Raw genomic sequence first — 228,092 nt, 5'->3', positions numbered from 1 at the left:
GCGTCGCCTCGCGTTCCATCGTCTCGCTGTGGGCCACCAGATGATAGCGGATGTCAGTGCGGCCGAGATCGATGAGCCGCTGTCGCGTGCGGCGGATCGCGGCGTCGTTCTCGGCATGGACCATGACGATCCAGCCCAGCCGCCGCGCCGTATCGAGAACCTTGAAGAACAGATCATCGTCGACGGCAAAACCCTGATAGGTCATGAACAGCTTGACCGAGGCGATACCGCGCCCGGCAAGCGCGCCAAGCTGGGCCTCGACATCGGCGCCGGTGCTGATGGTCACCACGGCATGCAGCCCGTAGTCGATCACGGCGCGTCCCGCCGCGCGCTCCAGCGCGCGGTCGATGGCGGCGATCGTCGTCATGTCCTGTCCGGGCATGCCGAACGGCACGATGCAGGTGGTGCCGCCGAACGCCGCGGAGATCGTGCCAGCATAGAAATCGTCGGCATTGCCGGCGCCGCCCCAGACGGGCTGGTCGAGATGGCAATGCGTATCGATGCCGCCGGGCATCACCCAGCGGCCGCCGGCGTCGATGGACTTCTGGCCGGATAGGCCTTTGCCGATGGCGGCGATGCGGCCGTCGTCAACGCCGATGTCGCACTCGGCCCAGCCATCGTCGAGCGCCACGCGTCCGCCTTTGATCACCAGCTCATGCATTGGCGCACCCTCACCGGTCCGCTCAGCCGACGGCCGCCGTCACCATGATCTCGACGCGATACTGGTCGCCGGCAACCCGCGCTTCCACCGTGGCGCGCACCGGCATGGCGCTCCTGTCGATCCAGGCGTCCCAGGCCGTGTTCATCAACTCGAAATCGGCGATGTCGCGGAGCCAGATCTGAGCGCTCAAGAGCTTTGACTTGTCGCTGCCGGCCTTGGCGAGAAGCGCATCGATCTTGGCCAGTATCTGTTTGGTCTGACTGGTGGTGTCGCCGGAAAGATCGTCCGCCGTCAGGCCGGCCACATAGACGGTGCCGTTGTAGCGCAGCACCCGGCAGAAGCGCTGTCCGTTTTCCAGGCGTTCGATCGTCATATCGTTCCCTTCCGCTGTTTCTCGGATTCTGGCCTTTGCCTATGGTAAGGAGGGTGCAAAACCACTGTAAAGCCCGCAGCAAAGCCGAGATGCCGCTTTCCTTCACAGCGATGGCCAAAAAAATTTAAGCCATAGCCGCCCCAATCTTCGTTTGTGGCAACCACGGCAAAGTGTAGCTTCTGCTCGGGCTGCCGTCGGTCAACGGTCACGCCAGGGGAGCCGCCGCAGCCGCATCCATGAGGTCGATCGCTCAATCCGCGATGAGGCTTTGGCACAATGCAGAGCGCTCCCGCGCCATGCTGCCGATCATGGTCGGCGTCTGCCTGGCCTGCATCGGCAGCGCCATGTTGACCACCGCCGTGTCGCTGCATCTCGGCAAGCCCGGCATTTCTCCCCAGGTCGTGCAGATCGTGCTGACCGCCTATCCCGTGGGCTTCCTCGTCGGATGCCTGGTCACCCGCCCGGCGGTCGCGCAATACGGCCATGAGCGCACTTTTGTGGTGATCCTGGTGCTGGCACTGCTGGCGGCGTCCGGCTTCGTGTTCACCGATTTCCTGCCGAGCTGGATCTGCTTCCGCCTGCTCGGCGGCATGGCGATGGCATCGCTCTTCGTCGTCTGCGAAAGCTGGATCAACCTCTATGCCGAGCAGCACAATCGCGGCGCGCTGTTCTCGCTCTACATGCTGACGACGGCGATCGCCGTGCTGCTCGGGCAGCTCCTTGTCGGCCTGGTCGGCCCGCAATCGCCGCATCTGTTCACGGTCGCGGCCGCAACGGTGCTGCTGGCGCTGGTCTCCAAGTTCGTTGGCGGACGTTGGCCGGCGCTGCCTGCAACCGATCCGGAGCATGCGGGTTCAGCGAGACCGGTCAAGCGGCTTGGCCCGCTGGCGCTGTTCCGGCTGGCGCCGGTGACGGTCGTCGCCATCTTCCAGGGCGGCATCACCAACATGAACATCTTCGTGCTGACGCCGATCTACGGCACGCAGATCGGCCTGTCGGCGGCCACGACGGTCGGTCTGGTCACGACCATCAGCATCGCCGGCATGCTGGCGCAGACGCCTGTCGGCTGGCTATCGGACAGGTTCGAACGGCGCATCATATTGCTTGTCCAGGGCATCCTGTCGGTCGCGCTATGCGCCACGATCGCCTGGGTCGGCAATTCTTCGGTGCCGCTGCTTTTCGTCCTGTTCTTCGTCTATGGCTGCACGGCTCTCACCGTTTATCCTGTGGCCATGGCGTTCGGCGCCTCGCAATTGCACAGCCGGTACATGGTCGGCGCTTCCGGCACACTGCTTTTGCTCTATTCGATCGGCAATGTCGCGACACCCGGCATTTCCGCCGGCCTGATGCAGCATATGGGCGCGCCGGCGATGTTCCTGCTGCTCGGCGGCGGCGCCGTGCTGGTCACGCTCGCTGCCTGCTACAATCTCTTGCGCCGTCCAGTCACCATGGCGACCATGCAGGCCATAGAGGAGCAGGTCTGATGACGGATCCAGCCAAGAACCGCCTGCAAGACAGTGTCATCCTGATCGCCGGCGCTGCCAGCGGCATCGGCGCGGCAATTGCTCGGCGCTGTGTTGCCGAAGGCGCAAAGGTCGTCTGCGCCGACTATGATCTGGAGCCGCCGACAAAACTTGCCGACGCGCTCGGGCCTTCCGCCGCGGCTTGCCGGTGCGATGTGACGAAGATCGACTCCGCCAGATCGGCCGTTCATTTCGCGGAACAAAAATTCGGCCGGCTCGACGGGTTGGTGCACAACGCCGCAGCACCTTCGACCAGCGCCACCGTCGTCGATCTCGACGAAAGCGCGTGGCGGCACGAGATCGATGTCGGGCTGACCGGCGCCTTCCTGATGAGCAAGTTCGCCGTGCCGCTGATCGCGGCCAGCGGCGGCGGTTCGGTCGTCTTCATCGGTTCGCAATTCGGACGTGTCGCCACCACCAGGGCCGTCGCCTATTGCGCCGCCAAGGCCGGCCTGATCCACCTCGCCAAGGCGATGGCCGTCGATCACGCGCCCGACAAGATCCGCGTCAACAGCCTGTCGCCCGGCGCGGTCGCGACGACGCGCCTGCTGCGCCGGTTCGCCGATTTCGAGGCGGCCAATGCCGGCCTCGGGCCTGCCCATCTGCTCAACCGCATCGCCGAGCCGGACGAGATCGCCGCGGCGGCGGCTTTCCTGCTTTCTTCCGACGCGTCCTTCGTCACCGGATCCGACATGCTCGTGGACGGCGGCTATGCGACGCGCTGAGCCCGTGTTTTCAAAGGAGTTCCCATGACCCTGCTCGTCACCGGCGGCACCGGCTTCGTCATGAGCGTGGTCGCGCGCGCCTGGCTGGATCGCAATCCGCAAGCCCGCGCCGTGATCCTCGACCGGTCCGGCCTCGACGCCGCCGCCGAAAAGCATTTCGCGCCGGTGCGCGAGCGGCTGACGGTGATTTCCGCCGACATTCTCGACGCGAAAGCCTGGTCAGCGACGCTCGACAAGCACCGCATCACCGCGATCGTGCACGGCGCGACGATCACGCCGATCTCGCGCGGCAGCGCCTCGGAAGCAAAACGCCAGCCGGAGGCCGAGGACCCGGCCCGCATCGTCGACGTCAACCTGATGGGCACCGTGCGCATGCTGGACTGGGCGCGCACGAATCCCGACCTGAAGCGCTTCATCTACGTCAGCTCCGGTTCCGTCTACCGCCACAATGGGCCCGATTGGGCGAGCGAGCCGCTGCCGGAAGACGGCTATGTCGCGCCGCTGACGCTCTACGGCATCTCGAAATTCGCCTCAGAGATGGTCACCAACCGCTATGCCGACCTGTTCGGCCTGTCGGCGGTCTCGGTGCGGCTTGCTTCCGTCTACGGCCCGATGGACCGCGCCACCGAGAGCCGCAACTTCCGCCATGTCCCCAACCGCGTCGCGCATATGGCCTTGGCCGGCGAGACGATCAGGCCGAACAGCCTGGAGCCTCTGGGCGACTATGTCGCCTCGACCGACGTTGCCGCCGCGATCCTGGCGCTGATCGATGCCCAGCACCTCAACTACCGCCACTACAATATCGGCTCCGGGTCCAGCCAGACCATTGGCGAGATCATCGGCTGGGCAAGGGAGCGCGTGCCGGGACTGAAGGCCGAGGTGACGCCGGGTGAAGACGCCAATATCGTCCAGGATGTGACGCTGAAAGGCGGGATGTGGGGCGCCTATGACATCGCCCGCATCATGCGCGACACGGAATGGCGGCCGCGCCCCGGCAAGGAAGCCTTCCACGCCTACATGGATTGGATTGCTGCCAACGAGAATTGAGCCAACGAGATCAGAGGAGACAGCCGATGCCGACCGATCCGCAGCAACCGCAGCAGCCGCGCGACTTTGTCGGCTACGGCCCGCACCCGCCATTCGTCACCTGGCCGGGCGGCGTCAAGCTCGCCGTCAACCTCGTGCTCAACTACGAAGAAGGGTCGGAGTACAACTGGCTGGAAGACGGCCGCAACGACAATTGGGGCGAATACAATCTCACCGGCAGCATGCCGGTGCGCGACCTCGGCACGGAGACGCATTACGAATATGGCAGCCGTGCCGGCGTCTGGCGCCTCGCCAGGCTGTTCGACCGCTACGACATTCCAGTCACCTTTTCCGCCTGCGCCGTGGCGCTGGAGCGCAATCCGCCCTTGGTCGAGTGGATGAAAGCGCGAAGGCACGACCTGATGGGCCATGGCCTGCGCTGGATCGACTACACGGTGATGGAGCGAGATGAGGAAGAACGCCATCTGCACGAGGCGATTGCTCTCTATGAAAAACTGCTGGGCAAGCGGCCGCTCGGCTGGAACTGCCGCTCGCTGCCCAGCGTCAACACACGCGACCTGCTGGTGAAGGAAGGCGGCTTCCTCTACCATTCCGATCCCTGCAATGACGACCTGCCCTATTTCCTGGACCACCGGGGCACGGAAATCCTGGTCGTCCCCTATTCCAAGGCGCTCAACGACAGCCGCTACCTTGTGGCGCCCGGCTACAGCAATCCGCGCGACTTCGCCGAGGACAGCCGCTCGGCCATCGACTATATGCTCTCCGAAGCCGACGAGACCGGCGGCCGCATGCTGACCATCGGCATCCACGCCCGCTGGACGGGCCAGCCGAACCGCGCCTCGGGCCTGCGCGAGGTCATCGAGCATGTCCAGCAAAGCGACGGCGCCGCCTTCATGCGCCGCGAGGACATCGCCCGCTTCTGGCACGCCAATCATGCTCGCTTCGAACAGCGCGGCTGAGCGATGTTCGATACGCTGATCCGCGGTGGAACGCTGGTGAATGCCGAGGGGTTGAGCCGCGGCGATATCGGCATTGCCGCGGGCAAGGTCGCGGCAGTCGTCGCGCCAGGCGAAGCCGCCGAAGCCGGGACGGTCATCGACGCTTCCGGCTGTTTCCTGCTGCCCGGTCTCGTGGATGCGCACGCGCATCTGCGCGAGCCTGGGCTGACGCATAAGGAGGATTTTTCCTCCGGCACCCATGCGGCGGCGCTCGGTGGCGTGACCACCGTGCTCGACATGCCAACTGACGAGCCTTGGACGGCCGCCTCTGAGCAACTCGCTGACAAGATGGCAATCGCGGAAGGCCGCATCCATGTCGATGTCGGCCTGCAGGCCGTGGTCAGCCGCGATCTGTCGCCCATCCCTCGCCTGCTCGACCACGCGCCAGTCTCCTTCGAGCTTTTCACCGCCGACGTGCCGGATGGATTCCTGTTTGCAACGCTCGACAGCATCGCCGAGGCGCTGAAGGCCTTTGCCAGCGCCGATACGCTGATCGGCATCTCACCCGGCGACCAGTCGATCCTGGCCGGCAGCACGGCGCGCGATCGCTCCGGCAGCATCGCCACCTTCCTGGACAGCCGGCCGCCGCTCGCGGAAGCCAACGGCATCGCTCGCGCCCTTGTCGCCGCCGCCTCGGCTGAGGCGAAGATCCATGTCCGGCAGATCAACTCCGAACTCGGCGTTGAGACCTGGAGCCGGCTGCGCGGCATGGCCGACGCCAGCGTCGAGACCACGCCCCAGAACCTGTACTTCACGGCACAAGATTACGAAACGCACGGCGCCAATCTGAAGGCATCGCCGCCCTTACGCTCGCCGCACGATGTCGATGCGCTACGAGCCGCGCTGAGCGCCGGGCTGATCGACATCGTCGCCACCGATCATGCCCCGCATGCACCAGTCGAGAAGGCTGCGAGCTATGCGGCTTTCGCCGACATCCCGGGCGGCATGCCGGGACTGCAGACGCTGCTTCCCACCATGCTGAGGCTGGTCGACGACGGGCTCATCGCCCTGCCCGATCTGGTGCGCATGTGCTCGCGCAACCCAGCCGAGCGCTTCGGCCTCGGCCGGCGCAAGGGACGCATCGCCGCCGGATACGATGCCGATCTGCTGATCCTCGATCCGCACCGATCCAGCACTATCGCCAATGCCGATCAGGTGTCGCGGGCGGGCTACACGCCTTTCGACGGCTGGACTGTCAAAGCGCGGCTGACCAACGTCTTCCTGCGCGGTCGCGAGATCGTTCGCGACGGGCGGCTGGTCGGTCCGGCGCAAGGCAAGATCGTCACCCGGGAGAGCTGAACACCGTGGCCCTGCTTGCCAACAAAACCGCCATCGTCACCGGAGCGAGCTCCGGCATCGGCCGCGCCATCGCGCTCAAATTCGCCGCCGAAGGCGCCAACATCGTCGTTGCCGACACGGTGGAACAGCCGATCGAGGGCGGAGAGAGCACAGTCGAGTTGATCCGCTCCGCCGGCGGCAAGGCCGTCTATATGAAGACCGACATCTCGGACTGGAATGCCGTCGACGCGCTTGTCGGCGCAACCGTCGATCGCTTCGGTCGGCTCGACGTGATGGTCAACAATGCCGCGATCTACACCAGCACCAACCTGGTCGAGACCACGCCGGAACAATGGAACCGCGTCATCGGCGTCAATCTGACGGGTTCTTTCAACTGCAACAAACGCGCCGTCACGCAGATGCTCACCCAGGCGCCGGTCAACGAGGTGCGCGGCCGCATCATCAACATCTCCTCGCAGCACGGCATGATCGCCTGCCCCGGTGACCTGCCCTATTCGGTAAGCAAGGGCGGCATCGTCCAGATGACGCGGCAGATCGCGGTCGACCACGCGGACGACCTGATCGTGTGCAACGCCATCGCGCCGGGCAAGATCATCACCGGCAAACCCGGCGTCGCCAACGATCCGGACGCGCTCGACTATTCGCGCCGCCGCACGCCCTGGCCAAGGCTCGGGCATCCGAACGACGTGGCGGGCGCGGCGCTGTTTCTCGCCAGCGACATGGCGAGCTACATCACCGGCACCAACCTGATGGTGGATGGCGGCTGGATGGCCGGCTGACGACCGGGCCAGTCCCCCGGCGGCAGGAACCTTTGCGGAAAACGCTCGTTGACCCTGCTGCGAGGGGGTCAACGATATCTGGGACCCGTTGCCTTGGACGCCAAAACTGAAAGAAAAGAGCGCGAAACCGCTCCCGCCGAGAAAACGCGGGCTCGGCCCCGGTCCGATCGACGCCCCCCGGGCGACGAAAAACGCGTGGAAAACAAGCGCGCCGAGGATACGCGCGTGCAAGAGTCGCACGCTAATGACGGTCCGTCCGACACCAACAAGCCGGGCCTCATCAGACGCCATCCCTACATAGCCGCGATCGTCGGCATCCTCATCCTGCTGGTGATCGCGGCCGTGGTCATCTGGTGGCTCAACGCGCGCCACTATGAATGGACCGACGACGCCTTCATCGACGCCCGCACGGTGACGGTCGGCGCGGAAATTGCCGGGCGCATCACCGATGTCGCCGTCACCGACAACCAGCCGGTCGAGGCCGGCGCGGTGCTTCTGCGCATCGACGACAGCGATTATCAGGCCTCGCTCAAACAGGCTGAAGCCGGCGTGGCGGCGGCGCGGGCCGAGATCGCCAATGTCCAGGCGCAGACCCAGGCGCAGGACGCCAAGATCGATGCGGCCGGCAAGCAGGTGGCGCAGGCGCAGGCGGCGCTCGAATTCGCCAAGTCCGAGGACCAGCGCAACCGCGAGCTCCTGGCCAAGGGCACGGCGACGCAGCAGCAGGCACAGCAGGCCGCTTCGACCTTGCGCCAGGACCAGGCGGCGCTGGACGCCGCCAACGCCAATGCCGAGGCGGCGAAAAGTCAGGTGGCGGTTCTGCAGGCTCAAGGCAAGAGCGCCGAGGCCAAGCTTCGGCAGGCGGAGGCGGCCGAGAACCAGGCCAAGACCACCCTCACCCGCACGACCATCACGGCGCCCGTCGCCGGCCGTGCCACCAGCATAACTGCGGCGAAAGGCACCTATGCGCAGCCGGGCCAGGTGCTGATGATGTTCGTGCCCAACGACGTCTGGGTGAAGGCCAATTTCAAGGAAACACAGCTCGACCTGATGCGGCCGGGCCAACCCGTCGACATCGCCATCGACGCCTATCCCGAAAATACCTTCCATGGCCGTGTCGACAGCGTCCAGGCCGGCAGCGGCACGGCATTCAGCCTGCTGCCTGCCGAAAACGCCACCGGCAATTTCGTCAAGGTGGTGCAGCGCGTGCCGGTCAAGATCGTGTTCGATCAGCCGCCCGGCGTCTATCTCGGCCCCGGCATGTCGGTGGTTCCGACGGTCAAGGTCAGATGAGCGATGCCGCGACAGTCCAGGGCAACGAAAGCCGTTCCGCCGCCGGCGGGCGCAACCCCTGGCTGATCGCGACCGTCGTCTCGATCGCGACCTTCATGCTGGTGCTCGACACCTCGATCGCCAATGTCGCGCTGCGCAACATCGCCGGCAGCCTGGCCGCCGGCATGGACGAGAGCACATGGGTGATCACCACCTATCTCGTCGCCAACTCCGTCATCATCCCGGTCAGCGGCTGGCTCACCAGCGTCATCGGCCGCAAGCGCTACTACATGATCTGCGTCGCCACCTTCACATTTGCATCGCTGCTCTGCGGGCTGGCGCCCAACCTTCCGACGCTGATCGCCTTCCGCATCCTGCAGGGGCTGGGCGGCGGCGGCATGGCGCCGAGCGAGCAATCGATCCTCGCCGATACTTTTCCGCCGGAGAAGCGGTCTCAGGCCTTTGCGCTCTACGGCATCGCGGTGATCGTCGCGCCGACGGTCGGACCGACAATCGGCGGCTGGCTGACCGACAATTTCTCCTGGCACTGGATCTTCTTCATCAACGTGCCGTTCGGCATCATGTCGCTGGCGCTCGTGCAATGGCTGGTGATCGAGCCCGACATCCTCGAACGCGAGCGCCGGGAGCGGTTGAGCAAGGGGCTGAGAGTCGACTGGATTGGCTTCATCCTGGTGGCGATGGCGCTCGGCTGCCTCGAAGTCTTTCTCGACGAAGGCCAGCGCAACGACTGGTTCGCCTCGACCTTCATCACGACCTTCGCCGTGATCTCGGCCGTGTCGTTCCTGCTGCTGGTCCCGTGGGAGTGGACAAGGCGCGATCCGATCGTCGACATCCGCTTGCTGTTCAGCCGGCAGTTCGGCATGTCCTTCCTGGTCATGATGGCGGTGGGCGCGGTGCTCTTCAGCACCACGCAGCTTTTGCCGCAGTTGCAGCAGACGACCTTCGATTACACCGCCACGCTCTCCGGCCTCTCGATGATGCCAGGGGGCATTGCCATGCTCATGCTGTTGCCGATCTCGGGCTTTGCCGCCGGCATCGTTCAGCCGCGCTATCTCATCATGTTGGGCATGTCGGTGGTCGCGGTCGCGCTCTGGCACACGACCTCACTGACGCCCGACGCCACCTTCAGCTTCTTCGCCTATGCCCGCGTCTATATGATGATCGGCCTGCCGTTCCTGTTCATCCCGATCTCCACCGCCGCCTATGTCGGTCTGCCGCCGCAGAAGACCGACCAGGCATCGTCGCTGATCAATGTCGCGCGCAACATCGGCGGCAGCATCGGCGTGTCGCTGTCCAACACGGTGATTGCCCAGAACGCCCAATTCCACCAGTCGGTGCTGGTCGGCCACACCGCGCAATCGAGCGACACCTATCAGCAGACGCTTCGCCAGGTGACGGATCATTTCGTCGCCGCGGGTTCGCCACTGGTCGAGGCCAGGCAGCAGGCCGTCGGCTGGATCGGCCAGGAGATCGGCCGCCAGGCTTCGCTGCTCGCCTACGTCGATGTGTTTTTCTACTGCGCGATAGCCACGGCGGTGCTGGTGCCGTTCGCTTTGCTGCTCAGACCGCCCAAATCGGCGCCGGCGAAACGTTAAAGCATGTCTCCCGAAAGTGGGAACCGGTTTCGGGAGACATGCGTAAAATCCAAAACCGGACGGAAAACCGCTACGCAGTTTTCCTGGCATTGCTCTAGAAGCCGAACTGTTCCTTGCGCAAAGCGTCCTCGTATTGCTTCTTCAATTCCAGAACCCTGTCGCGCACCTCATCCTCCTTGAAGTGGGCCGCTTCCCATTTGTCGATCTCGGCTATCGAGTGGTTGACGGATGCAAGTTCCTCTTCTTCCCTGATCGCCGCTATCCAATCCCGGTGTCCCGCTTGCGCAAGATCAAAGAGGCGTTTTGGGAGAACGCGCTAGGATTGAATGCGTGAGGTAGGGACCAATGACCAAGCGGATCGCGATCATACAGGGCCACCCAGACCCCGCTGGCCATCATTTGCTGCATGCGATGGCAGACGCTTATGCCGAGGCTGCGAAAGCAGCCGGGCACGAGGTTCGTCGCATCGAAGTGGGGACGCTCGAGTTTTCGCTCATGCGTACACAAGCGGAATTCGAGACCGGAGCATTGCCGCCGGCCCTCGTGCAACCGCGGGATGACATGCGCTGGGCCGAGCACTGGGTTTTTCTGTTCCCACTTTGGCATGGAACCATGCCGGCACTGTTCAAAGGTTTCCTTGAACATATCTTCAGGCCAGGCTTTGCCATGGAATATGGAAAGGAAGGTTTTCCGAAACAACTGCTCGCCGGCCGTTCGGCTCGCATCGTCGTCACCATGGGGATGCCGGTCTTGCTCTATCGTTGGTACTTTGGCGCCTACGGATTGCGCGGTTTCGAGCGAAGCATGCTGAGCTTCGCGGGAATCAAACCTATTCGTGAGAGCCTGTATGGCCTCACCTTCGCCGACGAAAAGAAGCGAGCTCGCTGGATTGACGATATGCGCAAGCACGGACAACGGGGCGACTGACAAATATCATCCCGAGGTTCAAGCCACTTCCCGATTGGCTAGGGCGGGCTATCATTCGGCAATGGCGAATGCCCCGCAGGTACGTGAAGCTTCCTGAACCAGCGCTTTCCATAGCATGCAAACAACGGCAATCTCGCCACCACCGATAATCGCTCTCCGGCACGCTTGCGCGCGCAAGATCACGGCGCGATGCTGGCCGCAACTGGAGGAGACCATGCGAAACATCACGGCATCGGCGCTGCTTTTGGCGGCGGCATTCTTCACGACCAGCGCGAATGCGCTGGACAGTTCGAACACGCCCGTTGTGGTGACACCGCTGGTGTCGAAGACAACGACCGCGTCGGGCCAGCCGATCACGCTGCCGCAAAAGAGCGTCGAGGTGCAGGTCTCGTCCTACCAGATCGCGCCGGGCGCAACGCTCCCGGTCCACAAACACCCCTTCCCGCGCTACGCCTATGTCGAGCAGGGAACGCTCAAAGTCACCAATGTCGGGACCGGCGCTGCCAACACCTTCAAATCAGGTGACTTCATCGTCGAGATGATCGGCCAATGGCACCAGGCCACCAATATCGGCACCGATCCGGTGAAGCTTCTGGTGATCGACCAGGTCGAGCAAGGCGCCAAGAACACGATCCTGAAACAGTAGCCGGCAGAGCGTCCGCTTCGAAGCGGTCGCCCGTTGTTGCTCAGCCCCAGGCGCCCACAGGTTGCCTTGTGGTGGCGTTCAGGCGATTGAAGGCGTTGATCAGCGCGATCTGGATCACCAAAGCGGCGAGCGCCTTGTCGTCAAAGTGACGCGCCGCCTCCTCCCAGACGTCATCGGGCACCGCGTCGGAACGATCGGCCAGGCGCGTCGCAGCTTCCGTCAGCGCAAGCGCCGCGCGTTCGGCGCCTGTGAAGTATGGCGTCTCGCGCCATGCCGACACGGCGAAGATCCGCTCGTCCTTCTCGCCTGCCTTCTTCAGCTCGCGCGCGTGCATGTCGACGCAGACGGCGCAAGCATTGATCTGGCTGGCGCGGAGATGAACGAGCTTGCGCGTGACATAGGGCACGTCGCCGGCCTCGGTCGACTTGTCGAGCGCGAGCAGCGCCTGCAGCGCGCCGGGAATGAGCATCACCGGGTTCTTCAATCTTGCTTCCATCATCCGTCTCCTCGGGTTTCGTGCGGCCGGCAGGCCCGTACCGATCAATAACTTTCCAGTTATGAGTCATCCATAACTTTGCAGTTATACATTGTCAAGCGCGTTCCCTGGCTGGACTGATGGTTGCGGCTTTCGCGGCGGCGCGACCGGTGCTAGGGCTGCCCAACTTCTACAAAGCATGGATGGAAGCTGGTGGCGGACACGCAAAAACCCCTGATCGAAATCTGCGTCGAAGGCATTGACGGGTTGCTCGCCGCGCAGGCCGCCGGGGCCGACCGGGTCGAGCTCTGCGCCAGCCTGATCGAAGGCGGCATCACACCGAGCCTCGGCACGGTGCGCACCGCGCTCGAAAGCGCGACCATTCCCTTCCATGTCATCGTTCGGCCGCGCGGTGGCGATTTCCTCTACAGCGAGGCCGAATACCGCTCGATGCTGGCCGATGTCGAAGCGCTTCGCGAGCTCGGCGTTTCCGGTGTCGTCGTCGGCTGCCTGACCGCCGACGGCGCCATCGACGAGACGCGCATGAGCGCGCTGGTTGAGGCCGCCGGCCCGCTCAATGTCACCTGCCACCGCGCCTTCGACATGACGCGTGATCCGGCCGAGGCGCTCGAGGCGCTCATCCGCTGCAAGGTCGGCCGCGTGCTGACCAGCGGCCAGCGCGATACGGCGCTCGAAGGCGTCGAGCTTTTGGCCGGACTCGTGCGTCTGGCGGGCGATCGCATCATCATCCTCGGCTGCGGCGCGCTGGCGCCCGATACGATCGGCGAGGTGCGCAAGCGGACCGGGCTGACCGAGATGCATTTCGCAGCGCTTGCGGATGTGCCCAGCGCCATGCGCTACCGCAATCCCAATGTCGGCATGGGCGGCACCGACCTCGACCGCGAATACCGCAACACGGTGACCGACCAGGCCAAGGTGGCGGCGACGATCGCGGCCGCGAGAGCCTGATAGCCAAGATGATGACCAAGGAGTTACTGCCGATCGAACGCGTCTCGCCCGCCGACGAGCCCCCCATTCTCGCGCTCAACAACGAGCATGCGGCGGAACTGTCCTGGCTCGGGCCGGAACGGCTTTCCTTCCTGCTCGGTGAGGCTTTCTACACCCGCCGCATCGGCGCGCTCGAGGCCTTCATCCTGTGCTTCGACCAGGACGCAAATTACGACAGCCCGAACTTCCTCTGGTTTCGCGAGCGCTACCCGCGCTTCGTCTATGTCGACCGAGTGGTGGTCGCCGCGGCGGCGCGCGGCCGCGGCCATGCCCGACGGCTTTACGAGGATCTGTTCGAGCAGGCCCGGCGCGCCGGCCACACGATGGTAACCTGCGAGGTCAATGCCGATCCGCCCAACCCGGCGTCCGATGCCTTCCACGCCGCTCTCGGCTTCGGCGAGGTCGGCGATGCGGTGATGCATGGCGGCAAGAAGTCGGTGCGCTATTGGGTAAAACCGATCGCCGCCTGAACACGCTTCGAACGCTGCTGGCCAGGAAAACAAGCCGAAGCTAATATAACCGCTCGGCTGGCTGGGGCGCGACATCATGGCGAGCAATGTCTTCCGCTTCGACGAAAGCTGGGACATCCCTGAAGGCACACCACAGGAAGTGTGGGATGTGCTGTCGGACGCCCAGTTGCTGCCGCTCTGGTGGGGCGATGTCTATAAGGAGGTGGAGCCGCTCGACAAGAAGGGCAAGGGCGTCGTCGGCGCCCGCGCCAGGGCACGAGCGCGCGGCGCCCTGCCCTATGAGCTGAACTTCATCATCGAGGCCGCGGAGCTCATACCCGGCCGGCTGGTGGTGGTAAAAACCTTCGGCGATTTCGATGGGCTGTGGCGGGCCGAACTGTCGCCGTCAGGGGCCGGCACGCATGTCGATCTGGTCTGGCAGGTCACAGTCGAGAGGCCGATCCTCAAATTCCTGGCGCCGCTGCTCAGGCCCGCCTTCGCCTGGAACCATCGCTGGACGACGCCGCGCGGCGAAACCGGGCTTCGCCGATACCTCGCCGCCCGAAAGAACGGCAAGGCCTGACCTCACCAGTTGCGGTTGAGCCAGCCGCGAGCCGGTTTCTCGACGATGTAATAACTCGCCAGCGCGGTGCGGGATAACTTTGTGCAAGTGCGAAGCTGCGTTTTGACCGGTGATTCCGGTCAAACCTTTTTTTGGTCAAGAAAAAGGGGCCGAAATGGCCCCTTCTTTCACCTGCGGCGGGCGCTGTTCAGGCGTTGGCGGCGGCCACCGCGCGCTTGGCCATCACCGCGATCAGATTGGCGCGGTACTCGGCGGACGCATGAAGGTCGCTCATCAGCCCTTTCGCCGGCACTTTGAGGCCGTCAAGCGCCGCGGCGTCGAAGCTCTTCGCCAGGGCGGCCTCGACCTCCTTCGAGCGGAAGACACCGTCCTCGCCGGCGCCGGTCACCGCCGCCCTTACCCCGTCCTTGCCCTTGCTCACGAACACGCCGACGATGGCGTAGCGCGAAGCCGGGTTGCGGAACTTCTGGTAGGCCGCCTTGGCCGGCGCGGTGAAGCTCACCGCCGTGACGATCTCGCCTTCCTTCAGCGCCGTCTCGAACAGGCCCTTGAAGAATTTGTCCGCCGCGATCTCGCGCTTGTTGGTGATGATCGTCGCGCCCAGTGCCAGCAAAGCCGCCGGATAGTCGGCCGCCGGGTCGTTGTTGGCGATCGAGCCGCCGAGCGTGCCTTTGTGGCGCACCGCCGGATCGCCGATCAGCGATGCCATATGCGCAAGCGCCGGGCACACCTTCTTCAGCTTCTCGTCGGTTGAGACGTCGTAATGCGTCGTCGCGGCCCCGATGGTGACCGTCTTGCCGGACACCTTGACGCCCTGCAGGTCCTTCAGCCGCGAGACATCGACAAGGTCCGAAGGCGCCGCGAGCCGCGTCTTCATGGCCGGGATCAGCGTCATGCCTCCGGAGAGCAGCTTGGCGTCGCCGTTCTTCAGCAGCTTGGCGGCGTCAGCGACGGAAGAAGCGCGATGGTAATTGACCGAATACATGCTCATTCCTCCTCAGTGCTTCGTCGCGCGGATGGTAGCCCACACCGTCGCGGGCGATGCCGGCATGGGAATGTCGACGACGCCGAGCGCATCGGTGATGGCGTTGATGACCGCCGGCGGCGAGCCGATGGCGCCGGCCTCGCCGCAGCCCTTGACGCCGAGCGGATTGCCCGGGCATGGCGTGTTCGAGGTCGAGACCTTGAAAGACGGCAGGTCGCCCGCGCGCGGCATGGTGTAATCCATGTAGCTTGCCGTCAGAAGCTGCCCGCTGGCGTCGTAATGCGCGCCCTCCAGCAACGCCTGGCCGACGCCTTGCGCGATGCCGCCATGCACCTGCCCTTCGACGATCATCGGATTGATGATGTTGCCGAAATCGTCGGCCGCGACGAACTGGATGATTTCGGTCAGCCCGGTCTCCGGATCGATCTCGACCTCGCAGATGTAGCAGCCGGCCGGGAATGTGAAGTTGGACGGATCGTAGAAGGCCGTTTCCTTCAAGCCCGGCTCCATGCCCGCCGGCAAATTATGGGCGGTGTAGGAGGCAAGCGCCACCTGGAACCAGGGCAGGCTCTTGTCGGTGCCAGCGACCTTGACCTCGCCATTCTCGATGACGATGTCGCCCTCGTCCGCTTCCAGCAGATGTGCGGCGATCTTCTTGGCCTTGGCCTCGACCTTGTCGAGCGCCTTGACGATGGCCGACATGCCGACAGCGCCGGAACGCGAGCCGTAAGTGCCCATGCCCATCTGCACCTTGTCGGTGTCGCCATGCACGATCGAGACCGAGTCGATCGGCACGCCGAAGCGCTGGGTGACCAGTTGCGCAAAGGTCGTTTCATGGCCCTGGCCATGGCTGTGCGAGCCTGTCAGCACCTCGATCGTGCCGACGGCATTGACCCGCACCTCCGCCGATTCCCAGAGGCCGACGCCGGCGCCGAGCGAGCCGACCGCCGATGACGGCGCCAGGCCACAGGCCTCGATGTAGCAGCTCATGCCGATGCCGCGCAGCTTGCCCTGCTTGGCCGCATCCGCCTTGCGCCTGGTAAAGCCGGCATAGTCGGCTGCCTTCATCGCCGCATCGAGCGATGCGTTATAATCGCCCGCGTCATAGGCCATGATCACCGGCGTCTGATGCGGGAAGGACGTGATGAAGTTCCGGCGCCTGAGTTCCGCCGGCGACACGCCAAGCTCGCGCGCGGCGGTTTCCATCATCCGCTCGAGCACGTAGGTGGCCTCCGGCCGCCCTGCCCCGCGATAGGCATCGACGGGCGCGGTATTGGTGTAGACAGCGCGCACATTGGCGTGGATCGCCGGGATGTTGTACTGGCCCGACAAGAGCGTGGCATAGAGATAGGTCGGCACGCAGGACGAGAACAGCGACATGTAGGCGCCGAGATTGGCTATCGTGTCGACCTTCAGGGCAGTGATGCGGTTGTCCTTATCGAAGGCCATCTCCACCGTCGAGACATGGTCGCGGCCATGCGCGTCCGCCAGGAAGCTTTCGGTGCGGTCGGCCACCCATTTGACCGGGACGCCGGTCTTCTTCGAGGCCCACAGGCAGACGATCTCTTCCGGATAGATGTAGATCTTGGAACCGAAGCCGCCGCCGACATCGGGCGCGATGACTCGCAGCTTGTTTTCCGGCGCGACGTTGTAGAAGGCGCTCATCACCAGCCGCGCGACATGCGGGTTCTGCGACGTCGTCCAACAGGTATAGTGGTCCTCCGCCTTGTCGTAATGCCCGAGGGCCGCGCGCGGCTCCATCGCATTCGGCACCAGCCGGTTGTTGACGATCTTCATGCGCGTGACATGGGCCGCCGACTTGATCGCCGCGTCGGTCGCCTTGCTGTCGCCGAGCTCCCAGTCGAAGATCAGGTTGTTCTCCGCTTCGGCATGGACCTGCGGCGCGCCGGGCTGGATGGCCTTGGTCGGCTCGACCACCGCCTTCAGCTCCTTGTAGGTGATCTCGACCGCTTCCGCCGCGTCGCGCGCCTGGCCCTTGGTGTCGGCGACGACGATGACGACGGCGTCGCCGACATAGCGCACCTTGTCGACAGCCAGAGGCGACCAGGCGCCCATCTTCATCGGCGTGCCGTCCTTGGAGTGGATCATCCAGCCGCAGATCAGATTGCCGATGCCGTCGGCCTTGAGCTCCTTGCCGGTGAGCACGCCGACGACGCCTGGCATCGCTTGCGCCTTCTTCACGTCGATCTTCTTGATCTGGGCATGCGCGTGCGGGCTGCGCACGAACACGGCATGCTTCATGCCGGGCACCACCATGTCGTCGACATAACGGCCGCCGCCGGTGATGAACCTCTTGTCTTCCTTGCGCGCCACGCGGGCGCCGACGCCTTCGATACCCATTAGGAAATGCCTCCGGAATTTTAGGGGAGTAGGGCAGTAGGGGAGTAACGCAGTAGGGAAATCAGTGTGTTCTTCACCTACTCCCTTACTGCCCTACTCCCCTATTCCCCTAAGCTGCCTGCTTCGCCTTGCCCTTGGCGCCCTTCGCCATCGTCTCCGATGCGGCGAGGATCGCCTTCACGATGTTGTGGTAGCCCGTGCAGCGGCAGATGTTGCCTTCGAGCTCGGCGCGCACCGTCGCCTCGTCCAGGCCCTCCGGATGGCGCGCGATCATGTCGGTCGCCGTCATGATCATGCCTGGCGTGCAGAAGCCGCATTGCAGGCCGTGATGCTCCTTGAACGCGGCCTGGACCGGATGCAGCTCGGCGCCGTCGGCCAGCCCTTCGATGGTGACAATGGTCGAGCCTGAGGCCTGAACGGCCAGCATTGTGCAGGATTTCACCGCCCGGCCGTCGACATGCACCACGCAGGCGCCGCATTGCGACGTATCGCAGCCGACATGCGTTCCGGTGAGGCCCAGATGCTCCCGCAGGAAATGCACCAGCAACGTTCGGTCTTCGGCGCTCCCGCTGACCCGTTTCCCATTCACAGTCAAGGACACGTCCGACATGCAACCTCCCTGGTATTAACCTTGGTCCTCACCCTGCCGATGCCGTGCTGTGCTTCGGCAGTACCATTCGCGCACCGTACAACGCGCAAAACAGCGCTGCCAGCGCCGGTTCCATTGTACTTTCGATCATGGCAAAAGCTATGTGCAGCGCAGCAACCGGCCCCATTGCCAAATCAGGGATTGAGGGCAAAGATGCCCTCGATGCGGAGCGTGCCTGGCACGCATAGAAAAGACACCCATAAACCGCGTCGGAGGAATTGCGGAGAAGGCAGCTGGCCAGTTCGAGCACACGCTATGCATCGGGCCTATCGGCGCTCACCACGGATGAGCCCGACCCGAATGCCTTTGCCCGGGCCATCGCCGCCGAAGCGGCGATCGTCGATGCCGGCTTCGCGCTTCTGTTCTTCTCCCAAGGCTTGGTCGACGCGGCGGCGCTGGCGCAGGCGCTGAAAGCATACGCGCCCTCGCTCGCCTATGCCGGCTGCTCGACCGCTGGCGAGATCACGCCCCAGGGACTGGAGGAAGGGCATATCCTTGCCCTGCTTTTGCCTTCGGCGTCATTTTCAACCGTCTCCGTCATGGTCGAAAACCTCTCTTCGTCCAGCATGGACAGTATCACCGGCGAGGTCGCAGCGTTGCGGCGCCTGCTGCGCGAGCGCATCGGCCACGACCGCTCGAAGCAGATTTTCGCGCTCTGTTTCATCGACGGGCTGTCCTATGCCGAGGAAGCGGTGACCTCGGCCATCCACTGGGGACTGGACGACGTCCCGCTGATCGGCGGCTCGGCCGGCGACGACCTCAAATTCGAGACGACCAGGCTGATGGCCAATGGCAGGGTCGCCTCCGACAGCGCCGTCATCGTGCTGGTTGCGACCGAAATTCCTTTCCACGTCTTCAAGACCGACAATTTCATCCCGACCGACGAGAAGCTGGTGGTGACGGCGTCCGACCCCGACCATCGCATCGTGCGCGAATTCAACGCCGCCAACGCGGCCGAGGAATACGCAACCTCCGTCGGCATCCTGCCGCAGACGCTGACGCCGCTGAGCTTTGCCTCGCACCCCGTCGTGGTGAAGGTCGGCGGCGAATATTATTGCCGATCGATCCAGCGCATGCTCCCTGACGGCTCGCTGTCCTTCTTCTGCGCCATCGACGACGGTATCGTGCTTTCCATCGCCCAGCCGAAGAACATGGTGGAATCGACGCGCACCGCTTTCGAGGATGTCGAGCACAAGCTCGGCGGGATAGACATGATCCTGGGCTTCGACTGCGTGCTGCGCCGGCTCGATGCGCGCAACCGCCAGGTCTTCCGCGACATTTCCGAGCTCTACCGGACCAACAACGTGATCGGTTTCGGCACCTATGGCGAGCAGTACCGCTCGATGCATCTCAACCAGACCTTCACCGGCATCGCCTTCGGCGAGCGCCAGGCGGCCGAGTGAACGGCATGCCGCTGCGCGACATCGACGACGTCGACAGGCTGAAGAAGATCAACGCGGCGCTTGTCAGCCGCGTCGAGCGCTCCATGGACCAGCAGGGCAATGCCTTCTCGCTGTTCCAGACCGCCATCTCGCTGGAAAACCGGGTGCGCAACCGCACCGAGGAATTGCACGCGACGCTGCGCAGGCTCGAGCAATCGAACATCGAGCTCAGCGCGGCGAAGGAAAACGCCGAACTGGCGAATCTCTCCAAGACCAGGTTTCTCGCCGCCGCCAGCCACGACGTGCTGCAGCCGCTCAACGCCGCGCATTTGTCGGTCTCGGCGCTGGCCGAGGTCCAGACCAGCGAGGAAGGCAGGAAGCTGGTGCGCCAGGTCGAGCGCTCGCTGGAGACGATGGAAGACCTCTTACGCACGCTGCTCGACATCTCCAAGCTCGACGCCGGCGTGGTGCAGCCCGAAATCGGCGACGTCAGCCTGGAGACGCTGTTTTCCTCGCTGCGCTCGGATTTCCAGCCCGAGGCTGAGAAAAAAGGCCTGTCGCTGAAATTCCGGCCGGTCAACGTCGTGGTGCGCTCCGACCGCACACTGCTGCGCCGCATCCTGCAGAACATCCTCTCCAACGCTCTGCGCTACACCCGCTCCGGCGGCGTGCTGGTCGGCACCAGGCATCGCGGCGACACCATCCGCATCGACGTCGCCGACACCGGCTGCGGCATTGCCGAGGACCAGCGCGAAGCGGTGTTCGAGGAGTTCCACCGCGGCACCTCGACGCTTGCCGACGGCGGGTTGGCCGGCGGGCTGGGGCTAGGCCTCGCCATTGTGCGCCGCATGGCGGCCGCGCTGGGCCACCCCGTCACCTTTTCCTCGAGGGTTGGGCGCGGCACCATCTTCCACATCGACGTGCCGATCGGCATGGCGGCCGCCGAACCGGCGACGGGCATCGCCGACATGGACCGTCCGCGCGGTTACGGCCTCTTCGGCACCAAGGTCCTGCTGGTCGAGAACGACGCCGACGTGCTCTCCGCCATGACCTCGCTGCTCGAACGCTGGCAGTGCCTGGTGCGCGCCGCGACCTCCACCGACGACGCGCTCGATCTTCTAGGCGACACCGACTGGGTGCCCGACATCATCATCGCCGACCAGCATCTCGACGGCGGCGACCTCGGCACCGCCACCATCGCCGAAGTGCGCGACTATCTCGGCCGTCCAGTGCCGGCGCTGATCGTCACCGCCGATGGGTCAGAGCTCGTCGCCAAGGCGGCGCGGGCCGCGGGAATCGAGCTGATGCGCAAGCCGCTGAAGCCGGCGCAGTTGCGCGCGCTGCTGGCGCATTTGCTGGCTTAGAACCGCCCCTCAAAACCCAGCCTGATCCCGAAACAGCTCCGCATTATCCAGCTTCGACACCTCGATCACTGCCTGCGTCCTGCTATACACATTGAGCTTGCGCAAAATCTCCGAGACATGCGCTTTCACCGTGGTCTCGCCCACCTGCAGCTCATAGGCGATTTGCTTGTTCAGCATGCCCTGGCGCAGCATCTGCAGCACCCTCAGCTGCTGCGGCGTCAGCCTGGCCAGGCGCTGCACCATGTCCGCGCGGTCGGTGCTGTCGGGGTCGGGCGGCTGGCCCTCGTAATTTTCCGGCACATAGACGGCGCCCTCCATCACCGAGCGTATGGCGGCGGCGAGGTCGCTCTTCCTCGCCGATTTCGGGATGAAGCCGGCCGCGCCGTAGGACAGCGCCTCGGAGATGATCTTCGGCTCCTCATAGCCTGACACGATCACCACCGGCAGCCGCGGGTAGCGGGTTCTGAGCTGCAACAGCCCCTCGAAGCCATGCACGTCGGGCATGCTCAAATCGAGCAGCGCGAGATCGAACGGCTTGGCGTCGGCGAGAAGCTCGATCGCCTCCGTGATCGAGCGCGCCTCGACCGTGTCGACGTCCGGATAGGCCATCTGCACGGCGCTGTGCAGCGCCTCGCGAAACAGCGGGTGATCGTCGATGATCAGGAAGCGGGCGCGATCGCTGACGGAGCTCATTGCAAAGGTATCGGTTCGGTTTCGGCGGGTACAGGATAGTCCGGTGACCATGGCCAGATTATTGGCAAATAGTATATCGCCCAATGGTACAGGGGCCCAATGGTACAGGGCATTGTCTTTGAAACGACAGGCCGATGTGCGCGTGAGCGTCCTCAGTCTTGCCCGGCCGTTGAAATCGGCCGAAGGTGCGCATGATTCATGCCAACACAGAGACAGCCCATGCCAGAATTCGTCCTTCCGCCGCCAGCAACCGCCTCGGTCGCTATTGCCGGCTCGGCGGAACGGTTTGCCGTGCGCCGCATCTTCTGCGTCGGCCGCAACTATGCGGCGCATGCGCGCGAGCTTGGCAATGACGAGCGCGATCCGCCCTTCTTCTTCACCAAGCCGGCCGATGCGGTTGTCGACAGCGGCGCCGAGATCCCCTACCCGCCGCTGACCTCGAACCTGCATCACGAGATCGAACTGGTGGTCGCGGTCGGCAAGGGAGGCCTTCACGTGCCCCGCGCGGATGCGCTCGCCCATGTCTGGGGCTATGGCGTCGGCGTCGACCTGACCCGTCGCGACCTGCAGGATCAGGCGAAGAAGGCGGCGCGTCCCTGGGACTGGTCGAAGGCCTTCGACCAGTCCGCGCCTTGCGGTCCGCTGGTTCCGGCCGCGACATCAGGATATCCGGAGAAAGGCCGCATCTGGCTCGCCGTCAACGGCGCGGTAAAACAGGACGGCGATCTTGCCGAGCTTATCTGGCCGATCGCCGACATCGTCTCGATCTGCAGCGAGGCGGTCGAGCTCAAACCCGGTGACCTGATCTTCACCGGCACGCCGGCCGGCGTCGGTCCGGTTCAGGCCGGAGACAGGATCACCGGCGGGGTCGACGGCATCGGCACGATCGAGGTGTCCATCGGACAGCCGAGGCGATGAGCGATCTCGTCCTCCACAACTACTACCGCTCGTCCACCTCCTACCGGGTACGAATTGCGCTGGCGATGAAGGGGCTGGACTACACCTATGTGCCGCATCATCTGCGCCATGGCGAGCATCTCGAGCCCGCCTATCTCGCGGTCAACCCGCAAGGGCTGGTGCCGGCGCTGGTGCTGGATAACGGCCGGCTTTTGACCCAGTCGCTGGCGATCATCGAATATCTCGACGAGATTGAGCCTAACCCGCCGCTGCTGCCGAAGGATGCGCTGGGACGCGCCCGCGTGCGGATGCTGGCGCAGATGATCGCCTGCGATATCCACCCCGTGAACAATCTACGCGTGCTGACCTCGCTGCGCACTTTGTTCGGCGCCGGTGACGAGGACGTCGTCAACTGGTTCCGGCATTGGGTGAACGAAGGCTTCCAGCCGCTTGAAAAGATTCTCGCCTCCTCGCCCGAGACCGGCGCCTTCTGCCACGGCGACACGCCGGGCCTCGCCGACATCTGCCTCGCCGCCCAGGTCACCAACAACGCCCGCTTCGGCGTCGACATGGCGCCCTATCCGGTGATCGCGCGCATCAACGCCGCCTGCATGGCGCTGCCGGCGTTCCAGAAGGCAGCGCCGCAGAACCAGATCGATGCCGAATAGGGAAGCCAAAGACGCCGAGGAGGCCAAGGCACTGGCCGACATCGACGAGTACGGGTGTCATATCCTCTATGTGCTGGAGGAGGACGAGAATCCGCCATTCGCATACTCGGTCGGGATAGAGCACAATTTTGGCGTCCCTGAATTGGCCGTCATCGGGCTCAAACCGGAGCTTTCGATGACCATCATCAATGAGTACTGCAGACGCGTGCGCGGCGGCGAGAGGTTCCGCATCGGAGAGCGGGCGTCGGGTTTCCTGGGAGGTGGCTTCGACTGTCAGTTCGGTGCGGTCCACCCGGACCACTATCCCGAATATTTCGGTTGGGATATCTGGTTCTACGACGGGCCGGATTTCCGGATCATGCAGCTAATTTTTCCAACAACCTCCGGCGTTTGGCCATGGGATGCCGAGGCCGATGAATGGGTTCGCAAGCGGCAACCTCTTCTAGACCAACCACTGTTGCCACCTTAGTTCGGATCGTCGTCCAGCCGCCTGCCATTTGAACTGAGATATATGGAAGCAATCCTATGAAAGCCGTTGTCTTCGAAAAATTCGGTGAGACGCCGACCATTCAGACCGTGCCGGATCCAAAGCCCGCCCAAGACGGCGTCGTCATCAAGGTGGAGGCGACCGGGCTTTGCCGCAGCGACTGGCATGGCTGGATGGGCCATGACGACGGCATCACCTTGCCGCATGTTCCCGGACATGAGCTTGCCGGCGTCGTCGTCGCCGCCGGCAAGCAGGTCACCCGCTGGAAGGCCGGCGACCGTGTCACGGTTCCCTTCGCCGTCGGTTGCGGCCGCTGCTTCGAATGCACCTCCGGCAACCATCAGGTCTGCGAGCACCAGACGCAGCCGGGCTTCACCGGCTGGGGCTCGTTCGCCGAATATGTCGGCATCGAGCATGCCGACACCAATCTCGTGCGCCTGCCCGACGCGATGGAATACGCCACCGCGGCCAGTCTCGGCTGCCGCTTCGTTACCTCGTTTCGCGCCATCGTCGACCAGGGCCGGGTGACGCCCGGCGAATGGGTGGCCGTGCATGGCTGCGGCGGCGTCGGCCTGTCGGCGATCATGATCGCCAGCGCCATGGGCGCCAATGTGATTGCCATCGACCTCACCGACGAGAAGCTGGAATTCGCGAAGAAGATCGGTGCGGTGGCGACGATCAACGCCTCGACGACGCCGAACGTGGTCAAGGCCGTCAAGCAGATCACCAATGGCGGCGCGCATATGTCGATGGATGCGCTCGGGCACCCGACCACCTCGTTCAACTCGATCTCGAACCTGCGCCGGCGCGGCCGCCACGTTCAGGTCGGGCTGATGCTGGGCGAGCATGCCCGCCCGCAGGTGCCGATGGACAAGATCATTGCCTTCGAGCTCGAGATCCTCGGCAGCCACGGCATGCAGGCCTATCGCTATTCCGCGATGATGGAAATGATCCGCACCGGCAAGCTGAAGCCCGAATTGCTGGTCGGCAAAAGGATCAGCTTGGAGGAAGCGCCCGCCGCCCTGATGGCGATGGGCGGCTTTGAGGGCATTGGCATCAGGGTCGTGACGAAGTTCTGAGCAATTCCAGGAAAAGTGTGAAACGGTTTTCCGTCCGGAATTGCGTCAAAGCAAATCAGTAGGCGTCTACCGCGCAAACTTCTTCGCCCCGAACACGCAGGCCACGACGCCGAGCGTGACGGCCACCATCATCGGGCTGACCTTTTCGTGCAGCAGGCCCGCCGCCAGCGCCAGGCCGAAGAAGGGCTGCAGCAATTGCAGCTGCCCGACGGCGGCTATGCCGCCTTGCGCGAGGCCGCGATACCAGAACACGAAGCCGATCAGCATGCTGAACAGCGAGACATAGCCAAGTCCGATCCAGGCGCTCGAACCGATGGTCTCGAAGGACGGCGGCAGCGTCGCGAAGCTCAACGCCAGCATGACCGGCAGCGACAGCGACAGCGCCCAGCAGATCACCTGCCAGCCGCCGAGCTTGCGCGACAGCTTGGCCCCTTCGGCGTAGCCCAGCCCGCAGACGATGATGGCGCCGAGCATCAGGCTGTCGCCGACCGGCGAGGCGGTCACGCCTTGCGCCAGGGCAAAGCCGGCGACCAAAGCGCTGCCCAGGCACGAGAACAGCCAGAAGGCCCGGCGCGGACGGTCGCCGCCGCGCAGCACGCCGAAGACCGCGGTCGCCAGCGGCAGAAGGCCGACAAAGATGATCGAATGCGCCGAGGTGACATGTTTCAGCGCCAGCGCCGTCAGCAACGGGAAGCCGACCACGACACCCAGTGCGACGACGGCCAGCGAGACCAGATCTCCTCGCTCCGGACGTTTCTCGCGGAACAGCAGCAGCATCGCGATCCCCAGAAGACCAGCGATCGCCGCCCGGGCCGCCGTCAGGAAGGTCGGGTCGAAATCCATCACCGCCAGCCGCGTCGCCGGCAGTGATCCGCTGAAGATCAGCACCCCGATGAAGCCGCTGAGCCAGCCGTCGAAACTCTTTTCCATGATCTGCTCCGTTTGCGCTTCCCTACCGGCGCCGACCATGGTGTCGCCAGAGACAATGGAGTACAATTCCACAAAACTGTAATGGTCGGCAGGGAAGTACAGATGGACCTATCAGGCCCAAATGCCAGCGGTGCCACCCTCGTCGAAACCGTCATGGCGGCGATCCGCCAGCGTATCGCGGCGCGCACGCTGACGCCCGGAACCCGCCTGCCGTCGATACGGGCCATGGCCAGAGCCATGCAGGTTTCGAAATCGACCGTGGTCGAAGCCTATGAGCGCCTCGCCGCGGAAGGCGCGATCCGTTCGCGCCCGGGCTCGGGTTTCTACGCCGCCGGCCAGCTTGCGCCATTGTCGCTCGCCGAGATCGGCCCTCGGCTTGACCGCGCGGTCGACCCGCTTTGGGTGTCGCGGCAATCGCTGGAAGCAGGCGAGGAGATGCTGAAGCCTGGCTGCGGCTGGCTGCCGGCGTCCTGGATGCCGCAGGTCGCCTTGCGCCGTGCGCTGCGCAGCGCGGCCCGCGCGGACGACGTGGTGCTCGCCGATTACGGCACCCCGCTTGGCCTGCCGCCGCTGCGCCAATTGCTGGCGCGGCGCATGGCCGAGCATGGCGTGGAAGCCTCGCCCGACCAGATCATGCTGACCGACTGCGGCACCCAGGCCATCGACCTTTTGTGCCGCTTCCTGATCGAACCGGGTGACGCGGTGCTGGTCGACGATCCCTGCTACTTCAACTTTCATGCGCTGTTGCGCGCCCACCAAGCCAAGGTGGTCGGCGTGCCCTATACGCCTTCCGGGCCGGACATCGAGCTTTTCGCTGCGGCGCTCGCCGAGCATCGGCCGCGCCTCTATATAACCAATTCCGGCATCCACAATCCGACCGGCGCGATCCTGTCGCCGGTCACCGCGCATCGGTTGCTGAAGCTCGCTGACCAGGCGGACCTCACCATCGTCGAGGACGATATTTTCGCCGACTTCGAACACAGCCCTGCTCCCAGGCTCGCGGCCTTCGATGGGTTGCAGCGCGTCGTCCAGATTGGTTCCTTCTCAAAAACCCTGTCGGCCTCGGTGCGCTGCGGCTTCATCGCGGCGCCCCCCGATTGGATGGAAGGCCTGACCGATCTCAAGATCGCCACGACATTCGGCGGTGCGCGGCTGTCGGCCGACCTGGTGTTGACCTTGTTGAAGGACGGCAGCTACCGCAAGCATGTCGAGCAGTTGCGCACGCGCCTGTCGCGCGCCATGGCCGAGACCGCCGGCAGGCTGAAGGCGATGGGCATCACGCCCTGGATCGACCAGCCGGCCGGCATGTTCCTCTGGTGCCGCCTGCCCGACGGCATCGACGCGGCGGAAGTGGCGCGCCATGCGCTGTCGGACAATGTCGTGCTGGCGCCAGGCAATGCCTTCAGCCTGTCGCACACCGCCGGCCGCTTCATGCGCTTCAACGTAGCGCAATGCGAAGATCAGCGCATTTTCAGGGCGCTGGACAAAGCGATGGCCGCATCCCGCCGCAAAGCCGCGTAGGCGCGACATCGGTTGCCCAAGCGATCTTGCGGGGCTCAAAGCCGGATGCCGGTCGCGCTTGCCTCCCGCCTCCGGTCAACTGGTAATTGACAGGCCTCGTGGCGCAAGCATAAATAGACAGACCTGTCTCACTACTGCTGCTATCATGACTGAACCGGCCAGAACCGACAAGCGCCAGCACATCGTTGAAACCGCCTATGGCCTGTTCAAGCGCGTGGGGTTCCACGCCACCGGCATCGACCGCATCATCGCCGAAGCCGACGTGGCCAAGATGACCATGTACCGGCACTTTCCCAGCAAGCACGATTTGATGGTCGAGGTCCTTGCCTACCGTGCGGAGCGCTTCGAGCGTCAACTCGATCGTCTCGCCGAACAGGCGGCCACGCCGGAACGGAAAATCGGCATGATCTTCGACTGGTACGGTCGCTGGTTCCACAGCGCCGACTTCCACGGCTGTCTGTTCGCGCATGCCCTGGCCGAGTTCGGCGATCCGGCGCACCCAGTGTTTCAGGCCGCCGCCAGGCAGAAGAACGGCCTCAAGCACCGGATGCGGCTGATCCTCGAAGAGATGATGCCCACCGACGAAGCCGATAGCGTTTCCGCTGCCCTGCTGATGCTGATCGAAGGCGCGACGCTGATGGCCCGGATGGGGCAGCCAGACTCCGCCATTCGCGACGCCCGCAAGGCGGCAATGGCCATCCTCGCTTCGCACGAGAAACTGCAATGAGCACGACGGTCATTGGCCTGGCACTGTTCGCTGCGATCCTGCACGCCAGTTGGAATGCCTTCCTGCGAACCGGCAGCGACAGGCTGTGGACCGTCACGGTCATGAGCTTCTCGGCAACGATCGCCGCCGTTCCGCTGGCGATCTTTCATCCCCTTCCGGTGTCATCGGCCTGGCCCTATATCGTTCTCTCGGCCTGCCTTCAGGTCGGCTACAGCTTCTTTCTCGTGGCGGCCTATCGCTACGGTGAATTGGGACAGGTCTACCCGATCGTTCGCGGCTCTGTGCCGCTCCTGGTGACGGTTGGTGGTTTCGTTCTGGCCGGCGAGCGCCTGAGCACGCTTCAGACCCTTGGCGTCGTCCTCGCCGCGCTCGGCATCATGAGCCTTTCCCTTGGCAAAGGGCGCGCGGCGACCAAATCAATCCTCTATGCCCTGGCGACCGGCGTGATCATCGCGGCCTATGCGACGGTCGATTCCATCGGTGTCCGCTCGGCGGGAAGCTCGGGCGCCTACACGGCCTGGGTGCTGTTGATCTACGGCGTGCTGCTGCCGGCCACCTTCATCATCTGCCGCGGCAAGCTCACGGTGGATCTTCGTTCGCCGGACGCGCTGAAGGCGCTTGGCGGCGGGATTTTCGCCCTGATTGCCTACGGCGCCGTGGTTGCGGCCTTCGCGCTCGGGCCGGCCGGTCCGATCACGGCCATCCGCGAGACGAGCGTGGTTTTCGCGGTGCTGATCGGACGGCTTTTCCTGGGCGAGACGCTGACGCCGAAGCGCATTGCGGCCTGCGGCGTTGTCGCGCTAGGCGCGATATGCCTTGGCTATCATGGATGACTATGGCCGAGAGGCTGTTTCGAAATTCGCTCTGGCGAGTCATATAGTGGCGGTTTCGAGAACCGGAGCGGAGCGGACTCTGCGTCCGTGAGCACTGGAAGCGCAGAAAATGCCGCCAGATGGCCGCCGGAGCGAATTTCGAAACGGCCTCTAAGCGCCTGCCCGTTTGCGGCGCTCATACATCATCACCAGCGTCTCGGCAGTCAGCGCCGGCTTCTGCTCGCCTTCGATCTCGACGGTGTTGGCAGCCTTCATCAGATACTGGCCGGGGCCGCGGTCCTCCATGGACAGCAGCGTCGTGCGCAGCCTGATGCGCGCCCCGGCCTTGACCGGCGCCAGGAAGCGCACCTTATCGAAGCCGTAGTTGAAGGCGGCTTGCGTGTTTTCCGGCACGATGCCCATCTCCAGCGCCAGCGCGCCGATGATCGACAAGGTCAGATAGCCATGCGCGATCGTGGTGCGGAACGGGCTCTGCCGCTTTGCCCGCGCGGGATCGACATGGATCCACTGGTGGTCGCCCGTGCACTCGGCGAACTGGTCGATGCGCCGCTGGTCGACCGTCGTCCAATCGGACACGCCGAGCTCCTGCCCGGACATTGTGCGCAACTGTTCAAAAGTCGGCGGCGTTCTCCGCCGTGGTTCGGTCATTCCGGCTTTCCCGTCACTCTTGCCTGTCTCCCGACCATGAAGCGGCGGCCTCTGTCAATTCGCCGCTTCGCAATTTTCGCCGGTAGAGTTGATGCTTTTAGGGCAGGCCAGAACGCTCGAGCGCCTGCGCCGGTTGCATCGCATGTCGGTCTATGATGGGCTCGAAACCCGCCGGACAGCCTATTTCTTTTCGTAGCCGGCGCGGATTTCCGCCATCGCGTCCCTGATCCGGTCGCGCAGGATCTCGACCGATTCGATGCTGGATTTCCGTACAAGGTCAGCCACTTCGCTGGCGTTCTTCAGCGTCGTCTCGAACGACTTGCGGGCAAATTCAGCCTGTTTGCTCATCAGGTCCTGCGGGTTGCCCGGCGCCTGGTAGTTCTGCGCCATCCGCGTGACCTCGTTGATGGCATTCTGCACCATCTCATGCTGCCTCGCCAGCACCGAGGAGGCGCCGGCCGCGCCTGCCCGCGCCGACTTTTCCAGGGCTTCGAGGTTCTTGCGATGATGATCGAGAATCGCCTGGACATCGACATTCGGCATTTTCAGGTCGCGGCCGAACCTGCTGAACATGTCGAGGAACGAGTCGGATTCCGGTTGTTTTGCCATGCCCTGCCTCCCGTTTTGCTGCCCTTGCGGCGTGCCAGAAGGAGAATAGTGCCAGTTAGGCCCGCGTCAATTGACCAGAAACAGCCGCTCCGCCGTATAGAGCGCCAGGCCGGCCAGCCCACCGATGATCATGCCGTTGAAGCGGATATATTGCAGATCCTTGCCGATATTCGTCTCGATCAGCCGAGTCAGCTGCGCCAGGTCCCAGCGCTTGACCTGGTCGGCGATGAATGTCGACACGCCGCTTTTCTGGCTCTCGACAAACGAGGCCAGCGCCACGACGAAGCCCTGGTTCATGTCGGCCCTGATCTGTGCATCCGCGGCCAGATGCTTGCCGGCCTCGACGAACATGTTCGCCAGGTGCTCGCGTATCGTCGAACTCGGCGCATTGACATCCTGCTCGATGAACAGGCGCAGGCTCGCCCATGCATCGCCAGCCAGCGCCCTCACCTCCGGGCGGCCGAGAAAATCACGCTTCAGCTTCTCGGCGCGCCTTGCATATTGCTTCGAGGTCCTGAGCCGCTCGATGAAGCCCAGCGCGAAGCGGTCGAATTCGGCGCGCATCGGGTGGTCGGGATCGGCCCTGACCTCATCCAGCAGTGAACCCGCCGAAGCGACGATCTTCTTCAAAAGATAGGCATCGGCGCGAAACAGGTTGAACAGCGACGGCAATTCCTCGCGGATTTTCTCGCGCATCGTCGCCAGCGCCTGCTCGTCGTTGAGGAAACGTCCGACCACCCGCGTGAATTCATCGAACAGTTTTTGATGGCGGCGGTCGTCGGTCAGCGCCGACAAAAGATCCGCCGCGAGCGGCGCCAGCGGCACCTTTTCGATCTGCTCCAGCATGCGGCTGGTGACGAAGTCGCGCAGCCCGGATTGCTCCACCGCCGTCAGCGTCTGCGGCACCAGCCGCGCGACGAATCGGGACAGGCCGGCGGCACGCTCGGCATCGGCCAGCCAGTCGGCGACCAGGGCGGCGAAGTCGACCTCGGCAAGCTTTTCACGCACCGGCTCCGGCGCCAGGAAATTGGCCTCGATGAAGCGGCCGAGATTGTCAGCGATGCGATGCTGGTTCTCCGGAATGATGGCGGTGTGTGGGATCGGCAGCCCGAGCGGCCGCCGGAACAGCGCCACCACGGCATACCAGTCGGCGATGCCGCCTATGGTCGCCGCCTCCGCGAAGGCAGCGACGAAGCCGAGCCACGGATAGGCAGCCTGGAAGGACTTCGCCAGCGCGAAGACGAGGATGCACAGCGCAAGCGCGGCCGCGGCGATGAATTTGGTCCGCCGCAGCGCCGAGAGCTTTGCCTGCGCGTCGGCGTCGAATCGAACCGGCGCGAGAGCCGGAGCTGATTGAGACATGAAAAGGCCGTTTCCTGTTTGCACCCGCCTCTATCTAGTGCATGTCGCCCAAAAGTGCGCAGCGGTTTTGGGAAAACGACATGCATAAAAACAAAGACTTAACGCGCGTCGCCTGAATCCGCTTCAGCGCGACGCGCTTTATGCCTGCGCCCGCAACGCTCGCCCGAAGCACAGGAGGGCAAATCGGGCCGCCATCGGCGCCGGCCCGCACAAAAAGTTGACACGATTATTCAGCTATGTGCCAGTCCAGTCTGGAATTGTTCCAAACTATGGGCCATATTCGGCTTAAGCTAATATTTCGCGAGGTTACCATGCGGCTCACGCGCCAGACCAATTATGCGATGCGCATCCTGATGTATTGCGCCGCAAATACCGACAGGTTGAGCCGCATCCCCGAGATCGCCGCCGCCTATTCGGTGTCGGAACTCTTCCTGTTCAAGATCCTGCAGCCGCTGGTCGAGGCCGGCCTCGTCGAAACCGTGCGCGGCAGGAATGGCGGTGTCAGGCTCGGCCGTCCGGCCGAGCAGATCAGCCTGTTCGATGTCGTGCGCGTCACCGAAGAGAGCTTCGCCATGGCGGAGTGCTTCGAGAACGACGCCGCCGAATGCCCGCTGGTCGACAGCTGCGCCCTGAATTCGGCGCTGCGCGAGGCGCTCAACGCCTTCTTCGCCGTGCTTTCCCGCTACACGATCGCCGATCTGATCGCCGCGCGCCCGAATGTGCGCCACCTGCTGGGCATCGACCTGCTGGAGCAGCGCGCCCCTGCAGCCTAGGCGGCGGACTGCGGCAACACGAACGGCATGCTTCCTTCGGGCAGCGCGCCGACCTTCAGCCTGCAGTCGAACACCTTTTCGATCAGTTCATCGTTCAGCACATCCGCCGGTGCACCGGCGGCCGCCAGCTGGCCACGAGAGAGCAAGAAAATCCGGTCGGCATACATCGCCGTCAGATTGAGGTCGTGCAGGATCGCCACCACGCCGCCGCCGCGCCGTGCGAAATCGCGGGCGATGTTCATGATGATGAGCTGGTGCTTGACGTCGAGGCTGGAGACCGGCTCGTCGAGGAAGAGATAGCGCGGCCGCCCCTCCAGCACCGGCGCCCAGACCTGGCAGAGCACGCGGGCAAGCTGCACGCGCTGCTGCTCGCCGCCGGAAAGCTCCTGGTAGAAGCGGCCGGCAAAGCCATCAAGGTCGACACGCGCCAGCGCCCGCTCGGGGAGCCGTGCATCCTCGCCAGGCAGCACGCCCGAGCGCCCACCGATCAGGCCGAGGCGCACGATCTCGCGCACGGTGAACGGGAAGGACAGCGCCGTGGCCTGCGGCAGCACGGCGCGCAGCGTTGCCGCCTCGACCGGCTTCATGGCCGACAGGTCGCGGCCGTTGAGGGTGACGGTGCCGGTATAGGCGAACTCGCCGGTCAGCGCCTTGAGCAAAGTCGTCTTGCCGGATCCGTTCGGTCCGACGATGGCCGAGACCGCACCGGGCTGCGCCGCGAAGTCGACATGCGAGACGATACGCCTGCCGCCGATCGCCACCGAGATGTCGCGCGCTTCGATCATGGCAGGCTCACAGATCAATGACGCCGCGCTTGCGCAGCAGTATCCACAGGAAGAACGGCGCGCCGGCGACCGCCGTGACGATCCCGATCGGCAGCTCGGCCGGCGCGACAACGGTGCGGGCGACCGCGTCGGCGATAAGCAGCAGCGATGCGCCGAGCAGGGCCGAGGCCGGCAGCAAATAGCGGTTGTCCGGTCCGATCGCCAACCGCAGGACATGCGGCACGACGATGCCGATGAAACCGATGCCGCCGCTGACCGCGACCGAAGCGCCGACCGCCGCAGACACTCCGACTATCGCTATGTATTTCAACCGCTGCACCGGGATGCCGAGATGCCCCGCGATCGCCTCGCCCAGCGCCAGCGCGTTGAGGCCGCGCGACAGGAATGGCATCGCGGCCAGCGCCAGGATGATCACCGGCCCGACGGTGCCGATCTTCGGCCATGTCGCGCCGGCAAGCGAGCCGAGCTGCCAGAAGGTCAGGTCGCGCAGTTGCCGGTCGTCGGCCATGAAGATCAGGACGCCTGTCAGCGCCATGGCAAGGGCGCTGATGGCGATGCCGGCAAGCAGCATCGTGGCGACCGAGGTCCGTCCCTGGCGCGTAGCGATGGCATAAAGCAGCAACGTCACCGCGAGCCCGCCGAAAAACGCCGCGAGCGGGAGCGCAAGCGTGCCGAATGCGAGCGTGAAGGGCGCAAGCCATGTGGTGCCGAGTACGATGATCGCCACAGCGCCGAGGCTGGAGCCGGCGGAAACGCCGATCAAACCGGGATCGGCAAGCGGATTGCGGAACAGTCCCTGCATCACCGCGCCGCAGACGGCGAGCGCGGCGCCGATCAGCACCCCGAGCAGCACGCGCGGCATGCGAATGTCATAGACGATCAGCTGGTCGCGCGCGGCAAGCGCCGCATCCGGCGGCACGGCTCCGGTGAACCAGTCACGAATGACGCGAAGGGCGGACGCATCCGAAGCGCCCGACGTCAGCGACAGGGCTACCGAAAGGGTCAGCGCCAGGCACAAGAGCGCGATGACGAACCTTGCCCGCGTCGAGCGATCGCCCTCGGCCGCCATCACCCTGCCCACACCAGCTATGGACTGTTCGGCCATCGCCGCTCAGTCCGTGACCTGGTTGCCATAGAGCGAGACGGCCAGATCGTGGATCGCCTCCGCCGTGCGCGGGCCGAAGCCGAGCAGATAGCCGCCCCACATGCTGACCATCTTGCGGTTCGTACCAGCCGGCGTCGAAGCGACGGCAGGATTGGCGAACAGCTCGTCTTCCGAGATCGGCGGACCGCCGCCCTTCATCGTCAGGATGACATCCGGCTTGGCGCTGACGATCGCCTCATCCGTCATCCCCTTGTAACCGGAAAAGCCCTCGACAGCGTTGACCGCACCGGCCAGCCTGATGATGCCGTCGGCCGCGGTGTCGCTGCCGGCGGCAAGGATCTTGCCGCCTTGCGTCGACAGCACGAACAGCACGCGCTTGCGCTCCTTGATCGAGGCCGTCTGCTTTTCGGCCGCCGTCAGCTTCGCATCGGTATCGATAGCCAGCTTCTCGGCTTTGGCTTCAACCCCCAGCGCCTTGCCGACGATTCGGATCTTTTCGAGGATGCCCTCATGGTTGAAGTGGTCCGGCACCTCGATGAAAGGCACGCTCGACTTCTTCAGCACGTCGACCGCTTCCTTCGGGCCGCTGCCCTGCAGCGCCAGGATTCCGGTCGGACTGACCGACAGGACACCCTCGGGCGACAGCGCCCGCATGTAACCGACATCCGGCAGCTTCGCCGCCGCCTCGGGATAGGTGCTGGTCGAGTCGCGGGCGACGAGACGGCCCTCCTCGCCGAGCGCGTAGACGATCTCGGTGATCGATCCGCCTATGGAGGCGATGCGCGAGGAGTCGGAAAAGACAACCGTGCTTTCTTCCGCCTTGGCTGGTTGGATGGCGACGGCAAGGAGGACACCGAGCATCGGCGCAAGCGCCGCGCGGAAACTGAGAACAAAGCGCATTGGGTGCTACCTTATGCAGCGGTGGGGCTTGGGATGCGGGGCAGGTTCTCGGCCAGGAAACGCCAGTCTTCCCGCTCGCCTTCACCTTCATGACGCTTGCCGAAGAACTGGATGATCATGCTGCCATTGGCATCATAGGCCTCCAGCGAGGTGACGTGGCCGTCCTTGGTCGGCTTGCGCAGCGCCCAGACCTCGTGGATGTGATCGGTCCTCAGATGCAGGTGGAAGGTCTCGTCGAGCACATTGATCCATGGTCCCATCGGCTTGACCGACTTGATCGGGCCGGAATGGATCTGGATGCAGCCGCGATTGCCCACGAAGCACATGATGGGCATCCCGCCTGCAGCGGCGTGATGGAACATGGCGCTCACCGCATCATTGTCGAGCAGCCAGGCATAGTCCTGCCCCACCATGCGCACCGCCTCGCGGCGGCTGAGCTTCAACGTCTTCAGCATACCGAAGAACTGATGCACGTCGGTGAGCCGGCTCCAGCGGTCGCGCAGATCGTCGATCAAGGCAACCGAAGCCTGGCCCTCACCTCCCGCTTCCGCGGCGCTTGGGAAGATCGCGACGGTCGGTTCCTGGTTCGATGATTCGAGGCTCGCCACCAGCTTCTGGTAGGCATAGAGGCTGGATGCTGGCTTCAGATGCACCTTGTGCACCGCCTCGCCCGCTGCGTCGAAGAACTGCAGGCTGCGGCGGATTTCGTCGCCGTCGCGCTTCTCGACGGCAAAGCCATGCGCCCAGACCTTCGGGAAGATTCGCAGGTCGATGTTTTCGCCAAGCACCATGGCGTTGTGGTTGCCGGTGACGACCTTGTCGTAGATGCCGATCTTTTCATGCACGGCGCTTTCGTTGCGGGTCAGCGCCATCACCTCGCCGACCGCCTCGAGGCCGGTCAGAAGGTCGTTGACGCGCGGCTCGACTCGCACCGCGCCGATGCCGCAATGCGCCGCGACCAGTTCCGCTTCCGAAATGCCCAATTGCGCCGAGAGATCGCGCTCCCGCATTTTCGGATTTTCTTCCCGCGCCCGCCGGATTTCCTCCGGCGACGGCTTAACGCGCTGGTCCATGTCGTCCACCTGTATTGCCTGATGTTCGTCTATCGCCCGCCGACGGCGGTCACTTGTTGAGGATCAGCTTGCCCTGGCGGGTGATCTTCAGGCGGTAGAGTGCGCCGTGATGCTCGATGCCGATCTCATGCTCGCCCTGGAACAGTGTGTTGCTGGACAGCGTTCTCACCGCCAGCGGCACCCGTTCGTAACGCATCTGCGTCTCTTCCGGGCGGCGGACGCGATAGCGGAAATCGTTGGGATTGTGCGTGTTCATCGGGTCGGTCCCTTTCCTCTGACGGCCACCGTGGCCGCAGCCTCATAATATGCCGATTCAATTCTTGACTCGAATAATCATGTTTACTAGTCAGTGCATTACCGGACTAAATGAGTCAACATTTAAGACGCCGGACGTGATCAAAAATGCGAGCGAGCCATTGGCCAGCCAGCTACGAGCCTGAAAATCTGGAGTTGGGGCATGGGGTTGGTGACTTGGGGACGAACGGGCCTGGGGGGCGAGAACGCGGGTCCGAGCTTCCGATCGATAGCGAACGGCATTGCCATCTTGATGGCCGGAGCGGCGGCGATCGCGCTCAGCGTATCGGCGGCAAAAGCGCAACAGGCCACGCAGTCGGCGACCAGCCAGCAGGCCGATCAAAAAAAGAAGGCTGACGAGAAGGCCGCCGCCGAAGGAACCTTGCTCGACAAGATCCTCGTCATCAGCCGCACCGGCGAGACGGCGATCCAATCGCTGGCTTCAGCCAGCCATGTCGATCAGGAGCAGCTCGACCGCCGCATGGCGACGACGCCGAACGAGATGCTGCTCGGCGTGCCCGGCGTCGCCGTGCAGGCCGACGCGCGCCGCGTCTCTTCGAGCATCAACATCCGCGGCCTGCAGGATTTCGGCCGCGTCGCGGTGATCGTTGATGGCGCCAGGCAGGATTTCCAGCGCTCGGACCACGGCACGCAGTCGACCTTCTATGTCGATCCTGAGCTCATCAAGTCGGTCGACGTCATCCGTGGCCCGGTCGCCAACACCTACGGCTCCGGCGCCATCGGCGGCGTCGTCTTCTTCGACACCAAGGACGCCGCCGATTTCCTCAAGCCGGAAGAGACCTGGGCCGGCTCGCTGACCGGACGCTATGAGAGCAACGGCAAGGGCTGGACCACCAGCGCCACCGGCGCCTACAAGATCAACGACAACTGGGACGTTCTCGGCAACATCGTCTATCGCGACTATGGCGACTACAAGAACGGCGGCGGCGACACCGTTGCCGGCACCGGTTTCGACGTGCTGAGCGGCCTGCTCAAGACCACCATACGCCCGACCGAAAACAGCGAGTTGAAGCTTGGCTGGGTCGGCTCCAAGGACGGCTGGACCGAGACCAGCGGCGGCGTGCCCGCCAACGACGTCGACCTCAAGTCGAATACCTTTACCGCCCGCTACAACATCACCGACGATGCCAAGAGCTGGCTCGACCTCCACATCAACGCTTCCTACAACAAGACAGTTCTCGACCTGACGACGCTGACCGCGCAGAACCGCTTCGATCCGACCACCGGCCTGCCCGTGGTGCTGCCGCCCGGCTCACTGTCGACCTTCGATGTCGGCACGACCGGCATCGACATCTGGAACACCTCGCGCTTCGAGACGGCGGGCGTCGCGCATGAGCTGACCTATGGCGGCGACTGGGTTGGCGACGATGTCGATACCGGCGGCAGCGCCGGCGGCGACAGTTTTTATACGCCGTCGGGCAAGCGCAACGTCTCCGGTGCCTACATCCAGGACAAGCTGACCTGGGAATGGCTCGAGATCATTGGCGGCCTGCGCTACGACAACTACAGCCTGAAGGACGATACGAACGAGACCTCCGGCGACCGGGTGTCGCCGCGCATCACGGTCGGCGTCTCGCCCTTCGAAAGCGCCGGCCTGGCAGGCCTGCAGTTCTACGGCACCTATGCGGAAGGTTACCGCTCGCCCTCGCTGACCGAGACGTTGATCAGCGGCAACCATCCGGCCGGCGTCAGCTTCCCGTTCTTGCCCAACCCGAACCTCAAGCCCGAGACCGGCAAGACCGTCGAGTTCGGCATCAATTACAAGCAGAACGACATCATCGAGGGCGGCGACGCGCTGCGACTCAAGGCCGCCTATTTCAACAACAATGTCGACGACTACATCGACGGCGTGACGCTCTCGCCCTTCGATCCGACCAGCGGCTGCCCGTTCGGCCCGGGCATTCCGATCTGCTTCCAGTACCAGAACTTCGCCAAGGCCAAGATCAACGGCTTCGAGCTGGAAAGCGTCTACGACGCCGGCTGGGGCTATGCCGGCCTGTCGGCCTCCATCATCAACGGCCACACCATCTCTTATGAGGGCGGGCGCGCCGACCTTGCCACCATCCCCTCCTCGCAGGTCACCGCCCAGCTCGGCTTGCGCTTCCTTGAGGACAAGCTGACCGTCGGCGGCGAAGTGCAGTATAACGGCAAGCCCAAGGGCAATCCGGTGGCCAAGGATTATACGCTGGTCAACGCCTTCGCCAGCTACCAGGCGACGGACAATCTCAAGCTCGACTTCCGCGCCGACAATCTGTTCGACGTCAAATACACCAACCCGCTCAACGGAAGCACGACCGCCGTCCTCTACGAACCCGGCGTTACGCTGAAGCTCGCGGCAACCATGCGCTTTGGAGGCTGAGCGAGACATGAAACGCTTGATGACATCCTTTCGTCTGCTGACCTCGACGTTCGCGATGTCGCTTGCGATGGTGCCGGCGTGGGCCCAGTCCGCGCCGGCCGCTGCCTCAGCTCCGGCTCTCAGCCTCGAGCTCAATACCGCGCAGCCTTCGGAAAAAGGCTGCCGGCTGACTTTCGTTGTCAACAACGCGCTCGGCGCCGACCTGTCCAAGGCGGCTTTCGAGATCGCGCTGTTCAACGAGGCGGGCGTCGTCGACCGCCTCACCGTGCTTGATTTCAAGGACCTGCCGGCCGGCAAGACCAAGGTCACCCGCTTCGACCTTGCCGGCGCCGACTGCGGCAAGCTCAGCCGCGTGCTGATCAACAGCGCGACCGAATGCGCCGGCGTCGAACCCGCGGCCTGCATGCGCGCCTTGAAGACATCGACCAGGACCGCCATCGCTTTCGGGGTCTGACAGGCTGTGGGCTTCGAACCGGCACGCAACGCCTTTGTACAAGCGACGGCCGGCATAGGCCTGACGCTGCCTGCGGCAACCGATCTTGATTTGACCGATCTTGATTTGACAAGGACGCATCGCTTGCCGCAGGTCTCCTCGCGAGCCATGCAGGACATCGACCCCCTCTCCGACGCCGACAGCGAACCGGCGATCCCGCCGGCCGAGCCGCAGCAACGGCAGTCGGCGCAAGACCGCAAATGGCCGGTGGCTATTGTCGCCTCCGGCTTGCTCCATGCCGCCGCCGCGGCGGCGTTTTTCATCGCGCCTGCCGGAACATTCGACCCCCTGGATGCGATCCAGGCCGAAGGCAGCAGCCAGTCAGGCGCCGACGCCCAGGGCAGCGCCCTCAATGACGCGATGTCCGGCACGGTGGATGTAACCTTGGTGGCGGATCCGCAGCCGGTGAAGCGCCAAGCAGTCCAGCCCACTCCGCCGGCCGAAGCGCCGCAACCGGCCAGCCAACCTGTAGCGCCTCAGCCTCCGGCTGAAGCTGCCCAGCAGCCTGCTTCCACGCCCGATATCCTGACGGCCGCCACAGCGCGCCAAGACGATCAGAGCGTGCCCATGGCCGGCGAACCGGCGCCTGCGATCGAGCCGCAAAGCGCTGCCGCGTCGCCTGCCGAACCCGAACACCCACCGGCCCCGGCGGCAACGTCGGGCGCACCGGCAGGATCAGGCCAACCCGTTGAGACGCGCGGCACGGAAACAGCGGATGGCGACGCACGCGATGCGCCGACCATCGCCAGCAAGGGCAAGATGAAGACCGGCGCCGGCAATGCCCTGGAATCCCGCTACAGCGGCGAAATTCAAAAGAGGCTCGCCCGAGCCAACCGCCGCGTTTCGAAATCGGTCCAGGCAAAGGCCCGCAACAACGCCAGGGTGGTTTTCGTGATCGCGGCCGACGGCAGCATCAGCGACCTGCAGCTCGCCGAAAGTTCCGGCTCCGCCGAGCTCGATCAATTCGCTTTGACGCTGGTGCGCAAGCAGGCACCGTTCCCTCCCATTCCACCTGAGACAGGAAGATCAAGTTGGGTGTTCAAAGCGCGGATCGGTCCCTTCTGAAGTCTCGGTTGAAGCCACAATTCATGCAATTCGAAAGGAAACCAATGTACATCGCCATGAACCGCTTCAAGGTCCAGAACGGCTCGGAAGAAGCCTTCGAGGACGTCTGGAAGAACCGCGATTCCAGCCTCTCGGAAATGAAAGGCTTCAAGGAGTTCCATTTGCTGCGCGGCCCGGTCAACGATACCGAGGGCTACACGCTGTTTGCCTCGCACACGGTCTGGGCGAGCCAGGAGGATTTCGTCGCCTGGACGAAGTCGGAAAACTTCCGCGCCGCCCATCGCAACGCCGGCGGCTCGAAGGTTCATTACCTCGGCCACCCTCAGTTCGAAGGGTTTTCGGTCGTCGAAGGCGCATGAAACGCGCCTCCCAACTTCGTCATCCCAGGGCGAAGCAGGAGCGTAAGCTCCGTCGCGGAGACCCTGGGATCCATTCCGTGACCTTTATCAAAAAGTGCAAGCGGAGTAGAATTCTGCATCGCCGCAACGCTCACATGTAACGGAATGGATCCTTGGGTCTACGCGGTGCGCTTCGCTTCCCGCTCCGCCCAAGGATGACGATCGCGATAGGCGTCGGCCAATCCCCGCCACATGCCTAGCCGACTGACCAAAATCGCCGTGCTGGAGAGCTATGCTGCAGCCAGCAGGCTGGCGTTCCCTCCTGCCGCCGTCGTGTCGACGCAGACCGCGCGCTCATGCGCGTAGGCGGCCGGGTTGAGCACCTCGCTGACCAGCGGCACGATCGGCCCGGCGCGGTCGGCGATCACCTTGCGCACGATGCGCGCCGCTTCCGGCGTGCCGGAGAAGGCGACGACATCGACGCGCAGTGAGCGCGCCTCGACCGGGTCCGGCCGGCCGTCGATGGCCGCCAGCGGCAGGCCCTTGCCGGTCAGCGCCGAGAGTGCTGCCGGCGCGCCCGGCGCCACCGCCAGCACCGCATTGCCGGCGGCAAGCGCCTGGATCGTCTGGGCAAGCAGCGTCTCGGCATCAGGGCCGAGGCAAAGCACCCGGCCGCGTGGCGCCAGCGACAAAGTGTTGGCCTCGCCGGTCGGTCCAGGCAGGTCGACCTGGCCGAAATCGAGGCTGGCGGCCGCGGCGATCGCTGCCGCGCCCTTACCGCGCAGATGCTTCCTCAGGATCGCGACGCGGTCCGGCCGCGTCGACCAGCCGCCCAGTGCCGGGTCCGGCAGATTGTCGGCAAGCTCCGTCGCGGTCACCTTGTGGCCATCGGCGACCTCGGTTCCGGCCTCAGGCCCCTTGCGGAAACGACGCAGGTAATGCGGTCCGCCGGCCTTCGGGCCGGTGCCAGAAAGCCCCTCGCCGCCGAAGGGCTGCGAGCCGACCACGGCACCGATCTGGTTGCGGTTGACATAGATGTTGCCGGCATGGATGCCGTCGACGAAATGCTGAACGCGGCCCTCGATGCGCGTGTGCAGGCCGAAGGTGAGCCCATAGCCCTTACGGTTGATGGCGGCGATGACCTGGTCGATCTCGTCGGCATCGAAAGTCGCGACATGCAGCACCGGGCCGAACACCTCGCGCTCCATCTCCTCGATGCCCTTGACGCGGAAGACATGCGGGGCGACGAAGCGGCCGGTGGCCGGCGCTTCCAATTTCGCGACCAGCCGGCCTTCCAGCCCCTTCTTCTTGCAATAATCGCTGATCGAAGCCTGCGCCTCGTCGTCGATGACCGGGCCGACATCGGTCGAGATGGCCCAAGGATTGCCCACGTTGAGCGCTTCCATGGCGCCCTTCAGCATCTCCAGCATCTTCTTCTCGACGTCCTTCTGGACGTAGAGCACGCGCAATGCCGAGCAGCGCTGGCCGGCGCTCTGGAAGGCCGACGCCAGGATGTCGCGCACCGCCTGCTCCGGCAGCGCGGTGGAATCGACGATCATCGCGTTCAAGCCGCCGGTCTCGGCGATCAGCATCGCATCGGGCGCCGCGGTCTCGGCCAGTTGCTTCTCGATCAGCTTGGCGACCTCGGTCGAGCCGGTGAAGCAGACGCCCGCGATGCGAGGGTCGGCGGTCAGCGGGGCGCCGACCGTGGGGCCATCGCCCGGCAGAAGCTGGATGACATCCTCCGGTACGCCGGCCTCGCGCAGCATTTCGACGGCGCGGAAGGCGATCAGCGGCGTCTGCTCAGCGGGCTTGGCGATCACCGAATTGCCGGTGACCAAAGCCGCGGCGATCTGGCCGGCGAAGATCGCCAGCGGGAAATTCCACGGCGAGATGCAGACGATCGCGCCGCGCGCTTCGGTGCCTGCCTCGGCATTGGCCGCCTCGGCCGCGTAATAGCGCAGGAAATCGACCGCCTCGCGCACCTCGGCGACGTCGTCGGCCAGCGACTTGCCGGCCTCACGGGTGGCGAGAGCGAAGAACTCGGGCGCGTTGGCCTCGTAGAGGTCGGCGGCACGGTTGAGGATCGCGGCGCGCTCGGCAACCGGACGCTTCGCCCAGGCGGGTTGCGCGTCGACGGCGATCCGCACGGCGGTCGCCACCTGCTTAGCCGCCGCCTCATGCACCGTGCCGACGACCTCGTCGGGCTTGGCCGGATTGACGATCTGGCGCGGCTTGCCGTAGCCGCCGGCGCGCGTCACCGGCCTGGCGTGCCAGCGATCCGCTCCGGCGAATTCCGCCCTCGCCTTGTCGATGGCCGCGAGCGTCACCGGATCGGTAATGTCGAAGCCTTTCGAGTTGCGGCGGCCGGCGCCGAAGATCGCGGCGGGACGCGCGATCGCGGGGTTGGCGGCAGGCCCCTGGGTCTCGACGGCCTCGAGCGGATCGCGCGCGATCTCCTCGGGCTCGACCTCCTCGTCGGTCAACTGATGGACGAAGGAAGAGTTGGCGCCGTTCTCCAGCAGCCGCCGCACCAGATAGGCGAGCAGGTCGGAATGCGCGCCGACTGGCGCATAGATGCGGCAGCGCGTGCCTTCGGTCTGCCGCACCGTCTCGTGCAGCGCCTCGCCCATGCCGTGCAGGCGCTGGAACTCGAAGCTGTCGCGGTCCTTCGCCATCGACAGGATCGCGGCCACCGTGTGCGCGTTGTGCGTGGCGAATTGCGGGTAGATGCGATCGGTCATCGATAAAAGCTTCTTCGCGCAGGCGATATAGGAAACGTCGGTGTTCACCTTGCGGGTGAAGACCGGATAGCCCGTGAGGCCGAGCGTCTGCGCCCGCTTGATCTCGGTGTCCCAATAGGCGCCCTTGACCAGCCGCACCATGATCCGGCGGTCATATTTCTTCGCCAGCGCATAGAGCCAGTCGATGGCGAAAGCCGCGCGCGGGCCGTAGGCCTGGACGACAACCCCGAAACCGTCCCAGCCGGCGAGCTCCGGCTCGGCCAGCACGCGTTCGATGACGTCGAGCGACAGGTCGAGCCGGTCTGCCTCCTCGGCATCGATGTTGAGGCCCATGCGTGAATGCCGGGCAGCAAGCGCCAGCGACAGAAGCCGCTCGGCCATCACCGGCAGCATGGTCTCGCGCTGCGCCACCTCGTAGCGCGGATGCAGCGCCGAGAGCTTGACCGAAATGCCGTGATTGTAGCGGATGTCGGGGCCGTTCGAGCCGGCATCGAGCGACGAGATCGCATCCGCATAGGCGCGGTGGTAGCGCAGCGCGTCGGCCTCGGTGCGGGCGGCCTCGCCCAGCATGTCGAAGGAATAGAGATAGCCCTTCTGCGTCATCGGTCGGCCGCGCTTGACGGCCTCGGCGATGGTGCGACCGAGCACAAACTGCTCGCCCATCTCGCGCATCGCCGCGGCGACCGCCTTGCGGATCACCGGCTCGCCCAGCCTGCGCACCATGGCGCGCAGCGTGCCTTCGATGCCGCCCTCACCTTCGTCGAGCACGCGGCCGGTGAGCATCAGAGCCCAGGTCGAGGCGTTGACGAAGATCGAGCTTGAGCCGCCCGAATGCGCTGACCAGTCATGCGGCGCGATCTTGTCGGCGATCAAATCATCCATCGTCTCGGTGTCGGGCACGCGCAGCAGCGCCTCGGCCAGGCACATCAGAGCCACGCCTTCCTTGGTCGACAGGCCGTAGGCCGAGAGGAAGACCTCCATCAGCCTGGGATCGGTCGAGCCGCGCACCGCGCGCACCAGATCGGCCGCGCGGGCCGAGATTGCCTTGCGCTCTTCCGCCGAAAGTCCCGCCGCCGCCGACAGGCGTTTCACCGCCTCGTCTTCATCGGGCAAATAATTGGCGCGGATCTGCTGGCGGATGGCGGCGAGCGGCATGTCGGGTCCATGAAAGCGAGCGTGAACGTACGATCTGGCGGCCGCCGGACCGAATGGCGCAAGCTAGCACAGCTACGAATTTCAGTCGGTCCAAAGAAATCGACAAGGTAGGCCAATTAAACTATCATGGAGGCCGAATTCCTATCATTTCGGCTGCCAAATCGATGATCGAAGATCAATTGGACCGCATCGACCGCAACATCCTGTCGGCGCTCGGGCGCGACGGCAGGCTTTCGATGTCCGAACTGGCTTTGAAGGTCGGCCTGTCGAAGACGCCGGTGCAGGCGCGCGTGAAACGATTGGAGAAGGACGGCTATATCCGAGGCTACCGCGCCGTCATCGACCGCGAACGCATGGGCGAAGGCCATGTCGCCTTCGTCCAGGTAAAGCTTTCGGACACGCGCTCGGCGGCGCTCGACGCTTTCAACCGCGCGGTCCAGGGCGTGCCCGAGATTGAGCAGTGTCATATGATGGCCTCGAGCTTCGATTATCTGCTGAAGGTCCGCACCACCGACATCGCCGCCTACCGCCGCGTGCTCGGCGAGCGCATCTCGGCCCTCCCCCACGTCGCCCAGACGTCTACCTTCGTGGCGATGGAGACGGTCAAGGATCGCTGACCTTACTCCGACAGTGTTTTCAGGAATGCCACCAGCGCCGCCCGCTCGCGTTCGGACAGATCGAGCGGGTGCACTTCCGATACGCCTTCAACGCTGGGCGGCGCCTTCGAATAATGCGCCACCACTTCATCGAGTGTCGAGAACTGGCCGGCATGCATGTACGGCGGACGATCCGCCGCGTCCCTGAGCGACGGCGTCTTGTAGGCGCGCATGGTTTGCGGACCATTCTTGACCATGAAGCGCAGCTCGCGGCAGGCGCTCTCGTCGCCGTCGCGGAATTTGCCGAGGCAGTTGAACGGGTCGGCCTCGACCTGCGCCACCGCATCGACGCGCCCGCGGTCCGGCGGCAGGCCGTCGACCGGCGGCACGCCGGTGTTGTGGAAGGCGCTGTCGGTGAAGCGCGGACCATTGTGGCAGGTCACGCAATTGGCCTTGCCGATGAACAGTTTCAGCCCGAGGATCTCTTCCGGCGAGAACGCCGCGTCTCCTTCTGGCTTGGCGCCGGTCGCCAGATCGATGGCGAAGCGGTCGAAGCGCGTCTGCTGAGGTTCGATCGAGCGCTCGAAGGCGGCGATCGCCTTGCCGATATTGGCGTAGACTCGGTTGACATCGTCCTGCTGAGAGGCGGGCATCGCGTTCCACGCCGCCTTCTCGGCGTCGCTGCCGAGCGGGCTGGCATTGGCCGGCACGGTGGAAAGGTCCGGCAGCAGCCCAAAAATGCGCTCGTAGCGCTCGCCGAACCGCTTCTTGATGTAGTGCGCGAAGGCTGCCCGGTTGCCGGCCTGCTCCAGCGGGTTTTCAAGCGGCGTCAGCGCCTGCGCCCACAGGCTGTCGCGCCTGCCGTCCCAGAAGTACCATGGATTGCGCGCCACACCCGCCAGCGGCATGGTGCGGCGGTTGGTGTGGCCGACGCCGACCGCCTGCGGCAGGTCGTCCTGGAACTGGCGGTCGATCTTGTGGCAGGTCGAGCACGAGACCGTGCGGTCGCGGCTCATGCCGACATCGAAGAACAGCGTCGAGCCAAGCGCGGCGGCCGCAGGCATATCCGCATACTGGTTCGTGGTGTCGGGTTTCAATGATGGCAGCGTGTTCAGCGCCAAAGACGCGATGGTCTTCTTCTCAGCGTCGCTGAATTGCGGCTCGCCGCAGCCACCCAGCAAAGCGAGAGCGGCCAAAGCCAGCAGGCATGCAACGCTCGTCAGACGACTCATCGAACGCTCACAACACGACGTTGAAGACGACGGAATCGGAACCCGCCGCCGCCGAGATACCGAAGTGCAGCTGCCACCAGCCGCTCATCGTGAATTTCACGCCGTCGATGCGGTAGCGCCCCTCGCCAAGATAATCGGTCGCCTGCGGACTGGTCGGCAGGCCGTGATTGTGCTGCGGCATCCCGCCGGAAACGGTGATGGCCGCCCCCTCCACCGGCGCGCCGGCGGCGGTCTTCAGCGTCAGCAGCCAGGATTGCAGCTCGCCCTGCCGGATGACGCCGCGCTCCGGCTCGAAGCTCGCGACGAACAGCCCGTTCGCCGTCTTCTTGGAGCGCGACAGGTCCGGACCGGACGCCGAATGCGGCAGCGTCAGATAGACGACGGCCACGATGCCGACCAGCAACGCGGCCAGGCCGAGCCCCGCAAGGATGTAACGCCATATCGATGCCAAACCCGTTCCTCTTCGGCTGCTAACGTCGCGGGCCGCTCGCCGCGTCCCGCCCTGCCTGTGGGAAATCGTTTCTGGCGCAAAATTCGCCGCCAGCCAAGCATGGCGCTGCCGGCCGCAAAAAGCTACAGCAACAAGACCTTAAGAAGGATAGAACCACATGGCCGCCAAGGGTATCGCGTCGATCGGCGAATGCATGATCGAATTGTCGGGACAGACCGGCGACAGCTGGCGCATGGGCTTTGCCGGCGACACCTTCAACACGCTGTGGGCATTGCACGCGCTGAGCCCGGAGCACCCCGCTACTTATGTCTCGGCCTTCGGCGACGATCCCTTCTCGCGCGACCAGATCGCCTTCTTCGGCCAGAACGGCATCGGCATAGGCAACAGTCCGGTCATTGCCGGCGCGCGCCCTGGCCTTTATGCAATCACGCTCACCGGAGCCGAGCGCGCCTTCACCTACTGGCGAAGCGACGCGGCCGCGCGCCAGCTCGCCTCCGATCCGGCGGCGCTCGCGAAAAGCCTTCAAAACCAAGCGCTTGTCTATTTTTCCGGAATCACCCTGGCAATTCTGGACGAGGCCGCGCGGAAAACCTTGCTGACGGCCATAGGTGCGGCCCGGGCCGCCGGCTCGCTCGTCGCCTTCGACCCAAATTACCGGCCGCGTCTGTGGCCGAGCCGCGAGGCAGCCCAGGCCGCTACCCTGGAGGCGCTTGCCGTGGCCGACATCGCGCTGCCGACCTTTCCGGACGAACAGATGCTGTTCGGGGATCCGACGCCGCAGGCGACGGCGGAGCGCCTAGGCGAGCTGACCGGCGAGGTCGTGGTCAAGAATGGCGAGCAGCCGGCCCTGATCGCGCTGAACGGCGCTTCGCAAACCGTGGACGCGGTGCACGTGGCCGCCCCGGTCGACACCACGGGGGCCGGCGATTCCTTCAACGGCGGCTATCTTGCCGCGCGGCTTGCCGGCCACGCGCCTGCCGACGCGGTGCGCCGCGCGCATAAAGTCGCCGCCGCGGTCGTGCAGGTTCGCGGCGCGCTTGCTCCATTCGCGACGTTGAGGGCAGCATTCGACAGTTAAGCGCCGTCGAAGCTTTAGCGCACATTACTTCAATATCGAAAAACCTTAAGGCAACCGGAACCGGTATTCCGTCACCTGATGATAGATCTGCCCGGGCCACAGCGTCGCCTGCGGGAAATAGGGCCGGTTCGGCGCGTCCGGCCAGGTCTGCGCTTCGAGGCAGAGGCCTGAAAACGCCTTGTAGTGGCGACCGTCGAGCCCCGGCGATGTCGGCGCGACGAACTGGCCGCTATAGAGCTGCAGGCCGGGCTCGGTGGTCCAGACTTCCATCTCGACGCCGGAATTGGCGCCTTGCACCCAAGCAGCCTGGTGCAGCGGTCCACGGCTGGAGGCGAGGCAGTAATTCAGGTCGTATTGAAGCTGCTCGCCCTCCATTTCCATGCGCAGCGCCCGCGCCTGCCGGAAATCGAAAGGTGTGCCGTCGACCGGCTTCACGACACCTGTCGGGATCATCTCGTCATCGACGGGCGTGTAGGCGCCGGCGTTGAGCATCAGCCGATGGTCGAGGATGTCGCCGGCGCCGCCATCGTCGAGGTTGAAATAGGAGTGCTGCGCCAGATTGCAGAGCGTCGGCTCCTCGCAAGTCGCGGTCAGTTCCATGCTGAGCGTGCCGGGGATCTTCAGCCGGTAAGTGCAGGTGACGTCGAGCGCGCCGGGAAAACCCATCGCGCCGTCCGGATCGTGCAGCGTCAGCGTCACGAAATCGCGGCCATGCAGCGAGACGGTCCATGGCCGGTGGAAAAAGCCTTCCGAGCCGCCATGCAGCGTGTGCTTGCCGAGAAAATTCTGCTCGGTCTGGTAGCGCTGGCCGGCAATGGTGAAACGGCCGCCGCCGATGCGGTTGGCGAAGCGGCCGACCACGGCGCCGAAGAAGGCGCGGTCGGTCTCGTAAGGTTCGAAGCGGTCGTAGCCCAGCACCAGCGGCGCGTCGTGGCCGTTCAGTCGAAGATCCTGGACGATCGCGCCCAGTCCGATGATGTTGGCGGTCAAGCCGCCGCCCCGGATCGTAAACCGGCGTACGGCCTCGCCCGCCTGCGTCGTGCCGAAGACCTCGCCGTCCTTCATCGCCATGCCCGAAATGTAAGTTGTCGATCAATGGATTTAGGCCGGCTATGAACGATCCGGCAAGGGCAGGCTCAGGCAATTCCAGATGTCTGACTGTTTTTCGACCGGGATTTCGCTGAACCAAACAGATAGAGCCGCCCATCGTTTCAGTGAAACGATGGGCGGCTCTTCAAAACCTATCCAGTACGGCCGGTCGATATCATAGCCCCAGGCCGCCGAAGCAGGCATATTTGGTGTCGAGATAGTCCTCGATGCCCTGATGCCCGCCTTCGCGGCCGAGACCCGATTCCTTGACGCCGCCGAACGGCGCCTCCGGCGTGGTGATCAGGCCTTCATTGACGCCGACCATGCCGTATTTCAGACCTTCCATGACCCGGAAGGCTAGGCCGAGATTGCCGGTATAGAAATAAGCGGCGAGGCCGAATTCGGTGTCATTGGCCAAGGCCACGGCCTCTTCCTCGGTCTCGAACTTGAACACGGGCGCGATCGGTCCAAAAATCTCTTCCTTCATGAAGCGCATGTTCGGCGTGGCGCCGGAGATCACTGTCGGCTGGAAGAACGATCCGCCCAGCGAATGGCGCTTGCCGCCGGCGACGACCTTGCCGCCCTTCGAAGTGGCGTCGGAGATGAATTCCTCGACCTTCTCGACCGCCTTCTCGTCGATCAGCGGTCCCTGCTGCACGCCTTCCTCGAGGCCCGAGCCGACCTTGAGGTTGTTGCTGGCGGCGGCGAGCTTCTCGACGAACTGGTCATAGATGCCTGCCTGGACGAGGAAGCGGTTGGTGCACACGCAAGTCTGGCCGGAATTGCGGTACTTCGCGGTGATGGCGCCGGCCACCGCGCGGTCGACGTCAGCGTCGTCGAAGACCAGGAACGGCGCGTTGCCGCCGAGCTCCATCGACACTTTCTTGACCGTCGTGGCGGACTTCTGGATCAGAAGCTTGCCGATCTCGGTCGAACCGGTGAAGGTGATCTTCTTGACCAGCGGATTGGTGCAGAGTTCGTCGCCGATCTCGCCGGCCGAGCCGGTCACGACGTTGACAACGCCCTTGGGGAAGCCGACTTCCTCGACCAGCGCGCCCCAAGCGAGGCCCGAATAAGGCGTCTGCGAGGCAGGCTTCACCACAGCCGTGCAGCCGGCGGCCAAGGCCGGGCCGATCTTGCGGGCGAGCATCGAGGACGGGAAGTTCCATGGCGTGATGGCGGCGATGACGCCGACCGGCTCCTTGGTCACCAGGATGCGGCGGTCGCCCCATGGCGACGGCACAATGTCGCCATACACCCGGCGGCCTTCCTCGGCGAACCAAAGGATGTAGGCCGCGGACGAGCCGATCTCGCCCTTGGATTCGGTGAGCGACTTGCCCTGCTCGATGGTCAGCAGCTCGGCCAGCACGTCCTGATTGTCCATCATCGCGTCATGCAGCTTGCGCAGCAGTTTCGAGCGCTCGAGCGCCGTGGTCTTGCGCCAGCTCTTGAAGGCTTCCTCGGCAGCCTCGATGGCGCGGCGGGTCTCGGCCTTGCCGGCCTTCGGCACGGTGCCGATCTTCAGGCCCGTCGCCGGATTGTTGACGTCGATGGTCTGGCCGCTGTCGGCCTGCACCCATTCACCATTGATGAGATTGGCCTGGCGCATGAAATGGCTGGTTTTCTGAAGCATGTCTGGCCTCCGTTCGGCGCGCTGATCGGCCGTTTTTCTGGATATCCTTTGAAGCGTGCCCAAGGGGCGCACGCCGACGCATTGCTCTTACCTAGGGAAAGGCAGGCAAGCAATCACAAGATGGCATATAGGGGTTGGGCCAGCAAAAGCGAGCCGCGTTCGACGACTCTATCCGAAGACGTGGATCACCACCGTCAACCAGAACGACGTGGTCAGCACCGCACTCGCCGTGGCAAGCGTCATCTGGTTCGAGGCCAGCGCCTGGCCGGTGTTGAACTGGACGGCGATCAGGTAGGAATTGATGCCCGACGGCAGCGCCGCGGCGACGATCGCGACCTTGGAGGTCAGCGGCGGCAGACCGAGCAGCCAGACGAAGACCAGCACCAGCGCCGGCATCAGGAACAGCTTCAGCACCGACAGCGCCAGCGCCGGCCGGATATTGCCGGAGATGCCGAAGCGGCGCAGGCTGAGCCCCATGGCGAACAGCGCCACCGGGCCTGCCGTATCGGCGAGCGTGTCGACCAGCCGCTCGACGAGGTCCGGCAGCGGCGCGCCGGTGAGGCGCCAGGCGAGCCCTGCCAGGATGCCGATGATCAGTGGATTGATGAACAGGCGCCTGAGGAAGCTTTTGACAACGCGCAGCGGGTGCACCGCCTCGCCGCTGCCGCGCCCGAACATCTCGAACAGCACGATCGAGGCCATCATCATAATCGGCAGGTGGACCGAGACCAGCAGCGACAGCACCTCGAAGCCGCTGGCGCCGAATAGGCCCAGGATGAAAGGGGCGCCTAGCAGCACGACGTTGGAATAGGCCGAGGACACGCCGCCGACGATCCCCGCGCGTGCGTCCCGACCAAACAGCCGCGTCGTGACCAGATGGCCCGCGGCCCAGGTGATGGCGACGGCAGCGAAATAGGCGCCCCACAGCGACCATGGCGCCACACCGTGGAAATCCGACTTGACCATGGTTTGGAACAGAAGCAGCGGCATCGCCACATTGACGGCGAATTCGGAAATGCCCTCCCCGCTCGCCGGCTTCAGATAGCCGGTCAGCCCGGCCAGATAGCCGAGCGCCACGAGGCTGAAGACGAAGAGGACGGTTTCGGTGAGTGGAGTCATTTTGCGGGCGGAGACATTTTTCCCGTGATAGGCGAGCCCCGGCCGGTGTGCAATTGGCGCCGCACGCTGATCTCCGGCGCCTCTGCTTGTTTTCCGGACGGCTTTGCGATCCCTATATGCCGATCACGGCCTCGGCCCGTCCGGGCCGCCATAGGACTTCAAATGCTGCGACTTGTTCTGGCGCTTTTTCTCCTGGTTGTTCCGAGCCTTGCCCACGCGACCGATGCCGGCTGGGCGCTGCTGCGCGACGGTGGCCATGTCGTGCTGCTTCGCCATGCCTTCGTCACCGGGGCGACCGACCCGGCCAATTTTGACATCGGCAATTGCGCCACCCAGCTCAATCTGTCGGAGCGCGGCAAGCAGCAGGCAAGCCGCATCGGCGCGCTGTTCGCGGCGCGCGCGGCCCCGATCGACCATGTCCTCTCCAGCCGCTACTGCCGCTGCCTCGATACTGCCCGCATCGCTTTCGAATCCGAGCCGCAGCCCTTCGCGCCGCTCGACCTGCTGAAGACCGATCCGGCTGAGAAAGCCGCCCAGATGGCGGCAATCATGAAGGAGATCCGCGGCTATTCGGGATCGGACAATCTGGTGCTGGTCACGCATCTCGAAAACATCGAAGCGCTTGCCGGCGTGGCGCCTCGCGAGGGCGAGGCCGTGGTCGTGGCGCCGGACGGCGACGGCCTCAAAGTGCTGGGGCGCGTCACTTTCTAAGGGATCGCGCCGGTCAGTGTTGCCGAAATACAACTCCCGTAAGGAGCCGCAAATTTGCCGCCATAATGCCGCTTGCGACAACCCGTCGCAGGGTCTATAGGCGCGCTCCCGGTCACGAAAACCGAAGCGAGTACAACGGTTGGAGCTTTCGCCTCCGCCCGTGCAGGCGGCTTTGCCGCTCTGTATACGGCGCCGTTTCGGGTGTTGGGATCGCCGATGTAGCTCAGAGGTGAGAGCGCCGGATTTGGGTCCGGAGGTCGAGGGTTCGAGTCCCTTCATCAGCACCACGGATAGCTCAGCGGGTAGAGCATCAGATTTGTAATCTGACTGTCGAAGGTTCGATTCCTTCTCCAACGGCCTGATAAGCCGACACCTTCAGGTGGTGTTATCCAAAACGGTCCGGGGACCGGAATGCGAGGACTTCACGGACGGCAGGGCTTCGGCCTCGCCGGGCGGCGAAGTTCTGCGCCATCGGCGCGCGGCCAGGCCCGCGGTGACGATCAAGGCGCGGCGCGGCCGGCAAGGGAAGCTTCGGCTTCCTGCGCCCGCTTCGCCGCCCCGCGATCCGCTCCCGAAGGCCCGCTTCGCGCGGATGCCACCGGTCCCCGGATCATTCGTGCCCAGGAGCTGTGAAGAGACGACGTGAAACGAGAAACGAAAAGGATGATCGACGCATGACGTGACGCCTCGCATGGGGCCATGCCCGACAGGAGTAAGACAATGAAGACCATTCTCGAAAAGGCTCTTGGACGCCAGCGCGTCCTCGTAAAGGAAAATGAGCGTGCCGTCGCCCTCTACAAGGGCGAGATCCAGGCCATCCTGATGCCGGGCGAACATTGGCTCGCCAACCGGCGCGGCAACCTGGAAATCTCCAGGCACGACCTGAAGAACCCGGAATTCGTTTCGGCTTACGAGAAGGCATTGTTCGACAAGCTCCCGGACGTGGCCGCGCGTCACTTCACCGTCGTCCGCACTGGACGCATGGAGATCGCCGTGGTCGAGCGCGACGGCGCGCTGCATTCTGTGCTGTCGCCCGACCGCAAGCTCGTGCTGTGGACGGATGCCGGTCCGTGGAAGGTCACGACCGTTGACACGGCGGCCGATCTCGCCATCGATCCGGCGCTGATGCGCCGGCTTGGCCAGGCGCGGAAGACGGAACACATGTTCCTCAACCCGGTTGTGGACGGCCAGGTCGGGCTGCTCTTCGTGGACGGTGTGCTCGTTCGCACGCTTGAAGCGGGCGTGCATGCCTTCTGGAACGTCGGCCGCATGGTCCAGGTGAAGGTCGTCGACATCAAGCGCCAGTCGCTCGATGTCGCCGGGCAGGAAGTGCTGACCAGGGATCGCGTGACGATCCGCGTCAACATCGCCGCCGAATACCGGGTCGTCGACCCGGTCAAGGCGGTGAGCACGGTGAAGGACTTCTCAGAAGCCCTCTACCGCGCCCTGCAGTACGCCTTCCGCAAGACGCTCGGCGCGCTCACGCTCGACCAGATCCTCGACAAGAAGGTCACGGTCGACGAGGACGCGGCGGCCAAGGTGCGCGACGACATGGCCGCGATCGGCGTCGAGGTCAGCGACATCGCTCTCAAGGATGTGATCCTGCCGGGCGACATGCGCGAGATCCTCAACCAGGTGGTTTCGGCCGAGAAGCAGGCCGAGGCCAACGTCATCCGCCGCCGCGAGGAGACGAACGCCACGCGTTCGCTGCTCAACACGGCCAAGGTGATGGCCGAGAACCCGGTGATGCTGCGGCTGAAGGAGCTCGAGGCTCTGGAGGCCATCGCCGGCAAGGTCGAGCGGCTCACCGTCCACAACGGGACGGACGGGCTGCTCAACGATCTGGTCAAGCTCCGCGACTGATGCATGTCGCCCAGCTGACGCAGCGTAAAATGGGAAGGGCCGCCGGTTCGAACGGCGGCCCTTCTTGCGTTCCCAAAGGCGGCGTCCCATCTGCTCCCGGCGCATCAGGCCTTTTCCTGCCGGGAAAAACCGACTAGACAGCGCCCAAAGCAAGATGCGGACAGATTCCGCCCGCAACCCGAAGGAAGAGCCCTTGTCCACCACGTTCGAGAAAGTCGCCAAGATCATTGCCGATACCAGCGAGATCGATATCGACACCATCACGCCCGAGAGCCACACGATCGACGATCTCGGCATCGACAGCCTCGATTTCCTCGACATCGTCTTTGCCATCGACAAGGAATTCGGCATCAAGGTGCCGCTGGAAAAGTGGACGCAGGAGGTCAATGACGGCAAGGCCTCGACCGACGATTACTTCGTCATGAAGAACCTGTGCGCCAAGATCGACGCGCTGGTCGCGGCCAAGAACGCCTGATGTCCACGGCGAGCGCGAACTTGACGCGCTCCGCGCATGACCCCGAAATCGGCATCGATTTTCGGAAAGGATCATGCGCAAAATCAAAAAGTCGCCTGCCCCACAACGGCCGCCCATGAGTTCCCACGACGTCGTCATCACCGGCATCGGCCTTGTCTCCTCGCTTGGAGAGGGCCCGGATGCCCATTGGCAAAAGCTTACGCAGCCTGGGTTCCAGCCGGTGCTGGATGCGGAGCGTTTCGCCCCCTATACCATTCATCCCCTGCCTGAGATCGACTGGAACCTGCAGATCGCCAAGCGCGGCGACCAGCGCCAGATGGAAACCTGGCAGCGTCTCGGCACCTATGCCGCCGGCCTTGCGCTGGACGATGCGGGAATCAAGGGCAATGACGAGCTTTGCACGACCATGGACATGGTGGTGGCGGCCGGTGGCGGCGAGCGCGACGAGGCCGTCGACGCCGCGATCCTTGCGGCTTCCGAAACCCGCAACGACCGCGACGTGCTGCTCAACGAGAAGCTGACCACGGAACTGCGGCCGACTTTGTTCCTGGCCCAGCTCTCCAACCTGCTCGCCGGCAACATATCGATCGTCCACAAGGTCACCGGTTCCTCCCGCACCTTCATGGGCGAGGAAGGCGCCGGCGTCTCGGCCGTCGAGACGGCCGCCGCGCGCATCCGCTCGGGACAGTCGACCCATGTTCTGGTCGGCGGCGCCTTCCAGACCGAGCATTCAGACATGCTGCTCGGCTATGAGCTTGCTGGCTACCTGCATCGCGGCCCCTGGAAGCCGGTCTGGCAGCGCCAGGGCTCAGAAGGCGGCGGCGTGGTCACCGGTTCAGGCGGCGCTTTCCTGGTCCTGGAGCAGCGCGAGCACGCGAAAAGCCGCGGCCGAAGGATCTATGCCGAGCTCGGCCCCATCGTGTCCGGCCGCGCCAGACGACGCCTGGGCGAGTTGGATGCCGAGGTCGTGGCCCTGCTGAAGCAGGCCGAATTGCCCGCCGGCGAACTGCTGACGATATCCGGCGCTTCGGGCGCCCATGCAGCCACGGCCGCGGAGAAAGCGGCGCTCGACGCCAATCCGGCGCTCGCCGTGCGCGGCTTCTCGACGCTGACCGGCCATATGAAGGAGGCGCAATTCCCCTTCGCCGTTGCCCTCGCGGCCATGGCGATCGACCGCAAGGGCGGTTACCCCGTTTTCGATGCCGCAGCCGAGAAGCCGTTTGACGGTGCGCCGAAGACAGTCCTTGCAACGGCGATCGGCTATCACCAATTCGAGGGCATGGGGCTGATCAAAGCGGCCTGAGTACCATCGAGGCTGTCAGGACAAAACATGGCCAATCTCAAAGACCACATGGGCAGGCCGGTCGTGGCCGTCACCGGCATCGGCGTCGTGACGTCGCTGGGCGTCGGCAAGACCGACAACTGGGCGGCGCTGACGTCCGGCAAATCCGGCATCCATCCGATCACCCGCTTTCCGGTCGATCACCTCAACACCCGCATTTCCGGCATGGTCGACTTCCTGCCGTCGAGCTCGAAGGGCGCAAGCCACCTCACTTACGAACTGGCCGAGACCGCGGCCCAGGAAGCCGTGTCGGAAGCAGGCCTCGATTCCGGCGATTTCGGCGGCCCGCTGTTCCTCGCCTCGCCGCCGGTCGAGCTCGATTGGGCCGACCGTTTCTCGCTCTACAATTCCGACAAGAAGGATGGCGGTTCCGAGAGATTGCTGCGCGTCGCCCGCGCGTTGAAGGAGCTCGACATCTTCGAAACCACTCAGTTCGGGTCGATCGCCGACCGCCTGGCCGACCGCTTCGGCACGCGCGGCCTGCCGATAACGCTCTCGACCGCATGCGCTTCAGGCGCCACCGCCATCCAGCTCGGCGTCGAGGCGATCCGGCGCGGCGAATGCGACAAGGCGCTGTCGATCGGCGCCGACGGCTCGGCGACGGCCGAGGCGCTGATCCGCTTCTCGCTGCTTTCTGCCCTGTCCACCCATAATGACATCCCGGAAAAGGCGTCGAAACCCTTCTCCAAGGATCGCGACGGCTTCGTGCTCGCCGAAGGATCTGGCGCGCTGGTGCTGGAATCGCTGGAAGCCGCCCTGGCCCGCGGCGCGACGATCCTCGGCATCATGCGCGGCTGCGGCGAAAAGGCGGACGATTTCCACCGCACCCGCTCCAAGCCCGATGCGTCGCCGGCGATCGCGGCGGTGCGCGCCGTCCTTGCCGATGCGGGCATGAGCGAGGACGAGATCGAATATGTCAACGCGCACGGCACCTCGACGCCGGAAAACGACAAGATGGAGCATCTGTCGCTGTCCACCGTGTTCGGCGAGCGTATCGGCTCGATGCCGGTCTCGTCGAACAAGTCGATGATCGGCCACACGCTGTCGGCCGCCGGCGCGGTCGAGGCCGCCTTCTCGCTGATGACCATGCGCGAAAGCGTCATCCCGCCGACCATCAATTACGACAATCCGGATCCGGCTATTGTCCTCGACGTGGTGCCGAACAAGAAGCGCAACGCCGAGGTCGGCACGGTTTTGTCGAACTCTTTCGGCTTCGGCGGCCAGAACACCTGCCTTGTCATGGCGCGGGAACCGGTCTAAGCGGACGTTTTCCCGCTTTTGACAACTGACAGGCCCTATGCGCGCATTGCAACTTATCGAGGACCGCCGTCTCGAAACGGTGGACCTGCCGTCTCCCCCGCCGCCTTCGCTCGGCGAAGTGACGCTGCGCATCAAGGCGGTGGCGCTCAACCATATCGACGTCTGGGGCTGGCGCGGCATGGCTTTCGCCAAACGCAAGCTGCCGCTGGTCGTAGGCGCCGAAGCTTCCGGCGAGGTCGAGGCGATCGGTCCAGGAGTCTCCAACCTGCTGCCGGGGCAGTTGGTGTCGATCTACGGCGCGCGCACCTGCGGGCTGTGCCGCGCCTGCCGGGAAGGCCGCGACAATCTCTGCGAGCACGTTTCCGGCGTCCACGGCTTCCATCTTGATGGCTTCGCCCAGGAAAAGATCAACCTGCCGGCGCGCCTGCTGGTACCCGCTCCTCCCGGCGTCACCGAGATCGGCGCGGCAGTCGCGCCCGTGACTTTCGGCACGGTCGAGCACATGCTGTTCGACAACGCCAAGCTGGAACCCGGCGAGACCATCCTCGTTCATGCCGGCGGCTCCGGCATCGGCACCGCCGCCATCCAGTTGGCCAAGAAGATGGGCTGCACGGTCATCACCACGGTCGGCTCGAACGACAAGATCGACAAGGCGAAGGCGCTCGGCGCCGACCATGTCATCAACTACCGTGAGGACCGCTTCGAGGGCGTCGTGCGCAAGCTGACGAAGAAGAAAGGCGTCGACGTCGTCTTCGAGCATGTCGGCGCCGACACCTTCGCCGGCTCGATGCTGTCCCTGAAGCGCGGCGGCCGCCTCGTCACCTGTGGTTCGACCTCGGGCGTGTCGACCCAGGTCAATCTGATGCAGCTCTTCCAGCAGCAGCTGAAGCTGCTCGGTTCCTTCGGCTGCCGCATGGAGAACATGGCCAACGCCATGCAGAAGATGGCCGCCGGTCTCGTCGCCCCCGTCATCGATACCGAGGTGGGTTTCGACGACATCGATGCGGCGCTGAAGCGCATGGAAGGCCGCGACGTCTTCGGCAAGATCATCCTGCGCGTCTCCTAAAGCAGTTCCAGGAAAGGCGGATGGTCGGCAACGCGCTCAGGAAAGCCCGCCGGGACTTCATGTTCCGCTACGGCCTGCGGCTGCGCCAGATGGAGCACTGGCTGGTCGCCAGGCTCGCCATGGTGTTGCTGTCGCTGCTGCGCCTGTTGCCGCCGGACAGCGCGCTCAACTTCGCCGACCGCGCCGCCCGCCGGGTCGGTCCGATGGTCGGGCGCCACCGGGTCGCGGTCAACAATCTGCGCCTGGCCTATCCGCAAAAGAGCGACGCCGAAATCGAGGCCATCGCACGCGACATGTGGGGCAACATGGCCCGCCTGGCGGCCGAATACATCTTCCTCGATGCATTGTTCGACTTCGACCCGGACGCTTCGAAGCCGGGCCGGGTCGAGGTTCGCGGCATCGAGCATTTCGTCGCGATCGCCGGCGAGAAGAAGCCTCACATCCTCTTCACCGGTCATCTCGGCAATTTCGAGCTGCTGCCGGTGGCCGCGGCCACGTTCGGCATGAACATCACCGCGCTGTTTCGCCCGCCGAACAATCCTTATCTCGCCGATTACATCCATTCGACGCGCCGCTCCTCGATGGGCGCGCTGCTGCCCTCCGCCGCCGGAGCCTCCTTCGCCCTCGCCGCTATCCTGGAAAAGGGCGGCAATATCGGCGTGCTGGTCGATCAGAAATTCTCAGGCGGCGTCGAGACGACTTTCTTTGGCCGCCCATGCCAGACCAACCCGATGCTTGGCATGTTGGCCCGCCACTACGACTGCGATGTCTACCCCGCCCGCTGCGTCAGGCTGCCGGGCAACCGCTTTCGTCTGGAGATCGAGGACAAGCTGGACCTGCCGCGTACCGAGGACGGCAGCGTCGATGTCGACGCCACCACCCAGCTTCTCACCGATGTGGTCGAGCGCTGGGTGCGTGAGGACCCAGGACAGTGGATGTGGTTCCACAAGCGCTGGGAAATCAGCGGCCGCCGCCGCAAGCGGCAAAGGCAGACCAAAGAAATCGGTTAGAAGCCCACGAAACCCATGGGCGGTTTTCCGTCCGGAATTACCTCGAGGTAGAGCGGTTCGCTATATCTGTAAAACGCTCTCATTCCGTCTGGATCAGCGGCCGAATGCCGTGGGCGAACTCAACCGGGGACGCTACGCCGCGTACGGAAGCGCCCCCGCGGTTCTGGATTGGAGCCCTCAAAGCGGAGCGGGGATGGTGAAATTCGGCCGGAACGTATCCATGGTGGCACCGTTGCGATCCTCGGAGAGCAAGGTGTCCGAACCGAAGCTTGCCCGCAGACCAACCACATATTTGTGGATGTTCACACTCCCGGAACTTTCCGAGAAGGTCAGGTGATCCAGTTGGTAGCGGCCAAACACCGACCAAGGAGTCCCCGAGAATCTGTAGGTAGCCTGCAACGCCGCCGTGACGGTGTCGAAATGTCCGCCAAAGCCGGACAGCCGCGAGAAGCCGAGTTCACCATCGAAGCGAAGGTTGTCCTGCGCGAAATATCTCACGACGCCACGGCCGCCCCAATTGTCGAAATGTTCGGACTCGCCGCTGGCGCGCAACTGCCCGTAGTAGGCCTGACCGTAGAGTGTCACGTTGCCGAAATAAGCCTGAGCCTCGGGACCGACGGTGAAAGTGTAAAGACCTGCGTCGCCTATACCCTCGTCACCGTCATATCCGTTGATGGTCGCAAAGCCGCCGAGCGCATACGAACTCGGATCGCGCCAGTAGCCGTGGACGGCGCCGCCATAGCTATAGATGTTGGTTCCTTCCACCCACAGCGAATCGATCAGCGCGTCGGTCTGGATGTTCCAGCGGGCGTCGATCGGGAAATTGATCCGAGCCGCGCCGCCGGCGGCCGTGCCGTTTGCGTCATCCCCGGGCGTCGAGAAATGAAGGCCGCCAAGATAAATCTCACCGTAGCCGGAAATATGAGGCTGTTCGAGTTGCTGGTCCAGAACGACCGGCGCGTCAGCGGCGAAAGCCGATGTTGCCGTTGCCACGATCGCGGCACTGAGAAAAAGGCGATGCATCCAAATACCCCCAAGCGATCAGAAATTTGAGGTCCTGCTTCTACCACCGCAGCATTGCATGGGCCAGGTTCAGCACTGCGGCGGACGGCGCAAACCCTTGTTTTTCGTGGCATGTGAGGCATTGCTGCAACGCCAGGCGGCGGCAATCGCCGCCTGCGCAACGAGCCTCTTCAGCACCTCAGTTGGTCACGACGATCCGCGTGTTGCCGAAGCCGGCTTCCTTGACCATCGCGTAGAACGTCGCGGCGTTGGCCGGATGCAGGCGCACGCAGCCATGCGACGCCGGGCGCCCGAGATGTCTCACCGCCCCGGTACCGTGAATGGCGTAGCCGCCGTGGAAGAACACGGAATACGGCATCGGCGAGTTGTCATACTTGCGCGAATACCACATCCGGGCAGTCCATTGCGGCCGGTAGCTGCCGCGCGGCGTGAAATAGCCAGGTCGCGCCGTCGATACGCTCCAGCGGTAGAGCACCTGGCCATATTTGCTGACGGTCATGGTCTGCGACGAGACGTCGATATTGGCGACCAGGTTGGCTGCCCGGCTTGCGACGGACATGCCGAACAACGCTGTCGCCAGCACGGTTGCCATGAGAACGAACTTTTTCATGCGATCAAACCCCTTTGATTGCCCCTGCCATTGACGCGGTTTTTCCATCTTTTTGCCGGCAGATGCGTTAAGTACCACACACTCCTTGACGAATCCGCCAATCCAATCCGATGAATTTGAACGATTTTCCCGGCATGGTTGCCGCCTCGACACGCACCCTCTGAAGTTTAAGCGCGAGCGTTGGGCCATTCCCCCGATCGTCGTGCGGCAATGTGCGACTGGTTGCTTGCAAAAGTGCTGCGTTCCTTCTTCAATCCACCGAATGAGTGAACGACTTCGCATGAATGAGCGGCTTCTCGGGGCGGTCGAGGACCGGATCGACGACCTGGTTGCGCTGACCGCGGACCTGATCCGCTTCCCGACCGTCAATCCGCCGGGCGAAGCCTACCGGCCATGCGCCGAGTTCCTGGGCGCGCGCCTGAAGAAACTCGGCTTCGAAACCGAATTCATCCGTGCCGAGGGCGCGCCCGGCGACAGCGACCGCTATCCGCGCGTCAACGTGGTCGCCCGCCTCGACGGCCGCTCGCCCGGCCCCTGCGTGCATTTCAACTCGCATATCGACGTCGTCGAGGCCGGCGACGGCTGGACCGTCGATCCCTTTGCCGGCGTGGTGAAGGACGGCAGGGTCTACGGTCGCGGCGCCTGCGACATGAAAGGCGGCCTGGCAGCCTCGGTCATCGCCGTCGAAGCCTTCATGGCAACCTATCCGGATTTCCCCGGCGCCATCGAGATCTCGGGCACGGCGGATGAGGAATCAGGCGGTTTCGGCGGCGTCGCCCACCTGGCCAGGCTCGGCTATTTCTCGAAGCCGAAGGTCGACCACGTCATCATCCCGGAGCCGCTGAACAAGGATCGCATCTGCCTCGGCCACCGCGGCGTCTGGTGGGCGGAGATCGAGACCAAGGGCGAGATCGCGCATGGCTCGATGCCGTTCCTCGGCGACAATGCGGTGCGCCATATGGGCGCCGTGCTGCAGGCTTTCGAGGAGGAACTGTTCCCGGCGCTCGACCGCAAGATGACACGCATGCCGGTGGTGCCGGAAGGCGCCCGGCGCTCGACCATGAACATCAATTCCATCCATGGCGGCCAGACCGAGGATTTCCGGCCGGGGCTTCCCTCGCCCAACGTGCCGGATTGGTGCCGGCTCACCATAGACCGGCGCTTCCTGCTCGAAGAGGATATCGCCACCGTCAAGGGGGAGGTCACCGGCATCCTGGAGCGGCTGAAACGCGAGCGCAAGAAATTCGACTACGAGATCCGCGACCTGATGGAGGTGCTGCCGCTGATGACCGAGCGCGACGCGCCAGTGGTGAAGGCCGTCGCGAAGGGCATCATGGAGGTGTTCGACCGCGAACCCGACTATGTGATCTCGCCCGGCACCTACGACCAGAAGCACGTCGCGCGCCTCGGCCACCTCTACGATTGCATCGCCTATGGCCCGGGCATTCTCGACCTCGCGCATAGGCCGGACGAATGGGTGGGCATCGCCGACATGGTGGAATCGGCCAAGGTTATGGCGATCGGCCTCAATGTGCTCTTGCGCGGCACGACCGGCTGATGGGCAAAAACATTCCGCCTGGCGCCGCCCGGCAGCACGAAACGCAATTTACTCGCGCGCCAAATCACGCTTCTATCCGCCAGCTTGAGCATGTTTGAGCAATGGGAGTTCAGCGATGAGACTGTGGAAGACCATCCTGGCCGCGGCTGTGCTGTCGCTTGCCGCCGCCACCTCGGCCCTTGCCGCGCGTACCGACCTCACGCTCGGCATCGTGCTCGAGCCGCCACATCTCGATCCAACCGCCGGCGCGGCCGCGGCCATCGGCGAAGTCACCTATGCCAATGTCTTTGAAGGGTTGACGCGCATCGACGACAACGGCCAAGTTCAGCCCGCTCTCGCCGAGAGCTGGGCAGTCTCCGACGACGGCAAGACCTACACGTTCAAGCTGCATTCCGGCGTGAAGTTCCACGATGGCTCGGCCTTCAGCGCCGACGACGTGAAATTCTCGCTGGATCGCGCGCGTGCCAAGGATTCGCTCAATCCGCAAAAGCAGCTCTTTGCCCACATCACCGATGTCACGGTGGTCGATCCGGCGACCGTCAAGGTGACTCTCGACGGGCCGCAGGGCAGCTTCCTTTACGACATGGGCCAGGTTGCGGCGGTGATCGTGGCGAAGGGGTCGGCCGACGGCAACAAGGACAAGCCGATTGGCACCGGTCCCTTCAAGCTCGATCACTGGGCCAAGGGTTCCGAGATCACGCTCGTCAAGAACCCGGACTACTGGGGTACAGCCGCCGCGCTCGACAAGGCGACATTCCGTATCGTCCCCGACGTGGCCGCGGCCGTCCCCGCCTTGCTCTCGGGCGACATCCAGGCTTTCGCCAACATGCCCGCGCAGGACGCGCTCGGGCAGATCCAGTCCGATCCGCGCTTCAGTGTCGTGATCGGTTCGACCGAGGGCGAGACGATCCTGTCGATCAACAACAAGAAGCCGCCCTTCGACAAGCTCGCCGTGCGGCAGGCGCTTGCCTCGGCGATCGATCGCAATGCCATCATCGCAGCCGCCTCGAACGGTCTTGGAAAGCCGATCGGGTCTCATTTTTCGCCAGGCGACGCGGGCTATGTCGATCTCACCGGCGTCTATCCGCACGACATCGCCAAGGCCAAGGCGTATCTGAAGGAGGCGGGGTTGGAGAACGGCTTCTCGGCCACGATCAAGCTGCCGCCCGTGCCCTACGCGCGCGACGGCGGCCAGGTGATTCAGTCCCAGCTGAAAGAGATCGGCGTCGATCTGCAGATCATTCCGGTCGAATGGGCGGAGTGGCTGAGCCAGGTCTTCACCAACAAGGACTACGACCTGACGATCGTTTCCCACGTCGAGCCCAACGACATCGATATCTATTCGCGGCCCGGCTATTATTTCCAGTATGACAACCCGAAGTTCAACGATGTCATCAAGGCGCTCGGCACCACGGTCGACAAGGACAAGAGGCTGGAGATGCTGGGCGAGGCGCAGAAGATTCTCGCCCACGACGTGCCCGCCGTCTACCTGTTCGAGCTGCCCAAGATTGGCGTCTGGGACGCCAAGCTGCAGGGCATGTGGACGAACTGGCCGATCGAGGCGGATGACCTCACCAAGGTGAAGTGGACGGATTGAGGGCGGCGCGATCGCCCGATCGCTTCCCATGACCGCCTATCTCGTCAAACGCCTCATCATCGCGGCCCTCACGCTGGTGCTGGCCTCGATGGTGGTGTTCGCGGTCATGGAGGTCCTGCCCGGCGATCCGGCGCGGCTTATGCTGGGCCTCAATGCCAGCGCCGACCAGGTGGAGTTGCTGCGCAACCAGATGGGGCTGAACGCGCCGCTGCTGCTGCGCTACCTGCACTGGGCGGGCGGCTTGCTCAGCCTCGATTTCGGCCGTTCCTACACCTATTCGGTGCCCGTCATCGACCTGGTGCGTGAACGCATCGCCGTCTCCCTGCCGCTGGCGCTGATCGCGCTGGCGCTGTCGACCATCATCGCCATTCCGGTCGGCGTGTTCTCGGCCAGCCGCCAGGGCCGCGCGGGCGATACGCTGGCCATGGGCGCGGCCCAGATCGGCGTCGCGGTGCCGAATTTCTGGTTCGCGCTGATGCTGATCTATCTCTTCGCCGTCTGGCTGCGGCTCGTGCCGGCCGGCGGCTTCCCGGGTTGGGGCGCCGGTGTCTGGACGGCGTTGAAATCCCTGATCCTGCCGGCCGTGGCCCTAGCGCTGCCGCAGGCGGCGATCCTGGGGCGCGTCGCCCGCTCGGCGCTGATCGAGGTGCTCAACGAGGACTATATCCGCACCGCGCGCGCCAAGGGCCTGCCCTACCGCGCCGTTCTGTGGCGCCATGCGTTGCGCAACGCCATGCTCCCGGTGCTCACCATCCTCGGCCTGCAATTCGCCTTCCTGCTTGCCGGCACCATAATCATCGAGAATGTCTTCTACCTGCCTGGCCTCGGCCGGCTGATCTTCCAGGCCATCACCCAGCGCGACCTGATCGTGGTGGAAAGCATCGTCATGCTTCTGGTCGCCGCCGTGATCCTGATCAACCTCCTCGTCGATTTCTCCTACGCCATCGTCGACCCGCGCCTCAGAGGCCGGCAATGACCATGCGCATCGACCTCCCCGAGGAAACCCTTGCCGGCGTGCTGGCCAAGGCCTTCGGCAACCGCTCTTTCCTGATCGGTCTGGTCATCACGTTGCTGATTCTGGCTGTCGCGCTCGTCTCCTTCGTCTGGACGCCTTACGACGTCGCCAGGCTGGTGATCGCCGACAAGTCCCAGGCGCCCTCTTGGGCACACTGGTTCGGCACCGACCATTTCGGTCGCGACATCCTGTCGATGGTCATGGTCGGCGCCCGCAATTCGATCGCGGTCGCGCTGGTCGCAGTCGGCATCGGCATGGGCATCGGCGTGCCGCTCGGCGCTCTGGCCGCCGCGCGGGGCGGACTGACCGACGAGGCGCTGATGCGCGTCAACGACGTCGTCTTCGCCTTCCCTGCCCTGCTTTCGGCGATCATGATCACCGCGATCTTCGGCCCCGGCGCCGTCAACGCCATCATCGCCATCGGCATCTTCAACATACCTGTCTTCGCGCGCGTCGCCCGCGCCGGCGCACTGGCGATCTGGCCGCGCGAGTTCATCCTCGCCGCGCGCGCCGCCGGCAAGGGCATGACGCGCATCACCGTCGAGCACATCCTGCCCAATATCGCGACGCTGCTGCTCGTCCAGGGCACCATCCAGTTCGCGCTCGGCATCCTCGCCGAAGCCGGACTTTCCTATGTGGGCCTCGGCGCCCAGCCGCCGATGCCGAGCTGGGGCCGCATGCTGTTCGACGCGCAGACTCGCATGGTGATCGCGCCCTGGATGGCGATCTTCCCCGGCATGGCGATCGTCGTCACCGTGCTTGGGCTGAACCTTCTCGGCGACGGCATCGCCGACATCCTCGATCCGAAATCGCGGCGGCGCCGATGAGCCTGCTCGAGATCGAGAACCTGTCGCTTACGATCGGCGCCACGCCGATCCTGAAAGGCGTCGAACTGACGGTCTCGCCGGGCGAGGTCGTTGGCCTTGTCGGCGAATCCGGCTCCGGCAAGTCGATGACGGCGCTGACAATCATGCAGCTCCTCCCTCATCTGGCGCGCGCCGAGGGTCGCGTGACCTTCGACGGCATCGACATCCTCCGCGCCACCGAAGACCAGATGTGCGCCTTGCGCGGCGACGATATCGGCATGGTCTTCCAGGAGCCGATGACGGCGCTGAACCCGGTCAAGACGATCGGCGAGCAAGTCGCCGAAGGCATTCGCTGGCACGCCAAGGGGAGCCGCGCCGACGCCGAGGACCGCGCGCGAAAAATCCTGGACCGCGTCGGGCTGCCGGAAGCCAAATTCCCGCTGTCGCGCTATCCGCACGAACTGTCCGGCGGCCAGCGGCAGCGCGTCGTCATCGCCATTGCCTGCGCGCTGAAGCCAAAGCTCCTGATCGCCGACGAGCCGACGACGGCGCTCGACGTGGTGCTGCAGGCGCAGATCCTCGACCTGTTGCGCGATTTGGTTCGCGAGAACCGTATGGGCCTGCTGCTCATCTCGCACGACCTCGCGGTGGTGACCGAGATGGCCGATCGCCTGACCATCCTGCGCCATGGCGAGGTGACGGAAGCCGGCGACACCGCGCGCGCGCTGTCCGAGCAACAGCATCCCTACACGCGCGAGCTGGCACTGGCTTCCATGCACCTGCCGGCGCGGCCGAAGCCGCATCTTGCCGGGTCGGCAAAACCCTTGCTCGAAGTCGAAGGCATCGGCCGTGACTATCCGGGCCGGCGCAAATCCCTGTTCTGGCCGGCGCAGCCGATCCGCGCCGTCGACAATGTCTCGCTCACCATCGAGCCCGCGCAATCGGTGGCGCTCGTCGGGCGCTCGGGCTGCGGCAAGTCCACGCTTGCCCGCATGATCCTCGCCCTGGACAAGCCGACGGCGGGCACGATCCGCTTTCGCGGCGAAGCCATCACGGGTAAAGCGGAGGCCGAGCTGAAGCCGACCCGGCGCGACATGCAGGCCGTCTTCCAGGATCCCTACGGCTCCTTCGACCCGCGCCAGAAGGTGGAGAAACTGGTGGCCGAGCCGCTGCATCTTCTGGAAAAGCAGCCGACGCAGGCCGAGCGCCGCGAGATGGTCGCGCATGCGCTGCACGAAGTCGGGCTCGGTCCGCGCGACATGGACAAGTATCCGCATGAATTCTCGGGCGGCCAGCGCCAGCGCCTGTCGATCGCCCGCGCCATCATCACCCGCCCAAAGCTGGTGGTGGCCGACGAGCCGGTCTCCGCGCTGGACGTCTCCATCCGCGCTCAGATCCTCGACCTTTTCGCCGAGCTCAACCAGAAGCTCGGCATCGCCTATCTCTTCATCACCCATGACCTGACCGTCGCCCGGGCCATGGCTGACGAGGTGCTGGTTATGCATGAAGGCAAGATCGTCGAGCGCGGCCGGACCGCCGACGTGCTCAACCATCCCAGCTCGGAAGCGGCGCGAGCGTTGGTCGCCGCGGCGCCCGATCTTCACCGAGCCATCGCGCGACGCATGCAGGAACAGGGCTAAGCAGCCGGCCGGGCCGGCTATTCCTCCGGCTTCACCAGATCGACCGGGCTGATATCGAGCAGGTCGAGGGTGCGGCGCAGCAGCTTCACCTCACTCTCCGCCAGCTTGGAATCGGCCTTGGCGATCTCGGCCATATGGCGCGCGAGCAGCTTCCGGCGCTCGACATCAAGGTCGCGGAACAGCGCGATCGCCTGCGAGCCATTGGTCTCGTAGCCATAATCGTTGAGATATTCGATGACGCTATCGATCGAGGTTTCGGGGATGCCGAAGGCTTCCTTGCAGATGTGGCGGAAGACGACCATCTCGCTCTCCGAGACCGAACCGTCGGCCAGGATCATGCGAAACAGCATCAAAAGCTCCGCCGAAAGCACCGGGTCATCCGCCACCTTGCGAACGCCCGGGTCACCGTCGAAGATCGAACGTATCTGGTCGAGCAGCGCCATCGCCATCAAGCTCCCCTTTCCGATTCCACCTGATTGTTAGAGCAATTCCAGGAAAAGTGTGAAGCGGTTTTCCGTCCGGAATTGCGGCAAAGCAACGGACAGAGCGGTTCGGCGTGTAACGGCGAGCCGCTCTGGCTTGGAATCGCCCTTGCGCAAACGGGGCGAGCGTGGTGGAAGCTGCGGTTTCCTTCCAGGCATCCCTCCCCGATGATCGATCTTACCCTGCAGACCGTCCTCATCCTGATTGCTGCCGCCTTTGCGGCCGGCTTCGTCGACTCGATCGCCGGCGGCGGCGGGCTGATCACCATCCCGGCGCTGCTGCTCGCCGGCTTTTCGCCGGTCGCAGCCCTTGGCACCAACAAGCTGCAAGGCATGTTCGGCTCCGGCTCGGCCACCATCCACTATGCCGCCAACGGTCAGGTTGACCTGCGCCGCCAGCTGCCGTCGGCGCTGCTGGCGCTGGCCGGCGGCGCGGTCGGCGCGCTTTTGGCGACGGTCGTCCCCGGCGATTTCCTGCGCGCGCTGCTGCCGCTGCTCCTGATCGCCATCGCGCTCTATTTCGCGCTCAAGCCGAACATGGACGACGTTGACCGCGCCGAACGGCTGTCGCCTTTCCTGTTCGGGCTGATCATCCCGCCGCTGGTCGGCTTCTATGACGGCGTGTTCGGCCCCGGCGCAGGCTCCTTCTACATGCTCGCCTTCGTCACGCTTGCCGGCTACGGCGTGCTCAAGGCGACGGCGCACACCAAGCTGCTCAATTTCGCCTCCAACATCGGCGGCTTCGTCGTCTTCGCCGCCGTCGGCGTCATCGACTGGAAGGTCGGCCTGATGATGGGCGCAGCACAGTTCGTCGGCGCCCGCGTCGGCGCGAGCCTTGCCATCCGCATCGGCGCCAGGCTGATCAAGCCACTGCTGGTGGTCGTCTGCCTGGCGCTCGCCGCGAAGCTGCTAGCCGACCCGGCCAACCCCCTGCGCCAGCTAATTGGTATGTGACCGCACCGCTGGTAGAATAAGCGCGCGCGAATCATGTTGGAGGGACTAGACATGAATCTCAGTGCACCTACCCAAATCGTGTTCATTATTTCGTTGGTCATCGCCGTCATCGGCCTTCTCGCCGCTCTTGGCGTTCTTGCATTCATTCCGCTTGCGCCCGTTTGGATCATGCTCATCGCCTACATCGTGCTCGCCGCCGGCTGTTTGATGCGCGGCGCTTGAAAATCGCAGATCTCAGGCAACTCGGAGCGCCCGGCCCTGCCGGGCGCTTTTGATTTCTGCGAACCTGTTCTGCCGGGCTTGCGCCTTGTCCGACGAGCCAGCGCGCCATCCCAAGATAATTTCCAGCGTCGTCGCTCGAAAGTTAGTGACAGCATCCCAACTTCGTCATCCACGGGCGGAGCGGGAGCGAAGCGGACGCGTAGACCCGAGGATCCATTCCGTTACTTTCGCCGCGGAATGCAGCGGAGTAGAATTCTGCACGGCTGCAACGCCTCGACGTCACGGAATGGATTCTATGGTCTGCGCGCGTCGCTTCGCTCCTTGCTCCGCCATAGAATGACGACCGCATAAATGGCTCGGCTAATCGCCAAGACACCGATGCGCAGGGCACATGCGGCTGGTCCGGCCGCTGTGCGGTGGAACGGACCTATCGCGCCAACCCAAAAATCGCGTCGCAGTCGAGATGCCGCTCCAGTTCCGCCGCGATCTCGTCCAGCGCCTTCTCGACGTCCGCGCGGTAGTCGATGCCGCCGCCTTTGACGCCAAGACTCTCCAGATAGGCGGCGCGAAAGGCGTCGGCGGAAAACAGCCCATGCAGGTAGGTGCCGATAACCTTGCCGTCGGCGGAGACCGCGCCGTCCTCGGCGCCGTTGAGGATCGTCGACGGCCGCGCCGTGTCCGGACCGGTGGTGCGGCCGAGATGGATTTCATAGCCCTCGAGCGGCAGGCCGAACTGCACCGACTGGGCGCTTGAATTGCGCACGGTCTTTTCCGGCTCCATCACCGTTTCGATATCGAGCAGGCCGAGGCCCTCGGCCTCTCTCACGCTGCCCTCGATGCCGTCGGGATCGCGCACCATGCGGCCGAGCATCTGATAGCCACCGCAGATGCCGACGACATGGCCGCCGCGCTTGCGGTGGGCGGCAAGATCGCGGTCCCAGCCGTTCTCGCGGAATTTGATGAGGTCGCCGATGGTCGATTTCGAGCCAGGGACGACGACCAGCCCGGCATCCTCCGGCAGCCTCTTGCCCGGCGGCACGAACACCACCTCGACCTGCGGCTCGGCCTTCAGCGGATCTAGATCGTCGAAATTGGCGATACGCGCCAGCATCGGCACCGCCACCTTCAGTGCCCGCCTCTCGCCGGACGCGAGGCGTTCGAGCACGACGGAATCTTCGGACGGCAGCCGCCCGGCCGTCTTCAACCATGGCACGACGCCGAAGCAGCGCCAGCCGGTGAATTTCTCGATCGCCTTGATGCCGTCGTCGAACAGCGAGACGTCGCCGCGGAACTTGTTGATGAGATAGCCGGCGATCATGCGCCGGTCTTCTTCCGGCAGGATGAGATGCGTGCCGGCGACCGAGGCGATGACGCCGCCACGATCGATGTCGCCGACCAGGATCACCGGCACATTGGCGCGCGTCGCAAAGCCCATATTGGCGATGTCGCGGCTGCGGAGATTGATCTCGGCTGGCGAGCCCGCGCCCTCGACAATGACCAGGTCGGCCCCCTCGCCGACCTTGGCCCAGGAATTGAGCACCGCGTCCATCAGCCTGGCTTTCATCGCCTGGTAGTCGCGTGCCCGCGCCTCGCCAAAGACCTTGCCCTGCACCACCACTTGCGAGCCGATGTCGCTCTGCGGCTTGAGCAGCACCGGGTTCATGTGCACGGTCGGCCGCACGCCGCAGGCCAGCGCCTGCAGCCATTGCCCGCGGCCGATCTCGCCTTCGCCGGCTGTATCGCCCGGAATGTCGGCGACGGCGGCATTGTTCGACATGTTCTGCGGCTTAAACGGCCGGACCTTCAGCCCGCGATTCTTCGCGGCGCGGCAAAGCCCGGCCACCAGCACGGTCTTGCCGACATCCGAGCCGGTGCCCTGCAGCATGATCGCTTTTGCCATCAGCCCCTGCCTCTCAAGTCGATCATCGGGCCGATGATCGACTTCTGCGCCAATGGCCCGCCGCGCCAGAGATAGAGCGCCATCAGCGGCTCCTTGCCGGTGCGCATGGCATGGCTGACATTCGACGCATGGTGGATCACCTCGCCGGCATCGCGAACATGGAACCCGCCCTCGCCCATTCGCCACCCGGTGCCGCCGGTGAGCGGGATGTAGATTTCTTCCGCGATGTGGTGGTGGTCGGGATAGACGATGTCCGGCCCGAGGATCAGCAGGCCGCCCGCGACCGCATCATTGACGAAATGCCCTCGCGTGCCGAACACTTCCAGCCAGCCGTAATTGTCGACGAAATCCTGCCCGAAATCGGCGGCGCTATAGGTCTGCCCCCAGCGCAATGCGCCCCGGTGGTCGGCGACGAACAGCGCCAGCGGGCTGGCATCCGGCGGCGCAAGCGCGGCAATGCGGTCGAGATGGCCAAGGCAGGCAAGCGCGCGCGGTTCGAGAGGACGGACAGGCATATTCCAGCCGATGCGCGCGACTTCGTCGGCGACCAGGTCGTTATCGACGCCGGCGAGATAGGCGTGGAATCGCCCCAGCAACTCATCGAAAATTGTCGGCACGCAAGAGCTCCGTTAGTCATTCCATGCACAGCCGGTTCTCAACGGCCCGGGTTGCGCGGCGGCATCATTGGTCTAGATTGAACGGCGCGCAAAGCCAAAAACGACAGGCCAGAAGGCCTGAAACGACAGGGAGCACGCCATGGACGCTGCAGTCGATGCGGGCACTGGCCAGTTCGAACTCAATGAGGAACAGCGCGCCATCCAGGAGATGGCTCAGGCCTTCGCGGCGGATCGCGTCGCGCCCAATGCGCTCGACTGGGACAAGGCAAAGCATTTCCCCGCCGATGTCATCCGCGAGACCGGCCCGCTCGGCCTCGGCGGCATCTATGTGCGCGACGATGTCGGCGGCTCGGCGCTTGGGCGGCTGGACGCCGTGCTGATCTTCGAAGCGCTTGCCCATGCCGACCCGGCTTTTTCCTCCTTCATTTCCATTCACAACATGGCGGCCTCGATGATCGACCGCTTCGGCTCGGACGAGCAGCGCCAGGGCTTCCTGCCGAAACTGACGTCGATGGAGTGGCTGGCGAGCTATTGCCTGACCGAGCCCGGCTCCGGCTCGGATGCCGCCGCGCTGAAGACGCGCGCGGTGAAGAGCGGCAGCGATTATGTCCTCAACGGCGCCAAGCAGTTCATTTCCGGCGCCGGTGACAGCGATCTTTACGTGGTGATGGCGCGCACCGGCGGCGATGGCCCGAAGGGCATTTCCACTTTCGTCGTGCCCAAGGATGCGCCGGGCCTGTCCTTCGGCGCCAACGAGCACAAGATGGGCTGGCACATGCAATCGACCCGCCAAGTCATCTTCGAGGACTGCAAGGTGCCGGCCGAGAACCTGCTTGCCGGGGAAGGCGACGGCTTCGGCATCGCCATGGCCGGGCTCGACGGCGGCCGGTTGAACATTGCCGCCTGCTCGCTCGGCGGCGCGCAGTCGGCGCTCGACAAGGCGCTTGCCTATACGGCCGAGCGCAAAGCCTTCGGCTCCAAGATCAACCAGTTCCAGGCGCTGCAGTTCAAGCTGGCCGACATGGAGACAGAGCTGCAGGCCGCCCGCATCTTCCTTTACGCCGCCGCCTCGAAGCTCGACCGCAAGGCGCCGGACGCCGGCAAATGGTCGGCGATGGCCAAGCGCTTTGTCACCGATATCGGCTTCGACATCGCCAACCAGGCGCTGCAGCTGCATGGCGGCTACGGCTATCTGCACGATTACGGCATCGAGAAGCTGGTGCGGGATCTCCGCGTCCACCAGATCCTCGAAGGCACCAACGAGATCATGCGCGTCATCATCGCGCGGACGCTGATCGGCCGCTGACAGAAAATACGGGAGAAAACGATGGCAACAATCGCCTTCATCGGCCTCGGCAACATGGGGAATCCCATGGCAGCCAATCTCGTAAAGGCTGGCCACGCTGTGCTGGGCTTCGACCTCGTGCCGGAAAACCTTACGGTCGCGAAAGAGCATGGGGTGACGGTGATGGCGAACGCCATCGCTGCGGTGAAGGACGCCGATGTCGTTATCACCATGCTGCCTGCCGGCAAGCATGTGCTGTCGGTTTACGAAAACATCGCTCCCAAGGCAAAGAAGGGCGCGCTGTTCATCGATTCGTCGACCATCGATGTCGAATCGGCGCGTAAGGCGCATGCGATTGCCGCCAGGCACGGCCTGCCCTCGATCGACGCGCCGGTCTCCGGCGGCACCGGCGGCGCCACGGCCGGCACCCTCACCTTCATGGCTGGTGGGTCCGACGAGGCCTTCGCCACCGCCGAGCCGATCCTGAAGCCGATGGCCGGGCGCATCGTTCATTGCGGCGGCGACGGCGCCGGCCAGGCGGCCAAGATCTGCAACAACATGATTCTCGGCATCTCGATGATCGGCGTCGCCGAAGCCTTTGTGCTTGCCGAAAAGCTAGGCCTGTCGCACCAGGCGCTGTTCGACGTCGCCTCCACCTCGTCGGGGCAGTGCTGGTCGCTCACCACCTATTGCCCGGTGCCCGGCCCGGTGCCGGCCTCGCCGGCCAATCGCGACTACAAGCCGGGCTTTGCCGCAGCGCTCATGCTGAAGGACCTGAAACTGTCGCAGGAAGCCGCGCAAAGCGCGGGCGCCGTGACCCCGCTCGGCGCCGAAGCCACGCAGCTCTACGCCCTGTTCAACGCGCAGGGGCACGCCGGCGTCGATTTTTCCGGCATTATTAATTTTCTGCGCGGCGATAAAGGCTAAGCGACTGCTTTAGAACGACTATTAGCGCTTTTTTTGAACACGAAGCCGGCAAATTTAGATTTGCTTAAGGTCTCGATAACGCACCGGTAACGATGTGCCTTTAAAACGGACTGCGAGGCGGACAGCGCGTCCGCCCGGCGCTCCGGATCAGGTCTCGCGTACCGGAGCCCGTAAGTTTCGCAAGTATCCTCGTCGCGAAACGCCATGCGTATCTGGCAAAGCCGCGTTCCCATTGGGGCGCGGTTTTTGCGTTTTGCAGGCATCGGGCACGACGCCCAGGAATGGACCGGGCGCCCATTGAGGAGCGCCCGGACAATATCGCCTCAGTGCTTGCGCAAATCAGCGTCCGCGAGATCGAGCGCCTTCGCGATCCGCTCGCAGGCCATGTCGATCGTGTCGCGCTTCCAGATCAGCGGCGGCGAAAGAATCATCGTGTCGCCGGTGGCCCGCAGCATCATGCCGTTCGCGATCGCGTGGTCGCGCACCACGACCGCAGCACTTCCCGACGGCAGGTAGCGTTCCTTGGTCGCCTTGTCCTTGACGATCTCGATCGCGCCCATCAAGCCGATCGAACGCACCTCGCCAACCAGCCTGTGCCCGGCGATCCGCTCCTGCAGCGCCTGCGCGAAATACGGCCCGGTGTCGTTCTTGACGCGCTCGACCAGCCCCTCCTTCTCGATGATCTCGAGGTTCTTGAGCGCCACCGCGCACGCCACCGGATGACCGGAATAGGTGTAGCCGTGATAGAACTCGCCACCCTTCTCGACCAGCGTCCTGGCCACGCGGTCGCCGACCAGCAGCGCAGACAGCGGCTGGTAGCCGGAGGTCAGCGCCTTGGCGGTGGTGATCGTGTCGGGCTCGATGCCGAAGGTCTGTGCCGCGAACCACTCGCCGGTGCGGCCATAGCCGGTGATGACCTCGTCCAGCATCAACAGCACATCGTATTTGCGGCAGATGCGCTCGACTTCCGGCCAGTAGCTCATCGGCGGGATCTTCACCCCGCCGGCGCCCATCACCGGCTCGCCGATGAAGGCGGCGACCTTGTCGGCGCCGGCTTCGAGGATCGCGTCCTCGACCGCCTTCGCCGCGCGGATGCCGAAATCATGGTCGCTTTCGCCGGGCAGCGCCAGCTCATAGGCATAGGGCATCATAACATGGACGATGTTGGGCACCGCGCCGCCGAGCTGCTTGTGCATCGGCTCCATGCCGCCGAGCGATGTGCCGGCGATGGTCGAGCCGTGATAGGCCATCTTGCGCGAGATGATGCGGTTCTTCTCGGGCTTGCCTTCGAGTGCCCAGTAGTGGCGCACGAGCCTGAGCGCCGTGTCGTTGGCCTCCGAGCCGGACGAGCCGTAGAAGACCTGGCTGACATGCTTGGGGGCCAGCTCCGCCAGCTTCTTCGACAACAGCACCGGCGTCGGCGTCGAGCATTTGAAGAAGGAGTTGTAATAAGGCAGCTCCTTCATCTGCGCGTAAGCCGCCTCGGCCAGTTCGTCGCGGCCATAGCCGACATTGACGCACCAAAGGCCGGCCATGCCGTCGAGGATTTCGGTGCCGTCGGCGTCGTAGATAAACGGTCCCTTGGCATGGGTGATGATGCGCGAGCCAGCCTCGCGCAGCTCCTTGTGGTCGGTGAAGGGATGAAGGTGATGCGCGGCGTCGATCTGCTGAAGCTGCTTCAGCGAATAATTCTGATAGGTCATGGATTTGGTCTTTCCTCTTGAATCAATCCGGCAGCAGCCGGGGCGGATTCTCAGAGGAAGGCGGGCGGCGAATAGCCGATGCGGGCGCAAAGCCGCAACAACTCGGCGCGAAGGGTCCGCGGTGACGGCGTCACCGCGACCCCGAAGGCGCCTGATGTGCTGAAACGGATCATGGCGGCAGCTTATGCCGCCCGAGGCCCAAAATTCAAGTCGTGCCAAGGTGTGCTGAGATTCAGGTCAGGCCGAGTCGAGAACGGCGGTTTCCGAGAACCGGAGCGGAGCGTACTTGAAGTACGTGTTGGGGTGGACGGCCCCCGACGGCATCACAATGTGCCAGAATGAGGTCGTTGCAGATCTCATCAAGGGAGACCGTCCGTGGATAAACTTATTCGCATTGGCATGGATACGTCAAAGAGCGTTTTCCAGCTACATGGGGTGAATGAAGCCGAACAACCGGTGTTGCGCAAGAAGCTACGGCGCAATCAGGTGCTCACCTTCTTTGCCGGGCTTGCGCCGCTGAAGGTTGGCATGGAGGCCTGTGGCGCGGCGCATTACTGGGCGCGGGAGTTGCGCGCGTTGGGCCATGAGGTGCTGCTGATGCCGGCGCAGCACGTGAAGCCCTATGTCCAGCGCTCTAAATCGGATGCGGCCGATGCCGATGCGACTTGTGAAGCGATGAACCGGCCCCGCATGCGTTTCGTTGCCGTCAAGAGCGCCGATCAGCAGGCAGCGCAGATGCTGGCGAAGCTGCGAGCGCAGTTCATCGACCGGCGCACGCAGCTCTCCAATTCGATCCGCGGCTTTGCGGCGGAGTTCGGTCTGATCGCACCCAAGGGACTTTCCCGGCTTGGTGATCTTTTGGCCGACATTCGCGCCGACGCGACGATCCCGGATATGGCCAGGGACATGTTCGAGACGCTGGCGCGCGATTACGCCCACATCAGTGCCGAGGTTGCCGTGCTCGATGAGAAGCTGCTTGCGTTTCATGGGCAAAACGAAGTCAGCCGGCGGCTGGCCGCCATACCGGCAGTCGGTCCCGTTGGAGCGACGTTGCTGGCCATCAAGGTTACGGATGCGCATGGCTTCAAGTCGGGGCGCGATTTTGCCGCCTGGCTAGGACTGACGCCGAAGAACCATTCGACAGCAGGCAAAAACAGGCTTGGGGTGATCACCCGCGCCGGCGACGAGATGCTGCGAAGCGTGCTGGTGGCGGGCGCCACCGCTCTCATCCAACACATGCGGCGAGGCAGCAAGAGGGTCTGGCCTTGGTTACAGGCTCTGATCGCGCGCAAAGCTCCCAAGCTTGCGGCGGTGGCGCTGGCCAACAAGCTGGCCCGCATCGCCTGGAAGCTGATGGTCAGCGGCGAGCAATACCGCCCCATCGGCGCTACTTATCCAGCGCCTGTGCTGCCGTGAGAGCATTAAGAGTTCGGTGTCGAGCGCACGTTCGACACTGAAGGCCGGAACTTGCAAGTAGAGGAGAAGATGGTGTGACCGGTCGAACCGGGACGAGCGAGACACTCCGAGGTGCTCACCGGCAGTCAATGTCGCGTACGTGTTTGGAACTCGCTATCCGTGAAGCCCATCTAGGCCAGCGCTCACAAATCCGCGCGCAAAAGGCCGGACATATGAGCGCAAGCGATCAGGTCAAATCATCTCCAGCCAAAGCCTTGCAAGCAGGGGGCCGTCCACATATGAGCACCGGAAGCGCAGGAAACTGCCGTTCGCAGGCCGGGCTCACCTGAATATCAATACACCTTAGTCAGGCGACGCCGCCGAGAGCCCGCTTGAGGAACATGTAGCGCATCGCCGTCTGCGCCGCCTGGGGCCGGCGGTCGCCGCGCCCGCCATGGCCGCCTTCGGTCTCCTCGAAGAACAGCGTCCTCCCGTGGCCTGCCTCCTGCAGCCGCGCCGCCATCTTGCGCGCGTGCCCAGGATGCACGCGGTCGTCGGCGGTCGAGGTCATCAACAGCACCGGCGGATAGACGACGTTCTCCGCGACATGCTGGTAGGGCGAATAGGCGCTAAGCCAGGCCGCCTCTTCCGGCTTCGATGGATCACCATATTCGGCAATCCACGAAGCGCCGGGCGGCAGTTCGGTGTAGCGCAGCATGTCGAGCAGCGGCACGTCGATGATGACGGCGCCGAACAGTTCAGGCCGCTGCGTCAGCGACGTGCCGGTAAGCAGGCCGCCATTCGAGCCGCCCTGGATGCCGAGCTGTGCCGCCGTGGTGATGCCGCGCCTGACCACATCCTCGGCAACCGCCGCGAAATCGTCGAAGGCATTCTGGCGCTTGCCTTTCAGCGCCGCCTGATGCCAGGCCGGACCGAACTCGCCGCCGCCGCGGATGTTGGCCTGGACATAGGCGTTGCCCTTGTCCAGCCAGAGCTTGCCGCGAATGCCGGCATAACCCGGCAGCAGCGGCACTTCGAAGCCGCCATAGCCGTAGAGCAGCGCCGGCACTGGCCCGCTCTGGTCGCGGCGCCGCACCACGAAATACGGGATCATCGTGCCGTCCTTCGAGCGCGCCTCGAACTGCTCCGAAACATAAGGCGAGGCATCGAAGCGGGCCGGTTGCGATTTCACGGTTTCAAGCGTCTCGCCATTGTCGTCTGACCAGATGATCGAGCTCGGCGTCAGGAAATCGGTGAAGGAGAAGGAGACGCTCGAGCCGAAATGCTCGGCATGGCTGATGCCGACATTGCCGTTGTCGGGCAATGCCACCGGCTTCAGCGACCAGCCGTCGGGAGTGCGATCGCAGGCGATGACCTTGCCGCGCACATTGTCCATCAGGTTGATGAACAGCCGGTCCTGCGTCCTGGCGAGCCCGGCGATCGACACGCGATGCGCCGGCGCAAGCACGGTTTCGAATGGACCGAACTCGCCCGCGCCGATCCAGCGGTCGAAATCGACCGAGTAAAGGCCGTCGGGCAGGCATTGGGTGCCGTCGGGCGCCGTCCAAGGGCTGCGCACGCCGAAGACTAGCTGGCCCTTGAAGATCGCCGTGTCGGTGGCGTCGTCGGGCAGCGGGATGCGCCGGTTCTCGCCAGAAGCCAGCCGCAGGAAACTGTGCGAGGTGAAGAAGTCGAGCGTCTTGCCGAGCAGCACATGCCGCCTTTCGCCGTCATATTCGACACCGCCGCCGACCGCGAGATGCTGTTTCTCGCCTTCGAAAATCGGCGTTGCCTCCTCGAGCTTGGTGCCGCGCCGCCAGAGTTTTATGACGCGCGGATAGCCGGATTGCGTCTTGTCCTCTTCGGTGAAAGCCGCCGAAACGATCACTGTGTCCTTGTCCAGCCAGGAAAAGCCCGACTTGGACGCCGGAGCCCGAAATCCGTCCTCGACGAAGGATTTGGTCGCGGTGTCGAACTCGCGCATCTCGCTGGCGTCGCCGCCGTCCGGCGACATGTAGAGCAGGCAGCGGTTGAAATCCGGATAGAGCCGGCTTGCCCCACCGAACACCCACTTAATGCCCTCTTTCGCCGAGAGCTGGTCGAAGTCGATGATCGTTTCCCACTCCGGCTTCTCGGCCTTGTAGGAAGCGACTGGCGTGCGTCGCCACAGGCCCAGCGCATTGGTCTTGTCCCGCCAGAAATTATAGACGTAGCCGGCAAGCGCTGCCCCGACCGGCATGTTGTCCTCGGCCGTCATCAGGTCGAGCGCGGTCTCGAAGGTCGCCTGATAGGACGGATCGCCCTGCAATTCGGCCACCGTCAGCGCATTCTGGCGATGGACCCAGCCCAGCGCTTCCTTGCCGTTGCGATCCTCGAGCCAGAGGAAGGGATCTTCAGCCGCCAATTCAGGCTGGGTTTTGGTCATCGTGCTGGTCATGCGGGTCTCCATCAGGCGCCCCGCCTACATCGCGTCCGCTGCTTGGATATTCAAGAGCAGTGGTGAGATCGACTACAAAACCCGCCGGCGCACGACCGTCGCCGCCGCCAGGGCCGCGCAGATCGCGCCGAGCGTGATTGGAAGCCCGGCGGCGCCGATGACGTCCATGACACCGCCGGTGAGCGGCGGCACGACGATGCCGCCGAGGCCCCACATCAGCGAGAAGGCGGCATTGCCGGCAACCAGCGCCGAGCCGGTGAAGCGTTCGCCGAGCTCGATGATCGACATGGTGTAGATGCCGTAGGAAACGGCGCCCCAGATGAAGACGCTGACCCAGATCAGCGGCGTCTCGATCAGCGCCGGCAAAACCGCGCATCCAAGGATGGTCACGGCGACGCAGCCGAAGCGCACCAGGCGCGCCGTCAGCTTTTCGGCGAGCAGGCCGAGCGGCACCTGCATGGCGATGTTGCCGGCGATCATCACCGACAGCAGCGCCGACATGCGCGCCTCGGGAATGTTGTGATGCGTTCCATAGACCGGCAGCAGCGCCAGGATCGCCTGCTCGAAACCGGCCGCGACGACGACCGCCGACAGGAGCAGCCAGGCCAATGGTATGAAGCCCAGGACCGAAACCTTGTTCTCTGCCTCCTCGACCTTGGGCAGGCGGCGCACCACCGCGGCCAGGCAGCCGCCGCAGAAGACGAAGGCGCCGATGCCGACCAGGAAAGGCGGCCAGCCTTCGGTGCCGACGGCAAGCAGGCAGAGCGGCCCGGCTGCGAAGCCGGCCGAGATGATGGTGGAATAGATGCCCATGACGCGGCCGCGCCGCGTCGGCGGCGCCAGCGCGATCACCCAGATCTCGCTCAAGACATAAAGCGGGTTGGTCACCACGCCGATCAGGAAGCGCAGTGGGAACCACAGATAGACATTCTGCGTCCAGCCGACCAGCGCCAGCACCAGTGCCGAGAGCGCGGCGCAGGTGAGCGCGGTCCGCCCTGCCCCGAACTGGCGCGCCAATGCTGGAATTGGCGGCGAGGAGACGATGAAGCCGACCGGCGTCATCGCCGCCGACAGCCCGATCATCGCCGGCGAAACACCTTGCCGCTGCAGGATGAAGCTCAGCAGCGGATAGGATAGCCCTTGCGCGACGGCGAACACCGACACGGTCGCAATCACGCCTGTGATCGCAGCCCACTGCACAGTCTCGCTTCTCTCTGAATCCGCCAGAGCCATCGGTTCTTGATCCAATGGGTTGGAGGCTTAGCCGTTGCGGCCGGTCGCTGTAAGGGCCAACTGGCCGCGAAAGCGTATGTTCCAGCCACTCCCTGTCAGGAGAGGTGGAGCTGCAGGAATCGCTCTCGCACGCTCCTTTCGTCATGTCGCTTCCCTCGCCCTAGTGGTCGCCGCCTCCTCACCGGCTGCATGGCCGCCGGTCCATTATGCCGGCCAAATTCGCATTCTCACGAGGCTTCTCATGACCGCTGCCCTCCATCCCGCCGAACCGGCCCTGGCAACCGATCGCGCCCGCCGTGGCGGCCGCGCGGGAAAGCGCGCCGGCGGCTCGGCCGCCTTCGAGCAGCCAGCCTTCCGGCAGTTGAAGAACCCGCTGACGCCGACCAAGTTCGTGTCCGACGACGAGTTGGAATCGATCCACCTCGCCTCGCTGCGCGTGCTGAAGGAGATCGGCGTCGACGTTCTGCACGACGAAGCCCGCCGCATCATGAAGGCGCATGGCGCGGATGTGCGCGAGGGCTCGGAGCGCGTGCGCTTCGACAGCGACATGATCCTCGAGCTCGTCTCGCACTGCCCCTCGGAATTCACCCTGCACGCCCGCAACCCGGCGCACAATCTGCGCTTCGGCGGCAACAACCTAATCCTGTCGATGATGGCCTCGGCGCCCAACTGCTCCGATCTCGACCGCGGCCGCCGGCCCGGCAACCAGGCGGACTACCGCAACTTCCTGCGCCTGGCGCAGATGCACAACATCCTGCAATGCACCGGCGGCTATCCGGTCGAGCCGATCGACATCCACCCGTCGGTGCGGCACCTGGAGTGCATCCGCGACCTCGCCATGCTGACCGACAAGGTCTTCCACATCTATTCGCTCGGCAAGGAACGCAATGTCGACGGCATCGAGATCGCCCGCATCGCCCGCGGCATCAGCCGCGAGCAGCTGATGCAGGAACCCTCGGTCTTCACCATCATCAACACCAATTCGCCGCTCAAGCTCGACGTGCCGATGATGGAAGGCATCATTCAGATGTCGAGCATGGGCCAAGCTGTCATCGTCACGCCGTTCACGCTGTCCGGCGCCATGGCGCCCGTCACCGTCGCCGGAGCGCTGGTGCAGCAGAACGCCGAGGCGCTTTCCGGCATCGCCTTCGCGCAGATGGTCAAGAAAGGCGCGCCGGTCGGCTATGGCGGCTTCACCTCCAATGTGGATATGAAGTCGGGCGCGCCGGCTTTCGGCACGCCCGAATACATGAAGGCGCAGCTCGTCGGCGGCCAGCTCGCCCGCCGTTACAACATCCCCTACCGCACCTCCAACACTTGCGCCGCCAACACGGTCGACGCGCAGGCTGCCTACGAGAGCGTGTTCTCGCTCTGGGGCGCGATCCAGGGCGGCGGCAACCTGATGATGCACGGCGCCGGCTGGCTGGAAGGCGGCCTGCGCTGCTCCTACGAAAAAACCATCCTCGATATCGACCTGTTGCAGATGGTTGCCGAGTTCCTCACCCCGCTCGACCTCTCCGAGGACGCGCTCGGCTTCGACGCCATCCAGTCGGTCGGCCCCGGCGGCCATTTCTTCGGCACCCAGCACACGCAGGAGCGCTACAAGACCGCCTTCTACTCGCCGATCGTTTCCGACTGGCGCAACTTCGAAACCTGGACCGAGGCCGGCTCGCCGACGGCGATGGAACGCACCAACAAGGTGTGGAAGGAGCGCCTTGCCTCCTACGAAGAGCCGTATATGGATCCGGCCATCCGCGAGGAACTCAACGATTTCGTCGAAAAACGCCGCGCCGAAGGCGGCGCGCCGACGGATTTCTGATTTTCCGTGTCGAGGATGAACGGTCGACCCCCACTCCGTCGAGCTTCGCTTAGCCTCCATACCAATCATTCGATTCAGTCTCTATAAAACGGACCTATCTTCATGAAATCCCATGTAAAAGCGGTTGTCATCGGCGGCGGCGTCGTCGGCTGCTCGGTGCTTTATCATCTCGCCAAGGCCGGCTGGACCGACATCATGCTGATCGAGCGCTCGGAGCTGACCTCCGGCTCGTCCTGGCATGCGGCGGGCGGCTTCCACACGCTGAACGGCGACCCGAACGTCGCCAAGCTGCAGGCCTATACGGTCCAGCTCTACAAGGAGATCGAGGAGATCTCCGGCCAGTCGTGCTCGCTGCATTTGACCGGCGGCGTGATGATGGCCGACACGCCGGAGCGCATGGACTTCCTGCGGCTGGCCCACGCCAAGGGCCGCTATCTTGGCATGGACACCGAGCTGATCACGCCCTCGGAAGCCAAGGCCATGTTCCCGCTGATGGACGAAAAGAACTTCGTCGGCGCCATGTGGGATCCGGTCGAAGGTCATCTCGATCCGTCCGGCACCACCATCGCCTATTCCAAGGCGGCCAAGAAACTCGGCGCGGAGATCGTGCTGCGCAACCGCGTCGTCGATCTCACGCAGCAGCCGGACGGCACCTGGAACGTCGTCACCGAGCAAGGCACGGTCCACGCCGAGCATGTCGTCAATTGCGGCGGCCTGTGGGCGCGCGAAATCGGCCGCATGGTCGGCGTCGAGCTGCCGGTGCTGGCGATGGAGCATATGTACCTCTTGACCGAGCCGATGCCGGAGGTCGAGGAATTCAACAAGTCGACCGGCCGCGAGATGATCGGCGTGCTCGACTTCAAGGGCGAGATCTACACGCGCCAGGAGCGCAACGGCATCCTGCTCGGCACCTATGAGAAGGCCTGCAAGCCGTGGTCGCCGGTCAACACGCCGTGGGATTTCGGCCATGAACTCTTGCAGCCCGACATCGACCGCATCGCGCCGTCGCTGGAGATCGGCTTCAAGCATTTCCCCGACATCGAGAAGGCCGGCATCAAGCAGATCATCAACGGTCCCTTCACCTTCGCGCTCGACGGCAACCCGCTGGTCGGCCCGGTGCAGGGCCTGACCAATTTCTGGTGCGCCTGCGCCGTCATGGCAGGCTTCAGCCAGGGCGGCGGCGTCGGCCTGGCGCTCTCCAACTGGATGGTGCATGGCGATCCGGGCTTCGACGTCTGGGGCATGGACGTCGCCCGCTTCGGCGAATGGGCGACGCTGCGCTACACCAACGCCAAGGTGCGCGAGAACTATTCGCGCCGTTTCTCGATCCGCTTCCCGAACGAGGAACTGCCGGCCGCCCGCCCCGCGCAGACGACGCCGCTCTACGACACCATGCTCGCCAACAACGCGGTCATGGGCGATAGCTGGGGTCTGGAAACCCCGCTCTGGTTCGCGCCGAAAGGCACGGATCCGAAGGACATCGTGTCCTTCCACCGCTCCAACGATTTCGGCCCAATCGGCGAGGAAGTGCGCGCGACGCGCGAGAAGGTCGGTGTCACCGAGATCGCGAACTTCGCCAAATACGAAGTGTCCGGCCCGGGCGCCGAGGATTTCCTCAACCGGCTGATGACGAACCGCATGCCGAAGGTCGGCCGCATCGTGCTGACCCCGATGGTCAACGAGTTCGGCAAGCTGATCGGCGACTTCACCATCGCCAAATCAGGCGAGGACCGGTTCATGATCTGGGGCTCGTCGGCCGCGCAGAAATACCATATGCGCTGGTTCGAGAAGCATCTGCCAAAGGATGGTTCGGTGCGCATCCACCGCTTCGACCAGACGCTGGTGGGTCTCTCCATCGCCGGGCCGAAATCCCGCGACCTCCTGCAGAAGCTGGTCGATGTCGACGTCTCGACCAAGGCCTTCCGCTTCATGGACTTCCGCGAGATGGCGGTCGGCGGCGCGCCCTGCATGGTCAACCGCATCACCTATACCGGCGACCTCGGCTACGAGATCTGGATGGCTCCGGCCTATCAGCGCCTTGTCTACAAGGCGATCAAGGAGGCGGGCGAGGAATTCGGCCTCGTCGATTTCGGAATGCGCGCGCTGCTGTCGATGCGTCTGGAAAAGAACTTCCCGACCTGGTTCCGCGAGCTTCGCCCGATCTACGGTCCCTTCGAAGGCTCGATGGATCGCTTCATCAAGTTGGAGAAGAACGACTTCATCGGGCGCGAAGCGTCCGCCAAGGAGCATGCCGAAGGACCAAAACTGCGGCGCGTCTCATTCATCGTCGATGCCGTCGACGCCGACGTGATGGGCGACGAGCCGATCTGGGCCAAGGTCAGCAAGGACTATGGCACGGTCGAGAAGCCGCATGGCTACGGCGCGCCGCGCTTCGACGAAACGGGCAAGGAAGTCCGCGGCTCCAAGGCGGCCGAAGGCGCCTCCGCCGTGCGCGGCATCGTTGATGGCGAATGGCGCGTCGTCGGCTGGGTGACCTCCGGCGGCTATGCGCACTACGTCCAGAAGTCGATGGCGCAGGGCTACGTCCCTGCCGCTCTCGCCGAGGACGAAAGCGCTGGCCTGTTCGAGATCGAGATTCTCGGCCACCGTCGTCCGGCCCGCATCAATGTCGAGCCGCCCTTCGACCCGAGCGGCGAGAAGATGCGGACCTGAAGCCCCACGAATTGTTGGATCGCGCCGGTTGCTGTGGCATGGTCGATGCCCCGCTATCGGCGCATCAGCATGAGAAGACCACCCCCTTGCGGCAGCTAGAGAAATGGACCGATTGGCTCTGCGATGGACGGGTCGGTCCATTCAGCGCCGCGATCGCGTCGGTCCTCGTCTACTGCCTGACGCAGATCGTGGCGATGACGCTGTTGTCCCATGTCGTGGGCACCGGCGTCGGCGTCGATGATTCCGAGCAGCTGATGGAGATGCGGTTCCTGGCCGCCGGCTACGGCAGTTCGCAGCCGCCTCTATACACCTGGCTGGCGATGCTTGCGGCCTCTGTGGTCGGAACCAGCGTCCTTGCCCTCAAGATCGTCAAATATGGCTTGCTGGCGGCAGGGCTGGCCGCATATTTCACGGCCATACGCCGCCTCGGCTACTCGAACCGCGCCGCTGCCGCCGGCATGTTCGGGCTGCTTCTGTTTCCTCAGATCTTCTGGGAAATGCAGCACGCCCTCACCCACTCGGTCGCCATATTCTGTTTCACCTCGGTGCTGCTTCTGGCGCTGGTCGAGGTGGAAAAGCGGCGATCGGCCGGTGCCTATGCGTTTTTGGGCCTGGCTACGGCGGCCGCGATGCTGTCGAAATACAACATCGTCATCTTCCTTGCCGCCCTGTTCCTGGCATCTCTGTCGGTCCGCGAAACGCGTGAGGCGATCTTCGACCGTCGCTTCCTGATCAGCGTGGCGGTAGCGATCCTTGCCTGCCTGCCGACGCTTTGTTGGAGCCTCACGCATTTGGACGATCTGTTCTCGCACCAGGGAGGCCTAGGCGTCGCCGAAGGCGGCAGCATCGCGAAAACGGCACTTCTCGGCATCCGCAGATTGGCCAACGCGATCGTCAATTTCGCTGGATTGCCGGTGGCGATCTTTGCCGTCGCCTACGGCCTGTCGATAAGAGAACAGACGGAACCGCCTCAGCCGGTACGGTGGCCGGAAAAACTGTTATGGCGAGCCATCGTCCTTGGCCTTGTGGTCATGGTGACGGTCGTGCTGGCGGCCGGCATCACGCAGTTTCGCGACCGCTGGATGCTGCCCATCTTTATCCTCCTGCCGGCGGCTCTTGCCATGCGCTTCGACGCCATGGGTCAAAGGGGCCGCAAGACGCAAGGCACCATCGTCTTCGTCGGCGCTCTTCTTGGCGTCCTTGTGCTGCCGCTGAGCTGGTACATGCATCTGCACGGCGGCGACAGCCGCGGCGGCGTCGTGCGCATGGATTATCGGTCGCTTTACGAGCAGATCAACGCTGACGGACCGGTCAAGACCGTGGTGTCGAGCTGGTTCTGGGTCGGCAATCTGCGCCTGGTCGACGCCGATCTCATCGCGCTCGATGACGAGACACCGGACTTCGCGCGGTCGATCCGCGAGCCGGCGGTGCTTGTCCTGACCGATGACAGGGAATCGTCCTCGGACGTCTTCGAAGAGTTGGCGAGAGCCGGCTATGCGATGGACACTGTCCACCGCACTGTCGAGGTGCCGCAGGCGCTCGGCTTCCCGCCGCGCAAGGTCACGATCACCAAACTGCATAAGAAGATCGCGCCGTAAGGTGGGGAGGGGGACGAATGGACAAGCTGGGCTTCGGCCGCCATCGCAAGATCATGCCCTTCGAACCCGGCTCCGCCGAAGCGTTGCGCGCGGCCTCGCGCGACAAGGCGGCCTCGCTCAACCAGCATGTGCTGGGCTATGGCACGACTGCCGAGGCCGAATGGGCGGCTGCAGGCGCTGCCGCTCCAAACCTGGTTGCCATGCGGAGCTACCGGCTCGAGCGCATCCGCGCCGAGCTGAAGCGCCGCGATTATGCCGGCGCCCTGCTCTACGATCCGGTCAACATCCGCTACGCGACGGACTCGACCAACATGCAGCTCTGGGTCGCGCACAACCCGACGCGCCACTGTTTCGTCGCCACCGAAGGCCCGGTGGTGCTGTTCGACTATTTCTCCTGCGAGCACCTGTCCGACCATTCGGGCGTCGTCGACGAGGTGCGGCCGGCGGTATCGTGGATGTATCTCTACAGCGGCGAATTGACCGATGATAAGGTCCGCCGCTGGGGCGGCGGCATCGCCGAACTCGTTGCCGACCATGGCGGCGGCAATCGCCGCATCGCCGTCGACCACATCAATCCCGAAGGCGTCCAGGAGCTCGCCCGCCGCGGCATCGCGATCGGCAATGGCGAGGCGGTGATGGAGAATGCGCGTCTCATCAAATCGCCGGACGAGATCCTCGCCATGCGCCGTGCCATCGTCGCCTGTGAGGCGGCGATGGGCGAGATGGAAGCGGCATTGAAGCCTGGTATTTCCGAGAACGAATTGTGGGCGGAGCTGCATCGCGGCAACATCGCGCGCGGCGGCGAATGGATCGAGACGCGGCTTCTGTCGTCCGGTCCGCGCACCAATCCCTGGTTCCAGGAATGCTCCTCGCGCATAATCGAGAATGGCGACCTCGTCGCCTTCGACACCGACCTGATCGGTCCCTATGGCTTCTGCGCCGATCTATCGCGCACATGGCTCTGCGGCGACAGGCTGCCGTCGAACGAGCAGCGGGATCTGTTCCGCATCGCCGTCGACCAGATCGCCCACAACACGGATCTGATGCGGCCGGGCATCTCCTTCCGCGATCTCGTCGAGCGCTCGGCGGTGCCGCCGGACGATTGCTACCCCACGCGCTACGGCGTGCTCTATCACGGCGTCGGCCTGGCGGACGAATATCCGACGCTGCCGCACCCCCGCGATTGGACCACCGACACGCCGGACGGCGTGCTCGAGCCCGGCATGGTGCTCTGCGTCGAAAGCTATATCGGCAGGCTTGGCGGGCACGAAGGCGTCAAGATCGAGGAACAGATCCTGATCACCGAGACCGGCAACGAGAAGCTGTCAGCCTACAAGCTGGACGAACGGCTGCTCTGACGCGCCGCCTTCGATCGCCGCGACGGCCTCGCGCATCGCGGCGATGATCGGGGCCGGGGTGGTCCTGGCGGTGATATAGGGCAGGCCCTTGCGCCGCGCCGTCCAGCCGACGACCTTGACACCCCGCGCGGCCGGCTCGAAGCGCTGCGCCAGCGCCCAGCTTTCGCAGTCGATCGCCGCGATATCGCCCCTGCCCTCGGCGATGGCCACGATCGACGACCGGTGGCCGCCGCTCTCGCCGCGCGAGGCGAAGATATCCAAGCTTTCGCCCATCGCCTCCAGGTCGCGCGTCAGCGCGATCAGCCCGGACATCGAATCGGGAGTGTTGAAGATGAAGCGCTTGCCGCGCAGAAGATCGAGCGGGATGACGGCCTTGCCGTCCTGCGGCGAGGCAACCGACGAACCGCCATCCGCGGCCATCACCAGCGCGCTGGAATAAAGTTCGCCCTGGCCGCCCTCGAACGCATCGTAGTTCGGCTGCGCGATCACCTGCACATGCCGGGCAAGGCCGAATTCCATCGGCCCCCAGCAGGTTTGCCCGAACAGAAGCGCCGGGCTCAGCCAGAGCTGGTGGAAATCGAACTCGTCCGGGGGCAGCGTCGCCGGGTCCGGCGCGATCACCTCACCGGCGGCGCCTAGGATCCCCCCAGGCACCGGCGGCAGATCACCATTGCGGCGCACGATCGTTTCCGGCGCGTCGATGCCGCTTTGCCGGAAGGCGTCACGCAGCCGCGCCCATTGCTCATCGACCTCGCCCCGCGCTTCGGGCCAGTCATACATCGGCAGGGCCGCAACGAACTTGCTCATGTCGAACAGCTTTCAAGGACAGGCGATCTTCGGCGCCTGCGTTCCGCCGCGAAAAAAGCGAGCGCGGAAAGTCGAGATTACTCTTTCGGCGGCTCGGCCGGAACCGGCGCCGTGCCAAGCCCGCTCACATTGCGTGCCCTGACGCGCGGCTTGAAGGCGCGGCCCGGCTCCGGCGTGCGGCGCAGCACCGGATGGACGACCGGCTCCTTGGCCTTGAAAGCGTGGGCCTTGAGCATCGCGAAATAGTTCGGATAGGCATAACCGTTGTTCATCCGCAGCCACTCTTCGCGGCGCTCGCGAAACAGCTTTGGCAACCTATACCAGGCAATGGTCGGGCTCTTGTGATGAATGAAATGCAGATTGTTGTTCAGGAACAGGAAGGAGAGCGGCGAACGCTCGACGATCACTGTGCGCCCTTCCGGATGCTCCGACCACTGATGCTCGGCATAAGTGCGGATCGAGATCAGCGACTGGCCTAACCACACCGGCACCAGGATATAGAGCCAGAGCGGAATGCCGAAGCCAAACGTAACGATCGGCACCACAACCGCGAGACCGATGGCATGCAGCAGCCAAGCCTTCCGGATCACCTTGTCGCCGGCAAGGATCTGCTTGGCGTCGTCGATGAAGAAGCCGACCGAGGACAGCAACGGTCCGAGAATGAAGCGGCCGACCATCGTGTTGTTGATCTTGAGCAGAAGCTTCATTGTCGGCGGCAGTTCCTCGTGCATCCAGAGCGCCTGGTAATAGCTCTCCGGATCGTCGAGCGGATCGGTCAGCCGCTCGTCCGCGTGATGACGAAGGTGGATGGTCTTGAAGCGGCGGAACGGCCAGACCATGCCGATCGGCAAAAAGACGAAGGCTTCATTGATCCTGGCGTTGCGGGTCGGATGGCCGTGCGACACCTCATGCATCAGCGAGGATTGCAGAGCCAGGATAAAGGGCAGGATAGCAAGCGCCAAAAGCGGATAAGATGGCCGCAGCAGGAAGCCTATTGCGAACCACGCACCGTAGCAGAAGAGAATGAGGCAGACTGTCGGCCATTCGATTGCCGGTGCGTTGCTGCGTCTCTTGTTCATGCCGGTATTCGTGCTTGCCATGCTATCGACCACTGCCTTCCAGTCGCCGGAACCAACCCGATTCCTGACAGCATTGTGTCAGGAGCCTATCGTTGCCGCAACGCGACAAAGCGCACAAACTGTTGCGAGTGCGCATTTTCAGCCGCATATGTTATACATTGTAAACAAATATGGGGATTCATTTCCGCCTGAGCCACGTTCAAAACGCTCCCGGCGCAAATTTTTCCTCCCCGAAGCAGGAGCAGCGTGATGGACAAGCGCGATCTGTCGACTCTCTTCCGGGAGCGGTTGAAAATGCTCTTGACACGATCCGACCTCAACCAGTCGGCCTTCGCGGCTGCGGTCGGTATCGACCGCTCGGCATTGTCGCAGCTCCTGTCAGGCGCCTCGACCCGCCTGCCCCGTGCCGAGACGCTTCTCAACATCGCGGCCGAGTTCAAAGTGTCGCTCGACTGGCTGCTGGGCCTCTCCCAGGACGAGGGTGTCACCGGCGAGATTAGAGAGAGCCTGGAGATCGAGGAGGCGCCGGACGGTTTTGACCGCACCCTGCTCGCCAAGTGGCACGCCGAGGCGGCAGGCACGAAAATCCGCTACGTGCCGGCAGGCATCCCTGACCTTCTGCGCACGGAGGCGCTGATCGAATATGAGGCCGGCATCACCAACAAGAGCCGCGAGGCGCAGGCCGGCGAAACGCAATACCGCATCGATTATACAAGGCGGCCGGAGACCGACATGGAGGTCTGCATGCCGCGCCACACGCTGGAGATCTTCGCGCGCGGCCTCGGCGTCTGGGATCGTTTTCCCGAAGCCGACCGTCGTGCCCAGTTGCTGCACATGGCGGCCCTGCTCGACGACCTTTACCCGACCTTCCGGCTGTTCCTCTATGACGGACGCATGCGCTATTCGATCCCTTACACGATCTTCGGCCCCTACCGCGCCGCGATCTATGTCGGCGACATGTATCTGGTGTTGAACGCGACCCAGCCCATCCGCACCCTCACCAGCCATTTCGACAATCTGATCCGCGCCGCCGACATCAATGCGCATGAGGCGGCGAGCTTCGCGCAGAAGCTGGCCGCGACGTCTTTCCCGTCAGGCTCGGTCTGAGCGCTTGCCTGCCCGGTCGGCCACCAGCCAACCAATGGTGGGGCTGCATCGAAATCGAGGCCGAGATCAATCCGGCCTATAAGGTCTTCTCGGCCGCAAACGCGTTGACTAGACATAAAGACTTCTTTATATCGTTATTTGAATTCGAACACGAAAGTCAAAGCCATGACCGCGACCAACCCGATTGACGCCCTGCTTGCCGAAAAGGGTGTGCTTCTGGCCGACGGCGCCACCGGCACCAATCTGTTCGCGATGGGCTTGCCGGCCGGCGAGGCGCCCGAGCTGCTCAACGAGACGGCGCCCGAGACCATTGCCAGCCTGCATCAGAATTTCGTCGATGCCGGCGCCGACATCATCCTGACCAACTCCTTCGGCGGCACCCGCCACCGGCTCAAGCTGCATCATGCGCAGGACCGCGTGCACGAGTTGAACAAGCGCGCCGCCGAGATCGCGCGATCCGTCGCCGACAAGGCCGGCCGCAAGGTGATCGTCGCCGGCTCCGTCGGCCCGACCGGCGAGTTGCTGGTGCCGCTCGGCGCCCTGACCTATGACGATGCCGTTGACGCCTTCGCCGAGCAGATCGAGGGTCTCAAGGCCGGCGGCGCCGAAGTCGCCTGGATCGAGACCATGTCGGCGCCCGACGAGATCCGCGCCGCGGCCGAAGCCGCCATCCGCGTCGGCCTGCCCTATACCTATACCGGTTCCTTCGACACCGCAGGCCGCACCATGATGGGCCTGCTGCCGAAGGACATCCACGCTGTGGCCGATGGCCTGTCGCAGGCCCCGCTCGGTGTCGGAGCCAATTGCGGCGTCGGCGCTTCCGATATCCTCGCCTCGCTGCTCGACATGACCGAGGCGAAGCCGGAGGCGACCGTGATCGTCAAGGGCAATTGCGGCATTCCTGAATTCCGCGGCAGTGAAATCCACTATTCCGGCACGCCGGAGTTGATGTCCGATTATGTGCGGCTGGCGGTCGATGCCGGCGCCAAGATCGTCGGCGGCTGCTGCGGCACCTCCTTCGCCCACCTTGCTGCCATGCGCAAGGCGCTCGACGGCCACACCAAGGCTGAGCGCCCGACCGTCGAGACGATCGTCGAGCGCATCGGTCCGATGCGCAACAAGACGGCAAGCGCCGGGGACAGCGGCGAAGGCAGGCGCGAACGCAGGCGCAGCCGAGCCTGACGGGCCCCGATTATTTGCTGTTTTCGGCGTAGCGCGACAGCGCGGTGCTGAGATCGACGACGTTCTCGGAATTCATGGTCGCCAGCGCGCCCGACGCGCCGGGGTCGGTGATCTGTTCCAGCATCACGCGAAAACGGTCGTTGTTGAGCGCCGAAAGCGCCGTGTTGCGGGCGGCATCGACATCGCTTCGAATGCGCGTCGAATCCAGCGTCGGAGCACGCGCCGACGTCGTGTTTGCCGTCGCCGCCGCGTTCCAGTTCGTGGTGATATGCAATGCCCGCCCCTGATGCTCGTCTATCCGCACGAACTAACAAAAGTTAATTGCGATGATATTCCGGAAAAGCAGCGCAATTTAACGATCGCGGAAAAGGCCGGCAGGAATTGCCCGCCGGCCTTCGCTATTTCGGTCCCTGCCCTTCGGCTCTCTACTTATTGCCGTCCAGCGATGAGGCCAGGCGCACCAGCGACAGGAACTCCGCCCTGTAGCCAAACGGATCGGCGCCACGCGCGGCATTGGCGATCTCGGCGATCCGATCATAGCCGAAATTCGCCGTCTGGTCCTCGTCGCGCAGCTTCTGCCCGAAGGCCGCGACGGCGACCGAGAAGCGCTGGTCGGCGCCGGCCGCGTCGAAGGACGAGACCTCGTTGGCGGTGGTCACCGGCGTGGTGATCAGCTTCGAGACATTCTCGCTCGGCAGCTTGTAGCGGATCTTGACGAAGGCATATTCGTCGGCATTGGCGACGCCGCCATTGTCGACCTTGGCCTGGCCGTAGCGCAGCGGATCGACCTGCTCGCCGCCGCTCCCTTTTGGCGTGATTTCATAGACCGCCGTCACCGAATGGCCCGAGCCGATATCGCCGGCATCGACGCGGTCGTTGTTGAAATCCTCGCGCTTCAGGGCCCGGGTCTCATAACCGACGAGACGGTATTCGGAAACCTTGGCCGGATTGAACTCGACCTGGATCTTGACGTCCTTGGCGATGGTGAACAGCGTCGAGGAGGCATCCTCGACCAGCACCTTCTCGGCTTCGGCCAAAGTGTCGATATAGGCGGCTGTGCCGTTGCCGTTCTGGGCGATGGTCTGCATCATCTGGTCGTTGAGATTGCCGCGCCCGAAACCGAACACCGAGAGGAACACGCCGGTCTTGCGCTCCTTCTCGATCAGCCGCTTGAGATCGTCGTCATCGGTCTGGCCGACATTGAAATCGCCGTCGGTGGCGAGCATCACGCGGTTGACGCCGTCCTTGACGAAGGATTGCTGCGCAAGCTTGTAGGCCTCGCGGATGCCTTCCTCGCCGGCCGTCGATCCGCCGGGCTCGAGATTATCGATGGCAGCAAGGATTTTCTGCTTTTCCGCCGCTTTGGTCGGCATCAGCACCGTGCCGGCATTGCCGGCATAGGTGACGATCGAGACGGTGTCGTCGGGCTTCAGCTTGCTGACCAGCAGGCGGAAGGCGGATTTGAGCAGCGGCAGCTTGTCCGGCTCGTCCATCGAGCCGGAGACATCGATCAGGAAGACGAGGTTGGCCTTGGGCTGCTCGACCGGCTTCACGTCGAAACCCTTGATCGCGACATGCATGAGCTTGGTGTGTTCGTTCCATGGCGTCGGCATCACGGTAACGGTCGAGTTGAACGGCGTCGACGCCGAATCCGGCCCCCTCCAGCCATAGGGGAAGTAGTTGATCATCTCCTCGACGCGGACCGTGTCCGGATCAGGCAGGCTGCCTTCCTTCAGCGAGCGCCGCACGAAGGAATAGGAGGCCGTGTCGACATCGATCGAGAAGGTCGAGACCGGGTCCTGGGCGGTCTCGTGCACCGGATTGGTCTTGAAAGTCTCGATGCGGTCGCGGTTTTCCTCCTGCGGCTGCATCTGGTCGGATAGCATGGGCGCGGGCTGCACCATCATCTTGGAATCGGCCATTGCCGGAGGAGACGCCGGAATCGCGGCAGCTACTCCTGCCGGCGCCTTGTCGGCTCGCTCCAACTCGTCGGCGCTCCGTTTCGGAGAATAGCCCGCAATTACCCCGGCGCCGTCCTTGCCGCCGGCCGCGAGCTGGCCACTCTCGGCTGGTGCGGGTTGCAGGGCCGGCTCGGCTTCGGGCGCTGCCTCCTGCTTGAGCAGGCTGTCGACTTCTGTCGCCGGCTTGGGAGGTGCCGGTGCCACCTGTGAATTGGCTCGCGTCTCGGCGTCCGCGTCGGTCTTCTTCGCCGTGGCCGGCGCAGCCGCCAGCGGCTCTTTGATCTCCGGTTTTTCCGGCGCGGGCTTCTGCTCCACCGTCTTGTCGGCCAGCGTCTCGATGATCTTGCCGTTGCCGGTAATGACGGGCGGCTGTTCCTTCAGCATCTCGAAAGCGGCATATCCGGCGATGGGCAGCGCGACCAGCGCGGTGATGGCCGGCGTGGCAATGAGTTTCCGTTGCATGATGTCTCTCCAGAGCTTTCTTGCTCGCTCCGTGAGACGAAGGCCTGCGGACGTTCCTTGGGGGGCCGTCGAAGTTTTTTCATCGAGGTCGAACGCCTGCATTGCGGCGGCCATCGCGCGCGCCTTCGCTTCGCCGTCCGGCGCCGGCACAGCGATGTCACGCAGCCTTTCGAGTTCGTTGTCGTCGACCATGGTCACACTTCCCCGGCTGAACGCATCAGCAGCTTCAGCCGTTTCTTCGCTTCGTGGATGTGCCAGGAAACCGTCGTCTCCGAGATCGCCATCACCTCCGCCGCGGAGGCGTGGTTCAACCCTTCGCCATAGACGAGCAGCACCGCATCGCGTTGCTTGTCGGGCAGCATCCGCACCGCGGCCCACAACGCCTCGGCGGGATCGTCCGCCGGCGCTTCGCCCGCGATCGACGCGTAAGCGCCATAGGCATCGGTCTTGGCGGCGTCGCGGGCGCGCTTGCGCATCATGTCGCGCGAAGCATTCAGCGTCATGGCATAGAGCCATGTCGTGAAGGCGCCATTGCCCTGATAGTCGCGGATCGCACGGCCGAGCCGCACGCAGACATCCTGGGCGATGTCCTCAGCATCGGCCTTCCTGCCGCACCAGCGATAGGCGGCGCGATAGACGAAGCCATAGTGCCTTTCGACCAGTTTGCCGAAAGCCCCCCTGTCTCCGCCCCTCGCCCGCCCGATCAACTCGGCATCGGAGGCTTCGCTGTCGTCCAGCATCATCGCCTTCATTTGCCCGTTGGACGAAGGCTAATGGCCAATCCTTGGGGCGATGAAAAGATTTTTTTGCGGCACCACTTTTTCCTTCTCTCCCTTCCACGGGGAGAAGGTGCCCGAAGGGCGGATGAGGGGCGGCGCGGACATTCGAAGGCTCGCGCTAGGCCACGCGCACTACAATCCGAGACCGAAACTCAGCCCAGCGTCTCTTTGAAAAACGTCGTCAGCCGCTTCCAGTGGCGTTCAGCGCCCGCCTCGTCATAGACGCTATGATCGGGCACGCACCAGCCATGGCCGACGCCGACATAGTTCTCGATCGTATGGTCGACCTCTGCCACCCTGAGCGCCTCCGCCAGCCGCGCCGACTGCTCGGGCGGGAAGCTATGGTCGACGCCGGCGACGCCGACATAGACGCGCGCCTTGATCGAAGCCGCCTTGCGATGCGGGCTGTCGGCCGCGTCGCTGGCCAGATTACCGCCATGGAAGCTTGCCGCGGCAACGATCCGGTCCGGATAGCTCGCCGCCGCGTTCAACGCCCGCGCGCCGCCCATGCAATAGCCGACGACGCCGATCGGTCCGCCAATGCCCTCGGCCGCGAACGCGTCGAGGAAGGCGCTGCCGTCGCGGATGGTCATGCCCTGCGTCGTACCGCCGCTCAGCATCAACAGCAGGGCCTTGGCCTTTGCCTCGGTGAACGCGGTTTTGGGATCGAACGGGCCATAGGGCGCATAGCGGTAGAAGAGATCGGGCACCAGCACGGCATAGCCATGCCCAGCGAGGCGCTCCGCCATCTGGTCGAGCACCGGACGCGGACCGAAAATATCCATGTAGAAGATGATTCCGGCCTTGGCCGGCGCGGCTGGACGAAACAGCCGAGCCTTCGCCGTGCCGTCCAGGGTCTTGATCTCGATGTCCCGCTTCGTCATTGCGCGCTCCGCTCGTTGCCACGCGATAGATATCTGCGCCGCCCGCCAGGGCAAGCCACGACATCTCAACGGCGGTCAAGTTTCCGTGCGGTCCGGAAGAATGTCTACACCCCGGCGAACGCCGCCATATGGAAAGCCTGGACATCAGCCGGGTAGCGATATTCAGCGCCATAGGGACAGGCGTTGCGGTCGAGGCAGCCGCCGGCGCGGCAAGGCGCACCATCCGTGCCACGCACATGCGCCAGGCACGCCTGGTGCGCAAAGCCATCCACCGAATAGGCGTCCACCGGACAGGATTTCAGGCAGGGTTTTTCGACGCATGTGTCGCAAAGATGAATCGCTGCATGAGGTTCGGGAACAGAAATCTCGTCCTCGAACAGCAACGCGCCGCGATAGGCGTGCCAAAGCCCATACTGAGGATGCATGAGGATGCCGAGCGGCGACGGCTTCAGCCCTTCCGCCCGCATCGCCCATTGCTGGAACGGCAGATAGGGCCGGTCCGAAGGCGACACCGCGCGCGCGCCGCAGCCTTGCGCGACCGCGCCGATCACCTCACGCGCCCAGCTATCGAGCGGGTCGGTGATGTCCCTCGCCTGCCGTTCCCGCCATTGCTGGAAATGCGGCCAAGGCGCCGCTCCTGCCTGCCCTACCAGCAGCGCGGACTTGGCGGGGACGTTTCTGGGGCCGACAGGAGCATCTTCGCAGTCAACGAAATTGAAGCCCCCGCGAAGGATGAGTCCATGCCGGGCCAGAGCTTCACTGACATGATCACAACCAACGGTCATCTGGCTTGAACTTCGCCACGAACTCGCGAGCTGCGCAATTCTCTCTTTGGATCATGCGGGCGGGAGCAACCGGAAGCGTCATGAGACCAAGCTTGCCCTCGGTCGTCGACGATCGTCACCGTGCAGATGAAGCCAGTTTCGCCCACCAAGCACTGCTGGGTCTTGGGCAGATCGAATTCAACTTCAATTTTACAAGAACGAATCGTGAGGGCTTTGGACGCGGCTTGAGTTTCGACCATTGAACCGTATCGCGCAGCTATTGAAGCGAACTCAGACAACGCTTCAGGCAACCGCCCTAGTAGCTCGATCAGGATTTTGGTCGTCGAGTGCTCCCTAGCAAGGGAATGAAGTTTGCCGATCGCCCAATAGCCATGAAGGTCGTTGTTACGACTGATGAACGACGCGGCAGCATCAGCCGCGATCCCCTTGAATGCTCTTCGCCTCATCTCGACCTCCGGCAGAACCCGCCGGAGGATAGCTGCGCCGTGTGAAAGAATCATCCCTTCCGGCCCGGGTCGGAGAACGCGCTCCGCCAGACTTCCTTGTGGATGATGTCGGCCACTTTAGCCCGGCCTGAATCGGGCTCCTTTCAGGTGAAGGCGTCGGGCATCGAGCCCTTCTTCTTGGTGATGAAGTCCTTCAGCGCCTCGTCGATGGCCGGATCGAGATGCGGCGCCTCGTAGCTTTCCAGCCAGCGGCGCGCGAGCTCGTTGGCGCGTTGCGGCGCGGTCTTCTCGCCCTCGGCCAGCCACTGCTCGTAAGAATTGTTGTCGGCGATGTTGGAGCGGTAGAACGCCGTCTGGAAATTCGCCTGCGTGTGGTCGCAGCCGAGATAATGGCTGCCCGGACCGACCTGGCGGATGGCGTCCATCGCCTGGCCGTTTTCCGACAGGTCGACGCCCTCGCAGAATTTCTGCTGCATGCCGAGCTGGTCGATGTCCATCATGAATTTTTCGTAGCAGGAAGCGAGACCGCCCTCGAGCCAGCCCGCCGAATGCAGCACGAAATTGGTGCCGGCGAGGATCGTCGAGTTGAGCGTGTTGGCGCTCTCATAGGCCGCCTGCGCATCCGGGATCTTCGAGGCGCAGAGCGAGCCGCCGGTGCGGAACGGCAGGCCGAGCCGGCGAGCCAGCTGCGCTGCGCCGTAGGAGACGAGCGACGGCTCCGGCGTGCCGAAGGTCGGGGCGCCTGACTGCATCGAGATCGACGAGGCGAAGGTGCCGAACAGCACCGGCGCGCCGGGGCGGATCAACTGCGTGAACGAGGCGCCGGCGAGCACTTCGGCCAGCACCTGCGTGAGCGTGCCGGCGACCGTCACCGGACTCATCGCGCCGGCCAGGATGAAGGGCGTGACGATGCAGGCCTGGTTGTGGCGCGAATAGACTTTCAGCGCGCCGAGCATGGTTTCGTCGAACACCATCGGCGAGTTGGCGTTGATCAGGCTGGTCAGCACCGTGTTGTTCTCGACGAAGTCGTCGCCGAACACGAGCTTGGCCATCGCCACCGTGTCCTCGGCCCGCTCCGGCGCGGTCACAGAGCCCATGAACGGCTTGTCCGAGTAACGGATATGCGCGTAGATCATGTCGAGGTGGCGCTTGTTGACCGGCACATCGACCGGCTCGCACACCGTGCCGCCCGAATGGTGGATCGACGGCGCCATATAGGCGAGCTTCACGAAGTTCTGGAAATCCTCGATCGTCGCGTAGCGGCGGTTGCCGTCGAGGTCGCGCACGAAGGGCGGGCCGTAGACCGGCGCGAACACGGTCGCGTTGCCGCCGATCTGCACCGAGCGCTCCGGATTGCGCGCATGCTGGGTGTAGATCGAGGGCGCAGTCTTGAGCAGCGAACGGCAGAGCCCCTTGGGGAAATGCACGCGCTCGCCCTTGACGTCGGCGCCGGCTTCCTTCCACAGCGCCAGCGCCTCGGCGTCATCGCGAAAGATGATGCCGATCTCTTCCAGCACCGTGTCGGTGTTCTTCTCGATCAGCGCCAGGCCTTCCTCGTTGAGGACCTCATAGACGTTGATCTTGCGCTTGATGTAGGTGAGCTGGGTGCCCGGGCCGCCGCCCGAACGGGCGGCCCGGCGTGCCGCCGCGCCGCCGCTGGCGCCGCGTCCGCGTCGTCCACCCGACGCTTCCTGCTCGACTGCCGCGTTATCGCTCATGATCGTTCTTCCTATAACTTGGCCTGAATTGGCTGGGCGGCCCGTCGCTGCCGCTTCTTGCCTGGATCGTAGCCATGCACCCTATTGGAAACGGCCAGCCAGCGCCAACACCTGTCGCAAAATCGACAAGAAAAGCGTCAATTTTTCAGTCGCTTTCCTTTTGCGGGAGGTCGCAAATCAGCTATGGCTAGCTTGCCCTCGCGGGTTAGGTATTGGCGCATCGTTTTTTAGGCTGCCGCAGTCATTCCGAGCAGCAAGGAGCCCGAGGAAAAATGGCCGACGACGAGATCATCCTTTCCGAGCTTTCCGACGAGGAGCTTGTGCAGCAGATGCACGACGACCTCTATGACGGTCTGAAGGAAGAAATCGAGGAAGGCACCAACATCCTTCTGGAGCGAGGCTGGCAGCCCTATACGGTGCTGACCGAGGCGCTGGTCGAGGGCATGCGCATCGTCGGCGAGGATTTTCGCGACGGTATCTTGTTCGTGCCGGAAGTGCTGCTCTCGGCCAACGCCATGAAGGCCGGCATGGCGATCCTGCGTCCGCTGCTCGCCGCCACCGGCGCGCCGAAGCAGGGCAAGATGGTGATCGGCACCGTCAAGGGCGACATCCACGACATCGGCAAGAACCTTGTCGGCATGATGATGGAAGGCGCCGGGTTCGACGTCATCGATCTCGGCATCAACAACGCGGTCGAGAAATATCTCGACGCCATCGAGCAGCACCAGCCAGACATCATCGGCATGTCGGCGCTGCTCACCACCACCATGCCTTATATGAAGGTCGTTATCGACACGATGAAGGAAAAGGGCATCCGCGACGATTATGTCGTGCTGGTCGGCGGCGCGCCGCTCAATGAGGAGTTCGGCAAGGCCGTCGGCGCCGACGCCTATTGCCGCGACGCCGCGGTGGCGGTCGAGACCGCCAAGGACTTCATGAAGCGCAAGCACAACGTTCGCGCTTCGGCCTGATACGAGGCATCAGGATGGACCTAAAAAAGCCGCGCCTTGCAGCGCGGCTTTTTTGTTACCAGATGATGGAAAAGGCTGCCGATCAGTTGACAGTGTCCTTGACCGCCCTTGCCGTCGATTTGACGTCCTTGCCGACGCCGCGGATGGTGTTGGCGCAGGCCGTGAGCGCAAGCGCGCAGGCCAGGATGGCGATCGGCGCGACGCGTAGCAGTTTCATGAACGGTGTCTCCCTCGACAGATATTAAGCCCCGCAGCGAAAGCCGGCCTGACTTGGTCAAGACGCAAAAAACGGAACCGAATCAAACAGACAGGCTGCTCGTCATCGCCTGCGGGATGATTGCGCGCGAAGTTTTGGCCGTCAAGCAACAGCTAAAGCTCGACCATCTCGAGCTGACCTGCCTGCCAGCCGAGTTCCATTTCTATCCGGACCGCATCGCGCCGGCGATGGACAAGGCGATCGAGAAGGCCAAGGCGGAAGGCTACGATCACATCTTCGTCGGCTATGCCGACTGCGGCACCGGCGGCCTGCTCGACCGCGTCATCGAGAAGCACGGCGTCGAGCGCATGGCCGGGCCGCACTGCTTTGCCTTCTACCAGGGCATGGACGCCTATGCGAAGGTCGCCGATGGCGACATGATGTCGTTCTACATGACCGACTTCCTCTGCCGACAGTTCGAGGCCTTCTTCATCAAGCCGCTCGGCCTCGACCGGCATCCCGAGCTGATCAAGGACTATTTCGGCAACTACGAGAAGCTCATCTATCTCGCCCAGACCGACGATCCGGAGCTCGACAAGGTCGCCGAGAAGGCTGCGGTTATGCTCGGCCTCGCCTACGAGCGCCGCCGGACTGGCTATGGTGATCTGACGAGCGAATTGGCGCGGGTGGCAACCGGCGCTTGACGGCTTCACGCCTCCGCTTCGAGCGCCGCCAATACATCGGCAAAACTTGTCTTGCAGACGAAGCCGAGTCGCTCCCCCGCCCGCGAGGGATCGTAGACGCGGTCGATCGACGAAAACATCGTCCAGCCCTTCCTCGCATAGAGTCCGGGATAATCCGGGAAATAGCGCGCGACAACCGATGGCGCGTCGGCGATAAGCTCGGCGCAGTCCAGCGGCCGGAACGGAGTCGGCGCCGAGATGATAAACGTGTCGAACCCGAGCAGCGGAGCTTTCTCCAGCGCCGCGACATGAGCCTCCGCGGCATCCTCCACCGTCAGCCGGCGAAACAGCAATTCGTTGGCCTTGGTGTTGGCGTCTGACTGCTCGATCGCATGCGCCATATCGTCCGCTTCGGGAAAGAAGCGTGCGGTGCGCAGCACCACAACCGGCAATCCATGCTGAAGGTTATAAAGACGGCACAGATGCTCGGCCGACAGTTTAGTCACGCCATAAATGTTGCGCGGCTCCGGCGACATCTCCTCCGTCAGCCAGGCCGCCTTGCGCGCGCCGCCCTGGAAGCCGGCGCGGATCGCCTGCGAGATCATCAGCGACGTCGTCGAGGTGAAGACGAAACGCTCGACGCCGCAGGCAACCGCCGCGTCGAGCAGGTTGAGCGTGCCTTGCACATTCGTCGCGACGAAGGCGCTGTTCTCAAAGTGCTCGATGTTCGGCTTGTGCAGCGCGCCGCTGTGAATGATGGCCTCGATTCGGTTGTCGCGGATAGTTCCGAAGACCAGCTCGCGATCCGCGACCGAGCCGACGACCTGCGTACGCGCCGAGGCGATCGGATCGAGGCCGATGACGTCATGGCCGAGCGCTTCGAGCCGTGGCTGAAGCGCGCTGCCGAGCCATCCGGACGATCCCGTGAGCAATATCCGCATCGATCCCGCCATTTTTGAGCCCATGCTGTTAAGCACGGATGACAGGCGAGCGCGAACCGGTAAGTTGTGCGCCAGTGACGAAAAAAACTGTTCCAGCCATCGATTTGAGGAAACGATTTGATGCCCCCTCGCCTGTTTTTTGCCGCTCTCGGCCTTGTCGCCCTCACCTTGCCCACCCATGCCGACGGCGAGGTGCAGAAGCTGATCACCGCCGCCGACAAGGCGCGGCTTGATAAATATGGCGAGACGCGCAAGGCGGCTCTCGAGGAGGCAAAGGCCGGCAATCCGGCGGAGGTCAAGCAGTTGGATGACCTGCTCGCCAAGCCGCTCGTCGCTTTCTCCGACACGGATCTCACCGGCGACTGGAAATGCCGCACCATCAAGGCGGGCGGCTTGAGCCCGCTGATCATCTATGGCTGGTTCAAGTGCAAGGTGACCGACGACGGCTCCGGCTGGCGCCTTACGAAGATTACCGGCTCGCAGCGCACGACCGGCCGCTTCTTCGACGACAATGAGAAGCGCGCCATCTATCTCGGCTCGTTTTCGGTCAATAACGACAAGCCCAAGGTCTATGGCAGCGGCCCCGAAAGCGATCAGGTCGGCTACGCCTTCCGCAACAGCGCCACAGAATGGCGTATCGAATTCCCCGCGCCCTATTACGAATCCAAGCTCGACATCATGGAATTCAAGCGCTGAGCCGGGTACTGAAACGCCTCCGGCACACCAAGGATTAACCCAGCCCGCATAGCATGCGCCCGGTTTTCAAAGCGGGTGCTTGCCGTGGCAGCGTCGGAATCGAGTACGCGACCGATCGTGGTCGTCACCGAAGGTGGCCCGCACATCTGGGCCATCGTCAACGCGATTGCTGATCGTGTCGGTCCCGTCAGCGTCGTCCTCGAAGCTCCTGAATCCAAAAAGCGACTGCTCATGGGCCGCGGCCGGCGGCAGGGCTGGATCTCTGCCATCGGGCAGCTCGGCACGATGGTGCTTACCAGGCTCGGCAAGCGCTTCCTTGCCGGTCATGCCGAGCGGCTGATCGCCGAGGAAAAGCTCGACGCCGAACCGCGGCAGGGCCAGGCGATCATCCACGTGCCCTCAGCCAACGGGCCGGAGTGCCTGAAGGAAATCGCCAGCATCGGACCGGGCGTCGTCCTGCTCGCCGGCTGCAGGCTGCTGTCGAAGGACACGTTGGCCAGGATGCCTTGCCCGGTGCTCAACTATCACGCCGGCATCGCCCCAAAATATCGCGGCATGAATGGCGGCTACTGGGCGCTGGCCTCCGGCGACGCGCAGAACTTCGGCACCACCGTGCATCTCGTCGATGCCGGGGTCGACACAGGCGGCGTGCTGAAGCAGGCGCGCGGCAAACCCAAGACGGGCGACACCATCGCCAGCTACGCGCTGCGCCAGGCAGCGTTTTCGCGCGATATCTGCGTCGAGGCGGTGAAGGATGCGCTGGCCGGCAGACTGGAAACGATCGATCCCGGCCTGCCGTCCAAGCAATGGTATCACCCGACGATCTGGTCCTATCTCTGGACCGGCCTGACCAAGCGCGTCTGGTGATTGGCCGGCAACGGATTCCAGCATTCGCTTTGCGCCATCGCCAGCGTCGCTTTTGAAGGGGCGCGCGTCGTCCCATAACAAGCGGGCCAACAGCGCATGCGGCAATGCTCCATGACATCGAGGAGTTGAGAATTCATGGCCGATCTGATCGTCGTCTATTGGCGCGATATCCCCGCCCAGGTCATCGTCAGGAAGGGCCGGCAGAACGCCAAGCGCGAGCTGCCGCTGCGCTTCACCGAGGCGATCGACATGTGCGCCATGCGCACCGGCGCCGGCGGCACCGACGACTATCTGGCTGAATGGCGCAAGGCCGACCCGGTTCCGGTCGGCGACGACATCGAGGCCGAGGTCGAGAAGGCCTATCAGGAACTCGACGCGAAATATGATCGCGAGCGGCTGGTCGCTCTGGTCAAGGCTGGCGGGAAAGAAAATGTCTGACAAGCAGCCGGCGGTCACCCAGGCCACATTGGTCAAGAAGGCAGCGCCGAAATCCGACTACAAGCCTGCCGATGTGTCGCCGCAGCGCCGCGTCCAGCGCACCTTTGCCGTGCGGCTGTGGTCGATCAAGCATTCGCGCTTGCTCGAATGGTTCTACAGCCGGTTCGCCGATGTCTTCCTGCTCCTGCACCCCCTGTGGAAGGGTATCGGCTACAGCCGGGTCGAAGCTCCGGTGAAGTTTGTCGAAAAGCGCGTGAAGGGCTTCATGTTCGATTGCCGTATGTGCGGCCAGTGCGTGCTTTCCTCCACCGGCATGTCCTGTCCTATGAACTGCCCCAAGCAGCTGCGCAACGGCCCGTGCGGCGGCGTGCGCGCCAACGGCAATTGCGAGGTCGAGCCGGATATGCCTTGCGTCTGGGTTAAGGCCTGGGAAGGCTCGCGCAACATGGTTCACGGCGACAAGATCCTGACCGTGCAGAAGCCGGTCGATCAGTCGCTGCGCGAAACTTCGGCCTGGCTGCGGGTGACGGCGCAGGCCGCCGCGGCGCGTGAAACGACCCAGACCCCCGGAGCTTCGGCATGAACGCCCGCCAGCGCGACGAGAACCCGGCCGGCATCCACCTGCCGCTCGATCCCCTGCCCGGCCACACCTCGCGCGGCCGGCTGGAGCGCGTGCTGCGCCGCGGCGAATTCGCGGTGACGACCGAGCTCAACCCGCCGGACAGCGCCGATCCCGAAGACGTCTACAACCGGGCCAAGATCTTCGACGGCTGGGTCGACGCCATCAACGCGGTCGACGCCTCGGGCGCCAACTGCCACATGTCCTCGGTCGGCATCTGCGCGCTGCTTACCCGCATGGGCTATGCGCCGATCATGCAGATCGCCTGCCGCGACAAGAACCGCATCGCCATCCAGGGCGACGTGCTGGGCGGCGCGGCGATGGGCGTCGCCAATATGCTGTGCCTCACCGGCGACGGCGTGCAGGCCGGCGACCAGCCGGGCGCCAAGCCGGTGTTCGACCTCGATTCCATGTCGCTGCTCGAAACCATCCGCATCATGCGCGACAATGGCAAGTTCCTGTCCGGCCGCAAACTGACGACGCCGCCGCAGGTGTTCCTCGGTTGCGCGGTCAACCCCTTCGCGCCGCCTTACGACTTCCGCCCGATCCATCTCGGCAAGAAGATCGCCGCCGGGGCGCAATTCGCGCAGACGCAGTACTGTTTCGACGTGCCGATGTTCAAAGCCTTCATGCAGAAGGCGCGCGACCTCGGCCACACCGAAAAGCTGTTCCTGCTCTGCGGCGTCGGGCCGCTCGCTTCCGCCAAGACGGCGAAGTGGATCCGCTCCAACGTGCCGGGCATCCACATCCCCGATGCGGTGATCAAGCGGCTGGAGGGCGCGCAGGATCAGAAGAAGGAAGGCAAGCAGCTCTGCATCGACATCATCAACGAGGTGAAGGAAATCCCGGGCGTCGCCGGCATCCATGTGATGGCCTACCGCCAGGAGGAATATGTCGCCGAGATCGTCGATGAATCCGGCGTGCTGAAAGGCCGCCAGCCCTGGAAGCGCGAAATCCGCCGCGACGACCAGATCGTCGCCCAGCGGCTCGACCACATACTGCACGACGAGATTACCGAAACCCAGGTGGACATGGTGAAGACCGCGCATTGATGTATGTCGCCCAAAAGTGGGAACCGGTTTTGGGACAACGACATACATGAACTTAGAGTCTAGGTGGTCGGCACGCATTCACTTGAACCAAATCAGATAACGATATAAAGAACTCTTTATATCCCACGGAGAGATCGCATGACCCGCACCATCGTCGCCTCGGCGACCCGAGAAATCGTCATCGGCTTCGATCAGCCCTTCTGCGTGATCGGCGAACGCATCAACCCGACCGGCCGCAAGAAGCTGGCCGCCGAGATGGTGGCCGGCAACTTCGAGACCGTCATCAAGGACGCGCTGGAGCAGGCCGCCTGCGGCGCCACCATGCTCGACGTCAATGCCGGAGTCACCGCCGTCGACCCCAACGCCACCGAGCCGGCGCTGCTGGTGCAGACGTTGGAGATCGTGCAAGGATTGGTCGATCTGCCGCTGTCGATCGACTCTTCGGTGACCGCCGCCATCGAGGCTGCGCTGAAGGTCGCCAAGGGCCGCCCGCTGGTCAACTCCGTCACCGGTGAGGAGGAAAAGCTCGAGGCGATCCTGCCGCTGGTCAAGAAATACAACGTCCCGGTCGTCGCCATCTCCAACGACGAGACCGGCATTTCGATGGACCCGGATGTCCGCTTCGCCGTCGCCAAGAAGATCGTCGAGCGCTGCGCCGACTTCGGCATCCCCTCGCATGACGTCGTCGTCGACCCGCTGGTGATGCCCATCGGCGCGTTGGGCGATGCCGGCCGCCAGGTGTTCGCGCTGTTGCGGCGGCTCCGCGAAGAGCTCAAGGTCAACACCACCTGCGGCCTCTCCAACATCTCCTTCGGCCTGCCGCACCGCCACGGCATCAACGCCGCCTTCATCCCGATGGTGATCGGCGCCGGCATGACCAGCGCAATCATGAACCCGGTGCGTCCGCAGGAAATGGAAGCCGTGCGCGGCGCCAATGTGCTCAACGGCACCGACGAGAACTGCACCAACTGGATCCGCACCTACAAGGACTACAAGCCGGCCGAAGGCGGCCACGCCGTTGCCGCTCCGGTCGCGGTCACCACGCCGGGCGACGGCGCTGCCGCCGGCGGCCGCCGCCGCGGCGGCCGCGAAGCCCGCATGGCCAGGGGGTAAGCGCGCAATCGTGGGCCATACCGCAAACAAGGCTGGTCCGATCGCATCGTGGATGCGGTCGGGCAGTTCTGCTTTGCGTTCAGGCCATGCCCACTATTGCGTCGAACAACACCATGCCCGCCCAGGATCCGAAAATGCCCGTGACCCCGCCGACGATGAAATCATCGTCATAGGCGGGCCAGTAGGCGTGCAGCACCAGGGTTCCGACGATCGCGCCGACAATCCCGGTGGCGAGGTAATGCGGATTGCGCAGCCACGAGCCTTTGATCACGCGCACCATGGTGAACGCGGAGAAGATGGCGGAGAGCAGCAGATCCGACATGGTCGGCCCCTGGACCAACGGACTCTCCGCCCAATAGTAGAACGATCCGTTAAACGGCATCGGCAATTGCCATCGAGACGCGTGCCAGCATGAATCCTCCCCCCAACATCACCGATCCGCTCGTCCTGTTCATGCCGTCGGGCAAGCGCGGCCGGTTCCCGGTCGGCACGCCGGTGCTCGATGCGGCGCGCCAGCTCGGCGTCTATGTCGAAAGCGTGTGCGGCGGCCGCGCCACCTGCGGGCGCTGCCAGATCGAGGTCCAGGAAGGCAATTTCGCCAAGCACAAGATCATCTCGTCCAACGACCACATCTCGCCCAAGGGCGCCAAGGAAGAGCGCTACGAGCGCGTGCGCGGCCTGCCCGAGCGGCGACGTCTTTCCTGCTCGGCGCAGATACTCGGCGACCTCGTCATCGACGTGCCGCAGGACACGGTCATCAACGCCCAGACCATCCGCAAGGACGCCGACACCAGGGTGATCGCTCGCGATACGGCGATCCGCATGTGCTATGTCGAGATCGAAGAGCCCGACATGCACAAGCCGCTCGGCGATCTCGACCGGCTCAAGATCGCCCTGATGAAGGACTGGGGTCTCAAGAATCTCGAATTCGACTTCTATCTGCTGCCGCAGGTGCAGGGCATCCTGCGCAAGGGCAACTGGACCGCAACGGCCGCCATCCACAAGGATGCCGACAGCGACATCGCACGCGTCATCGCGCTGTGGCCGGGCCTGAAGAACGAGGCCTACGGCCTTGCCTGCGACATCGGCTCGACCACCATTGCCATGCATCTGGTGTCGCTGCTGTCGGGCCGCGTCGCCGCGTCCTCCGGCACATCCAATCCGCAGATCCGCTTCGGCGAGGATCTGATGAGCCGCGTCTCCTATGTGATGATGAACCCGGACGGCCGCGAGGGCATGACGGTTGCCGTGCGCGAGGCCATTTCCAGCCTGGTCGACAAGGTGTGCGCCGAAGGCAACGTCCAGCGCGCGGACATCCTGGATTCCGTCTTCGTCGGCAATCCGATCATGCATCATTTGTTCCTCGGCATCGATCCGACCGAGCTCGGCGGCGCGCCCTTCGCGCTCGCCGTCTCCGGCGCGGTGCGCATCAAGGCCTCAGACATCGGCCTGAAGCTCAACCAGGGCGCGCGCCTCTATATGCTGCCCTGCATCGCCGGCCATGTCGGCGCCGATGCCGCCGCCGTCACCCTGTCGGAAGGCCCGCATCGCCAGGACGAGATGATGCTGATCGTCGACGTCGGTACCAACGCCGAGATCGTGCTGGGCAACCGGACCCGCGTCGTCGCGGCCTCGTCCCCCACCGGCCCGGCCTTCGAGGGCGCGGAAATCTCCGGCGGCCAGCGCGCGGCGCCCGGCGCCATCGAGCGCGTGCGCATCGATCCGGACACGTTGGAGCCGCGCTACCGCGTCATCGGCTCGGAACTGTGGTCGGATCAGCCTGGCTTCGCCGAAAGCGTGCAGGCGACCGGCGTCACCGGTATCTGCGGTTCCGGCATCATCGAGGTGATCGCCGAGATGTATCTGTCGGGCATCATTTCGGAGGACGGCGTTGTCGATGGATCGCTCAGCATGCGCTCGCCCCGCGTCGTGCCCAACGGCCGCACCTTCTCTTATGTCCTGAAGGAAGGCGAGCCGAAGATCACCATCACCCAGAACGACGTGCGCGCCATCCAGCTTGCCAAGGCAGCGCTCTATGCCGGCACCAAGCTGTTGATGGAAAAGCAGCACACCGATCATGTCGACCGCATCCACTTCGCCGGCGCCTTCGGCTCCTTCATCGATCCGAAATACGCCATGGTGCTCGGCCTGATCCCGGATTGCGACCTCGACAAGGTCTCGGCCGTCGGCAACGCCGCCGGCGCCGGCGCGCGCATGGCGCTCCTCAACCGCGGCTACCGTCGCGAGATCGAAGAGACGGTGAGCAGGATCGAGAAGATCGAGACGGCGCTGGAACCGAAATTCCAGGAGCACTTCGTCTACGCCATGGCGCTGCCGAACAAGGTCGACCCCTTCCCCAAGCTGGCGGCCGCGGTGAAGCTGCCGCCGCGCAAGGCAACGAGCGAGGACGGCGGCGCAGGCGACGCCACCCCGCGCCGGCGCTCACGCGAGGAGCGCGCGGCGCGCCGCGGCCGCAACTAACGTTTCAGCTCATTCCGCGGCCCCTGCGGCCGCGGCGCTTCTGGCCTTCACGGCGGCCTTGGGGCGCTGCGGGTGCAGTAGCGCGATCAGTTGCTTTTCGACGATCAAATAGAGCATCGCCGAGAGCGCAAGCGTGGCGACTATGATCGTCACCGGCTGCAAAGCTGCGGGTATCCCGATCCTGAGGACGACACCCGTCGCCAGCACGCCGACCACAATGTGCCACAGATAGATCGAATAGGACGCGTCGCCGAGGAATGTGGGCAATGCATCCGGCTTGAACGGCCGCGCCCGCTCGGCAAAAACCGCGCCCGCCACGATCAACGCGGCCGGCAGCCCCCAGAGCAAGGCGCGAGGCAAATGGGCGTCGAACCACTGGCCGGCCGCGAGCAGAAGGATTCCCGCGCCAGGCATCGCCAGCCCCGCCCCGAGCGGCAGCCTGGCACCCTGGAGCCACAAGCGCCCCACGACGACACCGGCCGCGAACTCGATCACGACAGGATCGGTGAAGGCTCGTGCGTATCCCGCGGGGAGGACGAAATGCAGCGCGACGATGGCGGCAAGCGCACCCACCAGAACGCCGAACCGCCACCGCTCGCCCAGGAACAGGACGAGCGTGAAAACGAGATAGAACATCATCTCATAGCAAAGCGTCCAACCCTGTACGACGATGGGGTGCAGCGCATCCTCCTGCAGGACCGGCAGGAAGAACAGCGAGCCGACGAAATTCGCCACGCTGAAGAAATGGTCGTAAAAGAACTGCGGCTTCATCAGGATGCCCATCGCGGTCAGCAGCGTGACGATCCAGTAGAGAGGCACGATGCGGGTGATCCGGCGCCCCATGAAACGCCAGGGATTGGTCGGCCGGCCCGCCGTCGTCACCCACATGATGAAGCCGCTGATGACGAAGAAGACGTCGACGCCGGCTGCCCCGACGTCGAACGGACCGCCGAACTGCTCGCTGACGTGAAAGCAAACGACCGCGCACGCCGCGAAGCCGCGCAGATATTGAATGCTGTGTATGCTTGTCACGATGCCCTCACCAGCCTCGCATCATGTTGCGGTGCACACACCCCACGCCGCATTGCACAATACCTATGCAGCCGCTCGCCTCTGTCAACCGCCGATGGCAGCTATTCGGACCGGACCCGGCCCGTCGGCCCGCTTAATTCATTTGCATGCAAATGTTTCCGGATTCGCGCGATCCCGAAACCGAAACACTGTTCTCGCGAAATCGACCCGATACATGCGTGACGCATTTAGCGGCCATCGCATGGCGGCCGGGGATCATTCTCGGGTGCCGCTGGTCTTCAAGGGAGAAGAAAATGTCAATGTTCGGAAATCTCAGCCGCTTCGGTGTCACCATCAGGCAGGCGCATGCCAGGAACAAGGCGATCCGCGCGCTCAACGATCTGCCGGCACATGTCCAGAAGGATATCGGCTGGCCGGCCTCGCCGCCGAGCGACCCGCAGGCAGCACTGCACAAGCTGCTTCTGGGCACGCCGCGCTGATGACCTTCGCCGACAAATGCAAGCTGCTTGGCAAGCGCTGGGGCCGCGATGCGGTTCCGGCGGCCGGCGACAACAAACTGCGCGCCGCGCTGCTGCCGAAGCGGCGCTAGAGCAAGAAAAGTAAGATGCGGTCAGCCCGGCCACTCGCCGTAGCCCTCTGTCCGGAATTTCGTAAACAAGAACCGGCACCACGGGATCACGCCGATGTGCCAACGTGATTCCTTGACATTTCAAACAGAGGTACAATCTTCGCAGAGCGGGGGAATTCTCTTAGTCGGCTCTGCCGAGATCCGTGTATCCGCATGCCCAGTTTGAAAAGCCATCTCGTTTCGTTCGTTCTGCGGCACAGCCGCAAGAAAGCCTTTTCCAGTCCCGAGAACCTGCAGCGCTGGATCGCCTACGCCCGCAAGACCGAGGACCATCATCCGCCGGCCTTGCTCAAGGCGCGGCTGGACATCACCGAGACCGAGATCGACGGCTTTCCCGTCTATGAGATCGCCCCAAAAGCGGGCGAACGCCGGCGCATACTTTACATGCATGGCGGCGCTTATGTCTTCCAGATCACCTCTTACCATTGGGGGCTGATCGCCGAGATGGCCGAGCGTCTCGGTTTCGGCATCACCGTGCCGATCTACCCAATCGCACCGGAGCACGATTTCCATGCCATGTTCGGCATGGTCGGCGACGTCTACCGGTGCATGCTCGAAGACACCGAGGCCGAGGACATCGTCTTCATGGGCGATTCCGCCGGCGGCAATATGGCCGTCGTGCTGACCATGACGGCGGCCGAGGACGGCCTGCCCTCGCCGTCGCGCCATGTGCTGATCTCGCCCGGCCTCGACGTTTCGCTTGCAAATCCTGAAGTCTTCGAGGCCGAGCGCCAGGATCCTTGGCTGGGCATTCCGGGTGGGCTGGAAGCGGTGCGGCTCTACAGCGCCGGTTTCGACCGCAAAGACTGGCACATCAGCCCGCTTTACGGCGACTTGTCCCTGCTGCCGAAAACGCTGCTGCTGACCGGCTCACGCGACATGCTGACACCAGACAATCTCATCTTCGCCGAACGGGCGCGGGCTGCCGGCGTGGAGGTGGACGTGGTCTACGAGGAGGGCATGTTCCACGTCTGGCCGCTGATCGAGATGCCGGAAGCGCGCCGCGCGCGCGACAGCATCGTATCGTTCCTGAGGGATGAAGCCCGCAGTCAAGCCGAAAGGGAGACGGTCAACTCGTCGGCCAAGGGCCTATCAAGAGCTCCGTTGATGACCGGATTTGCGAGTACGAAGATCGCGTCGGCGATTTCATCGCTTCGATCGGGCTGGTAGCTGATATCGTCCCTGAGTTCGATCAGATTTGCCCATTCCTCCACGTCGGACGCGGCTAGCTCCCCCGTGAGAAAGCGACGGAGCGTCCTCGCTATGTGATCGGCGCTAAGGACAACGATCGGCGTATCCGACCAGCCAAGCTCGTCAATCATGTCGGTCAGCCGCTCAATCGGCTTTGCGAACGCAACGAGGTCGCTGAGCACCGAAAGTCGGTCCATCACGTTCGTCAGAACTTGCCGGTCTCGCGGAACAGCTCGAACGTCGCGCGGATATGGTCGGCGACAGCCTTCACCGGCGCGCTGGCGTCGGGCGCCACCACCATGGCGAGATTGTAGGTGCCGATCTCCGGCATCCCGTCCTTGGCGCCCAGCGAGACCATCTCGTCGCCAAGGAAGGATTTCGGCAGCGGCGCCACCGCAAGGTCGGCCATGATCGCGGCGCGCTGGCCGGCCGTGTGGGCGCTCATATAAGCGATGCGGTAGTTGCGGCCCTCGCGTCCGAGCGCTTCCAGCGCGCCGGCCCGCCAGGCGCAGCCCTCCTCCCACAGCGACACCGGCAAAGGTTCGCGCAGATGCGCGCAGCCGCCCTTGGCGCCCGCCCACACGATCGGCTCGGTCAGCAGAACCTCTGCGCCGACGGCACTGGTCTTGTAGGAATTGGTGAGCAGCGTGATGTCGAGCGCGCGGTCATCCATGCGCCGGCGCAGATTGATGCTCTGGTCGATGGTGACGTCAACGGCGATCGAAGGATGCGACTGCGCGAAGCGCTTCAGCACATGCGGCAGCACGCGCTCGCCATAGTCGTCCGGGGACCCAAGCCGCACCACGCCGACAATGTCGGGGATGATGAACTTCGACACCACCTCGCGGTTGATCGACAAAAGCCGGCGGGCATAGCCGAGCAGCATCTCGCCATCCGTCGTCAGCGTCACCGAACGCGCATCGCGCGCGAAGACGGAACGGCCGAGAATATCCTCCAGCTTCTTGATCTGCATGGAGACGGCCGACGGCGTGCGGAACACCGCGTTGGCGGCGGTGGTGAAGGAACCGGTCTCGGCGATCGCCACGAAAGTGCGCAGCACATCGAGGTCAAGCAGCGGCAAAGGGTGATTGAGCGGGGCGTTCATGGGAGCCGACCTTCAATTTTTCTGATGCAATCCATCATTCCATTTCGTTTGATTGAACATCAGTCCGGGCGCATAGTCAACTCGATCGATGCAGGATGCTGCCAAAAGCAGCCATGAAACGACCCTGACACAGTCCTGCAATCGACGTGAAATGAAGCTGAAACAGACCTGACTTAACGCAGTGACGGGCGCCTCCCTGCCCGCATAGAGGAGAAAGAAATGTCTATCCTGTCATCCATCGGTCGGCTTGCGACCGAGTTCAGCGCGGCCCGCGCCCGCTACCAGACCGAACGCGCCATCCATGCGCTGCCGATCGAACTGCAGAAGGATATCGGCTGGCCGGAAGCAGCCGACGTCAAGACCGGCCTGCGCCACGGTGTCGGAAGCTGGGCCGGAGCGAAGTAATCACGTGTGTATCGAGATCTGAGGGCCTGCCGCGTCAGCTCGGCAGGCCTTTTTGTTCGTTTTAGGCCTTTTTGTTTGCATTCAAACGACTTTCCAGCCATGCCGCCCCTGCATGACGCATATGAACCACTCGCATAGCGGGTTAACAGGTCAGGTAAGGCACTGTAAATAATAGGAAATTATGGGCACATTGCCCAAAAATGTCGCAAATCGTGTCGCTTTTCATATCAAGCGCTTCGTTTTTGCGATTTAGTTTTTGCCGAAGCGAGCCTATATCAGCGCCAGCAAAAAACGAGCTGCCCCACTCCATCAAGCGAAGGCGACCCGTCTGAGCAACCAAATGGAGATGATGATGAAGCTCTTTGCCCGCCTTTTCGCCCGCCGCGAAATGAACCTGACGACCGCTCTGGAGCGTCAGCGCCTCGCCAAGACCATGCCCGGCCAGACCGGCGCCGTGGCCGCTGCTCGTCTCGGCTTTGTTGCCTGAGACAATCCAGCACCGATCAGCTGAATTCGACGCCGCCCGGCTTGCCGAGGCGGCGTTTTCATTTGGACCGGGCAGTTGTCGGCCGCGCAGCGACGCCCTGCGGTTGCACCGATTGCCCATTTGCGACCCGTGTCGCAAATTTAATCTTCACTTAGCCGCCTACCCGATTGACAGGAATGGTTTTTCCTGTTGTCGCTATGCTGTTCGCGACATCCTGTTCGCGTCATGGCAGCGTGAGGTTTCCCCGTGAATGCCGTAAAGCACCCGATCAAGAGATCGTTTGTATTCTTCCTCGTTCCCGACTTCACCATGATCGCCTTCGCGACGGCGCTCGATCCGCTGCGCTCGGCCAACCGGATGCTCGGCTACGAGGCCTATAGCTGGCGCCTGGCGAGCATCGACGGCAAGCCGGTTCGCGCTTCGAACGGCGTCGAATGCGCCGTGAATACCTCGCTGGAGGAGGAGCGCAGGAAGATGGCCGGGCCGGATCGGCCAAACATGGCGATCGTCTGCAGCGGCATCAATGTCGAGCGCTACCACAACAAATCGGCCTTCGCATGGCTGCGCGAGGAGTACAACCGCGGCGTCGCTGTCGGCGGCCTGTGCACCGGCGCCCATATCCTGGCTGCCGCGGGCCTGCTGTCCAACAAGCGCTGCGCTATCCATTGGGAGAACCTTCCAGGCTTCTCCGAGGCCTTCCCGAAAGCCAATGTCTTCGCCGACCTCTTCGAAATCGACCAGAATGTCTACACCTGCGCCGGCGGCACCGCCGCCCTCGACATGATGTTGAAGCTGATCGGCGACGACTTCGACGAGAGCCTCGTCAACCGCGTCTGCGAGCAGGTGCTGACCGACCGCGTGCGCAGCCCGACCGACCGCCAGCGCCTGCCGCTGCGCGCCCGCCTCGGCGTCCAGAATTCCAAGGTGCTCACCATCATCGAACTGATGGAGGCGAACCTCTCCGAGCCGCTGTCGCTGATCGAGATCGCCGACCATGTCGATCTTTCCCGCCGGCAGATCGAGCGCCTGTTCCGCACCGAGATGGGCCGGTCCCCCGCCCGTTACTATCTGGAGATCCGGCTCGACCGCGCCAGGCATCTGCTCATCCAGTCGTCGCTGCCGGTGGTCGAAGTGGCGGTCGCCTGCGGCTTCGTTTCCGCCTCGCATTTCTCCAAATGCTACCGCGAGCTCTATGCCCGCTCGCCGCAGCAGGAACGCGTCGACCGCAAGCAGCTCTTGGCGGCCTAAGCAGGCAGCAGACGCAGCTGTCTAAGCTGGCTGAGTCTGCGCCGTTCGCATCGCCTCGATGCGGATGTCTTCGGTGAGCTGCGCCTTGAGCGCCGAGAATTCCGGGCTGGTCTTCAGCGTATAGTGGCGCGGATGCGGCAGGTCGACCGGAACGTCCGACTTGATGCGGCCCGGCCGGGCGCTCATCACGATCACCCGCGACGCCATGAAGATCGCCTCTTCGATGTCGTGGGTGACGAACAGCACCGTCTTCTTGCGCCGCTCCCAGATGCCGAGCAGCAGTTCCTGCATCAGCCCGCGCGTCTGGTTGTCCAGCGCGCCGAACGGCTCGTCGAGCAACAGGATTTCGGGATCGTTGGCCAGCGCCCGCGCGATCGCCGTGCGCTGCTGCATGCCGCCCGAAAGCTGTTTCGGCCAGTGGCTCTCGAAGCCTTTCAGGCCGACAAGATCGATATAGGAGGCGACGATCTCGTTGCGCTCGCGCTCGGGCCGGCCTTGCTCGCGCAGGCCGAAACCGATGTTTTCGGCGACCGTCAGCCAGGGAAACAGCGTGTATGACTGGAACACCATACCGCGGTCCGGCCCCGGCCTTGTGACCGCCTTGCCGTCGAGCAGCACGCGGCCCGTGCTCGGCGCCTCCAGTCCGGCGACGATCCTGAGCAAGGTCGACTTGCCGCAGCCGGACGGCCCAAGGATGGTAATGAAGTCATTGGCCGCGACCGCGAGGTCGACCGGCTGCAGCGCCCGCACCGGCTGCCCTCCCCCGACCCCGGCAAAGGTCCGCGAGACGGCCTCGATCAGCAGCTTGCTCATGCCAGGCTCCATGGAAAAAGCCAGCGGTTGAGCGCCTTGAAGGCGAAATCGGACAGAAGCCCGATCAGCCCGATGATGATGATGCCGAAGATGATCTGTCCTGTCGCCAGCCGCGACTGGCTGTTGATGATCATGTAGCCGATGCCGGAGGATGACCCGATCAGTTCGGCGACGATGACATAGGTCCAAGCCCAGCCGAGCACCAGGCGCAGCGTTTCGGCGATCTCCGGCGCATTGGCCGGCATGATGACGCGCTTGACGATGCCGTTGTCGGTCGCCCCCAGCGTATAGGCGGCCTCGACCAGGTCGCGGCGCGTAGCGCCGACCTTGACCGCGACGATCAGGATGATCTGGAACACAGAGCCGACGAAGATCACCAGGAGCTTCTCGAATTCCCCGATGCCGGCCCACAGGATGAGCAGCGGGATGAAGGCGGATGCCGGCAGGTAGCGGGCAAAGGACACGAACGGCTCGAGGAAGGCTTCGACCGGCTTCCAGGCGCCCATGGCGATGCCGATCGGCACCGCCACGACCGAGGCCAGCACGAAGCCGCCGAAGACGCGCCAGATGGTGATCAGGATATCGAGCCAGAACCGGTCTTCGACGAGCAGCCGCCAGCCGTCCTTGAGCATCGACAGCGGATCGGCAAGGAAGATCCGGTTCACATGGCCGCCGAGCGTGATCCATGCCCAGAACGCCACGAACAGCACGAAGAAGGCGATGCCGAGCACGGTTCGCGTGCCCGGCGCAACGGGGTGCAAGGGACGCAGCATCAGGCCCTGTCCTTAAAGCATGGCTCCCGAAAGTGGAAACCGGTTTCGGGATAAAGACATGCGTAAAATCAAAAATCTAAAGCGCGAGGAGCGCATCTGAAGGATCGCGACGCGCTTTAGCGAGAAGGGATCGGCGGCCTTGCGCCGCCGATCGGCTGATGCGCGATCAGTTGGCCACCGCGCTGGTATCGGCAAGCGTCGTCACATCCGGGACCTCCTTGATCAGCCCCATCTGCAGCAAAAGCTCGGCCGCGGTCTTGGAAAAATCCTGGAATTCCTTGGTGAAGAACTGCTTGTTCTCCGCCTTGTCGGCCCATTTCAGGTATTTGGCCGAATCCTCGAACTCCTTAGCCGACTGCTTCACGTCGGCGCCCATGATCTCGTAGGACTTCTGCGGATCCTTCTTGATCAGGTCGAGCGCGTCGAAATAGCTGTCGGCGAGCGCCTTGGCGGCGTCGGGATTGGCCTTGAGGAAGTCCGGCGTGCAGCCGACCGTGTCCAGCACCATCGGGTAGTCGAGCGTGGTCGCCAGGATATGGCCCTGGTCGGCCTTGTCGCGGACCGCCGAGATGAACGGCTCATAGGTGACGGCGGCATCGTTCTGGCCGGCCAGGAAGGCCTGCGCCGCCGCATCCGGCTCCAGATTGACGACGGTGACGTCCTTGGTCGACATGCCGTTCTTGTTGAGCACCCAGGCGAGCAGGAAATAGGGCGAGGTTCCGGGCGCGGACGAGGCGACATTCTTGCCCTTGAGGTCGGCGACGGACTTGATGTCGTTGCGCACGACAATGCCGTCGGCGCCATAGGACTTGTCGAGCTGGAAGATCTGCTTGGTGGTGACGCCGCTGGCGTTCCACACCATCCAGGTTTCGACCGTGGTCGCCGCGCATTGCAGGTCGCCGCTGGCAATGGCCAGCGGGCGGCTCGCCTGCGGCACTTTCTTCAGCGTGACGTCGAGCCCGTGCTTTTCGAAAAGCCCGGCCTGCTTGGCCAAGGTCAGCGGCGCGAAGCCTGTCCAGCCGCTGATGCCGATGGTGAGCGACGTGGCGGCCATCGCCGGCGCGCTAAGGATGGCGGCCGCCGTCAGCGCCGCCGCGAAAATGGTGGTCCTTTTCATCGTGGTTCCCCTTTTTTGTGGTGAGCGCGAATTGTCTCACAGACGCCAAAAGGCTTGTCAATGAAGCGGCGTTTCAACGAAACGTCATCCTGATCGGTTGCCTGCTTCTCCTCGCCTCACGGCATGCCCCAGCCGCGGTTGCGCCACATCTTTTCGCCGGCGAGGCAATCGGTGGCCGGCTTGTCGTCGGCAAGCACGACCGGCACATGCGCGGCCTCGTCCGCCGCCCATAGCGGCGAAGCGGGACCGGCAAGCTCGAGCACCAGCTTGCGGCGGATCGCTTCGGGAAACTGCGTCCAGTCATTGACCGGAATCATGAAGGCGCCCGATCCGCCGATGACGCAGTCGCTGTAATAGCGGTCGAGATTGTCCACGTCGAAGGCGCCGCTGAAGCCGCCGCGCGTCATCAGCGGCAGTCCGTTGATGGTGATGCCTTGCCTGACCACCTCGTCGCGCGTGAGATCGACCGGCGCGCCCTGGTTGTTCGGCCCGTCGCCGGAAACGTCGATGACACGCTTGGTCCCCTGGAATCCGCTCTCTGCGAACAGGTCGCTGCCGAAGCTCAGCGCCCCGGAAATCGAGGTGCGCCGGGCGCTGTCCGGCGGGTTGGCGTCGAGCTTCGCGACGAACCCCTCGGCATCGGCGCGGTTGGCGATCACCGTCCACGGCACGACGACTCGCTGCCAGGTCGTGCCCGCCCATTCGACATAGGTGACGGCGATCTTGCCATAGGCGCCGTCGGCGATAGCCTTCAGCACGTTGTCATGCGTCAGCGCCGCCGCGTAGCCGTGGCGCTGGATCTCCAGCTCGGCCGGCGACATCGAAAGTGAGACATCGACCGCCAGCACCAGCTCGACATCGACCGGTTCTTCAGGAGAAGCCGCTGGCGTCAGCCAAAGCGCCAGCGCCAGAGCGGCGCTGCCTGAAAAGATATGCCTTGCGCGGGCATAAGCAGACATGGCGGAAGGTTAGGCGAAAATCGCCACGCGCAAAAGCCGGGAATTCCCGGGCGCCGGATCTGGCCGGCCTGGATCTTCTAGAAATACCGCGCGAGGTTCGAACGGATACGCTCCAGCACCGTATCGCCGGAAAGGTCGGGCACGAATTTCGCGCCGGTTATCGCTTCATAAGCCTGGATATAGACCGCAGAGGCCTGGTTGATGATCTCGTCCGGAATTGGCGGGATCGGATCCTTGTAGGGATCGCACCGCGCCGACACCCAGGAACGGACGAAATCCTTGTCGAAGCTCTGCGGCCGCCCGCCGCTCGCGAACGCCTCGTCATAGCTCGCAGCGATCCAATAGCGGCTGCTGTCGGGCGTATGGATCTCGTCCGCCAGCACGATGGTGCCGTCCGGCGCGGTGCCGAATTCATATTTGGTGTCGGCGAGAATCAGGCCGCGTTCGGCGGCGCGCTGCTGGCCGCGGGCGAACAGCTGCAGCGCATAGCGCGATACGGTATCCCACTGTTCCTGCGTGAGCAGCCGCTGGCCGATGATCTCGGCTTCCGACAGCGGCTCGTCATGGCCGCCATGGGCGGCCTTGCTGGTCGGCGTGATGATCGCTTCCGGCAGTTTTTCATTGTCGCGCAGCCCGTCTGGAAAGCTGTGGCCGTAGAAGCTCCTTTCGCCTTTCCGATACTTGGTCAGGATAGAGGTGCTGGTGGTCCCCGCCAGATAGCCGCGCACGACCATCTCGACCGGCAGCATGTCGAGCCGCGTGCCGACGACGACATTGGGGTCGGGATATTCCAGCACATGGTTGGGACAGATGTCGGCGGTTTCCTCGAACCAGTAGCGCGCCGTCTGGGTGAGCACTTCGCCTTTGAACGGTATCGAGGCCAGGATGATGTCGAACGCGCTCAAACGGTCGGTGGCGATGATGATGCGGCGCCCGTCCGGCAGGTCGTAATTTTCGCGCACCTTGCCGTGGTAGTGATTGGGAAGCTCGGGAATGAAGGCGTCGGACAGGATGCGCATGGGGTGTAGGCTTTCGCAGGCTTCTGATCGGGCCACATAAGCCGCTGGCCCCCCGCACATCAAGCCGGATGCTGCGGAACGGGCTTCTTATTGCCGGCGGCGCGAAACGCCCGCCAGTTCGGCCTGAAGGAAGGCGGAAACCACAACAGGATTCCGGCCATGGCCGGAGGCACAATGACCGCGAAACGCAGGATCGAAAGCACGACGCCGCAGAAGCCGACGATCCGCACGGCGGCATCCGCGCCGAAGCGCGGCGCAAGCAGATGCCTGGCGATCGCACCGCCATCAAGCGGAATGGCCGGAAGGAGGTTGAGAAGGGCCAGGGCCGCATTCAGCAATGCGCCAAGCCAAAGCGTCCACTCAAGAAGCGTGTCCGGTCTCGGCGGCGGCGAACTGAAAAGACCCTCCGGATCGACAGGCAACAAGGGCCGCGCAAAAAGGTAATAGGCAGCGGCAAAGCCCGCCGCCAGGACGATGTTCACCAACGGCCCGGCAAATGCGATCCACGCCCAGCCATAGGGCGAAGCCGCGCCGGGCTTGAACCAGGCAATTCCACCGAACAGGTACAGGTCCATCCGTTGGGTGCCGATGCCGCGCCGTCGCGCTGCCCAGACATGGGCAAGTTCATGCAGAAACACCGATAGGAACAGGAGCGCGGCGAATATGGCCGTATGGATCAGGGCGACCTGGGGACGCCTCGACCACTCATGCAGGAACGGCAGGACGGCTGGAATGGCAAAGGTCCAGCTGACATGAACGGGAATGTCCCCCTTCATCAGAAGACGAATGCGTCGTTCTTCCTGTCCCAACCGAACCGTTGCAAGCCGCTTCCTCCGCCCGGTGCGACGCTATGCGAGATTCCTGTCGTGCAAAAGAGAAAAGCCCGACCGGAGCCGGGCTTTGCATCTTTCTGCCTCCGATCCTCAGCTCCTCGGCTTGAGGTTCTCCGGGTCGTAGAGCGGCTTGTAGCCTACTCCCGCCACCTCGACCGGATAGGTCTCGCCGAAATACTCGACCTGCAGCTTGCGGCCTTCCTGGCAGTAGGCCCAGGGGAGATAGGCAAGCGCGATGTTCTTGCCGATCGTCGGGCCATAGGCGACCGAAGTGGTGAAGGAGCGGCGGCCGAGCTCGTCGACCAGCGTCTCGCCGGTCGCCGGGTCCATCACCGGCATGGTGCCGACCGGATACCGCGCCACGCCCTCGGAATCGGTGTTCTCGGTCATCACCAGCGTGCACAGCATAGCCGGCTGATGCTCACGGGCGCGATATTCCAGATGCTTGGCCTTGCCGCAGAAGTCATTCTCCTTGACCTTCGGACGGGCAAGGTCGGCCTCGAGCAGATTGTACTCGGTCAAGAGGTCGGCATTCTGCAGCCTGAGGCTCTTTTCCATCCGGCGCGTGTTGGCATAGGTCTCGACGCCGAACGGCATGACGCCGGTGGAGCGCAGCGCGTCCCAGACGGCGAGCCCGTCCTCGTAGCGCATATGCAGTTCCCAGCCCTGCTCGCCGACATAGGAGATGCGGAAGGCCGTCACATCCTTGCCGCCGATCTTGATCGGTTTGATCGCCGCGAAGGGGAAATTCTCCGGTGTCAGGCCGTTCGGATCCTCGACCACCTTCTGCAGGGTCGTGCGGGCATTCGGCCCCCAGATACCGATGGTGACGTATTTTTCCGTCACGTCGGTGACGGTGACGTCAAAACCTTTGTCCTGCGCGGTGCGCTGCATGTAGCGGAAGTCGCGCGGACCAGCGTCGGCGCCGTCGATCACGCGGCAGCGATCGGCCATGCGGATGACCGTGAAGTCGGCGCGCACCATGCCCTCCTCGTCGAGGAAGTGGGTGTAGATGCCCTTGCCGATATTGTTGTCGCCGCCGATCTTGGCCGCGCACAGCCACTCCAGCAACGCGACATGGTCGGGTCCCTCTACGTCATACATCGAGAAATGCGACAGGTTGACGATGCCGCAATCCTCGCTCATCGCCAGATGCTCGGCATTGGAGACGCGCCAGAAATGGCGGTTGTCCCACTCGTTCTCGCGCACCGGCACGCGGTTGCCGTATTTCTCCAGGAGATGCTCGTTGGCGGCGTAGCCGTGGGCACGCTCCCAGCCGCCGAGTTCCATGAAATAGCCGCCGAGCTCCTTCTCACGCTCCCAGAAGGGCGAGCGGCGGATGTTGCGGCCCTTGGAGAAAGGCTCGCGCGGATGGACGGCCGGATTGTAGACCTTCATCGCCGTCTCGGTGCAGCGATCCCAGATGAACTGCTCCTGCGTCTGGTGCGGATAGAAGCGCGAATAGTCGATCTGGTGATGGTCGATCGCGGTGCGGCCGTCGGTCATCCAGTCGGCGATCAGCTTGCCCATGCCGGGGCCGTCCTTGACCCAGATGGCGACGGCGTACCACAGGCCCCTCACCTTCTGGCTTTCGCCCATCGACGGGCCGCCATCGGTGGTCACCTGCAAGAGGCCGTTGAAGGAATGGCCTTCATTATAGCCGAGCTCGCCCAGGATCGGCGTCAGTTCCATGGCGCGTTCCAGCGGCGCCATGATCTGCTCCATGTCGAGGTCGCGCTGCGACGGCGACAGCCGCGCCTCATGCTTTTCGAGCAGATCGCGCGGGTGGCAGAGACGCGGATTGGTCTCCTCGTAATAACCCCATTCGATCTGCCCGCCCTCGGCAGTCTTCGGATCGCCGGTGTCGCGCATATAGGCCGAGTTGCCCTGGTCGCGCAGCAGCGGCCAGCCGATCTCCTTGCCGGTGCCGGCGAACTCGTTGTAGGGGCCGAAGAAGGTGAGCGGGTGGTCGATCGGCATGACCGGCAGGTCTTCGCCGACCAGAGCCGCGGTGAGCCGGCCCCATATGCCGGTGCAGACCACGACATAATCAGCCTCGATCGTGCCGCGCTCGGTCACCACGCCCTTGATGCGGCCGTTCTCGACGATCAGCTCCTTCGCCGAGGTGTTGGCGAAGGCCTGCAGCTTGCCGGAAGCGACGCCCTGGTCGACCAGCTTGCCGGCTACCGTCTGCGAGCGCGGGATGACGAGGCCGGCATCCGGGTCCCACAGGCCGCCCTGCACCAGATGCTCCTCGATCAGCGGGAATTTCTCCTTGATCTCGGCCGGCTCGATGAGCCGCGCACGGGTGCCGAACGCCTTGGCGGAGGCGATCTTGCGCTTGATCTCGTCCATGCGGGCATCGTCGCCGACGCGGGCAACCTCGAGGCCACCGACGCGGGCGTAGTGGCCCATCTTCTGGTAGAAATCGATGGAGTAGAGCGTCGTCCAGCAGGACAGGAAATCGTGGCTGGTCGTGTAGCAGAAGTCCGAGGCATGCGCCGTCGAGCCGATATCGGTCGGGATGCCCGACTTGTCGATGCCGACGATATCGTCCCAGCCGCGCTCGATCAGGTGATGCGCGACCGACGCGCCGACGATACCGCCCAGACCGACGATGACGACCTTCGCCTTTTTCGGAAACTCTGCCATTGCCCGCGACTCCAGAAGCATAAAACGGGCGCGCCTGCGCCCTTTCGAATGGCGCACAATATGCAGAGGACGGCGGCTGGGCTACCGCCTGTTTGCGACACGTCGCAGGTACGCCGCGACCCCGCGCGCCGAGCGGTCACCCGGAGGAAATCAACTCAGGCGAAGGCCCAGATGTCCTCGGCCTGGAAGCCGACCTGGTAGCCGGCGGTCTTGAGCTTGACCACGACCTGGCCGATCTCGGCGGCAGGCAGCGCGCCGACCTCGATCTTGATCATGCCGGGGCGGTAGCGTTGCAGATCGAGTTGCTCGAACACCATCCAGTCGGCGCCTTCGCAGTCGACCAGGAACGCGTCGATATGGGTGATGCCGTTGCGGTCGAGCAGCGTCTGCAAGGTCTCGGACGGCACCTCGATATCCTTCAGATGCGGCGCGAACTTGTTGAAGTTGGCGTCCGCCTCGCCCCAGGCGTTCTTGCCCGACATCAGATTGGTGTCGGTGACCGACGAGCAGCCGATGAACTCGATCGGCAGCGTGCCGGCCTCGAGCGCAGCGGCGTCGAAAGTATGGACGGTGATCCTGCCCTGGGTTTTCGTGACAGCCACCGGCTCGATGATGAAGCGGCTGGCATCCGGGTAATTCGCACGCAGGCGCTTCTGGTTATATGGGATCGGCTCGACCAGCATGGCTCGCGCCCCGGGGATCCGGTGCAGCCAGGGCGTCACGTCGTCGAACAGCGCGCCGTCGCAGGCGCCAACATTGACCATTTGGAACGGCCGGCCGCCGAAGCGTGCCCTGAGCGCCGCCTTCGCAAGGAACTTCGTGCCATGCAGCGCCGGCCCGCGATCGAGCAGGCCGGCCGGAAGGCTAAGCGACAGCAAGGTGCGCGCGAGGCTGGAAAGCGAGCTCATGACTTGTCTCCGGGAATGACCTGCAGCGCCGCGCGGCGCCCGCCCTGGTTTGCGGCCGCCCACAGCGCCATCAAGGGCGCGGCGAGCAGCAGGAAGGGCGGCAGGAGATTGGGGAAATAGATGCGAGTGTCGTGGATCGGAAAGACGGTGAACTTCGCCAGCACGCCCAGCACCAGCGCCGCAAGCAGGATGCCGGCGCGGCGATCCAGCCGGAAGCCGGCGCGCTCCAGCGCATACCAGCCGGCCAGCGCCAGCACCGATACGCCAACCCAACTGTTGAGGGTGACGGCGCGGACTACCGAGGCGGCGAAGGCCTTCAGATAGGCAGCAATGGAAAACCGCGGCTCGAAGCCGTCCATGTTGTAATGCTGTTCGATGCTGGAGAACCAAAGATGCGGCCACCAGCCGGGATGCTGCGCCCAGTGCGAGATGGCGAAATAGGCGACGAAGGATGCCGCGAAACCGGCCAGCGCGCCCCATGCCTTCTCACGGAAAACGACGAGCAGCACGGCGAAAATGGCGAGGAAGACGATGTTGTCGGGCCGCGCCATAAAGGCGAGGAAAAGCAGGACCGCCGTCGCCGCCTCGCGCTTGCGCACATAGGCGAAAGCACCGCCGAGGAACAGCGCCGAGCATAGGAGATCGGGCGTCGAGGCGCGCGCCGCGTCGCCGAAATCGGCCATGATCAGGATCGCGCCGACGACCGGCGCCAGCGCCAGCGCGCCTTCCGCGCGCAGCCAGGCGAGCGTGATGGCACCGAACAGCAGCACCGAAAAAACCTGCACCAGCCGCATCGCCTCGACCGGCGCGACGACATGGCTGAAGCTGGACAGGATTTCCGCATAAAGGAATTTGATCCGGTACATGCCGAGCAGCGAATGGAAGTCGGCGGCGTTCTGCGCCATGTGGCTCCGGAACCCGCCGCCATCGTCGGTCAATGTCTTGTAGTCGCCGGCCGACACGCCTGCTCTGACCGTGCTGTAGGCATAATCATGCAGCGCCTGCGAATCGGGATAGGCGCCCTCCTCGGCGATCGCCAGATAGGGCAGCATGTCCCAATTGGCGTCGGGCATGAACCAGGCGGTCGCCGCGATGAGCAGGATGTAGAGCGAAAACGTAATCGCCCCGATCGAGGCAGCCCATTTCGCGTAAGCGCCCTCGCCCCACGCCAGACCGGCGCCGGTCAACCGTTCCAGCGGATTGGTGGGCGCGGAGGGCCTGGTCAGCATGCTCGGCGGCCTCTTATTTGCCGACCTGGCTTTTGACGAAATCCTTCACGATCGCCACGATGCCGCGCGACAACAGGCTGTCGAAGGCGTCGACGAAACGGTCGACATGCTCGGGCTGGCAGATCAGCGGCGGCTCGAGCCGGATGACGTTGCGGTTGTATTCGGTGAAGGCGACCAGCACGTCGTAGTCGCGCAGCAAGAGCGAGCCGACGAAGCCCGACAGCGAGCCCTTCAGCTTGTCGTCGAGCACGCTCACGATCGGACGTAGCACCATCGGCAAGGTCTGCGAGAAATCGTGGAACTCGAGCCCGATCATGAAACCCTTGCCGCGCACGTCCTTGATGATCTTCGGATATTTTTCCTTCAGCGCCTGCAGCCGCTGCAGAAGGTACTCGCCGGTCGAGGCCGCGTTGTCGATCAGCCCGTCGTCATAGAGCACGTTGATGCCCTCGATCGCGGTGACGCAGGCCTCGCCCATGCCGCCGAAGGTCGCCATGGCATGGATCATCGCCGTCTTCGGCGTGCCATAGGCCTTCATATAGATGTCGCGCCTGGCGATCATGGCACCGACCGCCGCCTTGCCGGCGCCCAGCGATTTCGCCAGCGCCGTCACGTCTGGCACCACGCCGTAATGCTCGAAGGCGTAGAAGCGGCCGGAGCGTCCATAGCCGCACTGCACCTCGTCGGCGACCCACAGCACGCCATGCTGATCGCACAGCGCGCGCAGCTTCTGCCAGTATTGCGCCTCTGCCTGGATGATGCCGCCGCCGCCCTGGATGGTTTCGAGCACGATGACGCCGATCTCGGGATCGCTCTCGAACAGGCGCTCGACCGCGTCGATGTCGGCGAAGGGAACGCGCACGACATTGTCGGCCACCTTGAAGTCGGCGCGGTAGAGCTGGCCGTCGGTGATCGCCAGCACGCCCTTGGTTTTGCCGTGGAAGGAATTCTCGGCATAGACGATTTTCGGCCGCTTCGGGCCGGCGGCGCGCTCGGCAAGCTTCACCGCTGCTTCCATGGCCTCAGAACCCGACGAGCCCAAGAACACCATGTCTAAGTCGCCCGGCGAGCATTTGGCGATGTTGTGCGCAAGTGCGGCCGCATATTGCGACATGAAGGCGATGGCGATCTCCTGGCGCTTTTCCTCCTGGAACTTTTTGCGGGCTTCCAGGATGCGCGGATGGTTGTGGCCGAAAGCGAGCGAGCCGAAGCCGCCGAAGAAGTCGAGGATCTTGCGGCCGTTCTGGTCGATATAGAACATGCCCTCGGCGCGCTCGATCTTGACCTTGTGGAAGCCGAGCAGCTTCATGAAATGCAGCTGCCCAGGATTGAGATGCGCCTTGAACAGGTCGGTGATGCGGGCAACATCCAGCGCCTTGGCCTGCTCGACGCTGATCAAATCGGGCTTGGCGATGGAGGTGGGCGACAGCGCCGGCGCTTCAACCAGCGTGTGCGCGCCTGTCTGTTCCGGCTTGGCCATGACGGTCATCTGAAAAATCTCCCCTTCGCGCTCTATTCGGCGGGCACGTGTCTGGTGGTCACAGCGTGGCCGTCCTTCTTGGCGCGGTATTCGCTGTAGGCGGCGATCAGCATGTCCTCGTCGCGATATTGCGGCACCCAGCCGAGCTGGCGCTCGGCCTTCGACACGTCGAGCACGCATTCCTCGTCGGCGATCAGATACTGTTCAGGATCCATGATCGGCATGTTGAGGAAATCGAGCAGGTCGAGCGTGCGCTTGACTGCCCAGCCCGGTGTCGGCAGCAGGATCGACTTCGAGCCGGCATGACGGATGAGGTCGCCGAGCAGTTTCTTGACCGGCGGCGGATTGAGCGAGCCAAGATTGTAAGCCTCGTTGGGCACGCCGGCCTTCCAGGCGGCACGCGCGGCTTCCGCGCAGTCGAACACCGAGATGAACTGATAGGGATTCCTGCCCGAACCGATCATCGGCACCGGAAGATTCCAGTCGATCAGCTTGAACAGTTTTTCCAGGATGCCGAGGCGCCCCGGCCCGATGATCAGGCGAGGCCTGAACAGCGAGATCGACATGCCGCGCTTGCGCCATTCGGCGGCGAGCTCCTCGGTCTTCAGCTTCGACAGACCGTACTCGCCGAGCGGCGCGACCGGATGATCTTCGGTCATCGGCAGCACCACCGTGTGGCCGTAGATCATGTCGGTCGTGTAGTGGACGAGCTTCGAGGCGCCGGCCTTGTCCATCGCCTGGATGATGTTCTCGGTGCCGTGGAAGTTCACCGGAAAGAAGAAATCATGCCGCTTGGCGCGCACCTGGATAGGCGACAGCATCTTGGCCGACAGATTGTAGACCATGTCGTCAGCCTTGAGCCCGACCGCCGCGACCGAGGCCGGATCGGTGACGTCGCAGGTGATGAAGCGCGTCGAACGGTAATGCGGCAGGTCGCTCTTGACGATGTCGGCGACGACGACATTCTCGCCATCGGCGACGAGCTTGGGTGCAAGGTGACGGCCGACGAAACCGTCGCCGCCGAAAATCACATGTCTCATCGAACGATCTCGCTTGTCTGGATTTTCTCGGACGCGATGGAAGCGGTCCGGTCCTTGTGCTCGCGCCCACCCATTTCTCTGCCACTCTGGGCGATCAGGATCGTGCCGACGCAGATGCAGGCGATGCCGGCGATGCGCCAGCCATTGAGGTCCTCGCGGAAGACGAAATAGGCAAAGATCGCCACGGCGACATAGGCGAGGCTGAGGAACGGATAGGCGAAGCTGAGCTCGACCTTGGACAGCACGTAGAGATGCGACGCCATCGAGATGACGAAGGTGCACAGACCGAGGAACACCCAGGGGCTGAACACGATCTGCAGCAGCCTGACGAGCGGATTGACGCCTTCGAAGGAGATCGGCCCCATCGACATCATGCCTTGCTTCAGCATCAGCTGTGCCGCGGCATTGGTCATGACCGTGAAGAGAATGAAGATTATGTATTTCATTGTTGCCACCCCGCCCCTTGGGCGGTCATATTACAAACCTGCAAATATTTCGTGAAGTCGCGATATTGTTTTGAGTAAACCATGGCGTAACACTTTATTTACCATGATCTATTCGAAATTTATCTATTCCGCGGCTTCGGCTCGTCCTTGTCCGGTCTCCATTCTCATGGCGGTACGCGCCCAGAAGCTCGACATAAAAGCCGGGTCGCGAAGCGCCTCCAGCCGCTGCCATTGCGGGAATGACGCGGCGAATGTCTCAGGCCCCATCCTGGCGTCCTTGTAGGGGTTCACCGCCCCGCCCGCCTCGACCGTGATTCGGTCGAGCTCGGCGAGCAGCCGCAACGTCCTTTCGCCCCGGTTGGGGAAATCGAGCGTCAATGTAAAGCCGGGGCGCGGGAACGACAGCAGCGCCGGCGAGGGGACGTCGCCGAAGCGCTTGAGCACGGTCAGGAACGATCCCTGCCCTGCCCGCCGCGCCACCTCGAGCAACGCGGGCACGGTGCGGCGGACCTTCTCCTCCGGCACCACGCTCTGGTGCTGGAAAAGCCCGCGCGGCCCGTAGAGCCGGTTCCAGTCGCGGACGCCGTCGAGCGGAAAGAAGAAGTCCTGATAGCCCGCCTGGCGTGGGACCGCGGACTTGCCCTTTTTCCAGCGGTAGGCTGCGTTGAAGGCCGCGAGGAAGGGCGGGTTCAGCACATTGAACGGCGGCTGCACCGGCACGGAAAGCCGGCTGCCGGCATTCGCGGCGGCGTGCGAGCCGTGTTCGGCATGATTGCCGGTGAACAGAAGGCCGCGCCCGCGCCCATGGCCGCCCGCGAGCTGGTCGATCCAGGCGACAGCATATTCGTTAGCCTGGTCCGCCGCCTCGGCAAGATCGAAGAATTCGCCGAGATCGCGAAACCGCGTCGCCTTCTCCATGATGTCGAGCGACGGCACCCGCATCAGCTTGATCGATGCCGACAGGATCAGCCCGGTCAGCCCCATGCCGCCGATCGTCGCCCCGAACAGGCGGACATTGTCGGTCGCCGAGCAGCGATAGGTCCGGCCGTCGGACCGAAGCAGCGTGAGGGCCTCGACATGACAGCCAAAGGTGCCGCGCCGATGATGGTTCTTGCCGTGGACGTCGTTGGCGATCGCGCCGCCCAGCGTCACGAACTGCGTGCCCGGAACAACGGCCGGAAAGAAGCCGTAGGGAGCGGCATAGGCGATGATGTCGCAAAGCAGCGTGCCGGCATCGGCTTCCAGCACGCCGGTCTCGGCGTTGAAGGAACGGATGCGGTTGAGCGGCCGCGTGTCGACCACCATGCCGGCATCGTTCTGGCAACTGTCGCCATAGGAGCGGCCATTGCCGTAGGCGAGCAGCGATCCGGCTTTCGCCTCGCCGCGCTTCAGCAAGGCGATGGCCTCGTCCGCCGGCATCGCCTTGCGCGCCGGCGGCGTCGCCAGTCCGAAGCTGCCGAAGCGACTGTCCCCCATCACCAGCCTCCGGCGACAAGAAAGACCGCGCCGATGGCGACGACGATCTGGCTGCGCCAGTCACGGATGATGAAGACGACCGGGTCGTCATGCATCTCGTCGCGCCGGGCAAGGATCCAGACGCGCATCGTCAGATAAAGCACGATCGGCGCCAGCGGCCATATCAGCCAGGGATGCGGGTAAAGCTCGCGCACCGCCGGGCTGTCCATATAGAGCGCAAGCACCAGCGCCGAGGAGAAGGCCGACGCCATGCCGGCCTGGGCGACGATCTCCTGGTCCTCGGTGCGATAGCCGCGGCCGGCGATGCGCTCGCCCGGCGGAATGGCGGTGGTGCGCAGTTCGACGAAGCGCTTCACCAGCGCCAGCGACAGGAAGAAGAAGATCGAGAAGGCAAGCAGCCAGAAGGAAACGTCGACGCCGGTGGCGGCCGCGCCCGCCAGCACGCGGATCGTGTAGAGGCCGGCAAGCGTCAGCACGTCGACCAGAAGCATGCGCTTGAACGACAGCGAATAGGCGGTGGTGACGACCAGATAGCCGGCAAGCACGCCAAGGAATTCGATCGGCAGGAACAGGCCAGCGGCGATGCCGATCGCAAGCAGCGCCGCGATCGCGCCCATGCCGAACGGAATGGACAATGCGCCGCTGGCGAAAGGCCGGCTGCGCTTGGTCGGATGCTTGCGGTCGAGCGCCAGGTCGAAGAAATCGTTGAGGATGTAGATGGCGGACGCCACGGCGCTGAAGGACACGAACGCCAGCAGGCATTCCCAGATCATGTTCGGATTGAAATATTCGTGCGACAGCACCATCGGCACGGCGATCAGTGCGTTCTTCAGCCACTGATGCATGCGCAGCATCTTGATATAGGTTCTCAACGTCGGCTTCGGCGCCGGCATCGCCTCGGCCTGATGCGCCGCCTGCCAGCGCCGGGCGCTGCGGTCGGGCGCCACCACCAGCGCATTGCGCGCGGCGTCGAAGACCTTGAGGTCGTGGCGGCTGTTGCCGGCGTAATCGAAGCCCGCATCGCCACAGGCGGCGACCAGAGCGGAGCACTTGCGGCCCGAGGTCATGTTATGCGGGCCGTCGGTCGCCAGCACGCGATCGAAAATGCCGAGATGCGCCGCGATGGCTTCCGCAAACTTGCGGGGAGTTCCGGTCGCCAGCACGATCACGCGGCCCTCCCGATGCTCGGCGCGCAAACGGTCGATCAATTCCTGACGGTAAGGCAGCGAGGCCGGGTCGATGTCGACGCGCAGGGATATTTCCTGCTTAAGCCGCGCCGGACCGCCGGTCAGCCAGAGCGGCAGCAGAAAGAAATAGAGCGGGTTCTTCTTGAGGAGGATGAACAGGCCTTCCCACAGAAGGTCCGTTGCAACCAACGTCCCGTCGAGATCAACCGCAAGCGGAATTGCGTTCCTGTCCGACCTCGCGTCCATTGTCCTGCCCCGTTCGAGCGCAGGATCCCGAAACTCCAAATCCCGGAAAGGACCACGCGCCAATTCAACCCACGCCGTGTGGCCGGCGTCCTTGGGGGCAGATATAGCCGGGGATGACGCAGCGAACGTTAAAACGTGCGGTTGCAGAGAATGGTCATGCCGGTTTTTCGGGCGTCATCGTTAAGCGTCGGCTACCGAAAACGATAAAAGGCCGGACATCGGTCCGGCCTTTGCCAATCTTACCGCGCCAATCCGTGGCGCGTTACTTGATGCGGGCGGTCCCGCCCGAAATTTCGACCGTTTCCGAACCGGTCAGGGCTTCGAGGTCACCATTGGGCAGGGTGACGAAGCAGCCGTTCGAGCAGAACTCCACCGTCTCGCCGGCACCGAGCGTCAGCTCGCTCTTGGCGCCGCCTTCGGTCACCACCAGGGTCCGCGTCTGGGCGTCCCTGTTGATCGCGCTGGCAGCGAAAGCCGAACCGCCCAAGGCCAGCAAAGCAATGGCGGCAACGACAGACTTCCACATTGCATTTCCGGTGTTTCACACACCGCCTCTGTTCAAATTTGCAAGGCATTCTTGCCCTTTGCATCGAAGCTTATAGGAGATGTTACCTGAACCGCAACTGAATGCCGCATTCATGCCACAATCGGTTTCGGCTGCACCGAAGATGCGTCGACCTTCGGGCATCGGCGTCCAAGAGGGGCGCGCAGGAAGCCGCCATTTGCAGACCGGCCTCACCCGGATATCGATACACCTTAGCCCGGGTCGGGCTTGCGGCCCCTTCGCTTCATCTTGGCAAGCCGTTCCCGCTCGGCCGCGGCTTCCTCCTCCAGCCTCTGGCGCTCGGCAAATTCGGCTTCGATCTTGTCGTCGTCGATCGGCCAGGCCTCGTGCTTGTTCGTCTCGACCACGGCGCGCGGCGTCGACGGGATTTCGATCCGCTCGTCCTCGAAAATATCGAAGATGGCGAAACGAATATCGTTCTGCACGACGCTGCTGTTCATTATGTCGGCAACGAAGACGCGAATTTCGAACTCGAGCGCGGCAGCCCCGAAATTGGCGAAGAGGACGAACGGCTCCGGATTCTTCAGCACCATCGGATGGGCGCGGGCAATATTTAGCAGGATGGCATGGACGCGCCTCACGTCGCTGCCATAGGCGACGCCGACCTTGATTTCGACCCGCCCCAGCTTGTTACGATGCGTCCAGTTGCCGACCGCATTGTTGATGAGGTTCGAATTGGGCAGGATCACCGACTGCCGCTGGAAGGTCTCGATCTCGGTGGCGCGCACGCTGATCTTGCGCACCGTGCCGCTGACATCGCCGGCGACGATCCAGTCGCCGACCTTGAACGGCCGTTCAGCAAGCAGGATGAGGCCCGAGACGAAATTCGAGACGACGTTCTGCAGGCCGAAGCCGATGCCGAGCGAAAGGGCGCCGGCGACCAGCGCCAGGTTGGAAAGATCGATACCGGCCGCCGAGATGCCGACGAGGCCGGCAATCGCCACGCCGGCATAGCCGACGCCGAGGCGGATCGAGTTGCGCACGCCGGCATCGACCTTGCCGCGCGCCATCACCGAGCCGTCCAGCCAGCCCTGGAACCAGCGCGTCAGGAAATAGCCGATGATGAAGACGACGATGCCGCTGAGGATGCCGAGGAAAGAGATGGTCACCGAGCCGATCGAGACTCCGGTCGCCAGCTTATAGGCCCAGGCCTCGATATCGCCGGGCTGAAAACCCCACATCAACAGGATCAGCGGCAGGAACACCACAACGATCATCAGGTTGATGGCGATGCTGACCACCAGCCCGAGCTGGTCGAGCGCGGTATCCTCGTAGCTTGAATTTTCCGAAAGCCAGCGCCCGACCGAAGTGTCGGCGAAGCCGCCCTCCTCGCCGATCGCCCGCGCTGAGAGAAAGCCGATATAAGCCGTCACCAGGACGGTCCCGGTCACCACGACCTGGAACGCGACGAAAAGCGACAGGCCGATATAGCCGAGCAGTGCCGCGGCAATGGTGAACAGGCCGAGCCCGACGGCAAGGAAACGAAGCCAGGCCGGCCAGGGACGCCATGAGCCGTCCTGCGCCTTGAAAGGCTTCAACCATCCCATCAGGATCAGGATGACGCCGATGATGATGGTAGCGATAAAGCTCCTGGCGATCGTCAGCGAAAGCGGCGAGCCCATCTTCTCGTTGACGACCGACAGGAAGTAATTCAAGCCGAGCACCAGGGCCATCGCGGTCGTCAACCCGACGAGCCAGCGCGCCGGCCCAGTCGCGACCGGGATCAGGCGCCAGTTGGGCAGGCGCGGCTCAAGCGCGGCGTTGGTCAGCCTGTTGACGCAGAACACCATGCCGATCACCGTCAGCAAGGCGTTGAGGAACGTGCCGATGTCTCCTCGCAGCACATTGTAATAGTTGAAGAAGAACACGGCCGAGGCGAAGAAGACGCCGAGCGCCAGGGTCGGCAGCAGCGTCGACCAGAAGGCGACCGACAGCCGGCTGAGATAGGACGGCTCCTCGACGGTTGGGTCGGCCTCGAAGATGCGGCCGAACAAGCGCCTGCCGCCGATCAGGAGCACGGCCGCCAGCGCCAGCGCCATCAGCGTCGCGGCAAGGATCGCCTGGAACTTGAATTTGAGGGCGAAGCTCAGCCAGGACGACACCGCCTTGTAAAGACCCGAGATCTGGTCATGCGCGTCGGAAAAGGCCTGCGGGCTCAGCGCGTCGTTCAGATCATAATGTTTGGTGATGACGCTGCGGAAAAGCTCGCTGCGCATCACTGAGATCTTGTCGACCAGCCCGTTGACGCGGACCGACAGATTCTGCGCGCTGGCGACGACCGCGTTGATCTCGGCCTTCTCCGAGACAAGCGCGCTGCGCTCGTTGCTGACGATCGCCGGCTCGGGTGGCTGCCCCTGTGCCGGAGGCGGCCCAAGCACTTCGACGCGGGCGTTGATATCGTTGAGGCGCTGGCGGAATGCCAGCGCGCTGGTCAGCGCCGCCCGCGAGATGTCTTCGAGCTGCAGGCGAATATCGACCAGTCCCGCATCGTCCTGGTCGGGGTCGCCCAGTCTCTTCTCCAGCCCGTCCGTCTTGGCCGTCAGGTCCTGGATGACCTTGGTCTGATCGGCGATGAGTTGCGCCGAGCCGTGGCCGATCGCCTGCGCCGAGGCGTCGAACACCGGCTGCCCCAAGACAGCGACGATGACGACCAGAATCAGGCGTAGCAGACGGAAAAACATGGCTTTGTTGGCGACTCGCGGCCGAAAATCCTCGAAATTTCCGCCCTTGATAAAGACCGGCCTATCGGGCGGCAAGCCGTCCCGGTCGTGTCAAGCGGAGTCGGCCTGTCGAAAAGCGATGGCGCAATCTTGGCTTTGCGCTTCCCGCCTGCTCTATAGTCTGCCGCCTCGCATCATAAGGACGATAGGAAGAATGGCGGAATATTCAGCCTTTTCGCTGCTCAAGAATGCGCTGGCCGGCAACAAGGATTGGAAGGCCGCTTGGCGCAAGCCTGACCCCAAGGCTTCCTACGATGTGATCGTCATCGGCGGCGGCGGGCACGGTCTTTCGACCGCCTATTACCTTGCCAAGGAACACGGCATCACCAATGTCGCCGTGCTGGAAAAAGGCTGGCTCGGCTCCGGCAATGTCGGCCGCAACACCACAGCCGTTCGCTCCAACTATCTCTTGCCGCAGAACACCCGCTTCTACGAACATTCGATGAAGCTGTGGGAAAACCTCTCGCACGACCTCAACTACAACGTCATGTTCTCGCAGCGCGGCTGCCTGAACCTTGCGCATACGCCTGCCCAGCTCGACGATTATGCGAGGCGCGGCAACGCCATGCGCCATCTCGGCGTCGATGCCGAACTGATGAATGTCGAGCAGATCAAGCGGCTCGTGCCGGCGCTGGAGGTCTCGGGTTCGGCGCGCTTCCCGGTGCTTGGCGGGCTGATGCAGCCGCGCGCCGGCACCGCCCGTCACGACGCGGTCGCCTGGGGCTATGCGCGCGGCGCCGACCGGCGCGGCGTCGACATCATCGAGAATTGCGAGGTCACTGGCTTCCTCCGCGACGGCGGCCGCATCACCGGCGTTTCGACGACGCGCGGTGAAATCCGCGCCAGGAAGGTCGCGCTTGCGGTTGCCGGCAGCACTGGTCAGGTCATGCAGCTTGCCGGCATTTCGCACATGCCGATCGAAAGCCATGTGCTGCAGGCCTTCGTGTCGGAATCGCTGAAGCCGGTCATCGATACCGTTCTCACCTTCGGCATGGGCCACTTCTACATTTCGCAGTCCGACAAGGGCGGCCTCGTCTATGGCGGTGACCTCGACGGCTACAACAGCTACGCCCAGCGCGGCAGCCTGCCGATCGTCGATGAGGTGATGAGCGAGATGCTGGCGCTGTTCCCGGGTCTCGCCCGGGTACGCATGCTGCGCTCCTGGGGCGGGCTGTGCGACATGACGATGGACGGCTCGCCGATCATCACCACCGGCCCGCTGCCGGGCATGTATCTCAATTGCGGCTGGTGCTACGGCGGCTTCAAGGCGACGCCGGCCTCGGGCTGGTGCTTTGCCTATACCATCGCCAAGGACGAGCCGCACGAGTTCAACGCACCCTTCACGCTCGACCGCTTCTATCGCGGCTTGATCATCGACGACAAAGGCCAGGGCGCGAACCCGCGCCTGCATTAGGAACCATGATCCCAAAAAGTGGGAACCGGTTTTTGAAAAGATCATGGCTGAACAAGAAGATACCAGAAAATGCTGATCACCTGTCCCTATTGCGGGCCGCGCGACGTCATTGAATTCACCTATCAGGGCGACGGCCACCGCAAGCGGCCGCAGCCGGCCTCGCAAGACCTCGATGCCTGGAACGCCTATGTCTACGACCGGCTCAATCCGGCCGGCGACCACAATGAGATCTGGCAGCATTCCGGCGGTTGCCGTGCGCATCTGAGGGTCGTGCGCAACACCATCACGCATGAGATCCTGAGCACGGCCTTCGCGCGTGGCGGCCACAAATCTGCCGACAACAAGGCGGAGGGCCGCTCGTGAGCCCGCGCCGCACGGAGACCGGCGGCCGCATCGACCGGCTGCGCACCATCCGCTTCACCTTCGACGGCGCGCCTTACACCGGCCATGCCGGCGACACGCTGGCCTCGGCGCTGCTCGCCAGCGGCGTGACGCTGTTCGGCCGTTCGTTCAAATACCATCGCCCGCGCGGCCTGCTTTCCGCCGGCGTCGAGGAGCCCAATGCGCTGGTGACGGTGCTGCGCGGCGAGGTGCGCGAGCCCAACATCCCGGCAACCATGGTCGAGATCTATGACGGGCTCGTCGCGGTTAGCCAGAACCGCACGCCATCGCTCGCCTGGGACATCGGCGCCATCAACCAGCTTGGCGGTAAGATCCTGTCTGCCGGCTTCTACTACAAGACCTTCATGGGGCCGGTGATCGGCCCGCTGAAAGGCACGCGCTTCTGGATGTTCTGCGAGCATTTCATCCGCCGCGCCGCCGGTCTCGGCAAGGCGGGCATCGCCCCCGACCCGGCCCGCTACGAACGCATGAACGCTTTCTGCGACGTGCTGGTCGTCGGCTCCGGTCCGGCCGGCCTGATGGCGGCCAAGGCCGCCGCCGACCAGGGCGCCCGGGTCATCCTCGCCGATCTCGAAGCCCATTTTGGCGGCTCCGCCAACTGGTCGGGCGAAACCATCGACGGCATGCCTGCCGCCGACTGGGCCCAGCGCATGGCTGCGCAGCTCGCAGGCAACGACAATGTGCGGCTTTTGCCGCGCACGACGGTGTGGGGCTATTACGACGGCAACACGCTGGCCGCGCTTGAACGGGTGACCGACCACAAGGAAGTCGCCGCCAAGGGCGAGCCGCGCCAGCGCTACTGGGCGATCCGCGCGGGCACGGTGGTGCTCGCCACCGGCTCCTTCGAACGGCCACTGGTGTTCCCTGGAAACGATCGTCCCGGCGTGATGCTCGCGCACGCCGCCGAGCGCTATGTCAATGAATATAGCGTGCTGCCTGGACAGCGCGTCGCGCTCTTCACCAACAACGACAGTGCCTACCGCTCGGTCGTCGCCCTGAGGAAGGCTGGCGCCGCGGTGGTCGCCATCATCGATGTCCGCAGCGATGTCTCGAACGAGATGCGCCGGCTGGCGAGCGATGCGGAAGCCGAGCTGCTTGCCGGTCACGCCGTGGTCGCGACCGAGGGCGGCAAGGCACTCACCGGCCTCAAGGTGCAGCGCTTCGACGCCATGAGCGGTTCGCTCAGCGGCGACGAGCGCAGCATCCACGCCGACAGCCTTCTGATGTCGGGCGGCTGGTCGCCGACCATCCACCTCGCCAGCCAGGCCGGCGCGAAAGCCGAGTGGGACCCTGCCAGGCAAGCTTTCCTGCCGCCGAAGCCGACGCAGCGCTGGATCGGCGCCGGCGCCTTCACCGGCAGTTTTTCGACAGCGGAGGCAATCGCGGAAGGTCGCGCCGCCGGTCTCCAGGCGGCTGGCGGTACGGCTTCATCCGGTCCCCTGCCCGTCGTCGAGGCGGCTCCGGGCGATCCCAATCCGGCTCCGGTCTTCGAGATCAGGGCCAAGGGCAAGAGCTTCGTCGACTTCCAGCACGACGTGACCGCCGAGGACGTGCGGCTGGCGCATCGCGAAGGCTTCGTCTCGGTCGAGCATCTGAAGCGCTACACCACGCTCGGCATGGCGACCGACCAGGGCAAGAACTCCAACGTGCCGGGTCTCGCCATCATGGCCGAGGCGCTCGGCAAGCCTATTCCCGAAGTCGGCACGACGCGCTTCCGCCCGCCCTACACGGCGGTGTCGATCGGCTCGCTGGCGGCAGAGCGCTTCGGTGACCTCAAGCCCGAGCGGCTGACCCCGATGCATGACTGGCACATCGCCAATGGCGCAAGGATGTATTCGGCAGGCCTCTGGTACCGGCCGATGATCTATGGCCTCCCCGGCGAGACGGTCGAGCAGGCCTATGTGCGCGAGGCCAAGGCAACGCGCGACAACGCCGGCATCGTCGATGTCTCGACGCTGGGCAAGATCGCCGTGCAGGGACCCGACGCGGCCGAGTTCCTCGACCGCGTCTACACCAACATGTTTTCCACTTTGGCCGTCGGCAAGGCGCGCTACGGCCTGATGTTGCGCGAGGACGGTCTTGCCTTCGACGACGGCACCACCTGGCGGCTCGGCGAGCAGGATTTCCTGATGACGACCACCACCGCCAATGCCGGCAAGGTGATGCAGCATCTGGAATATTTCCTCGACGTCATCTGGCCGGAGCTGAAGGTCACCGTCACCTCCGTCACCGACGAATGGGCGGGGGCCGCGATCGGCGGCCCAGACGCGCGCGCCATTCTTGCCGCTTGCGTTACCGGCACTGCCGTCGACAACGCGACCCTACCCTTCATGGGCATCGTGCATGGCCGGATCGCCGGCGTGCCGGTGATGATCTGCCGCCTGTCCTTCTCCGGCGAAATGGCGTTCGAGGTCTATTCCGGCGCCGGCTACGGCACCCGCGTCTGGGAAGCGCTGATCGAGGCCGGCAAGCCTTTTGGCCTTGTCACCTACGGGCTCGAGGCGCTGGGCACGATGCGCATCGAGAAGGGCCATGTCACCGGCGCCGAGATCGACGGCCGCACCACGGCGCGCGACCTCCATCTCGACTGGATGCTGTCGAAGAAGAAGCCCTTCATCGGCTCGGCCATGATGGACCGCGAAGGCCTGATCGCCCCGGACCGGCTCGAGCTGGTCGGGCTGATCGCCCTCGACAACCGGGCCCTCAACGGCGGCGGACATATCGTCGAGGAACTGGACGAAGCCAATCCGCACGATTCGATCGGCCATATCACCGCCTGCTGCTATTCGCCGGCTCTCGGCAAATATATCGCCCTGGCGCTGGTCAAGGGCGGCAAGGCGCGGCACGGGACCCGCGCCTTCGTCTCGGATCCGCTGCGCAACCGGTTCGGGCCGGTCGAGATCGTCTCGAACCATTTCTACGACCCGGACGGGAGCCGCATGCATGGCTGAGCAGCAATTGCCCGAGCGCCAGTCGCCGCTCGAGCCGGACTACCATCCGGGTTCGCACGGCAATTTCGAACATGGCGTTGATGTCATCCTGTCCGAGACGCGGCCGGGCTCGATCCTGCAGCTTGCCGCCTGGCCGGGCGAAGAGAAGCGACTGATCGAGATCATCCGCAAGGTCACCGGTCTCACTCTGCCTGACGGCGCCGGCGGCGTGAACAGCGGCGCCCGCGCCGCCTTCGGCTTCGCGCCGGGGAAATTCACCGTGGTCGACGAAGCCGAAGGACTGGCTGCGCCCTTCGCCGGCGTCATCACGCCGGCCATCGGCACGCTCACGGACCTGTCGCATGGCCGCACCGCGATCCGCATCGCCGGCCCGAAGGCCGAATGGGTGATGGCGAAGTTTTTTGCCATCGACTTTGCCTTGCCGGCCTTCCCGCTCGGTGCCGGCCGTTCGACCAATCATCACGACATTTTCGCCCAGATCCAGCGCACAGGCGCCGACCAGTTCGACATCTACGTCTTCCGCTCCTTCGCGCGTTCGTTCTGGAAGGCCTTGTGCCACGCCAGCGAAGAGGTCGGCTACGAGGTGCAGTAGCCGGCATGGCGGAACCAGGGATTGGTCGGCCAGAACTCTGGCACTACGAACGGCTACAACTGCTGCTTGAGGGTCGGGCCAGCAGGCGCGATAGCTAAGGAATCACGGGCGATTGCCAGGCAAACGTCCGCTCAGGCAACCAGTTCGACCATACCCTTCCATGACTGTTGAGACTTCGGCGACGGCCACGACCCGCTTTGCTCCGGCGGAGGGTCCGTCGATGTTGTTGCCGGCAACCGTCGCTTGCGGCGTGTTCATGACCAGCCTCGACCAGAACGTCGTGGTCACGGCGCTGCCCGGCATCGGCGAGAGCCTTGACCGCTCGCCAAGCCAGCTTGGCCTTTTGATCACCGTTTATGTCGCAAGCCTCATCGTCACCATGCCGCTCGGCGGCTGGCTGGCCGACCGCTTCGGCCTGCGCAACGTCTATTGCTTCGCGCTGCTGGTCTTCGCCAGCGCCTCGGCGCTGTGCGGCCTTTCGGAAAACATCTGGATGCTGGTCGGCTCGCGCGCCCTGCAGGGCTGCGGCGGCGCGCTGATGGGCACGCTTGGCCAGGTCGTGATCCTGTCGACCTTCCCGCGCGACCGTACGCTCAAGATCAACATGTATATCTCGCTCGCCGGGCAATCGGGACCGCTGGTCGGACCGCTGGTCGGCGGCGCGCTCACCACCTATGTCTCCTGGCGCTGGATCTTCTATATCAACATCCCGATCGCGCTGACCGCGGCGCTGCTAGCCGCCTCGCTGTTTCCGTCAACGACCAAGCCGGTGCGCACGCCGTTCGATTTTCCGGGCTTCCTGCTCGTCGGCAGCGGCATGGGTCTTCTGATCTTCGGCATGGACTCGCTTGCCGCGAAGGATGCCGCGGGCAGCCTGATCGGCATCGAGCTTGGCCTGGCGATCATCATCCTGGCCGTTGCCTCCTTCTACTGCCTGCGCGCCCGCAACCCGCTGCTCGATCTCAACCTGCTGCGCATCCGCACCTTCCGCATCTCATTCCTTACCGGCGGCAGCCTTGACACGATCGGCCTCAGCTCGGTGGTCTTCCTGCTGCCGCTGATGTTTCAGCTCGGCTTCGGCATGAGCGCCGTGCAGGCCGGCTCGCTGACCTTCGTCGCCGCGATCGGATCGCTCATTATGCGCTTCTTCATGCCGCGGCTTCTGAACCGGTTCGGCTTCAGGCGCGTGCTGGTCACCAACACCCCGATTGTCGCCTTGCTGGTCGCGGGCTTTGCCCTGATGCAGGAGAGCCTGCCGGCCTGGATCGTGCTGGCCTACATTTTTGTTTTCGGCGTCTTCCGCTCGGTGCAATGGGCCTCGACCGGCAATCTTTCCTATTCGGACATCGCGCCGGAGCAGCTCGCCCGCTTCAGCGCGCTCTATTACATCCTGTGGCAGCTTGCGGTGGCGATCAGCGTCGGCCTTGCGGCAGCGCTGCTCTCGCTGCTTGCCGGCGGCGGCAAGGCCAGCGTCGACGACTATCGCAACCTGTTCGTGGTCGAAGGGCTGATCACGCTTTGCGCGCTATCGGCTTACCTGCGGCTGACGCCGCGTGACGGCGCTCATGTCAGCGGCCACGGCGCGCATATGAGCACCGATTAAGCCAGCACTATTCCGCGAACGTCACCCAGTCCTCAACCGGCGCGCGGTCGGTGCGGAACTCGTTTTCGGGCTTGGAGGTGTCCTCATAGCCGAGCGCCATGCCGCACACGACGATCTCTTCGTCGGGAATGTTGAGCACCGGCCTGATCTGCCGATGGTAAGGAGCGAAGGCCGCCTGTGGGCAGGTATGCAGACCCCTGCCCCGTGCAGCGACCATGATGTTCTGCAGGAACATGCCGTAGTCGATCCACGAGCCCTGGTTCAGTCTCCGGTCGATCGTGAAGATCATGCCGACCGGCGCATCGAAGAAGATGAAGTTGCGGTCGTGCTGCGCGCGCATCTTGTCGACCTCGCGCCGGCCGATGCCCAGCGCGCCGTAAAGGCCGAAGCCGTTGGCGCGCCGGCGCGTCAGATATGGTTCGAAGAACTGGTCGGGATAATAGCGATATTCGTCCCACTCGGCCTTTTCGGCGCGGATGCCGGAGTTGAGGATGGCGTCGCTGATGCGCTGCTTGACCTCGCCCTTGGTCACATAGACGCGCCAGGGCTGCATGTTGGTGCCGGACGGCGCGCGCGCAGCGACCCCCAGGATCGCGCGGATCGTATCGTCATCGACCATATCGGGCAGGAAAGCGCGCACCGACCGGCGCGAGGTGATCGCCTCATCGACGATCTCCGCATCCGACGCGATCCGGATGTTCTTTTCAAGCATGGGTCGTCCCTTTCGGCATGGCCAGAAACCCGCAACCCGGTTTCCTTGACGACCATCCGCAGACTATGAACTAAGACTGGTCTCCGACCGGGCGCCCCACTCGCCGCTCGTGTGCGAGCCTTTGCATCAACCGCCGAAAACGCGCAAGCAAATCTTGTGGCCTATGAAAATCTCCTTGATTTTTTCATGGTTTTGTCCTCTCATGAAATTTGACCGGATTTTTTCACGAGAAGCCTTTGAGCTCGACCACGGCCAGATCGGAGCAGGACAATGGCGACCGGCTGCTGGCCGGCGACATCCGCGCACTCCGCAAAGCGCGCGGCCTCACGCTCAGTGAAATTGCGCTCAAGTTGGGGCGTTCGGTTGGTTGGGTCAGCCAGGTCGAGCGCGGCCTCTCGGTGCCTTCGGTCGGCGACTTGCGGGCCTTCGCCGATCTCTTCGATGTGCCGATTAGCCTGTTCTTCAGTCATGAGGTGCCCGCTGAGGAAGAACGTGGGGTGATCGTGCGCGCCGGTCGCCGCCGCGTGCTTGGCACAAGCGAAACGGGTCTGGTGGAGGAGCTTCTGTCGCCCGATCTCGGCGGTAGTTTCGAGGTAGTGCGCTCGGTGTTCGCGCCCGGCGCAGAGATGAAGACCGCAGCACTTCGGCCGACCGAGGAGGCCGGATACATCGTCTCCGGACTGTTCGACATCGAGATAGCGGGCGTCTGGCATCGGCTTGGCGAAGGCGACTCGTTTCGCTTCGAGGGCAAGCCTTATCGCTGGCGCAATCCGGGCACCGAGCCGGCCGTGGTGATCTGGGTGGTTTCACCACCGGTATATTGATTGAATTGGGGAGAAAAAACATGGCCGGTTTGCCGACCACGGCACGCGTGGTGATCATCGGAGGCGGTGTCGTCGGCTGCTCCTCGCTCTACCACCTTTGCAAGGCGGGCTGGACAGACTGCGTGCTTCTGGAAAAGAACGAGTTGACCTCGGGCTCGACCTGGCATGCCGCCGGCAACGTGCCGACCTTCTCCTCGTCCTGGTCGCTGATGAATATGCAGCGCTACTCGACCGAACTCTACCGGGGCCTGGCCGAGGCCGTCGACTATCCGATGAACTACCATGTCACCGGCTCCCTCCGACTCGCCCACACCAGCGAGCGCATGCAGGAATTCCAGCGCGCCAAGGGCATGGGCCGCTACCAGGGCATGGACATCGACGTGGTCGGCGTCGACGAGATCAAGCGACGCTACCCCTTCATCGAGACGCATGAGCTGAAGGGCGCGCTCTACGATCCGAGCGACGGCGACATCGACCCGGCGCAGCTGACTCAGGCCCTGGCCAAGGGCGCGCGCGACATGGGCGCGAAGATCATCCGTTTCTGCCCGGTCACCGGCGTGCGTCGCGAGAACGGCGAATGGGTGGTCGAGACACCGCAGGGCGAGATCCGCTGCGAGATCGTCATCAACGCCGCCGGCTACCGCGCCGCCGAGGTTGGAAAGATGTTCGGCCGCGAGGTGCCGATGATGGTGATGAGCCATCAGTACATATTGTTCGAGGAGATCCCCGAGCTCGCCGCCTGGACGAAGGAGCAGGGTCACAAGCTGCCGCTGCTGCGCGACGTCGATACCTCCTACTACCTGCGCCAGGAAAAGAGCGGCATGAATCTCGGCCCCTATGAGCGCAATTGCCGCGCGCATTGGGCGACGCGCAACGATCCGATGCCGGAGGATTTCTCCTTCCAGCTTTTCCCCGACGATCTCGACCGTCTCGAGCGCTATCTCGCCGACGCCGTCGCCCGCGTGCCGATCCTCGGCACGGCCGGTCTCTCCAAGGTGATCAACGGCCCGATCCCCTACGCGCCGGACGGCAACCCGCTGATCGGGCCGATGCCCGGCGTCCCGAACGCCTTCGAGGCCTGCGTCTTCACCTTCGGCATCGCGCAAGGCGGCGGCGCCGGCAAGGTGCTGGCCGAATGGGTCACGGAGGGCCAGACCGAATGGGACATGTGGTCTTGCGACCCGCGCCGCTTCACGTCCTTCGCCTCGGCGCCCGATTATTGCGTCGCCAAGGGCATGGAGATCTACGGTAACGAATACGCCATTCAGTTCCCGCGCCATGCCTGGCCGGAGGGGCGCAACCGCAAGCTTTCGCCGCTGCATGAGCGCGTCAAGGCGCTGGGCGGCCAGTTCGACGCCTATAATGGCTGGGAACGCGCTACCTGGTATGCTGGACCCGGCGACGACACCTCCGAAGAAGCGACGCTCACCTTCCGCCGCGACGGGCCGTGGCACCGCGCCGTGCGTGAGGAATGCCTGGCCGTGCGCGACGCCGCCGGCATCCTCGACCTGCCAGGTTTCTCGCGCTTCAATCTCGAAGGTCCAGGCGCCGCCGACTGGCTGGCGCTGCAGGTCACCGGCCTGGTGCCAAAACCCGGCCGCATCGGCCTTGTCTATTTCGCGGACGACAAGGGCCGCATCGTCACGGAGATGTCGGTGGTGCGTCACCGCGAAGACCTGATGACGCTGATCACCGCCGCGGTGGCGCAATGGCACGATTTCGAATGGCTGAAGTCGCGCATGCCCGCCGACGCTGCCTTCACGCTGACCGACCGCACCGAGGAATACTCGACCCAGATCCTCGCCGGCCCGAATTCGCGCAAGATCCTGGCCGAGGTCTGCGACGCAGATTTGGCCCTGCCTTGGCTGACGCATCAGGAAACCACCATCGCCGGGCGCTGGGCGAAGCTGGTGCGCGTCTCCTTCGCCGGCGAGCTCGGCTGGGAAATCCACACCAAGGTTGCCGATACGTTGGCGGTCTTCGACGCCGTCTGGGCCGCCGGCCAGAAGCACGGCCTGAAACCCTTCGGCATGTACGCGCTGGATTCGCTGCGCCTGGAAAAAGGCTACCGCACCTGGAAGGGCGATCTGTCGACCGACTATTCGATCCTGCAGGGCGGGCTGGAGCGCTTCGTCAGATGGGACAAGCCCGATTTCCGCGGCAAGGCGGCCTTGCTCAATGAGAAACAGCAGGGTGTGAAGAAGCGCTTCGTCACGCTGGTCGTCGAGAACCCCGGCGACTGCGACGCGCCCTACATGTCAACGCTCTGGCATGATGGCAAGATCGTCGGCGAGACGACCTCAGGCGGCTGGGGCCACCGCGTCGGCAAGTCGATCGCGCTTGGCATGCTGCGCGCCGACCTGACCGAGCCGGGCACGGCGGTCGAGGTTGAGATTTTTGGCGATCGCTTCAAAGCCATCGTGCAGAAGGACGAGCCGCTATGGGATCCGAAGAACGAGAGATTGCGCGCATGACTTCCGTCATCCTCACCGATGGCGGCATGGGTCAGGAACTGGTCCGGCGCAGCAAATCCGAGCCGACGGCGCTTTGGTCGGCCAGGGTGCTGATCGACGAGCCGGATCTGGTCCGCGACCTGCATGTCGAATTCATCAAGGCAGGTGCGCGCGTCATCACCATCAACACCTATGCGGCAACGCCGGAGCGCCTGGCGCGCGAGGGCGCGGAGGACCTGTTCCGGCCTTTGCAGAAGCGCGGCATCCAACTGGCGACGCAGGCTCGCGACGAAGCGGGCGACACTGCGATCGCCGGTTGCTTGTCGCCTCTCTTCGGCAGCTACGCACCGGCTCTGACCATCTCTTTCGAAGAGACGCTCGACATCTATCGCCGCATCGTCGCCGAACAGGCGGACGGCGTTGACCTGTTTCTCTGCGAGACGATGGCCTCAGCAGAGGAGGCACGCGCGGCCGTCACCGCGGCCTCGGAAAGCGGCAAGCCTGTATGGGTGTCCTGGACGCTCTCCGACCATGGCGCACCGCGCCTGCGCAGCGGCGAAACGATCGCTGCGGCTTCAGCCGCGCTCGGCGACCTGTCGGTCGCCGCCAGGCTGATCAATTGCTGTCGGCCGGAAGCAGTGACCGCCGCAATGTCCGAACTGATCGCGCTTGGCGGGCCTGTCGGCGCCTATGCCAATGGCTTCACCTCGGTCGAAGCGCTGAAACATGGCGGCACGGTCGATGTGCTGCACGCCCGCCACGACCTCGACCCGCAGGCCTATGCCGACCAGGCGATTGGCTGGGTCGAAGCCGGCGCCGGCATCGTCGGCGGCTGCTGCGAGGTTGGCCCGACTCATATCGCTGCATTGCGCGATCGGCTCGAACAGGCCGGCCATCGGATTTCGGGAGTTTCCTGATGCCAAGACCATCGAAGCGCATTACCGCTATCGTTCCGTCGGGCAAGGACGGCTGGGAGGTCCATTCGGCCGCCTGGGCCCGCCAGCAGGCCGGCGAGGACATCATCATGCTGTCGGTCGGCGACCACGACTTCGACACGCCCTCGCAAACGATCGAAGCCTGTGTCAACGCCGTGCGTGGCAGCAATCATCACTATACGCCGCTGCCCGGCCTGCCGCGCCTGCGCAAGGCAATGGCGGCGGCATCCACCGCCTGCACCGGCATCGAGACGGAGCCGGACGAGATCATCGCCACCCAAGGCGGCCAGGCAGCACTTTACGCCGCTGTGCAGACCGTGCTGGATCCTGGCGACCACGCCATCGTTGTTGCGCCTTATTACGCCACCTACCCCAACACCTTCAGCGCCGCCGGCGCGACCTTCACCGTGGTCGAGACGCCAGCGGAGGATGGGTTCCAGCCCCGTGCGGACATGATCCGCGCCGCGCTGAAGCCCAACACCCGCGCCATCCTGATCAACACGCCGAACAACCCGACCGGTGCTGTCTATTCGCGCGAGCGGCTGGAAGAACTCGCCGAAATCTGCAAGGAGCACGATCTCTGGCTGCTGTCCGACGAGGTCTACTGGACGCTCGGTGGCGGCGAACATATCTCGCCGCGTTCGCTGCCCGGCATGGCCGAGCGCACGCTGGTCATCAACTCGATGTCGAAAAGCCACGGCATGACGGGATGGCGCATGGGCTGGCTGACCGGCCCGACAGAGATGATCCGGCTGCTCACCGATCTCAACCTCGTGACGACCTACGGCCTGCCGGCCTTCATCTCGATCGCCTGCGCCGAAGCGCTCGAGAACCACTATGGCGTGAAAGAGATCGCCGACCGCTACGCCGCGCGCCGCGCCCTGATGCTGGAGGCCATACGCGGCATGAACGACGTCACCGTGCACGGCTCGGAAGGCGGCATGTATGTCATGCTCGATATCTCCGCCATCGAGCCCGACGACGAGAAATTCGCCTGGGGCCTGCTCGACAAGGAGAAGGTCGGCGTCATGCCCGGGTCGAGCTTCGGCGAGGCCGCCGCCGGGCACATCCGCATCAGCCTCTGCCAGCCCGAGCCCATCCTCAAGGAAGCCGCGCTTCGCCTGCGCCGCTTCGCCTCCAACTATCGCCGCGAGGCCGCATGACCAAGACTGTTCCGACAAAAGCCCGCGCCGTCATCATCGGCGGCGGCGTCTCCGGCTGCTCGGTCGCCTATCATCTGGCCAAGCTCGGCTGGACCGACATCGTGCTCCTGGAGCGCAAGCAGCTCACCTCAGGCACCACCTGGCATGCGGCCGGCCTGATCGGCCAGTTGCGCGCCTCGCAGAACATGACGCGGCTGGCGAAATACTCAGCCGACCTCTACGTCAAGCTGGAAGCCGAGACCGATGTCGGCACCGGCATGCGCCAGGTCGGCTCGATCACCGTGGCGCTGACCGAGGAGCGCAAGCACGAGATCTATCGGCAGGCCTCGCTTGCCCGCGCCTTCGATGTCGACGTGCGCGAGATTTCGCCGCGCGAGGTCAAGGAGATGTACCCGCATCTCAATGTCTCGGATGTGGTCGGCGCGGTGCACCTGCCGCTCGACGGCCAGTGCGACCCGGCCAACATCGCCATGGCGCTGGCCAAGGGCGCGCGCCAGCGCGGCGCGACAATCATTGAGAACGTCAAGGTCACCAAGGTTCACACCAGGAACGGCCGCGTCTCCGGGGTCTCCTGGGCGCAGGGCGAGGATCAGGGCACGATCGAGACCGACATCGTCGTCAACTGCGCCGGCATGTGGGCGCGCGAGCTTGGGCGGCAGAACGGCGTCACCATTCCGCTGCATGCCTGCGAGCATTTCTATCTCGTCACCGAGCCGATCCCAGGCCTGTCTCGCCTGCCGGTGCTGCGCGTTCCGGACGAGTGCGCCTACTACAAGGAGGATGCCGGCAAGATGATGCTCGGCGCCTTCGAGCCGGTCGCAAAACCCTGGGGCATGAACGGCATCCGCGAGGATTTCTGCTTCGACCAGCTGCCCGAGGACATGGATCATTTCGAGCCGATCCTCGAAATGGGAGTCAACCGCATGCCGATATTGGGCACCGCCGGCATCCATACCTTCTTCAACGGCCCCGAGAGTTTCACGCCCGACGATCGCTACTATCTCGGCGAAGCGCCGGAACTTGCCGGTTACTGGATGGCGACCGGCTACAATTCGATCGGCATCGTGTCGTCCGGCGGCGCCGGCATGGCGCTGGCACAATGGATCAACGACGGCGAGGCGCCCTTCGATCTCTGGGAGGTCGACATCCGCCGCGCCCAGCCCTTCCAGAAGAACCGCCGCTATCTCAAGGAGCGGGTGTCCGAAACGCTCGGCCTGCTCTATGCCGACCATTTCCCCTACCGCCAGATGGCGACCTCGCGCGGCGTGCGGCGGTCGCCGCTGCACGAGCACCTCAAGGCCCGAGGCGCCGTCTTCGGCGAAGTCGCCGGCTGGGAGCGCGCCAACTGGTTCGCACGTGACGGCCAGGAACGCGAATACCGTTATTCCTGGAAGCGGCAGAACTGGTTCGACAACCAGCGCGAGGAGCATCTCGCCGTGCGCAACGGCGTCGGCCTGTTCGACATGACCTCCTTCGGCAAGATTCGTGTGGAGGGCCGCGACGCCTGCGCCTTCCTGCAAAGGCTCTGCGCCAACGACATGGACGTGGCGCCAGGCAGGATCGTCTACACCCAGATGCTCAACCAGCGCGGCGGCATCGAGAGCGACCTCACCGTGACGCGGCTGTCGGAGACGGCCTATTTCCTGGTCGTGCCGGGCGCCACGTTGCGGCGCGACCTTGCCTGGCTGAGAAAGCATGTCGCCGACGAGTTCGTCGTCATCACCGACGTGACCGCCGCCGAAGCCGTGATCTGCGTCATGGGGCCGGAGGCGAGAAAGCTGATCCAGAACGTCAGCCCGAACGATTTCTCAAACGAGGTCAATCCGTTCGGCACCTTCCAGGAGATCGAGATCGGCATGGGGCTGGCCCGCGCCCACCGCGTCACCTATGTCGGCGAGCTTGGCTGGGAACTCTATGTCTCGACCGAGCAGGCCGCCCATGTCTTCGAGGCGATCGCTGAAGCCGGCGCCGATGTCGGCCTGAAGCTCTGCGGTCTGCATACGCTGGATTCCTGCCGCATCGAAAAGGCCTTCCGCCATTTCGGCCACGACATCACCGACGAGGACAATGTGTTGGAGGCCGGCCTGGGCTTCGCGGTGAAGACCAGCAAAGCCGGCTTCATCGGCCGCGATGCCGTGCTCAGGAAGAAGGAAGCCGGCCTGTCACGCCGGCTGGTGCAGTTCCGCCTGAAGGATCCTCAGCCCCTTCTGTTCCACAACGAGGCCATTCTGCGCGACGGCCGGATCGTCGGCCCGATCACCTCAGGCAATTACGGCCACCATCTCGGCGGCGCGATCGGGCTTGGCTACGTGCCGTGCGAGGGCGAGAGCGAGGCGGATGTGCTGGGTTCTTCCTACGAGGTGGAGATCGCAGGAGAACGCTTCGCGGCGGAGGCATCGCTGAAGCCAATGTATGATCCGAAAGCGGAACGGGTGAAGATGTAGCGCGGCGTCTCCTTCTCCCCTTGTGGGAGAAGGTGGATCGGCGCGCAGCGCCGAGACGGATGAGGGGTGTTCCAGCGGAGTGAGACGCTGGCTTTCCCTGGAGCACCCCTCATCCGGCCGCTTCGCGGCCACCTTCTCCCACAACGGGAGAAGGAAAGCCCCGCGCTTCAAAACCTCTCCAACCTCGCCCTCACCTTCCCCAAAAACGCCGTCCTGCTCTTCGGCGTCGACGAATCCATCAGATAATGCGCCAGGAAGAACGTCTTGCAGCGCGTGGCGCACAACGCCCGCAAGCCGCGCAGGATCGTCTTGCGGCCCGGCTGGCCGACGACGACGCTCCACCAGGTCGGCGCGCCGCAGGTGGTGATGACGCCGACCTTGGTGACATGCCGCATCAGCGACGTGATCCGCCCCTTGCCGGCCGGCAGCTTGAAGGCGATGTCCGTCGCCCAGACACGGTCGAACCAGCCCTTCAGCATCGCCGGCAGGCCATACCACCAGGTCGGATAGATGAAGAGGATCGCTTCTGCCCACATAAGAAGATCGAAGTGCGGCTTGAGCGCCGGATCTTCCGGCGCCCGGTCATTGTAGCAGCGCCGCTCCTCGCAGCTCATCACCGGATTGAAATTCTCGGCATAGAGGTCGAGCAGCCGCACGTCCCAGCCTCTTCGCGTCAGCACCTCGACGGCGGTGTCGCGGATCGCCGCGCAGTAGCTTTCGGGCACCGGATGGCAATAGACCACCAGCACGCGCATCAGAATTGATCCATGCTGGCCGCGACCTTTGCCATGAACGCGTTGCGCGTCTCGTCGGTCGAAAGGTTCATCGAATAATGCGCGAGGTAGGAGACTGGAGCGCCGGGCAGAATCGTGGCCCGCAGCATGCGCTTGACGATCTTGCGCGGCGGGTCGCCCATCAGCATGGCGCGAAAGCGGCTGCCGCCATAGGTGGTCACGGCGGCGAGCTTGCGGATGTTGTGCAGCGTCGGCCGTACCTTGCCGTCGATCAGCTTGAACGACACGCCTGGCAGGAAGACGCGATCGAAGAAACCTTTCAGGATCGCCGGATAGCCGTAATTCCAGACCGGGAAGGACAGCACCAGCGCCTCGGCATTTTGCAACCTTTCGATGTAGCCGGCGACGGCATCGGTCGGGCCTCGCGGATCGTGATAGCCGAGGCGCTCGGCACGCGTCAGCCGCGGATCGAAGTCCTCGGCATAGAGATCGCAATCATCAATCATGTGGCCCGCCGCGGTCAGCCGCTCGACGATCGTCCGGTGCAGGCCGGCATTGAAGCTCGTCTCCACCGGATGGGCGTAAAGCACGAGGATGTTCATCAGCCCGCCTCTTGCAGGCCCTTGAACAGGAAGGGCTTGCCCGAGCGATAGTCGTAGCCGGGGTTTTCCCAGGCGATCATCTTGCCAGGATTGAGCAGTCCTTGCGGATCGGTCTCGCGCTTGAAGGCAAGCTGCACATCATCCGTACGCTTCATGCCGCCCTCTTCCAGCGTGTAGCGATGCGGATTGAAGATCCAGCAGCCATTGTTCTCATGAATGCGGATGATCTCGTCGAGCCGCTCTTCCGTCGTGTAGCGCACCAGCGGCAGGCCGGCGGCACCGATCGCGCCGTCGAAGCGGATGAATTCGAGATGCGCCGGCACCTCGTCGCCGAAGCGCTCGACCATCGCCTTGACATGGGCGAGATGATCTGGCGACGGATAGCGCGCCTGCAGGTAGGTGATCGTCGGATCGACCCGGATGGCGCGCAGCGTCGTGTGGTTCCAGGTGAGTTCATAGGCCGGCGGCAATCCTTTGAGATCGGCCTCACGGTCGGCCCGGAACACGATTTCGCCTCTGGTGCTGCGCACGAAAGCGACGAAGGCGTCCATCGCATGCGGCGCGATCATGCACACCACGATGCTCTGCTCGCGCCGGAAGAATTTCTGATGCCGCTTGAAATAGTCGTAAGGAATGGGCGCGGCGATCGGCGTGATCAGCTTGGCCAAGATGCCGTCCTGGACGGCGAGATCATTGCCGAAGCCGGCCGCCTCCATGAAATCGTCGAAGCCGACAATGACGTCGATCCAGTCGTAGGACGCCGTCAGCGGCATCTCGACCTCGGTGATGATGCCGTTGGTGCCATAGGCGTGCATGACCTTGAGCACCTCTTCGCCGGTGAGGTCCATGACGCGCGGCTCGGCTTCCATGGTCACCGTCCGCAGCCGGATGACGTTGCCGAGGTCGCGCAACCCGCCCCAGCGGATCGAGCCGACACCGCCCGAGCCGCCAGCGATAAAGCCGCCGATCGAAGCTGTGTTGTAGGTCGAGGGCGAGAGTCTCAACTCCTGCCCGGAATGCGCCCGCGTCGCCTTGTCGATCTCGGCCAGAACCGCGCCAGGCCCGGTCACCACGCGCCCTGGCCCGATCGCCTTGATAGCGTTCATCTCGGCGAGGTTGAGCACCACGCCGCCCGACAGCGGCATCGCCTGCCCGTAATTGCCGGTGCCGCTGCCGCGCGGCGTCACCGGGACACTGTGCCGGTGACAGGCCGCGAGCACGCGGATCACCTCGTCCTCGCTCTTCGGCGTGACGATGAGATCGCCTTTGACATGATCGAGCTGTGCCTTCAGCACCGGGCTGTACCAGTAGAAGTCGCGGCTCTTCTGCTGGACGATGGCCGGATGGTCGTCGATCTTGATCCCGTCGAGGTCGCGCTTCAGCGCTGCGATATCCATCATCACACCATCAATTCATCGAGTTCGGCATAGTCGGGCAACTGGCGTTCGATCGCCTTGCCCTCGCGCACCACGATGCGATCCGTTTCGGGCCGCGACAGCAATTCGGTCCAGCTCCGTCCCTTGAAGACGATGAAGTCGGCGCTGCCGCCGGCGGCAAGCGTCCCAGCGCCATCGAGCCGCATCACCTCGGCCGGCGTCGCCGCCACCGCCTTCGGCCAGTCGCCGACCGGATGATCGAAATGCAGGATGCGCGTCGCCATGCGGTAGACTTCCAGCATGTCGAGATCGCCATAGGCGTAGAACGGATCGCGCGTGTTGTCGGACGCGACCGCCACCTTGATGCCGCGCGCCTTCATCTCGTGCAGCAGCGTCACGCCGCGCCAGCGCGGTGTCGTTTGGTTGTTGCGGCGGTCCTGCAGATAGAGGTTGCACATCGGCAGCGACACCACGGCGAGCCGCGCCTTTGCCACCTTGTCCAGCGTGTCGAGAACCTCGAGGTCCGGCTGGCGCGCCAGCGAGCAGCAATGGCCGACCAGGATGTTGCCCTCAAAACCGTTCCAAAGCGACGCCTCGGCGATCTTCTTCAGCGAAATCGCCGCGACATCGTCGGTCTCGTCGGCATGGAAGTCGAGGTCGAGCCCGTGCTTGATGGCTTCAGCGAAAACCTGGTCGAGCAGTTCCTCGAGGTCCGGCACCATATAGGTGACGACGCCGAGCACCCCCTTGGCCGCGGCGACGCGCTTGGCCAGCCGTTCGAACCAGGCCTTGTCGCGCACGCCTTCGATGCCGAGCAGGCAGGCGGCCTGCAGGTCGATCCGCCCGCGCCATTTTTCGCGCATCGCCTCGAAAACCGGCCAGGAGATCTCTTCTTGCGGTCGCACGCTGTCGAGATGCGTGCGCACCGCCTTGGTGCCATGCGCATAGGCCGAGCGCAGCGAGAAATCCATACGCCGCGCGACGTCCTCCGCACTCCAGCGCGCCGCGCGGTCGGCGCCGGTGGCGTTGAGCGCGCCCATGAAGGTGCCGTCGGGATTGGGCTTTCGCGGCCAGATATGGCCCTTGTCGATATGAGTGTGGCAATCGACGAAGCACGGCAGCACGATCCGGCCGGCGAGGTCGATCGCGTTGGCTTCTGCCTTCGACCTGGCTTGGGCGACAATACTTGTGATCCTGCCATCCGCGACAGCCAGTTCGGCCAGCGCGAAACCGTCCGCGTCGAACGGCGCTGTAAGCCCGGGCGTCAGCGAACGGTGAAGCCGAACGTTAGCCAAGCGATAAGAACCAGAGGTAGGTATCAAGGTCTGCTCCCAGCTGTCCTAGAGACATCGCGAACAGTTTTTGCACCGCCGCTAAGCTCAAAGGGAACGGCATGGATCCTAGGGTCTGCGCGTCCGCTTCGCTCCCGCTCCGCCCTAGGATGACGAAAGGAAAGGATGCCGCCACCAATCGTAAGCGCCGGAGATACCGGGGCCTCTACCAATCTCCGGCATTGGCGATTTGCATGTGCCTCCCCGTCCTTGGTCATCCACGGGCGGAGCGGGAGCGAAGCGGACGCGTAGACCCGAGGATCCATTCCGTTACGGTCGCAGAAGAATGCAGCGGCGCAAAACTGTTCGCGATGTCTCCGCACGCCTGTTCGGTGTGCCTCCGGTCCAACCAGCCTCACGCCGTTTTCAATCACGCCAACCACCCTAATGCTCCTGCTTGAGCGCGCTCTCGTGCCAGCGGCGCAGGATCAGATGCGACACCAGCGACAGCACCAGGAAGATCAGGATGCCGGTAAGCGAGATCAGGATCAGCGCCGCGAAAAGGCGCGGCGCGTTGAGCCGGTAGCCGGCCTCGATGATGCGCGAGGCGAGCCCCGACGACTGCCCCTGCGCGCCGGCGACGAATTCGGCGACCACGGCGCCGATCAGCGACAGGCCGCCGGCAATCTTCAGCCCGCCGAGGAAATAGGGCATCGCCGCCGGCAGGCGCAGATAGCGCAGTTGCTGCCAGCGCGTCGCGCCATTGAGCTTGAACAGGTCGCGCAGGTTCCGGTCGACCGAGTTCAGCCCGAGCGTGGTGTTCGACAGGATCGGGAAGAAGGCGACGATCCAGGCGCAGAGCAGCAGTTTGACCGTCTGGTTGTTCACATAGATGTTGATCAGCGGGAAGATGGCGACGATCGGCGTCACCTGCAGCACGATGGCGAAGGGGAAGAACGACATCTCCACCCATTTCGACTGTGCGAACAGCACCGCCAGCCCGACGCCGCCGATGACGGCGAGCAAAAGGCTGAGGAAGGTGATCCTGAGCGTCACCAGCAGCGAGGAGAACAACAGGCCGGCATCGCTATGCAGCGTCTGCAGCACCACGCCTGGCCGCGGCAGGATGTATTGCGGGATCTCGTTCCAGACGCAGATGCGATCCCACAGCCAGATCGCCAGCACCATGATCGCCAGTGGCAGCACCCATTTGCCGATGCGCTCAAGACGCTCCTGGCGGGCGCGGCGCGCCTCCTCGGGGTCAAGCTTCAATGCAATGTCGTCAATGGCCGTCATGGTGCGGTCCGGCGGTTGAGTTGATGGCGTCGACCAGCACGTCAGAAGCCTGCCGGCAAAGCGCGGCATAGTCGGGTGAGGTCCGGAACACCTCGTCGCGCGGATAGGGCGCGCTGATGGGGAGCTCGCCGAAAACGCGGCCCGGCCGCGCGGCCATGACGACGACGCGGCTGGACAGGAACACGCTTTCGAAGACGCTGTGGGTGACGAAGACGACGGTGAAGCGCTCGTCCTGCCACAGCTCTAGAAGGTCGTTGTTGAGCTTGAAGCGGGTGATCTCGTCGAGCGCGGCGAAAGGCTCGTCCATCAGGAGGATGCGTGGCTTGGTCACCATGGCCCGCGCGATCGACACCCGCATCTTCATGCCGCCGGAAAGCTCGCGCGGTACGGCATTTTCGAAGCCGGTGAGATGGACCCGCGCCAACATCTCCATCACCGCCGGCGCAGCCTTGGCGCGCGACACGCCCCTGAGCCGCAGCGGCAGCCAGACATTGTCGAAGACGCTCGCCCAAGGCAGCAGCGTCGGCTCCTGGAAGACGAAGCCGATGTTCGAGCGGTCGATCGAACCGCGCCAGTCGAGCTGGCCGGAGGTCGGCGTCGACAGGCCGGCGATCAGCCTGAGCGCCGTCGACTTGCCGCAGCCGGACGGGCCGAGCAGGCTGAGGAAATCGCCTTCGCGGATCGCGAGATCCACCTTGCTAAGCGCCGTCACGCCGTTGGAAAACACCTTGCCGACGTCGCGCAACGAAAGCAGCATCGGGGCCTCGCCCGATGCCGCCGGCGTCTTCGCCACTTTCTCCTGGATCATCTCAGGCAGGCCGCCCTACTTCTTCAGCTCCAGCCCGACGCCCTTGTTGATGAAAGCCAGCGTATAGGCCTTCTTGATGTCGATGCCCGGCTGCGCGACCTTGGCCTTGACCATCTTGTCGTAGAAACTCTGGATGCGCGCGTCGGTCATGGCGCCGATGCCGAGTTTTTCCGAATCGCCGGAATCGACCACGCCGAACTTCTTCAGCTGCTCAATCGAGAAGGCGATCTGCTCATCCGTCATGTCCGGATTGTCCTTCTTGATCATGTCGTTGGCGGCCTTGTTGTCGCCGTAGAGGTAGTTGTACCAGCCCTTGGCCGAGCCATCGACGAAGCACTGCACGACCTCCGGCCGCTTGTCGATCGTGTCCTGCATCACCTCGACGGTCGTCGCATAGGTATCCCAGCCATAATCGGCGAGCAGGAACTGGTTCGGCACGAAGCCCCCGCCTTCTGCACCGCGAAGGGCTCGGACGTGACATAGCCCTGCTGGATCGACTTCTTGTTGGCGATGAACGGCGCCGGATTGAAGGTATAGGGCACGCGCTTCGCCGCATCGAAGCCGAGCTCGGTCACCATCCACTGGAAGAAGGTCTGCGCGCCCTCGTCGCCGAGGATGTACTGGTCGGCGTTCTTCAGGTCCTCCCATTTGTCCAGCCCCTGCCCCGGCTGGGACATGATGACCTGCGGGTCCTTCTGGAAATCGGCGGCGACGACGCGCATCGGAATGCCCTGCTGCACGGCGTCGAAGGCCGACAGCAGATTGCCACCCATGTAGAAATCGATCTTGCCGGCAAGCAGCATTGGCCGGCCGCTGACCTGCGGGCCGCCCTGCATGATGGTGACGTCGAGGCCGCAGGCGGCGTAGGTGCCGTCGGCAACGGCCTGGTAGTAGCCGCCATGCTCCGGCTCGGCCAGCCAGTTGGTGCCGAACGTCACCTTCTCGTTCGCGGCAGCAGCCAGCGTGCCCGCCACCAGCAAGGCGATCGAGCCCGCCAGGATCTTCCCATTTCCGATCATAAACTCACCCTCTCTTGGCCCGGGCGCGCAACGCGCTGGGCTCGACACCATGGATTCAAGAAGCAAGACACATGCCACCGCCTGGGCCGCCTGCTTGCGCGACAGTCATTGCCGAGACCGGACGGGTCATGCCGTACGCGAGGCATCGTGCCTATTTTTTGGACGCCTGTCCATAATCGCCCGGGAGGCATGCACCGCATCTTGAAGGTTTCATGAATCGAGCCTTAGTCTGCGGGCGCACAGGAGAATGCCATGCTGAAATACCTCGCCCCCAAGACCATCAAGCCGCCCTTCGCCCGCTACAGCCACGGCGTTGAAGTACCTGCCGGAAAACGGCTTGTGCTATGCTCTGGTCAGTTGGGCATCGGGGCCGACGACCATGTTCCCGAGGACGCCGGCGCGCAGGCCGAGCTCTGCTTCAAGAACATCGCTGCAATCTTGAGCGAAGCCGGGCTGACCTTGAACGACATTGTGCGCATCAACGCCTTCGTCACCGATCGTGCCCACCTGCAGCCCTATATGGATGTCCGCAACCGGCTCTTTTCCGATCCGGCGCCGGCCTCTACGCTGATGATCGTCTCCGGCTTCGCCCGCCCCGAATTCAAGGTCGAGGTGGAGGTTTTGGCGGCAGGCTAGCGTTGCCCGTAGCCAATAAGCGCATTACACCGACCGGTGCGGACGGCAGAGCAATCGGAGACTAAAGTGGCCAAAAGACGTGTGTGGTGGGGCGATTACCGGACGACCGAATACGCCTCGATCGATGCGGAAGCCACGATCGCCGTGCTGCCGGTGGCAGCGATCGAGCAGCATGGCCCTCACCTTCCGGTCTCGACCGATACCTCGATCATGGTGGGCATGCTGGAGACGGTGATCGCGCGCCTGCCCGACGATCTCGACATCCGCATCCTGCCGGTGCAGGCGGTCGGCAAGTCGAACGAGCATCTGCATGCGCCCGGCACCCTCACCCTGCCGGCGACCACGCTGGTGGATGCCTGGACCGAGCTTGGCCTGTCGATCGCGCGCGCCGGGGTCAGAAAGCTGATCATCGTCAATTCGCATGGCGGCAATGAAGAGATCATGGGCATCATCTCGCGCGAATTGCGTGTACGCGCCAAGATGCTGTCGGTGAAGACGAGTTGGCAGCGCTTCGGCCGCCCGGCCGGCATGTTTACCGAGCTCGAAGACCGTCACGGGATCCATGGCGGCGATGTCGAGACCTCGCTGATGCTGCATTTCCGGCCCGACCTCGTCGACATGGGCAAGGCCGACAATTTCGTCTCCAATGTCGCCCGCGCCGAACAGGAATTCACCCTGCTGCGCCACACTGGCACGCACGCCTTCGCCTGGATCGCCAGCGACCTCAACCCCAACGGCGTGGTCGGCGATGCCTCGATCGCCACCGCCGAGAAAGGTCGGCTCACCGCAGAGCATCAGGCAGACGGTTTTATCAGCCTAGTCAGGGACGTGCGTAAGGCAAAGCTTACCGACTGGCTGTCGTAGCGGGGCGCTCTTCTATCCTTCGATAGCGAGCTCGAAAGGTATCCCTTCGAAAGCATCGGCACCGCGGCCGATGGCTTCGATCGCCGCGATCATCCTGCCGTCCCGCTGAAGCAGCATGTCGGCGACCGCGATCAGCCGCGGATTGGGCGTGGCTGTCGGCGAGAGAAAACGCAGTGTCTGGGCGAGCTCCATCTCGTCGCGCTTCGGCGCCAGCGCCGCGGCGATGATATAGGCCGAGGCGGTCGAGCGGCTGACGCCGGCATAGCAATGCACGACCAGCGGCTTCACGCGGTCCCAGCGATAGGCGAAATCGAGCAAGGCCCGCACATGCTCCTCGCCGGGCATCATCATGCCTTCCTGCGCCACGGCGATGTCGTGCATGACGAGATGCAGATGGTTTTCCGCCAGGATCGAGGCCGGGCGCGTCACCTCCGTGCCCGCGGCAAGCAGGGACAGCAAGCGCTGCGCGCCAGTCCTTGCCACGGTCTCGTCGACCTTCGACAGCGAACAGACATGGATCATTGCTCGGACTCCTTCGGCGCATCCTTACGCCGTGCGGCCCAGGCGGCAAGCGCGCTTTCAAGGCGCCGCCATTCTGGTTCGCTGCCAGGCAGGCCGATGCGCAGGACCCCGGGACGCTCGGCGAAATGCCGGACCAGCACGCCCTGCTCGCCGAGCACCGAGAAAAGGCTGGGGGCCTGGGCAAACGACAAATAGCGGAACAGGCTGGTGCCGCCGGCGACCGGAACATCGAAGCGGCCAAGCAGGACGTCGAGCCGCGCGGCTTCCTCTGCCAGGCGTTGCCGCATGGTGGCCTGCCATGCCGCATCCGACAAGGCGCGGATACCATATTCGAGCGCAGGCCCTGCCACGGCCCAGGGCCCGAGCTGCGCATCCAGCCGTTCGGCCGTCAACGGATCCGTCAGCGCGAAGCCGAGCCGAACACCGGCGAGGCCAAAAAACTTGCCGAACGAGCGCAGCACGACAATGCCGCCCTCGCCGACATCCCCCGCCAGGCTGTGTTCACTCGGGCCGACATCCATGAAGGCCTCGTCGACGACGAGCAGCCCGCCCCTGGCGTGAAGCCGCGCCGCGAGCTCAAGCAGGCGCCACTTGTCGATCACCCGTCCGTCCGGATTGTTGGGATTGACCAGCACCGCGAGGTCCGCCTCGGCCAGCGCGTCGAAGTCGCTGACTTCCGCGACCGCATGGCCGGCGATGGTCGCGGCGCGGGCGTGTTCGGCATAGGTCGGGCCGAGCACCAGCGCCCTGCCGGGCCGTACCAGCGAAGCCACGCGCGGCAGCAGAATCTGCGTGCCGGGCGCCGCCGCAACATGTGCCGCCGATGGCGCGCCATAGGCCGCAGCCGCAATTTCGGCCAATTCGCGCAGTTGTCCTGCCTCCGGCAATCGGGTCAGGGCGGTGGCGGGCAATTCGAAAAGCGGATAGGAGTGCGGGTTGATACCTGTCGAGAGGTCCACGAAAGGTTGTGGCGCATGAGGAAAAAGCGCGCTTGCCCGGCCAAGGCTGCCGCCATGATCAACCGCCGCGATCGCGCCGCTTAGAAGCTTCATGTCTGTCCTGATCGCTTTCCTGTCACTCGCCGTCGAACGCGCCCTCGGCTATCCGGACTGGCTGTTCAATGCCATCGGCCATCCGGTCACCTGGATCGGCAGGCTGATATCCTTTCTCGATCGCCGGCTCAACCGCGCCACGGATTCCGACGAAATCCGTCGCCGCCAGGGTGTGCGGGCGTTGCTCATTATCTTGCTGGTGCCTGGCCTTATCGGCCTTGCGCTGCATGTCCTGCTCTGGCTGATCTTCCCGACGGGTCTGGTCATTGCAGCCGTCCTCGGTTCCGCGCTGCTGTCGCAGAAAAGCCTCGCCGAGCATGTCGAGGAGGTCGCGGATGCGCTGGAGACCGGCGGCCTGACGCTTGGCCGCATCGCCGTTTCGCGCATTGTGGGCCGCGATCCTGAAAAGTTGGACAAGGCAGGCGTCGCCCGCGCGGCGATCGAAAGCCTGGCCGAGAATTTCTCCGACGGCATCGTCGCGCCCGCCTTCTGGACCGGCGTCGGTGGTCTCGCTGGCGGCGCTGCTTACAAGGCCGCCAACACCGCTGATTCGATGATCGGCCACCGCACGCCGAAACACGAAGCCTTCGGCCGTGCGGCCGCCCGCTTCGACGATCTGATCAACCTGCCTGCATCGCGGCTAACCGGCCTGCTGATCGTGCTGGCGGCCTTCCTTGTCCCGGGCGCCGATCCGCGCGCCGCCTGGCAGGTGATGCGGCGCGATGCCAGGAAACACCGCTCGCCCAATGCCGGCTGGCCGGAAGCCGCGATGGCCGGCGCGCTCGGACTGTCCCTCGCCGGACCGCGCAGCTATGGCGGCGAAGTCGTCGAGGACGCTTTCATGGGCGAAGGTGGCCGCCGCGAGGCCGAAAGCACGGACATCCGCCAGGCGTTGAAGCTCTATCGCATGGCGGACTGGCTGCTGCTCGGCCTGTTCGCGGTCGTCTCGGCGATCGTGATCTACCTGAGCATTTCGATCAGCGGCCAAGGCGCCAGCACACCTTAGAACTCGATCCCCTGCTGTGCTTTCACCCCGGCGGAGAAATGGTGCTTGGTCAGCCCCATTTCGGTGACGAGATCGGCCGCCTCGACGAGCAGCGGCTTGGCGTTGCGGCCAGTGACGATGACATGCAGATCGCTCCGGCGTGCCTTCAGCGCCGCGACCACTTTTTCCAGGTCGAGATAATCGTAGCGCAGCGCGATATTGAGCTCGTCGAGCACCACCAGGCTGATCGACGGATCGGCCATCAGCTCCAGCGCCTTGGCCCAGGCGGCTTCGGCGGCGGCGATATCGCGCTTCAGGTCCTGCGTCTCCCAGGTAAACCCCTCGCCCATCGCGTGCCAGACGACGCGGTCGCCGAAGGCTGCGAAGGCGTCCTTCTCGCCGGTGTGCCATTTGCCCTTGATGAACTGGACGACGCCGACGCGCTTGCCATAGCCAAGCATCCTCAACGCAAGGCCGAAGGCGGCCGTGGTCTTGCCCTTGCCCGGCCCGGTGTTGACGATCAGCAGCCCTTTCTCGATCGTCTTGCCGGCCACCTCGGCGTCCTGCACCGCCTTGCGCTTGGCCATCTTGGCGCGATGGCGCTCGGCGTCCCCCTCGTTAATCACCTTGTCTTCGACCATGTCATTTCACCTTGAGCGGCAGCCCCGCCACCATCATCAGCACATTGTCGGCCACCGCCGCGACCTGCTGGTTGAGCCGTCCGGCAGCATCGCGGAAACGGCGCGCCAAAGCGTTGTCGGGCACGATGCCCAATCCGACCTCGTTGGAAACCACGAACCACGGTCCGCGCGGCCGCGACAGCACATCCGCCAACTGCCGGCATTCGGCCTCGACATCATGGTCGGCCAGCATCTGGTTGGTGAGCCACAGCGTCAGGCAATCGATCAGCACCGGCTGGTGATCCGGCAAGGCCTCGATCGCGCCGACCAGGTCGAGCGGCGCATCGACGGTGAGCCAGCCCTCGCCCCGCCGCGACCGATGCAGCGCGATGCGCTCACGCATCTCGTCGTCATAGGCCTGCGCCGTGGCGATGTAGGACCAGGGCGACGGACGGGCGATCGTGAGGCTCTCGGCATGCGAGCTCTTGCCCGAGCGCGCGCCGCCCAAGACGAAGGTTAGTTTGCGATCGGAAGTTTTGTTGCCGCTCGCGGCTGTCGCGCCGGTCATTCCCTGTCTTCGTCCCTAGATGAAATCTTGCGGCAGCCAACGGCTGACGGGGCGCGACTTTAGGCAGAAGCACAACCACCGGCAAACCAATTTCCGCCGTGTCCCGGCGCGATTGCGGCAAGCGTTTCGGCGCTAAGAAGCGGCGATCCGCGCCGCGACCAGCTGCTGCAGCCGCCACAAATGAGCGTCGTGGATGCGGCGCAGCTCGAGATTCTTCACGGTGTTGTAGAGATAGTCGGCGCCCGAGCCCCAGTGGCCGCAGGACGTCGCGAGCCTCTCGACAACATCCTCCTCGGTGAGCGGGCCGGCATAGGTAGTACCCTGCCGGTTGATAACGAAGGCCAGCGCCCGCAACGGACCGGCATCGCTCATCATATTGATCAGGCGCGGATGATAGCTGGTCGGCTTCAGCGTCACCTCGCGCCGCAGCAGCCTGTCGAGCTGCCCGCGCCGGTCGCCATCGCCGAGCCGAAAGGCGACGCCCTTGCATTGTCCGCCACGGTCCAGCGCCATCATCAGGCCCGGGCTTTCCTTGGTGCCGCGCCAACGCGTCATCTTCATGCAGAAGGACCTGTGCCAGCCGCGCAGCAGAGCGACCCGCTCCTCGACATGCTCGATCTCGGGTTTCCAGATCAGGGAGCCGTAGCCAAACAGCCAAAGCGGTTCCTCGGCGGGAAGCTGAGCCTCCAGCATGCGCACCATAGCGTCATAGTCCGCGTCATCCAGATGCGCGGCGTCAGGATCGGGCCCGCTGTCCTCGACAACGCGAAAGCAGCGGGCGACCAGTTCCTCGGTAAGCGACATGGTTCTTGGCAGCATGCGAGTGACCTTAAGGTCCCCGCGCCGGCGCTACAATCCGCGAGGGCCGGCAATTGACAACAGCTTTGCCCGGGTGTCGGCTGTCGCTAGAGCAATTCCAGGAAAAGTGCGCAGCGGTTTTCCGTCCGGAATTGCGCAAAGACAAAGAGCTAGAGCAGCTGCCAGGCTGCTCTAGCAGGAGAAGCCGATGCAGCCCAATCCGAGCGAACGCGATCCTTACAACGGTCTGACCAGCCTACAGCCGACCTTGCCGTCGGCGGCCTATTGGGATGCCGACGCCTACCGGCGCGATCTGGAGGCCATCTGGTACCGAAGCTGGCTGATGGTCTGCCGAGAGGCCGATCTCGCCGAGCCGCTTGCCTTCCGAACGGTACGCATCGGCAGCCAGGAAATCGTCATTCTGCGAGACGAGACCGGTGCCTTGCGCGCCTTCCACAACACCTGCCGGCATCGCGGCTCGCAGCTTTGCCAGGAAAGCGCCGGGCGGCTGAAGGCCAGGCTGCTCACCTGCCCCTACCACGCATGGTCCTATTCGCTGCGCGGCGATCTCGTGCGCGTGCCGTCGAAATCGCTGCCCGAGGGCTTCGACAAGGCCGACTATCCGCTCTATCGCGTGGCGCTCTCGCTCTGGCGCGGCTTCGTCTTCATCAACCTCGCCAAGGAGCCCGAAGGCTCGGCGGAAAGCTCGTTCGATCGCGCCTCCGGCGATCTTTCCAACTGGCCGCTGGAGACGCTCGTCACCGGCCACCGGCTCACCAAGGTGATGAACTGCAACTGGAAGATCTTCTGGGAGAACTTCAACGAGTGCCTACACTGCCCGGGCGTGCACAAGGATCTGTCGCGGCTGGTACCGATCTACGGCCGCGGCCTGATGGCAAGGCATGACGATCCCGAATGGGCGCGCCACGCCGACAATGACGATCCGGAGTTTTCCGGCCGCCTGCGCGCCGGCGCCGAAACCTGGTCGCGCGACGGTCACGTCCATGGCCCGGTCTTCCCGAGCCTGACCCCAGCCGAACGCGCCGCGGGCCAGATCTACGCGACCTCATTGCCCTCGATGTTCATCGTCGGCCATGTCGACTACATGCGCACCGTGCGGCTCGCCCCGCTAGGCCCCGAGCAGACCGAGCTCACCGCCGAATGGCTGTTCGCGCCGGATGCGCTGGGAAACACCGATATCGACAACATCGTCGCCTTCGGCACGCAGGTGCTGGAGGAAGACGCCGCGATCTGCGAGGTCAACCAGAAAGGCCTGCGCTCGATGCGCCACGAAGCCGGCGTGCTGATGCCGGAAGAGTACGAGCTGCACCGCTTTCACGATTGGGTGCGCGAGCGCCACGCGGCGTTCAAAACGCCTTCGGCAGATAGCGCCAGGTGACGAAGCCGCAGAAGGCCGCCAGGATGCCTAGCGTGACGAAAACCGATCCCAGGCCGAAGAAGGTGAGCACCACCGAATAGACGAGCGGCGGCGTCAGCTCGGAGAAATCGAGATAGGTGCGGTAGACTGCCGCCATCTGCGCCCTTTCATACGTGCGCACCGAGCGCATGAAGGCGGTCGAGCCGAGCGCGTCGAGCGCGATGGTGAACAAGGCGCCGAAGAGCAGCAGCGCGGCCGTGAGCAGCGGAGCGGCCTCGCCGATGCCGCCAGCCGCGAACAGCATGGCCGCCATGGCGAAATAGGCGAAGGTCATGACTCGGCGCGCACCGAAGCGCGCGCCGGCCCTGCCCCAGAAGATCGCCACGAACAGAAGTGCGTTGCCGGCCGAGACCAGCAAACCGCCGGCAAGCTTGCCCTCGCCGGTGATCACCATGAACAGCGGGCCGTAGACGAAGAACGTCGTCCAGAAGCAGGAGCGCCCGAAGGCGATCTGCCAGGCAAGTCTCAGCCTCGGCTGCTTCACGAAGCGGCCGATATTGGCAAGTGGATTGGCCGGACGCGACTTGCCCGGCCGGATCGACTGGTTGTCGCTCAACCGATAGAACCAGAACAGGCAAAGCAGCGCGAACGCAAAGACCGCGACCGCGCCATGCGCGGCATAGATGCCGAAATGCGTGTAGAGGAAGATGCCAAGCGTCGGCCCGCCGGTCCAGGCGAACATCGACCAGGCCATGCGCAGCGATTCCGCCTGCATGAAGTCGGTCTTGCGGATGTGGTCCATGATGTAGAGGTTCAGCGTGATCGACAGCGCGCTCGCCCCCATGACGCGGCAGAGCATGCCGGCGATCTGTCCGGGCAGCGTGTGGGTAATGAAGAAGGCGGAGCCGATCGCCAGCAGCACGCAGCCGGCCGTGTAGACCCAGCGCCGCGCGAAGCGGCGGATCAGCATCGGCATGAACAGCGTCACCGAAAGGCCCATCAGCGACACGATGGTGTAGAGGATCGAGACGATCCGCTCATTGTGCAGGATCTCGTAGGCCTGGATCGGGATCACGCTGGAGATCGTGGCGCGGGCGAAGGATTCCACTGCATAGAGCGAGGCGAAGGTGCGCGCATCCGCCGCCCGCAGGGCCGGAAGCCAGATCGGATGGCGCACATGGGTGGACATCGGCCCTCCGGGACGTGAATCACAATGCATGTCGCCCAGAAGTGTGCTGCGGTTCTGGGGCAACGACATGCATCCAAATTTTGCCAAATCTGGCCGGACCAGCCGTCGGCCAGTAGCAGGAAACCGACCCCCGAGGGCCGAAAAGCGAAGCCTGCCAAAGGCTTTCCGCCGCTGGCCTAAAGCGGAATTTCATGGCTGCCATGAAACGCATTGATGGCCGCCTGCTTCTGTCGTCGGCTTGAACCGTGATAGTCGTTTGGCACGACTGAATCGGATTGCCTGACGATGAGCCTTCAAACGACCAGCGAACCCGTTCAGGACGCGCCCAAGCAGGGCCGCATCGCCGCCTTCGACATCCTGCGCGGAGTCGCACTGATCGCGATGGCGAGCTACCACATCACCTGGGACCTCGAAAATTTCGGCTACACTGCGCCAGCCCTCACTGCCTTCGGCTGGTGGAAGCTTTACGCGCGCTGCATTGCCTCGACCTTCCTGTTCCTGGTCGGCGTCAGTCTCTTCCTCGCCCATGGCCGCCAGATCCGCTGGCCCAGCTTCTGGAAGCGCTTCGCCATGGTCGCCGTGGCGGCGATCGCCATCTCGGCTGTCACCTATCTCGTCACGCCGGACGGTTTCATCTTCTTCGGCATCCTGCACGAGATCGCGTTGGCCAGCCTCCTCGGCCTCGCCTTTCTCAGGCTGCCCTGGCTGCTGACGGCAATCGTCGCTGCCGCCGTCATTGCAGCCCCCTACTATCTGCGGTCGGAGTTCTTCGATCATCCGGCGCTGTGGTGGGTTGGCCTTTCCGCCACCAACCCGCGTTCCAACGACTATGTGCCGCTTTTCCCATGGTTCGGCGCCGTGCTTGCCGGCATCGCCGCGGTGAAACTTGCTTCCGCCACAGGCCTGCTTGCCCGGCTAGGGACATGGATACCGGGCCGCTGGTCGAACCCGCTGACCTTCATCGGCCGCCACAGCCTCGCCTTCTACCTCATCCATCAGCCGCTTCTGTTCGGCTCGGTCTGGCTGTTCTCGCAGGTCATGCCCGCCGGCCCCCAGGACAAGGAAGCCGGCTTCCTGCCGGCCTGCCAGGCGCAGTGCGAACAGCAGCGCGACAGCAAGTTCTGTACGAGCTATTGTGGCTGCATGCTGGACACGCTGAAGGGCGAAGGGTCTCTCGACAAGCTCTACGCCAACGACCAGTCCAGCGTCTGGAAATCGCACCTGTCCGATCTTGCGGAAACCTGCACCGCCGCGACCGAGGACCAGATGCAGGGAGGGCAGCAATGACGGGCATCGCAAAGCCCAGACACGGGATCATTCCCTGGCCGCCGGTGATCTATGTCGTGGCGATCGCGGCCAGCGTCGCCCTCGGCATGTTTTATCCGCTGCCCTGGATCGGCGACATCTTTGGCGATCTCCTGTTCGGCGTCGGCTGGGTGGCGCTGTTCGGCGTCGCCATGCTCTGGATCACGGCCATCCGCGCCATGTTCAGGGCCAAGACGACGCTCGACCCCAATGCCGAGCCCGACCATCTGGTGACGTCGGGTCCTTTCGGCATCACCCGCAACCCGATGTATCTCGCCAACACGCTGCTCTTGATCGGCGTCGCCTTCATCACCGGCATCGCCTGGTTCCTGATCTTCGCCTTCCTCGCCGCCTTCGCGACGCAGAAGCTGGCGATCGAGAAGGAGGAAAAGATCCTGGCGGCGAAATTTGGCAAGAAATATCGCGACTATGCAAAAAGGGTGCGGCGCTGGATCTAAGCAAGACAAGATCAGCGGTGCGCTCGGTGTGATGCCATTTCGCTGTAGGGCCATAGTTTCCGGCCGAGATAAAACAGTGCAGGAATGAGCAGCACGATCGCCAACACGACAGCTGGCCCCGCCAACGCAAAACGTGCAGAAGAGATATATCCCTCTTCAAACGCCCGATGCAGCAGGGTGACGCTGACCGGCAGGTTGAAGGCAAGAGCAGTCGCCGTGCCCGGCATGTAGCGACGCATGGCGATTGTGGCGAGGAGGTGCGGAAAGACCACATTGAGCAGCATCGCCAGCGCGTAGCCGGACAGCAAATAGGCGCCCATGCTTTCCTGCCCTTGCAGGGCGGCGAGCAATGCGGCACCGATGGCAAGAGCCGCGAGCACGAGGACGGCGAACCGGAATTCGCGCGCCCCGACAGGACTATGCCAATGCCCCGCCTGCTTCGACCAGGCGGGCAACAGAATTGCTTCCTCCAGATTGTGGACGACGACTGCGGCGGCGAACAGCCAAGCCAGAATTATGAACACGGTTCGATCGACCGCCAGTCCAACGGAAGCAAGCGGTCCCTTCAGGTATTGACGCCCAGTTCAGCCAGCCGCTCCACGCAGGACTCCTCGGCCTGGTCGAGCTCGGCCAGTGTCTCTTCCAGGTCGCGCCGCTTCTGGCGCAGATCCTCGCGCTTTTCCTCGATACGCCGGATCATCAGCTTGAGCTGGCCGACCTCGCCGGGCGGCTCCTTGTACATCTGGATGATCTCGCGGATCTCGTTGATCGAGAAGCCGAGCCTTTTTCCCCGCATGATCTGACGGATGAGATGCCGGTCGGACGGCCGGAATAGCCGCGTGCGGCCGCGTCTCACCGGCTGCACCAACCCCTCGTCCTCGTAAAAACGCAACGTCCGCGTCGACACGTCGAACTCCCGCGTCAGCTCGGTGATCGTATAATATTCCCGCATTCCCACTCCCAAGCCAAGGCATCGCCGCTTTCAGCGTCGCCCTTCCCTACCGTGATACCCATGCAGCGCCGGAATCGGCACCTGACCCCACGGCAACCTCGCACGGCATTTACGTAAAAGTCAATTAACGCCACCGTGTTGATTTAGGGAACTCTAAACCACCACGTCGCCAGTCCGAGGAAGGCAAAGAAGCCGACGCAGTCGGTAACCGTCGTGACGAAGACCGCCGAGGCCACAGCCGGATCGATCTTGAAACGGTCGAGCACCAGCGGGATGAGGATGCCGGCAAGCGCGGCGGCAAACATGTTGATGATCATTGCCGCCGCGATGATGCCACCCAGATTGGGGTCGCGGAACCAAAATCCGGCGACCATGCCGATCAGCACCGCAAAGACCACGCCGTTGATGAAACCGACGCCGAGCTCGCGGCGGATGATGCGCGCGGCGTTGTAGATATCGAGGTCCCTGGTCGCCAGCGCGCGCACGGTTACGGTCATGGTCTGCGAGCCGGCATTGCCGCCCATGCCGGCGACGATCGGCATCAGCACGGCAAGCGCCACGATATGCTCGATCGTGCGGTCGAACAGGCCGATCACCGACGCGGCGAGGAAAGCGGTCAACAGATTGACCAGCAGCCAAGGCACGCGCGAGCGCGATGTGGCGAGCACCGTGTCGGAGAGTTCTTCGTCGCCGACGCCGCCCATGCGCAGAAGGTCTTCTTCCGCCTCCTCCTGGATGACGTCGACCACGTCGTCGATGGTGAGCACGCCGACCAGCCGCCCGTTCTCGTCGACCACGGCGGCGGAGAGCAAATTATACTGCTCGAACTCGCGGGCCGCCTCTTCCTGGTCCATCGTGGCCGGGATCGCATGCAGCGTCTCATGCATGACCTCCTCGACCTTGACCGCGCGTTTGGTGCGCAGGATCTGATCGAGATCGATGGCGCCGACCAGCTTGAAGCTCGGATCGATGACGAAGATCTGGCTGAAGCGCTCGGGCAGGTTCTTGTCCTCGCGCATGTAGTCGATGGTCTGGCCGATCGTCCAGAATGGCGGCACGGCGACGAACTCGGTCTGCATGCGCCGGCCGGCCGTCTCTTCCGGATAGTCGAGCGCTCGGCGCAGCCTGATGCGCTCGGTGAAGGGCAGCTGCGACAGGATCTCGTCCTGGTCTTCCTTCTCGAGGTCCTCGAGAATGTAGACGGCGTCGTCGGAATCGAGCTCCTGCACCGCCTGCGCGATCTGCTCATTCGGCAGATTGTCGACGATATCCATGCGGATCGCTTCGTCGACCTCGGTCAGCGCGGAGAAGTCGAAATCGGAACCGAGCAACTCGACCAGCGCGCGGCGCTGTTCGGGATGAAGCGCCTCCAGCACGTCACCGAGTTCCGACTGGTGCAGGTCGTCGACTTCGCGCTTGAGGGTGATCGTGTCGCGGTCGGCGATCGCCGCGCCGATCTGGGCAAGAAAGGCGGCGCGCACGGCGCCGTCCTCGCCATAGATGTCGGCGTGATGCTCCTCGGCGGGCGCGACGTCGGTCGTCTGTCTGTCCTGGCCTTCCACCAGCGCCTCCCGCATCGAGGAATCCCGAAAATGAGGTCTAGCGCATGACCCCGCAAACCGGAAACCGCTTTCGGAGAAATCCCAGACCTTTGCAGCAGATAGCGCGGCTACAGGATTCGTCTTGATAAGATGTCGCGCTAGAGCCCGGAATAGCCGAAGAAATATCGCGGCAATCCTGCCCACAGAATCGCTCACCTACTCCATGTCGCGGCTGTGACAATACCTCCAGCCGACGCGACAGCGCATGTCGCTGGGGAAAGAGCACCCCTTCCCCGTTGAGGCAGAATTGTCATGACACGGTCCGAAGAGGCCGACGCATGGGTGGAATCGAAAAGGTGAGCGGCAGGCCTTGAACCTCGCGTCGCGGAAAACGGAAGAAACAGCTGGCGAGAAGCGCGTTCGCGTGGTCGTCGCCGAGCGCAATCCTTTCGTCGTTTCGGCGCTGCGCGAGATGCTGGAATGCGACGGCCGCTTCGATCTGCTCGGTGTCGTGCACAGCGGCGCGCAATTCCTGGATATGGCCGCTGCCACACAGTTCGATGTGGCCGTCGTCGGCTGGAAGCTCGCCGACATGGACGGCGCCGATGTGCTGACGGAAGTTCAGAGCCGCGAGCTCGGCGTGCGCATCACGATCTTTTCCAACGACCATGACATCGGCATCCTGAAGCAATGCGTGCGCCTCGGCGCTCAGGGCTATTGCTTCCAGTTCGACGAGCCGCCGGTGATCTTCGAGACGATCCTGGCGGTGGCGCATGGCCGCATCTGCATTCCCTATATCGACATTAACAAGGTCAACGACACGCCCTTGTCCAGGCTTACCGTGCGCGAGCGGGAACTGCTGGCGGTGCTGTCCGACGGCTGGACCAATTTGCAGATCGCCACGCGTACAGGGATTTCCGAGAACACGGTGAAGTACCACCTGAAGAATCTCTACGACAAGCTGGACGTGCGCAATCGCGCCATGGCCGTCGCGCTCTATTCCAGCGAGAAACAACGCACGTCCAAATCGCCTATCGGGTAGGCCAGACGGGTAGGATCACCCCACCCGCAAGTGCCGACAACTTACCCGGCAAGGTGTTGTTGGCGAGCCTCGCCAGGACGAAACTTCCTCCACAATCCAAAACGATCGGAGGAATTTCGCGTATGGCTGGGTTCACGCATCTGTTCATCCCGGGACCCACCAACATTCCGGAGCAAGTCCGGCAGGCCATGAACCTGCCGATGGAGGATATGCGCGCCGCCTCCTTCCCCAACCTGACGCTGCCGCTGTTCGAGGACATCAGACGAGTCTTCAAGAACGAGACCGGCCGCGTCTTCATCTATCCGTCCTCCGGCACTGGCGCCTGGGAAGCGGCGATGACCAACGTGCTCAGCCCCGGTGACAAGGTGCTGATGTCGCGCTTCGGCCAGTTCTCGCATCTGTGGGTCGACATGGCCGAGCGGCTCGGCTTCGAGGTCGAAATCATCGACTGCGAATGGGGCACCGGCGTTCCGCTCGACCTCTATGCGGAGCGGCTGAAGGCCGACAAGGCGCACCGTATCAAGGCGGTGTTCTGCACGCAGAACGAGACCGCGACCGGCGTCACCAGCGACGTCGCCGGCTGCCGCGCCGCGCTCGATGCCACGAACCACCCCGCACTCCTTTTCGTCGATGGCGTGTCCTCGATCGGCTCGATCGATTTCCGCCAGGAGGAATGGGGCGTCGACTGCGCCGTAAGCGGTTCGCAGAAGGGCTTCATGCTGCCCGCCGGCCTCGGCTTCCTCTCGGTCAGCCAGAAGGCGCTTGCCGCCGCGCGGATCGCCACCCACCGGCACTGCTACTTCGCCTTCGAGGACATGATCCGCGCCAACGACGCCGGCTATTTCCCCTACACGCCGGCGACGCAGCTGCTGCGCGGCCTGCGCGCTTCGCTCGACCTCATCGCCGAGGAAGGGCTGGAGAACATCTTCGCCCGCCACCATCGCCTGGCCGAAGGCGTGCGCAAGGCGGTCGACGCCTGGGGCCTGAAGCTTTGCGCCAAGGCGCCGCAATGGCACTCCGACACGGTCAGCGCCATCCTGGTGCCGGAGGGCATCGACAGCGCCAACGTCGTCAAGCGCGCCTACGGCGCCTACCAGACATCGCTTGGCGGCGGCCTCAACAAGGTTGCCGGCAAGGTCTTCCGCATCGGCCATCTCGGCTGGCTGAACGAGGTGATGGTGCTGGCCTCGCTGTCGGCGGCCGAAATGGCGCTGCTCGACTGCGGCGTGCGCCTGGCGCCCGGCTCGGGCGTCGCCGCGGCGATCGAGCACTTCCGCCGCACGGCCGAAATGCCGGTCGCCAAGGCGGCGTGAGGAGCGGACGATGAGCCACACCATCAACCACCTGAAGAAACTCAGGCTGCAGCGCAGCGAACTCGCCGTTCCGGGCTCCAGCCCGGAGATGATCGACAAGGCCGCGAACAGCGCCGCCGACTTCGTCTTCCTCGACATCGAGGATGCGGTCGCGCCACCCGACAAGGAGCGTGCCCGCAAGAACATTATCCAGGCGCTGAACGACATCGACTGGCGCGCCAAGGGCAAGACCGTCTCGGTGCGCATCAACGGCCTCGACACGCATTACATGTACCGCGACGTGGTCGACGTCATGGAACAGGCCGGCGATCGTCTGGACACCATCCTGGTGCCGAAGGTCGGCGTGCCGGCCGATCTCTACATGGTCGAGGCCATGGTCAACCAGATCGAGATGGCCAAGGGCTTCAGGACCCGCGTCGGCCTCGAAGCGCTGATCGAGACGGCGCTCGGCATGGCCAATGTCGAGGCGATCGCCGCCACGCCCGGGCGGCTGGAAGCGATGCATTTCGGCGTCGCTGATTATGCCGCCAGCAACAAGGCGCGCACCGTCAACATCGGCGGCTTGAACCCCGATTATCCCGGCGACCAGTGGCATTTCGCGCTGTCGCGCATGACGGTCGCCTGCCGCGCCTATGGCTTGCGCGCCATCGACGGGCCGTTCGGCGATTTCTCCGATCCGGAAGGCTACAAGGCGGCCGCAAGGCGCGCCGCGGCGCTCGGCATCGAAGGCAAATGGGCGATCCATCCCTCGCAGATCGCCTTGGCCAACGACGTGTTCTCGCCGCCTGAGAAGGAGGTCACGCGCGCCCGCCGCATCCTGGAGGTGCTGAAGGAAGCAGAAGCGGCCGGCAAGGGCGCCGCCGCGCTCGACGGCAAGATGATCGACGCCGCATCGGAGCGCATGGCGCGCAACGTGCTGGTGGTCAGCGAAGCGATCGAGCGCGCCGGCCAAGCCCAAGCTACGCACTGAGAATTACCGGGAGGACAAGATGGACATTCACGAATACCAGGCCAAGGAACTGCTTGCCCGCCATGGCGTGCATGTGCCGCGCGGCGGCCTTGCCTACAGCCCCGAGCAGGCGACCTACCGGGCCAGGGAGATCGGCGGCTCGAAATGGGTCCTGAAGGCGCAGGTTCATTCCGGCGCGCGCGGCAAGGCCGGCGGGATAAAACTCTGCTCGAATGACGAGGAGATCTCCAACGCCGCGGAAGCCATGCTCGGCCGCAAGCTGGTGACCCACCAGACCGGCCCGCGCGGCAAGCTGATCTCGCGCCTCTATCTGGAGGAAGCCGTCGACATCGCGCAGGAGCTCTATCTCGGCTTCGTGCTCGACCGTAAGGAAGAGCGCGTCATGATCGTGGCCTCGGCCGCCGGCGGCATGGAGATCGAGGACATCTCCGAAAAGCAGCCGGATTCGATCATCCGCGCCACCGTCGATCCCGGCGTCGGCATGCAGGGTTTCCAGGCGCGCGAGATCGCCTTCGGCCTCGGGCTCGAAAGCAGCCTGATCGGCAAGGCGACGGAAACCATCCTCGGCTGCTACCAGGTGTTCCGCGACTACGACGCCTCGATGCTGGAGATCAACCCGCTGGTTGTCACCCGCGACGGCAGCCTGGTCGCGCTCGACGCGAAAATGTCGTTCGACGAGAACGCGCTGTTCCGCCGCCCGGAAATCTCCGAACTGCGCGACAAGAGCCAGGAAGACCCGCGCGAGACTTTCGCCAGCGACCGCGGCCTCTCCTATGTCGGGCTCGACGGCAATATCGGCTGCATCATCAACGGCGCAGGCCTCGCCATGGCGACGATGGACATGATCAAGATCGCCGGCGGCGAGCCGGCCAACTTCCTCGACATCGGCGGCGGCGCCTCGCCAGAGCGGGTGGCAAAGTCCTTCCGCGCCGTGCTCGGCGACAAACAAGTCGAGACGATCCTGGTCAACATCTTTGCCGGCATCAACCGCTGCGACTGGGTGGCCGAAGGCGTCATCAAGGCGATTCGCGAGGTCGGCGTCGACGTGCCGCTGGTGGTGAGGCTTTCCGGCACCAAGGTCGAGGAAGGCCGCAGGATCCTGGCCGATTCCGGCGAGGCGGTGATCGTCGCCGACACGCTGGCCGAAGCCGCCGAAAAGGCCGTCGCCGCCTGGCGCGAAGCCACCAAGAAAAAGAAAGCAGCCTAGAGCCGGATGATTTCAGGTCGAATCGACCTGAAATCTGAATCCGTCTCTAAAATCAAACAGATAGAGCATGATGTCGTCCGAAAACCGCTTCACACTTTTCGGCATCATGCTCTAGGGAGGTCGAGAAAATGGCAATCCTGCTCAACCGCAGCACGCGCGTCATCGTGCAAGGCTTCACCGGCAAGATCGGCAGCTTCCATGCCGAAGACATGAAGCGCTACGGTACCAAGCTGGTCGGCGGCGTCACACCCGGCAAGGGCGGCCAGACGCATCTCGGCCTGCCGGTCTTCAACACCGTCAAGGGCGCGGTGCGCGAGACCCGCGCCGAGGCGAGCATCGTCTTCGTGCCGCCGCCCTTCGCCGCCGATTCGATCATGGAGGCGGCGGATGCCGGGATAAAGCTCTGCGTCTGCATCACCGACGGCATCCCCTCGCAGGACATGATGCAGGTCAAGCGCTACATGCGCCGCTACCGCTTCGAGGACCGCATGCGCCTCGTCGGCCCGAACTGCGCCGGCGTCATCACGCCTGGACAGGCGCTGATGGGCATCATGCCGGGCAGCATCTATCTGCCGGGACGCGTCGGCATCGTCGGCCGCTCCGGCACGCTGGGTTACGAGGCCGCCTCGCAGATGAAGGCGCTGGGCATCGGCGTGTCGACCAGCGTCGGCATCGGCGGCGATCCGATCAACGGCTCGTCCTTCAAGGACATATTGCAGCTTTTCGAGCGCGACGACGAGACCGACGCCGTGGTGATGATCGGCGAGATCGGCGGCCCGCAGGAAGCCGAAGCCGCGATCTGGGCGCGCGACAACATGCGCAAACCCCTGATCGCCTATATCGCCGGCCTTTCCGCCCCGAAAGGCCGCCGCATGGGCCACGCCGGCGCCATCATCTCCGCCTTCGGCGAGTCGGCGCAGGAAAAGGTCGAGATCCTCAAGGAAGCCGGCGTCGTCATCGTGCCGACTCCCGCCTCCTTCGGCGAAGTAGTTGCGGACACGCTGGCGCGGACGAAGAAGGCGGCGTAATCAAGCTCGACAGCTCAGGAATACCAGGCGGTGGCGCGGTCTTCATGGCTCGCCGCCGGTTGGCCATCGCGGTTGGCTCGGGTTCGATTTGGTGTTGTGCCCGATTCGAGCAAATCACGAGCGGGCGGAAAAGTCCGCAGATCCATCTGGTAAAATGACAAACTCGAATGAAAGTTCATCCCGTTCATCGCCTCGGCCGTCATCCTTGATGGCAAGGATTTTTGTAGCAGCGAACAGGCCGTTCACGTTTCGCCAGACGATGACTTGTCCAATGTTCGGTGATCTGGTGCGACTCGAAAAATCGTAGGCAGAAGCGTCTCGGATTTCAGAGATTTCAACCGCGCCCCGTGCTAGCGCGATGCTTTCGACGGATGGTTCATCCCGGTATGCATGAATGCTGTGATTGCTGGCTTTCGACCATCTGGTCTCGAACAAGTAAAGGCCTTCGCCGACAGAAAACCGGTGATCGTTGTTGGAGTAGTCGAAAGTCACTGTGCCTCTCAGCCGCCGGTCTCGATAGGCCTCGTCGTTCCCGGCGGGTTCAAGGAACTTTTGCTGATGGCGTGCGTGGTGAGCATCAACGAAGCGTAGCGCCTCGGCTGGCGACATCACCAGAATGCCAACAGAGTCTCGCAACTGCTGATAGCGGCGGAGTAGTCCCCCATCATCGGTGACGAAAATATCGCGGCCGGCCAGCTTATGGCCGACGAGATGGTCGAGATCGGCGAGCTTGTTTGCGTATTTGCCGCTTTCCGGCGTGAGGCCAGGGAATACGATTCCCTTTACCTCAGCCAGCAAAGACTGATGATGACGGGCAACTAAAACGTCGGCGCCATCGAACCGCGATTGATCCCAGCGCGCCACCGTTCCGATGACAGGGATCATCGCTATGTGGTGCATCATCTCGGCGCGGCGCCCATCGTCTCTATCGCGGCCGAAATCAATTTCAACCCTCGTCGTAATAGCCAAGTTCACGGCCCCAGACAGGGCGTAACGCATAAGTTCCCGCAGTTCATCGATCGAGGTAGCTGTTTGGCTACCGCTGTCGAACAGGGCCACGACGCAGTTTGTATCTATGGTGATTTTGGGAGGAGATGGTTGACGCATGTTTTACCGATAGCATGGAACCTAGTCGTGGGCACGGGGCGCCGTTTCGTGCAGCAAAATACCTTAGCCGACCCTCGTAATATCGACCCGCATCAAGGCGTACAGGGCAAGTTTCAGTCACTTCGCTAAAGGTGGATTAATCAGGGATGAAAAATCAAAAAGCCATGCAACCATAGGATTACACGGCTTTTTTGAAAATTTCTGGTGCGGTCGAGAAGACTCGAACTTCCACGGGTTGCCCCACAGCGACCTCAACGCTGCGCGTCTACCAATTCCGCCACGACCGCACGTGGTAGGAGCCGGAACCGTCCGGCCCGGGGCCTGTAGCAAATCGTTTCCGGCGAAACAAGTGCGCTGAGCGGAATATTCGTCGCTCATTTGCACAACGCTCTACGGCCCGGCTTCACACCGGTGAAACTGGACGTTTTGGCCAATTGCCGCCATATGAGAGGAACATCGAGAAAGTTCCATGACAGAACGCAGCCAGATCGCCACGTCGTTCCTGCCCCTGCCCGGCTCGGCGCCGGTGGAATGGGTGATCGAACCCGGCCTCACCTCCTATCCGGACGCGCTGGCCTTCATGGAGGCGCGCGCCGAAGCGATCCGCAGCGGCGCTGCCGGCGAGATGGTCTGGCTGGTCGAGCATCCGCCGCTCTACACCGCCGGAACCAGCGCGCGTGGCGAAGACCTGATCGATCCCGACCGTTTTCCGGTCTTTGCCGCGGGTCGCGGCGGCGAATACACGTACCACGGTCCGGGACAGCGCGTGGCCTATGTCATGCTCGACCTCAAGCGCCGGCGCGAGGATGTGCGCGCCTTCGTTGCGGCGCTCGAGCAATGGATCATCGAAACACTTGCCGCCTTCAACGTGCTCGGCGAGCGGCGCGAGGACCGCGTCGGCGTCTGGGTGGTGCGACCGGATCGGCCGGCCCTGCCCGACGGCTCGCCGGCCGAGGACAAGATCGCGGCAATAGGCATCCGGCTGAGGCGATGGGTGAGCTTCCACGGCATCGCCATCAATGTCGAGCCGGACCTCGGCCATTTCAGCGGCATCGTGCCCTGCGGCGTCTCGGACCATGGCGTGACCAGCCTCGTCGACCTCGGCCTGCCGGTCACGATGGCCGACCTCGACCTGGCGCTGAAAGCCGCTTTCGAGGATGTGTTCGGACCTGCCGCCGTTCCGACCGCGGAGCCAGTTCGGAAGGCCGGCTAAGCCGCTCCGCCTAGGGGTGTGTTGAGATTCAGGTCAGGCCGAGTCGGAGTCGAAGACGGGCGCGAAGCGACCAAACAAGGCGGGTTCCGAGAACCGGAGCGGAGCGTACTTATAGTACGCGAGCACCGGAAGCGCAGGAAGCCGACATTTGTAGGCCGGCCTCACCTGAATATCGACACACCCTACATGAGCTGCGCGGAGGCCCACAGCATCCCATAGCCATGGATGGCGAAGACCGCGAGCAAAGCGCCGGCCATGACCAATCGGTCGAAGGTCTTGATCGGCTTCAGCTCGTGACGCGGCTTCACGCCGCTGCCCACGGTGATCAGGCTGAGGATAGAGAACACCGCGCCGGCGATCAGCAGGAAACTCGGCGAGAAACCGGCCCGCCAGCCAAGCGCGAGAAGCGCGGACAAGAGCAGGAAGGACGCCAGCGCGAGTACCGCCGGGCCGGGGCAGATCTGGCGCAGCACCTGGCCGCCGTCGAATTTCCACACCGGCACCAGATTGGCGATGTTGAACAGCGATGCGCAGCCGGCAAGCGTGGCCAAAAGCGTCGCGGCCAGGCGATGTCCTTCGCTGCCGGCGAGGCCGCTGGCGGCGATCAGCACCGGCACCAGGAAAGCGGAGAAGCCGGCGCCCATCAGCGCCACGAAAGCAACCTCGAAGCGGCTGTCATAGGGCCTGCCGCCGATGGCAATGCCGCCAAGCAGCGGGATGAAGATCATGCGCGCCCGGCGATGTCCCGTCAGGCGGAAGGCGGCCATATGACCGAGCTCGTGCAGGGCGACCACCGAGGTCAGGATCGCGGCCAGCGCCAGCCCGCCGATACTGAGGCCGAAGAACGGCCACAGGATCAGGGCCGAGAGCACGGCGAAACCGATCTGGCTCAGCGGATGCTCGAACCAGCCGCCCTTGCGATAGGTACCGGTTGCCGCCCAGACATCCAGCTTGCGCAGCTCGCGGCGCATGGCGAAGAAGCGGAAAACCAGGAAGGCAACGCCGCGATATCGGTCGGTTTGTGTGAGCGTGACCCGCGTGGCATCCCCCTCCGGCACAAGCGCGGCGGTCTCGCGATAGTCCGCCCAGAACGACGGATCGAGCGCCGTGTCCTCGATGACGGTCATCGAGAAGCGGCTGCCGTCGCTGACATCCTCGAACCGCGACTTGCGTTCGATCGGCCGCCCGTCCCGGCCGTCCCAGGACAATCTGATCAGCGCCGTCCCCTCTTGGTCGAGCGGCTCGGCGGAGAGGATTTCCCCGGACCACCCGGCGTCGCTGCCGAACGGCCACAACGCCTGCCAGAGGCGCTCGCGGTCGGCCTTGATCACGCGGCTGACCGTCACCGTGCGCGACCCGAGCGGCACGGTCATCAAAAGGAAGATCAGTCCGAGATTGCCGGCCACGAGGGTGACCGTGACGAAGACCGACACTTGGCTCCCCTGTCTTGGGCTCCTGTCTGGATGGGCAGCCTACGTCGGCGCGGCCAAGAAAGACTTAACAACAATGGCCGGGCTCTTGCCCGTCCCAGGTTCTTGCCCATCCCGCAAGGGCGGGCCCTCGCCCGCCCGAAACAGCGGCGGCAAGGCCGCCTGATCACATGGCGCCGATCCAGATCGCCATGGAAACGAGAAAGGTGCTCATGCAAACCAGCGAGACGACATCCTGAACCAGATCAGACATAACTCTCTCCGTTGTTAGTATGTTCGTAATTTGTTCTAATTTTGTTCGAATGTCAACGACCGTCGATAGCCCGGCGGAGCAAATTCAGCCGGTCCGTTTGGGCAGGGTTAAGGAAAGGTTAGCGGGCTTGCTGCGCGAGCACACCGCAGGCATTTGCGATTGGCCAACACGCCGATGGCTTCGTCATTCTAGGGCGGAGCAAGGAGCGAAGCGACGCGCGCAGACCCTAGAATCCATTCCGAGAGATTGATGCTTCGCTACGATGCAGAACAAGGCTTCCAGGAGCCGCCCTCTGCCGGTTCTGCGGCGTTGTATTCGTCGGCAGAGGTAACGGAATGGATCCTAGGGTCTTCGCTCCGCTTCGCGGAGCTTCGCCCTTGGATGACGACATTGGGACCTAAAGCGGCACCACCTTGCCCTCGGCCAGCGTCACCCGCCGGTCCATGCGCGAGGCCAGCTCGTGGTTGTGGGTGACGATCAGCGCCGCCAGCCCCGATTGCCGGACCAGCGCTTCGAGCGCGTCGAAGACATAGGAGGCGGTCGTCGGATCGAGATTACCGGTCGGCTCGTCGGCCAGCAGCACCAGCGGCGCATTGGCGACCGCGCGGGCAATGGCGACACGCTGCTGCTCGCCGCCGGAAAGCTCGGCCGGCCGGTGCTGCGCGCGCTTGCCGATCTGCATGTAATCCAGAAGCTGGGCCGCCCGCTCCGACGCCTCCTTGGGAGGAAGCCCCTTGATCAGCTGCGGCATCATGATGTTCTCGAGCGCCGAGAATTCCGGCAGCAGATGATGGAACTGGTAGACGAAACCGATATCGTTGCGGCGGATCGCGGTTCGCTCTTCGTCGGAGAGCCGGCCACAGGCGCGGCCGGCAAGGATCACGTCGCCAGCATCGGGCCGCTCCAGCAGTCCCGCCGTATGCAGCAAGGTCGACTTGCCGGAACCCGATGGCGCGACCAGCGCGACCATCTCGCCGCGCCTGAGCGAAAAGTCGGCGCCGTTCAGAATGGTGAGCTTGCGCGGCCCCTGGACGTAGTGCCGCTCGACGCCCTTCAGCTCGATAATGGCTTCGGCCATCACTCGTACCTCAAGGCTTCGACAGGATCGAGCCGGGCGGCCCGCCAGGCCGGAAACACCGTCGCAATGAAGGACAGGCCCAGCGCCATTATGACGACATAGGTCGTCTCGCGCGGGTCCATCTTCGCCGGCAGCTGGCTGAGGAAATAGAGCTCGGGGTTGAACAGTATCCTGCCGGTCATCCACGAGAAGAACTGGCGGATCGATTCGATGTTGATGCAGATGACGACGCCGAGCAGCACGCCGGCGAGCGTGCCGGTGACCCCGATCGCCGCTCCCGTCATCAGGAAGATGCGCAGGATCGCGCCGCGCGAGGCGCCCATCGTGCGCAGGATGGCGATGTCGTGGCCCTTGTCCTTCACCAGCATGATGAGGCCCGAAATGATGTTGAGCGCCGCCACCAGCACGATCAGCGTGAGAATCATGAACATGACGTTGCGCTCGACCTGCAGCGCCGAGAAGAAGGTCTCGTTGCGCTGGCGCCAGTCGACGAGGTCGACCGGCCGCTGCGCCGCCTGCTCGACCAGCGGCTTCAGCGCATCGACATTGTCGGGATTGTCGACATAGATCTCGATGGTCTGCGCACGCCCGTCCATGTTGAAATAGAGCTGCGCTTCCGAAAACGGCATGTAGACGATCGAGCTGTCATATTCCGACATGCCGACCTCGAAGATCGCCGCCACCTTGTAGCCCTTCATGCGCGGCGTCGTGCCGAGCGGCGTCACGTCGCCGTCCGGTGAGATCAGCGTGATGGTGTCGCCGAGCACCAGCCCGAGGCTTTCCGCCATGCGCTTGCCGATCGCCACGCCCTCGCCGGTGTCGAAACCCTCGAGCGTGCCCTGCTTGATGTTGCTGGAAACGATCGAGATCTTGCCGAGGTCCTCGCCGCGGATGCCGCGCACCAGAGCGCCCGTGCCGCCGCCGACATTGCCTTGCGCCAGTACCTGGCCGTCGATCAGCGGGATGGCATATTTGACGCCTGAGACGCCGTTGATGCGGCTCGCCACCTGGGCGTAATCCTCCAGCGGCGAATCGAGCGGCTGCACGATGAGATGGCCGTTGACCCCGAGGATACGGGTGAGCAGCTCGGCGCGGAAACCATTCATGACCGCCATGACGACGATCAGCGTCGCGACGCCAAGCATGATGCCGAGGAAGGAAATCGAGGCGATGACCGAGATCACCGTCTCCTTGCGCCGCGAGCGCAGATAGCGCCACGCCACCATGCGCTCGAAGCCGGAAAAGGCGCCCGCCCCTGACCTGGCCGCTGTCGCCGCCTCGCTCATGCGGCGATACCCAGGCGTTTCCTGGCCTCGGCGATCGGCAGCGTCTCGCGCTCGCCCGACTTGCGGTTCTTGATCTCGACCTCGCCTGCCGCCACGCCGCGCGGACCGACGATCACCTGCCACGGCAGTCCGATCAGGTCGGCGGTGGCGAACTTGCCGCCCGGCCGCTGGTCGGTGTCGTCATAGAGCACGTCCTTGCCGGCCGAGGTCAGCGCCGCATAAAGCTCGTCGCAGACGCGGTCGCAGTCGGCGTCCCCGACCTTCATGTTGATCAGGCCGATGTCGAAAGGCGCCACCGCTTCCGGCCAGATGATGCCGTTCTCGTCATGGCTCGCCTCGATGATCGCCGCGACCAGCCGCGACGGGCCGATGCCGTAGGAACCGCCGGACGCAAAATGGTCCTTGCCGTCGGGGCCGGTCACCTTGGCGTTCATCGGCTTGGAGTATTTCTCGCCGAAATGGAAGATATGGCCGACCTCGATGCCGCGCGCCGAAAGCCGGTCGCCTTCGGCGACCTTCTCCCAGGCAGCCTCGTCATGCATTTCGTCGGTGGCCGCGTAAGGCGTCGTCCATTTCGTCACGATGCCGCCGATCTCGGCATCGTCGGAGAAGTTGGTGTTCGCGCCCGGCACGTCTAGCGAAAGATAGGCGCGGTCGCAGAACACCTGGCTCTCGCCGGTCTCGGCCAGGATGATGAACTCGTGGCTGAGGTCGCCGCCGATCGGGCCGGTGTCGGCGCGCATCGGGATGGCCTGCAGGCCCATGCGCGTGAACGTCCTGAGATAGGAGACGAACATGCGGTTGTAGGCGGCCCTGGCGCCCTCGAAATCGAGGTCGAAGGAATAGGCGTCCTTCATCAGGAACTCTCTGCTGCGCATGACGCCGAAGCGCGGGCGCACCTCGTCGCGGAACTTCCACTGGATATGGTAGAGATTGAGCGGCAGGTCCTTGTAGGACTTGACGTAGGCGCGGAAGATCTCGGTGACCATCTCTTCGTTGGTCGGACCATAGAGCATGTCGCGATCCTGGCGATCCTTGATGCGCAGCATCTCCTTGCCGTAGTCGTTGTAACGGCCGCTTTCGCGCCAAAGATCCGCCGACTGGATGGTCGGCATCAGGATTTCCAGCGCGCCGGCGCGGTTCTGCTCCTCTCGGATGATCTGGCAAACCTTGTCCAGCACGCGCTTGCCCAATGGCAGCCACGAAAAGCTGCCCTGCCCCTGCTGGCGGATCATGCCCGCGCGCAGCATCAGCCGGTGCGAGACGATCTCGGCCTCGCGGGGGTTTTCTTTGAGAATGGGCAGGAAGTAGCGCGACAAACGCATGGACTGGTCCGTGAATGAAAATGGCGGCGCGGGGGAATCGGCGCAACCGAGGCTGCTTGCCCGGGCTTCATAGCCATTTCATGGCCGAATGGAAACCCGAGTGCCCCAAAGTATCGGGCCTTCTGCTCCTTACCAAAAAGGCGATTTTGGCTGCAAAGTGCCGCAAATGGCTTTTTGATCGATTCACAAGCAAGCCTTGCCGCACTATTGTGCAGTGCAGCACGATATTGCCCGTTTCCGGGCAAAATTCTTCGTGACATTTTCACCTGCCTTGGTCTAGTGTGCGCCGATAACCGAGAGGGCGGAGAAAAATCTGCTCTCCTACGCGGTCAAAGTCTTGGGAGGATGCGATCTAGGCGCGGTAACTCGCTGCCGCCGGACACCGGAAACGGATCGGACGCGTTTAAATTGCAAGGCCTCGTGCCTTGCATTTTTTTTGTGCAATCATCTGCTTAGCCCAACCCTCTGCCAAACAGCTTGACCGTCTTGCGCTCGCGAAAATCGGAAGCCGGCTTCCGATCTCAACCCTTGCGCGCGCATGCTTCGCAATACTTGCGGAGAACTGTGTCCGCGTCAGTGATGGGTATTCGGACTAAAGTCCGGCATGATCTGCATGATGTCGTCGAAGCTGAATCCCAGGCCCATCGTCAGGCCGTAGAGAATACCCATCACGACCACCGTCACGACGGTCGCGCGCAGGAAGGCGCGCCGCATATGCGGCCCGCGCGGCGCGCTGGAAACCGTGCCAAGCGTGACATCCCTGTCGTCGTCCTGCGTGCGCAGGCTGAACGGCAGGACGATGAACAGCACCAGCCACCAGGTGACGAAGAACAGCGCCGCGAACAGGACCCAGTTCATGCCTGCTCCAGCTCGACAAGCGTGCCGAAGAAATCCTTGGGATGCAGGAACAGCACCGGCTTGCCATGCGCGCCGATCTTCGGGTTGCCGTCGCCGAGCACCCGTGCGCCGCTCGCCTTCAAATGGTCGCGCGCGGCCAGGATATCGTCGACCTCGTAGCAGACATGGTGCATGCCGCCCGAAGGGTTTTTCTCGAGAAACGCCGCGATCGGCGAGGCATCGCCCAGCGGCTCCAGCAACTCGATCTTCGTGTTGCCGACATCGACGAACACCACCGTCACGCCATGCTCCGGCAGCGCCTGCGGCGGACTCAATCGCGCGCCCAGCATATCGCGATAGGCGGCCGACGCCGCAGCCAAATCCGGCACGGCAAGCGCGACATGGTTCAGGCGTCCAAGCATAAAGCGCTCCGCTTTTAGGGGAGTAAGGCAGTAAGGCAGTAGGGAAAACAAGATTGAAGAAAGCGAGTACTCGTTCCTCCCTTGCTGCCTTACTGCCTTACTCCCCTATTCCCTTATTCGTCACCGCGTGACGAACACCGTCACCAGCGGCTTCTTGCCCCAGGCCTCGTTGGCGGCGGCGCGCACGGCGCGGCGCACGGCTTCCTGCACCAGGTCAAGGTCTTTTCGGCGCTGGCGCGGAATGGAGTCCACCGCGCCGATTGCCGCATCGAGCATCAGGTCTTCCAGCGTCTCGCCGCTGGCATCCGCCTCGGCCACGCCGATCGCCACCAGGTCGGGATCGCCGGCAAGCTCGTACTTGTCGTCGAGCACGACATTGACCGCGACATGGCCGGCGAACGAGAGCTTGCGGCGGTCGCGTATGCCCATCGCCTGGTCGGTGCCGATCAAGAACCCGTCCTTGTACAGCCGGCCGAACGGCAGCTGGTCGATGATCGTCGCCGGGCCGGGCCAGAGTCTGAGCAGGTCGCCGTCGCGCACCTGCGCCACCTGGCCGATGCCCGACATCGACATCAGCGAGCCCTGCGCCACCAGATGCGCCGCCTCGCCATGCACGGGAACGCCGATCTGCGGCCGCACCCATTCATACATCTTGCGCAATTCGCTGCGGCGCGGATGGCCCGACACATGCACAAGCGCGTCGCCATCCTCGATGATCTTCATGCCGAGGTCGATCAGCCGGTTCTTGATTTCCAGGATCGCCCTCTCGTTGCCGGGAATGGTACGCGAGGAAAACACCACCGTGTCGCCGGCCGTCAGCGCCACCGACTTCATCTCGTCGCGCGACAGCTTTGCCAGCGCGGCGAGCGGCTCGCCCTGGCTGCCGGTGCAGATGATCACCAGGTTCTCGCGCGGGATATAGCCATAATCTTCCTCGGCAATGAACTCCGGCAGGCCGTCCATGTAGCCGAGCTCGCCCGCCACATCGATGACGCGCTTCAACGAGCGGCCGAGCACCAGGCACTGCCGGCCGGCATCGCGCGCCGCCCTGGCGATTGAGACGATGCGCCCGACATTGGAGGAGAAGGTAGTCACCGCGACGCGGCCGTTGGCCTTCTCGATGACGCCCTTGAGGCCTTCGCCCACCGCCACTTCCGACGGCGACTCCCCTTCCCGCAACGCGTTGGTGGAATCGCAGATCAGCGCCAGCACGCCCTTGTCGCCATAGGCGCGGAACCGCGCCTCGTCGGTCTTCGGCCCGATCGTCGGCTCGGGGTCGATCTTCCAGTCGCCGGTATGGATGACAGTGCCGGCCGGCGTGGTGATCGCCAGCGACATTGGCTCGGGAATCGAGTGCGCCACCGGAATGGCCTCGATCTCGAAAGGTCCGATGGTGAATTTCTCGCCGGCCCGGTAGATCGATGCCGGAATCTTCGGCGCGTTCTGCTCGCCCTGCCGCTTGGCTTCGAGCAGGCCTGCGGTGAACGGCGTCATCCAGACCGGCGCCTTGAGCCTCGGCCAGATATCGAGCAGCGCGCCGTAGTGGTCCTCATGCGCGTGGGTGATGACGATGCCGCGCAAGCCGTCGATGTTCTCCTCGATGAAGCGCGTATCGGGCAGGATGAGATCGACGCCGGGATGCGCGCTATCGGGAAAGGTGACGCCGACATCGACGACGATCCATTCGCGCGCATCAGCGGGCCCATAACCATAAAGGGCGAAATTCATGCCGATCTCGCCGACGCCGCCCAGCGGCGCGAAGACGAGTTCGGCGTTTTCTCTATTCGCCATGAATTCTTTCCTTCCTGGCCGTCAGGCCAAGCCGTTGGAGCAATTCCGGGACAACCGTAGTCAATGACTTCGTCCGGAACGGCGCAAAATAAAACTATACCCGGGCCGAGGCGACAGCGCCGAAATGCACGTCGCCCGCCGCGATCGTCAAAACCGATCCTTCATCGTCGCGGATCACGAAACGGCAGTCCTCGTCAATGGTTTCGAAGACGCCGCGCACCACATTGCCGTCAATTCTGACAGCAACCTCGCCGCCGAGCCCCGCCGCGCGGGCAAGCCAGCGCTTTCTGATGGCATCGAGCCCGCGCCCGTCATCCCACATCCGGGCATTCTCGCTCCAGGCATCGGAAAGCGCCAGGAACAGCGTTTCGGCATCGCAATCGGCGCCGAGCGCGCTGAGCGAGGTCGCCGGATAAGGCAAGTCCTCGGGATAAGCCACGACATTGACGCCGATGCCGATGGCGACCGCGAAACGGCCGCCCTCGAGCATCGCCGATTCCAGCAGGATCCCGGCAAGCTTGGCCCCCGAGGCCAGCACGTCGTTCGGCCATTTCAGCTCGAAGCGGTTGCGCCCCTGGCTCGCGCCATCCAAGGCAACAGCGATCCGGCCTTTCGGCACGACGGCGTCGAGCGCGTCGGCCAGCGCCAGCCCCGCGACGAAGCCGAGGGTCGCTGCCAGCCGCAGCTCGCCGCCCGGAACCAGGAGCAGTGTCGCCGCAAGATTGCCTTCCGGCGTCGCCCAGGCGCGGCCACGCCGGCCGCGGCCGCTCTCCTGCTTCTTCGACACGACCCAGAGCTTGCCGGGATCGCCGGCGCGCGCGTGCTCCAGCGCCAGCGCGTTGGTGGAGCCGACGCTGTCATGCGCCTCGAGCCGGAACCCCTCCGACGCCGCGGTTGGAGCCAGCCGAAACGCCATCCCGTCAGAAGAAGGTCTTCGCGGCGGCTTCGGCATAGCTGCCGATCGGTCCGCCGATCAGCACGTAGAACAGCACGAAGGCGCCGCTGACGCCGAGCACCAGGCGCAATTCGCTCGCCATCGGCACGAAGCCGCCGACAGGCTCGTCGAACCACATGATCTTGATGATGCGCAGATAGTAGTAGGCGCCCACCACCGAGGCCAGAACGCCGATGATCGCCAGCGCGTAAAGATGCGCGTTGATGGCGGCGAGGAACACATACCACTTCCCCCAGAAGCCCGCGAGCGGCGGAATGCCGGCCAGCGAGAACATCAGGATGGTGAGGATGGTGGCCATGACGGGGTTGGTGGAGGCGAGACCGGAAAGGTCGCTGATCTGCTCGACATTGCCTTCCTTGCGCCGCATGGCCAAGATGAAGGCGAAGGTGCCGAGCGTCATCACAAGATAGATCAGCATGTAGATGGCGACGCCGCGCACGCCGGCCTGGCTGTTGGCGGCAAGGCCGACCAGCGCGTAGCCCATATGGCCGATCGAGGAATAGGCCATCAGGCGCTTGATGTTGGTCTGGCCGATGGCCGCGAACGCGCCGAGCGCCATCGAGGCGATCGAGATGAAGACGACGATCTGCTGCCAGTCCGAAGCGATCGGCTTGAAGGCGCCCATGGTGACACGCACGATCAGCGCCATCGCCGCCATCTTCGGAGCCGCGGCCAGGAAGGCGGTGATCGGGGTCGGCGCGCCCTCATAGACGTCCGGCGTCCACATGTGGAACGGCACGGCCGAGATCTTGAAGGCGAGGCCAGCGAGCACGAACACCAGGCCGAAGACGAGGCCGAGCTGGCGCTCGCCGCTGCCAAGGGCCGTCGCGATCTCCTGGAAGCCGGTGTTGCCGGTATAGCCATAGACGAGGCTGATGCCGTAGAGCAGCATGCCCGAGGACAGCGCGCCGAGGACGAAATATTTCAGGCCCGCTTCGGTCGAGCGCAAATTGTCGCGGTTGATCGCCGCCAGCACATAGATCGCCAGCGATTGCAGCTCGAGCCCGAGATAAAGCCCGATCATGCCGTTGGCCGAGATCATCAGAAGCATGCCGAGCGTGCAGAGCAGCACCAGGACCGGGAATTCGAACTTGTCGAAATGCTCCTGACGCGCAAAGCGCATCGACATGACCAGCGAAACCGCCGATCCGATCAGCGCCAGCATCTTCATGAAGGCGCCGAAGGCATCCTGCACGAAGGCGCCGCCATAGGCAGCGCCTTGCCCGCCGGAGAAGGCGAGCCAGAGTCCGGCCACCACCAGCACGAGGACCGCCAGGCCGGTCACCGTCATGGTGTTATTGGAGCGCGAATAGGCTCCGATCATCAGGAGCACCAGCGCGCCGACAGCGAGGATCAGTTCCGGCGTCGACAGCGAAAGGCTGGAGAGAAGGTCCGGCGTCATGGTCTATTCCCCAGTCAGTTCGCCGCCGCGGTCTGCGCGGAATTGATGGATGCGGTGACGTTGGTGACGAGCGACTTGACCGATTGGGCCGTCGCATCGAACACCGGCGCCGGATAGACGCCAAAGAAGATGACCAGCACCACCAGCGGGTAGATGATCGCCTTCTCACGCGGCGAAAGATCGAGCAGGTTCTTCAGGCTGTCCTTGGTCAGCGCGCCGAAGATCACCCGGCGATACAGCCAGAGCGCATAGGCCGCCGACAGGATGACGCCGGTCGCGGCGAAGAACGCCACCCAGGTGTTGACCTTGAACACGCCGAGCATGGTCAGGAACTCGCCGATAAAGCCGCTGGTGCCCGGCAGGCCGACATTGGCCATGGTGAAGATCATGAACACGGTGGCGTATTTCGGCATGTTGTTGACGAGGCCGCCATAGGCGTCGATCTCGCGCGTATGCATGCGGTCGTAGATGACGCCGACGCACAGAAACAGCGCGCCAGACACGAGGCCGTGGCTGAGCATCTGGAAGATCGCGCCCTGCACGCCTTCCTGATTCATCGCGAAGATGCCCATGGTCACGAAGCCCATATGGGCGACCGACGAATAGGCGATCAGCTTCTTCATGTCCTCCTGCATCAGCGCCACCAGCGAGGTGTAGATGATGGCGACGACCGAGAGGGTGAACACCAGAGGCGCGAACATCGCCGACGCTTCCGGGAACATCGGCAGCGAGAAGCGCAGGAAGCCGTACCCGCCCATCTTCAAGAGGATGGCCGCCAGGATGACCGAGCCCGCCGTCGGCGCCTCGACGTGGGCATCAGGCAGCCAGGTGTGCACCGGCCACATCGGCATCTTCACCGCGAAGGACGCGAAGAAGGCCAGCCACAGCCAGGTCTGCATGTTGGCCGGGAACTGATGCGTCAGCAGTGTCGGGATGTCCGTGGTGCCCGACTGGAAGAACATCGCCATGATGGCGAGCAGCATCAGCACCGAGCCGGCGAGCGTGTAGAGGAAGAACTTGAACGAGGCATAGACGCGCCGCTTGCCGCCCCACACGCCGATGATGATGAACATCGGGATCAGGCCGGCCTCGAAGAAGACGTAGAACAACACGATGTCGAGCGCGCAGAACACGCCGATCATCAGCGTCTCGAGGATCAGGAAGGCGATCATATAGGCCTTGACCCGCTTCTCGATCGCTTCCCAGGAGGCGAGGATGGAAAGCGGCATCAGGAAGGTCGTCAGGATGACGAACAGCATCGAGATGCCGTCGACGCCAATGTGGTAGGAAATGCCCGAATCCAGCCAGGCGTATTTCTCGACGAACTGGAAGCCGGCCTGCGAATTGTCGAAGCCTTTCCAGATGAACAGCGACACCAGGAAGGTGAAAGTGGTCGTCGCAAGCGCGATGCCGCGGATGTTGCGGCGCGCGTTTTCGCTGTCGTCGCTGATCGGCAGAATGAAGAGAACACCAACCAGCGGCAGGAAGGTGACCAGCGAGAGGATTGGCCAGTCGGTCATCAGAGCATCATCCAGGTGACGAGAGCGGCCACGCCGATCAGCATGGCGAAAGCATAGTGGTAGAGGTAGCCGGTCTGCAGCTTGACGACGCGGTTGGTGACGTCGACGACGCGCGCCGAGATGCCGTCGGGGCCGAACCCGTCGATGATGGTGCCGTCACCGGTCTTCCACAGGAACCTGCCGAGGCGCTTGGCCGGCTGCACGAAAAGGAAGTCGTAGAGCTCGTCAAAGTACCACTTGTTGAGCAGGAAGGCGTAGAGCAGGCGGTGGTTGGCGGCGACGCTGCGACGCAGTTCCGGCGAGCGGATATAGAACTTCCAGGCAACCAGCAGGCCGATCACCATGGCCACGAACGGCGCCAGTTCCACCCAGAGCGGCAGTTCGTGGATCTCGTGCAGGATGTGGTTGTCCGGCAGCGTGAACAGCGACGCCTTCCAGAATTCGGCATAGCCCTCGCCTATGAAAGCGCCATGGAAAATGATGCCCGCGAACAGCGCGCCAGCCGCCAGCACATAGAGCGGCACCAGCATCACCGGCGGCGATTCATGGACATGGTGCATGACCTCGTGGCTGGCGCGCGGCTCGCCGTGGAAGGTCATGAAAATCAGGCGCCACGAATAGAAGCTTGTGAAGCAGGCGGCGACGACCAGCAGGATGAAGGCAAAGCCGGCGACCGCATTGTGGCTGGCGAAGGAGGTCGCGATTATGGCGTCCTTCGAGAAGAAGCCGGCGGTGCCGATCACCGTTGCCGGAACACCCACGCCGGTCAGCGCCAGCGTGCCGACAATCATCATCCAGTAGGTGGTCGGGATCAGCTTGCGCAGCCCGCCCATCTTGCGCATGTCCTGCTCGTCGGACACCGCGTGGATGACCGAGCCGGAGCCGAGGAACAGCAGCGCCTTGAAGAAGGCGTGCGTGAACAGATGGAAGATCGCCGCGCCATAGGCGCCGACGCCGAGCGCCACGAACATATAGCCCAGCTGCGAGCAGGTCGAATAGGCGATGACGCGCTTGATGTCGTTCTGGACGAGACCGACGGTCGCCGCGAAGAAGGCGGTGAAGGCCCCGATGAAGGTGACGACGGTCAGCGCGGAATGCGACAGCTCGAACAGCGGCGAAAGCCTGGCCAGCATGAACACGCCGGCGGTCACCATGGTCGCCGCGTGGATGAGCGCCGAGACCGGCGTCGGGCCTTCCATGGCGTCCGGCAGCCAGGTGTGCAGCGGCACCTGCGCCGACTTGCCCATGGCGCCCATGAAGAGCAGCAGGCAGACCACGGTCAGCGCCGTCTGCTTGTCGAGCGCATGGCCGAGGAAAGTCAGCACGGCGGCGCCGGCAGGCGCGCCCTCGGCCGGCAGGAATGACGCCGCATTGGCAAACACTGTGCTCAGATTGACCGAGCCGAACAGCACGAACACGCCGAAGATGCCGAGCGCGAAGCCGAAGTCGCCGACACGGTTGACGACGAAGGCCTTGATGGCGGCGGCGTTGGCCGACGGCTTCTTGTACCAGAAGCCGATCAGCAGGTAGGAGGCGAGACCGACGCCTTCCCAGCCGAAGAACATCTGGATCAGGTTGTCGGCGGTCACCAGCATCAGCATCGCGAAGGTGAACAGCGACAGATAGGCGAAGAAGCGCGGCCGGTTCGGATCGTGGTGCATGTAGCCGATCGAATAGATGTGAACCAGCGCCGACACCGTGTTGACGACGACCAGCATCACCACCGTCAGCGTGTCGATCCTGAGCGCCCAGGAAGCGTCGATGCCGCCCGACTGGATCCAGCGCAGCACCGGCACGGTGAACACCTCGCCATGCCCGAAGCCGACGGTGAAGAAGGCGATCCAGGACAGGATAGCCGCGATCACCAGGAAGCCGGACGTGATGTATTCGGAAGCCTTGGCGCCGAGCGAATTGCCGAACAGGCCGACAATCAGGAAGCCGAGCAGCGGAAGGAAGACGATAGCCTGATACATGGTGGTTCCCGTCAACCCTTCATCGCGCTCACGTCTTCGACCGCGATCGAGCCGCGGTTGCGGAAGAAGACGACAAGAATGGCAAGACCGATCGCGGCTTCAGCGGCCGCGACCGTCAGCACGAACAGGGCGAACACCTGTCCGACGAGGTCATGCAGCGCCGCCGAGAACGCGACGAAATTGATGTTGACCGCGAGCAGGATGAGCTCGACCGACATCAAGATGACGATGATGTTGCGGCGGTTCAGGAAGATGCCGAACACGCCGAGCGTGAACAGGATCGCCGATACGGTCAGGTAATGTGCAATGCCGACGACCATCTCAGATGCCCTCGCCCGTTTTGACCTTGCGGATTTCCATGCCCGTCGCCGGCGTGCGTCCGACCTGCGCGGCGATCGACTGCCGCTTGACGCCCGGCTTGTGGCGCAACGTCAGCACGATGGCGCCGATCATGGCGACCAGCAGCACCAGGCCGGAAATCTGGAAATAATAGAGGTAGTCCGTATAGAGGATGTCGCCGAGCGCCGCCGTGTTGGAACGCGTGGCGAGGTCCGGCGTCGCCTTGGCTACCGTCGAGGCCAGCTGCGGCGCGAATGTGTAGCCGCCGAGCACGATGATCAGCTCCGCCGCCAGGATCAGCCCGACCAGTGCGCCGATCGGCGCATATTGCAGTGCGCCCTGCTTCATCTCGGCGAAGTCGACGTCGAGCATCATGACGACGAACAGGAACAGCACCATCACCGCGCCGACATAGACGACGAGCAGGATCATCGCCAGGAACTCGGCGCCGGTCAGCATGAACAGGCCTGCGGCGTTGAAGAAGGTGAGGATCAGGAAGAGCACCGAATGCACGGGGTTGCGCGACGAAATGACCATGAAGGCCGACGCCACGGCAATAAAGGCGAAGAGGTAGAAAAAGGCCGCCTCTAGTCCACTCAGCATGGGTTCCCCCGGGTTCCAAATTTCGACTCCGACCCGCCTCCGGTTCGAAACCGCGTGTTCCTTAGACGGACGACGTTGCGCCGTCCACTTTCTTGTTCCTTCTCCCTGTTTACGGGGAGAAGGTGGCCCGAAGGGCCGGATGAGGGGTAACGCCAAGTTTCCAGAAGCTGGCGCCGCCCTCATCTGCCTGCCGGCATCTTCTCCCCGTGAACGGGCAGAAGCACGCTAATCACCTATAAGGCGAGTCCAGCGCGATGTTGCGCGCCAGCTCCCGCTCCCAGCGATCGCCGTTCGCGAGCAGCTTTTCCTTGTTGTAGTAAAGCTCCTCGCGCGTCTCGGTCGCGAACTCGAAATTCGGCCCCTCGACGATGGCGTCGACAGGGCAGGCTTCCTGGCAGAAGCCGCAATAGATGCACTTCACCATGTCGATGTCGTAGCGCACGGTGCGGCGCGTGCCGTCGTTGCGGCGCGGGCCGGCCTCGATGGTGATGGCCTGCGCCGGGCAGATCGCTTCGCACAGCTTGCAGGCGATGCAGCGTTCCTCGCCGTTCGGATAACGGCGCAGCGCATGTTCGCCGCGGAAGCGCGGGCTGGTCGGCCCCTTCTCGTGCGGATAGTTGATCGTCTCCTTCGGCGCGAAGAACTGGCGCATCGACAGGAAGAAGGCGCTGACGAAATCCTTCAGCAGCAGCGATTTTGCGGCCTGGGCCAGAGCGGACATCACGCAAACCCCGTGATCTTGAGGAAGGCCGCGGTGGCCACGACCATGAACAGCGAGATCGGCAGGAAGACCTTCCAGCCCAGCCGCATCAGCTGGTCGTAGCGGTAGCGCGGCACGAAAGCCTTCACCATCGAGAACATGAAGAACATCAGGCAGATCTTCAGCACGAACCAGATCACCCCCGGTATCCAGGTGAAGGGCGCGAAATTGAACGGCGGCAGCCAGCCGCCGAGGAACAGGATGGTCGCCAGCGCGCACATCAGGACGACGGCGACATACTCGCCGAGGAAGAAGAGCAGGAACGGTGTCGACGAATATTCGACCATATGTCCGGCGACGAGTTCCGATTCCGCCTCCACCAGGTCGAAAGGCGGGCGGTTGGTCTCGGCAAGCGCGGAGATGAAGAACACCACGAACATCGGCAGCAGCGACAGCCAATGCCAGTCGAGGAAGGTGTTGGGCAGGCCGAGCCTGGTGCCGAGCCCGTCCTGCTGCGACAGCACGATGTCGGAGAGGTTGAGCGATCCCACGCAGAGCAGCACGGTGACGATGACGAAGCCGATCGAGACTTCGTAGGACACCATCTGCGCGGCCGAGCGCAGCGCGCCGAGGAACGGGTATTTCGAGTTGGACGCCCAGCCACCCATGATCACGCCATAGACCTCGAGCGAGGAGATGGCGAAGACATAGAGGATGCCGACATTGATGTTGGCGATCGCCCAGCCGTTATTGACCGGAATGACCGCCCAGGCCGAGATCGCCAGCACAGCCGACACCAGCGGCGCCAGCAGGAACACGCCCTTGTTGGCGCCCGATGGAATCACCGGCTCCTTGAAGACGAATTTCAAAAGGTCTGCAAAGGCTTGCAGCGTGCCCCACGGACCGACGACGTTCGGACCGCGACGCAATTGCACCGCCGCCCAGATCTTGCGGTCGGCATAGAGCAGGTAGGCGACGCCGATCAAAAGCACGACGATCAGCACGACCGACTTCAGAAGGATCAGCAGCGCCGGCAGCACGTAAATCGAGAGGAAAGTGTCCATGCTTATTCCGCCGCCTGCTTGAAGCCGCTCTTGGCCAGCGCCGAGCATTCAGCCATCACGGCCGACGCCCGCGCGATCTGGTTGGTCAGGTAGAAGTCCTTCACCGACGAGGTGAAGGTGCCCTTGTTTAGCCGGCCGCCGAGCTTCGCCACCTTGGCGATATCGTCGGCGCTGCCGGCCTGCACCTGGTCGATGCGGGCGAGATGCGGGAATTCGCCATAGAGCTTGGCGCGCAGCTGCGCCAGCGAATCGAAAGGCAGCTTCTTGCCAAGCACGTCGGAAAGCGCCCGCAGAATAGCCCAGTCCTCGCGCGCCTCGCCGGGAGCGAAGCCGGCGCGGTTGGTCTGCTGCACACGGCCTTCCGTGTTCACATAGGTGCCGGACTTTTCGGTGTAGGCGGCAGCCGGCAGGATGACATTGGCGCGGTGCGCGCCGGCATCGCCATGCGTGCCGATATAGACGACGAAGGCGCCGCCGGTCTTGGCCATGTCGATTTCGTCGGCGCCGAGCAGGAAGAGCACATCGGTGTCGCCCAGCATGCCGGCCACGTCCTTGCCGCCCTCGCCCGGCACGAAGCCGACATCGAGGCCGCCGACGCGCGCAGCGGCGTTGTGCAGCACCGCAAAACCGTTCCATTGGGGCGTCACCGCGTTGACGGCGGTGGCGAGCTTCGCCGCCTGGCCGAGCACCGCCGCGCCATCCGTGCGCGCCAGCGCGCCCTGGCCAACGATGATCAGCGGCTGCGTGGCCTTGCTCAGCACCTCGAAGAACTTGCCGTTGCCGTCGGCGAGATCCTTCAGCGATTCCGGCCCGGCGCCGATAAGCTCGTAATCGTAGCGTGTGTCGCCGATCTCGCCGATCACGCCGACCGGCAGGTTGCCGACGCGCCAACGCTTGCGGATGCGGGCATTGAGCACCGAAGCCTCGAAGCGCGGATTGGCGCCGATGATCAGCACCGCATCGGCCTGCTCGATGCCTTCGATGGTGGGGTTGAAGATGTAGCTGGCGCGGCCGAGCGACGGATCGAGGGCGGCGCCATCCTGGCGGCAGTCGATGTTCTTCGAGCCGAGCGCGTTCATCAGAAGCTTCAGCGCGTAAATTTCCTCGATCGCCGCGAGATCGCCGGCGATCGCGCCGATCCGCTCGGGCGCCGTCTTGCCCACCTCGTCCTTGATCGCCGCGAAGGCTTCCGCCCAGCTTGCCGGAGCGAGCTTGCCGTTCTTGCGCACATAGGGGCGGTCGAGGCGCTGCGTGCGCAGGCCGTCCCAGATGAAGCGGGTCTTGTCGGAGATCCACTCCTCGTTCACCGCCTCGTTGACGCGCGGCAGGATGCGCATCACTTCACGGCCTCGGGAGTCCACGCGGATCGCCGAGCCGACTGCATCCATGACGTCGATCGATTCCGTCTTGGTCAGTTCCCAGGGCCGCGCCTGGAAGGCGAACGGCTTGGAGGTCAGCGCGCCGACCGGGCACAGATCGATGACATTGCCCTGCAGCTCCGACGTCATCGCCTGTTCGAGATAGGTGGTGATCTCGGCATCCTCGCCGCGGCCGATGAGGCCGAGCTCGGAGATGCCGGCGACTTCGGTGGTGAAGCGGACGCAGCGCGTGCAGTGGATGCAGCGGTTCATCACCGTCTTGACCAGCGGGCCGATATACTTGTCTTCGACCGCGCGCTTGTTCTCGTGATAGCGGGAGGAATCGACGCCGAACGCCATCGCCTGGTCCTGCAGGTCGCACTCGCCGCCCTGATCGCAGATCGGGCAATCGAGCGGATGGTTGATCAGCAGGAACTCCATCACGCCTTCACGGGCCTTCTTGACCATCGGCGTGTTGGTGAAGATTTCCGGCGGCTCGCCATTCGGGCCGGGGCGCAGGTCGCGCACGCCCATGGCGCAGGAGGCCTGCGGCTTGGGCGGGCCGCCCTTCACCTCGATCAGGCACATGCGGCAATTGCCGGCGATCGACAGCCGCTCATGGAAGCAGAAGCGCGGCACTTCCGCGCCGGCGTCCTCGGCCGCCTGCAGCAGCGTGTAATGGTCGGGTACCGTGATCTCTTTCCCGTCGACCTTTAGCTTTGCCATTCGCCTCAAACCTCTGCGGATATCCGCAATCCATCTTCCGGGCGCGGTCTGCACCGCGCCCGGCTTTTCAAATCACTTCGCGGCGAGCGCCGCCGCCTGCGCAGTCCAGTCGTCGCGGCCTATGCGGCCGGCGAGCGACAGATAATCTTCCACCCAGGCTATCTCTTGCGACGTCCAGGCCGCGATCTGCTCATAGGTCCAGATGCCGAGACCGTTGAGCACCTTCTCAAGCTTCGGTCCGATACCCGAAATCGCCTTCAGGTCCGACGGCTTCGCCGGCTTGTCGACGGCCTTCGGTTGCCTGAAATCCTCGGGCATCAATGCGGCCGCTGCCGGCTGGGCGACAATATCGGCTCCGGTCGTGTCGAGAGCCTTCTCGGTCGCGTTCACCGCGATATCGGTCACGTCCCTGGCAAAGGTCTGCGCCTCGGCGATCAGCGTCTCGGTCGCCTTGCGCGCCTTGGACGCATTGGCGGCCGCTTCGCTCTGCGCCTCGAGATCGTCGAGGAAAGGCTGGAACATGCGCTGCGAAGCTTCCAGCGCGCCGGTGAAGGCGCCCATCCACATGCCGACGGCATGGTTGGCAAAACCGATGCCGAGCGCCGACATCGCCGCCGCGCCCGCGACCGGATGCGCCAGAAGGTTGACGGCGCTGGCCATCTCCTTCGGCATCATCTTGGTCAGATCCTGGTTCATCTTCTCGAGCTGGTCCAAATCAGGCATGAACGGATAGGGTATCGAATACGGCGCCATTGAGTTCTCCTGGTCGTTTCTTCGTATGCCCCGCCCCTGCTTTCCGTGTCGGGCTTGCGCCCTTATTTCGAAGTCTTATTCCGCTGCCACCATCACCGGCTCGACCCGGTGCGCGTTGCGCGAAAACTCGTCGATGCGGCGTTCCACCTCGCCGCGGAAATGCCGCATCAGGCCCTGGATCGGCCAGGCCGCCGCGTCGCCCAGCGCGCAGATCGTGTGTCCCTCGACCTGCTTGGTGACGTCGAGCAGCATGTCGATCTCGCGCTTCTGCGCTTCGCCACGCACCAGCCGCTCCATCACCCGCCACATCCAGCCGGTGCCTTCGCGGCACGGCGTGCACTGTCCGCAGCTTTCATGCTTGTAGAAGTAGGAGAGCCTGGCGATCGCCTTCACGACATCCGTCGACTTGTCCATGACGATGACGGCCGCTGTGCCGAGGCCGGATTTGAGATCGCGAAGCGCGTCGAAATCCATCGGCGCGTCCATGATCTGCTCGGCCGGCACCAGCGGCACCGAAGCGCCGCCCGGAATGACCGCCAGCAGATTGTCCCAGCCGCCGCGGATGCCGCCGCAATGCGTCTCGATCAGTTCGCGGAACGGGATCGACATCGCCTCTTCGAAGGTGCACGGGTTGTTGACGTGGCCGGAGACGCAGAACAGCTTGGTGCCGGCATTGTTCGGCCGGCCGAAGGACGAGAACCAGGCCGCGCCCCGGCGCAGGATGGTCGGCGCCACCGCGATCGATTCGACATTGTTGACGGTGGTCGGGCAGCCATAGAGGCCGACATTGGCCGGGAATGGCGGCTTCAGCCGCGGCTGGCCCTTCTTGCCTTCGAGGCTTTCGAGCAGCGCCGTCTCCTCGCCGCAGATATAGGCGCCGGCGCCGTGATGCATATAGACGTCGAAGTCGTACCCGGACGTGTTGTTCTTGCCGATCAGCTTGGCCGCGTAAGCCTCGTCGATGGCGCGCTGCAGTGCCTCGCGCTCGCGGATGAACTCGCCGCGCACATAGATGTAGGCCGCGACCGCGCCCATGGCAAAGCCGGCAACCAGCGCGCCCTCGACCAGCGTGTGCGGGTCGTTGCGCAGGATGTCGCGGTCCTTGCAGGTGCCGGGTTCGGATTCGTCGGCATTGATGACGAGATAGCTCGGACGGCCGTCGCTCTGCTTGGGCATGAAGGACCACTTCAGCCCGGTCGGGAAGCCGGCGCCGCCGCGGCCGCGCAACCCGCTAGCCTTCATCTCATTGACGATCCAGTCGCGGCCCTTGGCGATCAGACCGGGCGTATCGTCCCAGATGCCGCGCGACTGGGCGCCGGCCAGCGACTTGTCGAAGAGGCCGTAGATGTTGGTGAAGATGCGGTCTTTGTCCTGAAGCATTTGTCGTCCCTCAGACCGGCTTCTTGCCGAAGACGCGGATGTATTCGGCGACGCCGCCCTTGGCGAGCGCCTTGGCCTGCTTCACCCAGTCGTCGCGCTCGACGCGGCCGCGGAAATTGAGATAGCCGTCGACCCATTCGCGCTCGGCCTTCTTCCAGGCGGCGACCTGAGCGAAGGTGTAGATGCCCAGCGAATGCAGGGTCGCTTCGATCTTCGGACCGACGCCGGAGATCAGCTTGAGGTCGTCGACCGTCGCCGGACGCTCGATGCCGGCCGGCCGGTTCTTGTCCTCCAGCGAAGGTTTTTCCGTCTTGGCGACCGGCTGCTTGGTTTCCGGCGCCTTGAAGGCGGCAGCCGGCTCTGCCTTGTTCTTGGGCCCGCTGCGCGGCTTGGAAACGGCCTCGACTTCCGGAGAAGCCTGATTGGCATTGGCGGCCGAATGGCGCGGCGCCCTCACGCTGGCCGCCTTCTCGGTGGCCGGAGCAACCTTGACCGGCGACGGCGTCGCCAAGGCCGGGCTGGTCTCGGGCGCATCGGTCTTCGGCTTGCTGGATTTGGACGGCGCAACCGGGCCCGAGGCGGCCGAAGCAGCGGGAGCCGGGGCCGCGGCAGGCACCACCTGCGAGACGACGGCGGCAGAGGCAGCAGCCGGCGCCGCGGCGGCGGCGTCCTTGGCAGCCTTTGCGGCCGCCTTGGCTTCCTTGTCACGCGTCGACTTCAGGATCGCCTTTTCGCTGGTAAGCGTCTTCAAACCATCGGCCGGCTCGGAGCCATGGCGGCCGTTCTGCGGCCCCGGCTTGACCTCGGCGCCCTTGCCGACGTCGTAGAGATCGATGATCTCGGCCAGCCGCTCAGGCGTCAGGTCCTCGAAAGTGTCCTTGAAGATCATGACCATCGGCGCGTTGACGCAGGCGCCGAGGCATTCGACCTCCTCCCACGACAGCGTACCCTTGTCGTTGGTGTGGAACTGGTCGTGATGGATCTTCGAGCGGCACACATCCATCAGCGCTTCCGAGCCGCGCAGCATGCAGGGCGTGGTGCCGCAGACCTGGATATGCGCGCGCGTGCCGACCGGATTGAGCTGGTACTGCGTGTAGAAGGTCGCGACCTCGAGACCACGGATGCGCGGCATGCCGAGCATGTCCGAAATCGTCTCGATCGCCGCCTTTGTGACCCAGCCTTCCTGCTCCTGCGCGATCATCAGCAGCGGGATAATGGCCGACTGTTCGCGCCCCTTCGGGTATTTGGCGATCCACTGCTCAGCCGCCGCCGCATTCGCCTCGTTGAAGGCGAAGGTGGCTGGCTGGACGCTGGCATCTGCGAGACGACGAACTGACATTTTAGCGATCGACCTCACCAAACACGATGTCGAGGGAGCCAAGCACGGCGGTGACGTCGGCCAGCATGTGGCCGCGGCACAGGAAATCCATGGCTTGCAGATGCGCGAAACCGGGCGCGCGCAGCTTGCAGCGATAGGGCTTGTTGGTGCCGTCGGAGACCAGATAAACGCCGAATTCGCCCTTGGGCGCCTCGACGGCCGCATAGACCTCGCCGGCCGGCACGCGGTAGCCCTCGGTATAAAGCTTGAAGTGGTGGATCAGCGCTTCCATCGAGCGCTTCATTGCGGCGCGCTTCGGCGGCACGACCTTGCCGTCGAGGTTCGACACCGGGCCGGCGCTTTCCTTGCCGAGCAGCAGATCGACGCACTGGCGCATGATCTTGGCCGACTGGCGCATCTCTTCCATGCGCACAAGATAACGGTCGTAGCAGTCGCCGTTCTTGCCGACCGGGATGTCGAAATCCATCTCGGAATAGCATTCATAAGGCTGCGATTTGCGCAGGTCCCAGGCGGCGCCCGAACCGCGCACCATCACGCCCGAAAAACCCCAGGCCCAGGCGTCGGCCAGCGAAACGGTGCCGATATCGACATTACGCTGCTTGAAGATGCGGTTGCCGGTGAGCAGCGCGTCGAGGTCGTCGATCGACTTCAGGAACGGGTCGATCCACTTGCCGATATCCTCGACCAGCTTCTGCGGCAGATCCTGGTGCACGCCGCCCGGCCGGAAATAGGCTGCATGCATGCGCGAACCCGAGGCGCGCTCGTAGAACACCATCAGCTTTTCGCGCTCGACGAAGCCCCACAGCGGCGGCGTCAGCGCGCCGACATCCATCGCCTGCGTCGTCACATTCAAGATGTGCGACATGATGCGGCCCATCTCGGAATAGAGCACGCGTATCAGCTGGCCGCGCTTCGGCACCTCGATGCCGAGCAGGCGCTCGGCCGCGAGCGCGAAGGCATGCTCCTGGTTCATCGGCGCGCAATAGTCGAGCCGGTCGAGATAGGGCACGGCCTGAAGATAGGTCTTCGCCTCGATCAGCTTCTCGGTGCCGCGGTGCAGCAGGCCGATATGCGGATCGACGCGATCAACAACTTCGCCGTCCAGCTCCAGCACGAGGCGCAAAACGCCATGCGCCGCAGGATGCTGCGGACCGAAGTTGATGTTGAAGTTGCGGACGGAGGTTTCAGCCATTCTGGCGCCTCAATTTGCCTTCGCCTTCTCATCCCCGGGAAGGACGTAATCCGTCCCTTCCCACGGGCTCAAGAAGTCGAAGTTTCTGAATTCCTGCTTCAATTCCACCGGCTCGTAGATCACGCGCTTCGCCTCGTCGTCGTAGCGCACCTCGACGAAGCCGGTCAGCGGGAAATCCTTGCGCAGCGGATGCCCCTCGAAGCCGTAGTCGGTGAGGATGCGGCGCAGATCGGGATGGCCCGAGAACAGCACGCCATAAAGGTCGTAGGTCTCGCGCTCGTACCAGTCGGCGCCGGGATAGACAGCGGTCAGCGACGGCACCAGCGTTTCCTCGTCGGCCTGGACCTTGAGGCGGATGCGCACATTCTGTTTCGGCGACAAAAGGTGATAGACGACGTCGAAACGCTTGGCGCGTGACGGATAGTCGGCGCCGCAAATGTCGATGATCGAGATGAACTGGCAGCGCGCATCGTCGCGTAGGAAGGTCGCCACCTCGATCAGATTGCCCGGCTCGACCGAAACGGTCAGCTCGCCATAGGCAAGCACGGCTTCGCCGATGCGGCCGGAGAGCTTCTCGCCGAGATAGGTGGAGAGTTCGTTCAACGCCAGGGTCATCGGCTCACCGTTCGATCGTGCCGGTGCGGCGGATCTTCTTCTGCAGAAGGAGAATGCCGTAGAGCAGCGCTTCCGCGCTCGGCGGGCAGCCGGGCACATAGATGTCGACCGGCACGACGCGGTCGCAGCCGCGCACCACCGAATAGGAATAGTGGTAGTAGCCGCCGCCATTGGCGCAGGAGCCCATCGAGATGACGTAGCGCGGCTCCGGCATCTGGTCGTAGACCTTGCGCAGTGCCGGCGCCATCTTGTTGGTCAGCGTGCCGGCGACGATCATGATGTCGGACTGGCGCGGGGACGCGCGCGGCGCGACGCCGAAACGCTCCGAGTCATAGCGCGGCATCGAGGTGTGGATCATCTCGACCGCGCAGCAGGCGAGGCCGAAGGTCATGAACATCAGCGAGCCGCTGCGCGCCCAGGTGATCAGCGCTTCGGTCGAGGTGACAAGGAAGCCCTTGTCGGCCAGCTCATTGTTGATTTCGAGGAAGAAGGGATCGTCCTCCCCCACCGGCCTGCCGGTGTTGGGGTCAATGATGCCTTTGGGCTTCGGCGCGACGAGGGTGCCTGAACTGTCGTTCAATCCCATTCCAGCGCTCCTTTTTTCCATTCATAGGCAAAGCCGATGGTCAGCACCGCCAGAAACACCATCATCGACCAGAAGCCGAGCATGCCGAGCTTCGAGAAGGACACCGCCCACGGGAAAAGGAAGGCGACCTCGAGATCGAAGATGATGAACAGGATCGACACCAGGTAGAAGCGGATGTCGAACTTCATGCGGGCGTCGTCGAACGAGTTGAACCCGCATTCATAGGCGGAAAGCTTTTCCGGATCGGGATTGCGATAGGCCACCAGGAAGGGGGCGATGATGAGCGCCAGACCCACGATCATCGCCACGGCGATGAACAGCACGATAGGCAGATATGAACTCAGGAGTGCGCTCATGCGGCGGCTTTCCTTCGGCGGGGCAGTTCACTTTGATTACAGCAACGAACTCTAATGCGGAAGCGTGACAGTTTAACCGCTGAACCGTTTTAAGGGAGCCCATGCTGCAACGCGGCGAGGGTTAGCGCAGCGGTTTCGGTGACGCAAGTCAAACCTTGTTCAAATCGCGGCCCTGGACGCCATATCGGAAGAAACTGGTCCGATCCGCTCCTGTTTGATTTCCTTCACTTTTTACTCCACTTTTCTCTCCTGACATATCTCCCGCCATTTGCCTGCTAGCATGGCCGGAATCACCGGCTAAAAATCCAACGGACGATCGGGGCAAGGACAGCTGATGAAGGAGAAGATCTCGCTCGCCATGGCCAGGCGCATTGCGCTTGGAGCACAGGGGTTCAACGACCCTCGTCCCGCAGGGGTTCCGGATCGCCGGCACCTTGCGCGCGTGCTTTCGCGAACCGGCCTGTTGCAGATCGATTCCGTCAGCGCGGTGGTGCGCGCGCACTACATGCCGCTCTATTCGCGCCTCGGCCCCTACCCGCTGGCGCTGCTCGACAACGCCGCAGTTGGCCGCAAGCGCGCCGTCTTCGAGTATTGGGCGCATGAGGCGTCGTTCCTGCCTGTCGAGACCTACCCCTTGCTGCGCTGGCGCATGCAGCGCGCCGAGCAGGGCGACGAGATGTATCTCGGCCTGGCGAAATGGGGCCGCGAGCGCAAGGAAATGATCGATGATATCTATAGAGAGGTCGCCGATCGCGGGCCGATCGCCGCCTCAGATATCGAGGGCCACAAGGGCAATGGCGGCTGGTGGGGCTGGAGCGAGGCCAAGCACGCTTTCGAATGGCTGTTCTGGGCCGGACGCATCACCACCGCCTACCGGCGCGGCTTCGAACGCTATTACGACCTGCCGGAGCGCGTTTTGCCGCAGGCCGTGCTCGACCTGCCGGTGCCCTCGGTCGAGGACGCGCATCGCGAATTGCTGCGCATTTCCGCTCGCGCCCACGCCATCGCCGCCTATGGCGACCTCCGCGACTATTTTCGCCTGGCGCCCGGCGACACGAAGGACCGCATCGATGAGCTGGTCGAAGCCGGCGAATTGCTGCCGGTGAAGGTCGAGGGTTGGGACAAGCCCGCCTATCTCCACAAGGACGCGCGAATCCCGCGCCGGATCGAGGCGCGCGCCCTGCTCGCCCCTTTCGATCCCGTCGTTTTCGAACGCACGCGCACCGAAAAGCTCTTCAATTTCCGCTACCGCATCGAGATCTATACGCCGGCCGAAAAGCGCCAATACGGCTACTACGTGCTTCCCTTTCTGCTCGGCGACCGCATCGTCGCCCGTGTCGATCTGCGCGCCGACCGCCCGGCCAGCGTGCTGCGCGTCCATGCCGCCTATGCCGAGCCCGACGCGCCGCCGGAGACGGCAGCCCAGCTCTTCGAGGAGCTGAAGCAGATGCAGGGCTGGCTCGGCCTGGAGGCGATCGAAGTGACGGCGGCCGGCGACCTCGGCCCGGCGCTGGCCGACATCGCGGCGTCGTAGCCGCGCGTTGACAGGCGCCCAGCCGTAAGCCTAAATCTTGACCCAGACGGTCTTCTCCCGGCAAAGGGAGGAGCCAAGAGGGAATGCGGTGCGGGCCCAAAAACCCAAATCCGCGGCTGTCCCCGCAACTGTAAGCGACGAGCCCCGGCCGAAAACCACTGGGATGTTCCCGGGAAGGCGGCATCTGAGGCGACGACCCGCGAGCCAGGAGACCTGCCGTCTGAGACTTTAAGTATCCGAATGCCCGGCGGGTTTTCCGGGCAAGGAGCCTGGTTTTGGATCGCAACGGCAGTTTCCCGGCAAACATCGCGGACATTCCGTCCGAGCCCGACGCGTTGGGCGGCGTGACCGTCATCGTCTGCTCGTCCTGCCGCGACGAAACCGGCTCGGACGCCCATCCGCGCGCCGGCGCGCTGCTTGCCGAAGACACGCGCCGCGCCGCCTCGAGCGAAAAAATTCGCATCCGCACCGTCGAATGCCTCGGCAACTGCAAGCGCCGGCTGAGCGCAGCACTTCTGCGCGACGGCTGCTGGAGCTACGTCTTCGGCGATCTGGACACCACCAGCGGCGCCGACCTCGTCGCCGGCGCAAAGCTCTTCGCCACCTCGGCCGACGGCCTTATCCCCTGGCGCGGCCGGCCCGATTCCCTCAAGCGCGGCCTGGTTGCCCGCATCCCTCCTCTCGACATGCTGAAGGACTGACCATGAACGCTTCCGTTTCCCGCGTGCCCTGCACCGTCGTCACCGGCTTCCTCGGCGCCGGCAAGACGACGCTGATCCGCAACCTGCTCGAGAACGCCAAGGGCAAGCGGCTGGCAATCATCGTCAACGAATTCGGCGATGTCGGCATCGACGGCGAGATCCTGAAAGGCTGCGGCGTCGACACCTGCCCGGAGGAAAACATCGTCGAGCTCGCCAATGGCTGCATCTGCTGCACCGTCGCCGACGATTTCGTGCCGGCGCTCGACCAGATCCTGTCCCGCACGCCGAAGGTCGACCACATCCTGATCGAGACTTCCGGCCTCGCTCTGCCGAAACCGCTTGTGCAGGCTTTTCAGTGGCCGACGGTGAAGAGCCGCGTGACGGTTGACGGCGTCGTTGCCGTGGTCGACGGCCCGGCGCTGGCCGACGGCCGCGTTGCCTCCGACATGGATGCGCTCCAGGCGCAGCGCGCGGCGGACGACTCGGTCGACCATGACGATCCGGTCGAAGAGGTGTTCGAGGACCAGATCGCCTGCGCCGACCTGATCATCCTGTCGAAGAGCGATCTGATGGACGCAGCGGGCTCTCAGCGCGCCAACGCCGTCATCGGCGAGCATGTGGCGCGCGCCGTGAAAATCGTGCCGACCGCGCAGGGCAAGGTCGATCCTTCGGTGCTGCTCGGCCTCGGCCTCGCCGTCGAGGACGATATCGAGAACCGCAAGACCCATCACGACGATGAGCTCGACCACGAGCATGACGATTTCGATTCCTTCGTCATCGACATCCCGTCGATCGCCAGTCCGGACGAGCTGGCCAAGCGCGTCGCCCTTGCCGCCGAGCAGGAAAATGTGCTGCGCGTCAAAGGTTTTGTCGAGGTCGGCGGCAAGCCGATGCGGCTTCTGCTCCAGGCCGTCGGCCCGCGCGTCAACCATTATTACGACCGCGCCTGGACGGCCGAGGACGACCGCCGCTCGCGGCTCGTCGTCATTGGCCTCAAGGGGCTGAACCGCCCGGCGATCGAGCGTATCCTCGCCGGCTGAGGCCAATACGAAAGGCCGACCCGAACCGCTATGCATATCCTCGCCACCACATCCGCTTCGCTCGACGATCTCGCCGAGCCGATCGACCTCAGGCAGACGCCTGCGGATGTCGTGGCGCTGTCCTTCACCGACAGCGATCTCGCCGGCCTGGCCGCTGCTTGGAAGGCCGATGCCGCGCGGCTGCCCTCGATGCGGCTGGCAGCCTTGCGCGATCTTCGCCACCCGATGTCGGTCGATCTCTGGATCGACAGCGTCGCCCGCCACGCCAGGGTCGTCCTCGTCCGCATCCTCGGCGGCTATGATTGGTGGCGCTATGGTTGCGACCAGCTCGCCGCGGTGGCGCGCGAGCGCGGCATCAAGCTGGCGCTGCTGCCCGGCGAAAGTCATGACGAGGACCAGCGGCTGATCGAAGCCTCGACCCTGCCGCGTGCGGAGCTGGACGTCCTGCTCGGCTATTTCCGCGAAGGCGGGCCGGCCAACATGAGCGCACTGGTGCGGAGGCTGGCGCGGCTTGCGGGGGCGGATGCGGCGGTTGCCGAGCCGGTGAGCGTGCCGAAGGCTGGGTACTATGAACCTGGGTTAGGGGTTGTACAGAACGCTATCTTATCGAGCGTTGGCGATCCTTCGCCCCCCTCTCTGTCCTGCCGGACATCTCCCCCTCAAGGGGGGAGATCAGCCGTCACCAGCCTCGGCGCCTTTTCTTCATCGGCATCAAAAGAGCCATCTGCAGCATCCGCGATTGGGGAAACCGTCAACGACAAAGCAATCTCCCCCCCTGAGGGGGAGATGTCCGGCAGGACAGAGAGGGGGGCGACGGAACTCGACGTCGACAATTTCGCCGTCGTCCCCATCCTCTTCTACCGCTCGATGTTGTTGGCGGCAGACGTAGCGCCGATCGACGCTCTCGCGGAGGCGTTGAAGCTGCAAGGCCTGACGCCCGTGCCGATTTTCGTCTCCAGCCTGAAAGACCCGGCGTCGCTCGCCTTCGTCGAAACCGCCGTCGCCTCGCTGAACCCCGCCGCCATCATCACCGCCACCGCGTTCGCCTCCGGCGCGGAGCCCGGCGCCGAGACCCTGTTCGACCGCGCCGGCGTGCCCGTCTTTCAGGTCATCGTCGCCACGACGCGCCGCGAGGTCTGGGAGAACAACCAGCGTGGCCTGGCGCCCGCCGATCTTGCCATGCATGTCGTCCTGCCCGAGCTCGACGGCCGCATCCTGGCCGGCGCCATCTCCTTCAAGGGCGAGATCGAGACCGATCCGGCACTGGCCTTTCGCGCCTTCGCCAACCGGCCTGAGGCGGACCGCGTGGCGCAGGTCGCCAGGCGGATCGCGGCCTTTATTCGCCTGCAGCGGACGGAGCGGGCCGAGCGCAAGCTGGCGATCCTGGTTCCTGACTATCCAGGCGCCCCTGGACGGACCGGTTATGCCGTTGGGCTTGATGTGCCGTCGAGTGTGCTTGCAATGCTGCATGACCTGAAAGAACAGGGCTACGCGGTTGAAGGGATTCCGCAATCACCGCGGGCGTTGTTGGATGCGCTGGAGGTGGGTGGGCACGGGTTAAGTTCAAAAGACTACCTGCGCTTGTCCGCAGAACTGCCGGAAGGCGCGCGTAATGCAGTCAGGGCTGCCTGGGGCAGCGCGGAAGACCAGATAGGGCTGCGCGAGGCCCCCCTCTCTGTCCTGCCGGACATCTCCCCCTCAGGGGGGGAGATTAATCCTTCACCTCGGCTTTCACCAATTTCCGGCCTAGCAAGGGGAGAGCCGGCGACGGAACTGCCAATCTCCCCCCTTGAGGGGGAGATGTCCGGCAGGACAGAGAGGGGGGCGACGGAACGCCTGCCTTTGAAGGCTGCCGCCCCGCAACACTTCCCCTTCCGCGCCGCCACCTTCGGCAACGTCACCGTCGCACTGGCACCCGACCGGGGTCGCTCGGCCGACCGCCGCGCTGACTACCACGACCCAACCCTGCCTCCCCGCCACGAGCTGATCGCCTTCGGGCTTTGGCTGCGGAAATCGCTCGGCGTCCACGCCATCGTCCATGTCGGCGCCCACGGCACGCTGGAATGGCTGCCGGGCAAGACAGTGGCGCTCTCCGACACCTGCTTCCCCGAGATCGTCACCGGGTCGCTGCCGATAATCTATCCCTTCATCGTCTCCAATCCCGGTGAGGCGGCGCAGGCCAAGCGCCGCATCTCGGCCGTAACCCTCGGCCATCTGCCCCCGCCGCTGACCGGCGTCGGCCTTGATGAGGCGCAACAGAGGCTGGAACGGCTGGTCGACGAATATGCCCAGGCCGATGGGCTCGACCGCCGCCGCCGCGACCGACTTGCCAAGCTGATCGTCGAGACGGCGCGGAAGACCGGGCTTGCCTCGGAAGCCGGCGTCGCCAGGACCGACCAGCCCGACGAAGCGCTGCGCCGCATCGATGCCTGGCTCTGCGATCTCAAGGATTTCGCCGTCAAGGACGGGCTGCATGTCTATGGCCGCGCACCGGAAGACGAAGCCGATCCGCTGCGCCGGCAAAGCGCCGAAGCCGAAAAGGCCAACCTGCTCGCCGCGCTCGACGGCCGCCACATCAAGGCAGGCCCCGCCGGCGCCCCGGCGCGCGGCCGCTCCGATGTGCTCCCCACCGGCCGCAACCTCTTCACCTCCGACCCGCGCACCATGCCGACGCCGACCGCCTATGATCTCGGCCAGGCGGCGGCGGAGGAAGTCGTGCGCAGCTACATGCAGAGCCATGGCGACTGGCCGCGCTCGCTGGTCATCGACCTCTGGGGCTCGGCCTCGCTGCGCACCGGCGGCGAAGAGATCGCCCAAGGCCTGGCGCTGATGGGCTGCCGGACGCAATGGGATGCCGCCACCGGCCGCGTCACCGGCATCGAGGTGTTGCCGCCGGCGGCGCTCGGCCGGCCGCGCGTCGACGTCACCTGGCGCATCTCCGGGCTGTTCCGCGACATGTTCCCGACCCAGATCGCGCTGATCGACGCCGCCGCGAATGCCGTCGCCGGCCGCGACGAGGACGATAGGGAGAACCCGCTCGCCGCGGCGACGCGCGCTCACGGCAAGGTCAGCCCGCGCATTTTCGGCACCTCGCCCGGCACCTATGGCGCCGGCGTCGAGGATTTGCTGTCGCGCGGCGAATGGGGCGTGCGCGAGGAGATCGGCCGCGCCTATCTAGAGGCCACCTCGCACGCCTATGGCGGCGCCGACGGCGACGCGATTGCCGCGCCCGGCGCCTTCGAAGGCCGGGTCGCCGAAGCCGATCTTCTCGTTCACACCGGCGACGATCCGGGCCGCGATATCCTCGAAGGCTCAGCCGATGTCGCCTTCATCGGCGGCTTTTCGGCGGCGCTTGCAGCGCTTGGCCGCAACGCCGACGTTATTGTGCTCGACACCACCGACCCGCAGAAGCCGAAGCCGCGCTCGGTCGGCGAAGCGGTTTCGCGCGTGGTCCGCGCCCGCGCCGTCAACCCGCGCTTCATCGCAGGCCAGATGCGTCACGGCCCACGCGGCGCCTCGGAATTCGCTGAGACGGTCGACCGCCTGGTCGGCTTCGCCGAGACCACGCACGCCATTTCCGGCGCGCTGATCGAGGCCGTGCACGACGCCTATGTCGCCGATCCGGACGTCCGCGCCTTCCTGCTGCGCGAGAACCCGGCGGCGGCGAAAGTTATCGCCGAGCGCTTCCTCGCCGCGCGACGGCGCGGTCTCTGGCATCCGCTCAGGAATTCCATCGACGACGATCTCGCTGCCTTGATCGCCGAAGCCGAAACAAACGAGGTGGCGGCATGAATGCCTTTTCGCGCCGCGGCGCCTGCCCTGCTCTCAGCGCGCCGATGCAGACCGGTGATGGGCTCTTGGTGCGGCTCAATCCAGTCACTGGAGGACTTGCGCCAAACTTGCTGATCCGATTGGGCGAATCCGCCCTGCGCCACGGCAATGGCATCATGGAAGTGACCGCGCGCGGCAGCTTGCAGATCCGCGGACTGAGCGCGGAAACCGCCCGGATCCTGGCGGCTGAGGTGGATGCGCTTGGTATTGAAGTGCGGACCAGCGTTCCGGTGGAGATCGGGCCGCTGGCGGGGATCGACCCTGAGGAGATTGCCGATCCGCGCCCGTTGGCCGAGCGGCTCAGGGCGGCGATCGAAGAAGCTGGGCTGACGGCAAGGCTGGGGCCGAAGGTGTCGGTGGTTGTCGATGGCGGCGGACAGCTGAGCATGGATGCCGTGGGGGCCGATGTGCGGCTCAAGGCGGTGCGGGCCGGCGAGGATGTTCGTTGGGCCGTATTGGTTGCCGGCGACGGGCGCAGTGGAAAGCCGCTCGCGACAGTCGATGCGGATGCTGCACGCGACATTGCTGTGGCGGCGTTGAGGATGGTCGCCGAAAAAGGACGCGAGGCGCATACCCGCGATTTGTCGGAACGGCAGTTGGCCTCTCTCGCAGGTTGGCGTTCCTTCGCGCCCCCCTCTGTCCTGCCGGACATCTCCCCCACAACGGGAGAGATCGATCCGTCGCGGGCGGTTTCTCCAATTTCCGGCGCTGAAAGAGCGCAGCATATCTCCACCTTCGCCTGGGAAGCGCCTTCGGCCGAACTGCCAATCTCCTCCCTAGTGGGGGAGATGTCCGGCAGGACAGAGGGGGGCGCCGTAGAGCGCCCTCGCTTGCCGATTGGCCTTTTCAACGTTGATGAAGGCACTGCCCTCGGCATCGTCCTGCCCTTCGGCAGCATGCCGGCGCAGAACCTTGTCGAGCTTGCCACAAAGGCCGCAGATCTTGGCTCGACCGAAATCCGCCTCGCCCCAAGCCGCGCCCTGCTTGTCCTTGGCCTCTCCCCATCCGCCTGCGCCTCGCTGCAATCCACGGCCGCCACCCTCGGCTTCGTCACCTTCCCCACCGATCCGCGCACCCGCATCGCCGCCTGTCCCGGCACGCCCGCCTGCGCCTCCGGCAATATCGCCACGCGCACCATCGCCGAGACAATTGCGGCGCAAAGCCCCGAACTCCTCGATACCTCGCTGACGCTCCACATCTCCGGCTGCGCCAAGGGCTGCGCGCATCCCGGCGTAGCGAAGCTCACCCTGGTCGGCGACGAAAACGGAGCCGGACTTGTCGTGGACGGGACGGCAAAGACCCTTCCTGCCGGATACAGGCCGGGCTATGACGCCGCGCGCGGGGTCGCCGCCATTGCGGCTGCGGTCCGCGGTGAACGACATCAAGGCGAAACCGCCGCCGCTTGCCTCACAAGGCTTGGCGCTGCCGGCATCGCCGAACTCTATCGACGGAACCAGTGAATGGCCGCCTACGACTATATCCACGATGGCAACGCGATCTACGAGCGCTCTTTCGCCATCATCCGCGCCGAGGCGGACCTGTCGCGCTTCTCCGCGGCGGAAGCCGATGTCGCGATCCGCATGATCCATGCCTGCGGCCAGGTCGAGGCCGCCAGCCATTTCGTTTTCTCGAACGATTTCGTTGAAGCGGCCCGCGCGGCGCTTGCCGCCGGCGCGCCGATCTTCTGCGATGCCGAGATGGTGGCGCATGGCGTCACCCGCGCCCGCCTGCCGGCCGGCAACGAGGTGATCTGCACCCTGCGCGACCCGCGCACGCATGACATGGCCAGAGAAATCGGCAACACCCGCTCGGCCGCGGCGATCGACCTCTGGGGCGAGCGCATGGCAGGCTCGGTCGTCGCCATCGGCAATGCGCCGACCGCGCTCTTCTATCTTTTGGAAAAACTGCGCGACGGCGCGCCAAAGCCGGCCGCGATCATCGGCATGCCGGTCGGCTTCGTCGGTGCTGCAGAATCGAAAGATGCGCTGGCCGAAAACGCCTACGGCGTGCCCTATGCCATCGTGCGCGGCCGGCTGGGCGGCAGCGCCATGACCGCCGCGGCGCTCAATTCGTTGGCGAGGCCGGGCCTGTGAACGCGATCGTGAAAGGCCGTTTGGTCGGCGTCGGCACCGGCCCCGGCGATCCCGAGTTGCTGACGCTGAAGGCTGCGCGGGCATTGGCCGAGGCTGACGTGGTCGCCTATTTCGCCAAGCGCGGCAACAACAGCAATGCGCGCGCCATCGTCGGGGCGCGCTTCCGGCCGGACATGATCGAGCTGCCGCTGCACTATCCCGTGACGACGGAAATAGACAAGGATCACGACGACTACCGCGCGCAGATCACCGATTTCTACGAACAGTCGGCCGAAGAGGTCGCCGAGCATCTCGGCGCCGGCAGGATGGTGGCGGTGCTGTCGGAGGGCGATCCGCTCTTTTACGGCTCCTACATGCATCTGCATGTTCGCCTGGCGCATCGCTTCCCGACCGAAGTCATCCCCGGCATCACCGCCATGTCCGGCTGCTGGTCGGCCACTGGCCTGCCGATCGTCCAGGGCGATGACGTGCTGACCGTGCTGCCGGGCACGATGAGTGAGTTCGAGCTGACCCGGCGCCTCGCCGACACCGATGCCGCCGTGATCATGAAGGTCGGCCGCAACCTGTCGAAGATCAGGCGCGCGCTGGAAGCGACCGGCAAGCTGGCGAAGGCTGTCTATGTCGAGCGTGGCACCATGCCGGGCAGCGTCTCGATGCGACTCGCCGAGAAGCCGGACGACAAGGCGCCCTATTTCGCCATCGTGCTCGTCGCCGGCTGGTCGGCCCGCCTCGGGGCTAAGCCATGAGCGGCCGCCTCACCGTCATCGGCCTTGGCCCCGGCAATGCCGACCAGGTCACGCCGCAGGCTGCCAATGCCGTCGCCGAGGCTTCCTTCTTCTATGGCTACAAGCCCTATCTTGACCGGCTCGAGCTGCGGCCGGATCAGACCCGCATCGCCTCCGAAAACCGCGAGGAGCTCGCCCGTTCCAACGAGGCGCTGGCCAAGGCGGCCGAGGGCCATAGCGTCGCCGTCGTTTCCGGCGGCGACCCCGGCGTCTTCGCCATGGCTGCGGCCGTCTGCGAGGCGATCGAGGCCGGTCCCGACGAATGGCGCGCCATCGACCTCGCTGTCGTCCCCGGCGTCACCGCCATGCTCGCCGTCGCCGCCCGCATCGGCGCGCCGCTCGGCCACGACTTCTGCGCCATCTCGCTCTCCGACAATCTGAAGCCGTGGGAGCTGATCGAGCTGCGCCTGCTGGCGGCTGCCGGAGCCGGCTTCGTCATCGCGCTCTACAACCCGATCAGCAAGGCCCGCCCCTGGCAGCTCGGCCGAGCCTTCGAGTGCCTGAAGGCGATCCTGCCCGGCACCACGCCGGTGATCTTCGGCCGCGCCGCCGGCCGGCCGGACGAGCGTATTGAGGTGTTTTTGCTCGCGGACGCCGATGCGGCAAAAGCCGACATGTCGACCTGCATCATCATCGGCTCGCCCGAGACCCGCATCATTAGGCGCGGCGAGAAGCCGGCGCTGGTCTACACGCCGCGTTCGGCAACGGGCGCGAAAAGATGATCGACTTTGGCCGCCAGCGCATCGACGGTTTCGGCCGAGGGCACGTCAGGCAGAGGCGGCCGACGGACCATGACCACTTCGATGCCGAGCGCCCGCGCGGCGGCGATCTTGCCGTAGGTCGCCTCGCCGCCGCTGTTCTTGGAGACGACGGCATCGATCCCGTGTTTTTCGAGCAGCGCTCGCTCATCCGCTTCCGGAAACGGTCCGCGCGCCAGCAGATAGAGCGCATCGGGCACGGCCAGCTGCGGCTCGATCGGGTCGACGCTGCGGATCAGGTAACAGTGCTGGGGCGCGGCCTCGAAAGCGCCAGCCTCCTGCCGGCCGATCGCCAAAAAGACACGACGCGGCGCCGCGCCGAGAGCGCTTGCCGCCTCAGCGACATTGTCGACCAGCGTCCAGCGATCGCCCGCGACCGGTTCCCAGCCGGGGCGCCGCAGAGCAAGAATCGGCACGCCGGACTGCTTGGCGGCTTCGGCTGCGTTGGCCGAGATCTGGGCGGCGTATGGATGCGTGGCGTCGATCAGCAGATCGACCTTTTCCTGGCGAAGATAGGCGGCCAACCCGTCCGCGCCACCAAAGCCGCCGACGCGCACCGGCACGCCTTGCGCGACCGGGCTCTCGGTGCGGCCGGCAAGCGACAGCGTGATCGAGAAATCCTGGCGACGCGCCAGCTTCCCGGCCAGTTGCCGGGCTTCCGTGGTTCCGCCGAGGATCAGAATGCGGTGGGTCATCATGCCTGCTAAGGGTCCGCGCGCCGCCAAGCCCGCCTCAAAATGGCTCACCATCGTCGGCATCGGCGAGGACGGTGTAGCGGGTCTCGGCGACGAGGCCAAGCAGCGCATCGCGCAGGCGGAATTCGTCTTCGGCGGCAAGCGGCATCTTGGTCTCGTCGCATCCCTGATTAAGGGGAAAGCGACACCTTGGCCGACGCCCTTCGATGCCGAAATGCGCGACGTGCTGGCGCTCGCGGGCAAGGACGTCTGCGTGCTCGCGTCCGGCGACCCATTCTTTCACGGCGTCGGCGTCACGCTGGCGCGCAAGGTGAAGCCGGATGAGATGCTCGTTCTCCCGGCGCCGTCGTCTCTATCGCTGGCCGCCTCCCGTCTCGGCTGGGCGCTGCAGGACGTCGAGACCATCTCACTGCATGGCCATTCGATCGACTTGATCCGCCCCCTGCTCCATCCCGGCGCGCGCGTCCTCGCCCTGACATCGGACGCCGACGCGCCAGCCGCTATCGCCGCGCTGCTCGACGAACTTGGCTTCGGCCCGTCGCGGCTGACGGTGCTCGAAGCGCTCTGCGGTGCCGATGAAGCGCGTCGCACCGCCCGCGCCGACACCTTCGACCTCAAAAACATCAACCCGCTCAACGTGCTGGCGCTCGAAATTGAATCGACGCCGGATGCGCGCGTCCTGCCCTTGACCGTCGGCCTCGCCGACCATCTGTTCGAGCATGACGGCCAGCTCACCAAGCGCGAGATCCGCGCCATCACGCTTTCAGCGCTGGCGCCGCGGCGCGGCGAGCTGCTGTGGGACATCGGCGCCGGCTCCGGCTCGATTGGCATCGAATGGATGATGGCGCATCCTTCGCTGCGCGCAATCGCCATCGAATCCAACGGCGAGCGCGCCGCGCGTATCGCCCGCAACGCCGCGCATTGCGGCGTGCCCGGCCTTGTCGTGGTCGAAGGCTCGGCGCCCAAGGCGCTTGCCAAGCTTGAAACGCCAGATGCCATCTTTATCGGCGGCGGCGGCAGCGATGACGGCGTGCTGGAGAAGGCAATCAAGGCGCTCCGTCCCGGCGGCCGGCTCGTCGCCAATGCCGTGACACTGGAAATGGAGGCGCTGCTGCTCGACCAGCACAACAGGCGCGGCGGCGACCTGATCCGCATCGCCCTGTCGCGCGCGGCGCCTGTCGGCTCGATGCAAGCCTGGCGTCCGGCCATGCCGGTCACGCAGTGGAGCTGGATCAAGCCATGATGGTCGCGGGCGTAGGCAGCCGCAAAGGCGTGAGTGTCGAAGAAGTATTGGCGGCGATCGAGACCGCGCTTGAAGCGCATGGCCTCGCGATGACGGCGCTTTCGGCGCTGGCGACGACCGAGTTCAAACGCAACGAAGAAGCCATTTTCGCTGCCGGCCGTGAACTCAACCTTCCCGTAATTGTGGTTGATGCTTCCGGCTCCGAACCGTCACTCCCCCTCACCCGGCCTCCGCTTCGCTCGGCCGACCTCTCCCCAAAGGGAGAGGAGATGACAGGCGCCGCCGCCAGTCTCTTCTCCCCCACGGGGAGAAGGTGGCCCGAAGGGCCGGATGAGGGGACGTCTCTGCTCAGTCATTCGGATCTCTCGCAGAGCCGCGCCGGCACGCCGTCGGTTTCGGAAGCGTCCGCTCTCGCCGTTGCTGGGGCCGGTGCAAGATTGCTCGGGCCTCGCACCGTGCTTGGCCCGGTCACCTGCGCCATCGCCATCAGCGGAGACGCGCCATGACGGTCCATTTCATCGGCGCCGGTCCGGGCGCGGCCGATCTCATCACCTTGCGCGGCGCGCGGCTGCTAGCCAGTTGCCCGGTCTGCCTCCACGCCGGCTCGATCGTCGCGCCGGAACTGCTCGAACATTGCGCGCCAGGCACCAAGCTGATCGACACCGCGCCGATGTCGCTCGACGAGATCGAGGCTGAATATGTCGCCGCGCACAAGGCCGGCCAGGACGTCGCGCGCCTGCATTCCGGCGACCTTTCCGTGTGGAGCGCGGTGGCCGAGCAGATCAGGCGGTTGGAAAAGCACGGCATCCCCTACACGCTCACCCCAGGCGTGCCCTCTTTCGCCGCTGCCGCGGCGGCTTTGCGGCGCGAGCTCACTATCCCCGAGCTCGCGCAAAGCCTGGTGCTGACGCGCGTTTCCGGCCGCGCCTCGAAGATGCCGCCCGGCGAGACCCTGGCCGGCTTCGGCCGCACCGGCGCCACGCTTGCCATCCATCTTGCCATCCACGCCATCGACCGCATCGTCGCGGACCTCACGCCGCTTTACGGCGCCGAATGCCCGGTCGCGGTCGTCTTCCGCGCCTCCTGGCCTGACGAGCGCATCCTGACCGGGACGCTCGGCACCATCGAAGCGCAATTGGCGCAGAATCCGATGGAGCGCACGGCGATCATCTTCGTCGGCAGCGCGCTCGCAGCGCAGGATTTCGGCGAAAGCTCACTCTACGACGCCCACTACCAGCGGCGTTTTCGCGGACGGGACGGATTGTGAACGGCAGCGCCAACATGAACGGACGGGTAAATGTGGAGCAGGCGCTGGCGCGGCTGAACTTCAAGCCGCGCGAACTTGAGCCCGGCCATGTCTGGCTGGCCGGCGCCGGGCCCGGCGATCCCGGCTGCCTGACGCTGGAGGTGCTGGCGGCGCTCGGGCAATGCGACGCACTCGTCTATGACGCGCTGGTCTCGCCCGACGTCGTGGCGGTCGCTCAAGGAGCCGAGCTTTTCTACGCCGGAAAACGCGGCGGCCGGCCTTCGATGAAGCAGGACGACATCAACGCCCTGCTGGTGCGGCTGGCGCGCGAGGGTCGCCGCGTCGTGCGGCTCAAGGGCGGCGATCCTTATATTTTCGGCCGCGGCGGCGAAGAGGCCTTGGCGTTGGCGGGCGAGAAAATCCCGTTCCGGGTGCTTTCCGGCCTGACCTCCGGTCTCAGCGCGCTGGCCGCGACCGGCATCCCCGCCACCATGCGCGGCATCAACAAGGCCGTCATTCTCGCCACCGGCCACGCCGCCGGCACGGATGACGACATCGACTGGGCGGCGATCGCCCGCACCGGACAGCCGGTCGTCGTCTATATGGGCATGGCCAATCTGCCGGTGATCGCGGCAAAGCTGCTCGAAGGCGGCCTCGCGCCGTCGACACCCGCCGCGGTGATCGTAGCGGCGACCACGCCGCAGGAACGCATCGTCGTCGCCACGCTCTCCACCATCGCCGAGGAGGCCGCTGCCGCCGGGCTGGCTTCGCCGGCGCTGATCGTCGTCGGCGGGATCGTCGCCATGCGCGCGGCACTGGCGGGCGACGCATGACGGCGCGCGCGATCATCATCGGGGCGCCGCGCTCGGGCTCGGGCAAGACCAGCGTCACCATCGGCCTGTTGCGCGCGCTCGCCCGGCGCGGCCTGAAAGTGCGCGGCGCGAAATCCGGACCGGACTATATCGATCCCGGCTTCCACACCGCCGCCACCGGCCTCTCCGGCGTCAACCTCGACAGCTGGGCGATGTCGCCTGCCCTGCTCAACGCGCTGGCGGCCCAGGCCGCGGATGACGCCGAATACGTCATCCTCGAAAGCGCCATGGGCCTGTTTGACGGCATCCCCGCCTCGCAAGGCCGCTCAGGCTCGGCCGCCGATCTCGCCCGGCTCTACTGCCTGCCCGTCCTTTTGGTGCTCGACGTTTCCGGGCAGTCGACCACGGCGGCGGCGGTGGCCAAGGGTTTCGCGACCTACGATCCCGACGTCCGCATGGCCGGCGTCGTGCTTAACCGGCTCGGCAGCGAACGCCACCGGCGGCTGTCGGGCGACGCCATCGAGGCGATCGGCCTGCCCGTGGTCGGCGCCATCCTGCGCGATCCGACGCTCAACCTGCCGGAGCGGCATCTCGGCCTCGTCCAGGCCGGCGAATACGAGAACCTGATGGCACATCTCGACCGGCTGGCCGACATGGTCGAAAAGTCGCTCGACATCGATGCCATCCTGGCGTTGGCGAAACCGCTCAGACCAGCGGCCGGCGACTTCGGTGACGCGCTCCAACCTCCCGGGCAACGCATCGCGTTGGCCGAGGACGCCGCCTTCACCTTCCTCTATCCGCATGTCGCCACGCATTGGCGCAAGGCAGGTGCCGAGATCGCGCCTTTCTCGCCGCTTGCCGACGAGGGGCCTTCGCCGGACTGCGATGTCTGCTGGCTGCCAGGCGGCTATCCCGAGCTGCATGCCGGCAAGCTCGCGGCCGCGACGAACTTCCAGGCGGGAATGGCGCGCTTTGCCGCGGCGAAGCCGGTCCACGGCGAGTGCGGCGGCTTCATGGTGCTGGGCGAAGGGCTGGAAGACGCGGACGGCGAGAACCACAGGATGCTCGGCCTGCTTGGCCATTCGACCAGCTTCGCCAAGCGCAAGATGAATCTCGGCTATCGCGAGGCGCGGCTGCGCGCCGCCTGCCCGTTGGGGCCGGAAGGCACGCTGATCCGCGGCCACGAATTCCACTATGCCCAGATGACGGCCATCGGCAATGACGAGCCCTTGGCCGACCTTGCCGATGGCCAGGGCAACCCGCTAGGCGCTTCCGGCTACCGGCGCGGCCATGTCAGCGGCACCTTTTTCCATGCCATTGCGAGGAGCGCATGAGCGGCCCTTCGGCGCCCCGGCAAGTGCTTGACGATATCGGCCTCAGCCTCGTCTTCTTCACCAGGCTGAGATTGCCGTCGAGCGATTTCGGCGGCCGCAGCCTGGCGGACGCGATCTGGGCGGCGCCCTTTGCCGGTCTCGCGGTGGCGATCATCGGCGCGCTTGTCTACGCCATCGCCTACAGCTTGGGTCTTGCCACCGGCCCTGCCGCGGCGCTCACACTCGCCGCGACCATGCTCGTTACCGGCTGCCTGCATGAGGACGGGCTTTCAGACATCGCAGACGGCTTTGGGGGCGGCCGGACACGCGACAGGAAACTGGAGATCATGCGCGACAGCCGCATCGGCGCCTATGGCGCGGCCGCGCTTGGGCTGTCGCTGCTGATCCGCTGGAGCGCGCTGTCCGAACTCTCCGGTCCCGGCCATATCTTCCTGGCGCTGCTCGCCGCGCACGCCGCTTCGCGCGGGCTTTTCGGCGCCTTCATGCATCTTCTGCCGCTGGCCCGCAGCGACGGCCTGTCGGCGAATGCGGGCTCGGTCGCAAGCCAAACCGCCGCCATCGGCGCTACGCTCGGCGCCGTGGCGCTGCTGGCGCTCGGCCTCGGCGGCGCCATCGCCGCGCTGATCCTGCTCGGCTTGGTCTTCGCGGGCTTGCGCGCGCTTTGCCTCGCCCAGATCGGCGGCCAGACCGGCGACACGATCGGCGCGCTGCAGCAGCTCGGCGAGATCGCCGTGCTTCTCGTCGCTTCTGTTTGCCTTTCCTGATTCTCTTTCGGAGACCTTGCCCCCATGTCCCCTCAATCAACGTCCTTCAAATCGCTCGAAGACCTTCGCGCCGCCTGCCTCGATCTTCCGGCTGGCAGCGACATCGCCGCCGGAGCCGTCGCCCGCCGCCAGGATACGCTGACCAAGCCGCCGGGCAGCCTTGGCAGGCTGGAAACGATCGCCGCGTGGCTCGGCCGCTGGCAAGGCCGCGACATGCCCAAGCTCGATCATGTGAAGGTCTTCGTCTTTGCCGGCAATCACGGCGTCACCGCGCAGGGCGTCTCGGCCTATCCGTCGGAAGTGACGGTACAGATGGTGGCGAATTTCGCCGGCGGTGGTGCGGCCATCAACCAGCTGGCCCGCATCGCTGGCGCCAAGCTGGACGTCATCCCGCTCGATCTCGACCATCCGACCGGCGATTTCACGATAGTTCCCGCGATGGACGAGCAGGCCTTCCTCGCCGCCGTCTCCGCCGGCTACGACGCAGTAACCAGCGACATGGACCTCGTCTGCTTCGGCGAGATGGGCATCGGCAACACCACCCCGGCGGCCGCGATCTCCACCGCCCTCTTTGGCGGCAGCGCGGAGAAATGGACCGGGCGCGGCACCGGCGTCGACGATGCCGGCATGAAGCGCAAGGTGGTGGCGATCGAAGCCGGCCTGAAGCGCCACGCCGATTCGCTCTCCGACCCGCTGAAGATCGCTGCCGCCCTTGGCGGCCGCGAGCTGGCGGCCATCTTCGGCGCCACGCTCGCCGCGCGCAAGAACAACGTGCCGGTGCTGCTCGACGGTTTTGTGTGCACCGCCGCCGCCGCTCCGCTCGCAAGGCTGCATCCAACTGGCCTCGCCCATACCATCGCCGCCCATGTCTCGGCGGAAGCCGGCCACCGCCGCCTGCTCGAGGCGCTCGGCCTGCCGCCGCTGCTCGACCTCGGCATGCGTCTCGGCGAAGGCTCAGGCGCCTGCCTCGCCGTCAACATCGTCCGCTCGGCGCTGGAGTGCCATGCCCGCATGGCGAGCTTCGCCGAGGCGGGGGTATCGGAGAAGTAACGGGGCTTCCCAACAGATTGGTCCGCAATTTTCTGTTTCTGCAAATCGGCTTAAATTTATCTAAATTTAGCGGATTTTGCCAGATGCACTGATCTGACGCCGGATCAGCTGAAGATCATCTTACGATTAATTTCGGATGATTTGTGATTATCATCACAGATTAAATTCCGGCGCCATGCCAAATCACACATCGTGGTTATTTCACTGTTGATCTTTATTCAGAAACGGAGGAAGGCATGGCTCGTTCGATCAGAGTACTGTATCGGGGAATGAAAGGCACAATTCGTCAGAACTTCAATTGGGACCCGATCAACTTAGACTCTGCGGTGATCATAACAGCAGCGGAATTTATACCTGCCTTCGGTGGCTTTGGTGGCGGACCGAAGACGCTTGGGCGCCCAAATCTTGGCTCCGCTAATGTTTATGTGACCAATGTTGGCCCCCACGGCGTGGCCGGCGGGGAAGCAGGAGGCGTTGAATTCCTTCTTCATGTCGACTGGGATAGTCCGTTGGATATCGTTGCAACCATCACCGTTCTGGATGACATCGAGGAATTCTTCCAGGCGTAGCGGACATCTTCCGTGGGCTAGAGCGTTTCACCGTTTCACGGAAACGGTGAAACGCTCTAGCTCTTTGTTTTTACGCAATTCCGGACGGAAAACCGCTCACACCTTTCCTGGAATTGCTCTAGTGCGGCATTGGCACTTACGGATTGATCGCGATCGCCGGTTGGGCAGCAATCGTCATGAGAGCTGTCTGACGGGCGATCGTTGCAGGTCTTCAGCCGTAGCGACTCAATCCGCCGCGAAGGCGGAACAAAAGGACAAATACCATAGGAAAATTTGGTGGGTGTGCACAGGATCGAACTGTGGACCCGCTGATTAAGAGTCAGCTGCTCTACCAACTGAGCTACACACCCACACCGCCGGGAAAACCAGCGTCGGCGGCGCATATAGCCGCCGCTTTCGGGGATGTCTAGCCCTGCCGGATCATTTCCCGACAAATCGCTGAATTGCCGCACCCGTCACACAAACAGCCTGCCTTCCGCCACCTTGACGGCATGGCCGCCGACGCGCGCGGAGGCCAGTTTTCCGCCGTCGACATTGAGCTCGAGGCGGATGCGCGAGGGCCGGCCCATTTCCAGGCCCTGCTCGATCCAGAGCTGCGAGACGCCGTCGGTCGGGATGTCGAAATACATGATGGCGCCGGCAAAGGCCGCGGCAGCCGAACCGGTCGCGGGATCTTCGTAGGACGGCGTGCCGGGCACGATCATGCGAACATGAAACGCGCTGTCATGATGCACCGTCTCTCGGCAATAGACATATGGACTGGCGAAAGCCCATTCGCTCTTGCGGGGCGCCAATTCCGACCATGCCTGGTTGTCGAGCCTGATCTTGGCCGCCTCCTCCAATCCGGCAACGGGAATGGTCACGTAAGGCACGCCGGCCGACCAGAAGGCGACGCGGTGATTCTCGAAGCCTATCTCGTGCGGGCCAAGGCCGAGCGCGGCGCCGATCGCTTCCGGATCGGCCTTGAGCTCCAACGGTTCCGGCAGTTTCGCCAGGTCGAACTCGGCGAATGTCGAGCCGTCATGCTTGCTCACCGCGCAACGCACCGGCCCGATATTCTCCTCCAGCACGAAAATGCCGGCCTCCTCCTCGGCGAGTTCCGCCAGCGCGATCGCCGAGCCGACTGTCGGATGGCCCGCGAAAGGCATTTCATAGTCGGGCGTGAAGATGCGAATACGGTTGCGGTGCATCGGATTGTCTGGAGGCAGCACGAACACCGTCTCGGACAGGTTGAATTCGCGCGCAATCGCCTGCATGCCGGCAGTGTCAAGCCCATCGCTGTCGAGCACCACCGCAAGCGGATTTCCGGCCAGCCTTTCGGTGGTAAACACATCGTAAAGCAAGTAATTGCGCGTCATGGAGAAAACCTTTCGCCTCGCCCCGAATTTCTGCCCCAATCCCAACATGAGGGAAATTTAATTTGAAATTCGAACCTTAAAGCCTGATCTGTGCACGGACAGGGACATCGATTTCCAGCATAGGGGTCCGGGGTGGACCAGGTTGTCAATCCGCCAAAGGCGGAATCCGGTACTTCCATAGAGGCCGCGCTCGGCCTCGACCGCAAGGGCGTAACCCGCAAGCGTCGCCGCCTCTGGCTTTACGCCCTGCTGGCGATAGCGGTCGCAGCGGTCGGCGTTGCCCTTTATCAATGGTACGCCGCGGCGCCCCCCAGGATTGAATACACCACCGTGCCGGCGGCGACCGCGGACCTCACCGTCGAAGTATCCGCCACCGGCACGCTGCAGCCGCTGACCCAGGTCGACATCTCCAGCGAACTTTCCGGCATCGTCCGCTCGGTTGCGGTCAACGAAAACCAGCAGGTCAAGAAGGGCGACGTGCTGGCGACGCTCGATACCGCGAAGCTCGAAGTCCAGATCGAGCGCGCCACCGCCTCCGCCAAGGCGGCGGCAGCCGCCGTCGAGGACGCCAAGGTGACCCTGCAGGAGAACGAGAACGCGGTCGTGCGCGCCAGCGCGCTGACCAAGCGCGGCATGGCGACGGACCAGTCGCTCGAAGCGGCAAACGCGACGCGCGACCGCTCGAAGGCAGCGCTGGACAGCGCCGAGGCCAATCTCGCCATCGCCCAGGCCGACCTCAAGGCGCAGCAGACAGACCTGGCCAAGAGCACCATCTATGCGCCGATCGACGGCATCGTGCTCACACGCTCGGTCGATCCCGGCCAGCGGGTCGCGTCCTCGCTGCAGGCGCCGGTGCTGTTCGTCATCGCCGCCGACCTTCGCAACATGGAATTGCGGGCGGCGGTCGACGAGGCCGACATCGGCCAGGTCAAACCTGGCCAGCACGCCCGCTTCACCGTCGATGCCTTCCCGGACCGCCCGTTCGATGCCGAGATCCGCGACATCTCCTACGCCTCGGTCACCACCGACGGCGTCGTGACCTACAATGCGCGCCTGGAGGTCGACAATGGCGAGCTTTTGCTCAGGCCCGGCATGACGGCCACGGTCTCAGTCGTCACAAGGCAGGCCAAGGGCGTGCTTACCGTTCCCTCGACGGCCTTCCGCTATCGCCCGATGCAGCAGCAGGCCCGCGGCTGGAGCCTGAGCGATCTCTTCACCGGCCGCATGGGCCGCCCCAATCGGCAGCGCGAGCCGACCAAGGCGCCGACCGACGGCTCGCGCACGCTCTATGTGCTGGAGAACGGCCGGCCGCATCCGGTCAACGTCAGGATCGGCTCGACCGATGGCGAGCTGACCGAGATCACCTCCGGCCTCGATGAGGGCGCGCAAGTCATCACCGGCGCGCAGCAGCGGAGCTGACGACATGTCGGCTCCCCTGCTCATCACCTTCGACAAGGTCTGGAAGAGCTATGGCGAGGGCGAGGCCCGCGTGCATGCGCTGGCCGGCGTCGATCTCGCCATCCGGCGCGGCGAATTCGTCGCCATCATGGGACCCTCCGGCTCGGGCAAGTCGACGGCGATGAACATCATTGGCTGCCTCGACACGCCGACGGCTGGAACCTACTCCTTCATGGGCATCGACGCAGGCCGGCTCGACCGCAACCGCCGCGCGCTTTTGCGCAACCTTTATGTCGGCTTCGTCTTCCAAGGCTACAATCTGTTGCCGCGCACCACCGCGGCGGAAAATGTCGAGCTGCCGCTGATCTATCGCGGCGTTGGAGCGCGCGAGCGCCGGGACCTCGCCATGCAGGCGCTGGCCGAGGTCGGGCTTGTCGGGCGCGAGCACCACACGCCGGCCGAGCTGTCGGGCGGCCAGCAGCAGCGCGTGGCGATCGCCCGCGCCATCGTCACCAGGCCGACATTGCTTGTTGCCGACGAGCCGACGGGCAATCTCGACACCGCGCGCACGCATGAGATCATGGAGCTGCTGACCAGGCTCAACGCCGAGCTCGGGCTCTCCATCGTCATGGTCACGCACGAGGCCGACGTCGCGGACTATGCTGGCCGCACCATCCGCTTCCTCGACGGCCATGTCGCCTCCGATACCTTGAAGGCGGAGGAAGCGGCATGATCTGGGAGACCGTCCGCCTTTCGCTGCGTTCGATCCGCCGCAACGTGCTGCGCTCTTTCCTGACGCTGCTTGGCATCGTCATCGGCGTCGCCGCCGTCATCGCCATGCTCACCATCGGCTCCGGCACCACGGAGAAGGTCAAGGCCGATATCTCCAAGCTCGGCAGCAATCTTCTCGTCGTCCGCGCCGGCCGGCCGGCGGGGCCAGGCGGACCCGGCGGCCTCGATCAGGCCGTGCGGCCGCTCGCCGAAAAGGATGTCACCGCGCTCGTCGCGCATCTGAGCGGCGCGCGCGCCATCTCGCCCGCCTCGCAAAAACAGGTCCGCGTCATCTTCGGCACTGAAAGCCTGACCTCGGGAGTCACCGGCACGGACAGCGCCTATCTCGACGCCCGCGACTGGAAGCTGGTGTCGGGACGGCCGTTCAGCGATTCTGAAACGCGCGCCGGCACCGGTGTCTGCCTGATCGGCGAGACGGTGCGCCAGCAATTCTTCGGCGCCGGCGATCCGGAGGGCGAGATCATCCGCGTCAACCGCACCTCCTGCAAGATCATCGGCCTGCTCGAGCCCAAGGGCTATACCGGCTTCGGCCAGGACCAGGACAATGTCGTGCTGATGCCGCTGCACGCCTATCAGCGGCGCATCGCCGGCAACCGCGACATCGACAACATCTACATCGCCGCCGACGACCGCACCCCGACCAGCGAGTTGCAGCCGCGCGTCGAGGACATTTTGCGCGACACGCGCCGCATCACGCCGGACCGCGATCCCGATTTCGCCATCCGCGACATGACCCAGATCGCCGACGCCATGACCAGCGCCACGACCACCATGACCGGCATGCTGGGCGCCGTCGCCGGTGTCAGCCTCCTGGTCGGCGGCATCGGCATCATGAACATCATGCTGGTCTCGGTCACCGAGCGGACGCGCGAGATCGGCATCAGGCTGGCGATCGGCGCGCACGAAAAACACATCCTCATCCAGTTCCTGGTCGAGGCGACGGTGCTGTCGCTGCTCGGTGGCATCATCGGCATCCTGATCGGCCTGTCGCTGGCCGGCATGGCCTCGATGGCGCTGACGATACCGTTTGCGCCGAGCCCCGCCGTCATCCTGCTGGCCGTCGGCTTCTCCGCGCTGATCGGCATGGTGTTCGGCTTCTTCCCGGCGCTGCGCGGCGCCCGCCTCGATCCGATCGACGCGCTGCGGCACGAATAGCACCCGGCATCGCTCGGCTCTGTTGCCGCAAATCCTGCGGTGATAAAGCGGTCTCCTGGGAAACCTTGAAGGGGACGGACGAAATGAGCAGGAAGGCGCGGGTGATCCTCGTGGCAATTGTCGTCGAGGCGTTCCTGGGCGGCATCTGGTGGTATCTGGCCCGCTTTGGTCTGGCCAATCCCGACCGCGTCGCGCCCAATTTCCAGGAAGTCGTCGGCCAGACCATGGGCACGGCGATGGGCGCGCTCCTCGGCCTCTGCTTCATCCTGTTCTTCGTCGCGGCGCGTAATGACCGCAAGGCATTGCCGCAGAAAGAGCGGCTCTGAGCGCCGCGAGAGAATGGAGTCGCGGACTGCCTGTCAAAACGGCAGCCGCGCGTTCTCCTTGACCTCCTTCATCACAAAGAAGGTCCTGGTTTGCCGGACGCCCGGCAACGCGATCAGCTTCTGGCCGTGCAGCTTGTTGAAATCCGCCATGTCGCGCACCCGTATCTTCAACAGATAGTCGAAGTCGCCGGCCACAAGATTACAATCCAGGACCTCCTTCAGCTTGAGGGCGGCCTCCTCGAAAGCCGCGAAACTTTCCGGTGTCGAGCGATCGAGCACGACGCCGACCATGACCAGCGCGCCGAGCCCGACCGCGGCGGGCGCGATCTCCGCCCTGACTCCGGTGATGTAGCCCTCCTCGAACAGGCGTTGCGTGCGCCGATGGCAGGTGGCGGCGCTGACATTCACGCGCGCTGCCAGCTCGGCATTGGTCAGCCGCCCCTCGGCCTGCAGGGCTCGCAGGATCTTGATGTCGATGCGGTCGAAAATATGATCGGAAGATTCTTCCATATTTATCGGTTCCAATGGACGATTAAATGAACCTTAGCGCACTTCTTTGCGGAAATCCAAAAAGCAGCGGCTCTCTTCGAGAGCACCTTTCGCCGCAATTCGTCTATTCTTTGCCTATCCAAACGAACACGGCGGGAGGCAGGTCGATGTCACTTCTCGATAAATTTCAACGGTATCCACTGAC

General features: G+C 64.3%; 212 protein-coding genes, 4 tRNA genes, 1 pseudogene and 1 riboswitch (2 of these 218 cut by a window edge). Of the genes and pseudogenes, 111 read left to right on the top strand and 106 right to left on the bottom strand.

What is annotated here, in order from left to right; translation table 11 throughout:
• Together hydA and EJ069_RS05080 are read right to left on the bottom strand one after the other, a co-directional pair.
• Positions 1-661, bottom strand: partial view of a dihydropyrimidinase gene (gene hydA, locus EJ069_RS05085; protein WP_126060364.1) — the start only. 770 nt of this gene lie to the left of the window's left edge; only the first 661 of its 1,431 coding nucleotides appear in the window; the start codon lies at positions 659-661; its stop codon lies beyond the left edge, outside the window.
• Between the two features lie 22 nt (positions 662-683).
• Entirely contained in the window at positions 684-1,034 is a 351-nt protein-coding gene (locus EJ069_RS05080) for a RidA family protein (RefSeq protein WP_126060363.1), read from the bottom strand.
• A 236-nt stretch (positions 1,035-1,270) separates the two neighbouring features.
• Here EJ069_RS05080 and EJ069_RS05075 point away from each other — a divergent pair, with 236 nt between their 5' ends.
• The 10 genes from EJ069_RS05075 (at position 1,271) to EJ069_RS05030 (ending at position 11,866) form a co-directional block, all read left to right on the top strand.
• Positions 1,271-2,518, top strand: a complete 1,248-nt coding sequence (locus EJ069_RS05075) for an MFS transporter (protein WP_126060362.1) — start codon at positions 1,271-1,273, stop codon at positions 2,516-2,518.
• Positions 2,518-3,282, top strand: a complete 765-nt coding sequence (locus EJ069_RS05070) for an SDR family oxidoreductase (protein WP_126060361.1) — start codon at positions 2,518-2,520, stop codon at positions 3,280-3,282. The genes EJ069_RS05075 and EJ069_RS05070 overlap by 1 nt, the downstream gene beginning before the upstream one ends.
• A gap of 24 nt (positions 3,283-3,306) precedes the next feature.
• A complete protein-coding gene (locus EJ069_RS05065; RefSeq protein WP_126060360.1) occupies positions 3,307-4,329 on the top strand; it encodes an NAD(P)-dependent oxidoreductase in 1,023 nt (340 codons plus the stop codon).
• A 26-nt stretch (positions 4,330-4,355) separates the two neighbouring features.
• The gene (locus tag EJ069_RS05060; protein WP_126060359.1) at positions 4,356-5,288 is read left to right on the top strand and encodes a polysaccharide deacetylase family protein; all 933 of its coding nucleotides are present in this window, start codon (positions 4,356-4,358) and stop codon (positions 5,286-5,288) included.
• Between the two features lie 3 nt (positions 5,289-5,291).
• Complete coding sequence (locus tag EJ069_RS05055; protein ID WP_126060358.1) at positions 5,292-6,626, top strand: dihydroorotase family protein; 1,335 nt, start codon at positions 5,292-5,294, stop codon at positions 6,624-6,626.
• Between the two features lie 5 nt (positions 6,627-6,631).
• The gene (locus tag EJ069_RS05050) at positions 6,632-7,405 is read left to right on the top strand and encodes a glucose 1-dehydrogenase (protein WP_126060357.1); all 774 of its coding nucleotides are present in this window, start codon (positions 6,632-6,634) and stop codon (positions 7,403-7,405) included.
• A gap of 195 nt (positions 7,406-7,600) precedes the next feature.
• A complete protein-coding gene (locus EJ069_RS05045) occupies positions 7,601-8,698 on the top strand; it encodes an HlyD family secretion protein (protein WP_126060356.1) in 1,098 nt (365 codons plus the stop codon).
• A complete protein-coding gene (locus tag EJ069_RS05040) occupies positions 8,695-10,293 on the top strand; it encodes a DHA2 family efflux MFS transporter permease subunit (protein WP_126060355.1) in 1,599 nt (532 codons plus the stop codon). Before EJ069_RS05045 ends, EJ069_RS05040 begins: the two co-directional genes overlap by 4 nt.
• A 345-nt stretch (positions 10,294-10,638) precedes the next feature.
• Complete coding sequence (locus tag EJ069_RS05035; RefSeq protein ID WP_126060354.1) at positions 10,639-11,220, top strand: NAD(P)H-dependent oxidoreductase; 582 nt, start codon at positions 10,639-10,641, stop codon at positions 11,218-11,220.
• Positions 11,221-11,434: 214 nt separating this feature from the next.
• The gene (locus EJ069_RS05030; RefSeq protein WP_126060353.1) at positions 11,435-11,866 is read left to right on the top strand and encodes a cupin domain-containing protein; all 432 of its coding nucleotides are present in this window, start codon (positions 11,435-11,437) and stop codon (positions 11,864-11,866) included.
• Between the two features lie 40 nt (positions 11,867-11,906).
• Here the strand turns inward: EJ069_RS05030 and EJ069_RS05025 are convergent, their stop codons facing one another.
• Positions 11,907-12,362 (bottom strand): carboxymuconolactone decarboxylase family protein, encoded by a 456-nt coding sequence (locus EJ069_RS05025; RefSeq protein ID WP_126060352.1) that lies wholly within the window; start codon positions 12,360-12,362, stop codon positions 11,907-11,909.
• A 189-nt stretch (positions 12,363-12,551) separates the two neighbouring features.
• Here EJ069_RS05025 and EJ069_RS05020 point away from each other — a divergent pair, with 189 nt between their 5' ends.
• The 3 genes from EJ069_RS05020 (at position 12,552) to EJ069_RS05010 (ending at position 14,381) form a co-directional block, all read left to right on the top strand.
• Positions 12,552-13,310, top strand: coding sequence for a copper homeostasis protein CutC (locus EJ069_RS05020; RefSeq protein ID WP_126060351.1), 759 nt, complete (start codon positions 12,552-12,554; stop codon positions 13,308-13,310).
• An 11-nt stretch (positions 13,311-13,321) separates the two neighbouring features.
• Entirely contained in the window at positions 13,322-13,819 is a 498-nt protein-coding gene (locus tag EJ069_RS05015) for a GNAT family N-acetyltransferase (protein WP_126060350.1), read from the top strand.
• Positions 13,820-13,895: 76 nt separating this feature from the next.
• A complete protein-coding gene (locus EJ069_RS05010) occupies positions 13,896-14,381 on the top strand; it encodes an SRPBCC family protein (RefSeq protein WP_126060349.1) in 486 nt (161 codons plus the stop codon).
• A gap of 187 nt (positions 14,382-14,568) precedes the next feature.
• On the opposite strand, the gene EJ069_RS05005 is transcribed toward EJ069_RS05010, so the two are convergent.
• From EJ069_RS05005 to EJ069_RS04995, 3 genes are all read right to left on the bottom strand, one after another.
• On the bottom strand, positions 14,569-15,366 hold the full coding sequence (locus EJ069_RS05005; RefSeq protein ID WP_126060348.1) for a xanthine dehydrogenase family protein subunit M: 798 nt from the start codon (positions 15,364-15,366) through the stop codon (positions 14,569-14,571).
• A 12-nt stretch (positions 15,367-15,378) separates the two neighbouring features.
• Complete coding sequence (locus tag EJ069_RS05000) at positions 15,379-17,727, bottom strand: xanthine dehydrogenase family protein molybdopterin-binding subunit (protein WP_126060347.1); 2,349 nt, start codon at positions 17,725-17,727, stop codon at positions 15,379-15,381.
• A gap of 109 nt (positions 17,728-17,836) precedes the next feature.
• Positions 17,837-18,337 carry a (2Fe-2S)-binding protein gene (locus tag EJ069_RS04995; RefSeq protein WP_042644892.1) on the bottom strand — a complete coding sequence of 167 codons (501 nt, stop codon included), beginning with the start codon at positions 18,335-18,337 and terminating at the stop codon, positions 17,837-17,839.
• A gap of 257 nt (positions 18,338-18,594) precedes the next feature.
• On the opposite strand from EJ069_RS04995, the gene EJ069_RS04990 reads away from it, so the two are divergent.
• Both EJ069_RS04990 and EJ069_RS04985 read left to right on the top strand, forming a co-directional pair.
• The gene (locus EJ069_RS04990) at positions 18,595-19,779 is read left to right on the top strand and encodes an FIST N-terminal domain-containing protein (protein ID WP_126060346.1); all 1,185 of its coding nucleotides are present in this window, start codon (positions 18,595-18,597) and stop codon (positions 19,777-19,779) included.
• Between the two features lie 5 nt (positions 19,780-19,784).
• Positions 19,785-21,122, top strand: a complete 1,338-nt coding sequence (locus EJ069_RS04985; protein WP_126064629.1) for a hybrid sensor histidine kinase/response regulator — start codon at positions 19,785-19,787, stop codon at positions 21,120-21,122.
• A 9-nt stretch (positions 21,123-21,131) separates the two neighbouring features.
• On the opposite strand, the gene EJ069_RS04980 is transcribed toward EJ069_RS04985, so the two are convergent.
• Positions 21,132-21,815 (bottom strand): response regulator transcription factor, encoded by a 684-nt coding sequence (locus tag EJ069_RS04980; protein ID WP_126060345.1) that lies wholly within the window; start codon positions 21,813-21,815, stop codon positions 21,132-21,134.
• A gap of 219 nt (positions 21,816-22,034) precedes the next feature.
• Here EJ069_RS04980 and EJ069_RS04975 point away from each other — a divergent pair, with 219 nt between their 5' ends.
• The 4 genes from EJ069_RS04975 to EJ069_RS04960 are packed head-to-tail and all read left to right on the top strand — an operon-like array spanning position 22,035 to position 24,946.
• Positions 22,035-22,733 carry a fumarylacetoacetate hydrolase family protein gene (locus EJ069_RS04975; protein ID WP_126060344.1) on the top strand — a complete coding sequence of 233 codons (699 nt, stop codon included), beginning with the start codon at positions 22,035-22,037 and terminating at the stop codon, positions 22,731-22,733.
• Positions 22,730-23,380: a maleylacetoacetate isomerase gene (gene maiA, locus EJ069_RS04970; RefSeq protein ID WP_126060343.1), complete on the top strand. Its 651-nt coding sequence runs from the start codon at positions 22,730-22,732 to the stop codon at positions 23,378-23,380. The genes EJ069_RS04975 and maiA overlap by 4 nt, the downstream gene beginning before the upstream one ends.
• A complete protein-coding gene (locus tag EJ069_RS04965) occupies positions 23,370-23,849 on the top strand; it encodes a DUF4262 domain-containing protein (RefSeq protein WP_126060342.1) in 480 nt (159 codons plus the stop codon). The genes maiA and EJ069_RS04965 overlap by 11 nt, the downstream gene beginning before the upstream one ends.
• A gap of 56 nt (positions 23,850-23,905) precedes the next feature.
• Entirely contained in the window at positions 23,906-24,946 is a 1,041-nt protein-coding gene (locus tag EJ069_RS04960) for a zinc-dependent alcohol dehydrogenase family protein (protein WP_126060341.1), read from the top strand.
• A 66-nt stretch (positions 24,947-25,012) separates the two neighbouring features.
• Here EJ069_RS04960 and EJ069_RS04955 read toward each other — a convergent pair whose 3' ends face one another.
• Positions 25,013-25,876: a DMT family transporter gene (locus tag EJ069_RS04955; protein ID WP_126060340.1), complete on the bottom strand. Its 864-nt coding sequence runs from the start codon at positions 25,874-25,876 to the stop codon at positions 25,013-25,015.
• A 102-nt stretch (positions 25,877-25,978) separates the two neighbouring features.
• Between EJ069_RS04955 and EJ069_RS04950 the strand changes: the two genes are divergently transcribed.
• The 3 genes from EJ069_RS04950 to EJ069_RS04940 all read left to right on the top strand — a co-directional run bounded on the left by EJ069_RS04950 (position 25,979) and on the right by EJ069_RS04940 (position 28,957).
• Complete coding sequence (locus EJ069_RS04950) at positions 25,979-27,397, top strand: PLP-dependent aminotransferase family protein (protein ID WP_126060339.1); 1,419 nt, start codon at positions 25,979-25,981, stop codon at positions 27,395-27,397.
• Positions 27,398-27,542: 145 nt separating this feature from the next.
• On the top strand, positions 27,543-28,124 hold the full coding sequence (locus tag EJ069_RS04945; protein ID WP_126060338.1) for a TetR/AcrR family transcriptional regulator: 582 nt from the start codon (positions 27,543-27,545) through the stop codon (positions 28,122-28,124).
• Complete coding sequence (locus tag EJ069_RS04940) at positions 28,121-28,957, top strand: DMT family transporter (protein WP_126060337.1); 837 nt, start codon at positions 28,121-28,123, stop codon at positions 28,955-28,957. Before EJ069_RS04945 ends, EJ069_RS04940 begins: the two co-directional genes overlap by 4 nt.
• A gap of 150 nt (positions 28,958-29,107) precedes the next feature.
• On the opposite strand, the gene EJ069_RS04935 is transcribed toward EJ069_RS04940, so the two are convergent.
• The 3 genes from EJ069_RS04935 to EJ069_RS04925 form a co-directional block, all read right to left on the bottom strand.
• The gene (locus EJ069_RS04935; RefSeq protein WP_126060336.1) at positions 29,108-29,605 is read right to left on the bottom strand and encodes a MaoC family dehydratase; all 498 of its coding nucleotides are present in this window, start codon (positions 29,603-29,605) and stop codon (positions 29,108-29,110) included.
• 180 nt (positions 29,606-29,785) lie between these two features.
• Positions 29,786-30,214, bottom strand: coding sequence for a TIGR01841 family phasin (gene phaP / locus EJ069_RS04930; protein WP_126060335.1), 429 nt, complete (start codon positions 30,212-30,214; stop codon positions 29,786-29,788).
• A gap of 66 nt (positions 30,215-30,280) precedes the next feature.
• Positions 30,281-31,576: a DUF445 domain-containing protein gene (locus EJ069_RS04925; protein ID WP_126060334.1), complete on the bottom strand. Its 1,296-nt coding sequence runs from the start codon at positions 31,574-31,576 to the stop codon at positions 30,281-30,283.
• Between the two features lie 311 nt (positions 31,577-31,887).
• On the opposite strand from EJ069_RS04925, the gene rirA reads away from it, so the two are divergent.
• Positions 31,888-32,349, top strand: a complete 462-nt coding sequence (rirA, locus tag EJ069_RS04920) for an iron-responsive transcriptional regulator RirA (protein WP_040982432.1) — start codon at positions 31,888-31,890, stop codon at positions 32,347-32,349.
• Here rirA and EJ069_RS04915 read toward each other — a convergent pair.
• Genes EJ069_RS04915 through hemP form a run of 5 tightly spaced genes read right to left on the bottom strand, consistent with a single transcriptional unit; the run spans position 32,346 to position 36,468 of the window.
• A complete protein-coding gene (locus EJ069_RS04915) occupies positions 32,346-33,134 on the bottom strand; it encodes a heme ABC transporter ATP-binding protein (protein ID WP_126060333.1) in 789 nt (262 codons plus the stop codon). The genes rirA and EJ069_RS04915 overlap by 4 nt on opposite strands.
• A gap of 7 nt (positions 33,135-33,141) precedes the next feature.
• The gene (locus tag EJ069_RS04910; RefSeq protein ID WP_126060332.1) at positions 33,142-34,239 is read right to left on the bottom strand and encodes an iron ABC transporter permease; all 1,098 of its coding nucleotides are present in this window, start codon (positions 34,237-34,239) and stop codon (positions 33,142-33,144) included.
• 6 nt (positions 34,240-34,245) lie between these two features.
• Positions 34,246-35,139 carry a hemin ABC transporter substrate-binding protein gene (locus tag EJ069_RS04905; RefSeq protein WP_126060331.1) on the bottom strand — a complete coding sequence of 298 codons (894 nt, stop codon included), beginning with the start codon at positions 35,137-35,139 and terminating at the stop codon, positions 34,246-34,248.
• An 11-nt stretch (positions 35,140-35,150) separates the two neighbouring features.
• Entirely contained in the window at positions 35,151-36,212 is a 1,062-nt protein-coding gene (locus EJ069_RS04900) for a hemin-degrading factor (protein ID WP_126060330.1), read from the bottom strand.
• A 49-nt stretch (positions 36,213-36,261) separates the two neighbouring features.
• On the bottom strand, positions 36,262-36,468 hold the full coding sequence (gene hemP / locus EJ069_RS04895) for a hemin uptake protein HemP (RefSeq protein WP_042644917.1): 207 nt from the start codon (positions 36,466-36,468) through the stop codon (positions 36,262-36,264).
• Between the two features lie 201 nt (positions 36,469-36,669).
• Between hemP and EJ069_RS04890 the strand changes: the two genes are divergently transcribed.
• The 4 genes from EJ069_RS04890 to EJ069_RS04875 are packed head-to-tail and all read left to right on the top strand — an operon-like array spanning position 36,670 to position 40,803.
• Positions 36,670-38,886 (top strand): TonB-dependent hemoglobin/transferrin/lactoferrin family receptor, encoded by a 2,217-nt coding sequence (locus tag EJ069_RS04890; RefSeq protein WP_126060329.1) that lies wholly within the window; start codon positions 36,670-36,672, stop codon positions 38,884-38,886.
• Between the two features lie 19 nt (positions 38,887-38,905).
• Positions 38,906-39,340 carry a hypothetical protein gene (locus tag EJ069_RS04885; RefSeq protein WP_245456437.1) on the top strand — a complete coding sequence of 145 codons (435 nt, stop codon included), beginning with the start codon at positions 38,906-38,908 and terminating at the stop codon, positions 39,338-39,340.
• Positions 39,341-39,346: 6 nt separating this feature from the next.
• Complete coding sequence (locus tag EJ069_RS04880; RefSeq protein ID WP_245456436.1) at positions 39,347-40,444, top strand: TonB family protein; 1,098 nt, start codon at positions 39,347-39,349, stop codon at positions 40,442-40,444.
• 44 nt (positions 40,445-40,488) lie between these two features.
• Positions 40,489-40,803 (top strand): antibiotic biosynthesis monooxygenase, encoded by a 315-nt coding sequence (locus EJ069_RS04875; RefSeq protein WP_126060327.1) that lies wholly within the window; start codon positions 40,489-40,491, stop codon positions 40,801-40,803.
• 269 nt (positions 40,804-41,072) lie between these two features.
• On the opposite strand, the gene putA is transcribed toward EJ069_RS04875, so the two are convergent.
• Positions 41,073-44,681, bottom strand: a complete 3,609-nt coding sequence (putA, locus tag EJ069_RS04870) for a bifunctional proline dehydrogenase/L-glutamate gamma-semialdehyde dehydrogenase PutA (protein ID WP_126060326.1) — start codon at positions 44,679-44,681, stop codon at positions 41,073-41,075.
• 164 nt (positions 44,682-44,845) lie between these two features.
• Here putA and EJ069_RS04865 point away from each other — a divergent pair, with 164 nt between their 5' ends.
• Entirely contained in the window at positions 44,846-45,298 is a 453-nt protein-coding gene (locus EJ069_RS04865; protein ID WP_126060325.1) for an Lrp/AsnC ligand binding domain-containing protein, read from the top strand.
• A 2-nt stretch (positions 45,299-45,300) separates the two neighbouring features.
• On the opposite strand, the gene EJ069_RS04860 is transcribed toward EJ069_RS04865, so the two are convergent.
• Together EJ069_RS04860 and EJ069_RS04855 are read right to left on the bottom strand one after the other, a co-directional pair.
• A complete protein-coding gene (locus EJ069_RS04860; RefSeq protein ID WP_126060324.1) occupies positions 45,301-46,509 on the bottom strand; it encodes a cytochrome c peroxidase in 1,209 nt (402 codons plus the stop codon).
• Between the two features lie 7 nt (positions 46,510-46,516).
• Entirely contained in the window at positions 46,517-46,960 is a 444-nt protein-coding gene (locus EJ069_RS04855) for a FixH family protein (protein WP_126060323.1), read from the bottom strand.
• Positions 46,961-47,117: 157 nt separating this feature from the next.
• Between EJ069_RS04855 and EJ069_RS04850 the strand changes: the two genes are divergently transcribed.
• Positions 47,118-48,038: a sugar kinase gene (locus EJ069_RS04850; protein WP_126060322.1), complete on the top strand. Its 921-nt coding sequence runs from the start codon at positions 47,118-47,120 to the stop codon at positions 48,036-48,038.
• 45 nt (positions 48,039-48,083) lie between these two features.
• Here the strand turns inward: EJ069_RS04850 and EJ069_RS04845 are convergent, their stop codons facing one another.
• From EJ069_RS04845 to EJ069_RS04835, 3 genes are all read right to left on the bottom strand, one after another.
• Positions 48,084-49,109, bottom strand: coding sequence for an aldose epimerase family protein (locus EJ069_RS04845; RefSeq protein ID WP_126060321.1), 1,026 nt, complete (start codon positions 49,107-49,109; stop codon positions 48,084-48,086).
• A gap of 193 nt (positions 49,110-49,302) precedes the next feature.
• Positions 49,303-50,760, bottom strand: coding sequence for an NAD-dependent succinate-semialdehyde dehydrogenase (locus EJ069_RS04840; protein WP_126060320.1), 1,458 nt, complete (start codon positions 50,758-50,760; stop codon positions 49,303-49,305).
• A 168-nt stretch (positions 50,761-50,928) separates the two neighbouring features.
• The gene (locus tag EJ069_RS04835) at positions 50,929-51,879 is read right to left on the bottom strand and encodes an AEC family transporter (protein WP_126060319.1); all 951 of its coding nucleotides are present in this window, start codon (positions 51,877-51,879) and stop codon (positions 50,929-50,931) included.
• A 162-nt stretch (positions 51,880-52,041) separates the two neighbouring features.
• Between EJ069_RS04835 and EJ069_RS04830 the strand changes: the two genes are divergently transcribed.
• From EJ069_RS04830 to EJ069_RS04790, 9 genes are all read left to right on the top strand, one after another.
• Complete coding sequence (locus EJ069_RS04830; protein ID WP_126060318.1) at positions 52,042-52,590, top strand: histidine phosphatase family protein; 549 nt, start codon at positions 52,042-52,044, stop codon at positions 52,588-52,590.
• Positions 52,591-52,802: 212 nt separating this feature from the next.
• Positions 52,803-52,877, top strand: a tRNA-OTHER gene (locus EJ069_RS04825).
• Position 52,878: 1 nt separating this feature from the next.
• Positions 52,879-52,944, top strand: a tRNA-Thr gene (locus EJ069_RS04820).
• Between the two features lie 366 nt (positions 52,945-53,310).
• Positions 53,311-54,453 carry a slipin family protein gene (locus tag EJ069_RS04815; protein WP_126060317.1) on the top strand — a complete coding sequence of 381 codons (1,143 nt, stop codon included), beginning with the start codon at positions 53,311-53,313 and terminating at the stop codon, positions 54,451-54,453.
• A 193-nt stretch (positions 54,454-54,646) separates the two neighbouring features.
• On the top strand, positions 54,647-54,928 hold the full coding sequence (locus EJ069_RS04810) for an acyl carrier protein (RefSeq protein ID WP_040981809.1): 282 nt from the start codon (positions 54,647-54,649) through the stop codon (positions 54,926-54,928).
• A gap of 115 nt (positions 54,929-55,043) precedes the next feature.
• Entirely contained in the window at positions 55,044-56,231 is a 1,188-nt protein-coding gene (locus tag EJ069_RS04805; RefSeq protein ID WP_126060316.1) for a beta-ketoacyl-ACP synthase, read from the top strand.
• A 27-nt stretch (positions 56,232-56,258) separates the two neighbouring features.
• On the top strand, positions 56,259-57,530 hold the full coding sequence (locus EJ069_RS04800) for a beta-ketoacyl-ACP synthase (protein WP_126060315.1): 1,272 nt from the start codon (positions 56,259-56,261) through the stop codon (positions 57,528-57,530).
• 37 nt (positions 57,531-57,567) lie between these two features.
• The gene (locus EJ069_RS04795; RefSeq protein WP_126060314.1) at positions 57,568-58,596 is read left to right on the top strand and encodes a zinc-binding dehydrogenase; all 1,029 of its coding nucleotides are present in this window, start codon (positions 57,568-57,570) and stop codon (positions 58,594-58,596) included.
• A 20-nt stretch (positions 58,597-58,616) separates the two neighbouring features.
• Entirely contained in the window at positions 58,617-59,606 is a 990-nt protein-coding gene (locus EJ069_RS04790; RefSeq protein ID WP_126060313.1) for a lipid A biosynthesis lauroyl acyltransferase, read from the top strand.
• Positions 59,607-59,783: 177 nt separating this feature from the next.
• On the opposite strand, the gene EJ069_RS04785 is transcribed toward EJ069_RS04790, so the two are convergent.
• Both EJ069_RS04785 and EJ069_RS04780 read right to left on the bottom strand, forming a co-directional pair.
• A complete protein-coding gene (locus EJ069_RS04785; protein ID WP_126060312.1) occupies positions 59,784-60,629 on the bottom strand; it encodes a hypothetical protein in 846 nt (281 codons plus the stop codon).
• A 178-nt stretch (positions 60,630-60,807) separates the two neighbouring features.
• Entirely contained in the window at positions 60,808-61,239 is a 432-nt protein-coding gene (locus EJ069_RS04780) for a L,D-transpeptidase (RefSeq protein WP_126060311.1), read from the bottom strand.
• Positions 61,240-61,519: 280 nt separating this feature from the next.
• On the opposite strand from EJ069_RS04780, the gene EJ069_RS04775 reads away from it, so the two are divergent.
• The 5 genes from EJ069_RS04775 to EJ069_RS04755 all read left to right on the top strand — a co-directional run bounded on the left by EJ069_RS04775 (position 61,520) and on the right by EJ069_RS04755 (position 67,855).
• The gene (locus EJ069_RS04775) at positions 61,520-62,797 is read left to right on the top strand and encodes an acetylornithine deacetylase/succinyl-diaminopimelate desuccinylase family protein (protein WP_126060310.1); all 1,278 of its coding nucleotides are present in this window, start codon (positions 61,520-61,522) and stop codon (positions 62,795-62,797) included.
• A gap of 115 nt (positions 62,798-62,912) precedes the next feature.
• A complete protein-coding gene (locus EJ069_RS04770; RefSeq protein WP_126060309.1) occupies positions 62,913-64,394 on the top strand; it encodes an ABC transporter substrate-binding protein in 1,482 nt (493 codons plus the stop codon).
• 28 nt (positions 64,395-64,422) lie between these two features.
• Positions 64,423-65,370, top strand: a complete 948-nt coding sequence (locus tag EJ069_RS04765; RefSeq protein WP_126060308.1) for an ABC transporter permease — start codon at positions 64,423-64,425, stop codon at positions 65,368-65,370.
• Entirely contained in the window at positions 65,367-66,236 is an 870-nt protein-coding gene (locus EJ069_RS04760; RefSeq protein ID WP_126060307.1) for an ABC transporter permease, read from the top strand. The genes EJ069_RS04765 and EJ069_RS04760 overlap by 4 nt, the downstream gene beginning before the upstream one ends.
• Positions 66,233-67,855 (top strand): dipeptide ABC transporter ATP-binding protein, encoded by a 1,623-nt coding sequence (locus EJ069_RS04755; RefSeq protein ID WP_126060306.1) that lies wholly within the window; start codon positions 66,233-66,235, stop codon positions 67,853-67,855. Before EJ069_RS04760 ends, EJ069_RS04755 begins: the two co-directional genes overlap by 4 nt.
• 17 nt (positions 67,856-67,872) lie before the next feature.
• Here EJ069_RS04755 and EJ069_RS04750 read toward each other — a convergent pair whose 3' ends face one another.
• Positions 67,873-68,304, bottom strand: a complete 432-nt coding sequence (locus tag EJ069_RS04750; protein WP_112127794.1) for a TerB family tellurite resistance protein — start codon at positions 68,302-68,304, stop codon at positions 67,873-67,875.
• A gap of 201 nt (positions 68,305-68,505) precedes the next feature.
• On the opposite strand from EJ069_RS04750, the gene EJ069_RS04745 reads away from it, so the two are divergent.
• Together EJ069_RS04745 and EJ069_RS04740 are read left to right on the top strand one after the other, a co-directional pair.
• Complete coding sequence (locus EJ069_RS04745; protein ID WP_126060305.1) at positions 68,506-69,291, top strand: TSUP family transporter; 786 nt, start codon at positions 68,506-68,508, stop codon at positions 69,289-69,291.
• A 51-nt stretch (positions 69,292-69,342) separates the two neighbouring features.
• Positions 69,343-69,513, top strand: a complete 171-nt coding sequence (locus EJ069_RS04740; RefSeq protein WP_126060304.1) for a hypothetical protein — start codon at positions 69,343-69,345, stop codon at positions 69,511-69,513.
• Positions 69,514-69,940: 427 nt separating this feature from the next.
• Here EJ069_RS04740 and EJ069_RS04735 read toward each other — a convergent pair whose 3' ends face one another.
• Positions 69,941-71,413, bottom strand: coding sequence for a cobyric acid synthase (locus EJ069_RS04735; RefSeq protein WP_126060303.1), 1,473 nt, complete (start codon positions 71,411-71,413; stop codon positions 69,941-69,943).
• Positions 71,413-72,030: a dimethylsulfonioproprionate lyase family protein gene (locus EJ069_RS04730; RefSeq protein WP_126060302.1), complete on the bottom strand. Its 618-nt coding sequence runs from the start codon at positions 72,028-72,030 to the stop codon at positions 71,413-71,415. The genes EJ069_RS04735 and EJ069_RS04730 overlap by 1 nt, the downstream gene beginning before the upstream one ends.
• Before the next feature lie 139 nt (positions 72,031-72,169).
• On the opposite strand from EJ069_RS04730, the gene EJ069_RS04725 reads away from it, so the two are divergent.
• Both EJ069_RS04725 and mmsB read left to right on the top strand, forming a co-directional pair.
• A complete protein-coding gene (locus tag EJ069_RS04725; protein WP_126060301.1) occupies positions 72,170-73,336 on the top strand; it encodes an isobutyryl-CoA dehydrogenase in 1,167 nt (388 codons plus the stop codon).
• A gap of 21 nt (positions 73,337-73,357) precedes the next feature.
• A complete protein-coding gene (gene mmsB, locus EJ069_RS04720) occupies positions 73,358-74,242 on the top strand; it encodes a 3-hydroxyisobutyrate dehydrogenase (protein ID WP_126060300.1) in 885 nt (294 codons plus the stop codon).
• 323 nt (positions 74,243-74,565) lie between these two features.
• Here the strand turns inward: mmsB and EJ069_RS04710 are convergent, their stop codons facing one another.
• A complete protein-coding gene (locus EJ069_RS04710) occupies positions 74,566-75,945 on the bottom strand; it encodes an aspartate aminotransferase family protein (protein ID WP_126060299.1) in 1,380 nt (459 codons plus the stop codon).
• Between the two features lie 375 nt (positions 75,946-76,320).
• Here EJ069_RS04710 and EJ069_RS04700 point away from each other — a divergent pair, with 375 nt between their 5' ends.
• Positions 76,321-77,361, top strand: a complete 1,041-nt coding sequence (locus tag EJ069_RS04700) for an IS110 family transposase (protein WP_126059692.1) — start codon at positions 76,321-76,323, stop codon at positions 77,359-77,361.
• A 346-nt stretch (positions 77,362-77,707) separates the two neighbouring features.
• Here EJ069_RS04700 and EJ069_RS04695 read toward each other — a convergent pair whose 3' ends face one another.
• Positions 77,708-79,777: a prolyl oligopeptidase family protein gene (locus tag EJ069_RS04695; protein ID WP_126060298.1), complete on the bottom strand. Its 2,070-nt coding sequence runs from the start codon at positions 79,775-79,777 to the stop codon at positions 77,708-77,710.
• A gap of 72 nt (positions 79,778-79,849) precedes the next feature.
• Positions 79,850-81,010 carry an MFS transporter gene (locus tag EJ069_RS04690; RefSeq protein ID WP_126060297.1) on the bottom strand — a complete coding sequence of 387 codons (1,161 nt, stop codon included), beginning with the start codon at positions 81,008-81,010 and terminating at the stop codon, positions 79,850-79,852.
• A gap of 241 nt (positions 81,011-81,251) precedes the next feature.
• Between EJ069_RS04690 and EJ069_RS04685 the strand changes: the two genes are divergently transcribed.
• The 4 genes from EJ069_RS04685 (at position 81,252) to EJ069_RS04670 (ending at position 88,458) form a co-directional block, all read left to right on the top strand.
• The gene (locus EJ069_RS04685; protein ID WP_126060296.1) at positions 81,252-82,829 is read left to right on the top strand and encodes a trimethylamine methyltransferase family protein; all 1,578 of its coding nucleotides are present in this window, start codon (positions 81,252-81,254) and stop codon (positions 82,827-82,829) included.
• Positions 82,830-82,931: 102 nt separating this feature from the next.
• Complete coding sequence (locus tag EJ069_RS04680; protein WP_126060295.1) at positions 82,932-85,502, top strand: FAD-dependent oxidoreductase; 2,571 nt, start codon at positions 82,932-82,934, stop codon at positions 85,500-85,502.
• Positions 85,503-85,540: 38 nt separating this feature from the next.
• The gene (locus EJ069_RS04675; protein WP_126060294.1) at positions 85,541-87,100 is read left to right on the top strand and encodes a glycosyltransferase family 39 protein; all 1,560 of its coding nucleotides are present in this window, start codon (positions 85,541-85,543) and stop codon (positions 87,098-87,100) included.
• 17 nt (positions 87,101-87,117) lie between these two features.
• Positions 87,118-88,458: a Xaa-Pro peptidase family protein gene (locus EJ069_RS04670; protein WP_126060293.1), complete on the top strand. Its 1,341-nt coding sequence runs from the start codon at positions 87,118-87,120 to the stop codon at positions 88,456-88,458.
• Here EJ069_RS04670 and EJ069_RS04665 read toward each other — a convergent pair.
• Both EJ069_RS04665 and EJ069_RS04660 read right to left on the bottom strand, forming a co-directional pair.
• On the bottom strand, positions 88,426-89,265 hold the full coding sequence (locus tag EJ069_RS04665) for a PhnD/SsuA/transferrin family substrate-binding protein (RefSeq protein WP_126060292.1): 840 nt from the start codon (positions 89,263-89,265) through the stop codon (positions 88,426-88,428). The two genes, EJ069_RS04670 and EJ069_RS04665, sit on opposite strands and share 33 nt — an antisense overlap.
• Before the next feature lie 77 nt (positions 89,266-89,342).
• Entirely contained in the window at positions 89,343-90,344 is a 1,002-nt protein-coding gene (locus tag EJ069_RS04660; RefSeq protein WP_126060291.1) for a fatty acid desaturase, read from the bottom strand.
• A gap of 249 nt (positions 90,345-90,593) precedes the next feature.
• On the opposite strand from EJ069_RS04660, the gene EJ069_RS04655 reads away from it, so the two are divergent.
• Together EJ069_RS04655 and bmt are read left to right on the top strand one after the other, a co-directional pair.
• On the top strand, positions 90,594-91,451 hold the full coding sequence (locus EJ069_RS04655; protein ID WP_126060290.1) for a helix-turn-helix transcriptional regulator: 858 nt from the start codon (positions 90,594-90,596) through the stop codon (positions 91,449-91,451).
• Between the two features lie 165 nt (positions 91,452-91,616).
• Entirely contained in the window at positions 91,617-92,633 is a 1,017-nt protein-coding gene (bmt, locus tag EJ069_RS04650; RefSeq protein ID WP_126060289.1) for a betaine--homocysteine S-methyltransferase, read from the top strand.
• Between the two features lie 10 nt (positions 92,634-92,643).
• Here bmt and EJ069_RS04645 read toward each other — a convergent pair whose 3' ends face one another.
• From EJ069_RS04645 to EJ069_RS04615, 7 genes are all read right to left on the bottom strand, one after another.
• Positions 92,644-92,907 (bottom strand): hypothetical protein, encoded by a 264-nt coding sequence (locus EJ069_RS04645; protein ID WP_126060288.1) that lies wholly within the window; start codon positions 92,905-92,907, stop codon positions 92,644-92,646.
• A gap of 151 nt (positions 92,908-93,058) precedes the next feature.
• Entirely contained in the window at positions 93,059-95,248 is a 2,190-nt protein-coding gene (locus EJ069_RS04640; RefSeq protein ID WP_126060287.1) for a VWA domain-containing protein, read from the bottom strand.
• Between the two features lie 2 nt (positions 95,249-95,250).
• Entirely contained in the window at positions 95,251-95,808 is a 558-nt protein-coding gene (locus tag EJ069_RS04635) for an RNA polymerase sigma factor (protein WP_126060286.1), read from the bottom strand.
• Between the two features lie 179 nt (positions 95,809-95,987).
• Complete coding sequence (locus EJ069_RS04630; RefSeq protein ID WP_126060285.1) at positions 95,988-96,719, bottom strand: dienelactone hydrolase family protein; 732 nt, start codon at positions 96,717-96,719, stop codon at positions 95,988-95,990.
• A gap of 104 nt (positions 96,720-96,823) precedes the next feature.
• Positions 96,824-97,504: a 4Fe-4S dicluster domain-containing protein gene (locus EJ069_RS04625; protein ID WP_126060284.1), complete on the bottom strand. Its 681-nt coding sequence runs from the start codon at positions 97,502-97,504 to the stop codon at positions 96,824-96,826.
• On the bottom strand, positions 97,501-97,950 hold the full coding sequence (locus EJ069_RS04620) for a hypothetical protein (protein ID WP_127882803.1): 450 nt from the start codon (positions 97,948-97,950) through the stop codon (positions 97,501-97,503). The genes EJ069_RS04625 and EJ069_RS04620 overlap by 4 nt, the downstream gene beginning before the upstream one ends.
• A 143-nt stretch (positions 97,951-98,093) precedes the next feature.
• Positions 98,094-99,668 (bottom strand): trimethylamine methyltransferase family protein, encoded by a 1,575-nt coding sequence (locus EJ069_RS04615; protein WP_126060282.1) that lies wholly within the window; start codon positions 99,666-99,668, stop codon positions 98,094-98,096.
• 272 nt (positions 99,669-99,940) lie between these two features.
• Between EJ069_RS04615 and EJ069_RS04610 the strand changes: the two genes are divergently transcribed.
• The gene (locus EJ069_RS04610) at positions 99,941-100,639 is read left to right on the top strand and encodes a B12-binding domain-containing protein (RefSeq protein WP_042645014.1); all 699 of its coding nucleotides are present in this window, start codon (positions 99,941-99,943) and stop codon (positions 100,637-100,639) included.
• A gap of 82 nt (positions 100,640-100,721) precedes the next feature.
• Here EJ069_RS04610 and EJ069_RS04605 read toward each other — a convergent pair whose 3' ends face one another.
• Complete coding sequence (locus tag EJ069_RS04605; protein WP_042645015.1) at positions 100,722-100,856, bottom strand: entericidin A/B family lipoprotein; 135 nt, start codon at positions 100,854-100,856, stop codon at positions 100,722-100,724.
• 53 nt (positions 100,857-100,909) lie between these two features.
• On the opposite strand from EJ069_RS04605, the gene EJ069_RS04600 reads away from it, so the two are divergent.
• Positions 100,910-101,539 carry a DUF1638 domain-containing protein gene (locus tag EJ069_RS04600; protein WP_126060281.1) on the top strand — a complete coding sequence of 210 codons (630 nt, stop codon included), beginning with the start codon at positions 100,910-100,912 and terminating at the stop codon, positions 101,537-101,539.
• Positions 101,540-101,544: 5 nt separating this feature from the next.
• Here EJ069_RS04600 and EJ069_RS04595 read toward each other — a convergent pair whose 3' ends face one another.
• Complete coding sequence (locus EJ069_RS04595; protein WP_126060280.1) at positions 101,545-102,459, bottom strand: NAD(P)-dependent oxidoreductase; 915 nt, start codon at positions 102,457-102,459, stop codon at positions 101,545-101,547.
• Between the two features lie 120 nt (positions 102,460-102,579).
• On the opposite strand from EJ069_RS04595, the gene EJ069_RS04590 reads away from it, so the two are divergent.
• The 6 genes from EJ069_RS04590 (at position 102,580) to EJ069_RS04565 (ending at position 107,244) form a co-directional block, all read left to right on the top strand.
• The gene (locus EJ069_RS04590; RefSeq protein ID WP_126060279.1) at positions 102,580-103,155 is read left to right on the top strand and encodes a DUF4893 domain-containing protein; all 576 of its coding nucleotides are present in this window, start codon (positions 102,580-102,582) and stop codon (positions 103,153-103,155) included.
• Between the two features lie 84 nt (positions 103,156-103,239).
• Positions 103,240-104,022: a formyl transferase gene (locus EJ069_RS04585; protein WP_126060278.1), complete on the top strand. Its 783-nt coding sequence runs from the start codon at positions 103,240-103,242 to the stop codon at positions 104,020-104,022.
• 135 nt (positions 104,023-104,157) lie between these two features.
• Positions 104,158-104,460 (top strand): virulence factor, encoded by a 303-nt coding sequence (locus tag EJ069_RS04580; protein ID WP_042645018.1) that lies wholly within the window; start codon positions 104,158-104,160, stop codon positions 104,458-104,460.
• Complete coding sequence (locus EJ069_RS04575) at positions 104,453-105,043, top strand: methylenetetrahydrofolate reductase C-terminal domain-containing protein (protein WP_126060277.1); 591 nt, start codon at positions 104,453-104,455, stop codon at positions 105,041-105,043. The genes EJ069_RS04580 and EJ069_RS04575 overlap by 8 nt, the downstream gene beginning before the upstream one ends.
• Positions 105,040-106,131, top strand: a complete 1,092-nt coding sequence (locus EJ069_RS04570) for a methylenetetrahydrofolate reductase (RefSeq protein WP_126060276.1) — start codon at positions 105,040-105,042, stop codon at positions 106,129-106,131. Before EJ069_RS04575 ends, EJ069_RS04570 begins: the two co-directional genes overlap by 4 nt.
• A gap of 138 nt (positions 106,132-106,269) precedes the next feature.
• Positions 106,270-107,244, top strand: coding sequence for a methyltetrahydrofolate cobalamin methyltransferase (locus EJ069_RS04565; RefSeq protein WP_126060275.1), 975 nt, complete (start codon positions 106,270-106,272; stop codon positions 107,242-107,244).
• A gap of 79 nt (positions 107,245-107,323) precedes the next feature.
• On the opposite strand, the gene EJ069_RS04560 is transcribed toward EJ069_RS04565, so the two are convergent.
• Positions 107,324-107,566 (bottom strand): hypothetical protein, encoded by a 243-nt coding sequence (locus tag EJ069_RS04560; protein WP_245456435.1) that lies wholly within the window; start codon positions 107,564-107,566, stop codon positions 107,324-107,326.
• Between the two features lie 89 nt (positions 107,567-107,655).
• Here EJ069_RS04560 and EJ069_RS04555 point away from each other — a divergent pair, with 89 nt between their 5' ends.
• On the top strand, positions 107,656-109,725 hold the full coding sequence (locus EJ069_RS04555; protein ID WP_126060273.1) for an ASKHA domain-containing protein: 2,070 nt from the start codon (positions 107,656-107,658) through the stop codon (positions 109,723-109,725).
• Between the two features lie 9 nt (positions 109,726-109,734).
• On the opposite strand, the gene EJ069_RS04550 is transcribed toward EJ069_RS04555, so the two are convergent.
• Positions 109,735-110,757 (bottom strand): acyltransferase, encoded by a 1,023-nt coding sequence (locus tag EJ069_RS04550; protein ID WP_245456434.1) that lies wholly within the window; start codon positions 110,755-110,757, stop codon positions 109,735-109,737.
• A 293-nt stretch (positions 110,758-111,050) separates the two neighbouring features.
• Between EJ069_RS04550 and EJ069_RS32640 the strand changes: the two genes are divergently transcribed.
• Together EJ069_RS32640 and EJ069_RS04540 are read left to right on the top strand one after the other, a co-directional pair.
• The gene (locus EJ069_RS32640) at positions 111,051-111,236 is read left to right on the top strand and encodes a hypothetical protein (protein WP_040982459.1); all 186 of its coding nucleotides are present in this window, start codon (positions 111,051-111,053) and stop codon (positions 111,234-111,236) included.
• Positions 111,237-111,538: 302 nt separating this feature from the next.
• On the top strand, positions 111,539-112,555 hold the full coding sequence (locus EJ069_RS04540) for an alpha/beta hydrolase (RefSeq protein WP_126060272.1): 1,017 nt from the start codon (positions 111,539-111,541) through the stop codon (positions 112,553-112,555).
• A gap of 226 nt (positions 112,556-112,781) precedes the next feature.
• Here the strand turns inward: EJ069_RS04540 and EJ069_RS04535 are convergent, their stop codons facing one another.
• Positions 112,782-113,681: a LysR substrate-binding domain-containing protein gene (locus EJ069_RS04535; RefSeq protein WP_042645025.1), complete on the bottom strand. Its 900-nt coding sequence runs from the start codon at positions 113,679-113,681 to the stop codon at positions 112,782-112,784.
• 219 nt (positions 113,682-113,900) lie between these two features.
• Between EJ069_RS04535 and EJ069_RS04530 the strand changes: the two genes are divergently transcribed.
• From EJ069_RS04530 to EJ069_RS04520, 3 genes are all read left to right on the top strand, one after another.
• Entirely contained in the window at positions 113,901-114,086 is a 186-nt protein-coding gene (locus EJ069_RS04530; protein ID WP_042645026.1) for a hypothetical protein, read from the top strand.
• Between the two features lie 340 nt (positions 114,087-114,426).
• A complete protein-coding gene (locus EJ069_RS04525) occupies positions 114,427-114,573 on the top strand; it encodes a hypothetical protein (RefSeq protein ID WP_167509393.1) in 147 nt (48 codons plus the stop codon).
• Positions 114,574-114,882: 309 nt separating this feature from the next.
• Complete coding sequence (locus tag EJ069_RS04520) at positions 114,883-115,821, top strand: GlxA family transcriptional regulator (RefSeq protein WP_348526999.1); 939 nt, start codon at positions 114,883-114,885, stop codon at positions 115,819-115,821.
• Positions 115,822-115,842: 21 nt separating this feature from the next.
• On the opposite strand, the gene EJ069_RS04515 is transcribed toward EJ069_RS04520, so the two are convergent.
• From EJ069_RS04515 to EJ069_RS04440, 16 genes are all read right to left on the bottom strand, one after another.
• Positions 115,843-116,634: an ABC transporter ATP-binding protein gene (locus tag EJ069_RS04515; RefSeq protein ID WP_126060270.1), complete on the bottom strand. Its 792-nt coding sequence runs from the start codon at positions 116,632-116,634 to the stop codon at positions 115,843-115,845.
• Positions 116,631-117,407: an ABC transporter permease gene (locus tag EJ069_RS04510; protein ID WP_189476165.1), complete on the bottom strand. Its 777-nt coding sequence runs from the start codon at positions 117,405-117,407 to the stop codon at positions 116,631-116,633. Before EJ069_RS04510 ends, EJ069_RS04515 begins: the two co-directional genes overlap by 4 nt.
• A 166-nt stretch (positions 117,408-117,573) precedes the next feature.
• Complete coding sequence (locus EJ069_RS04505; protein WP_126060269.1) at positions 117,574-118,524, bottom strand: ABC transporter substrate-binding protein; 951 nt, start codon at positions 118,522-118,524, stop codon at positions 117,574-117,576.
• Between the two features lie 116 nt (positions 118,525-118,640).
• Positions 118,641-119,483 carry a DUF1194 domain-containing protein gene (locus EJ069_RS04500; protein WP_126060268.1) on the bottom strand — a complete coding sequence of 281 codons (843 nt, stop codon included), beginning with the start codon at positions 119,481-119,483 and terminating at the stop codon, positions 118,641-118,643.
• Positions 119,484-119,560: 77 nt separating this feature from the next.
• Positions 119,561-120,502, bottom strand: coding sequence for a phosphoribosylaminoimidazolesuccinocarboxamide synthase (locus EJ069_RS04495; RefSeq protein WP_126060267.1), 942 nt, complete (start codon positions 120,500-120,502; stop codon positions 119,561-119,563).
• Between the two features lie 59 nt (positions 120,503-120,561).
• Complete coding sequence (locus EJ069_RS04490; RefSeq protein WP_126060266.1) at positions 120,562-121,278, bottom strand: site-2 protease family protein; 717 nt, start codon at positions 121,276-121,278, stop codon at positions 120,562-120,564.
• A 147-nt stretch (positions 121,279-121,425) separates the two neighbouring features.
• Positions 121,426-123,987, bottom strand: coding sequence for an FAD-dependent oxidoreductase (locus EJ069_RS04485; protein WP_126060265.1), 2,562 nt, complete (start codon positions 123,985-123,987; stop codon positions 121,426-121,428).
• 155 nt (positions 123,988-124,142) lie between these two features.
• A complete protein-coding gene (locus EJ069_RS04480; RefSeq protein ID WP_126060264.1) occupies positions 124,143-124,895 on the bottom strand; it encodes an FkbM family methyltransferase in 753 nt (250 codons plus the stop codon).
• On the bottom strand, positions 124,892-126,124 hold the full coding sequence (locus EJ069_RS04475; RefSeq protein WP_126060263.1) for a hypothetical protein: 1,233 nt from the start codon (positions 126,122-126,124) through the stop codon (positions 124,892-124,894). The genes EJ069_RS04480 and EJ069_RS04475 overlap by 4 nt, the downstream gene beginning before the upstream one ends.
• Positions 126,125-126,137: 13 nt before the next feature.
• The gene (locus tag EJ069_RS04470; protein WP_126060262.1) at positions 126,138-127,613 is read right to left on the bottom strand and encodes an aspartate aminotransferase family protein; all 1,476 of its coding nucleotides are present in this window, start codon (positions 127,611-127,613) and stop codon (positions 126,138-126,140) included.
• Between the two features lie 23 nt (positions 127,614-127,636).
• Positions 127,637-128,644 carry an NAD(P)-dependent oxidoreductase gene (locus tag EJ069_RS04465; protein ID WP_126060261.1) on the bottom strand — a complete coding sequence of 336 codons (1,008 nt, stop codon included), beginning with the start codon at positions 128,642-128,644 and terminating at the stop codon, positions 127,637-127,639.
• Positions 128,641-129,090 carry an EamA family transporter gene (locus tag EJ069_RS04460; RefSeq protein ID WP_126060260.1) on the bottom strand — a complete coding sequence of 150 codons (450 nt, stop codon included), beginning with the start codon at positions 129,088-129,090 and terminating at the stop codon, positions 128,641-128,643. Before EJ069_RS04460 ends, EJ069_RS04465 begins: the two co-directional genes overlap by 4 nt.
• A gap of 123 nt (positions 129,091-129,213) precedes the next feature.
• Positions 129,214-130,566: an FAD-binding oxidoreductase gene (locus tag EJ069_RS04455; protein ID WP_126060259.1), complete on the bottom strand. Its 1,353-nt coding sequence runs from the start codon at positions 130,564-130,566 to the stop codon at positions 129,214-129,216.
• Positions 130,566-131,999 carry a UbiA family prenyltransferase gene (locus EJ069_RS04450; protein WP_126060258.1) on the bottom strand — a complete coding sequence of 478 codons (1,434 nt, stop codon included), beginning with the start codon at positions 131,997-131,999 and terminating at the stop codon, positions 130,566-130,568. Before EJ069_RS04450 ends, EJ069_RS04455 begins: the two co-directional genes overlap by 1 nt.
• Before the next feature lie 262 nt (positions 132,000-132,261).
• The gene (locus EJ069_RS04445) at positions 132,262-132,525 is read right to left on the bottom strand and encodes a hypothetical protein (RefSeq protein WP_042645040.1); all 264 of its coding nucleotides are present in this window, start codon (positions 132,523-132,525) and stop codon (positions 132,262-132,264) included.
• 230 nt (positions 132,526-132,755) lie between these two features.
• Complete coding sequence (locus tag EJ069_RS04440; protein WP_126060257.1) at positions 132,756-135,245, bottom strand: mechanosensitive ion channel family protein; 2,490 nt, start codon at positions 135,243-135,245, stop codon at positions 132,756-132,758.
• A gap of 193 nt (positions 135,246-135,438) precedes the next feature.
• Between EJ069_RS04440 and EJ069_RS04435 the strand changes: the two genes are divergently transcribed.
• From EJ069_RS04435 to EJ069_RS04415, 5 genes are all read left to right on the top strand, one after another.
• Positions 135,439-136,698, top strand: coding sequence for a sarcosine oxidase subunit beta (locus EJ069_RS04435; protein WP_126060256.1), 1,260 nt, complete (start codon positions 135,439-135,441; stop codon positions 136,696-136,698).
• A gap of 69 nt (positions 136,699-136,767) precedes the next feature.
• Positions 136,768-137,061: a sarcosine oxidase subunit delta gene (locus EJ069_RS04430; RefSeq protein ID WP_126060255.1), complete on the top strand. Its 294-nt coding sequence runs from the start codon at positions 136,768-136,770 to the stop codon at positions 137,059-137,061.
• Entirely contained in the window at positions 137,058-140,051 is a 2,994-nt protein-coding gene (locus EJ069_RS04425) for a sarcosine oxidase subunit alpha (RefSeq protein ID WP_126060254.1), read from the top strand. The genes EJ069_RS04430 and EJ069_RS04425 overlap by 4 nt, the downstream gene beginning before the upstream one ends.
• Before the next feature lie 7 nt (positions 140,052-140,058).
• Entirely contained in the window at positions 140,059-140,643 is a 585-nt protein-coding gene (locus EJ069_RS04420) for a sarcosine oxidase subunit gamma (RefSeq protein WP_126064623.1), read from the top strand.
• A gap of 220 nt (positions 140,644-140,863) precedes the next feature.
• Positions 140,864-142,246 (top strand): MFS transporter, encoded by a 1,383-nt coding sequence (locus EJ069_RS04415; RefSeq protein ID WP_245456433.1) that lies wholly within the window; start codon positions 140,864-140,866, stop codon positions 142,244-142,246.
• A 7-nt stretch (positions 142,247-142,253) separates the two neighbouring features.
• Here the strand turns inward: EJ069_RS04415 and EJ069_RS04410 are convergent, their stop codons facing one another.
• Positions 142,254-142,958, bottom strand: coding sequence for a nitroreductase (locus EJ069_RS04410; RefSeq protein ID WP_126060252.1), 705 nt, complete (start codon positions 142,956-142,958; stop codon positions 142,254-142,256).
• 236 nt (positions 142,959-143,194) lie between these two features.
• Between EJ069_RS04410 and EJ069_RS04405 the strand changes: the two genes are divergently transcribed.
• From EJ069_RS04405 to EJ069_RS04385, 5 genes are read left to right on the top strand one after another with little or no spacing between them, the layout of a single operon-like run.
• The gene (locus EJ069_RS04405; protein WP_245456432.1) at positions 143,195-143,782 is read left to right on the top strand and encodes an XRE family transcriptional regulator; all 588 of its coding nucleotides are present in this window, start codon (positions 143,195-143,197) and stop codon (positions 143,780-143,782) included.
• A 20-nt stretch (positions 143,783-143,802) separates the two neighbouring features.
• Entirely contained in the window at positions 143,803-146,256 is a 2,454-nt protein-coding gene (locus tag EJ069_RS04400) for an FAD-dependent oxidoreductase (protein ID WP_126060251.1), read from the top strand.
• A complete protein-coding gene (locus EJ069_RS04395; protein ID WP_126060250.1) occupies positions 146,253-147,152 on the top strand; it encodes a homocysteine S-methyltransferase family protein in 900 nt (299 codons plus the stop codon). Before EJ069_RS04400 ends, EJ069_RS04395 begins: the two co-directional genes overlap by 4 nt.
• Entirely contained in the window at positions 147,152-148,333 is a 1,182-nt protein-coding gene (locus EJ069_RS04390) for a pyridoxal phosphate-dependent aminotransferase (protein ID WP_126060249.1), read from the top strand. The genes EJ069_RS04395 and EJ069_RS04390 overlap by 1 nt, the downstream gene beginning before the upstream one ends.
• The gene (locus EJ069_RS04385) at positions 148,330-150,777 is read left to right on the top strand and encodes an FAD-dependent oxidoreductase (protein ID WP_126060248.1); all 2,448 of its coding nucleotides are present in this window, start codon (positions 148,330-148,332) and stop codon (positions 150,775-150,777) included. The genes EJ069_RS04390 and EJ069_RS04385 overlap by 4 nt, the downstream gene beginning before the upstream one ends.
• Before the next feature lie 167 nt (positions 150,778-150,944).
• Here EJ069_RS04385 and EJ069_RS04380 read toward each other — a convergent pair whose 3' ends face one another.
• The 7 genes and pseudogenes from EJ069_RS04380 to EJ069_RS04350 form a co-directional block, all read right to left on the bottom strand.
• Positions 150,945-151,532 carry an NAD(P)H-dependent oxidoreductase gene (locus tag EJ069_RS04380; RefSeq protein ID WP_126060247.1) on the bottom strand — a complete coding sequence of 196 codons (588 nt, stop codon included), beginning with the start codon at positions 151,530-151,532 and terminating at the stop codon, positions 150,945-150,947.
• On the bottom strand, positions 151,532-152,113 hold the full coding sequence (locus EJ069_RS04375; protein WP_189476162.1) for an NAD(P)H-dependent oxidoreductase: 582 nt from the start codon (positions 152,111-152,113) through the stop codon (positions 151,532-151,534). Before EJ069_RS04375 ends, EJ069_RS04380 begins: the two co-directional genes overlap by 1 nt.
• Positions 152,113-153,510 (bottom strand): FAD-binding oxidoreductase, encoded by a 1,398-nt coding sequence (locus EJ069_RS04370; RefSeq protein ID WP_126064621.1) that lies wholly within the window; start codon positions 153,508-153,510, stop codon positions 152,113-152,115. Before EJ069_RS04370 ends, EJ069_RS04375 begins: the two co-directional genes overlap by 1 nt.
• A gap of 2 nt (positions 153,511-153,512) precedes the next feature.
• Complete coding sequence (locus EJ069_RS04365) at positions 153,513-154,811, bottom strand: cytosine deaminase (protein WP_126060245.1); 1,299 nt, start codon at positions 154,809-154,811, stop codon at positions 153,513-153,515.
• A 393-nt stretch (positions 154,812-155,204) separates the two neighbouring features.
• On the bottom strand, positions 155,205-156,056 hold the full coding sequence (locus EJ069_RS04360) for an ABC transporter permease (protein WP_126060244.1): 852 nt from the start codon (positions 156,054-156,056) through the stop codon (positions 155,205-155,207).
• Positions 156,043-156,864: an ABC transporter ATP-binding protein gene (locus EJ069_RS04355; protein WP_126060243.1), complete on the bottom strand. Its 822-nt coding sequence runs from the start codon at positions 156,862-156,864 to the stop codon at positions 156,043-156,045. Before EJ069_RS04355 ends, EJ069_RS04360 begins: the two co-directional genes overlap by 14 nt.
• A 15-nt stretch (positions 156,865-156,879) precedes the next feature.
• A pseudogene (locus tag EJ069_RS04350) lies at positions 156,880-157,883 on the bottom strand (ABC transporter substrate-binding protein).
• 252 nt (positions 157,884-158,135) lie between these two features.
• On the opposite strand from EJ069_RS04350, the gene EJ069_RS04345 reads away from it, so the two are divergent.
• Both EJ069_RS04345 and EJ069_RS04340 read left to right on the top strand, forming a co-directional pair.
• The gene (locus tag EJ069_RS04345) at positions 158,136-158,519 is read left to right on the top strand and encodes a RidA family protein (protein WP_126060242.1); all 384 of its coding nucleotides are present in this window, start codon (positions 158,136-158,138) and stop codon (positions 158,517-158,519) included.
• Between the two features lie 66 nt (positions 158,520-158,585).
• Positions 158,586-159,383 carry a creatininase family protein gene (locus tag EJ069_RS04340; protein WP_126060241.1) on the top strand — a complete coding sequence of 266 codons (798 nt, stop codon included), beginning with the start codon at positions 158,586-158,588 and terminating at the stop codon, positions 159,381-159,383.
• Positions 159,384-159,395: 12 nt separating this feature from the next.
• Here EJ069_RS04340 and EJ069_RS04335 read toward each other — a convergent pair whose 3' ends face one another.
• Together EJ069_RS04335 and cobD are read right to left on the bottom strand one after the other, a co-directional pair.
• Positions 159,396-159,905, bottom strand: a complete 510-nt coding sequence (locus EJ069_RS04335; RefSeq protein ID WP_126060240.1) for a tyrosine phosphatase family protein — start codon at positions 159,903-159,905, stop codon at positions 159,396-159,398.
• The gene (cobD, locus tag EJ069_RS04330) at positions 159,902-160,957 is read right to left on the bottom strand and encodes a threonine-phosphate decarboxylase CobD (RefSeq protein WP_126060239.1); all 1,056 of its coding nucleotides are present in this window, start codon (positions 160,955-160,957) and stop codon (positions 159,902-159,904) included. The genes EJ069_RS04335 and cobD overlap by 4 nt, the downstream gene beginning before the upstream one ends.
• Here cobD and cbiB point away from each other — a divergent pair.
• On the top strand, positions 160,956-161,963 hold the full coding sequence (gene cbiB / locus EJ069_RS04325; protein ID WP_126060238.1) for an adenosylcobinamide-phosphate synthase CbiB: 1,008 nt from the start codon (positions 160,956-160,958) through the stop codon (positions 161,961-161,963). The genes cobD and cbiB overlap by 2 nt on opposite strands.
• On the opposite strand, the gene cobO is transcribed toward cbiB, so the two are convergent.
• From cobO to EJ069_RS04310, 3 genes are all read right to left on the bottom strand, one after another.
• Positions 161,960-162,583 (bottom strand): cob(I)yrinic acid a,c-diamide adenosyltransferase, encoded by a 624-nt coding sequence (gene cobO / locus EJ069_RS04320; RefSeq protein WP_126060237.1) that lies wholly within the window; start codon positions 162,581-162,583, stop codon positions 161,960-161,962. The two genes, cbiB and cobO, sit on opposite strands and share 4 nt — an antisense overlap.
• 1 nt (position 162,584) lies before the next feature.
• Complete coding sequence (cobU, locus tag EJ069_RS04315) at positions 162,585-163,130, bottom strand: bifunctional adenosylcobinamide kinase/adenosylcobinamide-phosphate guanylyltransferase (RefSeq protein WP_126060236.1); 546 nt, start codon at positions 163,128-163,130, stop codon at positions 162,585-162,587.
• Positions 163,131-163,262: 132 nt separating this feature from the next.
• Positions 163,263-163,949, bottom strand: coding sequence for a gamma-glutamylcyclotransferase (locus EJ069_RS04310; protein WP_126060235.1), 687 nt, complete (start codon positions 163,947-163,949; stop codon positions 163,263-163,265).
• A 187-nt stretch (positions 163,950-164,136) separates the two neighbouring features.
• On the opposite strand from EJ069_RS04310, the gene EJ069_RS04305 reads away from it, so the two are divergent.
• Positions 164,137-165,327, top strand: coding sequence for an aromatic ring-hydroxylating dioxygenase subunit alpha (locus EJ069_RS04305; RefSeq protein ID WP_126060234.1), 1,191 nt, complete (start codon positions 164,137-164,139; stop codon positions 165,325-165,327).
• Here the strand turns inward: EJ069_RS04305 and EJ069_RS04300 are convergent.
• Positions 165,296-166,495, bottom strand: a complete 1,200-nt coding sequence (locus EJ069_RS04300; protein WP_126060233.1) for an MFS transporter — start codon at positions 166,493-166,495, stop codon at positions 165,296-165,298. The genes EJ069_RS04305 and EJ069_RS04300 overlap by 32 nt on opposite strands.
• 285 nt (positions 166,496-166,780) lie before the next feature.
• On the opposite strand from EJ069_RS04300, the gene EJ069_RS04295 reads away from it, so the two are divergent.
• Both EJ069_RS04295 and EJ069_RS04290 read left to right on the top strand, forming a co-directional pair.
• Positions 166,781-167,782, top strand: a complete 1,002-nt coding sequence (locus EJ069_RS04295) for a DUF1624 domain-containing protein (protein WP_126060232.1) — start codon at positions 166,781-166,783, stop codon at positions 167,780-167,782.
• A complete protein-coding gene (locus tag EJ069_RS04290) occupies positions 167,779-168,258 on the top strand; it encodes an isoprenylcysteine carboxylmethyltransferase family protein (RefSeq protein WP_042643120.1) in 480 nt (159 codons plus the stop codon). The genes EJ069_RS04295 and EJ069_RS04290 overlap by 4 nt, the downstream gene beginning before the upstream one ends.
• An 11-nt stretch (positions 168,259-168,269) precedes the next feature.
• Here the strand turns inward: EJ069_RS04290 and EJ069_RS04285 are convergent, their stop codons facing one another.
• From EJ069_RS04285 to mgtE, 3 genes are all read right to left on the bottom strand, one after another.
• Positions 168,270-168,782 carry an HXXEE domain-containing protein gene (locus tag EJ069_RS04285; RefSeq protein WP_189476159.1) on the bottom strand — a complete coding sequence of 171 codons (513 nt, stop codon included), beginning with the start codon at positions 168,780-168,782 and terminating at the stop codon, positions 168,270-168,272.
• Positions 168,783-168,823: 41 nt separating this feature from the next.
• Positions 168,824-169,210 carry a MerR family DNA-binding transcriptional regulator gene (locus EJ069_RS04280; protein ID WP_095815511.1) on the bottom strand — a complete coding sequence of 129 codons (387 nt, stop codon included), beginning with the start codon at positions 169,208-169,210 and terminating at the stop codon, positions 168,824-168,826.
• Between the two features lie 143 nt (positions 169,211-169,353).
• Positions 169,354-170,787 carry a magnesium transporter gene (gene mgtE / locus EJ069_RS04275; protein WP_126060230.1) on the bottom strand — a complete coding sequence of 478 codons (1,434 nt, stop codon included), beginning with the start codon at positions 170,785-170,787 and terminating at the stop codon, positions 169,354-169,356.
• A 388-nt stretch (positions 170,788-171,175) separates the two neighbouring features.
• On the opposite strand from mgtE, the gene EJ069_RS04270 reads away from it, so the two are divergent.
• The 5 genes from EJ069_RS04270 (at position 171,176) to sucD (ending at position 176,311) form a co-directional block, all read left to right on the top strand.
• A complete protein-coding gene (locus EJ069_RS04270; RefSeq protein WP_281060030.1) occupies positions 171,176-171,793 on the top strand; it encodes a response regulator transcription factor in 618 nt (205 codons plus the stop codon).
• A 122-nt stretch (positions 171,794-171,915) separates the two neighbouring features.
• Positions 171,916-173,106, top strand: a complete 1,191-nt coding sequence (locus EJ069_RS04265; RefSeq protein ID WP_126060228.1) for an aminotransferase class V-fold PLP-dependent enzyme — start codon at positions 171,916-171,918, stop codon at positions 173,104-173,106.
• Positions 173,107-173,116: 10 nt separating this feature from the next.
• Positions 173,117-174,076: a CoA ester lyase gene (locus tag EJ069_RS04260; RefSeq protein WP_126060227.1), complete on the top strand. Its 960-nt coding sequence runs from the start codon at positions 173,117-173,119 to the stop codon at positions 174,074-174,076.
• A 19-nt stretch (positions 174,077-174,095) separates the two neighbouring features.
• Positions 174,096-175,283 carry a malate--CoA ligase subunit beta gene (locus EJ069_RS04255; RefSeq protein WP_126060226.1) on the top strand — a complete coding sequence of 396 codons (1,188 nt, stop codon included), beginning with the start codon at positions 174,096-174,098 and terminating at the stop codon, positions 175,281-175,283.
• A gap of 128 nt (positions 175,284-175,411) precedes the next feature.
• A complete protein-coding gene (sucD, locus tag EJ069_RS04250) occupies positions 175,412-176,311 on the top strand; it encodes a succinate--CoA ligase subunit alpha (protein ID WP_126060225.1) in 900 nt (299 codons plus the stop codon).
• A 114-nt stretch (positions 176,312-176,425) separates the two neighbouring features.
• On the opposite strand, the gene EJ069_RS04245 is transcribed toward sucD, so the two are convergent.
• Positions 176,426-177,370 (bottom strand): hypothetical protein, encoded by a 945-nt coding sequence (locus EJ069_RS04245; protein WP_126060224.1) that lies wholly within the window; start codon positions 177,368-177,370, stop codon positions 176,426-176,428.
• 250 nt (positions 177,371-177,620) lie between these two features.
• Positions 177,621-177,705 (bottom strand) — tRNA-Leu (locus tag EJ069_RS04240).
• 182 nt (positions 177,706-177,887) lie between these two features.
• Between EJ069_RS04240 and lipB the strand changes: the two genes are divergently transcribed.
• Positions 177,888-178,631: a lipoyl(octanoyl) transferase LipB gene (gene lipB / locus EJ069_RS04235; protein WP_126060223.1), complete on the top strand. Its 744-nt coding sequence runs from the start codon at positions 177,888-177,890 to the stop codon at positions 178,629-178,631.
• 182 nt (positions 178,632-178,813) lie between these two features.
• On the opposite strand, the gene EJ069_RS04230 is transcribed toward lipB, so the two are convergent.
• The 23 genes from EJ069_RS04230 to EJ069_RS04120 all read right to left on the bottom strand — a co-directional run bounded on the left by EJ069_RS04230 (position 178,814) and on the right by EJ069_RS04120 (position 203,914).
• Positions 178,814-180,064, bottom strand: a complete 1,251-nt coding sequence (locus EJ069_RS04230; protein WP_126060222.1) for an SRPBCC family protein — start codon at positions 180,062-180,064, stop codon at positions 178,814-178,816.
• A gap of 647 nt (positions 180,065-180,711) precedes the next feature.
• Positions 180,712-181,395, bottom strand: coding sequence for an ABC transporter ATP-binding protein (locus tag EJ069_RS04225; RefSeq protein WP_189343105.1), 684 nt, complete (start codon positions 181,393-181,395; stop codon positions 180,712-180,714).
• Positions 181,392-182,678, bottom strand: a complete 1,287-nt coding sequence (locus EJ069_RS04220) for a lipoprotein-releasing ABC transporter permease subunit (protein ID WP_126060220.1) — start codon at positions 182,676-182,678, stop codon at positions 181,392-181,394. The genes EJ069_RS04225 and EJ069_RS04220 overlap by 4 nt, the downstream gene beginning before the upstream one ends.
• A complete protein-coding gene (gene proS, locus EJ069_RS04215; protein WP_126060219.1) occupies positions 182,675-184,003 on the bottom strand; it encodes a proline--tRNA ligase in 1,329 nt (442 codons plus the stop codon). The genes EJ069_RS04220 and proS overlap by 4 nt, the downstream gene beginning before the upstream one ends.
• 573 nt (positions 184,004-184,576) lie before the next feature.
• A complete protein-coding gene (locus EJ069_RS04210) occupies positions 184,577-184,861 on the bottom strand; it encodes a DUF1467 family protein (protein ID WP_126060218.1) in 285 nt (94 codons plus the stop codon).
• Positions 184,858-185,262, bottom strand: a complete 405-nt coding sequence (mce, locus tag EJ069_RS04205) for a methylmalonyl-CoA epimerase (RefSeq protein ID WP_126060217.1) — start codon at positions 185,260-185,262, stop codon at positions 184,858-184,860. The genes EJ069_RS04210 and mce overlap by 4 nt, the downstream gene beginning before the upstream one ends.
• A 120-nt stretch (positions 185,263-185,382) precedes the next feature.
• On the bottom strand, positions 185,383-187,053 hold the full coding sequence (locus EJ069_RS04200; protein ID WP_126060216.1) for a ribonuclease J: 1,671 nt from the start codon (positions 187,051-187,053) through the stop codon (positions 185,383-185,385).
• Between the two features lie 94 nt (positions 187,054-187,147).
• Positions 187,148-187,969 carry a biotin--[acetyl-CoA-carboxylase] ligase gene (locus EJ069_RS04195; protein ID WP_126060215.1) on the bottom strand — a complete coding sequence of 274 codons (822 nt, stop codon included), beginning with the start codon at positions 187,967-187,969 and terminating at the stop codon, positions 187,148-187,150.
• A gap of 4 nt (positions 187,970-187,973) precedes the next feature.
• A complete protein-coding gene (gene nuoN, locus EJ069_RS04190; RefSeq protein WP_126060214.1) occupies positions 187,974-189,410 on the bottom strand; it encodes an NADH-quinone oxidoreductase subunit NuoN in 1,437 nt (478 codons plus the stop codon).
• Positions 189,411-189,424: 14 nt separating this feature from the next.
• On the bottom strand, positions 189,425-190,930 hold the full coding sequence (locus EJ069_RS04185; RefSeq protein ID WP_126060213.1) for an NADH-quinone oxidoreductase subunit M: 1,506 nt from the start codon (positions 190,928-190,930) through the stop codon (positions 189,425-189,427).
• Positions 190,930-192,903: an NADH-quinone oxidoreductase subunit L gene (nuoL, locus tag EJ069_RS04180; RefSeq protein ID WP_126060212.1), complete on the bottom strand. Its 1,974-nt coding sequence runs from the start codon at positions 192,901-192,903 to the stop codon at positions 190,930-190,932. Before nuoL ends, EJ069_RS04185 begins: the two co-directional genes overlap by 1 nt.
• A gap of 11 nt (positions 192,904-192,914) precedes the next feature.
• A complete protein-coding gene (nuoK, locus tag EJ069_RS04175; RefSeq protein ID WP_040982022.1) occupies positions 192,915-193,223 on the bottom strand; it encodes an NADH-quinone oxidoreductase subunit NuoK in 309 nt (102 codons plus the stop codon).
• A 1-nt stretch (position 193,224) separates the two neighbouring features.
• Positions 193,225-193,845, bottom strand: a complete 621-nt coding sequence (locus EJ069_RS04170) for an NADH-quinone oxidoreductase subunit J (RefSeq protein WP_042643163.1) — start codon at positions 193,843-193,845, stop codon at positions 193,225-193,227.
• A 229-nt stretch (positions 193,846-194,074) separates the two neighbouring features.
• On the bottom strand, positions 194,075-194,566 hold the full coding sequence (gene nuoI / locus EJ069_RS04165; protein WP_042643165.1) for an NADH-quinone oxidoreductase subunit NuoI: 492 nt from the start codon (positions 194,564-194,566) through the stop codon (positions 194,075-194,077).
• Positions 194,566-195,609, bottom strand: coding sequence for an NADH-quinone oxidoreductase subunit NuoH (gene nuoH / locus EJ069_RS04160; RefSeq protein ID WP_126060211.1), 1,044 nt, complete (start codon positions 195,607-195,609; stop codon positions 194,566-194,568). The genes nuoI and nuoH overlap by 1 nt, the downstream gene beginning before the upstream one ends.
• Before the next feature lie 2 nt (positions 195,610-195,611).
• Positions 195,612-197,693: an NADH-quinone oxidoreductase subunit NuoG gene (nuoG, locus tag EJ069_RS04155; RefSeq protein ID WP_126060210.1), complete on the bottom strand. Its 2,082-nt coding sequence runs from the start codon at positions 197,691-197,693 to the stop codon at positions 195,612-195,614.
• 72 nt (positions 197,694-197,765) lie between these two features.
• The gene (locus tag EJ069_RS04150) at positions 197,766-198,446 is read right to left on the bottom strand and encodes an NADH-ubiquinone dehydrogenase (protein ID WP_126060209.1); all 681 of its coding nucleotides are present in this window, start codon (positions 198,444-198,446) and stop codon (positions 197,766-197,768) included.
• A gap of 75 nt (positions 198,447-198,521) precedes the next feature.
• On the bottom strand, positions 198,522-199,826 hold the full coding sequence (gene nuoF / locus EJ069_RS04145; RefSeq protein ID WP_040982034.1) for an NADH-quinone oxidoreductase subunit NuoF: 1,305 nt from the start codon (positions 199,824-199,826) through the stop codon (positions 198,522-198,524).
• A 10-nt stretch (positions 199,827-199,836) separates the two neighbouring features.
• Positions 199,837-201,165 (bottom strand): NADH-quinone oxidoreductase subunit E, encoded by a 1,329-nt coding sequence (locus tag EJ069_RS04140; protein ID WP_126060208.1) that lies wholly within the window; start codon positions 201,163-201,165, stop codon positions 199,837-199,839.
• 1 nt (position 201,166) lies between these two features.
• A complete protein-coding gene (locus EJ069_RS04135; RefSeq protein ID WP_126060207.1) occupies positions 201,167-202,357 on the bottom strand; it encodes an NADH-quinone oxidoreductase subunit D in 1,191 nt (396 codons plus the stop codon).
• A 9-nt stretch (positions 202,358-202,366) separates the two neighbouring features.
• Positions 202,367-202,972 (bottom strand): NADH-quinone oxidoreductase subunit C, encoded by a 606-nt coding sequence (locus tag EJ069_RS04130; RefSeq protein ID WP_042643181.1) that lies wholly within the window; start codon positions 202,970-202,972, stop codon positions 202,367-202,369.
• Between the two features lie 4 nt (positions 202,973-202,976).
• The gene (locus EJ069_RS04125) at positions 202,977-203,558 is read right to left on the bottom strand and encodes an NADH-quinone oxidoreductase subunit B (RefSeq protein ID WP_015317338.1); all 582 of its coding nucleotides are present in this window, start codon (positions 203,556-203,558) and stop codon (positions 202,977-202,979) included.
• Positions 203,549-203,914 carry an NADH-quinone oxidoreductase subunit A gene (locus tag EJ069_RS04120; protein ID WP_042643187.1) on the bottom strand — a complete coding sequence of 122 codons (366 nt, stop codon included), beginning with the start codon at positions 203,912-203,914 and terminating at the stop codon, positions 203,549-203,551. Before EJ069_RS04120 ends, EJ069_RS04125 begins: the two co-directional genes overlap by 10 nt.
• Positions 203,915-204,248: 334 nt before the next feature.
• Between EJ069_RS04120 and EJ069_RS04115 the strand changes: the two genes are divergently transcribed.
• From EJ069_RS04115 to EJ069_RS04080, 8 genes are all read left to right on the top strand, one after another.
• Entirely contained in the window at positions 204,249-205,448 is a 1,200-nt protein-coding gene (locus EJ069_RS04115) for a winged helix-turn-helix domain-containing protein (RefSeq protein WP_126060206.1), read from the top strand.
• A gap of 30 nt (positions 205,449-205,478) precedes the next feature.
• A riboswitch (cobalamin riboswitch) is annotated at positions 205,479-205,684 on the top strand.
• Positions 205,685-205,723: 39 nt separating this feature from the next.
• The gene (locus tag EJ069_RS04110) at positions 205,724-206,149 is read left to right on the top strand and encodes a DUF1636 family protein (RefSeq protein ID WP_126060205.1); all 426 of its coding nucleotides are present in this window, start codon (positions 205,724-205,726) and stop codon (positions 206,147-206,149) included.
• Between the two features lie 2 nt (positions 206,150-206,151).
• The gene (gene cobW / locus EJ069_RS04105; RefSeq protein WP_126060204.1) at positions 206,152-207,189 is read left to right on the top strand and encodes a cobalamin biosynthesis protein CobW; all 1,038 of its coding nucleotides are present in this window, start codon (positions 206,152-206,154) and stop codon (positions 207,187-207,189) included.
• Positions 207,190-207,219: 30 nt separating this feature from the next.
• Positions 207,220-210,981, top strand: a complete 3,762-nt coding sequence (locus EJ069_RS04100; protein ID WP_126060203.1) for a cobaltochelatase subunit CobN — start codon at positions 207,220-207,222, stop codon at positions 210,979-210,981.
• Positions 210,978-212,480 (top strand): precorrin-3B synthase, encoded by a 1,503-nt coding sequence (gene cobG / locus EJ069_RS04095; protein WP_126060202.1) that lies wholly within the window; start codon positions 210,978-210,980, stop codon positions 212,478-212,480. Before EJ069_RS04100 ends, cobG begins: the two co-directional genes overlap by 4 nt.
• On the top strand, positions 212,481-213,113 hold the full coding sequence (locus EJ069_RS04090) for a precorrin-8X methylmutase (RefSeq protein ID WP_126060201.1): 633 nt from the start codon (positions 212,481-212,483) through the stop codon (positions 213,111-213,113).
• Positions 213,110-213,859 (top strand): precorrin-2 C(20)-methyltransferase, encoded by a 750-nt coding sequence (locus EJ069_RS04085; protein WP_126060200.1) that lies wholly within the window; start codon positions 213,110-213,112, stop codon positions 213,857-213,859. The genes EJ069_RS04090 and EJ069_RS04085 overlap by 4 nt, the downstream gene beginning before the upstream one ends.
• Positions 213,856-214,620, top strand: coding sequence for a precorrin-3B C(17)-methyltransferase (locus EJ069_RS04080; RefSeq protein ID WP_126060199.1), 765 nt, complete (start codon positions 213,856-213,858; stop codon positions 214,618-214,620). The genes EJ069_RS04085 and EJ069_RS04080 overlap by 4 nt, the downstream gene beginning before the upstream one ends.
• Here the strand turns inward: EJ069_RS04080 and EJ069_RS04075 are convergent.
• Complete coding sequence (locus tag EJ069_RS04075; protein WP_126060198.1) at positions 214,584-215,351, bottom strand: cobalt-precorrin-6A reductase; 768 nt, start codon at positions 215,349-215,351, stop codon at positions 214,584-214,586. The two genes, EJ069_RS04080 and EJ069_RS04075, sit on opposite strands and share 37 nt — an antisense overlap.
• A gap of 1 nt (position 215,352) precedes the next feature.
• Here EJ069_RS04075 and cbiE point away from each other — a divergent pair, with 1 nt between their 5' ends.
• The 8 genes from cbiE to EJ069_RS04030 all read left to right on the top strand — a co-directional run bounded on the left by cbiE (position 215,353) and on the right by EJ069_RS04030 (position 222,369).
• Complete coding sequence (cbiE, locus tag EJ069_RS04070) at positions 215,353-216,594, top strand: precorrin-6y C5,15-methyltransferase (decarboxylating) subunit CbiE (protein WP_126060197.1); 1,242 nt, start codon at positions 215,353-215,355, stop codon at positions 216,592-216,594.
• Positions 216,591-217,100 (top strand): cobalamin biosynthesis protein, encoded by a 510-nt coding sequence (locus EJ069_RS33140; protein WP_245456431.1) that lies wholly within the window; start codon positions 216,591-216,593, stop codon positions 217,098-217,100. Before cbiE ends, EJ069_RS33140 begins: the two co-directional genes overlap by 4 nt.
• On the top strand, positions 217,097-217,861 hold the full coding sequence (gene cobM, locus EJ069_RS04055; RefSeq protein ID WP_126060196.1) for a precorrin-4 C(11)-methyltransferase: 765 nt from the start codon (positions 217,097-217,099) through the stop codon (positions 217,859-217,861). Before EJ069_RS33140 ends, cobM begins: the two co-directional genes overlap by 4 nt.
• Before the next feature lie 14 nt (positions 217,862-217,875).
• Positions 217,876-218,673 (top strand): uroporphyrinogen-III C-methyltransferase, encoded by a 798-nt coding sequence (gene cobA, locus EJ069_RS04050; protein ID WP_126060195.1) that lies wholly within the window; start codon positions 217,876-217,878, stop codon positions 218,671-218,673.
• Positions 218,670-219,986 carry a cobyrinate a,c-diamide synthase gene (locus tag EJ069_RS04045; RefSeq protein WP_126060194.1) on the top strand — a complete coding sequence of 439 codons (1,317 nt, stop codon included), beginning with the start codon at positions 218,670-218,672 and terminating at the stop codon, positions 219,984-219,986. The genes cobA and EJ069_RS04045 overlap by 4 nt, the downstream gene beginning before the upstream one ends.
• Entirely contained in the window at positions 219,983-220,750 is a 768-nt protein-coding gene (gene cobS, locus EJ069_RS04040; protein ID WP_126060193.1) for an adenosylcobinamide-GDP ribazoletransferase, read from the top strand. Before EJ069_RS04045 ends, cobS begins: the two co-directional genes overlap by 4 nt.
• 24 nt (positions 220,751-220,774) lie before the next feature.
• A complete protein-coding gene (gene cobT / locus EJ069_RS04035) occupies positions 220,775-221,800 on the top strand; it encodes a nicotinate-nucleotide--dimethylbenzimidazole phosphoribosyltransferase (RefSeq protein WP_126060192.1) in 1,026 nt (341 codons plus the stop codon).
• Positions 221,801-222,036: 236 nt separating this feature from the next.
• A complete protein-coding gene (locus EJ069_RS04030; protein WP_126060191.1) occupies positions 222,037-222,369 on the top strand; it encodes a hypothetical protein in 333 nt (110 codons plus the stop codon).
• A 274-nt stretch (positions 222,370-222,643) separates the two neighbouring features.
• Here EJ069_RS04030 and EJ069_RS04025 read toward each other — a convergent pair.
• Both EJ069_RS04025 and EJ069_RS04020 read right to left on the bottom strand, forming a co-directional pair.
• A tRNA-Lys gene (locus EJ069_RS04025) sits at positions 222,644-222,719 on the bottom strand.
• 105 nt (positions 222,720-222,824) lie between these two features.
• Positions 222,825-223,727 (bottom strand): PhzF family phenazine biosynthesis protein, encoded by a 903-nt coding sequence (locus EJ069_RS04020; RefSeq protein WP_126060190.1) that lies wholly within the window; start codon positions 223,725-223,727, stop codon positions 222,825-222,827.
• Between the two features lie 132 nt (positions 223,728-223,859).
• On the opposite strand from EJ069_RS04020, the gene EJ069_RS04015 reads away from it, so the two are divergent.
• The 4 genes from EJ069_RS04015 (at position 223,860) to EJ069_RS04000 (ending at position 227,398) form a co-directional block, all read left to right on the top strand.
• A complete protein-coding gene (locus EJ069_RS04015; protein WP_126060189.1) occupies positions 223,860-225,146 on the top strand; it encodes an efflux RND transporter periplasmic adaptor subunit in 1,287 nt (428 codons plus the stop codon).
• Positions 225,147-225,150: 4 nt separating this feature from the next.
• A complete protein-coding gene (locus tag EJ069_RS04010) occupies positions 225,151-225,858 on the top strand; it encodes an ABC transporter ATP-binding protein (protein ID WP_126060188.1) in 708 nt (235 codons plus the stop codon).
• Positions 225,855-227,072, top strand: a complete 1,218-nt coding sequence (locus EJ069_RS04005; protein ID WP_126060187.1) for an ABC transporter permease — start codon at positions 225,855-225,857, stop codon at positions 227,070-227,072. The genes EJ069_RS04010 and EJ069_RS04005 overlap by 4 nt, the downstream gene beginning before the upstream one ends.
• Before the next feature lie 83 nt (positions 227,073-227,155).
• Positions 227,156-227,398 (top strand): hypothetical protein, encoded by a 243-nt coding sequence (locus EJ069_RS04000; protein ID WP_126060186.1) that lies wholly within the window; start codon positions 227,156-227,158, stop codon positions 227,396-227,398.
• Positions 227,399-227,431: 33 nt separating this feature from the next.
• On the opposite strand, the gene EJ069_RS03995 is transcribed toward EJ069_RS04000, so the two are convergent.
• The gene (locus tag EJ069_RS03995; protein WP_042643231.1) at positions 227,432-227,908 is read right to left on the bottom strand and encodes an Lrp/AsnC ligand binding domain-containing protein; all 477 of its coding nucleotides are present in this window, start codon (positions 227,906-227,908) and stop codon (positions 227,432-227,434) included.
• A 146-nt stretch (positions 227,909-228,054) separates the two neighbouring features.
• Between EJ069_RS03995 and EJ069_RS03990 the strand changes: the two genes are divergently transcribed.
• Positions 228,055-228,092 carry the 5' end (the start) of a 1-aminocyclopropane-1-carboxylate deaminase gene (locus EJ069_RS03990; protein ID WP_126060185.1) on the top strand. Its footprint extends 1,036 nt past the window's final position, so 38 of the gene's 1,074 nt are visible here — the first part of the coding sequence; it begins with the start codon at positions 228,055-228,057; its stop codon lies off the right edge, out of view.

Source organism: Mesorhizobium sp. M2A.F.Ca.ET.043.05.1.1 (assembly GCF_003952445.1).
Lineage (GTDB): Bacteria > Pseudomonadota > Alphaproteobacteria > Rhizobiales > Rhizobiaceae > Mesorhizobium.
This window is presented reverse-complemented; position numbering and strand designations above follow the sequence as displayed.

Coding starts and splice junctions, on each gene's coding strand:
- EJ069_RS04685 (WP_126060296.1), top strand. CDS start 81,252: ATGACCGCTGCCCTCCATCCCGCCGAACCGGCCCTGGCAACCGATCGC.
- EJ069_RS04380 (WP_126060247.1), bottom strand. CDS start 151,532: ATGCGCGTGCTGGTGGTCTATTGCCATCCGGTGCCCGAAAGCTACTGC.
- EJ069_RS04635 (WP_126060286.1), bottom strand. CDS start 95,808: ATGAAGGCGATGATGCTGGACGACAGCGAAGCCTCCGATGCCGAGTTG.
- nuoI (WP_042643165.1), bottom strand. CDS start 194,566: ATGTCCGCTCTGGCCCAGGCCGCAAAATCGCTGCTGCTGAAGGATTTC.
- EJ069_RS04450 (WP_126060258.1), bottom strand. CDS start 131,999: ATGGACGCGAGGTCGGACAGGAACGCAATTCCGCTTGCGGTTGATCTC.
- EJ069_RS04255 (WP_126060226.1), top strand. CDS start 174,096: ATGGACATTCACGAATACCAGGCCAAGGAACTGCTTGCCCGCCATGGC.
- EJ069_RS04690 (WP_126060297.1), bottom strand. CDS start 81,010: ATGGCTCTGGCGGATTCAGAGAGAAGCGAGACTGTGCAGTGGGCTGCG.
- EJ069_RS04485 (WP_126060265.1), bottom strand. CDS start 123,987: ATGGCAGAGTTTCCGAAAAAGGCGAAGGTCGTCATCGTCGGTCTGGGC.
- EJ069_RS05035 (WP_126060354.1), top strand. CDS start 10,639: ATGACCAAGCGGATCGCGATCATACAGGGCCACCCAGACCCCGCTGGC.
- EJ069_RS04360 (WP_126060244.1), bottom strand. CDS start 156,056: ATGACGGCCATTGACGACATTGCATTGAAGCTTGACCCCGAGGAGGCG.
- EJ069_RS04605 (WP_042645015.1), bottom strand. CDS start 100,856: ATGAAACTGCTACGCGTCGCGCCGATCGCCATCCTGGCCTGCGCGCTT.
- EJ069_RS04115 (WP_126060206.1), top strand. CDS start 204,249: ATGAAGGAGAAGATCTCGCTCGCCATGGCCAGGCGCATTGCGCTTGGA.
- EJ069_RS04135 (WP_126060207.1), bottom strand. CDS start 202,357: ATGGCTGAAACCTCCGTCCGCAACTTCAACATCAACTTCGGTCCGCAG.
- EJ069_RS04950 (WP_126060339.1), top strand. CDS start 25,979: ATGGACCTATCAGGCCCAAATGCCAGCGGTGCCACCCTCGTCGAAACC.
- EJ069_RS04995 (WP_042644892.1), bottom strand. CDS start 18,337: ATGTCGGACGTGTCCTTGACTGTGAATGGGAAACGGGTCAGCGGGAGC.
- EJ069_RS04305 (WP_126060234.1), top strand. CDS start 164,137: ATGCAGCCCAATCCGAGCGAACGCGATCCTTACAACGGTCTGACCAGC.
- EJ069_RS04210 (WP_126060218.1), bottom strand. CDS start 184,861: ATGAACTGGGTCCTGTTCGCGGCGCTGTTCTTCGTCACCTGGTGGCTG.
- EJ069_RS04625 (WP_126060284.1), bottom strand. CDS start 97,504: ATGACCGTTGGTTGTGATCATGTCAGTGAAGCTCTGGCCCGGCATGGA.
- cobD (WP_126060239.1), bottom strand. CDS start 160,957: ATGAAGCTTCTAAGCGGCGCGATCGCGGCGGTTGATCATGGCGGCAGC.
- EJ069_RS04940 (WP_126060337.1), top strand. CDS start 28,121: ATGAGCACGACGGTCATTGGCCTGGCACTGTTCGCTGCGATCCTGCAC.
- cobT (WP_126060192.1), top strand. CDS start 220,775: ATGTCCCCTCAATCAACGTCCTTCAAATCGCTCGAAGACCTTCGCGCC.
- EJ069_RS04695 (WP_126060298.1), bottom strand. CDS start 79,777: ATGACCAGCACGATGACCAAAACCCAGCCTGAATTGGCGGCTGAAGAT.
- EJ069_RS04410 (WP_126060252.1), bottom strand. CDS start 142,958: ATGCTTGAAAAGAACATCCGGATCGCGTCGGATGCGGAGATCGTCGAT.
- EJ069_RS04935 (WP_126060336.1), bottom strand. CDS start 29,605: ATGACCGAACCACGGCGGAGAACGCCGCCGACTTTTGAACAGTTGCGC.
- EJ069_RS04835 (WP_126060319.1), bottom strand. CDS start 51,879: ATGACTCCACTCACCGAAACCGTCCTCTTCGTCTTCAGCCTCGTGGCG.
- EJ069_RS04335 (WP_126060240.1), bottom strand. CDS start 159,905: ATGATCCATGTCTGTTCGCTGTCGAAGGTCGACGAGACCGTGGCAAGG.
- EJ069_RS04865 (WP_126060325.1), top strand. CDS start 44,846: ATGATCGAAGATCAATTGGACCGCATCGACCGCAACATCCTGTCGGCG.
- EJ069_RS04400 (WP_126060251.1), top strand. CDS start 143,803: ATGGCCGGTTTGCCGACCACGGCACGCGTGGTGATCATCGGAGGCGGT.
- EJ069_RS05010 (WP_126060349.1), top strand. CDS start 13,896: ATGGCGAGCAATGTCTTCCGCTTCGACGAAAGCTGGGACATCCCTGAA.
- EJ069_RS03995 (WP_042643231.1), bottom strand. CDS start 227,908: ATGGAAGAATCTTCCGATCATATTTTCGACCGCATCGACATCAAGATC.
- EJ069_RS04260 (WP_126060227.1), top strand. CDS start 173,117: ATGAGCCACACCATCAACCACCTGAAGAAACTCAGGCTGCAGCGCAGC.
- EJ069_RS04860 (WP_126060324.1), bottom strand. CDS start 46,509: ATGAGTCGTCTGACGAGCGTTGCATGCCTGCTGGCTTTGGCCGCTCTC.
- maiA (WP_126060343.1), top strand. CDS start 22,730: ATGAGCGATCTCGTCCTCCACAACTACTACCGCTCGTCCACCTCCTAC.
- EJ069_RS04975 (WP_126060344.1), top strand. CDS start 22,035: ATGCCAGAATTCGTCCTTCCGCCGCCAGCAACCGCCTCGGTCGCTATT.
- EJ069_RS04435 (WP_126060256.1), top strand. CDS start 135,439: ATGGCGGAATATTCAGCCTTTTCGCTGCTCAAGAATGCGCTGGCCGGC.
- EJ069_RS04520 (WP_348526999.1), top strand. CDS start 114,883: ATGATCGCCTTCGCGACGGCGCTCGATCCGCTGCGCTCGGCCAACCGG.
- EJ069_RS05080 (WP_126060363.1), bottom strand. CDS start 1,034: ATGACGATCGAACGCCTGGAAAACGGACAGCGCTTCTGCCGGGTGCTG.
- EJ069_RS04100 (WP_126060203.1), top strand. CDS start 207,220: ATGCATATCCTCGCCACCACATCCGCTTCGCTCGACGATCTCGCCGAG.
- EJ069_RS04770 (WP_126060309.1), top strand. CDS start 62,913: ATGAGACTGTGGAAGACCATCCTGGCCGCGGCTGTGCTGTCGCTTGCC.
- EJ069_RS05065 (WP_126060360.1), top strand. CDS start 3,307: ATGACCCTGCTCGTCACCGGCGGCACCGGCTTCGTCATGAGCGTGGTC.
- EJ069_RS05030 (WP_126060353.1), top strand. CDS start 11,435: ATGCGAAACATCACGGCATCGGCGCTGCTTTTGGCGGCGGCATTCTTC.
- EJ069_RS33140 (WP_245456431.1), top strand. CDS start 216,591: ATGATGGTCGCGGGCGTAGGCAGCCGCAAAGGCGTGAGTGTCGAAGAA.
- EJ069_RS04490 (WP_126060266.1), bottom strand. CDS start 121,278: ATGAAGGGGGACATTCCCGTTCATGTCAGCTGGACCTTTGCCATTCCA.
- EJ069_RS04375 (WP_189476162.1), bottom strand. CDS start 152,113: ATGAACATCCTCGTGCTTTACGCCCATCCGGTGGAGACGAGCTTCAAT.
- cobS (WP_126060193.1), top strand. CDS start 219,983: ATGAGCGGCCCTTCGGCGCCCCGGCAAGTGCTTGACGATATCGGCCTC.
- EJ069_RS04965 (WP_126060342.1), top strand. CDS start 23,370: ATGCCGAATAGGGAAGCCAAAGACGCCGAGGAGGCCAAGGCACTGGCC.
- EJ069_RS04910 (WP_126060332.1), bottom strand. CDS start 34,239: ATGGCCGAACAGTCCATAGCTGGTGTGGGCAGGGTGATGGCGGCCGAG.
- cbiB (WP_126060238.1), top strand. CDS start 160,956: ATGTCTGTCCTGATCGCTTTCCTGTCACTCGCCGTCGAACGCGCCCTC.
- EJ069_RS04370 (WP_126064621.1), bottom strand. CDS start 153,510: ATGGATATCGCAGCGCTGAAGCGCGACCTCGACGGGATCAAGATCGAC.
- EJ069_RS04630 (WP_126060285.1), bottom strand. CDS start 96,719: ATGACGAAGCGGGACATCGAGATCAAGACCCTGGACGGCACGGCGAAG.
- EJ069_RS04565 (WP_126060275.1), top strand. CDS start 106,270: ATGACCCGCACCATCGTCGCCTCGGCGACCCGAGAAATCGTCATCGGC.
- cobA (WP_126060195.1), top strand. CDS start 217,876: ATGAACGGACGGGTAAATGTGGAGCAGGCGCTGGCGCGGCTGAACTTC.
- EJ069_RS04075 (WP_126060198.1), bottom strand. CDS start 215,351: ATGACCCACCGCATTCTGATCCTCGGCGGAACCACGGAAGCCCGGCAA.
- EJ069_RS04800 (WP_126060315.1), top strand. CDS start 56,259: ATGGCCAATCTCAAAGACCACATGGGCAGGCCGGTCGTGGCCGTCACC.
- EJ069_RS04510 (WP_189476165.1), bottom strand. CDS start 117,407: ATGCTGCGTCCCTTGCACCCCGTTGCGCCGGGCACGCGAACCGTGCTC.
- EJ069_RS04985 (WP_126064629.1), top strand. CDS start 19,785: ATGCCGCTGCGCGACATCGACGACGTCGACAGGCTGAAGAAGATCAAC.
- nuoG (WP_126060210.1), bottom strand. CDS start 197,693: ATGGCAAAGCTAAAGGTCGACGGGAAAGAGATCACGGTACCCGACCAT.
- EJ069_RS04675 (WP_126060294.1), top strand. CDS start 85,541: ATGGTCGATGCCCCGCTATCGGCGCATCAGCATGAGAAGACCACCCCC.
- EJ069_RS04980 (WP_126060345.1), bottom strand. CDS start 21,815: ATGAGCTCCGTCAGCGATCGCGCCCGCTTCCTGATCATCGACGATCAC.
- EJ069_RS04170 (WP_042643163.1), bottom strand. CDS start 193,845: ATGCTGAGTGGACTAGAGGCGGCCTTTTTCTACCTCTTCGCCTTTATT.
- EJ069_RS04470 (WP_126060262.1), bottom strand. CDS start 127,613: ATGACCGTCATGGCCAAGCCGGAACAGACAGGCGCGCACACGCTGGTT.
- EJ069_RS04120 (WP_042643187.1), bottom strand. CDS start 203,914: ATGAGCGCACTCCTGAGTTCATATCTGCCTATCGTGCTGTTCATCGCC.
- EJ069_RS04790 (WP_126060313.1), top strand. CDS start 58,617: ATGGTCGGCAACGCGCTCAGGAAAGCCCGCCGGGACTTCATGTTCCGC.
- EJ069_RS04740 (WP_126060304.1), top strand. CDS start 69,343: ATGAATCTCAGTGCACCTACCCAAATCGTGTTCATTATTTCGTTGGTC.
- EJ069_RS04815 (WP_126060317.1), top strand. CDS start 53,311: ATGAAGACCATTCTCGAAAAGGCTCTTGGACGCCAGCGCGTCCTCGTA.
- EJ069_RS04295 (WP_126060232.1), top strand. CDS start 166,781: ATGAGCCTTCAAACGACCAGCGAACCCGTTCAGGACGCGCCCAAGCAG.
- mce (WP_126060217.1), bottom strand. CDS start 185,262: ATGCTTGGACGCCTGAACCATGTCGCGCTTGCCGTGCCGGATTTGGCT.
- nuoH (WP_126060211.1), bottom strand. CDS start 195,609: ATGGACACTTTCCTCTCGATTTACGTGCTGCCGGCGCTGCTGATCCTT.
- EJ069_RS04080 (WP_126060199.1), top strand. CDS start 213,856: ATGAGCGGCCGCCTCACCGTCATCGGCCTTGGCCCCGGCAATGCCGAC.
- EJ069_RS04900 (WP_126060330.1), bottom strand. CDS start 36,212: ATGGACCAGCGCGTTAAGCCGTCGCCGGAGGAAATCCGGCGGGCGCGG.
- nuoN (WP_126060214.1), bottom strand. CDS start 189,410: ATGACGCCGGACCTTCTCTCCAGCCTTTCGCTGTCGACGCCGGAACTG.
- EJ069_RS04415 (WP_245456433.1), top strand. CDS start 140,864: ATGTTGTTGCCGGCAACCGTCGCTTGCGGCGTGTTCATGACCAGCCTC.
- EJ069_RS04220 (WP_126060220.1), bottom strand. CDS start 182,678: ATGAGCGAGGCGGCGACAGCGGCCAGGTCAGGGGCGGGCGCCTTTTCC.
- EJ069_RS04590 (WP_126060279.1), top strand. CDS start 102,580: ATGCCCCCTCGCCTGTTTTTTGCCGCTCTCGGCCTTGTCGCCCTCACC.
- EJ069_RS04030 (WP_126060191.1), top strand. CDS start 222,037: ATGGCTCGTTCGATCAGAGTACTGTATCGGGGAATGAAAGGCACAATT.
- EJ069_RS04460 (WP_126060260.1), bottom strand. CDS start 129,090: ATGAAATACATAATCTTCATTCTCTTCACGGTCATGACCAATGCCGCG.
- EJ069_RS04830 (WP_126060318.1), top strand. CDS start 52,042: ATGCTGCGACTTGTTCTGGCGCTTTTTCTCCTGGTTGTTCCGAGCCTT.
- EJ069_RS32640 (WP_040982459.1), top strand. CDS start 111,051: ATGTCAATGTTCGGAAATCTCAGCCGCTTCGGTGTCACCATCAGGCAG.
- EJ069_RS04805 (WP_126060316.1), top strand. CDS start 55,044: ATGAGTTCCCACGACGTCGTCATCACCGGCATCGGCCTTGTCTCCTCG.
- EJ069_RS05025 (WP_126060352.1), bottom strand. CDS start 12,362: ATGGAAGCAAGATTGAAGAACCCGGTGATGCTCATTCCCGGCGCGCTG.
- EJ069_RS04475 (WP_126060263.1), bottom strand. CDS start 126,124: ATGCTGACCAGGCCCTCCGCGCCCACCAATCCGCTGGAACGGTTGACC.
- EJ069_RS04760 (WP_126060307.1), top strand. CDS start 65,367: ATGACCATGCGCATCGACCTCCCCGAGGAAACCCTTGCCGGCGTGCTG.
- EJ069_RS04345 (WP_126060242.1), top strand. CDS start 158,136: ATGCTGAAATACCTCGCCCCCAAGACCATCAAGCCGCCCTTCGCCCGC.
- EJ069_RS04725 (WP_126060301.1), top strand. CDS start 72,170: ATGGACGCTGCAGTCGATGCGGGCACTGGCCAGTTCGAACTCAATGAG.
- sucD (WP_126060225.1), top strand. CDS start 175,412: ATGGCAATCCTGCTCAACCGCAGCACGCGCGTCATCGTGCAAGGCTTC.
- EJ069_RS05060 (WP_126060359.1), top strand. CDS start 4,356: ATGCCGACCGATCCGCAGCAACCGCAGCAGCCGCGCGACTTTGTCGGC.
- cobU (WP_126060236.1), bottom strand. CDS start 163,130: ATGACCGGCGCGACAGCCGCGAGCGGCAACAAAACTTCCGATCGCAAA.
- cobM (WP_126060196.1), top strand. CDS start 217,097: ATGACGGTCCATTTCATCGGCGCCGGTCCGGGCGCGGCCGATCTCATC.
- mmsB (WP_126060300.1), top strand. CDS start 73,358: ATGGCAACAATCGCCTTCATCGGCCTCGGCAACATGGGGAATCCCATG.
- EJ069_RS04310 (WP_126060235.1), bottom strand. CDS start 163,949: ATGCTGCCAAGAACCATGTCGCTTACCGAGGAACTGGTCGCCCGCTGC.
- EJ069_RS04745 (WP_126060305.1), top strand. CDS start 68,506: ATGATCGATCTTACCCTGCAGACCGTCCTCATCCTGATTGCTGCCGCC.
- EJ069_RS04840 (WP_126060320.1), bottom strand. CDS start 50,760: ATGCTTCAGAAAACCAGCCATTTCATGCGCCAGGCCAATCTCATCAAT.
- EJ069_RS04430 (WP_126060255.1), top strand. CDS start 136,768: ATGCTGATCACCTGTCCCTATTGCGGGCCGCGCGACGTCATTGAATTC.
- EJ069_RS04125 (WP_015317338.1), bottom strand. CDS start 203,558: ATGGGATTGAACGACAGTTCAGGCACCCTCGTCGCGCCGAAGCCCAAA.
- EJ069_RS04150 (WP_126060209.1), bottom strand. CDS start 198,446: ATGGCGCCGTATTCGATACCCTATCCGTTCATGCCTGATTTGGACCAG.
- EJ069_RS05055 (WP_126060358.1), top strand. CDS start 5,292: ATGTTCGATACGCTGATCCGCGGTGGAACGCTGGTGAATGCCGAGGGG.
- EJ069_RS04465 (WP_126060261.1), bottom strand. CDS start 128,644: ATGAGACATGTGATTTTCGGCGGCGACGGTTTCGTCGGCCGTCACCTT.
- EJ069_RS04680 (WP_126060295.1), top strand. CDS start 82,932: ATGAAATCCCATGTAAAAGCGGTTGTCATCGGCGGCGGCGTCGTCGGC.
- mgtE (WP_126060230.1), bottom strand. CDS start 170,787: ATGCGGGAGGCGCTGGTGGAAGGCCAGGACAGACAGACGACCGACGTC.
- EJ069_RS04525 (WP_167509393.1), top strand. CDS start 114,427: ATGGAGATGATGATGAAGCTCTTTGCCCGCCTTTTCGCCCGCCGCGAA.
- EJ069_RS04505 (WP_126060269.1), bottom strand. CDS start 118,524: ATGAAAAGGACCACCATTTTCGCGGCGGCGCTGACGGCGGCCGCCATC.
- EJ069_RS04290 (WP_042643120.1), top strand. CDS start 167,779: ATGACGGGCATCGCAAAGCCCAGACACGGGATCATTCCCTGGCCGCCG.
- hemP (WP_042644917.1), bottom strand. CDS start 36,468: ATGAACACGCACAATCCCAACGATTTCCGCTATCGCGTCCGCCGCCCG.
- EJ069_RS05040 (WP_126060355.1), top strand. CDS start 8,695: ATGAGCGATGCCGCGACAGTCCAGGGCAACGAAAGCCGTTCCGCCGCC.
- EJ069_RS05005 (WP_126060348.1), bottom strand. CDS start 15,366: ATGTATTCGGTCAATTACCATCGCGCTTCTTCCGTCGCTGACGCCGCC.
- EJ069_RS04440 (WP_126060257.1), bottom strand. CDS start 135,245: ATGTTTTTCCGTCTGCTACGCCTGATTCTGGTCGTCATCGTCGCTGTC.
- EJ069_RS04785 (WP_126060312.1), bottom strand. CDS start 60,629: ATGCATCGCCTTTTTCTCAGTGCCGCGATCGTGGCAACGGCAACATCG.
- EJ069_RS04395 (WP_126060250.1), top strand. CDS start 146,253: ATGACTTCCGTCATCCTCACCGATGGCGGCATGGGTCAGGAACTGGTC.
- EJ069_RS04640 (WP_126060287.1), bottom strand. CDS start 95,248: ATGGTCGACGACAACGAACTCGAAAGGCTGCGTGACATCGCTGTGCCG.
- EJ069_RS04580 (WP_042645018.1), top strand. CDS start 104,158: ATGGCCGATCTGATCGTCGTCTATTGGCGCGATATCCCCGCCCAGGTC.
- nuoF (WP_040982034.1), bottom strand. CDS start 199,826: ATGCTTCAGGACAAAGACCGCATCTTCACCAACATCTACGGCCTCTTC.
- EJ069_RS04555 (WP_126060273.1), top strand. CDS start 107,656: ATGAATCCTCCCCCCAACATCACCGATCCGCTCGTCCTGTTCATGCCG.
- cobW (WP_126060204.1), top strand. CDS start 206,152: ATGAACGCTTCCGTTTCCCGCGTGCCCTGCACCGTCGTCACCGGCTTC.
- phaP (WP_126060335.1), bottom strand. CDS start 30,214: ATGGCAAAACAACCGGAATCCGACTCGTTCCTCGACATGTTCAGCAGG.
- EJ069_RS04665 (WP_126060292.1), bottom strand. CDS start 89,265: ATGAGCAAGTTCGTTGCGGCCCTGCCGATGTATGACTGGCCCGAAGCG.
- EJ069_RS04610 (WP_042645014.1), top strand. CDS start 99,941: ATGGCCGACGACGAGATCATCCTTTCCGAGCTTTCCGACGAGGAGCTT.
- proS (WP_126060219.1), bottom strand. CDS start 184,003: ATGCGTTTGTCGCGCTACTTCCTGCCCATTCTCAAAGAAAACCCCCGC.
- EJ069_RS04090 (WP_126060201.1), top strand. CDS start 212,481: ATGGCCGCCTACGACTATATCCACGATGGCAACGCGATCTACGAGCGC.
- EJ069_RS04480 (WP_126060264.1), bottom strand. CDS start 124,895: ATGAGCTCGCTTTCCAGCCTCGCGCGCACCTTGCTGTCGCTTAGCCTT.
- EJ069_RS04005 (WP_126060187.1), top strand. CDS start 225,855: ATGATCTGGGAGACCGTCCGCCTTTCGCTGCGTTCGATCCGCCGCAAC.
- EJ069_RS04890 (WP_126060329.1), top strand. CDS start 36,670: ATGGGGTTGGTGACTTGGGGACGAACGGGCCTGGGGGGCGAGAACGCG.
- bmt (WP_126060289.1), top strand. CDS start 91,617: ATGACCGCGACCAACCCGATTGACGCCCTGCTTGCCGAAAAGGGTGTG.
- EJ069_RS04445 (WP_042645040.1), bottom strand. CDS start 132,525: ATGTGGAAGTCTGTCGTTGCCGCCATTGCTTTGCTGGCCTTGGGCGGT.
- nuoK (WP_040982022.1), bottom strand. CDS start 193,223: ATGGTCGTCGGCATTGCACATTACCTGACCGTATCGGCGATCCTGTTC.
- EJ069_RS04885 (WP_245456437.1), top strand. CDS start 38,906: ATGACATCCTTTCGTCTGCTGACCTCGACGTTCGCGATGTCGCTTGCG.
- EJ069_RS04020 (WP_126060190.1), bottom strand. CDS start 223,727: ATGACGCGCAATTACTTGCTTTACGATGTGTTTACCACCGAAAGGCTG.
- cobO (WP_126060237.1), bottom strand. CDS start 162,583: ATGGTCGAAGACAAGGTGATTAACGAGGGGGACGCCGAGCGCCATCGC.
- EJ069_RS04045 (WP_126060194.1), top strand. CDS start 218,670: ATGACGGCGCGCGCGATCATCATCGGGGCGCCGCGCTCGGGCTCGGGC.
- EJ069_RS04280 (WP_095815511.1), bottom strand. CDS start 169,210: ATGCGGGAATATTATACGATCACCGAGCTGACGCGGGAGTTCGACGTG.
- EJ069_RS04500 (WP_126060268.1), bottom strand. CDS start 119,483: ATGTCTGCTTATGCCCGCGCAAGGCATATCTTTTCAGGCAGCGCCGCT.
- putA (WP_126060326.1), bottom strand. CDS start 44,681: ATGCCGCTCGCCGCCATCCGCCAGCAGATCCGCGCCAATTATTTGCCC.
- EJ069_RS04660 (WP_126060291.1), bottom strand. CDS start 90,344: ATGAACAAGAGACGCAGCAACGCACCGGCAATCGAATGGCCGACAGTC.
- EJ069_RS04355 (WP_126060243.1), bottom strand. CDS start 156,864: ATGATCCAGGAGAAAGTGGCGAAGACGCCGGCGGCATCGGGCGAGGCC.
- EJ069_RS04385 (WP_126060248.1), top strand. CDS start 148,330: ATGACCAAGACTGTTCCGACAAAAGCCCGCGCCGTCATCATCGGCGGC.
- EJ069_RS04195 (WP_126060215.1), bottom strand. CDS start 187,969: ATGGCGTTTCGGCTGGCTCCAACCGCGGCGTCGGAGGGGTTCCGGCTC.
- EJ069_RS05015 (WP_126060350.1), top strand. CDS start 13,322: ATGACCAAGGAGTTACTGCCGATCGAACGCGTCTCGCCCGCCGACGAG.
- rirA (WP_040982432.1), top strand. CDS start 31,888: ATGCGGCTCACGCGCCAGACCAATTATGCGATGCGCATCCTGATGTAT.
- EJ069_RS04905 (WP_126060331.1), bottom strand. CDS start 35,139: ATGCGCTTTGTTCTCAGTTTCCGCGCGGCGCTTGCGCCGATGCTCGGT.
- EJ069_RS04535 (WP_042645025.1), bottom strand. CDS start 113,681: ATGAACGCCCCGCTCAATCACCCTTTGCCGCTGCTTGACCTCGATGTG.
- lipB (WP_126060223.1), top strand. CDS start 177,888: ATGACAGAACGCAGCCAGATCGCCACGTCGTTCCTGCCCCTGCCCGGC.
- EJ069_RS04200 (WP_126060216.1), bottom strand. CDS start 187,053: ATGGCGAATAGAGAAAACGCCGAACTCGTCTTCGCGCCGCTGGGCGGC.
- EJ069_RS04775 (WP_126060310.1), top strand. CDS start 61,520: ATGAATGAGCGGCTTCTCGGGGCGGTCGAGGACCGGATCGACGACCTG.
- EJ069_RS04945 (WP_126060338.1), top strand. CDS start 27,543: ATGACTGAACCGGCCAGAACCGACAAGCGCCAGCACATCGTTGAAACC.
- EJ069_RS04540 (WP_126060272.1), top strand. CDS start 111,539: ATGCCCAGTTTGAAAAGCCATCTCGTTTCGTTCGTTCTGCGGCACAGC.
- EJ069_RS04955 (WP_126060340.1), bottom strand. CDS start 25,876: ATGGAAAAGAGTTTCGACGGCTGGCTCAGCGGCTTCATCGGGGTGCTG.
- EJ069_RS04000 (WP_126060186.1), top strand. CDS start 227,156: ATGAGCAGGAAGGCGCGGGTGATCCTCGTGGCAATTGTCGTCGAGGCG.
- EJ069_RS04755 (WP_126060306.1), top strand. CDS start 66,233: ATGAGCCTGCTCGAGATCGAGAACCTGTCGCTTACGATCGGCGCCACG.
- EJ069_RS04735 (WP_126060303.1), bottom strand. CDS start 71,413: ATGGCAAAAGCGATCATGCTGCAGGGCACCGGCTCGGATGTCGGCAAG.
- EJ069_RS04765 (WP_126060308.1), top strand. CDS start 64,423: ATGACCGCCTATCTCGTCAAACGCCTCATCATCGCGGCCCTCACGCTG.
- EJ069_RS05000 (WP_126060347.1), bottom strand. CDS start 17,727: ATGGGTATCGAAGGCGTCGGCGCCCGCGTGGCGCGCAAGGAAGACAAG.
- cobG (WP_126060202.1), top strand. CDS start 210,978: ATGAATGCCTTTTCGCGCCGCGGCGCCTGCCCTGCTCTCAGCGCGCCG.
- EJ069_RS04875 (WP_126060327.1), top strand. CDS start 40,489: ATGTACATCGCCATGAACCGCTTCAAGGTCCAGAACGGCTCGGAAGAA.
- EJ069_RS04265 (WP_126060228.1), top strand. CDS start 171,916: ATGGCTGGGTTCACGCATCTGTTCATCCCGGGACCCACCAACATTCCG.
- EJ069_RS04530 (WP_042645026.1), top strand. CDS start 113,901: ATGTCTATCCTGTCATCCATCGGTCGGCTTGCGACCGAGTTCAGCGCG.
- EJ069_RS04560 (WP_245456435.1), bottom strand. CDS start 107,566: ATGTCGGATCTGCTGCTCTCCGCCATCTTCTCCGCGTTCACCATGGTG.
- EJ069_RS04960 (WP_126060341.1), top strand. CDS start 23,906: ATGAAAGCCGTTGTCTTCGAAAAATTCGGTGAGACGCCGACCATTCAG.
- EJ069_RS04595 (WP_126060280.1), bottom strand. CDS start 102,459: ATGCGGATATTGCTCACGGGATCGTCCGGATGGCTCGGCAGCGCGCTT.
- EJ069_RS04615 (WP_126060282.1), bottom strand. CDS start 99,668: ATGAGCGATAACGCGGCAGTCGAGCAGGAAGCGTCGGGTGGACGACGC.
- EJ069_RS05070 (WP_126060361.1), top strand. CDS start 2,518: ATGACGGATCCAGCCAAGAACCGCCTGCAAGACAGTGTCATCCTGATC.
- EJ069_RS04655 (WP_126060290.1), top strand. CDS start 90,594: ATGGACAAGCGCGATCTGTCGACTCTCTTCCGGGAGCGGTTGAAAATG.
- EJ069_RS04915 (WP_126060333.1), bottom strand. CDS start 33,134: ATGATCGAAGCGCGCGACATCTCGGTGGCGATCGGCGGCAGGCGTATC.
- EJ069_RS04710 (WP_126060299.1), bottom strand. CDS start 75,945: ATGACCTATCAGAATTATTCGCTGAAGCAGCTTCAGCAGATCGACGCC.
- EJ069_RS04925 (WP_126060334.1), bottom strand. CDS start 31,576: ATGTCTCAATCAGCTCCGGCTCTCGCGCCGGTTCGATTCGACGCCGAC.
- cbiE (WP_126060197.1), top strand. CDS start 215,353: ATGCCTGCTAAGGGTCCGCGCGCCGCCAAGCCCGCCTCAAAATGGCTC.
- EJ069_RS04515 (WP_126060270.1), bottom strand. CDS start 116,634: ATGAGCAAGCTGCTGATCGAGGCCGTCTCGCGGACCTTTGCCGGGGTC.
- EJ069_RS04570 (WP_126060276.1), top strand. CDS start 105,040: ATGAACGCCCGCCAGCGCGACGAGAACCCGGCCGGCATCCACCTGCCG.
- EJ069_RS04795 (WP_126060314.1), top strand. CDS start 57,568: ATGCGCGCATTGCAACTTATCGAGGACCGCCGTCTCGAAACGGTGGAC.
- EJ069_RS04780 (WP_126060311.1), bottom strand. CDS start 61,239: ATGAAAAAGTTCGTTCTCATGGCAACCGTGCTGGCGACAGCGTTGTTC.
- EJ069_RS04455 (WP_126060259.1), bottom strand. CDS start 130,566: ATGGGGGACAGTCGCTTCGGCAGCTTCGGACTGGCGACGCCGCCGGCG.
- EJ069_RS04670 (WP_126060293.1), top strand. CDS start 87,118: ATGGACAAGCTGGGCTTCGGCCGCCATCGCAAGATCATGCCCTTCGAA.
- EJ069_RS04620 (WP_127882803.1), bottom strand. CDS start 97,950: ATGAGGCGAAGAGCATTCAAGGGGATCGCGGCTGATGCTGCCGCGTCG.
- EJ069_RS04845 (WP_126060321.1), bottom strand. CDS start 49,109: ATGGCGATGAAGGACGGCGAGGTCTTCGGCACGACGCAGGCGGGCGAG.
- nuoL (WP_126060212.1), bottom strand. CDS start 192,903: ATGTATCAGGCTATCGTCTTCCTTCCGCTGCTCGGCTTCCTGATTGTC.
- EJ069_RS04185 (WP_126060213.1), bottom strand. CDS start 190,930: ATGACCGACTGGCCAATCCTCTCGCTGGTCACCTTCCTGCCGCTGGTT.
- EJ069_RS04495 (WP_126060267.1), bottom strand. CDS start 120,502: ATGCGCATCCTGTCCGACGCCTTCATTCCCGAGCTTCCCAATCACTAC.
- EJ069_RS04750 (WP_112127794.1), bottom strand. CDS start 68,304: ATGGCGATGGCGCTGCTCGACCAGATACGTTCGATCTTCGACGGTGAC.
- EJ069_RS05075 (WP_126060362.1), top strand. CDS start 1,271: ATGAGGTCGATCGCTCAATCCGCGATGAGGCTTTGGCACAATGCAGAG.
- EJ069_RS04140 (WP_126060208.1), bottom strand. CDS start 201,165: ATGTCAGTTCGTCGTCTCGCAGATGCCAGCGTCCAGCCAGCCACCTTC.
- EJ069_RS04390 (WP_126060249.1), top strand. CDS start 147,152: ATGCCAAGACCATCGAAGCGCATTACCGCTATCGTTCCGTCGGGCAAG.
- EJ069_RS04850 (WP_126060322.1), top strand. CDS start 47,118: ATGGCCGCCAAGGGTATCGCGTCGATCGGCGAATGCATGATCGAATTG.
- EJ069_RS04300 (WP_126060233.1), bottom strand. CDS start 166,495: ATGTCCACCCATGTGCGCCATCCGATCTGGCTTCCGGCCCTGCGGGCG.
- EJ069_RS04010 (WP_126060188.1), top strand. CDS start 225,151: ATGTCGGCTCCCCTGCTCATCACCTTCGACAAGGTCTGGAAGAGCTAT.
- EJ069_RS04130 (WP_042643181.1), bottom strand. CDS start 202,972: ATGACCCTGGCGTTGAACGAACTCTCCACCTATCTCGGCGAGAAGCTC.
- EJ069_RS04575 (WP_126060277.1), top strand. CDS start 104,453: ATGTCTGACAAGCAGCCGGCGGTCACCCAGGCCACATTGGTCAAGAAG.